The 230,686-nt window shown below is 48.3% G+C and carries 176 protein-coding genes, 4 tRNA genes and 1 pseudogene (2 of these 181 cut by a window edge); 71 read left to right on the top strand and 110 right to left on the bottom strand.

All coding sequences use genetic code 11. The annotated features are described in order from the left end of the window. The 7 genes from ACJJIN_RS22650 to edd form a co-directional block, all read right to left on the bottom strand. Positions 1 to 3,174, bottom strand: the 5' portion of a protein-coding gene (locus tag ACJJIN_RS22650) for an RHS repeat-associated core domain-containing protein (RefSeq protein ID WP_444896305.1). The gene continues 1,668 nt to the left of window position 1, outside the view; only the first 3,174 of its 4,842 coding nucleotides appear in the window; it begins with the start codon at positions 3,172 to 3,174; the stop codon falls past the left edge of the window. Between the two features lie 879 nt (positions 3,175 to 4,053). Next, a complete protein-coding gene (gene pyk, locus ACJJIN_RS22645) occupies positions 4,054 to 5,490 on the bottom strand; it encodes a pyruvate kinase (RefSeq protein ID WP_444896304.1) in 1,437 nt (478 codons plus the stop codon). A gap of 117 nt (positions 5,491 to 5,607) precedes the next feature. Further along, positions 5,608 to 6,642: a type I glyceraldehyde-3-phosphate dehydrogenase gene (gene gap, locus ACJJIN_RS22640; RefSeq protein WP_444896303.1), complete on the bottom strand. Its 1,035-nt coding sequence runs from the start codon at positions 6,640 to 6,642 to the stop codon at positions 5,608 to 5,610. A 75-nt stretch (positions 6,643 to 6,717) separates the two neighbouring features. Then, positions 6,718 to 7,344 carry a bifunctional 4-hydroxy-2-oxoglutarate aldolase/2-dehydro-3-deoxy-phosphogluconate aldolase gene (gene eda, locus ACJJIN_RS22635; protein WP_413663094.1) on the bottom strand — a complete coding sequence of 209 codons (627 nt, stop codon included), beginning with the start codon at positions 7,342 to 7,344 and terminating at the stop codon, positions 6,718 to 6,720. A gap of 21 nt (positions 7,345 to 7,365) precedes the next feature. Then, a complete protein-coding gene (pgl, locus tag ACJJIN_RS22630; RefSeq protein ID WP_444896302.1) occupies positions 7,366 to 8,076 on the bottom strand; it encodes a 6-phosphogluconolactonase in 711 nt (236 codons plus the stop codon). Between the two features lie 69 nt (positions 8,077 to 8,145). Then, positions 8,146 to 9,606, bottom strand: a complete 1,461-nt coding sequence (zwf, locus tag ACJJIN_RS22625; RefSeq protein ID WP_444896301.1) for a glucose-6-phosphate dehydrogenase — start codon at positions 9,604 to 9,606, stop codon at positions 8,146 to 8,148. A 53-nt stretch (positions 9,607 to 9,659) separates the two neighbouring features. Then, positions 9,660 to 11,477, bottom strand: a complete 1,818-nt coding sequence (edd, locus tag ACJJIN_RS22620) for a phosphogluconate dehydratase (RefSeq protein WP_444896300.1) — start codon at positions 11,475 to 11,477, stop codon at positions 9,660 to 9,662. Positions 11,478 to 12,305: 828 nt separating this feature from the next. Here edd and ACJJIN_RS22615 point away from each other — a divergent pair. Continuing rightward, positions 12,306 to 13,352 carry a LacI family DNA-binding transcriptional regulator gene (locus ACJJIN_RS22615; protein ID WP_444896299.1) on the top strand — a complete coding sequence of 349 codons (1,047 nt, stop codon included), beginning with the start codon at positions 12,306 to 12,308 and terminating at the stop codon, positions 13,350 to 13,352. 35 nt (positions 13,353 to 13,387) lie between these two features. On the opposite strand, the gene ACJJIN_RS22610 is transcribed toward ACJJIN_RS22615, so the two are convergent. The 3 genes from ACJJIN_RS22610 to nagB-II are packed head-to-tail and all read right to left on the bottom strand — an operon-like array spanning position 13,388 to position 15,544. Further along, positions 13,388 to 14,029: an N-acetylglucosamine-6-phosphate deacetylase gene (locus ACJJIN_RS22610; RefSeq protein WP_444896298.1), complete on the bottom strand. Its 642-nt coding sequence runs from the start codon at positions 14,027 to 14,029 to the stop codon at positions 13,388 to 13,390. Continuing rightward, positions 13,929 to 14,513: a hypothetical protein gene (locus ACJJIN_RS22605; RefSeq protein ID WP_444896297.1), complete on the bottom strand. Its 585-nt coding sequence runs from the start codon at positions 14,511 to 14,513 to the stop codon at positions 13,929 to 13,931. The genes ACJJIN_RS22610 and ACJJIN_RS22605 overlap by 101 nt, the downstream gene beginning before the upstream one ends. Positions 14,514 to 14,545: 32 nt before the next feature. Further along, complete coding sequence (nagB-II, locus tag ACJJIN_RS22600) at positions 14,546 to 15,544, bottom strand: glucosamine-6-phosphate deaminase NagB-II (RefSeq protein WP_444896296.1); 999 nt, start codon at positions 15,542 to 15,544, stop codon at positions 14,546 to 14,548. 262 nt (positions 15,545 to 15,806) lie between these two features. On the opposite strand from nagB-II, the gene ACJJIN_RS22595 reads away from it, so the two are divergent. Both ACJJIN_RS22595 and ACJJIN_RS22590 read left to right on the top strand, forming a co-directional pair. Continuing rightward, on the top strand, positions 15,807 to 16,673 hold the full coding sequence (locus ACJJIN_RS22595) for a DUF6279 family lipoprotein (RefSeq protein ID WP_444896295.1): 867 nt from the start codon (positions 15,807 to 15,809) through the stop codon (positions 16,671 to 16,673). Between the two features lie 190 nt (positions 16,674 to 16,863). Continuing rightward, on the top strand, positions 16,864 to 18,138 hold the full coding sequence (locus tag ACJJIN_RS22590; protein ID WP_444896294.1) for an aspartate aminotransferase type Ic: 1,275 nt from the start codon (positions 16,864 to 16,866) through the stop codon (positions 18,136 to 18,138). An 84-nt stretch (positions 18,139 to 18,222) separates the two neighbouring features. On the opposite strand, the gene olsF is transcribed toward ACJJIN_RS22590, so the two are convergent. From olsF to ACJJIN_RS22575, 3 genes are all read right to left on the bottom strand, one after another. After that, entirely contained in the window at positions 18,223 to 19,896 is a 1,674-nt protein-coding gene (gene olsF, locus ACJJIN_RS22585) for a bifunctional ornithine lipid synthase OlsF (RefSeq protein WP_444896293.1), read from the bottom strand. Beyond that, the gene (locus ACJJIN_RS22580; protein ID WP_444896292.1) at positions 19,893 to 20,684 is read right to left on the bottom strand and encodes a UDP-2,3-diacylglucosamine diphosphatase; all 792 of its coding nucleotides are present in this window, start codon (positions 20,682 to 20,684) and stop codon (positions 19,893 to 19,895) included. Before ACJJIN_RS22580 ends, olsF begins: the two co-directional genes overlap by 4 nt. A 311-nt stretch (positions 20,685 to 20,995) precedes the next feature. Then, the gene (locus ACJJIN_RS22575; protein ID WP_172975496.1) at positions 20,996 to 21,328 is read right to left on the bottom strand and encodes a DUF1820 family protein; all 333 of its coding nucleotides are present in this window, start codon (positions 21,326 to 21,328) and stop codon (positions 20,996 to 20,998) included. Between the two features lie 180 nt (positions 21,329 to 21,508). Here ACJJIN_RS22575 and miaB point away from each other — a divergent pair, with 180 nt between their 5' ends. The 6 genes from miaB (at position 21,509) to ACJJIN_RS22545 (ending at position 28,248) form a co-directional block, all read left to right on the top strand. Continuing rightward, positions 21,509 to 22,876, top strand: a complete 1,368-nt coding sequence (gene miaB, locus ACJJIN_RS22570; RefSeq protein WP_444896291.1) for a tRNA (N6-isopentenyl adenosine(37)-C2)-methylthiotransferase MiaB — start codon at positions 21,509 to 21,511, stop codon at positions 22,874 to 22,876. A gap of 194 nt (positions 22,877 to 23,070) precedes the next feature. Beyond that, the gene (locus tag ACJJIN_RS22565) at positions 23,071 to 24,126 is read left to right on the top strand and encodes a PhoH family protein (RefSeq protein WP_444896290.1); all 1,056 of its coding nucleotides are present in this window, start codon (positions 23,071 to 23,073) and stop codon (positions 24,124 to 24,126) included. A 16-nt stretch (positions 24,127 to 24,142) separates the two neighbouring features. After that, positions 24,143 to 24,613, top strand: a complete 471-nt coding sequence (gene ybeY / locus ACJJIN_RS22560) for an rRNA maturation RNase YbeY (protein ID WP_444896289.1) — start codon at positions 24,143 to 24,145, stop codon at positions 24,611 to 24,613. Positions 24,614 to 24,696: 83 nt separating this feature from the next. Then, positions 24,697 to 25,581 carry a CorC family transporter gene (locus ACJJIN_RS22555; RefSeq protein WP_282934646.1) on the top strand — a complete coding sequence of 295 codons (885 nt, stop codon included), beginning with the start codon at positions 24,697 to 24,699 and terminating at the stop codon, positions 25,579 to 25,581. A 60-nt stretch (positions 25,582 to 25,641) separates the two neighbouring features. Continuing rightward, positions 25,642 to 27,207, top strand: coding sequence for an apolipoprotein N-acyltransferase (gene lnt, locus ACJJIN_RS22550; RefSeq protein WP_444896288.1), 1,566 nt, complete (start codon positions 25,642 to 25,644; stop codon positions 27,205 to 27,207). A 114-nt stretch (positions 27,208 to 27,321) separates the two neighbouring features. Continuing rightward, positions 27,322 to 28,248 carry a TIGR01777 family oxidoreductase gene (locus tag ACJJIN_RS22545; protein WP_444896287.1) on the top strand — a complete coding sequence of 309 codons (927 nt, stop codon included), beginning with the start codon at positions 27,322 to 27,324 and terminating at the stop codon, positions 28,246 to 28,248. A 6-nt stretch (positions 28,249 to 28,254) separates the two neighbouring features. Here the strand turns inward: ACJJIN_RS22545 and ACJJIN_RS22540 are convergent, their stop codons facing one another. From ACJJIN_RS22540 to ACJJIN_RS22530, 3 genes are all read right to left on the bottom strand, one after another. Continuing rightward, positions 28,255 to 28,668 (bottom strand): hypothetical protein, encoded by a 414-nt coding sequence (locus ACJJIN_RS22540; RefSeq protein ID WP_413663111.1) that lies wholly within the window; start codon positions 28,666 to 28,668, stop codon positions 28,255 to 28,257. A 172-nt stretch (positions 28,669 to 28,840) separates the two neighbouring features. After that, entirely contained in the window at positions 28,841 to 29,422 is a 582-nt protein-coding gene (locus ACJJIN_RS22535) for a YdcF family protein (protein WP_444896286.1), read from the bottom strand. Between the two features lie 197 nt (positions 29,423 to 29,619). Continuing rightward, positions 29,620 to 30,069 carry a zinc ribbon-containing protein gene (locus tag ACJJIN_RS22530; protein WP_108734284.1) on the bottom strand — a complete coding sequence of 150 codons (450 nt, stop codon included), beginning with the start codon at positions 30,067 to 30,069 and terminating at the stop codon, positions 29,620 to 29,622. Between the two features lie 161 nt (positions 30,070 to 30,230). On the opposite strand from ACJJIN_RS22530, the gene leuS reads away from it, so the two are divergent. The 3 genes from leuS to holA all read left to right on the top strand — a co-directional run bounded on the left by leuS (position 30,231) and on the right by holA (position 34,456). After that, positions 30,231 to 32,828: a leucine--tRNA ligase gene (gene leuS / locus ACJJIN_RS22525; protein ID WP_444896285.1), complete on the top strand. Its 2,598-nt coding sequence runs from the start codon at positions 30,231 to 30,233 to the stop codon at positions 32,826 to 32,828. Positions 32,829 to 32,913: 85 nt separating this feature from the next. Then, the gene (locus tag ACJJIN_RS22520) at positions 32,914 to 33,438 is read left to right on the top strand and encodes an LPS-assembly lipoprotein LptE (protein ID WP_444896284.1); all 525 of its coding nucleotides are present in this window, start codon (positions 32,914 to 32,916) and stop codon (positions 33,436 to 33,438) included. Between the two features lie 13 nt (positions 33,439 to 33,451). Next, positions 33,452 to 34,456 carry a DNA polymerase III subunit delta gene (holA, locus tag ACJJIN_RS22515; RefSeq protein WP_444896283.1) on the top strand — a complete coding sequence of 335 codons (1,005 nt, stop codon included), beginning with the start codon at positions 33,452 to 33,454 and terminating at the stop codon, positions 34,454 to 34,456. 88 nt (positions 34,457 to 34,544) lie between these two features. Here the strand turns inward: holA and ACJJIN_RS22510 are convergent, their stop codons facing one another. The 6 genes from ACJJIN_RS22510 to ACJJIN_RS22485 form a co-directional block, all read right to left on the bottom strand. Then, on the bottom strand, positions 34,545 to 35,726 hold the full coding sequence (locus tag ACJJIN_RS22510) for a hypothetical protein (RefSeq protein WP_444896282.1): 1,182 nt from the start codon (positions 35,724 to 35,726) through the stop codon (positions 34,545 to 34,547). 54 nt (positions 35,727 to 35,780) lie between these two features. Then, positions 35,781 to 36,266 (bottom strand): hypothetical protein, encoded by a 486-nt coding sequence (locus tag ACJJIN_RS22505; protein WP_444896281.1) that lies wholly within the window; start codon positions 36,264 to 36,266, stop codon positions 35,781 to 35,783. A 311-nt stretch (positions 36,267 to 36,577) separates the two neighbouring features. Beyond that, positions 36,578 to 37,423 carry a CsgG/HfaB family protein gene (locus tag ACJJIN_RS22500; RefSeq protein WP_444896280.1) on the bottom strand — a complete coding sequence of 282 codons (846 nt, stop codon included), beginning with the start codon at positions 37,421 to 37,423 and terminating at the stop codon, positions 36,578 to 36,580. A 42-nt stretch (positions 37,424 to 37,465) separates the two neighbouring features. Further along, positions 37,466 to 37,867, bottom strand: coding sequence for a curli assembly protein CsgF (locus ACJJIN_RS22495; RefSeq protein ID WP_444896279.1), 402 nt, complete (start codon positions 37,865 to 37,867; stop codon positions 37,466 to 37,468). After that, entirely contained in the window at positions 37,867 to 38,295 is a 429-nt protein-coding gene (locus tag ACJJIN_RS22490; RefSeq protein ID WP_444896278.1) for a CsgE family curli-type amyloid fiber assembly protein, read from the bottom strand. The genes ACJJIN_RS22495 and ACJJIN_RS22490 overlap by 1 nt, the downstream gene beginning before the upstream one ends. A gap of 4 nt (positions 38,296 to 38,299) precedes the next feature. After that, positions 38,300 to 38,983: a helix-turn-helix transcriptional regulator gene (locus tag ACJJIN_RS22485; protein WP_444896277.1), complete on the bottom strand. Its 684-nt coding sequence runs from the start codon at positions 38,981 to 38,983 to the stop codon at positions 38,300 to 38,302. 686 nt (positions 38,984 to 39,669) lie between these two features. Between ACJJIN_RS22485 and ACJJIN_RS22480 the strand changes: the two genes are divergently transcribed. After that, on the top strand, positions 39,670 to 41,328 hold the full coding sequence (locus ACJJIN_RS22480; protein WP_444896276.1) for an acyl-CoA dehydrogenase family protein: 1,659 nt from the start codon (positions 39,670 to 39,672) through the stop codon (positions 41,326 to 41,328). Positions 41,329 to 41,370: 42 nt separating this feature from the next. Here ACJJIN_RS22480 and ACJJIN_RS22475 read toward each other — a convergent pair whose 3' ends face one another. The 5 genes from ACJJIN_RS22475 to ACJJIN_RS22455 form a co-directional block, all read right to left on the bottom strand. Beyond that, on the bottom strand, positions 41,371 to 42,111 hold the full coding sequence (locus tag ACJJIN_RS22475; protein ID WP_444896275.1) for an SDR family NAD(P)-dependent oxidoreductase: 741 nt from the start codon (positions 42,109 to 42,111) through the stop codon (positions 41,371 to 41,373). Between the two features lie 31 nt (positions 42,112 to 42,142). Then, the gene (locus ACJJIN_RS22470; protein ID WP_444896274.1) at positions 42,143 to 44,191 is read right to left on the bottom strand and encodes an aminotransferase class I/II-fold pyridoxal phosphate-dependent enzyme; all 2,049 of its coding nucleotides are present in this window, start codon (positions 44,189 to 44,191) and stop codon (positions 42,143 to 42,145) included. A gap of 247 nt (positions 44,192 to 44,438) precedes the next feature. After that, positions 44,439 to 44,843, bottom strand: coding sequence for an NUDIX hydrolase (locus tag ACJJIN_RS22465; protein WP_444896273.1), 405 nt, complete (start codon positions 44,841 to 44,843; stop codon positions 44,439 to 44,441). Between the two features lie 80 nt (positions 44,844 to 44,923). After that, entirely contained in the window at positions 44,924 to 46,036 is a 1,113-nt protein-coding gene (locus ACJJIN_RS22460; protein ID WP_444896272.1) for a phospholipase A, read from the bottom strand. A 236-nt stretch (positions 46,037 to 46,272) separates the two neighbouring features. After that, positions 46,273 to 46,995 (bottom strand): hypothetical protein, encoded by a 723-nt coding sequence (locus ACJJIN_RS22455; RefSeq protein WP_444896271.1) that lies wholly within the window; start codon positions 46,993 to 46,995, stop codon positions 46,273 to 46,275. Between the two features lie 698 nt (positions 46,996 to 47,693). Between ACJJIN_RS22455 and ACJJIN_RS22450 the strand changes: the two genes are divergently transcribed. Beyond that, positions 47,694 to 48,497, top strand: a complete 804-nt coding sequence (locus ACJJIN_RS22450; RefSeq protein WP_444896270.1) for a hypothetical protein — start codon at positions 47,694 to 47,696, stop codon at positions 48,495 to 48,497. A gap of 83 nt (positions 48,498 to 48,580) precedes the next feature. Here the strand turns inward: ACJJIN_RS22450 and ACJJIN_RS22445 are convergent, their stop codons facing one another. The 4 genes from ACJJIN_RS22445 to ACJJIN_RS22430 are packed head-to-tail and all read right to left on the bottom strand — an operon-like array spanning position 48,581 to position 54,627. Beyond that, positions 48,581 to 49,897 carry a lysine N(6)-hydroxylase/L-ornithine N(5)-oxygenase family protein gene (locus tag ACJJIN_RS22445; RefSeq protein WP_444896269.1) on the bottom strand — a complete coding sequence of 439 codons (1,317 nt, stop codon included), beginning with the start codon at positions 49,895 to 49,897 and terminating at the stop codon, positions 48,581 to 48,583. Between the two features lie 2 nt (positions 49,898 to 49,899). After that, positions 49,900 to 51,720 carry an IucA/IucC family protein gene (locus ACJJIN_RS22440; protein ID WP_444896268.1) on the bottom strand — a complete coding sequence of 607 codons (1,821 nt, stop codon included), beginning with the start codon at positions 51,718 to 51,720 and terminating at the stop codon, positions 49,900 to 49,902. Beyond that, the gene (locus ACJJIN_RS22435; protein ID WP_444896267.1) at positions 51,717 to 52,703 is read right to left on the bottom strand and encodes a GNAT family N-acetyltransferase; all 987 of its coding nucleotides are present in this window, start codon (positions 52,701 to 52,703) and stop codon (positions 51,717 to 51,719) included. The genes ACJJIN_RS22440 and ACJJIN_RS22435 overlap by 4 nt, the downstream gene beginning before the upstream one ends. Before the next feature lie 7 nt (positions 52,704 to 52,710). Next, positions 52,711 to 54,627 carry an IucA/IucC family protein gene (locus ACJJIN_RS22430; RefSeq protein ID WP_444896266.1) on the bottom strand — a complete coding sequence of 639 codons (1,917 nt, stop codon included), beginning with the start codon at positions 54,625 to 54,627 and terminating at the stop codon, positions 52,711 to 52,713. Positions 54,628 to 54,794: 167 nt separating this feature from the next. Between ACJJIN_RS22430 and ACJJIN_RS22425 the strand changes: the two genes are divergently transcribed. Next, positions 54,795 to 55,991: an MFS transporter gene (locus ACJJIN_RS22425; protein WP_444896265.1), complete on the top strand. Its 1,197-nt coding sequence runs from the start codon at positions 54,795 to 54,797 to the stop codon at positions 55,989 to 55,991. Between the two features lie 84 nt (positions 55,992 to 56,075). Here the strand turns inward: ACJJIN_RS22425 and ACJJIN_RS22420 are convergent, their stop codons facing one another. Continuing rightward, the gene (locus ACJJIN_RS22420) at positions 56,076 to 56,585 is read right to left on the bottom strand and encodes a GNAT family N-acetyltransferase (RefSeq protein WP_444896264.1); all 510 of its coding nucleotides are present in this window, start codon (positions 56,583 to 56,585) and stop codon (positions 56,076 to 56,078) included. A gap of 125 nt (positions 56,586 to 56,710) precedes the next feature. Continuing rightward, on the bottom strand, positions 56,711 to 56,914 hold the full coding sequence (locus ACJJIN_RS22415; RefSeq protein ID WP_444896263.1) for a hypothetical protein: 204 nt from the start codon (positions 56,912 to 56,914) through the stop codon (positions 56,711 to 56,713). 137 nt (positions 56,915 to 57,051) lie between these two features. Here ACJJIN_RS22415 and can point away from each other — a divergent pair, with 137 nt between their 5' ends. From can to ACJJIN_RS22395, 4 genes are all read left to right on the top strand, one after another. Further along, on the top strand, positions 57,052 to 57,708 hold the full coding sequence (can, locus tag ACJJIN_RS22410) for a carbonate dehydratase (protein WP_444898283.1): 657 nt from the start codon (positions 57,052 to 57,054) through the stop codon (positions 57,706 to 57,708). Positions 57,709 to 57,801: 93 nt separating this feature from the next. After that, positions 57,802 to 59,418, top strand: a complete 1,617-nt coding sequence (locus ACJJIN_RS22405) for an FAD-dependent oxidoreductase (RefSeq protein WP_444896262.1) — start codon at positions 57,802 to 57,804, stop codon at positions 59,416 to 59,418. 103 nt (positions 59,419 to 59,521) lie between these two features. Beyond that, positions 59,522 to 60,034, top strand: a complete 513-nt coding sequence (locus ACJJIN_RS22400) for a flavin reductase family protein (protein ID WP_413663130.1) — start codon at positions 59,522 to 59,524, stop codon at positions 60,032 to 60,034. 159 nt (positions 60,035 to 60,193) lie between these two features. Continuing rightward, complete coding sequence (locus ACJJIN_RS22395; protein ID WP_444896261.1) at positions 60,194 to 60,925, top strand: glycerophosphodiester phosphodiesterase; 732 nt, start codon at positions 60,194 to 60,196, stop codon at positions 60,923 to 60,925. Positions 60,926 to 61,051: 126 nt separating this feature from the next. Here ACJJIN_RS22395 and ACJJIN_RS22390 read toward each other — a convergent pair whose 3' ends face one another. From ACJJIN_RS22390 to ACJJIN_RS22380, 3 genes are all read right to left on the bottom strand, one after another. Beyond that, positions 61,052 to 63,679 (bottom strand): TonB-dependent receptor plug domain-containing protein, encoded by a 2,628-nt coding sequence (locus ACJJIN_RS22390; RefSeq protein WP_444896260.1) that lies wholly within the window; start codon positions 63,677 to 63,679, stop codon positions 61,052 to 61,054. Between the two features lie 357 nt (positions 63,680 to 64,036). After that, positions 64,037 to 65,602: a M28 family peptidase gene (locus ACJJIN_RS22385; protein WP_444896259.1), complete on the bottom strand. Its 1,566-nt coding sequence runs from the start codon at positions 65,600 to 65,602 to the stop codon at positions 64,037 to 64,039. Between the two features lie 472 nt (positions 65,603 to 66,074). Next, on the bottom strand, positions 66,075 to 67,496 hold the full coding sequence (locus tag ACJJIN_RS22380; protein ID WP_444896258.1) for an amidase: 1,422 nt from the start codon (positions 67,494 to 67,496) through the stop codon (positions 66,075 to 66,077). Positions 67,497 to 67,742: 246 nt separating this feature from the next. Between ACJJIN_RS22380 and ACJJIN_RS22375 the strand changes: the two genes are divergently transcribed. Further along, positions 67,743 to 68,303, top strand: a complete 561-nt coding sequence (locus tag ACJJIN_RS22375; RefSeq protein WP_444896257.1) for a DUF2799 domain-containing protein — start codon at positions 67,743 to 67,745, stop codon at positions 68,301 to 68,303. 279 nt (positions 68,304 to 68,582) lie between these two features. Here ACJJIN_RS22375 and arfB read toward each other — a convergent pair whose 3' ends face one another. After that, positions 68,583 to 69,002 (bottom strand): alternative ribosome rescue aminoacyl-tRNA hydrolase ArfB, encoded by a 420-nt coding sequence (gene arfB, locus ACJJIN_RS22370; RefSeq protein WP_444896256.1) that lies wholly within the window; start codon positions 69,000 to 69,002, stop codon positions 68,583 to 68,585. Positions 69,003 to 69,428: 426 nt separating this feature from the next. Between arfB and ACJJIN_RS22365 the strand changes: the two genes are divergently transcribed. From ACJJIN_RS22365 to ACJJIN_RS22355, 3 genes are all read left to right on the top strand, one after another. Beyond that, complete coding sequence (locus tag ACJJIN_RS22365; protein WP_444896255.1) at positions 69,429 to 71,807, top strand: autotransporter domain-containing protein; 2,379 nt, start codon at positions 69,429 to 69,431, stop codon at positions 71,805 to 71,807. 109 nt (positions 71,808 to 71,916) lie between these two features. Next, positions 71,917 to 72,456, top strand: a complete 540-nt coding sequence (locus tag ACJJIN_RS22360; protein WP_444896254.1) for a GNAT family N-acetyltransferase — start codon at positions 71,917 to 71,919, stop codon at positions 72,454 to 72,456. Positions 72,457 to 72,598: 142 nt separating this feature from the next. Continuing rightward, positions 72,599 to 72,889 (top strand): DUF1540 domain-containing protein, encoded by a 291-nt coding sequence (locus ACJJIN_RS22355; RefSeq protein ID WP_444896253.1) that lies wholly within the window; start codon positions 72,599 to 72,601, stop codon positions 72,887 to 72,889. A 71-nt stretch (positions 72,890 to 72,960) separates the two neighbouring features. Here ACJJIN_RS22355 and ACJJIN_RS22350 read toward each other — a convergent pair whose 3' ends face one another. The 22 genes from ACJJIN_RS22350 to ACJJIN_RS22245 form a co-directional block, all read right to left on the bottom strand. Further along, a complete protein-coding gene (locus tag ACJJIN_RS22350; RefSeq protein WP_444896252.1) occupies positions 72,961 to 74,676 on the bottom strand; it encodes an AMP-binding protein in 1,716 nt (571 codons plus the stop codon). An 821-nt stretch (positions 74,677 to 75,497) separates the two neighbouring features. Beyond that, positions 75,498 to 75,821: a hypothetical protein gene (locus tag ACJJIN_RS22345; RefSeq protein ID WP_444896251.1), complete on the bottom strand. Its 324-nt coding sequence runs from the start codon at positions 75,819 to 75,821 to the stop codon at positions 75,498 to 75,500. Positions 75,822 to 76,330: 509 nt separating this feature from the next. Further along, positions 76,331 to 76,906 carry a hypothetical protein gene (locus ACJJIN_RS22340; protein ID WP_444896250.1) on the bottom strand — a complete coding sequence of 192 codons (576 nt, stop codon included), beginning with the start codon at positions 76,904 to 76,906 and terminating at the stop codon, positions 76,331 to 76,333. After that, positions 76,900 to 86,712, bottom strand: coding sequence for an Ig-like domain-containing protein (locus tag ACJJIN_RS22335; protein ID WP_444896249.1), 9,813 nt, complete (start codon positions 86,710 to 86,712; stop codon positions 76,900 to 76,902). Before ACJJIN_RS22335 ends, ACJJIN_RS22340 begins: the two co-directional genes overlap by 7 nt. A gap of 607 nt (positions 86,713 to 87,319) precedes the next feature. Then, on the bottom strand, positions 87,320 to 89,362 hold the full coding sequence (locus ACJJIN_RS22330; protein WP_444896248.1) for a BamB-related PQQ repeat family beta-propellar protein: 2,043 nt from the start codon (positions 89,360 to 89,362) through the stop codon (positions 87,320 to 87,322). A gap of 356 nt (positions 89,363 to 89,718) precedes the next feature. Beyond that, positions 89,719 to 89,865: a hypothetical protein gene (locus ACJJIN_RS22325; RefSeq protein WP_444896247.1), complete on the bottom strand. Its 147-nt coding sequence runs from the start codon at positions 89,863 to 89,865 to the stop codon at positions 89,719 to 89,721. A gap of 1,250 nt (positions 89,866 to 91,115) precedes the next feature. Then, positions 91,116 to 91,760, bottom strand: coding sequence for a hypothetical protein (locus tag ACJJIN_RS22320; protein WP_444896246.1), 645 nt, complete (start codon positions 91,758 to 91,760; stop codon positions 91,116 to 91,118). A 4-nt stretch (positions 91,761 to 91,764) separates the two neighbouring features. Further along, a complete protein-coding gene (locus ACJJIN_RS22315) occupies positions 91,765 to 101,241 on the bottom strand; it encodes an RHS repeat-associated core domain-containing protein (protein ID WP_444896245.1) in 9,477 nt (3,158 codons plus the stop codon). Positions 101,242 to 102,129: 888 nt separating this feature from the next. Further along, the gene (locus ACJJIN_RS22310) at positions 102,130 to 104,085 is read right to left on the bottom strand and encodes a BamB-related PQQ repeat family beta-propellar protein (protein ID WP_444896244.1); all 1,956 of its coding nucleotides are present in this window, start codon (positions 104,083 to 104,085) and stop codon (positions 102,130 to 102,132) included. A gap of 1,879 nt (positions 104,086 to 105,964) precedes the next feature. After that, a complete protein-coding gene (gene lipA / locus ACJJIN_RS22305) occupies positions 105,965 to 106,948 on the bottom strand; it encodes a lipoyl synthase (protein WP_282931475.1) in 984 nt (327 codons plus the stop codon). After that, entirely contained in the window at positions 106,941 to 107,642 is a 702-nt protein-coding gene (gene lipB / locus ACJJIN_RS22300; protein WP_444896243.1) for a lipoyl(octanoyl) transferase LipB, read from the bottom strand. Before lipB ends, lipA begins: the two co-directional genes overlap by 8 nt. After that, positions 107,642 to 107,923 carry an HP0495 family protein gene (locus tag ACJJIN_RS22295; RefSeq protein ID WP_444896242.1) on the bottom strand — a complete coding sequence of 94 codons (282 nt, stop codon included), beginning with the start codon at positions 107,921 to 107,923 and terminating at the stop codon, positions 107,642 to 107,644. The genes lipB and ACJJIN_RS22295 overlap by 1 nt, the downstream gene beginning before the upstream one ends. A gap of 167 nt (positions 107,924 to 108,090) precedes the next feature. Then, positions 108,091 to 109,236 carry a D-alanyl-D-alanine carboxypeptidase family protein gene (locus tag ACJJIN_RS22290; protein ID WP_444896241.1) on the bottom strand — a complete coding sequence of 382 codons (1,146 nt, stop codon included), beginning with the start codon at positions 109,234 to 109,236 and terminating at the stop codon, positions 108,091 to 108,093. A gap of 249 nt (positions 109,237 to 109,485) precedes the next feature. Then, positions 109,486 to 110,361: a septal ring lytic transglycosylase RlpA family protein gene (locus ACJJIN_RS22285; RefSeq protein WP_282931471.1), complete on the bottom strand. Its 876-nt coding sequence runs from the start codon at positions 110,359 to 110,361 to the stop codon at positions 109,486 to 109,488. Between the two features lie 147 nt (positions 110,362 to 110,508). Beyond that, complete coding sequence (gene mltB, locus ACJJIN_RS22280; RefSeq protein WP_413663142.1) at positions 110,509 to 111,519, bottom strand: lytic murein transglycosylase B; 1,011 nt, start codon at positions 111,517 to 111,519, stop codon at positions 110,509 to 110,511. A 42-nt stretch (positions 111,520 to 111,561) separates the two neighbouring features. Beyond that, the gene (gene rodA / locus ACJJIN_RS22275; protein ID WP_413663143.1) at positions 111,562 to 112,707 is read right to left on the bottom strand and encodes a rod shape-determining protein RodA; all 1,146 of its coding nucleotides are present in this window, start codon (positions 112,705 to 112,707) and stop codon (positions 111,562 to 111,564) included. Continuing rightward, positions 112,700 to 114,595, bottom strand: a complete 1,896-nt coding sequence (mrdA, locus tag ACJJIN_RS22270) for a penicillin-binding protein 2 (RefSeq protein WP_413663144.1) — start codon at positions 114,593 to 114,595, stop codon at positions 112,700 to 112,702. Before mrdA ends, rodA begins: the two co-directional genes overlap by 8 nt. 120 nt (positions 114,596 to 114,715) lie before the next feature. Beyond that, a complete protein-coding gene (gene rlmH / locus ACJJIN_RS22265) occupies positions 114,716 to 115,192 on the bottom strand; it encodes a 23S rRNA (pseudouridine(1915)-N(3))-methyltransferase RlmH (RefSeq protein ID WP_444896240.1) in 477 nt (158 codons plus the stop codon). A 5-nt stretch (positions 115,193 to 115,197) separates the two neighbouring features. Further along, positions 115,198 to 115,575 (bottom strand): ribosome silencing factor, encoded by a 378-nt coding sequence (rsfS, locus tag ACJJIN_RS22260; protein ID WP_444896239.1) that lies wholly within the window; start codon positions 115,573 to 115,575, stop codon positions 115,198 to 115,200. Continuing rightward, on the bottom strand, positions 115,572 to 116,255 hold the full coding sequence (gene nadD / locus ACJJIN_RS22255; protein WP_444896238.1) for a nicotinate-nucleotide adenylyltransferase: 684 nt from the start codon (positions 116,253 to 116,255) through the stop codon (positions 115,572 to 115,574). The genes rsfS and nadD overlap by 4 nt, the downstream gene beginning before the upstream one ends. Before the next feature lie 48 nt (positions 116,256 to 116,303). Then, positions 116,304 to 117,587: a glutamate-5-semialdehyde dehydrogenase gene (locus ACJJIN_RS22250; RefSeq protein WP_444896237.1), complete on the bottom strand. Its 1,284-nt coding sequence runs from the start codon at positions 117,585 to 117,587 to the stop codon at positions 116,304 to 116,306. Between the two features lie 96 nt (positions 117,588 to 117,683). Further along, positions 117,684 to 118,265: an LON peptidase substrate-binding domain-containing protein gene (locus ACJJIN_RS22245; protein ID WP_282931464.1), complete on the bottom strand. Its 582-nt coding sequence runs from the start codon at positions 118,263 to 118,265 to the stop codon at positions 117,684 to 117,686. A 188-nt stretch (positions 118,266 to 118,453) separates the two neighbouring features. On the opposite strand from ACJJIN_RS22245, the gene ACJJIN_RS22240 reads away from it, so the two are divergent. Continuing rightward, complete coding sequence (locus tag ACJJIN_RS22240; RefSeq protein ID WP_282931463.1) at positions 118,454 to 118,735, top strand: peptidylprolyl isomerase; 282 nt, start codon at positions 118,454 to 118,456, stop codon at positions 118,733 to 118,735. Positions 118,736 to 118,807: 72 nt separating this feature from the next. Here ACJJIN_RS22240 and ACJJIN_RS22235 read toward each other — a convergent pair whose 3' ends face one another. From ACJJIN_RS22235 to mpl, 4 genes are all read right to left on the bottom strand, one after another. After that, positions 118,808 to 121,390, bottom strand: a complete 2,583-nt coding sequence (locus ACJJIN_RS22235; RefSeq protein ID WP_444896236.1) for an efflux RND transporter permease subunit — start codon at positions 121,388 to 121,390, stop codon at positions 118,808 to 118,810. A 118-nt stretch (positions 121,391 to 121,508) separates the two neighbouring features. Continuing rightward, on the bottom strand, positions 121,509 to 121,796 hold the full coding sequence (locus ACJJIN_RS22230) for an Rdx family protein (RefSeq protein ID WP_282931461.1): 288 nt from the start codon (positions 121,794 to 121,796) through the stop codon (positions 121,509 to 121,511). Then, positions 121,786 to 122,379 carry a flavin prenyltransferase UbiX gene (locus ACJJIN_RS22225; RefSeq protein WP_444898282.1) on the bottom strand — a complete coding sequence of 198 codons (594 nt, stop codon included), beginning with the start codon at positions 122,377 to 122,379 and terminating at the stop codon, positions 121,786 to 121,788. The genes ACJJIN_RS22230 and ACJJIN_RS22225 overlap by 11 nt, the downstream gene beginning before the upstream one ends. A 100-nt stretch (positions 122,380 to 122,479) precedes the next feature. After that, on the bottom strand, positions 122,480 to 123,862 hold the full coding sequence (gene mpl, locus ACJJIN_RS22220) for a UDP-N-acetylmuramate:L-alanyl-gamma-D-glutamyl-meso-diaminopimelate ligase (RefSeq protein WP_444896235.1): 1,383 nt from the start codon (positions 123,860 to 123,862) through the stop codon (positions 122,480 to 122,482). Between the two features lie 287 nt (positions 123,863 to 124,149). On the opposite strand from mpl, the gene ACJJIN_RS22215 reads away from it, so the two are divergent. Then, positions 124,150 to 125,412: a 6-phosphofructokinase gene (locus ACJJIN_RS22215; protein WP_282931458.1), complete on the top strand. Its 1,263-nt coding sequence runs from the start codon at positions 124,150 to 124,152 to the stop codon at positions 125,410 to 125,412. Positions 125,413 to 125,478: 66 nt separating this feature from the next. Here ACJJIN_RS22215 and ACJJIN_RS22210 read toward each other — a convergent pair whose 3' ends face one another. From ACJJIN_RS22210 to ACJJIN_RS22200, 3 genes are all read right to left on the bottom strand, one after another. After that, entirely contained in the window at positions 125,479 to 125,841 is a 363-nt protein-coding gene (locus tag ACJJIN_RS22210; protein ID WP_444896234.1) for a VOC family protein, read from the bottom strand. A 30-nt stretch (positions 125,842 to 125,871) separates the two neighbouring features. Next, on the bottom strand, positions 125,872 to 126,240 hold the full coding sequence (locus ACJJIN_RS22205; RefSeq protein WP_413663153.1) for a hypothetical protein: 369 nt from the start codon (positions 126,238 to 126,240) through the stop codon (positions 125,872 to 125,874). 456 nt (positions 126,241 to 126,696) lie between these two features. Beyond that, on the bottom strand, positions 126,697 to 129,549 hold the full coding sequence (locus tag ACJJIN_RS22200) for an ExeM/NucH family extracellular endonuclease (protein ID WP_444896233.1): 2,853 nt from the start codon (positions 129,547 to 129,549) through the stop codon (positions 126,697 to 126,699). 264 nt (positions 129,550 to 129,813) lie between these two features. On the opposite strand from ACJJIN_RS22200, the gene ACJJIN_RS22195 reads away from it, so the two are divergent. After that, positions 129,814 to 130,284, top strand: coding sequence for a MarR family winged helix-turn-helix transcriptional regulator (locus ACJJIN_RS22195; protein WP_444896232.1), 471 nt, complete (start codon positions 129,814 to 129,816; stop codon positions 130,282 to 130,284). Positions 130,285 to 130,286: 2 nt separating this feature from the next. Then, positions 130,287 to 131,261: a S41 family peptidase gene (locus ACJJIN_RS22190; protein WP_444896231.1), complete on the top strand. Its 975-nt coding sequence runs from the start codon at positions 130,287 to 130,289 to the stop codon at positions 131,259 to 131,261. Between the two features lie 28 nt (positions 131,262 to 131,289). On the opposite strand, the gene ACJJIN_RS22185 is transcribed toward ACJJIN_RS22190, so the two are convergent. After that, the gene (locus ACJJIN_RS22185; RefSeq protein ID WP_444896230.1) at positions 131,290 to 131,889 is read right to left on the bottom strand and encodes a pyridoxamine 5'-phosphate oxidase family protein; all 600 of its coding nucleotides are present in this window, start codon (positions 131,887 to 131,889) and stop codon (positions 131,290 to 131,292) included. Between the two features lie 103 nt (positions 131,890 to 131,992). On the opposite strand from ACJJIN_RS22185, the gene pdxR reads away from it, so the two are divergent. From pdxR to ACJJIN_RS22170, 3 genes are all read left to right on the top strand, one after another. Next, entirely contained in the window at positions 131,993 to 133,447 is a 1,455-nt protein-coding gene (gene pdxR, locus ACJJIN_RS22180; RefSeq protein WP_444896229.1) for a MocR-like pyridoxine biosynthesis transcription factor PdxR, read from the top strand. A gap of 260 nt (positions 133,448 to 133,707) precedes the next feature. Continuing rightward, positions 133,708 to 134,517 carry a right-handed parallel beta-helix repeat-containing protein gene (locus tag ACJJIN_RS22175; protein ID WP_444896228.1) on the top strand — a complete coding sequence of 270 codons (810 nt, stop codon included), beginning with the start codon at positions 133,708 to 133,710 and terminating at the stop codon, positions 134,515 to 134,517. 200 nt (positions 134,518 to 134,717) lie between these two features. Beyond that, positions 134,718 to 135,650: an ADP-ribosylglycohydrolase family protein gene (locus ACJJIN_RS22170; protein WP_444896227.1), complete on the top strand. Its 933-nt coding sequence runs from the start codon at positions 134,718 to 134,720 to the stop codon at positions 135,648 to 135,650. Between the two features lie 237 nt (positions 135,651 to 135,887). Here ACJJIN_RS22170 and ACJJIN_RS22165 read toward each other — a convergent pair whose 3' ends face one another. The 5 genes from ACJJIN_RS22165 to ACJJIN_RS22145 form a co-directional block, all read right to left on the bottom strand. Beyond that, positions 135,888 to 136,931 carry an alpha/beta fold hydrolase gene (locus ACJJIN_RS22165; RefSeq protein WP_444896226.1) on the bottom strand — a complete coding sequence of 348 codons (1,044 nt, stop codon included), beginning with the start codon at positions 136,929 to 136,931 and terminating at the stop codon, positions 135,888 to 135,890. A 25-nt stretch (positions 136,932 to 136,956) separates the two neighbouring features. Continuing rightward, positions 136,957 to 137,550, bottom strand: a complete 594-nt coding sequence (msrA, locus tag ACJJIN_RS22160; RefSeq protein ID WP_444896225.1) for a peptide-methionine (S)-S-oxide reductase MsrA — start codon at positions 137,548 to 137,550, stop codon at positions 136,957 to 136,959. 62 nt (positions 137,551 to 137,612) lie between these two features. After that, on the bottom strand, positions 137,613 to 138,797 hold the full coding sequence (locus tag ACJJIN_RS22155; RefSeq protein WP_444896224.1) for an iron-containing alcohol dehydrogenase: 1,185 nt from the start codon (positions 138,795 to 138,797) through the stop codon (positions 137,613 to 137,615). Between the two features lie 105 nt (positions 138,798 to 138,902). After that, the gene (locus tag ACJJIN_RS22150) at positions 138,903 to 140,309 is read right to left on the bottom strand and encodes an aldehyde dehydrogenase family protein (protein ID WP_444896223.1); all 1,407 of its coding nucleotides are present in this window, start codon (positions 140,307 to 140,309) and stop codon (positions 138,903 to 138,905) included. 18 nt (positions 140,310 to 140,327) lie between these two features. Further along, positions 140,328 to 141,701 carry a glutamine synthetase family protein gene (locus ACJJIN_RS22145; protein ID WP_444896222.1) on the bottom strand — a complete coding sequence of 458 codons (1,374 nt, stop codon included), beginning with the start codon at positions 141,699 to 141,701 and terminating at the stop codon, positions 140,328 to 140,330. A gap of 162 nt (positions 141,702 to 141,863) precedes the next feature. Between ACJJIN_RS22145 and ppa the strand changes: the two genes are divergently transcribed. Beyond that, a complete protein-coding gene (gene ppa / locus ACJJIN_RS22140; protein ID WP_282931443.1) occupies positions 141,864 to 142,400 on the top strand; it encodes an inorganic diphosphatase in 537 nt (178 codons plus the stop codon). Positions 142,401 to 142,470: 70 nt separating this feature from the next. Here ppa and ACJJIN_RS22135 read toward each other — a convergent pair whose 3' ends face one another. The 3 genes from ACJJIN_RS22135 to ACJJIN_RS22125 all read right to left on the bottom strand — a co-directional run bounded on the left by ACJJIN_RS22135 (position 142,471) and on the right by ACJJIN_RS22125 (position 144,648). Beyond that, positions 142,471 to 142,947, bottom strand: a complete 477-nt coding sequence (locus ACJJIN_RS22135) for a hypothetical protein (RefSeq protein ID WP_444896221.1) — start codon at positions 142,945 to 142,947, stop codon at positions 142,471 to 142,473. Between the two features lie 18 nt (positions 142,948 to 142,965). Then, complete coding sequence (cysE, locus tag ACJJIN_RS22130; RefSeq protein ID WP_444896220.1) at positions 142,966 to 143,772, bottom strand: serine O-acetyltransferase; 807 nt, start codon at positions 143,770 to 143,772, stop codon at positions 142,966 to 142,968. Positions 143,773 to 143,928: 156 nt separating this feature from the next. Next, the gene (locus ACJJIN_RS22125; RefSeq protein WP_444896219.1) at positions 143,929 to 144,648 is read right to left on the bottom strand and encodes a M15 family metallopeptidase; all 720 of its coding nucleotides are present in this window, start codon (positions 144,646 to 144,648) and stop codon (positions 143,929 to 143,931) included. A gap of 246 nt (positions 144,649 to 144,894) precedes the next feature. Here ACJJIN_RS22125 and ACJJIN_RS22120 point away from each other — a divergent pair, with 246 nt between their 5' ends. The 7 genes from ACJJIN_RS22120 to ACJJIN_RS22090 all read left to right on the top strand — a co-directional run bounded on the left by ACJJIN_RS22120 (position 144,895) and on the right by ACJJIN_RS22090 (position 151,658). Continuing rightward, positions 144,895 to 145,179 (top strand): TfoX/Sxy family protein, encoded by a 285-nt coding sequence (locus tag ACJJIN_RS22120; protein ID WP_108735343.1) that lies wholly within the window; start codon positions 144,895 to 144,897, stop codon positions 145,177 to 145,179. Between the two features lie 174 nt (positions 145,180 to 145,353). Then, positions 145,354 to 146,238, top strand: a complete 885-nt coding sequence (gene htpX / locus ACJJIN_RS22115) for a protease HtpX (RefSeq protein ID WP_282931439.1) — start codon at positions 145,354 to 145,356, stop codon at positions 146,236 to 146,238. A 108-nt stretch (positions 146,239 to 146,346) separates the two neighbouring features. Then, positions 146,347 to 146,706 carry a hypothetical protein gene (locus ACJJIN_RS22110; RefSeq protein WP_444896218.1) on the top strand — a complete coding sequence of 120 codons (360 nt, stop codon included), beginning with the start codon at positions 146,347 to 146,349 and terminating at the stop codon, positions 146,704 to 146,706. A gap of 291 nt (positions 146,707 to 146,997) precedes the next feature. Next, complete coding sequence (locus tag ACJJIN_RS22105) at positions 146,998 to 147,252, top strand: hypothetical protein (RefSeq protein WP_444896217.1); 255 nt, start codon at positions 146,998 to 147,000, stop codon at positions 147,250 to 147,252. Between the two features lie 726 nt (positions 147,253 to 147,978). Continuing rightward, positions 147,979 to 149,538: a GSCFA domain-containing protein gene (locus ACJJIN_RS22100; RefSeq protein ID WP_444896216.1), complete on the top strand. Its 1,560-nt coding sequence runs from the start codon at positions 147,979 to 147,981 to the stop codon at positions 149,536 to 149,538. A 671-nt stretch (positions 149,539 to 150,209) separates the two neighbouring features. Further along, complete coding sequence (locus ACJJIN_RS22095) at positions 150,210 to 151,265, top strand: S1C family serine protease (protein WP_444896215.1); 1,056 nt, start codon at positions 150,210 to 150,212, stop codon at positions 151,263 to 151,265. Between the two features lie 48 nt (positions 151,266 to 151,313). Beyond that, on the top strand, positions 151,314 to 151,658 hold the full coding sequence (locus ACJJIN_RS22090) for a Rieske (2Fe-2S) protein (RefSeq protein ID WP_444896214.1): 345 nt from the start codon (positions 151,314 to 151,316) through the stop codon (positions 151,656 to 151,658). An 18-nt stretch (positions 151,659 to 151,676) separates the two neighbouring features. On the opposite strand, the gene sfsA is transcribed toward ACJJIN_RS22090, so the two are convergent. Further along, positions 151,677 to 152,378, bottom strand: coding sequence for a DNA/RNA nuclease SfsA (gene sfsA / locus ACJJIN_RS22085; RefSeq protein ID WP_444896213.1), 702 nt, complete (start codon positions 152,376 to 152,378; stop codon positions 151,677 to 151,679). Between the two features lie 258 nt (positions 152,379 to 152,636). Between sfsA and dksA the strand changes: the two genes are divergently transcribed. The 12 genes from dksA to ACJJIN_RS22025 all read left to right on the top strand — a co-directional run bounded on the left by dksA (position 152,637) and on the right by ACJJIN_RS22025 (position 167,125). After that, positions 152,637 to 153,074, top strand: coding sequence for an RNA polymerase-binding protein DksA (dksA, locus tag ACJJIN_RS22080; protein WP_108734345.1), 438 nt, complete (start codon positions 152,637 to 152,639; stop codon positions 153,072 to 153,074). A gap of 29 nt (positions 153,075 to 153,103) precedes the next feature. Beyond that, complete coding sequence (gene gluQRS / locus ACJJIN_RS22075; RefSeq protein ID WP_444896212.1) at positions 153,104 to 154,027, top strand: tRNA glutamyl-Q(34) synthetase GluQRS; 924 nt, start codon at positions 153,104 to 153,106, stop codon at positions 154,025 to 154,027. 142 nt (positions 154,028 to 154,169) lie between these two features. Continuing rightward, the gene (locus ACJJIN_RS22070; RefSeq protein ID WP_169337099.1) at positions 154,170 to 154,346 is read left to right on the top strand and encodes a hypothetical protein; all 177 of its coding nucleotides are present in this window, start codon (positions 154,170 to 154,172) and stop codon (positions 154,344 to 154,346) included. Then, positions 154,336 to 157,299, top strand: a complete 2,964-nt coding sequence (locus ACJJIN_RS22065; protein ID WP_444896211.1) for an ATP-binding protein — start codon at positions 154,336 to 154,338, stop codon at positions 157,297 to 157,299. The genes ACJJIN_RS22070 and ACJJIN_RS22065 overlap by 11 nt, the downstream gene beginning before the upstream one ends. Positions 157,300 to 157,428: 129 nt before the next feature. Further along, positions 157,429 to 158,820, top strand: a complete 1,392-nt coding sequence (locus ACJJIN_RS22060) for a sigma-54-dependent transcriptional regulator (RefSeq protein ID WP_444896210.1) — start codon at positions 157,429 to 157,431, stop codon at positions 158,818 to 158,820. Positions 158,821 to 159,632: 812 nt separating this feature from the next. Then, positions 159,633 to 161,009: a polynucleotide adenylyltransferase PcnB gene (pcnB, locus tag ACJJIN_RS22055; RefSeq protein ID WP_444896209.1), complete on the top strand. Its 1,377-nt coding sequence runs from the start codon at positions 159,633 to 159,635 to the stop codon at positions 161,007 to 161,009. Continuing rightward, positions 161,009 to 161,485, top strand: coding sequence for a 2-amino-4-hydroxy-6-hydroxymethyldihydropteridine diphosphokinase (gene folK / locus ACJJIN_RS22050; RefSeq protein WP_444896208.1), 477 nt, complete (start codon positions 161,009 to 161,011; stop codon positions 161,483 to 161,485). Before pcnB ends, folK begins: the two co-directional genes overlap by 1 nt. Positions 161,486 to 161,586: 101 nt before the next feature. After that, complete coding sequence (locus ACJJIN_RS22045; protein ID WP_444896207.1) at positions 161,587 to 162,273, top strand: deoxynucleoside kinase; 687 nt, start codon at positions 161,587 to 161,589, stop codon at positions 162,271 to 162,273. A gap of 5 nt (positions 162,274 to 162,278) precedes the next feature. Further along, positions 162,279 to 163,091, top strand: coding sequence for a 3-methyl-2-oxobutanoate hydroxymethyltransferase (panB, locus tag ACJJIN_RS22040; RefSeq protein ID WP_413663177.1), 813 nt, complete (start codon positions 162,279 to 162,281; stop codon positions 163,089 to 163,091). Positions 163,092 to 163,169: 78 nt separating this feature from the next. Further along, positions 163,170 to 163,961: an acyl-CoA thioesterase gene (locus ACJJIN_RS22035; protein WP_444896206.1), complete on the top strand. Its 792-nt coding sequence runs from the start codon at positions 163,170 to 163,172 to the stop codon at positions 163,959 to 163,961. A 399-nt stretch (positions 163,962 to 164,360) separates the two neighbouring features. After that, positions 164,361 to 165,398, top strand: a complete 1,038-nt coding sequence (locus tag ACJJIN_RS22030; RefSeq protein WP_413663179.1) for an endonuclease/exonuclease/phosphatase family protein — start codon at positions 164,361 to 164,363, stop codon at positions 165,396 to 165,398. 164 nt (positions 165,399 to 165,562) lie between these two features. Continuing rightward, positions 165,563 to 167,125 (top strand): hypothetical protein, encoded by a 1,563-nt coding sequence (locus tag ACJJIN_RS22025; protein WP_444896205.1) that lies wholly within the window; start codon positions 165,563 to 165,565, stop codon positions 167,123 to 167,125. A 55-nt stretch (positions 167,126 to 167,180) separates the two neighbouring features. On the opposite strand, the gene ACJJIN_RS22020 is transcribed toward ACJJIN_RS22025, so the two are convergent. The 16 genes from ACJJIN_RS22020 to ubiM form a co-directional block, all read right to left on the bottom strand. Further along, positions 167,181 to 168,149, bottom strand: a complete 969-nt coding sequence (locus ACJJIN_RS22020) for a zinc transporter ZntB (protein ID WP_444896204.1) — start codon at positions 168,147 to 168,149, stop codon at positions 167,181 to 167,183. A gap of 51 nt (positions 168,150 to 168,200) precedes the next feature. Beyond that, positions 168,201 to 168,338 carry a hypothetical protein gene (locus ACJJIN_RS22015; protein ID WP_444896203.1) on the bottom strand — a complete coding sequence of 46 codons (138 nt, stop codon included), beginning with the start codon at positions 168,336 to 168,338 and terminating at the stop codon, positions 168,201 to 168,203. 164 nt (positions 168,339 to 168,502) lie between these two features. Next, positions 168,503 to 169,453 carry an IS5 family transposase gene (locus ACJJIN_RS22010; RefSeq protein WP_444895065.1) on the bottom strand — a complete coding sequence of 317 codons (951 nt, stop codon included), beginning with the start codon at positions 169,451 to 169,453 and terminating at the stop codon, positions 168,503 to 168,505. Positions 169,454 to 169,600: 147 nt separating this feature from the next. After that, complete coding sequence (locus ACJJIN_RS22005) at positions 169,601 to 169,777, bottom strand: GFA family protein (RefSeq protein WP_444896202.1); 177 nt, start codon at positions 169,775 to 169,777, stop codon at positions 169,601 to 169,603. Beyond that, a complete protein-coding gene (locus ACJJIN_RS22000) occupies positions 169,770 to 170,420 on the bottom strand; it encodes a hypothetical protein (RefSeq protein WP_444896201.1) in 651 nt (216 codons plus the stop codon). Before ACJJIN_RS22000 ends, ACJJIN_RS22005 begins: the two co-directional genes overlap by 8 nt. A 114-nt stretch (positions 170,421 to 170,534) precedes the next feature. Next, entirely contained in the window at positions 170,535 to 172,658 is a 2,124-nt protein-coding gene (pnp, locus tag ACJJIN_RS21995) for a polyribonucleotide nucleotidyltransferase (RefSeq protein ID WP_444896200.1), read from the bottom strand. A gap of 263 nt (positions 172,659 to 172,921) precedes the next feature. After that, positions 172,922 to 173,191 (bottom strand): 30S ribosomal protein S15, encoded by a 270-nt coding sequence (gene rpsO / locus ACJJIN_RS21990; protein ID WP_252083174.1) that lies wholly within the window; start codon positions 173,189 to 173,191, stop codon positions 172,922 to 172,924. Between the two features lie 146 nt (positions 173,192 to 173,337). Continuing rightward, positions 173,338 to 174,279, bottom strand: coding sequence for a tRNA pseudouridine(55) synthase TruB (gene truB / locus ACJJIN_RS21985; protein WP_108734360.1), 942 nt, complete (start codon positions 174,277 to 174,279; stop codon positions 173,338 to 173,340). A gap of 3 nt (positions 174,280 to 174,282) precedes the next feature. Beyond that, positions 174,283 to 174,681 carry a 30S ribosome-binding factor RbfA gene (gene rbfA, locus ACJJIN_RS21980; protein ID WP_108734361.1) on the bottom strand — a complete coding sequence of 133 codons (399 nt, stop codon included), beginning with the start codon at positions 174,679 to 174,681 and terminating at the stop codon, positions 174,283 to 174,285. 89 nt (positions 174,682 to 174,770) lie between these two features. Continuing rightward, entirely contained in the window at positions 174,771 to 177,665 is a 2,895-nt protein-coding gene (infB, locus tag ACJJIN_RS21975; protein ID WP_413663185.1) for a translation initiation factor IF-2, read from the bottom strand. Between the two features lie 64 nt (positions 177,666 to 177,729). Then, positions 177,730 to 179,232 carry a transcription termination factor NusA gene (nusA, locus tag ACJJIN_RS21970; RefSeq protein ID WP_413663186.1) on the bottom strand — a complete coding sequence of 501 codons (1,503 nt, stop codon included), beginning with the start codon at positions 179,230 to 179,232 and terminating at the stop codon, positions 177,730 to 177,732. A gap of 42 nt (positions 179,233 to 179,274) precedes the next feature. Continuing rightward, positions 179,275 to 179,739 (bottom strand): ribosome maturation factor RimP, encoded by a 465-nt coding sequence (gene rimP / locus ACJJIN_RS21965; protein ID WP_108734364.1) that lies wholly within the window; start codon positions 179,737 to 179,739, stop codon positions 179,275 to 179,277. A gap of 136 nt (positions 179,740 to 179,875) precedes the next feature. Continuing rightward, positions 179,876 to 179,952 (bottom strand) — tRNA-Met (locus tag ACJJIN_RS21960). 37 nt (positions 179,953 to 179,989) lie between these two features. Then, positions 179,990 to 180,066 (bottom strand) — tRNA-Met (locus ACJJIN_RS21955). 41 nt (positions 180,067 to 180,107) lie between these two features. Next, a tRNA-Met gene (locus tag ACJJIN_RS21950) sits at positions 180,108 to 180,184 on the bottom strand. A gap of 288 nt (positions 180,185 to 180,472) precedes the next feature. Beyond that, complete coding sequence (gene ubiM / locus ACJJIN_RS21945) at positions 180,473 to 181,639, bottom strand: 5-demethoxyubiquinol-8 5-hydroxylase UbiM (protein ID WP_444896199.1); 1,167 nt, start codon at positions 181,637 to 181,639, stop codon at positions 180,473 to 180,475. Between the two features lie 194 nt (positions 181,640 to 181,833). Between ubiM and ACJJIN_RS21940 the strand changes: the two genes are divergently transcribed. Together ACJJIN_RS21940 and ACJJIN_RS21935 are read left to right on the top strand one after the other, a co-directional pair. Then, on the top strand, positions 181,834 to 182,625 hold the full coding sequence (locus ACJJIN_RS21940; RefSeq protein WP_444896198.1) for a PhzF family protein: 792 nt from the start codon (positions 181,834 to 181,836) through the stop codon (positions 182,623 to 182,625). An 87-nt stretch (positions 182,626 to 182,712) separates the two neighbouring features. Continuing rightward, a complete protein-coding gene (locus ACJJIN_RS21935; protein ID WP_444896197.1) occupies positions 182,713 to 183,135 on the top strand; it encodes a GFA family protein in 423 nt (140 codons plus the stop codon). An 82-nt stretch (positions 183,136 to 183,217) separates the two neighbouring features. Here the strand turns inward: ACJJIN_RS21935 and ACJJIN_RS21930 are convergent, their stop codons facing one another. Continuing rightward, positions 183,218 to 184,378, bottom strand: a complete 1,161-nt coding sequence (locus ACJJIN_RS21930; RefSeq protein WP_444896196.1) for an NnrS family protein — start codon at positions 184,376 to 184,378, stop codon at positions 183,218 to 183,220. A gap of 661 nt (positions 184,379 to 185,039) precedes the next feature. On the opposite strand from ACJJIN_RS21930, the gene ACJJIN_RS21925 reads away from it, so the two are divergent. Then, a complete protein-coding gene (locus ACJJIN_RS21925) occupies positions 185,040 to 186,401 on the top strand; it encodes a hypothetical protein (protein WP_444896195.1) in 1,362 nt (453 codons plus the stop codon). Positions 186,402 to 186,436: 35 nt separating this feature from the next. Here the strand turns inward: ACJJIN_RS21925 and ACJJIN_RS21920 are convergent, their stop codons facing one another. After that, positions 186,437 to 187,825 carry an MFS transporter gene (locus ACJJIN_RS21920; protein WP_444896194.1) on the bottom strand — a complete coding sequence of 463 codons (1,389 nt, stop codon included), beginning with the start codon at positions 187,823 to 187,825 and terminating at the stop codon, positions 186,437 to 186,439. A 1,308-nt stretch (positions 187,826 to 189,133) separates the two neighbouring features. On the opposite strand from ACJJIN_RS21920, the gene ACJJIN_RS21915 reads away from it, so the two are divergent. From ACJJIN_RS21915 to ACJJIN_RS21885, 7 genes are all read left to right on the top strand, one after another. Beyond that, positions 189,134 to 190,243: a hypothetical protein gene (locus ACJJIN_RS21915; RefSeq protein ID WP_444896193.1), complete on the top strand. Its 1,110-nt coding sequence runs from the start codon at positions 189,134 to 189,136 to the stop codon at positions 190,241 to 190,243. Continuing rightward, complete coding sequence (locus ACJJIN_RS21910; protein ID WP_444896192.1) at positions 190,231 to 190,416, top strand: hypothetical protein; 186 nt, start codon at positions 190,231 to 190,233, stop codon at positions 190,414 to 190,416. Before ACJJIN_RS21915 ends, ACJJIN_RS21910 begins: the two co-directional genes overlap by 13 nt. 554 nt (positions 190,417 to 190,970) lie before the next feature. Then, positions 190,971 to 192,395 carry a hypothetical protein gene (locus ACJJIN_RS21905; protein WP_444896191.1) on the top strand — a complete coding sequence of 475 codons (1,425 nt, stop codon included), beginning with the start codon at positions 190,971 to 190,973 and terminating at the stop codon, positions 192,393 to 192,395. Positions 192,396 to 192,466: 71 nt separating this feature from the next. Further along, on the top strand, positions 192,467 to 193,765 hold the full coding sequence (locus ACJJIN_RS21900) for a hypothetical protein (protein ID WP_444896190.1): 1,299 nt from the start codon (positions 192,467 to 192,469) through the stop codon (positions 193,763 to 193,765). Positions 193,766 to 194,393: 628 nt separating this feature from the next. After that, a complete protein-coding gene (locus tag ACJJIN_RS21895; protein WP_444896189.1) occupies positions 194,394 to 195,698 on the top strand; it encodes an autotransporter outer membrane beta-barrel domain-containing protein in 1,305 nt (434 codons plus the stop codon). An 851-nt stretch (positions 195,699 to 196,549) separates the two neighbouring features. Next, positions 196,550 to 197,371, top strand: coding sequence for a hypothetical protein (locus ACJJIN_RS21890; protein ID WP_444896188.1), 822 nt, complete (start codon positions 196,550 to 196,552; stop codon positions 197,369 to 197,371). An 87-nt stretch (positions 197,372 to 197,458) separates the two neighbouring features. Then, the gene (locus tag ACJJIN_RS21885; protein WP_444896187.1) at positions 197,459 to 197,881 is read left to right on the top strand and encodes a hypothetical protein; all 423 of its coding nucleotides are present in this window, start codon (positions 197,459 to 197,461) and stop codon (positions 197,879 to 197,881) included. Positions 197,882 to 198,728: 847 nt separating this feature from the next. On the opposite strand, the gene ACJJIN_RS21880 is transcribed toward ACJJIN_RS21885, so the two are convergent. After that, complete coding sequence (locus tag ACJJIN_RS21880) at positions 198,729 to 199,568, bottom strand: right-handed parallel beta-helix repeat-containing protein (RefSeq protein ID WP_444896186.1); 840 nt, start codon at positions 199,566 to 199,568, stop codon at positions 198,729 to 198,731. 1,177 nt (positions 199,569 to 200,745) lie between these two features. On the opposite strand from ACJJIN_RS21880, the gene ACJJIN_RS21875 reads away from it, so the two are divergent. From ACJJIN_RS21875 to ACJJIN_RS21850, 6 genes and pseudogenes are all read left to right on the top strand, one after another. Then, positions 200,746 to 200,856, top strand: coding sequence for a hypothetical protein (locus tag ACJJIN_RS21875; protein WP_444898281.1), 111 nt, complete (start codon positions 200,746 to 200,748; stop codon positions 200,854 to 200,856). Positions 200,857 to 201,367: 511 nt separating this feature from the next. Then, complete coding sequence (locus ACJJIN_RS21870; RefSeq protein WP_444896185.1) at positions 201,368 to 202,726, top strand: hypothetical protein; 1,359 nt, start codon at positions 201,368 to 201,370, stop codon at positions 202,724 to 202,726. A 128-nt stretch (positions 202,727 to 202,854) separates the two neighbouring features. Further along, positions 202,855 to 202,992 carry a hypothetical protein gene (locus tag ACJJIN_RS21865; protein WP_444896184.1) on the top strand — a complete coding sequence of 46 codons (138 nt, stop codon included), beginning with the start codon at positions 202,855 to 202,857 and terminating at the stop codon, positions 202,990 to 202,992. Between the two features lie 304 nt (positions 202,993 to 203,296). Further along, positions 203,297 to 204,520 carry a hypothetical protein gene (locus ACJJIN_RS21860; protein WP_444896183.1) on the top strand — a complete coding sequence of 408 codons (1,224 nt, stop codon included), beginning with the start codon at positions 203,297 to 203,299 and terminating at the stop codon, positions 204,518 to 204,520. A gap of 395 nt (positions 204,521 to 204,915) precedes the next feature. Beyond that, positions 204,916 to 205,191 carry a hypothetical protein gene (locus ACJJIN_RS21855; protein WP_444896182.1) on the top strand — a complete coding sequence of 92 codons (276 nt, stop codon included), beginning with the start codon at positions 204,916 to 204,918 and terminating at the stop codon, positions 205,189 to 205,191. Positions 205,192 to 205,203: 12 nt separating this feature from the next. Next, positions 205,204 to 205,731 (top strand): annotated as a pseudogene (locus ACJJIN_RS21850) (hypothetical protein); the annotation flags it as partial. 147 nt (positions 205,732 to 205,878) lie between these two features. Here ACJJIN_RS21850 and ACJJIN_RS21845 read toward each other — a convergent pair. Further along, positions 205,879 to 208,314, bottom strand: coding sequence for a glycoside hydrolase family 19 protein (locus tag ACJJIN_RS21845; RefSeq protein WP_444896181.1), 2,436 nt, complete (start codon positions 208,312 to 208,314; stop codon positions 205,879 to 205,881). Between the two features lie 846 nt (positions 208,315 to 209,160). On the opposite strand from ACJJIN_RS21845, the gene ACJJIN_RS21840 reads away from it, so the two are divergent. Then, positions 209,161 to 210,114 carry a hypothetical protein gene (locus ACJJIN_RS21840; RefSeq protein WP_444896180.1) on the top strand — a complete coding sequence of 318 codons (954 nt, stop codon included), beginning with the start codon at positions 209,161 to 209,163 and terminating at the stop codon, positions 210,112 to 210,114. Between the two features lie 376 nt (positions 210,115 to 210,490). Here the strand turns inward: ACJJIN_RS21840 and ACJJIN_RS21835 are convergent, their stop codons facing one another. Together ACJJIN_RS21835 and ACJJIN_RS21830 are read right to left on the bottom strand one after the other, a co-directional pair. Then, a complete protein-coding gene (locus tag ACJJIN_RS21835) occupies positions 210,491 to 210,997 on the bottom strand; it encodes a hypothetical protein (RefSeq protein WP_444896179.1) in 507 nt (168 codons plus the stop codon). Positions 210,998 to 211,279: 282 nt separating this feature from the next. Continuing rightward, on the bottom strand, positions 211,280 to 212,785 hold the full coding sequence (locus ACJJIN_RS21830; protein ID WP_444896178.1) for an MFS transporter: 1,506 nt from the start codon (positions 212,783 to 212,785) through the stop codon (positions 211,280 to 211,282). 28 nt (positions 212,786 to 212,813) lie between these two features. On the opposite strand from ACJJIN_RS21830, the gene ACJJIN_RS21825 reads away from it, so the two are divergent. Next, on the top strand, positions 212,814 to 213,248 hold the full coding sequence (locus ACJJIN_RS21825; protein ID WP_282931385.1) for a helix-turn-helix domain-containing protein: 435 nt from the start codon (positions 212,814 to 212,816) through the stop codon (positions 213,246 to 213,248). A 20-nt stretch (positions 213,249 to 213,268) separates the two neighbouring features. Here ACJJIN_RS21825 and cueO read toward each other — a convergent pair whose 3' ends face one another. Then, positions 213,269 to 214,840 (bottom strand): multicopper oxidase CueO, encoded by a 1,572-nt coding sequence (cueO, locus tag ACJJIN_RS21820; RefSeq protein WP_444896177.1) that lies wholly within the window; start codon positions 214,838 to 214,840, stop codon positions 213,269 to 213,271. A 236-nt stretch (positions 214,841 to 215,076) separates the two neighbouring features. Here cueO and ACJJIN_RS21815 point away from each other — a divergent pair, with 236 nt between their 5' ends. The 3 genes from ACJJIN_RS21815 (at position 215,077) to ACJJIN_RS21805 (ending at position 218,058) form a co-directional block, all read left to right on the top strand. Beyond that, positions 215,077 to 215,811, top strand: coding sequence for a tetratricopeptide repeat protein (locus ACJJIN_RS21815; RefSeq protein WP_444896176.1), 735 nt, complete (start codon positions 215,077 to 215,079; stop codon positions 215,809 to 215,811). Between the two features lie 41 nt (positions 215,812 to 215,852). Then, the gene (locus tag ACJJIN_RS21810) at positions 215,853 to 216,356 is read left to right on the top strand and encodes an endonuclease V (protein ID WP_444896175.1); all 504 of its coding nucleotides are present in this window, start codon (positions 215,853 to 215,855) and stop codon (positions 216,354 to 216,356) included. 343 nt (positions 216,357 to 216,699) lie between these two features. After that, positions 216,700 to 218,058 carry a hypothetical protein gene (locus ACJJIN_RS21805; RefSeq protein ID WP_444896174.1) on the top strand — a complete coding sequence of 453 codons (1,359 nt, stop codon included), beginning with the start codon at positions 216,700 to 216,702 and terminating at the stop codon, positions 218,056 to 218,058. Positions 218,059 to 218,840: 782 nt separating this feature from the next. On the opposite strand, the gene cas6e is transcribed toward ACJJIN_RS21805, so the two are convergent. The 11 genes from cas6e to tpiA form a co-directional block, all read right to left on the bottom strand. Continuing rightward, positions 218,841 to 219,611 (bottom strand): type I-E CRISPR-associated protein Cas6/Cse3/CasE, encoded by a 771-nt coding sequence (cas6e, locus tag ACJJIN_RS21800; protein ID WP_413663212.1) that lies wholly within the window; start codon positions 219,609 to 219,611, stop codon positions 218,841 to 218,843. A 10-nt stretch (positions 219,612 to 219,621) separates the two neighbouring features. Beyond that, positions 219,622 to 220,380, bottom strand: a complete 759-nt coding sequence (cas5e, locus tag ACJJIN_RS21795; protein ID WP_444896173.1) for a type I-E CRISPR-associated protein Cas5/CasD — start codon at positions 220,378 to 220,380, stop codon at positions 219,622 to 219,624. An 8-nt stretch (positions 220,381 to 220,388) separates the two neighbouring features. Further along, entirely contained in the window at positions 220,389 to 221,465 is a 1,077-nt protein-coding gene (cas7e, locus tag ACJJIN_RS21790; RefSeq protein ID WP_444896172.1) for a type I-E CRISPR-associated protein Cas7/Cse4/CasC, read from the bottom strand. Positions 221,466 to 221,648: 183 nt separating this feature from the next. Beyond that, positions 221,649 to 222,227 carry a type I-E CRISPR-associated protein Cse2/CasB gene (gene casB / locus ACJJIN_RS21785; RefSeq protein WP_444896171.1) on the bottom strand — a complete coding sequence of 193 codons (579 nt, stop codon included), beginning with the start codon at positions 222,225 to 222,227 and terminating at the stop codon, positions 221,649 to 221,651. After that, positions 222,227 to 223,828, bottom strand: coding sequence for a type I-E CRISPR-associated protein Cse1/CasA (gene casA / locus ACJJIN_RS21780; RefSeq protein WP_444896170.1), 1,602 nt, complete (start codon positions 223,826 to 223,828; stop codon positions 222,227 to 222,229). Before casA ends, casB begins: the two co-directional genes overlap by 1 nt. Positions 223,829 to 224,566: 738 nt before the next feature. Continuing rightward, the gene (locus tag ACJJIN_RS21775; RefSeq protein ID WP_444896169.1) at positions 224,567 to 225,112 is read right to left on the bottom strand and encodes a hypothetical protein; all 546 of its coding nucleotides are present in this window, start codon (positions 225,110 to 225,112) and stop codon (positions 224,567 to 224,569) included. A gap of 1,110 nt (positions 225,113 to 226,222) precedes the next feature. Further along, positions 226,223 to 226,519: a hypothetical protein gene (locus ACJJIN_RS21770; RefSeq protein ID WP_444896168.1), complete on the bottom strand. Its 297-nt coding sequence runs from the start codon at positions 226,517 to 226,519 to the stop codon at positions 226,223 to 226,225. After that, positions 226,509 to 228,680, bottom strand: coding sequence for a hypothetical protein (locus ACJJIN_RS21765; protein WP_444896167.1), 2,172 nt, complete (start codon positions 228,678 to 228,680; stop codon positions 226,509 to 226,511). The genes ACJJIN_RS21770 and ACJJIN_RS21765 overlap by 11 nt, the downstream gene beginning before the upstream one ends. Before the next feature lie 1,392 nt (positions 228,681 to 230,072). After that, positions 230,073 to 230,158, bottom strand: a tRNA-Leu gene (locus ACJJIN_RS21760). A gap of 9 nt (positions 230,159 to 230,167) precedes the next feature. Next, positions 230,168 to 230,602: a preprotein translocase subunit SecG gene (secG, locus tag ACJJIN_RS21755; protein ID WP_413663227.1), complete on the bottom strand. Its 435-nt coding sequence runs from the start codon at positions 230,600 to 230,602 to the stop codon at positions 230,168 to 230,170. A 70-nt stretch (positions 230,603 to 230,672) separates the two neighbouring features. Next, positions 230,673 to 230,686: the end of a triose-phosphate isomerase gene (gene tpiA / locus ACJJIN_RS21750; RefSeq protein ID WP_444896166.1), read on the bottom strand. It continues 721 nt past the right edge of the window; only the last 14 of its 735 coding nucleotides appear in the window; its start codon lies off the right edge, out of view; it ends in the stop codon at positions 230,673 to 230,675.

The raw sequence follows: 230,686 nt of genomic DNA, 5'->3' as shown, positions 1-230,686 counted from the left end.
TTCCCAGCGCAGTTTACGGTGGGTGTTTTCCGCTTCGATTAACTGGCCACTGCGGTTATAGCGAAAATTGGTTACACCATCCGGGGTGACTTCTTCCAACAGGCGGCCAAAGGGGTCGCGTTCAAAGATGGTGTCCACACCTTTGCCGGTATCAGCATCCGTGACTGCCCTGGAACTGATCAGGTGCCCGGCGCGGTTATAGGCGTAGCGAGTTACGCGTCCGTCGAAGCCCACTTCTTCAATCAGGCGTTCGTTCAGGTCGTATTTGAGCTGGTACCGCTCACCATTTTCGTTGGTGAGGCCCACCAGGTTGCGCTCGCCGTCGTAGTGGTATTCCAGGCGGCTGCCATCCGGGTTGGTGCGTGCCTTAACCTGACTGAGGCCGTCGTAGGCGTAGCAGGTGCTGCGGCCTTCGGAGTCCATAACTTCCGCAAGCAGCCCTTGGGGGTTATAGCTGTACTGAGTCCTAGATCCATCTGGGGTAATAACTGCGTGGATACGATCCTGGGCATCGTATTCATAGCGAGTAATTTGGCCTGGGGTATGCTGCACTTCTTCCAGACGACGGGCATCGTCATAGCGATAGTGCTGGGTACGGCCCATGGGGTCTTTGACCGCTGCCAGCTTGCCCTCGGGGTTCCATAGATAGCGGGTGGCATTACCTAATGGGTCTGTAACACTACCTATCAAGCCCACCGGGTTATAGCTATATCGGGTGCTACTACCAAGGGGATCTTTGGTGGTGACGATCTGGCCTTTCTGGTTGTATTCACGCTGCCAGGTGTTACCACTGGGATCTGTGACTTTGGCTGGCAGGCCTTCACTGTTGTATTCGATACGGTGGCTATTGCCGGCGGCATCGGTCTTTTGTATCAAGCGACCCTGGTCATCATACTTATAGAGTTCTTCTCGCCGACTGCCATCATCGCTGGGCAATTGTACTTTGGTAACTTGGCCCAGATCGTTGTAGCTGTAGAGGGTCTCTGCACCTTCAGGGTCGCGGTGATAAATCGGTAGGGCGCGATCATTAAAGCGGTAACGTTCCTGTCCCCCACGAGTATCCGTTACGGTAACGCCGTGGCCATCCTCATCCCAGGCAAATTTGTAGTTGTAGGTAGCCTGCCCGTCGATAGCATCACCCCATTGACGTACGCAACGGGCAGATGGGCCTTCTTTATCCCATTCAAAGTAAAAGCGGTAACCGGTTTTTAGGATGCGCTTGGAAATAACATGCTGGTGATATTCATATTGCTCACTGTAGCCATCCGCATCGGTGGCTTTTATCAGATCACCTTCATCACTGTATTCGTACTGAGCCAGTATTTTAATGCGACCATCGCGAGTTTCTTTCTTTAACTCGCCAATACGCAGGCTATTGGGCTGCCCTTCGGGCGGGCTGATATGCAGAGCTTCACCGAGGCTGCTCTCGATACAAATCAGGCGCTCATCAATATAGTGGAAGAGGTAATAGTTACCGTAGCCGTCGCGGATTTCAGAGAGTTTTAGAGCCCCTTTAGTACCTGTCGCCTTGAAGTGTTTTTGCACACCATTTTGGGCTCCATAGGGAGTTACAACCCAGTGCTCATCGTTAACGCGAGTTAACGATAAATTTTCCACCACATTGTGGCTGCGGCCGCTATTACCCGGTGCAGGTAAGCTGATTACCCGGCCCTCGGCATCATGAAACTGTACCGCTTTGCCTGGACGCCATACCAGGCGCTCATTCAACGTGTGGGTCCAGCCGTGGCCCAAACCGAAATCCCTGGCGTTACTGCTGCGGTAAGTTCGCGCAAGAGTTAGTGGCAGCGGGCCATCCAGCACCGTATCCACCAAAGTCAGACGCTCTTCACCTGTTTTTAAGTTGATCGGTTCACCACCTTCACAGGCATTGGCATTGCACTGGGAGGTGTCACCGTTCTGGTTTTCCCCGGTGTCGCTATTGGTATTGTCCGGCTCGTTGCTATTATTCGCTTGGCTACCTTGCGACTCACTTGAATTATTATTGGAACCACTATTGCTTTGATTGGAATTTGAGGCAGTGCTGCTGGCCCCTGAGCCACCAGAACTGCCAGAGCTGGCTGGCGGAGCCGCCGCTTCAGAGGAACTCAAATCGGAGAAGTTAGCGCCTTCCCCTCCCTTAGCGTTGCCGCTCTTTTTCTTGGAAACTAGCTGTTGCTGCTTCTTCAGTTTGGCCAAGTCCAACATCAGCTCGCCGACATTTTTAAAGGACTTTAGCAAGCGTGCATTTTTAGCCATAGCTACAACGGCGCCAACGCCCCCCGTAATCGCCGCTAGGACGATAGTGAGGATAATTTCAAAGGCACCACCGCCGGCTATTTCGGTGATTTCCAGACTGTGCTGTGCTTTTACATAATCCTGGGCAAAGCGGAAAATAATCTCGCGCAGGGCCGGATCATCATAAATAATTTGAGCAACGTCAAATGCCAAATCCAGTTGCTGTTTTGTAATCTTTGAAGGGTCAAAACCGAGTACATCCACCACTTCTTTTTGTAAGTCTGTGACATATTCCTGGCCAGATTCTGTAAAGCTTTTGTCATTCCAGAAGTAATTTGCTGTGGCAACACCCAGCCTTTGAGACTGGCGCATGGGATTCAGCATTTGTGCCACTTCAAGCACATCTTTTGTCCATACCGCCAAGCCCCAGGCGGCATTGCCAAAACCGGTCGCGCCACTTTCAATATAGGCACCCACTTTTTCCAGCGTTGAACGCTTCTCATGCTGCTGCTGGATTTGGGCCGCCTCTGCCCTCTCCTGGGCAATAATTTGCTGTAGGCCGATACGAATCTTGGCAATCAACTCAGCCTGTTTGTCAGCAATTACGGTAGCTGCTGTTGGCTCTTCTTCAATAATCAGTCGATTCTGGATTAAAGCGCGATAAATCTCTCGTTCAGAAGAGGACAAGTGGCCGGGCGGCTCAGATAGGGGCCCCAGGAAGATTGTGCCCGAGGTACCCGCTTGAATACTGGTACTGAGCAAATTGCAGGAGCTACCTCCCAGGCTGAAAAAGTGCTGGTAAATTTTCTCAATAACCGCATCGTCGAACATCGAAAGCAAGTGGCCGGCATCGACCTGCATCGGAATCCCCAGCGGGTACGTCCACCCTACTCTCACTTCGTACTGGATGCCTTGCTTATTTTCAACACGTAGCTGCATGATAATCCTTTAAACACTTACGCCTATCTGGACCTAGTGGGGACCTAATTCAGTTATTTCTCACCCGCGAACATTAGGGAACCCCCAAAGAACTCCGGTAAGCTTTCGATTCCGTCTATTTTTCGAACAAAATACCCTCAAGCTGAAACCAGCGTGGCTTCAACTGATAATTCCTCCGGGCTTTGTCGGCGTCGATTAAAATCGAAATTGAAAGACCAGCCAATACCACGCCATTACACAACGAAGCCGTCGAGAAGAACATTCTCTATCCAAAAAAGGAAGCTTAAGGGCTGCTGTGCTAGAAGAATACTAACGACTAGATTCTTATCTTCCTTTTCACTCTTAAGAAATTAAGAATCTAGGTGGCGCCGAATAAAACATAGGGCTGAGATCTACTTCGCGAGGTTACCGCAAATTAGGTAAATACGGTAGATAGCAAGTGTTAAGCTGAGTCGCGAAGCTTTCGGGAACAGTGATCAAAACTTCAGTAATGAAGAATTAGACTAAAACTATCATCGATTAATTTTTAATAATCAAATAAATATAATACCTGCGTATTAGAAAAATATCCCGCAATACAATTTCTATGAACAATTATTGTCCAGTTGATTACAGTAATTGGATAATTTCTCAACAGCGAGTATCAATATTCCGTTATTGATAAAAGTATCTAATTAGATAGCGTTTGGCAGGCTGCGAAATTGGATCTTTAAATTTGTGACACTTATCACAAAAGAATTCAGTTACAGGCTGAGGGAAAGGGGAAAATCAGCAAACATGAATAGCTGGAAAATAGCGTTAACTGCAAATAAAGCGCGTATGGGTTGAAGTAGGCCCAGTAACCTCATTATCAGGTGCCCGGGCCTTTTTTCAGAAAGCCTATTCGATCTCTTTGATCCGCATGGAGTTGGTATGCCCACCCATATTGAGGCGCTCCCCCTGGGTAATTAGTACCCGCTGCCCTTTATGCAAATCGATTCTAGAGCTTAATACCTCGATAACCGCTTCGGTTAAATGTCCTAGGGGAACTGAAGCCGGATCAAAGCTCACTGTCTCTACTCCCCGTAACAGCATCAGCTGGCGCGCGATCTTAGGGTGCCGGGTCAGTGCATAGATCGGCAAGCGAGTATTTGCACGGGACATCATTCTCGGTGTGCGACCAGACTCGGTCAGTGCGGCTACAGCACAGAGATTCTCCACGCGCGTTGCAACATCAATCGCCGCCTGGGCAATTACAGTATCGATTAAAGCTGAAGAACCGTGGTCCTCTGCAGTGTAGGGAACACTGCCCAAATACTGTTCAGCGCCGATAATCACTTCACTCATAGATTCCACAGCGGCAACCGGGTAATCGCCTGCAGCTGTTTCCGCCGACAGCATAACTGCATCGGTACCGTCTAGCACCGCATTGGCAACATCCATCACCTCGGCACGGGTGGGAGTCGGGCTGGTAATCATCGACTCCATCATTTGTGTTGCAGTGATTACGGCGCGATTGAGAGCATTTGCTCGGTTGATCAGTTTTTTCTGCACCCCGACCAGAGCGGGATCACCGATCTCTACCCCCAGGTCACCTCGAGCTACCATAATCGCATCGGAAGCCAGGATTAGGCTGTCCATTTGCTCATCATCGGCAACAGCTTCGGCCCTTTCAACTTTGGCGACAATCGCTGCTTGGCTACCAGCCTCTGCCATGGCTTTGCGAGCCGTATCCAGGTCTTCCGCACAACGCGGGAAACTGACTGCGAGGAAATCCACTTCGAGATCTGCTGCCAGCTTGATATCCCGGTAGTCTTTTTCTGTCAGAGCCGGTGCAGACAGGCCGCCGCCCAACAAGTTGATGCCCTTGTTATTCGACAGCTTACCGCCCTGTAAAACCCGGCAATAGAGCTTGCTTGGCGTAGTGCCGGTTACTTCAAGGCGAATCTTGCCATCATCCAACAGCAGGATATTGCCGGACTGGCAGTCGCTGATCAGGCTTGGATAATCCACTCCAACGCGGTGCTCATCTCCCCCTTCAACCGGGCAATCCAGGTCGAGGGTAAATTCGTCATTGTTTTCAAGCTGTACACTGCCCTTGGCAAAACGGGCAATGCGGATTTTGGGACCCTGCAAGTCCCCCAAAACCGCAACAATTTTTCCCTGCGCTTCGGCGGCGTTGCGCACCTCTGTAACGCGGCGTCGGTGATCCTCTGCCGATCCGTGAGAAAAGTTCAGACGTACAACGTTCACCCCAGCGCGAATCATTTCATCGATTACGCGAGGCTTGTCCGTACCCGGGCCTAAGGTTGCTACGATTTTTGTATGGCGAATCATAAGATCCCGTCATCTAATAATTTGAGAAGGAGGTTCAGAGGGCTATCAAATAGGAATTCTATGTCCATTTAATGGCCCTCAGTAATTGAATTACCAAAATATGGTAAATGAGGGGAATCAGGCGGATTCAGCAACAGGCTGGTTCAACTGAAGCGTTTCAGCCATCGCCAAACTGGTATCCAACATGCGGTGGGAGAAGCCCCACTCGTTATCATACCAAGCCATGACCTTCACCAAGTTACCATTCACACGGGTGTGGTTGGCATCAAAGTGACTGGAGGCACTGGTGTGATTGAAGTCTACAGATACCAAGGGCTGATCGCAGTAGGTCAGTACACCGCCACTGGCCTTAGCAGCTTCCTGCATGATGCGGTTAACTTCTTCGGCGGTGGTGTCACGGCCAGAAATAAACTGGCAGTCCACCAGAGACACATTGCTTACCGGCACACGGACGGCCATACCATCGAGGCGACCTTTTAACTCAGGCAATACCAAACCGACTGCTGCAGCCGCACCTGTTTTGGTAGGGATCATATTATCCGCCGCCGCACGGGCACGATAAATATCTGCGTGCACTGCATCTTGGGTATTCTGGTCATTGGTATAAGCGTGCACGGTGGTCATAAAGCCGCGCTCAATACCCAATTCACGATGCAGTGCTTGAGCTACAGGTGCCAGACAGTTGGTAGTGCAGGAGGCATTGGATACCACACGGTGATCCGCAGTGAGATTGCTGTCATTTACACCGTAAACAACTGTGAGATCCGCATCTTTTGAGGGTGCAGAAATCAGCACTGCAGCGGCACCGGCTTCAATATGGGCAGAAGCGGAAGCCCGATCGGTAAAGCGGCCAGTACACTCCAAAACCAAATCCACACCCAGTTGCTTCCAAGGTAATTTGGAAGGGTCGCGCTCCTGGCAAACCTGAACTCGATCACCACCAATAACCAGAGCATCACCATCGACTTTGACGTCTGTACCAAAGCGACCGTGAATAGTATCGAAGCGAGTCAGGTGAGCATTAGAAGCTACCGGAGCGAGATCATTAATCGCAACCAATTGAACACGATCGCTGTAGCCTGATTCATAGATAGCTCGGGTGACATTTCTACCGATACGACCGTAACCATTAATGGCAATTTTAATTTTCATCTCGCTTTACCCTCTTTATATGCTTCTGGTTTTTCAAGTGGCACCCGCTTGCGAGTGCACCATACCGAGTGTGTGTTATTTCAATTCCGCAGCTTGTTTTGCCAGACGAGTAATCTCTGCCCAGTTCTTTTCACGAACCAGAGTGCTGCTCGCCATCCAGGAACCACCGACACAAACCACATTGTTCAGAGCCAGAAAGTCCGGGGCATTTTGAGGCCCTATACCACCGGTGGGACAAAAGCGAACGTCTTGTAGCGGACCGCCAATGGATTTCAGCATTGGCACTCCCCCTGCCGCCTGGGCTGGGAAAAATTTCTGGTAACGATAACCACGCTCGTAGAGGCGCATCACTTCTGAAACACTGGCAGCACCGGGCAGCAGCGGTACTTCACTGCCTTCAGCAGCATTCAGTAGGCGGTCGGTTGCGCCGGGGCTCACCATAAAGCTGGCGCCGGCTTCGATAGAGCGACGCAGATCATCACCATTTAGCACCGTGCCAGTTCCCACATGGGCTTCCGGCAGGTGTTTTGCAATTTGTTCAACAACTTCCAGGGCTGCCTCAGTGCGCAGGGTTACCTCAAGTACTTTCAGGCCACCTTCAATCAAAGCGCCGGCAAGAGGGAGGGCATCTTCAACTTTATCTACAACCAGTACTGGGACAACGCCAGCTACCTGCAAAATCTCGGCGATATTTTTCTGCATCAGATAATTCCAAATCTTTCGTTAAGGCGCCCAGTAAACAGTGACTGGTTTTAGCCCCTGCTTAAGAATACTGCGCACCGGCATTTCTAACTCATCACTGCCGAGCAACGCCTCGCGATAAACTTTTAGTTTCTCTTCGCCAGTGATCAACAACTTGATATTGCGCGCTTGCAAAATTGCACTCAGGGTCAAAGTCATACGCTCGGTATTGGAGCCGGTAACTTCACTTTGATTAGCAGTAATTGCCTTGCACAACTTTTGTGATTCAGGATTTAGTGCATCCTGTAAGCCCTGTGCATGGGGGAATAGTGATGCGGTGTGGCCGTCACTGCCCATACCCAGCAGACAAACATCAAACGGTTTCTGCAACTCGCTATATGCGCGCTCACAGGCCTCTTCACCTTCAGCGGCTGATGCATGTGAATTTTTCATACCCAGAAAATTGGCTTCGGCGCCAAAATTCTGTAAAAGCGACTTTTCAATAAAAGCTGCGTTACTACCGCTTTCGGTTTTTTCTACCCAGCGCTCATCAACGAGAGCAGCTGTAATTTGTGACCACGGAAGCGGGCGTTTGGATAGCTCGCGATAAACTGGTTCCGGCGTACTGCCGCCAGATACCAGGAAACTTGCGTGATTTTTTTCTTTAATACCTTTTTGCAGTTCGCAAGCACAATCGTGGGCTAGAGCCTGCACCAGGCGCTCGCGATCTTGGAAAAATTTTTCTTCAGCCATGGATTCTTCCATTTCTCTTAGTGGAAACCGGCGCGGTAAATTTAATAGCTGCGCCGGATTTCCAGATTATTACTGCGCGTTAAACCAATGACGATCACTGCGTGACAGCAGTTTTTCTGCCTCTTCTGGCCCCCAGCTACCTGCAGGATAGGGCTGCGGCTGATTAGCCGTTTCGCGCCAATGCTCAATAATTGGATCCACCCACGCCCAGGCAGCGGCAACTTCGTCACGGTGGATAAAAAGCGCGGGATTATTTGCTGCAGCATCCAACATCAGGCGTTTATAAGCGTCGCTGCGGAAACTGTCATAAGTATCAGAAAGGGTTAAATTCAATTCGGCCGGTTGCAACTCAGTGGTGAGACTGTCCATTTTTTTCGCCATCAAAACCAGCTTGATACTTTCTTCCGGCTGTAAGCGAATAACCAAGCGATTGGGAACAACCTTTCCGGCTGACTCATCGTATACATGATGAGAAACATTTTTGTATTGCACTACAATTTCAGCACAACGCTTTTCCATGCGTTTGCCAGTACGCAAGTAAAACGGCACCCCTGCCCAACGCCAACTATCGATATGCGCTCGAATGGCAACGAAGGTTTCGGTTGAACTGGTTCCACCGTCGAGTTCATCGAGATAACCAGGAACATCACTGCCATTGATTTGCCCAGCTATATACTGGCCACGCACAACGTTTTTATCGACCAAATTACCGGTAAGCGGGCGCAAAGCCTCAAGCACCTTAATTTTTTCTGCACGGATATTCTTCGCCGACATACTGTTGGGAGATTCCATGGCGATAAGGCACAGCAGTTGCAGCAGATGGTTTTGCACCATATCCCGCATAGCACCAGTTTCATCATAAAAACCCGCACGCCCTTCCAGGCCTACGGTTTCTGAAATACTGATCTGGATATGATCAATGGTTTTTGCATCCCAAAGATGCTCAAACAATACATTGCTAAAACGCAGTGCAAGAAGGTTTTGGACAGTTTCTTTACCCAGGTAGTGATCGATACGGAAGATACTATCTTCCGGGAAGTAACTGGCAATTTTACTGTTAATTTCATCAGAGGTTTGGGCGTTATAGCCCAGTGGCTTTTCCACTACGACTCTGGAATTTCCAGTAATCAGGCCTTTTACGGAGAGGTTTTCACAACAGGGGCCGAATACCGCGGGCGGTATTGCCAAATAGAAAATACGAACCCGCTCTGAGTCGGAACCGAGAATTTCTGCCAGGTGATCCCACTGGCTATCCGGTACGGCAATGTCCAGTGCGATCGGACAAAGTAATTGGCTAAATTGGTCCCAGCTCGAAGCACTGTACTCACCCTCACGGAGATATTTTTGCAGTGCCTGGTGGGCTGTTTCGATATATTGATCAACATCTGATTGGCGGCGACACACCGGAAGGATGCGACAGCCCTCAACCAAGCTGCCCTCTCTAAATGCTCGGTAAAGTGCCGGTAGTAACTTGCGCAGTGCAAGGTCTCCGCCTCCACCAAATAACACCATATCAAAAGGGTTAATCATAAATTTTGCTCTGAGATCGTTCTTTTCTCGGAGCCTGTTTGGCTCCATAATAATCAATAAAGAATACTTGCACCGGTCTCTGCACCGCTGGCAAGCCCGCGCATATTAGCGAAAAGTTCACGGCCCGTACCACGGGCACTTTCAGACAGATCACACTGGGCCGGTTGGCGGGTATTAAATTCAGCTTCATCTACCAGCACGCGTAAAATACCGGCCTCTGAATCGAGCTCAATCATGTCGCCCTCTTGCACCTTGGCAATCGCACCGCCTTCTACGGCTTCCGGTGACATATGAATGGCAGCAGGGACTTTCCCGGAAGCGCCGGACATACGCCCATCAGTGACTAACGCCACTTTAAAGCCACGATCCTGCAGCACCCCCAACGTCGGTGTTAGCTTGTGCAGTTCCGGCATACCGTTGGCTCGAGGTCCCTGGAATCTCACTACAGCGACAAAGTCACGCTCTAGCTCACCGGCTTTGAATCGCTTGAGCAGGTCGTCCTGGTTATCCAGAACAATGGCCGGCGCCTTCACTTTGAGGTGCTCAGATTTAACCGCAGAGACTTTGATTACACTGCGCCCAAGGTTTCCTTCGAGCAACTGCAAACCACCATGCTGGGAGAAAGGGTCAGTGGCTGGACGAATGACCGTCGTATCACCGCTCTCTTCTGGAGTGGGTTTCCAAACCACACCGCCAACATCACTGTTGAGGAAGGGATCTTCACAGTAGGGTTCGAGACCGGAATTACCGAGTACCGTGTGCACATCATCGTGTAAAAGGCCAGCGGAGCGGAGTTCGCGAATCAGGAACTGCATACCGCCGGCTGCGGCAAAGTGGTTGATATCCGCAGTGCCGTTCGGGTACACATGACAAAGCAGCGGCACCACTTCAGAGAGGTCGGCCATATCCTGCCAAGTCAACTGAATACCTGCTGCACGCGCCATCGCAATAAGGTGCAATGTGTGGTTTGTGGATCCGCCGGTAGCGAGCAAACCCACCACTCCGTTGACGAATGCTTTTTCGGTGAGAATTTTAGCCACCGAAGTGTGCTGGCTCGGTTCAGTAATTTTTACCAATTGCGCCACGGCAGCTTCATTTAATGCCGAGCGCAAATCAGTACCGGGGTTTACGAAGGAACTGCCAGGCAATTGCAGCCCCATAATTTCTACCAACATCTGGTTACTGTTGGCAGTGCCGTAAAAGGTGCAGGTGCCGGCACTATGGTAGGAAGCACTCTCGGCTTCCAATAGTTCAGAGCGCCCTACTTTGCCTTCAGCATACAGCTGGCGAACCCGGACTTTTTCCGCATTGGACAAGCCTGTGGGCATTGGACCCGCAGGAACAAAAATTGAAGGCAAGTGGCCAAAAGAAAGAGCACCAATAACCAGGCCGGGGACAATTTTGTCGCAGATACCCAGGAATATGGCTCCTTCGAAAACATCATGCGAAAGCGCGATTGCTGTGGACATGGCAATCACATCCCGCGAAAACAGGCTGAGTTCCATCCCTGCACGCCCTTGAGTCACCCCATCGCACATTGCCGGAACGCCACCGGCAACCTGGGCCGTTGCGCCATTGCGCGCAGCTGCCTCTTTCAATTGAGCAGGGTAGGCACCATAAGGCTGATGAGCGGACAACATATCGTTGTAGGCGTTGACGATACCCAGGTTCGGTCCCCGACCAGAGGCGATCAACTGCTTATCACCCTCTGGAGATGCGGCTATTGCGTGGGCCAAGTTTCCGCAAGACACATGTGCCGCTGCCCGCCCTTCAATATGCGCTTTCTCAACCTGCGCCAGATATTCTGCACGAGTTTCTTCGCTGCGCTTAATGATGCGTTCGGTAACGGTCTGAAGCTTACTGTGAACCATGACTATTCCGTAATAACTCTGTTGAGGTGGTCTCTAGTTACAAAAACCACCAGGGTCACATTTCAGTGGCATCAGCCACCTGTGATTATCTTTCCGTGGAGCGCCTTTCGGCGGAATGGCTCCCACTGCAACCCTTTGGTTGTAGTGCCATCAATGTCCTATTGCCCAATCGTAAATCTGAAGCAGGAGGAACAAAGTTGCTTTTACCAGATCGCTGGAAACCCAATCATTCCAGCGGACAACCTTTCAGCCCACCGCAAGACTGCTTATGGAGACTCATGGGAAATCCTGTTATCGGGTAGAAATCTCACTTTCGAACCTCTTCCCGCTCTTAGAGCTGAATGTTAGTGATCCAACAATGCCGGAACCTCCTCCCCACCGAGGTGGTAGAGACTTTGGACGCCCGGCTTGAGTAATTCACCCAATCTGTAGCCACTCAATCTTATTGATGCGCATTATGTAGTAAAACTACAAAAATTTTCAAGAGGCTTCAAATAGTGATTGAAGATGTTGACCAGGGGAGACAGGCATATAGGAAGTATTTGGCGTAAAAGCCATCATTTTCTTTAATACTGGGAAACTTAATGCCTTCATTCAGTCACAAAGTGAAAGATTGGCCTTACTTAGGTGTAGGATTTTTACAGGCAAATGATAAGGTCTAGGAATCTCAAAGAATTGGGATAAAAAACTACAAATTACCCACAAATTAAGAAAGGAGGCGCACCCCATAAGCTAATTGCAGACTCATAACTGTTAAAATCCCACCTTCCAGCAATACTTACTTGTCGATGCCAGCGAGGCCAAGGCTCAGATAGAGCTAGTTGATGCATGAAAGTCACAATTAACGATGTTGCCGAGCGCGCCGGCGTATCTATCAAAACAGTGTCCAGGGTGATCAATAATGAGCCCTCTGTACGCGCAGCCACTCGGCAAAAAGTGCTCGACGCAGTCAAAAGCCTGAACTACACACCCAGTCTGGCAGCGCGGAATCTGGCGGGGACACACTCCTATTCCATCGCATTTATTTATGACAACCCTAATGCCCACTACGTTATCGATATGCAAAACGGCATATTGGAAGCCTGCAGAGCAAAAGGGTATGAGCTACTTATCCATCCTTGCAATTCGAAATCTCCAGTTATCCACAGCGACTTAAATAAACTGGTCGAGCACGGCAAAGTAGCCGGATTGGTCCTGACCCCCCCTTTTTCAGAGTCACCTTCTTTTATCGATACGCTCCAATCCATGAATGTTGAATTTGTGCGAATTATTTCCTCCACCAATACAGAGAAAGCAAAGGGAAAGTCTATACAGATTGACGACCGCCAGGCCGCCTACAATATTACCCAGCACCTACTTTCACTCGGGCACAAGCGTATCGCTTATTTAAGCGGAGGCGAGGAGCACCTTTCCACATTGGGGCGTCAAAATGGATACAGCCAGGCACTCGAAGATGCAGGAATAGCAGTAGACCGACATTTGATTGTTGAAGGGAAATATTCATTTGAATCGGGCCAGATCAATGCGAGAAAGATCCTCGACAGCGACAAACCTCCCTCAGCAATATTTGCCGCTAATGACGAAATCGCAGCGGGCGCTCTATTTGCCGCCCGTATGTTAAAGATTGATGTTCCCGGGCAAGTCTCTATCGCAGGATTTGAAGACAGCCCATTTTCTCGACAAACCTGGCCCAAACTTACAACCGCACACCAACCCAACCAGGAAATCGCCCGTTCGGCAGCAGAATTACTGCTTGAGAAAATTCAGTGTAAAAGTTCAAAAGAACTCAATGGTTCAGGGCAAGAGGGAGAAACGTACCGCAGCTTCACCCCCGAGTTAATTATTCGACAATCCACTGGCCCCGCGCCCAAATAACCCCTTCAGCTTAAGAGAGATCTGGAAGGTTAATTTCATCGATAAATTTCACGCCCCAGGCTCCAGGTCCTATTCACTTGCAGATCCTCACCTAATAAAACCATATCCGCTCGGGCTCCTTCAGTGATTACACCTGCTCCCAGACCAAGGAACTGCGCCGGATACAAACTTGCCATGCGCAGTGCTTCCGGCAATTCAATCCCGCACCAGTCGCGGATATTTTTAACCGCGCCGATCATATCCAAGTGAGAACCCGCTAATTCTCCGGTACTGGAGGTCAGTTTATCCCCTTCTCGTGTAACCACTCGATCAAATAGGGGAAAACTGGTGGCATCACTGCCCACTAGCGACATTGCATCGCTTACCAGTAACAACTTACCGCGAGGTTTTGCTTTCAAAGCTAGCACCATAGCGCCGGTACTGACATGGTGGCCATCGGCAATTAATCCACACCAGGCATCATCCCGGATCAGGGCTGCCCCCACCATACCCGGCTCACGCGAATGAAGCGGGGACATTGCATTGTATAAGTGGGTAAATCCTGTCGCTCCAGCATCCAACGCAGCTTCAACAATTTCAGCACTCGCATTCGAATGGCCGAGACAAACATGAACCCCCAGGGAAACCAACTTTCGGATATCGGATACCGATACACACTCTGGCGCCAGAGTGACCAAGCGGATTCCCAGGTCTTCCCGGGCGTAGAGGGAGAAGCTCCTCATGACTCAAAGAGCGGATAAACCCTCCTTCATGGGTACCCTTTTTGACCTCACTTAAATGCGGCCCCTCAAAATGTACTCCAATCACACCCGGAACACCGCTGGACAAGGCCCCACTTACCGCATCGGCCGCCCGCTGCATCACTGCAAAGCTATCCGTAATCAAGGTGGGCAGGAAAGCACTGGTACCAAACTGACTATGGGCTTCGCTTATTTTCTGAAGCGCATTAACTGAGGGCTCCTGATTAAACAGTACACCACCTCCACCATTGACCTGGATATCAATAAAGCCCGGCACCAACAAACCCGGTAAGCGCTCAGCATCGGAACTCACACCCCCACCCACTGCGGAAATCAGTCCGCTATCTCCAATGGTGATAGCAACATCTGCAAGTATGCGCTCGCCATCAAATAGCTTTTCAGCAATCAGGATAACCCCCACTTCCCCCTCCCAAATACTATTTTCTGTTTTATTCAGACTGTCTGAGTAACTTTCTTTAAACCCGCCGGCTCATCGGGATTAATCCCTCGACTTACCGCTACGTGGGCCACATCGATATAAAAACGCTGCAACAGCGCCAGTGGAGCCACCCTCGGGTGAACCCCCTTACTCGGCACATGCAAATTAATCAGCGCCGCCCCACGCCGTCGAATTTCATCGATCTGCTGGCTGTGTGTGGGGAATGACTCATCCTCGATTGGAACATTCACCACTGTCAATTTCCCTTCCACCAGCGTAACGGGGCCGTGCAAGAATTCCGCACTGGAATAGGACTCCGCATGGATATTGCAGACTTCTTTTAACTTCAGCGCCAGTTCCCGGGTAATCCCATAACCGGGACCCCGCCCCAAAACTACCAGATTTTGTACCGAGGCCAGGTTTTCCGGGCGCAATTGAATTTCTGCCTGCACCGCAGATCTCAAAGTTTCCGGCAACTTTTCCAGAGCACTACAAAGAGCAGGATCCTGCGTCCAATTGGCGACCATCTGCAGTATCGCAGATAGGGTCGCCAGATAACTTTTCGTAGCTGCAACCGCTTTTTCCGGGCCAGCCTTTAAAGGAATTACCAAGTCAACCACATCTTTAATCGGCGCATCTTCATCGTTAAGCAAAGCGACTGTATAAGCCCCCTGCTCTCTCGCCATGCGGGCCTGGGTCAGAATATCTGGGCTTCTGCCAGACTGGGAAATGACGATAACCAGGGCCTCATCGAGCTTTAATTTGCGACCATAAACACTGGAGACCGACGGTGCGGCAGCAAAAGTAGGGGTACCAGTTTCAATCTCTATCAGATACTTGGCAAAGACGCCCGCATGATCAGAAGAACCCCTCCCCACAATCATCACAAAACGAGGAGGCTTCTGGCGCAGCCGCTCTCCCAGATGAGACATTATATTGGCATTGGAATGCAGCTGTTCAGCAATCCTATCCGGCGCCTCACGAGCCTCAGCCTCCATGACCGTGGTAACCATAATACTTCCTACCTGACTCACACAAAATATGAACTCAGTTCTCACATTAATACCGAGCTCCATCAATCAGTCTATGCCCAGCAGTACTTCACCTCAGTTAATTGACGCCATTAATCATCCTGCTTTGTTTTCAAACGCCCGCTAGCACGCCAACCCGATACCCCATTACTGTCACAACAAAACTGGAATTGGGTATACCTTTTTAATCTATGCTTAAGGCACCCCTATCAGTCGCTGCCGATCATATCTACAGGAAGGATCAATGCCCCAAACCCCGGGCAGTTGCACCACACAAAAATGGCGTTTAATCATTCTCCTTGTAGTTGCGAGCTTACTTAGCAGCTGCTCCAGCATTCAATTCGCCTATAACAACATTGATTATTGGATACGCTGGAAGCTTCGTGACTATGTCGACTTAAATTCCCAGCAAGAACTGGAGTTTCAAGGGGCTCTTAACAGCTTTTTTCACTGGCACCGCCAAACACAGCTACCAAAATATGCCGATTTCCTGAGCCAACTGGCAGATAAAGTAGATCAAGGTCAACTTGAGAATCCTCAGCTGGCCCCAGTTGAAAAAGAGGTGTACCACTTCATCGAAAGCGCCAGTAACAACGCCTTCAACTTAATGCTTCCTATTGTGGCGCAGTTAACGCCACAACAGATTGATCGCCTGCAACACAACTTGGCCAAAAAGCAGCAGAAAACACTGGAAAAAAGGCAGCGCTCGCCGTGGAAAATACAACGACACCGCGATCGGCAAATTCGCCGGGAGAGCAGGCGATGGCTGGGAAGTTTAACCGAGCAACAAAAGCAGCTGATCGCAGCCTGGGTAAAGCAGGTAGAGTACAACCCTGTATTACGTAACGAACAACATATGATTTGGCAGCAACATGCCATTGAGCTTCTCCGACAGAAGCCTGATGGATACCAACAACAGTTGCGCGGTCTGCTGGAAAACCCAGACCAACTTTGGTCCGACGAATATCGCAAGGCGCAAGAGCAGCGCAAAACCCAAGCTCGCGAACTGGGAGAACAAATTCTATCCAGTACCAGCCCCACACAACGTCGTCATCTAAGCAAAACTCTGCGCGACTATGCCCAGGACTTCCGCTCTCTAGCCAGCCAATAATCAGATGCCCAGCCCCAACACCACTGCCAAGCTAATGAACGACATGAGAGCTCAAAAAGCTAGCGTATCCAGAATAAATTCCACCCAATAGATTCAAGAGAAACTAATAATCATGTGTGATTTCCTGCTGACGAAAGCGACCTAAGGCTGATAAGCTCGCCAACTCACATTACCAGCCAGGGGAATTCAAGTGCATATCGAATCCGCCACACAGGAACAATTGATCGAGTGGGAAAAAGAATTAAGCGCTCACTACAACAAGATCTGTCAACACGAGTTAAGCCTGGATATCACACGTGGAAAGCCCTCGGCGGAGCAATTAAAACTTTCCGATAAACTTGATGGAATTCTCTCCGGTGACTATCGAGCGGCAGACGGTACCGACACTCGCAACTACGGTGGCCTAATCGGTCTGACCTGCGCAAGGGAGCTGGGAGCCGAAATGCTTCAAGTGCCGGTCAACGAAGTGATTGCCGGAGGCAACAGCTCTCTCACACTGATGTATCACGCCCTAGTCACCGGTTACCTGTTCGGCTTTGCGGGCACTACCCCCTGGCGCGAATTAAAAGCTCCCAAATTTCTCTGCCCTGTTCCCGGCTATGACCGCCATTTTACGATCTGTGAGCAGCTGGGTATCCAAATGATTAACGTGCCCATGGGAGAGCAGGGGCCCGACATGGAGCTTGTGGAAAAGCTCGTGCGCGAAGACGCAGAGATTGTTGGTATCTGGTGTGTGCCCAAGTTTTCAAATCCAACAGGAGCCACTTACAGCAAGGAAACTGTAGAAAGATTGGCGCAGCTGGGACAATTTGCCGGCGCTAGCTTCCGGATATTTTGGGACAATGCCTATTCGGTGCACGACATTGGCAACTATGTAAATCTGCAAAATATTCGCACAGCAACCCTGGAAAATGATACTGCAGACTCCGTAATACAGTTTGCCTCAACTTCAAAAGTCACCCACGCTGGCGCAGGTGTTGCGTTTGTGAGCGCCAGCCAGGCAAATCTCGATTCCCTCAAAGACCAAATGCAGGCAATGACCATTGGTCCTGACAAAGTCAACCAATTGCGTCACTCGAGATTTTTTACCGAATACACCAGCCTGACAGAACACATGCATAAACATGCAGATATTCTTCGCCCGAAGTTCGAGTGTGTTCTGGAGCATTTACATAATGCCCTCACCGATGCAGATATGGGTACTTGGGAAAAGCCTGAAGGGGGTTATTTTGTTTCCTTTAATACCCTTCCCGGTTGCGCAAAAGCAGTGGTTAAAATGGCTGCGGATGCCGGAGTAAAATTAACACCTGCCGGCGCTACCTTCCCTTATGGTAAGGACCCTGAGGACAGCAATATTCGTATTGCGCCCAGTTTCCCACCGCTGGAAGAACTGGATACCGCAATGTCTGTTTTCATCCTCTGTGTCAAACTGGTGAGTCTACGTAAAAAGCTTGGCAAAATTTAACCATCCAAAATGCCAGGTGAGATTTCCTGAATCTTCAAAAAAGGCAGCTTTACGCTGCCTTTTTCATAAAGAGTCACTTCTAAGTCAGCTGGATAAATAACGTTTAGCAAACTTCTCGTCCACTTTTGATAAATCAACAACGACCAGCCCATCCACAGCATCGCAAAAATCCGGGTCAATATTAAAGGCGTGGAAACTGGTCCCTCCAGTTTTAGTAACAGAGGCATACTTTTTAAATAGGGGAGGTAGCATAACGCCCTCCTCACGCAAAATATGCTTCAATTGACGCATATCTGACACCGAATCCCCAAGTAATTCAGGCAGTTCAGATTGTGCTTCCGAAAATGGCAGTCGAGCATCCCCCAAGGAGTTTTCAGGAGCAAAATAATGGGAAAAATAGCGCACAATAACGGACTTCGCTCTCACGGAAAATGTACCGGGCATAGACACTGGGCCAAATAGGTAGCGTACCTTATTGCGCAATACCCACTGTCCAATAGCACACCAGAGCAGGTCTAACCCGCGCCCTCTCCAATATTCCGGCAGTAGGAAGCTACGCCCTAGCTCAGCAGAATCTGGCAGGCACTGCCGAGGAGGCTGCGGGTAATTAAATAGCGTACTGCTGTATATCTGATCATCCGAGAGCGCCTCGGTCGCTGCTATGCGGTAAGCTCCTGCAATCTGTCGATTTTCTGCATCCCACAACAATAGATGGTCGTAATGAGCATCAAACGCATCCCAATCCCGGCTCTGCCCGGTCCCTTCCCCCACTGATCGAAAGGCAATCTCCCTCACTCTGGCCAATTCCCGCATGACGGGGCAATCTGCTTTCTGCCGATATAAACGCACAGAAAAATTACCCAGTTCAGAGAGTGATACACAGGACTCAACCACTCGCGCTACATCGGCTTTTGGCTCAGCTTCAACAATTAATTCCGGCCCCAGAGGGGCGGGCGAACGATGTAATTGGTAGACATGTTTACGCCACAAGGCAGCCTTGGCGCGGGGTGTTAGCGGCCAACTACGAAAGTGTTCCGCTTCCAGGGGACGTCCTATACGAATATCGATACTGCGGCTGGCCTGTTTAAACATCTCCCTAATCAACCATAAAGTCGAGAGGGGCTTGTTCAACATGGAGAGGCCATAGAACCACCAGGAATTCCTCCCTAAAACCTGCACCGGCAATATCGGCGCATTGGTTTTTTCCGCAAAACGGGCAAAGCCTGAATTCCAGCGTCCATCCCGAACTCCATGGGGGGTGAGCCTGGATACTTCGCCCGCCGGGAAAATGATAATCGCTCCCCCGTCACCTAAATGGCTATAAATACCTTCAATATCGGCTCGACGGGTACGCCCATTAAAGTTATCTACGGGCAATAAACAGGGGCGCAGGGATTTTATGTTCCATAATAATTGGCTCGCGACAGCTCGAACATCTTTCCGTACCCGCGCCACCATATCAATCAGAGCGAGACCATCCAGGCTTCCTAAGGGGTGATTAGACACAATCACCAGCGGCCCACTAGTGGGAACCCGAGCCAACTCTGATGGATTTAATTCGTAGCGAAAATTCAAGTCATCGAATACCTGGCGAATAAAATCCAGGCCGCCAAGATGAGGGTAACTGCTGGTAAATTCCTGTAGCTGCTCCTCACAACAGATTTTCTTTACTGTGGCAGAAACCAATTTTCGCGTGGTTTTTTGTGGTGCCGCGCTGTACCAGGCGTTTTTCTGCAAAAGAGTCTCAAGATGAATCATGCCGCAACCACCTCTGTCATTATGCTGGCAATTTTTGGAGTCCGATACCAATGTAAAAGATCTAAATTGCCATCTTGTTGTTCTACAACCGCACTCATAGAGTCGACCCAATCACCACAATTCGCATAGGTCACAGCATCCCCACACACTGTTTTATTTCTAAGGGCAGGCCTATGGATATGGCCACAAATAACACCATCGAATCCCCGCGATATCGCTTCACGGGTGGCGACATCCTCAAAATCACTCATCATTTGTCGAGCGGCACCCACACGATTTTTTATTTGGCTGGCCAGCGACCACCAAGGCTTGTTAAACCGATTGCGCCAATAATTGATCCAGCGATTAAAGCGCAGCATCAGGTAATAACTGCGATCGCCGATATGGTAACTGATTGGATTTATTTTAATTCGGTGTTCAAACTGATCGCCGTGGGTTACCCAAAAGCGGCGCCCATTGGAAGCGGTGTGGATATAGTCTTTTTCAATTCGGATATTGCCGAGCCGCTTTCCGGCCCAGCTGCGCATTGGAGCGTCGTGATTTCCAGGAATATAAATGACTTCAGGCGTCAGGCTACTTAATTCGGAAAGCATTTCCAGTAGCAGCGAAGAGGCCTGGCACCATGTACCCCGTCCTTGAGCGAGTGCCTGCATATCAAAAATATCCCCAACCAGATAGACCGTATCGGCGCGATTCTGAGCCAGAAAATCTGCAAGTCGATGGGGCTCACTGTCTCTGCTGCCCAAATGGACATCGGAAATCCACAGTGCGCGATAGCGATTGCTCATAGCAAAGTTCCAGTCTGTACCAGTTATCAACCCATAAAAATCAGGGCAGATACGCGGCAAAAATATAGGTCGTCGCTTGAGCTAACTTGAGAAAAATCGATAAATCCGTATTTGCTCTCTTGCTAGCAAATTGAGATCAACTAAATACAGAACGTCGTTGATCGTCAGCGCAACCACTTTGCAGCGATTTGATGACAGTCAGGAGGATTTTTATTGAAGCTTATATTGCAGAGGAAAAAAAGGTGCAGCGGATGATTTTGGCGCTAAAAACCGGGCATAGAGCCCGGCCTGATTCAGAGTAAAAATAAAGCTTACTCTGTGTCCTGGGGATGACGGATAGGCGGGGCAAAAGGAAACTTGGCAACTTTGTCACCCTTTACTTCAACAATCTTGCCGGTGCCCTCTTTTTCCACTTCATCAATACGCACGATGCTGTGCATCGGAATATAGGAACGGGTTACCGAAGCAAATTCGGTTTTCAGCTTTTCCTCACTGGGATCGACCACAAGCTGAGCCTTTTCCCCAAATACAAACTCCTCCACCTCGATAAAGCCGTACATATCACTTTGATAGATGGCCCGAGCGTAGAGTTCGTACACTTGGTTTTGATTGTGGAAAATAACTTTATAAATCGGGTTGGCCATAAGTCTCTCAGGATGGGGATGACCCCGAAGCTCAAATTGATCAAAGAACGGGCAAAGCCCGAAAAAGCGCGCAAGAATAGCACAGGTTCGCAACAGCTAATATAGCCATCTATGCAGTGCCGGGTCGTATCGCTATAATGCCCCACCCTAATTGTTGACCAGTTTTTAACCAGGCGCGATATGTCCGAAACATCGGTGAAAAAGCTATATATTAAGACCCACGGCTGCCAAATGAATGAGTACGATTCCGCGAGGATGCGCGATCTGCTCGGCGAGTCCCACGACATGGTACCTACCGACGATCCCGACGAGGCGGATGTACTATTGGTCAACACCTGTTCTATCCGCGAGAAAGCCCAGGAAAAGCTGTTCCACCAGCTGGGTCGTTGGAAGCACCTGAAGGAAAAAAATCCCGACCTGGTGATTGGTGTTGGCGGCTGTGTAGCCAGTCAGGAAGGCGAGGCGATTGCCAAGCGCGCGCCCCATGTAGACTTGATCTTTGGCCCCCAGACCCTGCATCGCCTGCCGGAGATGATGGAGACCAAGGAGCAAAAAAGCGGCGCAGTTATCGTTGATGTGAGCTTCCCGGAGATCGAGAAGTTTGATCGCCTGCCCCAGCCAGAGGCCGACGGCGCCACCGCATTTGTCTCTATTATGGAAGGCTGCTCCAAGTACTGTACTTTCTGCGTGGTTCCCTACACCCGTGGCGAAGAAGTCAGCCGCCCTGTGGCCGATGTGCTCGAAGAGGTCGCCCACCTGGCGGACCAGGGTGTCCGCGAGGTAAACCTGCTCGGGCAAAACGTGAACGCCTATCGCGCTACGGGAGAGGATGGCCACGAAGTGGATTTCGCCGAGCTGATCACTTATGTGGCAGCGATTGATGGCATCGACCGTATCCGCTATACCACCTCTCACCCGGTAGAGTTCTCCGATGCGCTGATCGATGTCTATGGACAGGTACCAGAACTGGTTAGTCACCTTCATCTGCCTGTACAGAGTGGCTCCGACCGCATTCTGATGGCAATGAAACGCGGCCACACCGCCCTGGAGTACAAATCCAAGATCCGCCGCCTGAAGAAAATTCGCCCGGATATCTGCCTGTCTTCAGACTTTATTATCGGCTTCCCCGGCGAGACTGACAGAGACTTTGAGGCGACCATGAACCTGATCCAGGACGTTGGCTTCGATATCTCCTTCAGCTTTATATATTCCCCTCGCCCGGGCACCCCAGCTGCCGACCTGGCCGATGACACGCCGGAAGAGGTGAAAAAGCAGCGCCTACAGCTGCTGCAAGCGCGGATTAACCAGCAGGCGGCAGCTATTGCACGCCGCATGGTTGGCAACACCGAGCGTGTGCTGGTAACCGGCGTTTCCAAAAAGGACCCCGGACAGTTGCAAGGCCGCACCGAGAACAACCGGGTAGTCAACTTCCGCGCGGACGACCTCACCCTGATCGGCAAATTTGCCGATGTTGTGATTGAAGAGGCCCTGCCTAACTCCCTGCGCGGTACTTTAGTCACATCTGAGCTGGAAGAAGACCTGTTCTAAGACTTTGTGATTACCTCAAATAGCGGCAAGATGTACTTCGAAAGCACATCCTGCCGCCAAATTAGGCTCAACTTACCCCCCAAATTACGCCCCGTAATTAAAATCAGGTAAAGTTAGAACCTATTTGTAGGAATCACCTCTTTCCCCTTTAGGGAAAATGGGTATACCCTAGCAATATAACCCCTGGATTAAAGGTGCCGGAAACCAATTTGGAAACACAAACCCTCGCTCACAGCATCACTCTCGAGCCCAACGACGCACGCCGTCTCGCCAATCTCTGCGGTCAGTTCGACCAACACCTACGCCAAATAGAACAGCGCCTGGATATCGAAATTCGAAATCGCGGCAACCAGTTTTCATTTTTCGGCGATGCCAAATCGGCGCGTGCCGCTGGCGAACTACTCAGTAGGCTCTACAAGGAAACCGGTACCAAGGACTATCTCACTCCAGATGAGATTCACCTGGCTCTGCAGCAAGCGGGGGTTGAAGAACTCACCGGCCAAGATGGTAGCGGTGACTCCGGCGAAGCTGACCAAGTAGTACTGATTCGCACCAAGAAGTGCTCGGTACGCCCCAGAGGGCTCAATCAGCGTAAATACGTTCGCGCTGTGCAGACCAATGATATCAATTTCGGTATCGGACCCGCCGGTACCGGTAAAACCTACCTGGCAGTAGCCTGTGCAGTGGAGTCTCTGCTCAAGGATGAAGTTGAGCGAATCCTCCTGGTCCGCCCCGCCGTTGAAGCCGGCGAGAAGTTGGGCTTCCTGCCCGGTGATTTGAGCCAAAAAGTAGACCCTTACCTCCGTCCGCTCTACGACGCCCTCTACGAAATGCTCGGTTTTGAAACTGTTGGCAAGCTGATCGAGCGCAACGTTATCGAAGTGGCTCCCCTTGCCTATATGCGCGGGCGCACCCTAAACAATGCCTTTGTTATTCTCGATGAGAGCCAAAATACCACCCGCGAGCAGATGAAAATGTTCCTCACGCGGATTGGCTTTGGCTCCACCGCCGTAATTACCGGTGACCCCAGCCAGGTCGACCTGCCCCGTGGCCAAGCTTCCGGTTTGCGCCATGCTGTTGGAGTACTGGGGCGAGTTAATGGAATCAGCTTTACCCACTTTGGAGCCAAGGATGTGGTTCGCCACCCCCTCGTGCAGCGCATTGTGGAGGCCTACGATATTCATGAAGCTGAGCTGGAAATGGCCTCGGCAGATCGAATTTCCAATAAAGCCGATGAGAATGCCGCTTAGAGTCCGCACCTGAGTTATGACTGATTTAACACTCGATGTGCAGCGGGTCAGCCGCTGCCACGACATCCCTTCCGATGAGGCTATCAGCAACTGGGTATCCAAGGCTTTGACCGGCCACCGCAACGAAGCGGAACTGTCGGTGCGAATCGTGGACGAAAGTGAGAGCCAGGAACTTAATCACCAGTACCGGGGCAAGGATAAACCCACTAATGTTTTATCCTTCCCTACCGATTTCCCTGCGGAGCTGGATCTCCCAATGCTTGGAGATCTTGTGATCTGTGCCCCAGTAGTTGAACTGGAAGCGGAGCAACAGAGCAAATCACTATCGGCGCACTGGGCACATATGGTGGTCCATGGCACACTGCACCTTCTAGGTTATGACCATATCAAAGATGCAGACGCTCAGGTTATGGAAAGCCTCGAAACGAAGTTGCTCGCCAACCTCGGCATTGCAGACCCCTACGCCCCACAGGATGAAGTGGGATGATAGCCGCTGTACCACCGAAGTAATGGCAAACTGCTACTGAATTTTATCTACAAACGAGAGAACCCCGGAGCATGGCCACTTCCATGACCACAGACGAGCCCCCAAGTAGTCACTCAGCGAGCAAATCCCGCGCGAGTGAGAAAAGTTGGCTGGAAAAGCTGTTCAGCGCCTTTTCAGCTGAACCCAAGTCTCGCGACGAATTATTGGACATCATTAAGGACGCCGCTGAAAATCAGCTGGTAGATGCTGAAGCGCTCTCTATTATCGAAGGCGCACTGGACGTTTCCAGCCAGCAAGTCCGCGAGATTATGATTCCACGCTCGCAAATGGTTGTGGTAGGCCTCCACGATAAGCCGGAAGAGTTCCTCCCCAAAATTATTGATTCGGGTCACTCCCGGTTCCCTGTCGTCGGCGAAAGTGTTGATGATATACGCGGGATATTGCTCGCCAAAGACCTGCTCCCTCTCCTGTTGAAAGGTTTCGACGGATTTCAGCTCGAAGACCTGATCCGCCCCGCCAATATTATTCCCGAGAGCAAGCGCCTCAATATCCTGCTGCGCGAGTTCCGTGAGAACCGCTACCATATGGCGGTCGTGATAGACGAGTACGGCGGTGTATCCGGTGTTGTGACTATCGAAGATATCCTCGAGGAAATTGTCGGTGAAATCGAAGACGAGACCGACGAGGAAGAAGCGGATAGCTATATCCGTAAAGTTGGGGAAAACGATTTTATCGTTAAAGCTCTGACTCCCATTGAAGAGTTCAATGAATTTTTCGAGAGCGCCTTTAGTGATGAAGAATTCGACACTGTCGGCGGTCTTATTATGCAGTCATTCGGCCATTTGCCGGGCCGTGACGAAGTCACCCGACTGGGTGACTTTATGTTCCGGGTACTCTATGCAGACAGCCGCCAGATACACCTTTTGCGGGTTGCCCATATGCGCAAACCGCCAGAAGAAGACAGCTGAGCACTGCAAGCTTTAACACACTGATACCCTGAGCGAACGGGGTATCCTGACAACAACTTTATGCGCAGATTATTTTCTCCTCTCGCCAGCGTTGTAGCTGGCGGGTTGATGACACTTTCATTTGCCCCATTTAACTATTGGGTATGTGGCCTGCTGTCCCTGACACTGTTCGCCTGGATTCTGCTCTCTGCAGCCAAAGGGCAGGTGCTACCGGGTCGCAAAAGCTTCTGGCTCGCCCTCTGCTATGGATTAGGCCTCTTCGCCAGCGGGGCTTCCTGGGTCTACGTTTCGATTACAAATTTTGGCAACTCATCGGTGCCATTAGGACTGGCCCTCACCGGAAGCTTCGTCGCTATTATGGCGCTGCTGTTAGCCGCGCCCTTCTACATTCTGGGCCGCTTCACAGATAATAAATTCAGCTTCGCTCTGGCTTTTGCCGCATTGTGGTTTATCAGTGAATGGCTGCGCAGCTGGGCCTTTACCGGTTTCCCCTGGCTCTTCGCCGGCTATGGCCATACAGAAACCTGGCTAGCGGGCTGGGCGCCGATTTTGAGTGTCTATGGCATAGGCCTGCTATTGGCATTTACCGGCGCAGTGCTGGCCCTGGTTGTCAGTGGCCGCCTATCCCCGCTCAAGAGACACAGCCATATCATTCTACTCACTGCGGCAATAGCCCCCTGGCCAATAGGAGCTGCCCTCTCCCAAGTGGAGTGGACCTCCGCAAAAGGTCCTCTTATCAGCGTTGGGCTGGTGCAGGCTAATATTCCTCAGGAAAAGAAGTGGTTGCCAGAGTTTCGCGGGGAAACTATCAGTCGCTACCAGGAGGGTACTCGCGCCCTTAGCGATCAGGATGTAGACGTTATTATCTGGCCCGAAGCTGCCCTGCCCATGCTCTACGGGCAAGCCCCCAACCTTATGCAGGCGCTGCAACGCAATGCTGAGACTACCAACATTGATTTGATCACCGGTATTCTCTATGACACCCGGGGTTCGGCACAGGAGGGGCGGAGTATTCACAACTCCGCCGCTGTTTTTGGCCAGAGCCCCAGCGTGTATCACAAGCGCCACCTGGTCCCCTTTGGTGAGTATGTACCTCTGGAGGATTTTATTCGGGGCACTATCGAGTTTTTTAATCTCCCCACTTCCTTTATCCGCTCAGGCCCGGACGAACAATCACCGCTCAATGCTGCTGGTGCAAGCTGGGCGCCGCTTATCTGCTATGAGATTGTCTATCCCAGGCTGGTTGCCGACTCAGCACTGTCTTCCCAGGTTTTGCTGACCATTAGCAATGATGCATGGTTCGGGACCTCTATTGGCCCCCTACAACATATGCAAATGGCGCAGATGCGCGCTTTGGAAACTGGTCGCTACCTGGTGAGAGGGACAAATACTGGTGTGACGGCAATTGTGGACCCCAAGGGGAAGGTTATTAAAAAACTCCCCCAATTCGAGCGCGCGAATATGACCGGGGATATCAGAGCGATGAGTGGCGCCACCCCGTTTATGCTAGCCGGCATCTCATCGGTATTTGCCTTGGCGCTCCCAATGCTGGCCCTGGCCCTGTTTTTACGCCGTAGGGTGGAACCCCAATCCAACTCCCCTCTCAGTGGCGAGCTACCCGATTAAAACAAGCCCTGCGGCCACCCCCTGCCGGGGTGGCCATCGGTAAGCTACCGCCACTGAATATCACTGCTATGCTCCATTCAATTTTCTAGCGAATATAAGGCAAGGTGATTCCCCATGCATTGCTTGATTAGCGGTGGCACCGGGCTTATAGGCAGACTCTTTTGTCGGCGCTGGCTGGAGCGAGGCCATACTATTACGGTATTAAGCCGACATCCGGACAGGGTTCGAAACTTATGTGGCGAATCAGCCAACGCCTGCCGCGATCCCGCAGAGGTAAACCAGCCCGTAGATGTTATTGTGAACCTTGCCGGGGCCCCCATCTCCCGTCGCTGGACAGAAAAATATCGCACTGAAATTCGCAGTTCACGCCTGGACACAACAGAGAAGCTGGTTCGCTGGACCCTGGGCCAAAGAGACAAGCCATCCTACTTCTTGTCCGGCTCCGCAATCGGCTATTACGGCAATCGCGGAGGGGAGTTACTGAAAGAAGACAGCGCTCCAGGAGGGGGCTTTGCCGCACAGCTGTGTCGGGACTGGGAGGCCGCCACGCTCCCGCTGCAGCACTCTGGTGTTAAGGTAGGCATTATCCGCACAGCTATCGTTCTCTCCATGCGCGGTGGCGCCCTTCCCCAAATGCTGCCACCATTTCGGCTCGGGCTTGGCGGCCCCATGGGCTCGGGCGAACACTGGATGAGCTGGATTCACGAAGAAGACGAAGTCGGGCTGATATTACACGCCATCGACAATCAACTTTGCCATCCATTTAACGGAAGTGCACCGGAACCTGTAACTAACAACAGCTTTGCCCGAATCCTGGCCAAAGAACTGCATCGCCCGGCGTTCTTACGCTCACCGGCCTGGGCTTTAAAGATAGCTTTTGGAGAGATGGCTGATGAATTACTGCTAGCCAGTGACAGGGTCGAGCCTTGTACAGCACTGGAAACCGGCTATACCTTCCAGTTTCCAACTCTGGAGCAGGCCCTCTCAGACCTGCTCAAGGGTGACGGCGCTGCCACTAAAGTAAAGCCAGCGCCTGAATAAGTGAGTTTAAGCAGCGGCCATATCGCTCTCAAGTGCCTGGGCTAAGTAGCGTCGGCTAGATTCACTGGTCACCAGGTCGCCATGGCACTCCATTGGCGCAGACCCCACCCATTGGGCATGCCAGCGATACCAATGGGACTCCTCGGCTTTGGAACGCAGCTCGATGAACTCCACTTCGGCGGGAGCAAAACCGAACTCCCGGACTATCTGCCCGGCAAAGGTCTCAAAATTTTTACTGAGTTGGGCGCCGCTATCGCCACCGGCACACAGAAAAACCAGTGTGCGGCCATCTTGCTCAACCCGCTTGAAGCCAATCCAAACAGCCCGGTTTAACCGGTTATGTAACTGTATCGGAGAGAAAGAAAGTGGGATGCCCTTCATCATAAGGTTATCTCGATTATTGTTATGTTTCTTATCCACAGCCGCTACTCCATATAAAAAGGTAATCAATGGGTATGTCCTGTGGCGCCAGTCATCCTAAGCCCGGTACAACTAGCAATCAAGAGCTCTCAAACATTTGGGCTCGACGCCTGATCCCTCAAGTCCTGTAGGCCTCTGAGATTACATTTATCAAAAAGTTCCTTATCCATCCTCAACATTTTCTGATGGACGGTAGCGAGCTCCACCGATACCAGATCCGTGCCAGTATTTCCCGCCAGTAGACCTGGGTCCTTAGCAGGGAGACAGCATTGGGCAGCCAACGCCCCACACCTGTTTGAGCGCGGGGCATCAACTCTCCAGCACTCCCAACCGGCAGGGGCTGTACCTCTAAGCCAGCGCGGGAAAAAATTTCCGCTGCGCGAGGCATATGCCACCAGTGAGTGGCCAAAAAAACCGACCTCACATTAGCACTGTGCAAAATATCAGCACTATTTACTGCATTCTCTGCAGTAGTACGACTGCAATCTTCACGCCAAGTGACCGGAGTGGAAAACTCCTCCTCCAACAACGCAGCCATTAAATCAGACTCTGCCAGCCGCTCTCCGCTGTGAACCCGACCGCCAGATACCAGAATCGGTAACTCTTCTGGTGCTTGCTCGACAGCACCGGCAACTCTTTCAAGACTCGCCGCAGAGAGTCTCTCCCTATTCGAATACCTGTCGCGATAACGCCCTGCACCAAGGATTACAACGGCCTCAGGCCTTACATGGGGTTGATAAGGTACCTTGCCCAATCGATCCCCAAGCCAGGATGAGAATGCCGGGGTCGCCCCTAACCAAAGCACACAAAAGGAAATCACAGCCAAGGGTAGAGAGCATCTCTCAAGCAGGGACCCGGATGAAGAGAATCGCAAAAGGAATGCAACTAGCAGCCCCAACAATGGGGCTGCTGGAGGCATCAGAAGCGTGGCCGCCACCGTATAGAGCCCATTCAATACTCGAGACCACCCTCAATCTGGCGAAAGCATCCATAACCACACCGGTGGCAGGGAGTGATCTGGGTATTTGCCGGTGGCATAGCTCGGTATCCACAGCCCAAACACTGCAACTCCTCATCCGGCCCTACAAACTCGCCGGCCAAAGCCCAGGGCTTGCCCTCTTTGATGCATCGCATTAAGTTTGGCCAGGCGGTTTCTGTGGGGTCCGCCGCATCCAGCAGCCAATCACCGCTGCGCTCCTCCAGGGTCTTCAATTCCCCACCTAGTCCCCGGATATAGTCAGCAGCCCGATGCAGGTCATCTTTCAGCCAAGCGCGCAAAAATGCCATCTTATTGGCGGTGAGATTCTCAACAGCCAGCTCACCTTCGACCAAATCTTCAAAGTCTTCGCGAAACTCATTAATCAGATCGTCCTTCGGCGGCAACTTTGGTTCCTTCGTCACGGTATCCCTCCTATAATCCCGCGTTTACGCATCGTAAAAGATGCACTGGGAGCGAAACTTGATCGCGATCAATCTTTACCGATTGACAAGCGTTCACATCCCCCAATAAACACTGAACAGTTTCCCGCAAATTTTGATCACAGAGTATAGGTCCCGAATCGATGGAAGAGCAGTACAACCCCTCCGCAGTCGAAGCTTCCGCCCAGGAATTCTGGGAGGCCGAGAAGAGCTTTGAAGTAAAGGAAGACGCCGGCAGGGAAAAGTTCTACTGCCTATCCATGTTCCCCTACCCCAGCGGCAAGCTGCACATGGGGCATGTGCGCAATTACACCATTACCGATGTAATTACTCGCTATCAGCGCATGCAGGGCAAAAACGTGTTGCATCCGATGGGCTGGGATGCTTTCGGTCTGCCGGCAGAGAATGCGGCCATCCAGAACAAGACCGCTCCAGCCAAATGGACCTATGCCAATATCGAGTACATGAAAGGCCAGCTGAAGGCCCTGGGTTTTGGCTTTGACTGGTCCCGCGAACTGGCCACCTGCCAGCCCACCTACTACCGCTGGGAGCAGTGGTTCTTCACCCGCCTCTACGAAAAAGGCCTGGTCTACAAGAAGAACTCTGCAGTGAACTGGTGCCCCCACGACCAGACCGTACTGGCTAATGAGCAAGTCGAAGATGGCGCCTGCTGGCGCTGTGGCACCACCGTTGAGCGCCGCGAGCTGGCCCAGTGGTTTATCAAGATCACCGATTATGCCGAAGAGCTGCTCGAAGACCTGGACAAACTGCCCGAGTGGCCCGAGCAGGTGCGCACCATGCAGCGCAACTGGATCGGCAAGAGCCGGGGAGTAGAGCTGAGCTTTGCCCTGCCCAAGCCTATTGCGGGTATGGACCACTTCGATGTGTATACCACCCGTCCGGATACACTGATGGGCGTTACCTATGTCTCCCTCGCCGCCGAGCACCCCATCGCTCTGGAGCTTGCCGAGTCCAACCCCGAACTCAAAACTTTTATCGCCGAGTGCAAAAAGCAGTCCCTATCCGAAGCCGATATGGCCACGATGGACAAGAAAGGCATGGATACCCGGCTCAAGGCGATTCACCCCATCAGTGGGGAAGAAGTCTCCGTATGGGTGGCCAACTATGTTCTGATGGATTACGGCTCAGGCGCAGTGATGGCAGTACCGGCACACGACCAGCGCGATTGGGAATTTGCGCAAAAATACCAGCTGCCCGTTATCCAGGTTATCGAGGCTGCCGACGGCGAGTCCATCGACTTGGAGAAAGAGGCCTATACGGAGAAAGGCAAACTGGTAAATTCCGACAGTTTTGACGGCCTGGATTTTGATCGCGCCTTTACTGCGATCTCCGAAGCGCTGATTGCTGCAGGTAAGGGTCGGGTTAAGACCAACTACCGCCTGCGCGACTGGGGTGTCTCCCGCCAGCGCTACTGGGGTGCGCCCATCCCCATGTTCAACCTGGCCGACGGCGGAGAAATACCAGTACCCGCAGACAAGCTGCCGATCCTGTTGCCGGAAGATGTCGAGCTCGACGGCGTTCAATCACCTATTAAAGCCGATCCCGAATGGCGTAAAGACGAACTCAACGGCACTTCTGTAGAACGTGAAACCGATACCTTCGACACCTTTATGGAGTCCAGCTGGTACTACGCCCGTTATACCTGTCCCGATTTTGAAGAGGGCATGCTGGATCCGGACCGCGCCAACTACTGGTTGCCAGTTGACCAGTATGTCGGCGGTATTGAACATGCCATTTTACACCTTCTCTACGCGCGCTTCTTCCACAAGCTGATGCGGGATGAGGGCCTGGTCAATAGCGATGAACCCTTCAAGCAGCTGCTGTGTCAGGGCATGGTGTTAGCCGAATCCTTCTATAAGGAAGAGCACGGCCACAAGACCTGGATCAACCCCGCCGATGTGGACGTCGAGCGCGATGACAAGGGCAAGCCGACCAAAGCGATTGAGCGAGCCACCGGCGAAGAGATTATTGCCAGCGGCGTGGTAAAGATGTCCAAATCCAAGAACAATGGCATAGACCCTCACGCTGCGGTTGAGGAGTACGGTGCCGATACCGTTCGCCTGTTCACCATGTTTGCCGCCCCTCCGGAGCAGACTTTGGAGTGGCACGATGCCGGTGTGGAAGGTGCCAGCCGCTTCCTGCGTAAGCTCTGGAAGACCGTTCACGTCCATATTGCAGCGGGCTCCAGTGAAGCACAGATCGACCAGCAGTCCCTCAATGACAAGCAACAGCAGCTGCGCCGCAAAACCCACGAGACCATCCAAAAAGTGGGGGATGACTATGGCCGCCGCCAAACCTTTAATACCGCTATCGCAGCAGTAATGGAATTGCTCAATGAGGTCGGCAAGCTGGCAGATCGCAACAGTGATCAAGGACTGGCTGTAGAGAGAGAAGCCCTACAGACCGCCGTCTTGCTGTTGGCTCCGGTTACTCCTCATATCTGTCATCAACTGTGGCAGGTTATGGGGAATACCAGTGCCCTAATCGATTCTCCTTGGCCAGTGGCAGATGAAAAAGCACTGGTGCGCACCTCGATTACTTTGGTCGTCCAGGTCAATGGCAAGGTACGCGCAAAACTGGATGCGCCTGCTGATGCAGATAAAGAGAGCCTGGAAAAACTCGCCCTCGCCGATGAGAACGTTCAGAAATTTATCGGTGAAGCTACGGTGCGCAAAGTAATCGTCGTTCCTGGCAAGCTGGTTAATATTGTCGCCAAGTAGAGACCCGCAATATGATGTCGGGAGTTTCACTCCCGGCTCACTTAAGTCAGCTCGCTGTAGCCGACAAGACCAAGGCAAGTAGTTTATGAAAACAATCGCAATTCGAGCCTTTATTTTTCTTCTCGCTATCACTATTGCCGGTTGCGGCTGGCATCTAAGAGGAGCCCCTAAGAATTTTCCTCCCGGTAGTACACTCTATATATCCACAGTAGACCCTCGCAGTGATATCGCAGATCAATTAACTCGACTGCTCAATAATGCGGGTGTGCCTATGGCGGAATCACCTGCAGAAGCTGACTATACACTCATCATTCACCAGGAAACCGAGAGAAAACTAACCGTAGCTGTAGACTCTGAAGGGCGAGCATCTGAATACGAATTAATTACCAGTGCAATCTATAGCGTACGCACAGCTTCAGGCCAAGTCCTCCTAAATAAAGCACAGGCAGATGTTTACCGCACCTTGGAGTGGGATGTCGATGAAATTGTCAGTAAAAGTGAAGAGGAAAATACCTTGCGCGCGGAGATGCAGCGGGAGCTTATTGGGCGCATTATCGATCGCTTACGGCGTATCGATGTGAATGCCTCATTAGAAGAAAAGAGCTACTAGGTTAGTTTTATTAATGCGCGTTAACCCCCATCAATTATCGCAAAATCTAAAAAAGGGCCTATCGCCAATTTTTATTATCACTGGTGATGAGCCCTTAATAGTACAAGAGTGCTGCGATTTAGTCCGCTCAACAGCGAAAAAGCACGGTTTCACCGAGCGAGAACTTATTCACGCAGAGCATAATTTTGACTGGAACACGCTGGTTGCTTCAGCCGGAAATATGTCTCTTTTCGCAGAAAAAAAACTCGTCGAGCTGCGTTTGCCTGGAGGAAAACCGGGGGATAAGGGCAGTAAAGCCCTGCAAGAGTTTGCTTCACTGGCGAGTGAAGATCTTTTACTTTTATTGGTATTACCGAAACTTGATAAATCGCAACTCAACAGCAAATGGGTCAAAGTCCTAGAACAATCGGGAGTACTGGTTCAGGTATGGCCTGTGACGATTCAGGAAATGCCCCGCTGGATCAACCAGCGCCTTGCATCTGCAGGCCTTTCAGCCGAGCCAGAAGCAGTACAAATCCTGGCAGAAAGAGTAGAGGGCAACCTGCTTGCCGCAAGCCAGGAGATAGAAAAACTTAAGCTTTCCATCCCCGAGCAAGAAATTACCCGGGAAATGATGGAGCATAGTGTTACCAGCTCCGCCCGTTACAGTGTTTTTGACCTAATTGACACAGCACTCTCTGGCAATTCAGCCAAAGCAATCAAAACACTCGACGGATTGAGGGTCGAAGGTATTGAACCACCCATTGTACTTTGGGCAATAGCAAGAGAAATTCGCACTCTTCTCGACATCATGGAAAAACTGGATCAAGGCCAACCTCTAGCGAGATTGGTTCGGCTGCAAAAGCGACAGCCATTGGTCCAAGGAGCCCTACATAGACTTAATAGGAAGCAACTAGAAAGCTTATTAATTCGCGCTCGGGCTATAGATGTCTCTATCAAAGGTGGTAGTGGGCAGCAATCTCCATGGACAGGGCTATTAGAGCTGATCCTCAACTTTTCTGGTCAACGGATAATCTAGTCACTTTTTGTTTACCTAAAACCACATTGGCCTCATGAAAAACCGCCCCAAAAGGGCGGTTTTTTCTCATACCTGAAACTTTTCAAGATCAGTTCTGAGTGATGGTAGCCATATTGTTGGCGCCAACTTGCTCAATGCTAGCCATATTTAAGGTACTTGTCTGGTTAACAGTGGCAATGTTTTCATAGCCAGACTGACCAACGTGAGCGAAGTGCTCGGCGCCTGATTGAGCTACGGTTACCAGGTTATCAGCACCAAAATCTTGATGCACTTCAGCCAAGTTCAGCTCCCCAAACTGATCTACATCTACAATATTTGATACACCGGCACTATAACCGTATGTCTCATTACTAATACCAGCCTGGTCAATGTTAACAAGATTCAAATCGCCATACTGACCGAAGTCGGCCACATTAGCGTCACCAGTTTGAACAAGATTAGCGCTATTATCATTACCCACTTGATTCATAACACCATAATTGAAGGTTTCGTTCTGGCTGATATTAACAACGTTATTATCTCCAGATTGATAGCCCATTCCCGCATTTCCCAGGCCTTCTTGTAAGACATTAGCCGTATTATTAGCTCCGGCCTGTCCAACGTCTAATAGGTTGAAGTCGCCTCTTTGCATCAAATTAGCATTGTTGGCAGAACCATATTGATAGACTGACCCCACGTTGAAGTCACCTAGCTGACCGCCATAAAATCCATCGGTAGAAGAAAGAACTGCGCTGTTCCAAACACCGTTACTATCGCCTTCTTGGGTGCTGACAAAGTAGTTACCATCACCTTCTTGCTGTAAGAGTCCGGCGTTATCGCTACCCACTTGATACATGTCAGAGTAATTGAAATTAGACCCAAAGAACTGATCTACATGCAGCTGGTTTTCACTACCGATTTGAGCAATATGAGTCGTGTTATACGAACCTTCCCACTGATGAATTACACCGTTGTTTCCCTCACCATCTTGATAAGTAGTTGCCTCACTACCTACTTGGCCATATTCTTGGGTTGTTCTAGCTGAATTACGGTTGCCAATTTGTGTTTGGTCAATGTAGTTGTCATCAGCATTAGATTGAATGGCTCTGGCGTAGTTTGACTCGCCTTCCTGCCACTGGTACGCCGCATTATTGGTAGCTGCTGTCACCTGGATAACATTGGCATCATTGTCATTTCCAAGCTGCACCTGATCACCAAAGTTGTTATCAGCTAGTGCCTGGCTAGAGCCAACAACCAAAGCAATAGCAGCAGCAAGTGTAACCTTTTTCATCTATCAATCTCCCTCGGAATAAAATTATAAATACAAGTAAAAGAGTGCAGTGCTTTAATCGTACTGCACTAGTTGCACCGCATGGTCGTCACCGAACTGAGCGACATAACCAAACAATCCATCACCGTTTTGAATAATGTTTGCGGAATTTCCGTAGCCAACCTGACTGATCAATGCCACGTTACCCACACCACTCTGTATCGCTGTAGCTTGGTTGTAGGCCCCAGACTGCGATATCGCAGCATAATTAGAATCGCCTGTTTGCTGCACTAATGCAGCATTGGATTCACCTCCTTGTATCAGGACGACCTGGTTATAAAAACCGGACTGGGTAATCTCTGCAACGTTATAATCACCCGTTTGTGAAACCTGAGCCAAGTTGCCCGCAATTGAATCTTTTCTTAATAAAAGAAGATCCAGGGCCCCCTGCCCCGCAGACAGTTCATCGTGGTTATCCAGATCAGAAGCCCAACACACCGAAAGCGGTAAAACCAGGAACAGAAGTGTAATTACCGTTACTCGTTTCGCTGTAGCAATCACCAACCACCTCTCAATAAAGAACGGTTAACAACTAAAAAAACAACGAGAACAACTATAGATAAAAAAGAGAAATATTGAATCAGAAGAAAGATTATATTTAATAAAAAAGAATAAGAAGAATATAAGACTTTGGTATTAACTTAGACCACAACCCCAAAACACACAAAATGCCAACGTAAACCCATTCCATCTAATTACACACAAAAACATTAAAGCTCACAAATAAAATTTGACAATTAACAAATAAAACTACTCCAGACCAACCAAACAAATAGAAACATGTATTGAAAAATTTAATATTCTTTAAAAATTTATAATATTTTAACTGGAGTTGCTGCATATTCGCTAAGTACAGACATAGGGTATTGGCTATTATCTTCTAGCGCCCACAGGTTAGCATTGACCCCCTGTGAAATAAGGTGAATTACCGCTGACTCTATGGCCGAAAGAACACATAACTGAGTAGGATCATTAGTTGTCATACCTGCTTCTATTTCAAGCAATCGCTTATACTCAACAAAAGTGTAAACGTCTCCCTGAACCTGCCTCGACAAAATTTTCTTGCTAGTCAAAACACTACTCAACACCCGACCACTTCGCACATCTACTGCACGTAAATTAACGGTCACTTCATCGACACGATACTGCTCGGAAATACCAATACCAAAGTAACGGGCACCTGCTCCTCCAGTCTTAATATTGGTATCATAACCAACAATCCCACCTTCAAGCATAATGTTTGCTGACATTAGTGAAGGTAAATCGAACACAGGACTTGCAGGGCTATCCTGTTCTTTTATTGCGGCCCTAATTATTTTCCTTTCCGTCAATAGGTTCTGAAGACCCTCTCGCTCAAGCGTTACAAACCATCCAGATTCATTCAGAACCTGAACAAGCATGGCAGCAGCTCCCTGAGTAACCGCTGTCGAAAATGAACTGGAAGGCGCAGGCCGATACTGCCCAGTCTGATCACTAAAACCATAAACAGCTGCGACTATTTTTCCCCTGGGAGCAGGCAAGCTAACCAAATCAGAATAAGTGCTCATTCGGTCTGTCAGCGTTGCCTTTTGTTGACCGGGACCAAATAAAGCTTCTTTTACAGAGCTACACGCACTCAACCCAAAAATAACAGTAAACAACAATATTCTTAACAACATTGCACCACCCCACAAAAACCTAAGCCTATCGATAAAATTTTATTAATTGGTAGGATTGAGACCCACTACCACAATCTCAGATATTTCACCTGTAACAGCATCGGTTATCGTTATTGTTAGCTCACCATCAATATCAACAATATTTACAATGTAGTCATCAGTCACCAAAGTCCCGTCATTACCGTTCCCGACATCTGTCAACAACTGTGAAAGCAAGCGAGATTCTAGAGTGTCTGTAAATCTATCCAGGGAAGAAGAATCAGAATAGGGGGAATTCTTAGCATCAGGATCTTTCTTACTGTTCTGCGCGCTAGCATTATTCAACAAATAATTACCATTTAAAGGATTACCCCCGAATGATGGGTTAACTGGCGTATACACCAACTCCGTTGCAAACACTGAACAAGAAAAAATACAAATAGCTACCGCGCAAATATATTTCATTATATTTCATCCCCCGCCAAATCAATATTTTGAGATAACAGCTCCTGTAACCGCTGCTGACGTACATTATTATTTATTTGCGATGCTGCCTGCTCGACAACTGCACCGAACTTTCTTCGCCCAGGGTAAATAACTGTCTTAAAAACCTGCTTGCTATCGAAGGTCACCCAAACAACACTACCCCATCTAGCCGACGGCCTTTCATGCACTGTCAGATTGTAATCAAACCCAGTGAAATTAGTCGTGATATAAATAGAAAGAGATCTCGCAAACTCATGGCCGATACCACTTACCGTATTATCAATAACCAGTCCAGTAAGCAGAGACTCCTCTGAGATTTGCTCACCTGTTTCTTGGGCATAACTTTTGTATACGATACATGAAAGTGCAACTGTAAACACAGCTGCACTTATTAATAGTGATTTCATAATATTACAAGTTTTGACTGGCCCAGCTACTTGCTTCTAGGCGATTCTTACAGCCTATTTTTCTATAGATCTTATATAGATGGCTCTTAACAGTATGTTCACTGACACACAAGGCTTCAGCTATATTAGCGTTAGTATTACAGTCACAAATCAACTGCAAAATTTGCCGTTCCCGCTGAGTAAGATTTGATACTTTATCGCACCATTTTTTTGGCTTTCTATGCTGCCTAAGGAAGTTATGAAGCACATCTCTTGGGAACCAGTATTCCCCTGAGAATATCCTCCCTAACCTCTCCATAATGACTTTTGCTTCGCACTCAGAGGGTATTAATCCCAAGACTTTTTCCCAGTGAAGAACAAAATCAATATCCGATTTCTGACCTACATTGATCAATACGATATTTGGTGGACTGGGCAGGGAGTGTATTTCCCTTAAGAGTAATTCAAGCTCTGAAGCAGAGACATCGGCACAATCAAGAAGGAGGTATTCAGCCTTAATGCCACTCAGCGAAGAAAGTGTCGAGCGCTGCAAAATAGCGCAAGTAGTCTTAAACTCATCTTCAATTCGCCCGGCAAATATTGAGGATTGTAGATTGACGCATGCGGTTAAAAAGGCAACTGTAATCCCTGTCTTTTCTGACTTAGGGCTAACAACCTTTAGCGGTGCATAATCCTTATGCAAATTCATCTGGGTTCCCCCAATGTGCAGTCCTTTTATGTTTAAGCCTGTTGCCAGGCTAACTATTTTTTAAGTTTCCGCGCTCATCTTATGCTGTGAGCTAAATCTATTCGATCAACCCAATGACTTCAACCGGTAGTGATCTAGATATCAAAAATTCAATCTTAAGTGTGCCAACTTGGTTCCCTCATACCATTTAGTAATACTAAGGTATCATAGAAAGGTGAACCGAAAAGAAAAATTCACATGCTTTGGTATAGATTCTCCCAGCAAACAAGAACTCATAAATATCAATTTTTTTATACTGGTCCACAGTATTATTAAATTTATTTTGATTAATTTGAGATAAAAAAAAACCTTAGCTAAAATGAGGTGACAAACATCAAACTATTCAAGAGCTACAGTAGATAAACTGAAAAAATAGTATTCGATAGCAATTAAATATAAATTTCATTTCATTACTTTAAAACCATATTTGATCGAGTAAACATTACCCTCAAATCAAAACATACAGCCCTGTAAATAAAAGCAACAAAATAACTGACCACAATCAAACAGCTTAAATAGTAATCAAGGAAAGCTTGTTTTATGCTCATATTCAGCTATTTCTTGAATTATTACCTTCAATTAATTGGTAAAATTGTACAAAGTAAGTCGCTACACCAATTGAAATCTCAAGTCCTTTAGGTGAAGTTATGAACAGTCAAAACTATGTGCCAGATTACAAATCCACATATCAAGTTAGCAATCAGCCTCGCCCACTTACTGGTCATAACCTCTATATTACTGATCAGGCGTTAAAGGAAGCCGTACATATTAATGGGGCCCATTGGGCTGAAGATGACCTGGAGCGGTATGGGGAGGTGTGTGGCAGGCCAGAAATGATTGAGCGGGGTTATGCCGCCAATGAATTTAAACCTATCTTCGAAAGTCACGATCGTTCCGGCCACCGCATTGATTTGGTTCGATACCATCCCTCTTATCACCAGCTAATGCAGCTGGCACTTTCAGAAGGTTTACACAGCTCTCCCTGGACCGACCCACGCGCAGGTGCCCACGTGGCCAGAGCTGCAAAAAATTACTTGCACACTCAGCTTGAAGCCGGTCACGGGTGTCCTATCACTATGACCTTCGCCTCAGTGCCCACTATCGAGCTAAACTCTGAAATCGCCATCGAATGGATACCCAAAATAACCAGCCGCACTTACGATGGAAGTAATCGCCCATATTTTGAGAAAAACTCATTGACGATCGGTATGGGCATGACCGAAAAACAAGGGGGCTCAGATGTCAGGGCAAATACCACCGCTGCAATTCCCCTCGCCGATGGAACCTATGAATTATTAGGGCACAAATGGTTTATGTCCGCCCCTATGTGCGATGCCTTTTTAATTCTTGCCCAGGCGCCCGGCGGCTTATCCTGCTTCTTGGTTCCAAGATGGAGGCCGGATGGTTCGAAGAACCAGCTGGAGATTCAACGCCTGAAGACAAAGTGTGGCAATGTTTCCAATGCTTCTTCAGAAGTTGAGATACGCGGCGCATTGGGCTGGCTAATCGGCGAAGAAGGGCGTGGGGTCAGCGCCATCATCAAGATGGTAGCGATTACGCGGTTTGATTGCATGATGGGCTCATCTGCAGGGCAGCGGCAAGCTGTTATCCAGGCAATTTACAACGCTAGTGAGCGCAAAGCATTTGGCAAAAAGCTGATTGATCAACCACTGATGCAAAATGTGCTTGCCGACCTTCAATTGGAGGTGGAAGGCTCAATTGCCTTTACCATGCGCATAGCCAGAGCAATGGATCAAGAGGGCAGCGAACACGAGAAGATGCTACTCAGGCTCGGGGCCGCGGTGGGAAAATACTGGATATGCAAACGCAGTCCCCATCACGCCTATGAGGCTATGGAGTGCCTGGGAGGCAATGGAGCTATTGAAAACTTTGTTACGGCACGGCTGTACCGAGATGCTCCGATAAATGCAATCTGGGAGGGATCAGGGAATATTCAAGCGATGGACGTGTTACGTGCCATCACTAAAACTCCTGCAGTAATTAGCCACTGGTTTGATGAATTAAACATTAGCCGAGGCATAAACACACAATTTGATAAGGCAGTCGACAAGTTAAGAAACGACCTTTCCGACCTAAATCAATTTGAATACCGTGCACGTCATATTATTGATCAAATGGCCCTGACCATGCAGGCGCACCTTCTGCTACAGGGGAGTAACCCTTGTGTAACTGACGCCTTTATCAAATCAAGAATAGGAATTAACGGCACACACAATACTGGAAGCCTACCCACCGGGATTGATATCGCCACTATTCTGGAGCGGGGAAACCCTCTTATAACTTAAGATACGATAACAATCACTATCACGCCTATTTCAAGCTGATCACTACCAGGGTATAAGACTTCCATCCCATGACAGTAATCTTCCGGTGTCTGACGATGCCAGTTGACTCAAGACATCTACAATACGATTCGCGCTTAGTTCAGGGGTGTAGAGTTTATCTGGGGGCAAATTAGACTGAAAAGGCTTGGACAGTGAAGTATCTGTCGTACCTGGATGAATCGCTACCACACAACTTTCCTCCAGTTTCCGCGCCCACTCAATAGACAGATTCTTAACCAGCATATTTAATGCGGCCTTACTACACCGGTAGCTGTACCAGCCACCGAGCTGGTTATCCATGATACTTCCCACCTTTGCCGAAAGCGACGCCCACAACAAAGGGCGTCTGCGCTTCAAGAATCCATCTAGTGCGCGCGCTAAATGTAAATGGGAAAGTACGTTGACCTGAATCGACTGCAATAGCCAGTGATCATCACATTGCGATAGGGACTTCTCCGGTCCGTGGAACTCATCATGTAAAATGCCACAGCAGTTGATTACCCAACCTGGAGGCTCAGAATGTTCGGCCAAAAAATTTTCAACAATATCGATGGACTCGGCTTGCTCTAGACAAACGGATAAATGGTGTCGCTCACCGACATGGCCAGGAATCATATCAACTGTGATTCGACTCAAGGTCAATAATGTAACTTGAGGGTAGCGCCGAATAATTTCGGCGCCAATGGCCTGCGCGATGCCACCGGAAGCACCGGCTATCAACACAGATTGTGGACTTTCGAGCATACCGGCCTCCATGCCGGATTGTGGAGTTTTACTACTTTCCTTTCTTTTTCTCTCCAGAAGACTGCACTTTCTCAGCTTTGCCCTTGGAGGCTTCCTTAACAACCCTTAGCATCGGCTCATCAGAGCGGAAAATAAGACCGTGAATTTCTGTCGTATTCTGCCCCTGAAGTAGCTGCTGCAAAAACTGTACTATTTGGGCTGAAATTTCCTGCCCCGGCACAAGGACCGGAATACCTGGCGGATAGGGAACAATTTCATCTGCACTGGTCCGACCAACCAGGTTCTCAATAGCTTCTGTGCCATTATCCATCAGCGGCAATTCTTCTGCTTCCGAAAAATAAGCATCTGCCGGTAGACATGTAAAACGGGTAAATTCTGGCAAACGCCTCGGCGACCCGATATGAATACGCTTGTGAGTATTTCCTGCCAATTGCTTAAGAGCATGAATCAAGCGAAGTAATTTGCTCTCTGTACTACCGAGGGTTACAAGTACAGTAATGGTATTGTAGGTGGTCTTTTCCACCTGAATGCCATACTGATCAAACAATTTAATCTGCATTTCATTGCCAGAGTAACCACTCTTGGAAATATCAATAGTCACCTTGGTGGGATCAAGGCGAATGTTATCACTGGCAAGTGGATCAGCAATCAAGTCATCACGTGTTAGCGCGCGGAACACACCTGTCTCATTGACGGCATTACGTAAAATTTCCACCATCTTTAGACATTGCTTCAAACGACCATACCCCTCCATCGCCATTTGTTTACGCGCCACATCTAGGCTCGCAATCATTGCGTACTGAGGACTGGTAGAGGCGTGCATATTCAGGTTTTCGCGAAAACGGAATTCATCAAAGTCCGGGTCTTGCACGTGGATCATACTGGCCTGGGAAAAGGCCGACAGCATTTTGTGGGTGCTTTGGGTCACATAATCCGCCCCACACTCCAGTGCTGTAGGCCGCAACTCGGGATGGAAGAAACCATGGGCAAACCAGGCTTCATCCACTAGCACTTTCACTCCACGCTCATGGGCGTAGTCGATAATTGGCTTAAGGTCGTAACGCAATCCATCATAGGTACAGGAGGTAATTACCAATAGGCGCGCATCACTGTGCTCATCCAGGGCAGCTTCAATATCCGAACGCTTTACCGGCCCGTAAATTCCAAATTCTGGATGCAGTACAGACTTCAGGTAAACCGGCTCACAGCGATTCATCACAATCGCATGGTGAACTGATTTATGACACGCTTGGTCAACGATAATTTTTCCGCCACCACCAAGAATTTGCTGAATAACCACTTTATTTGCGGTAGAGGTGCCGTTGGTCAGGAAAAAGGTATGGCGAGCTCCAAAAGCCTGAGCTGCTAGATCCTGCGCCTCCTGAATAACCGAGTGGGGCTCGAGTAAACTATCTAAAACTTGAACAGAAACAGACAAGTCTGTATTGAAGATATGTTCACCCATAAAGCGATAAAAATCCCCCACCCAGGGACTATTGCGCAAACTGTCACCACCAGAATGGCCAGGTGTATGCCACGCATCCCGAGCTGAGAATACGTATTCTTTTAGAGTGTCGGCAAAAGGAGTCGAAGCTCTTCGAGCAATAAACGCCTGCACCAAGCGGAACATATGGTTGAAATTGCCCTCACGACGATCGAACAACTCATCGAAGCGGCGACGCAAATTTGCCTGGGATTTTGAACCGGATTTGCCCGGCTTGGAGGTTGTTCCAGCAAAACCACTGTGGGCTACGAGGAAGATATTAAGCTGGGAACGCAAAGCGTGAATTCGGTCAGCGATGTCATCTGCAGCATCCAACCCCTGCCCGTCACTGCCACCATCGACAATGACCGCTTGCAGTGAATCCTCTTCTTTTGCCAACCTTTCAGCATCTGCGGGCGTTACGGCTTCAAAGTGAAGGCCAAAAGGATTGTCGTGTACTGCTGCCGTATTATTGAGAGCGGTAATCCACTCATTGGCCAATTTGCTATCAGAACTGACCAGAGCGACCCGGCACTCTAATTCAAGGCTGTTTTCGTTTAGGTTGCCCAACTCAGGCATCTTCAATTCCAAACCCATAATTCTTATCCATCAGCATAGCTTGCAGGTGAGTACAACTTGCTGTATCAATTATTCAACTATTTGATTTTATTAACTTTTATAAGGCCCCCGCGAGTTGCGGTGGCTCTGGAATTCCAGGGCAATAAACACCAGGGGGCAAATACTAATGTAGGAGGGAGGGGAATTCTGCGACTACATTGCATTTGGCGATTTTCGCCAAATGTACCCAGGCATACCAGATCTATTGCCAAGGAAGATAATAAAGTTAGAACTTTGCGCTACGCACAATACCATTAAACATGAGGCAATCCTCGACCCTGTGACGTTGTACCAGGGATAATTGGTGAAGCGGAAAGTAAGCCCATTGGGAATGTTCATCAGAGAGAATGTAGTCACCCTCTTTAATAAAATGGGCTCGAAAAATAAAAACATGTGAATTGAAAGCGTTGTGGTAGTAGATGCCACTGAGATACTCTATTCGCACTTCTCGTCCAAGCTCCTCATGGCACTCCCGCACCAATGCCTCATGGGCAGTTTCACCCGGGTCTAATGCTCCGCCAGGCAAGCCCCAGCTACGCTCAGCATAAGTCGCTTTCAGCTGCAGTACTTCTCCGCCAGTATTCGTGATTACCGCATGGGCACTCAATCGGTAACTATCATCAAAGGCCATGAACAAACCCTGATAACAAGTCAGGTTAAGAAGTGAAAAACGAGAGCCTATTCATTGCGAGTACGCCCTCGTCGTTAAGGTTAAAACCCCTGGGCTAATACAAATCCAAATCCTAAAGTTTGCACTGATTCATCATAATCAAGGAGGCTCTCGCCGTAACCATTGAAATAGCGGATATATCCATCGACGCGTTTCCCGAGAGGGAAGCCCCAGGTCAGCTCCACTGCACCACGATTATCTGAGCGCAAATTGTTACGTAACATCAGTGAAACCATGTGATCTCCATCGCGGTATCGCCCACCTAGTTCAAAATGCCCCAGGTAGTGCTCAATATCCGGATTATCATCATCATCCTTATCTTCAGGGATCCTGTACCAGGGCTTTAGGCTGATTGAATAATTATCCCGCTCAAAAACAAAATTGGCGTAAATTCTATTCCAGCTGCGGGAATAGGGTTCACTGCGCCCATTTGACTGGTGGTTAATCGCCACCTGATTAGCTACATTATTCCAGCCAAATAGGCTCCAATCATTGAGCCAACTCAGAATCAATTCCGGCTCGTGATTTGTTTCACGAAAGGGAGAGGAGTTATCAGAGTTGTATGCCTGCCAAAAGCTACGATTTGTATAGGCGACACTCAGTACAGAAGCCTGCCCCAAAAAACCCCGCCAAATAGGCACTTGCACAGAGAGCTGGAACTGTACTTCGACGTTATCCAAATCCTCAGCTTTATCTGGTCCTTCAATATCTGCCACCCCTCCCTCTTCAGGGGCTGGGTTGTAGACCATTGGCAGCACGTAGTTAGTTTTATGGGAAGCTAAAGTAAAGGGGTTATTGGCGGCATCCCTGATAGCCTGAGCTCTGCCCCCTAACAATACTTCATCTGTCGGAAGGTCTTCCTCATACTCGTCGACAATAAAGTCTGCTATCACCGGATCTTCTTCAAGGGTCAGTTCAGCTCTAACTCTTTCAGCGCAGATACGTCGAATTTCCCTTATCGTGACATCGGCATCCGAAACAAGTATTTGCTCGTTCAAGCAGCGCTTATGGTGGGTCTGCAGGTTTTCTCCCACATCCATAGAAAAAGTTGATTCTGGCGCCTCTTCAGCTAAAGCTGTTGGCAACTGTGCAACTAACCCAACAGAAGAAAGTAATGTGAGCCCGGCAAAAACCCTTCTTCGATAGTAGGACAAAACGCTTTCCCCCAGTCATTTATTGCAATCGTGATGCAAGCTTACACTGGAGAGGATTACAAGTCCCACTACATAATTTTGCGATTATCGTGACAAGATAGCCAATCAGGCTAGCGAAGCTCTAATTTCAGCTTAGATAGAACAGAAAACTAAATAGTGACAGGAATAGAAACAGGAATCTCCATTTAAGCCTATTTGTGTGACCAATAGTGGTTATAAAGTTTCCTCAAGCTGGACTAAAGTAGTCCTTTTAAGCTCGACGACCACTCCAAGTCCCTCAGCCGAACCTGCCACAGGCGGCCAGTACTAGATGGCCAATCGTACCCCACTAACAGGCTCCGACTATCAACATAGCAATGGGCATCTCTTTCAGCTTCATCGCCCTGGTAAATGTAAGCAATAATATCGGAACCCAGTTCCTGAGCCTTCTGGCTCGAAACATCCCCCGCCATTGATCTTGCCGTGCGATGGCTCACCCTAGGAGAGAGCAACTTACCTCGCTGAGATGGATCGACGATATCAGGGGACACAACTTCCAGGCCATTTTCATGTTGTACCAACCTCGACAAGACAGGCCCCATAAAAACCCGCATCAGTGGAAACAAAAGCCGCTCGTCCCCTTCTATATTGAGTTGCTGAGGGCCATTGGGACCTGTCCAGCTGGCTTGAATGTCATCACCTATCGCAGGACTTTTTCCCTCCTCTGGAATTAACTTGTAGTGGGCGCTCACCTCATCAACTTCATCTCGCCAATGCACAACACACTCACTCACTAGCCCCCCTTCCAAAAGAGCAAATACTTCGATCCCAAACCCCTGGTCCCCGACTAAGCGCCGACTGACAAGCGAGCGTCGCCCCTGCTCATCATTCCCTAACTGCCAACTATCTTGCACAGGCATTTCCCTGCCATCACAACTATAGTGATAGCGCCCCTGAGCCAAAGTTGAATTCAATCGCATCGCAGGTTCCCTCCTTGCTCACCGCGCACTAGACCGGTGGTCCAGTACCCAAAAAGTATTGCACACGGAAGGAGTCTGACCTCGTTTTTCGCGCCTCCTTTAATTTAAATTTTAAAATCGCAATATTTGACCTCAGAACTTATAAATAGCTCGATACGATAAAATTGCCCCTGTACTTTTAATATGAGCTATCTAATTGGGGCAACGGGAAATTTTCTAGGCCAGAACACTAATAATGTATATCCCTCGCTAACCTGCATGCCCAGAACAATTTCAACACCCTACAAAGTAAAATCACAACAACAAAAATACCCTAGTTAACCCTGAGAATGTGGCCTATATTTAACTATCGGGTAATTCGATGTCTGTAAAAGTGCTTACATATTCCTCTTTTATTCTTGTTCATCAAAATTTAAACTCACTGTCTTTAGTGAGATCATTTCAAAGCAGCGCCATTCACATTGAGTTCTACATAAGATCGCGGCTTACCCGCTGTAAAACTCATGGAATTTAGTTTTAAAAGAAATGACATTCAATACCCGAATCAAGGATGATGATCCTCTATGCCAACTTTCGCTTACCAATCAATAAATTCGAACGCTAGCACCAATTGCGGAATTGGTGCGTCCAATAGCCAATATTTCACCCGTATGACGCATAATCATCAGGCATCTAACCAGGACCGCTGGCACCTGGTTATGCCAACTGCAAATGGATTAAGGCCACAAATTCCAATCCATGGCCCGGCCCAACTAGTGGCACAGGCGCCACAAGGGTTTATGGGTAAAAATCAGCATAGCGATGCCCAGTTTTTGAACATGATAGAAGGGAAGGCCCGCCAGACACATCAACATCTGTATCGCTCGCTGGGTCAAACCTGTGATTTATTGGTGTACGGAGAAATGGATGGTAGCAATAGTGAATGGAGTTCTATGCAACAGCATGCAGGAAATCTGGTCGGCTCAAACACAACAGGAAAAGCCTGTAACAGTTTTAGTATTCATGCGGCCAATACCACCCAGCATACAATCCTCGGTTCAGGCATGGGTTGGACTGCAGTGAGATCAGGCAATATCAATGTCGTTTTTGTACACGTTCCCAATAGTATTGCCAAAAAACAAAGTGATGCAATCTCCTTCTATCGCTTTATCAACAACCAGGTGATACACGGAGGTTATGGCACCATTGATCTTGTGATGGGCGATACCAATCAAGGGACTGATAGCTTCACCGAAGATGTTCTTAGCAGGGCCACTGGGTCAACCTTTTCTGACGCACATAGTAGCGCTAGCATACAGCCTTCAGATTCTTATGAACGCAGTTTTTCGGGCACAAACAGCACCGCGAGTAAGAAGTATGATGTGGCGATTTACAACACAAGTACAATTCGTGTTAATCAAGTAGGTTATCTCTCACAGAGTACCCCAGTTGCAGTGAACGATGCGAGTATGTCAGCAGCGGTAACTGACCATATGGGAATCTTTATAAGTGTCACCAAGTAAGCAAGGCTTTTTACGACTTGGATATGGGGAATTAAACAATCAGTGGTTGAATTAAAGTACTCAACCACTGATTAGCTAAAGAATTAGGCTACAGCAGCCTCTTGAACCTTCTTGGGAGTAATCCAATTCATATAGTTGCTTGACTGCTGGTTGTTGTATACCAGATCACTGTGCAAATCATTAACAACCTGTGCAGCCCTCCAGGCAGAGAGGCTTAGCTGTGGCTCTGCAATACCATGGCTAAAGCGTCCAGTCCCCAAAAAATAGAGCCGACGATCACTTTCATCACCATTTAATTGGGTTGCAAAAGCGTCATCCAGAAGTATACGTCCCTCCCCATCTCTGGCTATACGATCCTGTAGGGGCGCAATACAAGGAGGCAGTGCTTCACATAGCCCTGTGCACAGAATGACAATATCCGCGTCTAACCACTCTTGCCCATTTGCTCCACCAACTAGATGATTTTGCAGTTGAATTCGATAACTGCCACAACTAGACATATCCACCATTTCACGATTGGGCATTAGCACCACACGATTCGTGTCACCATCAAGGTGTACCAATCGATAAAAAAGCTGGTACAGCTCTTTTAAAGTATCCGGTGAAATCCCATCCGAGGCTAGCTTCTGCTCCGCCACGACTTCTTCCCTACGGTGCTGGGATAGCTGACGGAACACATCTACATATTCAGGTGTAAACCAGTCATTAGTAAATGGGGTTTCATCCAAGGGGAGATAATTACTCCGACGGGAAACCCAGGTGATTTGTTCCGGTTTTCCCCACTCTTTATTAAGTAGGTTGATAACCACCTCAGCTCCAGTCTGGCCACCTCCTATTACAGCAACCCGTTTACCATGGACATCAGGATTGCGCAAAGCAATTTCCAAGGCGTGGAAACAGGATTCAGATAGTTGAGAACGACAAAACTCTGGGATATTGGGTTTCTTACCACCTGCAACACAGATATTTTTCGCTTTGACTATTTCTTGACCTTGAGAACCGTGGACATCCAGTTCAAAATAGCTTCCCTTATCTAAGACACTTTGCACTCGGCTCCCCATTTCTACTGAACTTAAACGCTTTGCAGCCCACGCCAAATAATCAGCAAATTCTCTGCGGGTAACCGTGCGTTGCTCGGCATGTAAAAAATCGTAGAAACGCTTTTTCTCGACAAGATATGCCAGGAAACTATATGGATTAGTTGGATCGACCGGTGTTACCAGGTCTTTTAAATAAGAGGTTTGCATCATGGCTCCGGGCAACATCAATCCCGGATGCCATGAAAATTCCGCTTTTGCTTCAAAAAAACGGTGGGTTAGAGACTTATCCCACATCAGGGAGGCAACAGCTAGGTTAAACGGACCGGCGCCAATACCAGCTAGATCTAATATATTACTCATCATTATACCTCGACGGGGGAAATTGTATGATTTTTTGATTCGCCTTTAGTTGGCTTCTGTTCTGATAACCAAAGGGGGTTCTCCAGATCACCTCCAACTATAGGCACCGGCCTTTCAGCACTATCATCATAACCTTGAGATAACCGCACCCGGTTAATACAAACTCTCTCTATATGGGCTCGAAAAACATCAAAACACTGAAAACGCTCAGCCATTTTCGCGTTTTCTTTCATAACTTTTTTCTGATAAGAACGTAAAACTTGAGCCAATACACTGTAAAATTTAGTCTCAGAAAAATTAAGCTCCAACATCAACTGGGATGAAAGATAACGCAAGACCGTCACAAAATGTCCAGTAAAAAGATCATGAATAATGTAATTTGGAGGCAACTGATCCAACACAGCCAAAGCCGAGGATGGAATATCACTCCGCTCAGGAAAATCTCCTTTCGCGAGACGTAAATCACCCTGAAAATCCTTTAACAGAACACGAGTTACTCGGTCTTCCTTTAGTACCAAAGTTAAGTTTTGAGAATGTGCAACTAAACCAATTCCGTAGCGGCTAAGCAGGTGGTACAAGGGCACAACTGTTGAATCAAAAAGATATTCCAACCACTTTTCAATCGAAAGCCCCGAGCTATTAATTAATACGGCTGCAATGGATTTCCCACTGGAATCTTTCTGCAATAGCGCAGCCATTAAAAGGTGGCGCTCACCCTCTGAACAATGACTTGCAGGACTTTGGCGCCAAGTCGCCCCTAGCATCTCTCGGTATCGGTAAGGTGTCCCTTTTACCTGTTCGTGATGGAGATGAGGAACATGTAATCCAGCAACTTCCTGAAGAATACCCGTACCGCGAGCCGATAAATTTTCATCTCTATCACAGAGCTCCTGCATCCACTGTGATAAAGACGGCCCACATTGCATGTATTTTCCGGGAATTCCACGGTAGCACGAAGTATTTAACACTGTTAAAGGTAATTTAACATGCAAGGCTTGTGGGCGAGACCGATTAGAGAAAGTACGCAACGAGACTTGTGGCAAGTACTCATCACCGAACTCACCCAATAAAATGATATCCCCGCGACTTAGTAGCTGCGCATAATGCTGACGAATATGGTGCTGCCACTGCCATGGATGAACTGGCAGAGGAATAAACTCCCGCCAGTTTATCTTTTTATCCCGGCAGATAGCTTCCAATGACTGCATTTGATTAGTGGAAAGGCTTTCCTCAAGTAACTGCTGCCAATTCCAATCCTCACTATGTCCATTGACAGTCAGATCACGCCGAACTGCCAACCATAAGAAGCGCACATATTCACCCGATTCAGTGCCATAGGCCTTGAACTCTTGCGCGCCCCAGCCAATACGCCCCTTATTGACAATCGCTTTAGGATGCCCATCTAAATAGCACTGTAATTGCTCATCGGTAAACTTGGCCATAGTTTCCGCTGCTTGATCTTCACGTTTTTCAAGTATGGCCACATCGCTAGCGATGGTATTCGCCAATTCATGCAATAAATTACCCAGTGTGCTGGCAGTTATTTTCAGATCTTCAGCAGCATCAATAAAGAACTGAGCTGCATCGTCAGCAACTAATTCTTCATCACCTTGATTTCTTTGAATTGTATCCTCATCAATTTGAAGCCAATCCCAGATAGTCAAACGCGCAGTAAATTCATAACTCACCCCAGACTTGAGCTTAACAACGTAAGATTTATCTAGCTCTTGACGGGCGCTCAAAGCTTGCTCATAGCAGAGTTCAGATAAAGACTTGGCAAGTATTTTCCGATTAGCCTGCTCCCAATAATAACTTTGGCTCATATCTCCCCCATACTCTCAAAGAATTCATCTCTGTCGCAGGTAACCAACGCAGCTCGTTTATGCGGAAAATCAAATTCTTTTATTTTTTTCCAACCAAAAGTTCCATCAATGTACTTTAATAGTGGCCCGTTATCAGCTCTTGGCTCTCCAACCAAAGTCTGAGTTCGACAGTCATCTAGAAACATAAAATGAGATACTGCATTAAACCAAGCTTGAGCATAGCGTCTACCCAAAAAACGACTGTTGCCTACCAGCATATGGGCTCCACGATCAAAGGGTTGGCAGTTGTAGTAAGGGGCTATACGATCCTCAAGTGCCCAGTAAACCTCAAAGTAAGCAAAGGGCACATCATCGAAGCAGGCGATTAGTGGGTATTTATGAGGGTCTTGAATAACATCTTGGATAAATTTCCGTTGTTTATCCATTCCCCCTTCCTCTTCCCAAAACTTCGCTACACGCCCCATGTTCATCCAGCTTGTAAAAAGCTCAAGATCGCTATCTGGATCCAAGTGACGAAGACTAAGGTCCATTTCCAGGGAATAAAAGTGACGACGATATACTTCCCCCTCCACAGGTTTTGCTCGAAGTGGATGCTTTACGCCTTGCTCATTTTCCACCCATCTTAGGGGAAAATTCCCACCATTATTGCCTCGATACCAAAGGTCCTTACGCTGATAGAAATCAGATTTGAGTATTTCATTTATCTTTTTTCCACCTAAACTAATTATTTCAACAAGCTTAATATCTCCGTGAGTGCCAAATACCCAATCCAACCAATTATTTAATCCGGTTGATTCAGCCTCATGACTAGAAATATGTACCTGTGCAAAATCACTAGTTATTCTGTGCCGCACTTTAAAAAAATTATCTAACTCCAACTGACACTGGTAACCCTCACTATCAAGTGTCCACAGCCGTCCATCAGGTAATGCACCTTTTTTGATGCCTTGTTTTTCAGAAACAATCTCTGCGTTATTCATCATTCGATCCTTATTGCTCTACAAGGGCCGAGCTACCAGGCTCTGCGGCAAAAAGCTTGTCAGCTATCTTCAGTGGGTTATCCATTGAGTGGTAAATTGATAAAGGGTCTTCACTCGTTGTTTCGTTCATACCAATAACTGCACATTGAAAGTTACCCTTTGACCAGATCTGAGCAGATTGGAGTAAATATTCTAAACAGCTACGATCTCGTCGCTGACCGTCATAAAGAAGCTGCAAGCGTTCACGAAGTTCACTTAACAAAGCACTTTCGCTTACAAGTCCGGCAGCAGCGATGGCGGAAATTAGTCCAAAACAACTATTCACAATAAGGTAATAGGCGAATAGACGATTAGCCATTTCCTCATTAATAACATTTTCACTATTTTGAGCAAGATTTGGTAAATAGGGCTTCAATAGCTCTTCACCGAGATGACTATAACCGCTACCTTGACAGTCGCGGAAATAACCAGCGATAGGCATGGAACCATTAAAACGCAAAATTAAGTTTTGTTGATGAGCCCCAAATAAAATTCCAAAATCAGCTTGAGCAATTAACAGTGGCTCTATCACCGCATCGAGAAAAGCATTAAACCATCGTTTTGCAGCAATGGCAGAAGATAGGTTTTGTTCCATTGCCAACTGAGAGATAAGTTGAGCTGCGCGACAGAAATCAGCGTCTGGATGGTCTTGAGTTAAAGTTGCCAACAAACAGGTGTTTTCTGCTGCCTCACCGATGAATGGGTTCTCACGGAACATCACCAAACTCTCGATCACCGGGTTTCCTGACTCATCCGCTAACATCAAGTAGGCGGGTTCAGCTAAAACCTGGAAATTTGGGTAACGGCGTGCAAAGTCTTGCCCAATTGGCGTGTCTCGTACTTTCAAGACCTCCAGTCCCCTCACCATCTCCTTCGGCTGCAGGGTGCGCACCGAGTTAGTCAGGCGCAAGCTGAGAGAAAACTTCAACATATAGGGGCTCTCAGCGCTGTACACTGCACGCAAAGATGACGTCGCCCGCCAAGCGCCCGAGCCAACACCCAGCTCAACAACACTGCCAGTTGAAAGTAATTTGGCAATTCTTTGGTCACTCTGTAATTGACGCCACTGCCAAGGGTGAGCGGGCACAGCTACAAAGCCCTCCGGCGGCAGGGGAGCACCATCAGTTACTCGCACCAAACCCGCTAGCTGACCTTCTGAGACTCGCGCTCCGCTAGCACCAGATAAAAACTTGGGATCTACCCCTAACCACATCAGAGAAAAGCTGTTGCCAAATTCCGGCGCAAAGCACTCAGCATCTTGATCGGTAAAGGGTTCCCTACTCTTTGGGGTAGGGTGAATAGAGTGACCACAGAGTAGAGCTTGTTCTGACTCACCAAAAGACAACACATCACCAAACAAACGCTCCATATCTTTGTTGCGCGTCTGTAGGGCTTGGGTCATATTGCGAACGCTAGATTGCACACGCTCCACAAATACCTGTCGTGATTCTTCTCCAGCGCCGGGGAAAAAAGCTGACTCGTCGGCGATCAAACGGGCACACTCAGCCATTGATACTTCTTGGCTTTTCCCGGAGGTCTGCCGCCAAACCATTGGCAGCTCAAATTGATGCCTGCCACACTCGCTTCGGTAGATTAGATTGAGCCAAAGCTCAGCGCCAGTGCTCGGTAATGGCACACAAACTGCGGGAACCCTTATGCCTTGGGGGAGTGACACACCGCTCTGCTCGTACCATTGACCACATTCGGTCTCACGCAATAGCGCATTAAAAAAGCAATTAGCCGACAACCTTTCGCCGGCACATTTGACCTTTTGATCTTCTACAGTCATATTGACCAACTGTTCAGAGGTGGTCAGGCTCAATCCTTGAGCATCAGAAGCTCCTGCGGAGACGCCCGGCAAAGTCCCGTCGAGATCTGGATTATTCATGAGTAAGGTTCTTTTACAGAATTGTAATGCGAATGATTTGTATTTTTATTATCATGTCGTGAAATTTGGTACACATCAAGCTTTTTAATAGGGAAATTATTCGGCTGAGAACCATTGTTTAGGACAAATTTGACAATTGTCCCTAGTTTTATCCCTCTGGAGCCCGAATGCGGAAATCCCTTCACTTCCAAAAAATAAACTGGATTGTTGCGAGCCAGGGTGCGGCCCAGGTCATATTGCTGACCCAGATTCCATTAATCATCGAGTATTGCGGGCTGGATTTAGCCACTCTCGGCGCACTAGTTGCAGTCAGTACTTTTTGCCTGATGATTGCGGGCCCAATCTGGGGAGAGCTAGGCGATAAAATTGGACGGAAGCCAATTCTGCTAGCTGGGCTCAGTGGGGCACTACTATCCCAGATCCTGTTCGTTGCCCTGCTCGTCGCCCTGGCTCAAGGGTACTTGGAAACAGATACAGCGCTTGTGGCCCTGGTTGCCAGCAGAATCCTTTATGGATTAAACGCCGCCGCAATTTTTCCTTGCTGCCAAGCTTGGGCCCTAGAGCTGGGAGAGAAAAACCAACAACTGTCAATTCTCTCAGGGATCAGCGCTGCTGCAAATTTAGGGCGAGGATTAGGCCCCTTACTTGCCTTACCGACCCTTCTAGTGGGTAGTCTTTGGCCCTTACTTTGGCTGGTCCTCCTGCCCTTTTCCGCCCTAACCTTAACGCTTTTTTTACCTCGAGTTCCGGGCTGCACAATAGCTGAAAAGAAAGTCGAAAAAACTCACTTTCCCACTACAACTATTGGGCTTTTCGCGATAGCACTGCTGGGCACAGTAAGCATCGGGCAGCTACAAGTTGTTATGGGGCCAGTACTACAAGACTTATACGGATTAAGTGCATTGGAGGCATCATCGACAACCGCCATTCTTCTTGCTGCTGTCGCCATTTGCGGATTCTTTGTCCAGATGCTGTTAGTTAGAAAAATAGCGCGCCCACTAATCAGCTTTGTAATTGGGGTTCTGTGTATATGCCTGGGCACTACATCACTATCACTCGCTCTAGGCAGCTCCCTTGCGGTGCTAGGCTTGATTCTATTTGTTATTGGTATCGCCTTCTTAGTCCCTGGCTACAGTGCCCTATTAAGTCAAGGGCAACAGCGCAACGGCCGCTTGTTTGGCCTTTTGTCACTGATGCATACCGGAGGCTACACAATTGGCTTTGCAATGGGCGGATGGCTCTACGAAAAAAGCCCTTCGCAACCTCTGGCAGGGATGCTACTTAGTGTTAGCCTAATTGCAGTTCTCACATTAATCAGCCTGGCCATTTCTTGGAAAAAAGCGCCTAAAGTGAGCGCAACCTAACTCCTGGGAAGGTAGCTCAGCAATTACCTGACTAAACGGGTAATTGCTGTCTGAGTGGGGGATCCGAGTGCTCACCCTACAAAGTTAAAGGTAGCGCTGCCAAAACTCAGCTTGCCCCTGTTCTTCATCCAATGTGTATGGCTTAAAGCCGGTCTTAAGATAAGCCGCCTGAGCAGTATAATTTTTTTGCAGAACTTCCAGGGTAAGTTTGCAACAGCCCCTCTTTTTTGCCTCTTTCGCCAGAAAGTCGAGCATGGCAGTGCACACCCCCAGACTTCGAGCAGTTTCACTGACAATAACATCGTGGATATTAACCAGCGGCTTACATAAAAAAGTAGAAAAGCCAGTAAAGCAATTAATGAGCCCTACCGCACGCTCCCCTCGATAAGCAAGAACACTAAAAGCCCCAGGAAAATCTCTTAATGCCGGCAATAAACTAGAGCGGCAGTGATCACTTAGAGACTCACCACCGCCAAATGGATCTCGGGCATATTCATCCATCAAAGCCAAGATATCACTTGCATGTTGCGAGTCGTCGTAATTCGCCAAATCAATCTTTAATGCGGTACCAGCTTCACAATCTGATAAAACCATAAATATTTTTTCCTACCTCCGCAATTACAGCGAAAAAATGCCTTTACAGGCGCCTGATAAGTAAGAGCTGTTGGAGAGCATACCAAAATAATGACCTGTAGCGATCCCAGGGAAAAATAGTAAACTCAATCGGTAAGCTCTGCATTCGCTGTTTCTAAAGTCTCTTTAAAATCAACTTTGTCATCACTCACAAAGTACTGTAAGTAACTGCGTAACCGGGTTCGTCTCGCCAATAACTGGCGCACCCTGAGGCGATGTCGACCTGCCGTCTTAGAGTGTCGAGTGACTCTTTGCCGCCTGCCGGGGACTGAGCTTTTTTTTCTTCCCATGATCCTGAAATCCTTATTAGACCAAGTTTAGGCCGTTAGTCACATTTAAGACTAGACCAAGTTTACTTGGCGCACACGAGCAAAGCCGCTATTCTGCTGTCTACATGTCCAAATGGTCACTTCAGGATACAATCGCATTGCACCCGCTTAACCACTTATTACAAAATAACCAACATTGGTCCGAGGCTACCCGTCAAGAAGAGCCAGACTTTTTCCTTCAATTATCTGAACAGCAAAGCCCTGAATACCTGTGGATTGGCTGCGCAGATAGCCGCGTTCCCGCCAATGAGATCGTCGGCCTTTTACCCGGCGAGCTTTTTGTTCACAGAAATGTTGCCAATGTAGTCGTTCACTCAGACCTGAATTGCCTATCAGTACTCCAATATGCTGTGGAGATCCTGAAAGTAAAACATATTATTGTCTGTGGTCATTACGGTTGTGGCGGCGTCCAGGCAGCCCTCAACAATGATCAGCTGGGCTTAATTGATAACTGGCTGCGACATATCCAAGACGTTAGGGATAAACATCACACTTTGATCGATATTTTTCAACAACAGCAGCGTACAGATCTGTTGTGTGAATTAAATGTCCTGGAACAGGTGATACACGTGTGTCAGACAACGATCGTTCGCGATGCCTGGCGTGCGGGTCAAGAACTCACCGTCAACGGTTGGGTTTACGGCCTAAAAGATGGCCTGGTACATGATTTGGGTATTTCAATTAAGCACCCGGGGGAAATTGCTGATATTTATCAAGGTGCCCTTAGTAAAATCTCTCAGCGCAGCACTGAATAATACTATTGCCCGACTGCCTTCGTTTTTACCACTATAAATGGGGTTAACCCGGTAGTTTTAGCTACCGAGCTCAGCTCTGTTTGGTGAAAAAACATGTCGGCATACAGAAAGTGGCAGTGCCAGAACTGCGGCTGGATATACGATGAGTCCAAAGGTTGGCCCGAGGATGGAATTCTTCCCGGTACTCGCTGGGAAGATATACCTGAAGACTGGTACTGCCCGGAGTGTGGTGCAGCCAAACAAGATTTCTCCATGCTGGAGATTGGCGCCGATACCACTCAAGCCCGCTTAGCTAGCAATGATGGCTTTCGAATCTGGGAGTGTATGGTATGTGGCTGGACATACAATGAGGCCGAGGGATGTCCACAAGATGGCATTGCTCCCGGTACTCGTTGGGAGGATATTCCCGACGAATGGAATTGCCCTCAATGCGGCGTTAGTAAACAAGAATTTGATATGGTTCTTGTAGGCCAAGCCCCCATCGCCCCGTCCCCTTCAGCCAACCAAAACACAACCACTACAACCTCAGCACCTTTAGTTATTATTGGCACAGGGCTAGCCGGGTATAATCTGGCGCGAGAGTTTCGCAAACTTACCCCCCGGTCCCCCCTCCTGTTAATCACTGCCGATGATGGAACTTTTTACTCCAAGCCTTTGCTGTCAGCCTCTTTCTCTCACGGCAAGACTGCACAGCAACTCAGGACTTCCAGTGCTGAAGATATGGCTCGCGAACTCAATGCACAAATTCTGGTTCACACGCGGGTAATACATATAGATCGCCAAAATAGAACTCTGACGATTCAGCAGGATGGTGCAGAGCATGTATCCAAGATTCCCTATGGAAAGCTAGTTCTGGCAACCGGGGCCAAGTGCCGCAAACTTCCCCACTATGAGGGGGATGCCCAATCACATATCTTTCGCATAAATAATCTCAGAGACTACCACCGTTTTCGCACTGCCGTGGTGGGGCGCAAGCGCATACTACTCCTGGGCGCTGGTTTGATTGGCTGTGAATTTGCCAACGATCTGGTACAGACCGGCTTCGCAGTGGATCTGGTTGACATGGAGCAATGGCCACTGGCGACACTGCTGCCGGAAGTCGCCGGGCGCGATCTGCAGAGAGCCCTGGAAGACTATGGCGTTCGCTTCCATGGGGGCTCATCATTAAAGCGTATCGAGAAATTGAGCACCGGTTTCCGGGCCCAGCTGAGTAATGGAGAGCAAATAGAAGCGGATGTCGTTCTCGCCGCACTCGGACTTGAGGCTAACACCGGCTTAGCCTCCATGGCCGGTATCGCCGTGCAAAGAGGTATTGCTGTAGATCGATATCTGCAAACAAGCGATCCCGATATCTACGCCCTGGGGGATTGCGCAGAAATAGACGGCCATCAGTTACTCTTTGTCGCCCCCCTAATCAGCTGTGCGAAGAGTCTGGCACATACTCTGTCAGGAAATCTGACTCCCGTTTGCTTTGGCGTTATTCCTGTGGCCGTAAAGACAACCCTGCACCCAACTACCGTTTGCCCGCCAAGCCCTGATACCAAGGGGACTTGGCAAATCAACAAAGAAGATTCAGGGGTTTGCGCCGAATTTCGCGACGAAAAGGGCAATTTAATGGGTTTTGCCCTTACCGGTGGTGCGATCGCCCTCCGGGAAAGGCTCAGTCAAGAGTGCCAGCCAATTATGAACGATCAGTCAGAAAATGACTGATAATCATACTTATTTTAATAGCTATTCGAGGTAAAGCGCGCAAACCGTTAACTTTTGCCTTAAAATGGCGGCCCTTCAAAGTTTTGGTACAAGTAGCCTTAGTATGACGACAGAGAAAAGCCGTACGATTTCCCCGTCACCCGAGCAAAGCCGGCTACTGCGGGACACCCTCGGCCACTTTGCTACCGGTGTAACTGTCATTACCACTCAGGATACCAATGGCCAACCTGCCGGCATGACGGCTAACAGCTTTAATTCCGTTTCCCTGGACCCCGCCCTGGTTCTATGGAGTATCGATAAGCAGTCCATGGGCTATAAAGCATTTACCACCCGGGAGCACTTTGCCGTGCATATCCTGCGAGCAGACCAACAACATGTCTCAAACCTATTTGCTGGTCGAGGGGCAGACAAGTTTGGACAGGTCAACTGGTATGAAGGCCCCAATGGTATACCTCGCCTAGAGGAGTGTGCAGCCTATTTCCATTGCCGCCGCGCGCAGTGCATTGATGGTGGAGATCACACAATATTGCTTGGAGAGGTGCTGGAATTTGCCGCTTTTGGTGGTGAACCCCTGGTCTTTCATCAAGGCTGTTATCGTGCATTGGCTGGAGAGTAGCAGCTCACTTTTTGGAGCCTAATCACTACCCAAAGGCTATAAAAATAATTTTTTAATGCCAATTAACCAGTATTTGGCAGAAACTTTGGTGTTGCATTAGTGACCTCGTAATAATTTAAGGGCAGTCTGAAGCAAACCATGAAAATGGACTGATAAGCCATGACTTCAACTACGCTCTTCTGTTTCGCCCACCGGGGCTATCAACAGCGAGCCAGTGAAAACACTCTCCAAGCAATCGGGCATGCGTTGGAACTCAACGTCGGGGGTATCGAAATTGATGTGTGGAATATTGGTGGGCAGCTTCTGGTCAAGCATGACCGGCGACTCGGACGCCTAATCGCGGGCTCTGAACTCATCACTGAAATGCATCCCGATGCCCTGAAAGAGAGACCTCTCCCTTGCGGGAATAAGGTCCCTACATTAAGGGAAGTCCTGGAACTTGTGGGAAATAGTGCCCAACTCAATATCGAGCTGAAAGGGCCTAACTGTGCAGCCCTTTTCGCGGATGAAATCCACACCTTTACGCAGGATACTGGTGCAAACTACGAGCAATACATCGTCTCCTCTTTTGATCACCGCCAGTTGTACCAGTGCCTGCAATTAGCTCCTGAGGTTCGGCGGGGAGTTCTGGTTTCCGGTGTTCCCCTCGATCTTGCAGCCTGCTCTGCTCCATTAAAGGCCTATTCATTACATACGAACGTAGATTTTATAAATGCAGATTTAATAGCCGATGCAAAACAGCGCGGGCTTAAGAACTACGTATTTACCGTCAACGACCCCAACGATTTGATACTGTTGGCAGCTCAAGGTATTGATGGGGTTTTCACTGATGAACCTCAAATCGTATCCGATTTTAATGCCCGTGTTGAATTCACAAAAACTGGCACTTAGACGTTGGAGAAGATCCCCTTCACCAATTAAGAGAACAGACAGTAACCCGGGACAATTACCGGGCTACTGCTCTGAGTTAAAGCAGGAAAAGACTCGAGGCTAAATAGTCTCCCCTATTTATACAGCTTAAAACTCTGCGCTAGCACGTAAATACCAATAACCACCATTAAAGCCAAATGGTGATGTGAGGGCATGGCGTACCCCGAGATATCGCAATGTGGGCTCCTGCTCATCATCAGGCATTACGTCAAAGATATTCTCGCCCCCCAGCGACAATTTATAATTTTCATACAGCGTAAACGTCGCTTCGATATCAACGAGAATTTCACTGCCATAACTATAGGTATCACTGGCATCCCCAGCACCAAACAACCCGCCTGTTGATTCCCAACTGCCATAGCGATTAAAACGCAGGTACCCTGCAAATAAATCACCCGTATCCAGATCAAAAGTTAAAGTCGTTCGATCACTGGGAACTTGGTTTTCCAGGTCAAATACCCGTGAGGCATTGATGGTATTTGGCGTAACACTGGTAACTTCCTGGCGATTGTGATTGTGGCGTAAATCCACCACCAATAAACTTTCAAAAATCTCGAAATCACTGGTAACTGCCAGATCTATACCAGACACTTCCGAGTCATAAGCATTGACGAAATAGTTTGCATTGCTGCCGTTGAGTAGTGCTGCATTTTCTATACCGGCATTTTGCAACAGAATCACTTCGTCATCTCCGATGGCATTGTTGCGCAGAGCCAGGCGATCCTCGATGTCGATGTTGTAGTAATCTATTGTCACACTGGTATTGTCCAGTGGGGCAAAAACCGCACCCAAGGTGAAACTGGTGGATTCCTCCGGTTCCAGCTCAACGGCTCCGAGCGCTGATGCCACCGGATGAGCCACAGGATAGGTTCCATTGGGTATCAGGTTGCCACTGGAGTCTGTCGTAGTAGTAACATTTAAGGTATTCACCTGTCCGGGTGTTGGCGCCCTGAAACCAGTATTTACCGTCGCTCGAAATGCCAGTTGTTCATTCACATCATACCGTGCTGACAATTTCCAATCCGATGTCGAGCCAAACTCATCATATTCCTCTAACCGTAAAGCCGCTCCCAAAGTCAGAGCCTCAGTCACATCGGCTTCAAGGTCAATATAAGCTGCAATACTCTCGCTACTGAAACTGCCCAGCGCTTCAATCGGGAAACCCTGAAAACCATCTGAACCCACACCAAAGTACGCAGCAGTTGGGCCTACCGCAGTGGACGCTGCATCCCCCCTACCAATTGAGTAAGTCTCTTCACGCCACTCAGCGCCGAATGCAAGGTTCAATGGCGAAGCAAAAGCCATGACATCAATGGGGTAGACAAAATCCGCATTGAGGCTGGACTCTTCCTGCGTGAGGGTTCCCGGCTTGAAGGAAGTAGGAGACAAAATACCCAAACTTGGATTGATTGAATTTTTCAGGACATAGTCCACTTCATTTTCAGCCAAACGTCCGCGTAGATCCCAGGAGAGGCCATTGGCAAGCTCTCCACGCGCCCCGAATACAGCAGCGATATCATAAATATCTGCACCAAATTCAGGGTTGTAGCCGCCGGGGAACTGAGTATAAATTGGGTTTCGCAACACGTACCCACTGTCGCTGGAAGTATCTGCTACCAGGTAATCCGAGGGGTTTAGGCCTTGCTCCAAAATAGAATCCACTAAAGACTGGGGAGCTGGGTCGGGCATGTAGTCGATACTATTCGGATCAAGGGGATCATTAGGGCTGTCTACTTGCAGGGTACCTCTCGCAGTAAACTGGTGTTCTGGGTCGAGCACCGGTCCACGATAGAAAAAGTCAGAAATTGTTTCATTTTGTGAATAACCGAAATTTCCATAGAGCTCTACCGAATCAGAGATCTCCAGGCCGCTGTTAATAAAAAACTTCAGGGACTCAACATCGGGATCACCCCATCTCTGACCCAAGCCATCCAGTGGTACTAAATTATTTCCCACAACTGATCCTACCTGTTGCGCATCTGGCCGCGCTTCGCTGCGCCAGGTTTTATCTGCGCGGGAGAATTCAACGGTGCCATTAATAAATCCTGCATTACCCAGCGCAAATCCCGTATTTGCGGCAATACTCATCCGGGTTCCATCCCCCTCAAAATATTCTCCTGTCTGAGCTGATAAGCTAAATCCCTCTGCATCATCCTTCAGGATAATGTTAACAACACCGGCAATCGCATCGGAGCCATATTGTGCTGAAGCGCCATCACGCAAAACCTCAACTCGCTCTATAGCCATAGAGGGCAGCGCAGAAAAGTCGACGGCTTGGGCACCCTGGTTAACTGTGCCCAGGGGGGCAAGCTGCAAGTTAACCAGCGCAGAGCGATGGCGGCGAGTTCCATTGACCAGTACCAAAGTTTGATCTGGGGATAAATTACGTAAAGTTACCGGGCGGATAAAAGCGGTGCCATCAGCAATTGGAAATCTCTGCGTATTAAATGAAGGGGCAATTTTTGCCAGGGACTCAGTAAGATCAAAGCTCGCTTGATCCGCAATGTCCTCTCCGCCAACCACATCTACCGGAGAAAGAGTCTCGGTGGGAGATACACCCTCTTTGCGTGTACCTGTGGTTATCACTTCCTCCATTGCCCGATCAGCAGTATTAGAGGCACCCTCTTCCTTTTCCTCAGCAATCGCATACCCACCAGAGTTAAAAATCGCAACTGCCACCGCCAATGACAAAGGTCTCAACAAGTAACGCTTCATATTCACCACCCTCTCTTCTCATTATTAACATCAAACAGAACATCACCGGATAATTCATCAAAGCAATGCACATCAAATTAGATCCGTGCAGGGGTTAAACAAAAAAAGCGGCATACTGACGTTCCGTTAAGTTGCATCCATGCCAGAAATTAGTGCACGCCTAGGGTAGATCTTTTACGCGATTAAATGTCAACTTCCAACAAATCAAAAAATTAATGTCGCGATATTTATTTTAAAAGGAGGAGGTACACGTTTAGCAAATGCCAAAAACTGCCAAACGTGACTTTTAGAAAGGCTGAAGCAAAAGTGACAGCAATGAATTCACTTAAAAAAATAAATAGGTGAAATCAGCACCGTCTATTGAGGTGTATAAGTAACGTCAACCTCATAATCCGATCCCAGGCGACTGTAACCCCGCACCATAAAATAGGCTTCACTCTCACCACTTGGCACGGTTAAGGAACAGTTCTCAGAGCTATCTCCCTCATAGGGACGGCAATCGTAATAGCGCCAAGTAGGTGCCGCACCAAAACGGACATATAGATCGGCATCATTAGTACCGGTCATATCCGCGATAAAATCTGTACCGGGCGTTACACTGAGAGGTCCATAGTGATCCTCCGAACCTCGACCCACATCACCACTAAAGGTTTCTGTTTGTTCCTCACCGGGGTCTGGATCGGGATCGGGGTCCGGATCGGGGTCTGGGCCCGGATCATCCCCTATATAACCCTTGGCCAATTCAGCGACATAGGCAGCAGCAAGCTTTCCAAACTTCACCGCATGACTGGCATCTCCACCACTATTAGCGAGGGTATCACTTGAAGTGTGGATATAAGGGTTTGAGCCATTAAAAGTCGCCTCAAAAGGAAAGGAAACCGGATAACCCTGGTTATACCAAGATGCGTGATCAGAACACGCATAACCACAATAAGTTGTTCCAACAGTAAGGCCGCTCAGGTAGGTCTGGGCCAGATCCTCAAGAAAGCTATTCTGGGCACTATTGGTGTAATCTCCAATAATATAGATATCACTATTTGAGCCATAGTAATTAGTCATATCCAACTGCAAAGCACCTATCACATTTTTATTCTGTGATTTGTAATCGCTGGCAATATCATCTGACCCCCGCAGCCCCACTTCCTCAGCAGCGTACCCCATAAAAGCCAGCGTTTTATCCGGCTTATAGTCTGTAGCGACAATTGCATGAATGACGTCAGTCAATGTTGCTATGCCAGACGCATCATCGTCAGCCCCCGGCGCTCTCGTACCTTCACCAGTGCCAAAACCGACCGTAGAATCCAGGTGCGCCCCCAGCACGATAATTTCATCCGGGTCAGTTTGCCCCTGAATCGTCAAAATTACGGAGGGTTGCGCCCAACTATGGCTATAAAGTTCGACAGAGGCATCACTTCGTGAATTCGTTAATGCCTGCCACTCATCCCTTATCCACTCAGCACCATCCACGCCGGTTGAAGTGGTGTAATAGCGATTAGTAAAATTCGACAAACTTTGAATAGTCGACCGTATATTAGACTCTGAGATCTCTGCTTGCAGGGCGTTAACCACATCTGTATTATCAATAGAGTAAGCGATCACGTTATTCACTGTTGTCGTCAGCGATGAAATCTGGGCAGCTTCTGCTTCCTCCAATGAGTCATGTACCATAAAGCCGCCACAACGGTTATGGTTGATGTGCATCAGAGTCGATATTTCGGAAAGATTCTTTTCATTAACTTTTAGAATAGTGACTCCGTTACGTTCCTCACCTTGAATCGCGAGTGGTTGCTTAGCAACCAGGCTACTGTTTTGCTTTAAGGTTTTATAACCATCACTACCTATAGTTATCCACAGCTCTTGTGCCATAACAGCGCCGGGGAGTGCAAGAACCCCAACTAAAGACCTACTAATAATTTTTTTCATTATCTTCTCCACATTAAGTTAGCCCCCTGCGAATCCCTGATATTTCAAAAACACAGGCAGGCAATAAACACACATGCAAGAAGCCTGCACAAACAGCAGTTTTGAATCTCAATAATATTCAAATAATACAAAAATCAATAAGGATGGAACTACAGGCCATACCTATAAACAATCGCGGACAATCCAGAAATATTTTTATTATTCGAATTTCGAAAAGCGCAGAGAGAACAAACAAAACCGGATTGACCAATCCGGCAAGGAAAAGCTAGCACATTCAAATAAATACTAAAACAATTTGGCATCTTTCAGCGTAAGAGCCGCAATAAACTTTAAGCGGATCACAAATACACAAAAAACATAGAATATAAAAACACTATTAATAGCAAATAGAACTAGGAATAATTTCTGAACTAAAGGGTTTTTCAGCCCTTTATTTTAATTAGATCTACAAGAAGAATTTTAAGATTGCAACTCACACAGAATCTACCCAATCAGGAATCCTCCTTTTTAATCCCTGCTGGCTTTGTAAAACAGCGGCTGCACATAAAACGGTCTCATCAGCATATTTTCTGCCTACTATTTGCAGACCTATTGGCAGACCATTCCCTGAAAAACCGCAATTGATTGATATTGCCGGATGGCCTGATAAATTGAAGGGGTAGGTATAAGGTGTCCAGGAATACCATAGAGAGCCTGGATTATTATCCGGCACATTGGCCCCAGCACTAAATGCGGTAATGGGTAAAGTTGGGGTCACTAACAGATCATATTTCAGAAAAAATTCCTGTAATCGCTCGACAAAGTTATCTCGCCACTTCAGCGCATCGAGATAATCAGGTAAGGATAATTTGTCCGCTTGTTCTGCGACCTCTAACAATTGGGGCTCCACCAGTTGGCGCCTGGTACTATCCATCGCCCTAAAGATACTCGCTATTCCCGCGCAAAATAGACAGCCAAAAGCTGCACTAGCATCATCAATACCTGGGTCAACCTCTACAACTTCAGCACCCAATTCCTGGAAGTGCATTACACTAGCAGAAACGTTGCTCACCACCATGGGGTCAGGTTCTACGTAACCAAGACTGGGGCTGTAAGCAATACGCAACTTTCCTGTTCTTTCAATCAACCTTCCCTCTATAGCTGCAAGGAAATCAATGTTCCGACGTGGTATTGCGCGGATATCCCGGTGATCCGGTTCACTGATTACATTCATCATCAGTGCACAGTCTTCCACCGTCGATGCTAAGGGCCCCACATGCACCAGGGAGGAGAAGGTACCTAATGGCCAATGGGGAACCTGCCCATAACTCGGTTTGAACCCAACCGTGCCACAAAAGCTGGCAGGAATCCGGATAGATCCACCACCATCAGCCCCCACAGCTAGAGGGCTCAATCCCAGTGATACTGCAACCGCGGCCCCGCCACTCGAACCACCTGATGTCTTATCCCTATCCCAGGGGTTTCTCGTAATACCGTCTATGGCATTATCCGTCACCGCCTTCCAACCAAACTCCGGTGTCGTGGTTTTCCCTATTGGTATGTACCCATGGCGTTGCAAAGCCGCAATGCAAGGGGCCGCACAACCCAATGTTGTCTCTGGGTCAATAATTTGGGAACCGAAAACTGTCGGCCACATCGGCGTGTAAAAAACGTCTTTTATTGCCACCGGCACTCCGTCAAGCAACCCTTTGACAGTACCAGACATATAGCGGCGCTCAGAGTCCCGTGCGTAGGCAATGCTGGTCTTCCTGTCTATCAGACAAAAAGCACTGACATGCCTATTTAGCTTCTCAATTTGATTGAGTAGCCCCTCGACAACCTCAACCGGCGAAAAACACTTCGCCCTGTATCCGCGTAACAACTCGAGAGCAGTCATCCCAACGAAATCGCTCATTGACCCAAACTCACAATTACCGGCCCCTTAACACCATCAGACTAGTCGTCAGCGGAAACTTATCGGCGCCACGGTTGGTAGCAATTTGTTAACATAATGGCCATATGAAACTAGCGCTTCAGCTGCCAGTCAGGATCAATTGAGTAGGCTGTAGCAAAACTAATGAGATGGAAAAACACCGTGAAGTCTACTCCTACAATTGCCCTCCTCTTATTTTTAGCAACCTCAATCTCAGGGTGTGCCACCATGAGTGAAGATGAATGCTATGTCGCAGATTGGCAGGCAATCGGGTATGAGGATGGCGCAGCGGGAAGGGACTTATCCTACCTGGGGAGACGCCGCGAATCCTGTGCAAAATATGGCGTAACGGTCAATACTAATGCTTACCGGGGTGGGCGAGGTGAAGGGCTGGAGCTTTTTTGTACCGAGCTGCGCGGATTTGACCAAGGGCGCTCCGGTAACCACTATAACGGTGTCTGCCCCGCGGACCTCGAAGGATTATTCCTGCGGGGGTACAATTCAGGCCAGGATATTTTTCTTGCCAAGTCAGCCGTTGAGGAAATTGTGTCGGCAATTCACAACCTGGAGTTGGAGAGAGAACACATTCTCGATGACATGACAGAAATTGGTGCAATGTTGGTCGATGAAGCAATCGACAATTCCGAACGAGTAACACTTATCGCTGACGTCGCTCGCCTAAAGGTTAGGCACTCTGAGCTAGGAATGGAAATAGCGGACTTACAATACGAACTAATGCAACGGGAGGCAGAGTACCAGCAAGCCCTAGCCCGCTCTCCTTACCTATAGGTCTCTACCCCATCGAGGATACCTCTGCGGTCACTCTAGTCCGCAGGGGTTAACACCTATATAGCTTATTCCAATCAGCACACATCCTTCCCAGATTTACGCCACCCTCTGTGAGTAGCTAAGGAATTCATATTAGAAAAGAAAAATAGGTCGGCTCTACAAATAATTCGATTGCACTAGAGCTGAGTTATCACCCTACCCGCCAACTAGAACATCCGTACTAAGGGCCAAGTGGTAGTAAAGCTTTGTGAAAATTTTTCCCTTTTCTAGGGAACTGTATTAGTGCTGATCTTTTACCTTACCCCTCATTGATTTCACCTGAGAACGACGATTTTTTGCTTGTAAACGGCGCTCCTTGGCACCTCGACTGGGCTTGGTAGCCACACGAAACTTTGGCCTGAATGCGGCTTTATCCACCAGCTCCTGTAATCGCTCTAGGGCATCTGCACGGTTTTTTTCCTGGGTCCTAAACCTCTGGGCCTTGATAATCACCACTCCATCTGAAGAAATACGCCGATCTTTGAGCTTCAAAAGGCCATCTTTAATTAGCTGAGGAAGTGAAGAAGCCTGAATATCAAAGCGCAGGTGAATTGCACTGGAAACTTTATTTACATTTTGGCCACCGGCGCCTTGAGCGCGTATCGCACTCATTTCAATCTCATCTTGAGAAACCAATATCCTGCCTTTTCCATAAACCATAAATATCCAAAGCCTGAGCTACATCGTTTTACTAAAAATACAAAACTCTATGACTATTTTGCCCAAATAGTGCAGCTATTAACCAGTCCCGCCACACAGATACAATTCGCCATTGACAGAAATCAATATACCGAAAAATGCTTTCTATAAAGTGAGGATATCAGGGGGTAAACCTCATTTACCGGGAAACCCTCATTAAGTAATATTGCGCCAGCCAAATAAAAGCTAGTGAAGCGGCCTGAGAGCCGACCAGAATACGCGGGATGATTAGTGACTTATTTTCAAGTCTCAGTCAAATCCGCTAACATTGCCCAGCTTCCTCGAAGTACTGGAGCAAAGAACAATAAAGACTCGCGCCCTGTAGTTTCCTCTGGACTGCTCCCGATGTCTCCGCGGGTGTGAGATTACCGCGACAAGGAGAAAACCATGCACAACGCCAAGCGTAGCCTCGCAGCGGCCATTGCACTCGCAACAATGACAAGCTCTGCAGCTTTTGCTAAAGACACCGCCTTTTCCCAAGTTATCGCCTTTGGTGACAGTCTGACTGATGTTGGCAACTACGATGTGTTCACTAATGGTGGCGACGATCGTGAAGTAGCCATTAGTCTTTTATCCCAGAATCTCGGCTTGGGTGCAGTTACACCGTCTTGTGCAGGTATGCAATCTTCCTTTTGCCTACCCACCGTAGACCCCTCGTTGAGTGCAGAGGATCTTGAAGATTCAGTTACTGCTCAGATTGCTGCTGGCTTGAGCAATGCTGGTACAGGCTGGGCCGTAGGTGGACATAAAGCTGCTGATGTTCTGATGAATATCATCGGCCCCGACAACTATGCGGCCTACCTGCAGGCATATGGCCTAGAAGCTGACCCGAGCCGTCATAACTTGTTAAGCGCCCTGATGCCAACCACTGGTGACGAGGGCTTAACGCCCAACTATCCAGACTCCCAACTGTTGGGCCAATTGCTAGTACAACAGGCCACAGCAGCCCAACTAGTAGCTGAAGCTGAAGCAGCTAAGGCTGAGGGAGATATGGCTACTTATGCCGAGCTGATGACCCAGGCCGCCGCTATGAGCGATGCCATCGAAGGCACCTTTGCTGGTCTTATCGCCACATCTGGAACCTCGGGTAACCCACACCCACTGGGAATGGGCTACCTGGAAAGCACTCTGGGAAGTGCTGATCACAACGCTCTTTATTGGGTAAACGGCGGTGGTAACGACTTGCTCAGCGGTTTCGAAGATGTCGTCGCTGGCACCTCAACCATCGAAGAAGTCACTGCGGACCTAGACGTTGCGTCAACTATGCTGGCAAGCGCAGCTGGCGCCCTGTCCGATGCAGGTGCCAATTACATCCTCGTATCCAATGTACCCGATGTCAGCAAAACTCCTGGCGTTTACGCTGCTGCATATGAAGCCGTTTACTCCAGCGACAATGCAGAGGCTCTGCAAGCCGCGGTTGATGCTGGACTGATGACCCAGGAAGATGCGGATGCCCAGCTGGCCACCGCCTTCGAAGAGATACTTTTCGAAGCAAGTAGCACTTCTGAAACCTTCAACTCAGCACTGTTAGCTAAGGCCAAGGATATCGACGGCGTTCTGATGGTTGACCAGGCAGGTATCCTGAAAGTCGCCCTCAATAACCCGACCATCTTTGGTTTATCCTCCTCAGAGAACCAACTGTTTTGTTACGACGGCAGTGGCAACGACTGTATTGAGCATTCCGTTTATGGCATTAACGGCACCGACCCCGATGCAGACAAGCTGATCTTCAACGACAGTGTTCACCCCACTCAAATTGGTCAGGAAATCCTCGGTGACTACTACACCGCAATCGTGAATGCTGCTCAGGTTGCCGGTCAGCTGCCGGATATCGCAATCCAGGCTACTCGCACCCACACCAACAGCCTTGACGAGAGCTTGGCTAGTGTTCGTTACCGCACCGCTCAGACTGGCGTTTTCGCCGGTAGCTCCCTGGGTAACGTCGACTACGATACCGATTACACCGCCAATGTCAGGGGAGATGGCTATTCCAATATTCTCGGCCTGACTTACGCCGTGCGCGACAATGCGGAAATCGGTTTTGCAGTGAGCCGCTCCAATATTGATGTGGATAATTCACAGCTTGCTATTGACTCCACTTCAACCAACTACAGCGTCTTTGGCCGTATGCACTACGACATTTTCTTTGTCGAAAGTAACGCGACCCTGACCGATGTAGATTACGATGACGTCAGCCGCGCTGTCGCTCTGGGTGACACTTACAACGGCAACCTGACTGGCAATACGTCTGGCGAGAGCTTGTCCCTGGGAATTACAGCCGGTGCCAACCTACTCAGTAGTGATACCTTCCAGTTCGGTCCATTTGTAAGCTTTACCAAGGTCACTACTGATGTAGACGGCTACACCGAAGACGCTATCGAGGGCTTCACTTATACCGACTTGAGCGGTAATGAGCTCGACCCTCTCGGCATGCACTACGGCGACCAAGAACGCCGTATTAGAAATATGCGTTTTGGTGCCTTCGCTAATAAGAGCTGGGATACCATTAACGCTTACGCCGAAATCTGGTACGAAGATAATAACGGCACAGAAGAAGACACCATTGAGGTTGGCGTGAAATCCATGGAAGGCAATATGAATGCCATGCCAAGCTACGCCAGTGTCGATGAGGGCATCTTCAACGGTGGCATGGGTATGATTGCCGGTATTCGCTGGCAAGCAGCTGACGCTATCGCTGTTAGCGCAACTGTCGCTTCCCGCCCAACGACTGAATCTGCCTCTGTCAATTTGACTTACCGCTTCTAAGCAACACTGTGCCCCCTTTCAGGGGGCACAGTCTCCCCCCTTCTTATTGATCTGCAAACACCAAAACTTTCCCACTCCACTTTGGCGTTGGAAGAACAGGGATTCTCATATGTTTAAGCTGGAGACTGACAATCTTATTATCCAAGAGATAAATGCAGAACAAGACAGTACCCTAATTCTATCACTGCTCAACGACTCTGCGTTCCTACAAAATATTGGCGATCGTGGCGTGCGTACTAAGGAAGATGCCTACCAGTTTATCCTGAACGGCCCCGTTGCCATGTATCGGGAACACGGCTTTGGTATGTACAAGGTGTCCTTGAAAGATAGCACTGCTATAGGAATCTGCGGATTAGTCAAACGCGCAGGACTGGATGGTATCGATATCGGTTTTGCCTTTTTACCTGATTTTCGCGGCCGGGGCTTCGCTCTGGAATCGGCACAAGCTGTCATGCAATACGCGAGAGAGGAGTTGGGCCTACGACGCATTCTGGCCATTGCACAACCCAGTAACACGCCCTCAATTAAGTTATTAAAGAAGCTGGGCTTAAGTGCTGAAAAAGAAATTGTGCTGCCCGGTGAAACGAAAACAGTATTGTTACTGGCTTGGCAGCAAGAAGTAATGGAGAAAAATTTCTATTCGGAATAAAGGTTATCCACCCAAAAACTATTTGCGATAACAGCTTTGCCTGTTCTAACAAAATAAAAATACCACACAGACCCTGTGGTTTTTCATTGACATGCAACCATGCTGGTCTAGTCTCCAACTTACTATTAAGGAGAGGACTGCCATGATTATCGCAACCGATATGCCAGAAGTCAGTCGATGTGCCGCCAGCCAATGTGCTTACAACGCCAACGATGCTTGCCACGCCAGGGCAATTACCATTGGTGACGGTGCCGATCCCGACTGTGATACTTTCTTCACCAACTCCCGTCATACAAGCAGCTCCCGTACCGCCGGTGTTGGAGCCTGTAAAATGGAAGACTGTAAATTTAATGATGACTTCGAGTGTTCAGCAGAGAGCATTCAAATTGGACTGATAGGCAAGTCCCAACACTGCCAGAGTTACACCCATTAGTAGTCCGCTAGAGACCCAATAAAAAAGCCCGGTTCAATATTTGCCGGGCTTTTTTATTAATTGAAAGGCAATTAATTCACAGGCTCTAATGAGGCCTCTTTTGAGCTTTCGCCAACAGAGGCTCGCGGCTCCCATACAACTCCCTTGGTATCCACGTGCTGTTTAAATAAAGGTTGATAATGCGCTTCGAGTACCTTTCGCTTAATCTTCAAAGTCGGCGTGAGGAATTCATTAAGAGGTGTCCACTCTTCCTTGGTGATAAAGATAGTCTTAATTCGCTCATGTTGCGGTAACTTATCATTCACTGAAGTCAGTAGCTTCTGCAAATGCTCATTAACTTCCCCACGTGGTAATTTTTCAGCGGACTCGGAGATAGTCACCAGCATTACTGGCTGATCCATACCGTGTCCCAGAACACAGAGCTGGGCCAACATTGTCTCATTACCAAAAAATCCTTCGAGTCGGCTGGGCTGAATAAACTTGCCTTTACTGGTCTTGAAGGTTTCTGAAATACGCCCAGTAATATGTACCAGACCGTCCTTATCAATAAATCCAGAATCACCCGTGTGGTAATAACCGTCCCGTATTACCTCCGCGGTTTTTTCCGGTTCAAGATAGTATCCCTTCATCAAGGAACCGCTCTTAAAGAGTATCTCCCCTTCCTCAGAAATCTTAACTTCACAGCCGTGATAAGGCTTACCAACCGTCCCCGGTACAGGATCTTCCCCCGGTGGAGCAAAGCAGCCATAGATAAAGTTCTCCGTCATACCATAACCATCAGCCACCTTCATTCCCATACGGTGGTACCAGCGCAGTAGTTCAATGGAAATAGGGGACGCGCCGCTAACCAATATTTCTGCATCATCCAACCCCAGACCATTTCGAACTTTCTTTCTCAGCCAGGTATTGATTCCAGGAATGCGCAACAGCACTTCTTGCAGTGACGGCGGGATTTTTTCATCAATGCCCTCTTTAAATTTGGTCCAAAGGCGAGGAACCGAGAAGAACATCGTCGGGCGCGTGCGCTTTAGATCTTCTAAGAAAGTATCCAAAGACTCGGGGAAGTGAATTGGGGTACCAGAATACAAGCAGTGGAATTCAACCAATATTCGCTCTGCCGCATGGGCCAGGGGCAGATAGGAAAGAACACGGTCATTTTCATCCATGCCATAACCGCGAATCATATTTGGGGAGACAAAAACCACTGAAGACCAGCTATGCATAACCCCTTTTGGATTACCCGTGGTCCCGGAGGTATACATGATTGTAAAAATATCATCCAGATTAAAGATCGGCTTCTCCTCAAAGCGCTCACTACCTTTAATGAGAGCTTCCAGGTCCTGATCGCAACGAATCTCACAGCGCTGGATAGCGACCGAGGGCAGCATGTCAGAAACTTCCTGTAGAGCGGCATTATTATCGGTGGCCCCACAGAAAAGCATTTTCGATTCAGAGTGCTGCAAAACATAGGTCATTGAGGAGACAGATTGGCCAGGGTAAAGTGGCACGCTGATCATTCCCGCTAACATGATACCCACGTCCACGATGATCCAGTCCGCACAGTTTTTACCGTGAATAGCGATGCGATCACCGGGCTCATACTGGGCCCGTAAGTACCCAGCGATCCTGCGAGCCCGATCCATGACCTCACCCCAGGTATAATCCCGCCATTGACGCTGCTGCATCTGCCGAAGAAAGACCGTATCCGCCTGTTGCAACTCCCTTTGATATAGAAGCTCCAGGGGTTGCAGGTCCTTCACCATCTCGTACTTTTCTTCCGGGGTCATCGCTTGTCCTCTCTCATTATTGTGTTTTTTGTAATTTGGGTACTAAGTAGCAGGCTTTATTAGTGAAAATATCCTCAAAAAATCCTCAGTAAGATTGTAACCTTCTACACCATCAATAAAGTGGCACAGTGGCTCTACTGGCAGTAACTGCAACTTGAATGGCAGCCTGAATTTATTGTTATTCTTAATGGATAAACTTACTTTAGATTATTCTTCAGTGCAAAAGGGACTGAATAGTCAAAATGTTACCAGGATAAATTAGGCTTGCATCAAAGGCCCAATATATAAATTGCGAGGGAGGGACAGAATGCTGTACAGATTCAGAATATACTAAATATTAAGTCTTCGTAAAAGTGCAAACCTTAATATTGAATGTACTGACTTTGCTTATTCGTGAGGGTATAAATAGACTCTAGGACGTTATCCATTTTCTGGACAGACTGGTAGTTTCAATATTGAAGGTAGACATTAGTTGCCGTATTACAATTACCTGGTTCTTTAATATCAATTCTCACTTTTTTATCCGCTATCTTGGCAGATAGAAGAACACTCAAAGCAATTTTAATATCGGTATTCTCAGACTGAAATCTAAAACGATCGCAACCACACTCATTGGATGCGGAATTCACGTCTGCGTAAACCAGTGTTCCGCTACTGCCCAACCCTACTAACCCATTCAAGCTGTTACCATTTTGAGTACACATTGCGAATGCACTTTGTGTAAAACCAAGGATACTGGCTACTAATATTAAGCACTTACTCTTCATTTGAAAAATCCAGCCCTAAAAGTGAAAATTCATTGAAAACTAACTAACAGTCTATCATTCAAGATAAACTCTAACTCCACTATTGCAATTATCCGGCTCAGCAAAGTCCACTCTGACAGTATTCCCACTTACTTTTGCTGCCATAAGTACCGAAAGAACTTTATTGACATCGGCTGTGCCCTCAATAAACCGTACAAATGTACAGCCACACTCATTACCTTCTGACTTAAGCGATGAAAATACTCTATCGCCTGTTCCCGAATCAGGTCCGACCAGCCCATCCAATTTATTGCCATATTGGGAGCACATTGTGGAGGCAGCAGAGGCACCACATGAAAAAACAAGAAAACAAAAAAACAAAAAAATAGAACGGAACATAATATCCCCCTAAGCCAATAGTAACCACTAATCATTCATAAACAACTAATACCCCCCTCCTGCAAGCCCTACAGAAGCATATGGCAATCCTTACAACCAAAATCTTAACTTCAGGGTTTCAAAAATTATTTTTATTACACAGAACATCATCCCGCCCAAACAAAGAAATAGAATTTAAATTATGCATAGAGCATCTGGATGTATACCTGAAAAATCTAAGTTTACCAACCATCACTAACAGACTTCAAAACCATGCCTGAGAAAAAGTGCATGTACATTTTTGTGTGAACATTCCAATACCTCCTGTCGACTCTTATATATATCATATCTTAGCGATCTAATTTCGGTATTCAAATCAGCTTGTATTACCTTCTCATCATAAGCTACGTCTTCAGAAAACCTAACCCCCTCAGCAGAAAGACTAAAAATCTCAGATTCTGGTGTCCATTCGGACACTATAGATCGAAAGACTTTAGTAGCAGCCCCATTGGTAAATCTCACTTTAAGAATTACTTGTCGCTATTTTCTGCCTTTAGACTTAATATCTTAAGCCCTGAATTCACAACCTTATTAAAATGCTCGTAATTTTTAGGATCATAATTTTTAGGATAAACCCCATCCAATTCTTCGTAGTACTCCTGAGCCTCACCAGACATTAAGTAAATAACAGAGCGTGCAGAAACATCAACTCCATCCCCTCTCAAGATTTCATCTAAAGCACAACTACGAACAATACCTAATGAACAAATAGCTTCACTATATAAAGCATAACTATCTTCAGGAAGCTTTTTGTATTCCCCTCCATTTTCTTCAAGTCTTACAATATTCTTTAAAAATCTTCGGTGAATAATTTTAAGCTCGACACCCCTCTCTTCTCCTTGGCTCATGTAGCATTCATCCTCCCTATACAAAGTTGAAAGCTCCACTGCACAATGAGGAATCATATCTGCTGAAAAATAACTTTCCAAAAGCTTATCTTCGCTCAAGATAACAGGCGCTAATGAATTTTCATTCGCAGAACCGACCACACTAAAAATAATTAAGCCAATTGATGCTGCACTCATCAAAATAAATTTAATCAGCATAAACCTATACTCTTGCACTCATTACCACGATAACTACGACCTCCTGAATAAATGCGAGAGCCGTATTTATCAAACATATAAACACCTTGAAATTGAGTTGCACCTCCAGCTACAAGTCCTCGGTAGGTTGCCATATCTCCATCTGAAAATGCTCTCGGTACCGCTTTGACACGATTTATCCCGCGGCCACTACTAATCAAAGGATGGAAATGGTCTAACGCAATCAAAGGTGTATTTGCGTTCAAATTTAATAGATGCGTTTTGCTCCACGCAATCCAACTAGAACTACCGCTAGTCACAATGTTTGAATTGTAATATAAAGTTTGACCGTCAACTGTTTTTGAAACAGTTATCCCTCCGTACTCCAACTTAGGATTACCTTCATCTTTTGCGATCATAATATCTGTATTCAATGCTTCTCTAGCTGATCCAGAATCCAAAAAGGCTTCTTCAAAATTTATTTCTGGTCGAACAACCCTAGGATCACTCGCATCAGTTGGCGGAGTATCCCCACCACGTTCACCAGTAACTAAAACATCGTCACTGTCACCTATCGAATTCACCAGCGAAGCAAAAGCCGCAGTAGCGGCCCCATTGGCGAATTTACCACCAGTAGCTTCAGACAACGTTCCACCAATTACAGCACGAATTACTGTTCTTATCGCAATTCCAGTAGGCCCAGAACCTCCAACACCATCAACTTTCCCGGAAACACTCCAATTCACACCGGCGGAAACAAACCCATGCCCAAATTTTCCACCTCTTAGCACACTGGTAATACCACCAGCTATACCATAAGCAGAGAATTCAGCAACGCCTGCAAACGAGCCCAGCCCACCAAAGTCCATTTGCCCTACCGCTCCATAAGCAGCAGCACTTATGCCCCCAATTAAAGCCCCTTCGAGAACATTCCCTCCATTAGCGGCAGCACTTGCTGCACCAGAAGCGGCTCCAAGGGCGACCATCTCCCACCCAAATTCTGCACAAGGGCTGCCACAGATCCATGCACCAACTACAGCAACAATGACTCCCACCCAGTCTCTAAGCCTGAAGTAACCACTGGGATCGGTGGAATTCAGTGGGTTATTCCATATATACGCATAGCGATTATGAGACTGACTGTAATCCGGCGACTGCACATAGGGGTCAGCCTGAAGGAAGCGCGCCAGGCGGGGATCGTAGATGCGCCCGTTCATATGGACCAGTCCAACCTGATCCAACATCTCGTGGCCGGTATAGCCGCGGCTAGTTAAGCTGGATGAAAAGCCTGTAAGTTCATCACCCAATAAAGCACTCCAGTCTACAGCGTTGCGCCTTTGTCCCCAGGCATCAAAGCTAAAGACCTGTTGATTTCCATTGCTGTCTTTAGCAATTTCTCCACTAATTTCGGTTATGACATCCAATGAGCCCAAGTGATCCGTATGCATATAACGGCTCTTGCGCTGCCCAGCAGAAATAATCACCAAAGCTCCACCGGGTAAATACCGCTTCACTTCGGTATTACCATCAGTGGTGACTTTTTCCACATTCCCAATATAACGAGTTTCAGTTACCTGACCATCAGTAGCCGTATCTCTGCGAAGAAAACGCTTGCGCTCTGGACCATAAAGGAATTCGGTTTTATGGCCATCTTTAGTAATTTCAGTAGGCTTATCGAAAGTGCTATACAGCAATGAGCGGCCACTGGAATCAGAGGTCATATTGCCATTGTCATCGTATTGGTAGCTGACACCATCACTGGTTTCACACACCGCATGAGGGCCCGCGCCGTTACTGCACTGTTCAGCATATTTATAAGTGCCAACATCTGATTTGAAGGTAATATTACCCAAATCATCGTAGTGCACATCTTGAGCATCGCGTCCTTGGATTTGCGATCGCTCTAGTCGATTCAAACCATCGTAACTGAAGCTTTCATGAACATCCTTGTCACCACTGCGATCTTCCCGGTACTCCAGGTTACCCGCATCATCCCATTGGTAACTTAGCTCCTGAATATTCCCAAGCCCGAGTACATGGGCGACTTTACCAGTAAGACGACCAGTGGCGGGGTCAATGAATTTTTGGGTTGTTATCCCATTCCCGTTCAAATATTCAGTGACATTACCGCGAGCATCCATGCGAATAACAGTATAAAACTGTTCCGCAGTGGCAAGGTTGAGTTGTTCGGCATCGATAACTTGCTCTAAATAACCATACTCATTGTACTTATGCTGGATCGCACTGCTCTCCCAGCTGCCATCACCACCCGCATCAAACACCTGGAACACGCGGCCGTATTGGTCGTAATTACTTCTCTCGTAATGATCATCACCATCAGCAAAACTGGTGATCGTCTCTTGTGGGCGGCCTAAAGTATCGTAACCATGCAAGCGGATATAACCACTATCCAAGGCTACCACTTCACGCAGGGCCCCCGCAGGTGTGCCATAAATATCCGAGGATACCTCGTTGTTATAACCCCACTGCGTAGTCTCAACAATTACACCAGAGCTATCTTTATCCGTACGCTCCTTTAAGCGACCAAGGCGGTCATAACGATTAATTACTACTTGGCCATTGGCATCAGTCTGTTCGAACAGCTCGCCATAAGCTGTGTACTTGTAACCCCATTCCCCCTTGTCGGGATCGGACATCTTTGTTTTACGTCCCAGCAGGTCATACTCCATACCTGTCACAATGTTGCGACTGCCATCGCCACGATTAAATACGAATCGGAGGTTACCCTGGGCATCGTATTGGAACTCCTGCACATTGCCCAAATTATCCTGGACTCGTACCTGATCACCCAACGCATTTTTTGTTGACCGGTGAACCTGGCCTTTAGCATTTATAGATGAGCTCGTATAACCATCATACTCCACAGCAACATCGTAGCCAGTGCCATTAACCCCTGAAACTCCGGGTAAGTCGGTTCCGACGATACGCCCAATTAAGTCGTAATATTGTGTAGTCCAGTAACGAGAACGCCCCTGGGAATAAGGCTGGCTTTGATGCTTTACCCGCCCCAGCTGGTCATACTGAATATCGACAATGTTCCACCCTCCATCAAAAGCGCGCCCGGCGGTACGAATTTTCCGCGCCAGCATATCGAAGCAAGTAACAGATTCACCACCGCCGCCGACGCGTTCGGTAACTTGGTAAACAGCAGATGCAGGGCACTGAGCACCGGCATGGCCCAGCATTACTATTTTGTGTGAGCCTGTAGCACTATATTCTAGTAATTGCTGGCCAAACCTATCGTAACGGAATGATGTAGGCACACCCGAAATGTTCTCAACCAGAGTCGGCTGACCATATTCATTACGCTCCAATACTAGGGATGTGGTTTGCCCATAAACATTTTCTTCCCTATCTACGAAGCGCCCACTGACATCGTAAATCCAGTGCTGGAAACGGCTCTCTTCATTCGCAGCAGACTGCTGCGCGAATATTTTGTTACCGAACTGGTCATAATCATAGAGAGTAGTGAATCGCAAGTCATCGGAGAGCGGCTCGATGATCTCCTCTTTTAAGAGCCCTGCTTTAAACCCATTTTCATAGTAACTAAATTCGCTATATCGAACCGCAGAATCATTCTCTCCTCCCTCAAAACGATTATGAGTGACTCTGGCAGAGACAAGGCGCCCTAGTTCCTCATACTCATTCAATTGGTGATCAGGGTTAACGAAGTTGACTCGCCGACCAGAACCATAATCATTTTCGGTGTCGGTAATGTAGTTATCACCATTAGCGGCCTTGGTATTTACCGTAAGCCTGGTGGCATTACCATGCATGTCCTGCTCCGTATGGGTGGTAACAGTTTTGAGATGTTCCCCCTGAGCTTGACCGTTCGCTCTTAAGGCGTAACTGGATTCGATAGTTTGGGAAATATAAGGTTTTAACGAGCCTAAAGAGACAGTTCCTTCGCTTCTAGCAGTCCCAGGCCAAGAATCCTCCATACCCAGAATATCCCAGGTATTATCCGCTTCACTTAGTAGAGCGCCATCACCAGTACGCTGCTCTGTACGTAGAGGCATACCAATGAAGGGAAAGTCCTGCCTATAGGTGGTAGTCGTGGTTACGCCGGTTTGTTCATCTAAAGTCTGGATAGACTCAAACCCCAGGTGGCCCCTTCCGCCCGCTTGTAGAAGAGCATTTCCGTAGAAATAGCGAATTCCACTCGTTGCAAGATTGTCAACCGTACCGGGTTGGTGACCCGCAGCGGGAGTCGAACTTTCAATGCGAGTCACCAGGAATTGGTTACCCAATAACGGCATAACGACATTGGTTTTCCCAAGGGTTAAAGAGTGTTGCCAATCAGAATTAAGGGCTTGATAGAACTCGCTGCTACTAGCAACCTTATTAGTTAAACACCAGTCCTCTACATTACTGTCAGAATTTGAAACTCGAGAACAATAACCAGAAAGGGCTACACCGATTCCCAGCTGGGCGTAGTGGCCAGAGGTATTTGTTGCACTGTAGGTAATATAAGTTTCAGCCCCAAGACCATTAGTTATCTTAGAAATAACATTAGGGGCAACCTGGCGCTCCTCAGCATGATAGATATAGAGGTAATCATCATGGAATTCGAGATAATCTGTCCTCCCATCCCCATTCATATCTAGGAATATATCCTTACCACCAACCCGGGAACTATTCACACGCTTGAAAGTTTCAGGCTCAGAGAAGTTATTGGTACGGCTTTGCCAGCGACGGAAAACTAACTTTTCACTAGCCCCATCTTCCTCTCGCCAAAGCACATCAAGGTCACCATCACCTTCGTAATCAAACCAGCTGAACGATAAGTTTTTATTTAATGTACCGAGGTTAACCTCCGAATTGAAACCATCGCCAGTATTTATTCGATATTTATAGTTTTCTCCATTTCGTGTAATTAAGTCTAGCAAGCCATCACTATTAACATCGACCACCTGTAGCGACTGCTTAAGGCTCCCATGTCTTTCAAGTGCTGTGGTTTCATATTCTTTATTTTCTTTATTTGGCCAGGACGCCTGCACGAAATCCAACAATTTACCATCAATAAACAGGTTATCCCCATCAATGGATGCATAGTAAACCCGAGTATGTTGATTGGACAAAATGAGGGTTTCATCTCTACCTGAAGAAAAGTCGAAATTAGTTAAATCAACTTCCCAAGTCTGCTTTGTATCAACAAAAACAAGGTCTACCCGACCATCATTATTGAAATCTCCTACTGCACCTGGATCCAGATACAACTCTGTACTTTCGTATTTACTGTCAAGTTCACCCCAAGACGGTAGTCCACTAATCGTCCAGCTCCTTTTATTACCATACTTATAGTAATTGGCTGAAGAATTAGGTTTGGAGCTATCGGGCTCGAGTAACTGATATCCAGTGGCAGATACCGCATCGGCAAGTCCATCGCCATTGATATCTATGAAGCGCGCATCCTCTTCATAAACAGGCAAGTCGATAGGCGGAATACTGGATGAAGGAAGGTTCCAAACTCCAGCTGAACTCGGTTGAGACTGGTGAACTACCCAGTGGCCACGCTCTCTCACATAGATAGCCAAATCGGAGCGCCCGTCCGCATTATAGTCAATCATGCTCCACTGATAAGGCGTATCAACATCCTCTTGGTACTTATAGGCTAATCTTTCTCTTGTAAATGAATCACCAGAAGCTAGTACATACTTGAAATATTGATCATGGATCCTTCCATCGGGATCCCAATCTGGTTCCAACCAAATGATATCCAGTAAACCATCTCCATTGATATCCGCCGGTTGGGGAGAAATGGCTGCGCGATCTAATTGTTTGCTCAGCTGCAGCGTGTCTGAGTACTGAGGATTATGCATAATGGAAGGCAGATGCCATTCAAAGGCTGTATCCGGCCTACAAATATTGCCTGCACATTCCCGTATATACTCAATTCGACTCAGGTGATCATAACCACTGTCTAGATAATCAATCTCATACCGATGCAAGGCATCACTTTCGCTACCAAATATTTCAATGCCGGTCATTCGCTTTTTAACTGATAGCAGGGAGCCAGAAAAATAGCCGTTGATCACGTCCATACGATCATCATAGGTAAAAGAGACTCGGGCCTCAGCTACTGCTCCCGCTCCATAGGCATAGCGTATCTCCCGTATACGATGACCACCATCATTTGCATAAATATAATTTATACCATTACCCGCACTATCTTCCGTACGGCTAATTGCCCAAGTTGAAGTACCTTTTCCAGAAATAGTTTGTTGTGATTTATTGCCGTCACCGAAATAACTTATCGATCCGTCTTTGCTTTCAACCGTAAAGTAGCTGGGGTGGCCTGCTGTCCCTCCTTTAGCGGTAACTAAAACATAGGTATCTATTTCAGTTCGGTACTGTGATCCAGGTTTTCCATAACTTCCCTCAACCAATACCAGGCGGCGCCCATTCAAGCAGAATCGATCATCTTTGCTCCACGAAACCGCTGCACCCTTACCATCCTGGTCCAGGGTTTTATTACACCGACTAATAGAAGAAAGCCCTGATAAGCTCCACCCCTGCCCTAAAAGCCCATTGCCTGATCGACTGGAGTAGCTTAGAGCAAGCTCTGGCGCGACACCGGCGGTGCCCACAGGAACACTTAGGGGAATAGAATAAGTCGCAGCGCCTGTCTCATTGACCCTAAAGTTACCAGATAATGCACCTATTGATTCTGATGTCTTTATCTCGCTTGCAGATAATTGAGGAATTCCTGCCGGGATCGGTGGTTGATCAACGATTCCATTGTAACAACCAGCATCACATGGACTCAGATTACCTGCAAATGCTTCGCCATTAGTAATTCCATCGCCATCTGGGTCATCGGAGCTATCGTAATCCGTACTCCCGAGAAAGAGTATTTCCCACCAGTCAGGGAGCCCGTCCGAGTCGCAATCGCGAGTATATTCATCTCCTTCGTCACAGGTTGTTACTGCCCAGCTGTAATCCTGTTCATAAAGGTAATCAAAGCTATAGTTTAAAAGGGTATTGGTAGCATAACTAAATTCAAGAGACTGCGTTAATAGCACCGCTATTTGCTCACGAGAATAGCCACCAGATAACATATCCAACAGCATCGCACGGCTATACGTTACCCCACCCCAGGTTATCTGCGGAGCTCCCTGACCGGGAAAAATTCTTTCATATAGAGTGTCTATAAATTTAGTGTTACTTAATGCTGGAGCATAAATACTACGACCCGTATCCGAATTAAGAAAAGCTCTGGCAATGTCGACTTGCGTATAGTCGCCACTCAATAGCTGATAAGTCCAGAAAGTTAGTACCTTTCTATTCATTGCTAGTGGTGGCTGTAAAAGACCTCGATAAAGTCGTGCAACGGAAAGAAATTCAGGCAATTGGGCGATATTTGGATTCCAATTGCCGATCTCTTCCCATATCAAAGAGTCATCAACGCTATCCCAGACCAGCTTTCCAGGCCCCTGGTTACTGCGAGGAATTGCAAATACTTGATTACTGTCTACCGTGGTGAAGTACAGAGTATCATTGCCGGCAAGGACTGGCGTTTCCGCAATGCCGCCATCCGCAGGGAACGTCCATTTAATACTCCCATTAGGTGCATTCACGGCATAGAGCACACCATCCATAGAACCAAAGTAAAGCACGCGGCTGTCATCAATCACAACAGAGGAGACGATCTCTCCCCCCGTTTCTAAGCGCCACTTTTGAATAGCCCAAGGAGTTACCGCATAGAGACTGTGGTCTAAAGATCCAACATAAATCGTTCCATCCGTTCCATCAATCCGTGGGCTCGCTTTAATAACTCCTCCAGTAGTAAAAGGCCACTCTGGAAGAACGGAGCCGTCCTCAGTGTTCAAGGCATATAGCTTTTCATCCGCACCGACATATAAGGTGCCATCCGGGGAAAGGGTTGGGGCCGACTGACTCTCGCCAATAATCTCTGTAGCTTTATCTCCATAAACAGTTATACCCCCTTTGGCACTATTAGGGTTAACAGCTGTTACTCGGACACCAAGCTCGAACAGGCCTTTATAAAGCTCCATCTCAGGAACTATTGCAAGCTCAAACTCTGTAGAGGATTGCCAATTGAGATCTTTAGCAGAAATAGATAAGTCAAATAGCTTGGAGTGTATCGCGCTCAACAGGATCGAGCCCTCCGGGTCCAGCCCGTTAACAGAAAGTGAGATACATTGACCGTCGCAGGAGACAGCTGCCGCTGAAAAATAGGGTGGAACTACTGTTAATGTGACTATCTCCCCTGGTTCGCTACACCCTATGACATTACATGCCATAACTTGATAGCTATAAACTCCTGGGCTCTTACGCTCTACAGAAAAACTGTTGGAAAGGCTATTGGAGGAAAGTACAGTCCATTTTCCAGAGGTCTCTAGCCCTCCTGATTTTTCCTGTAATACATAATAAGTAGGCCTTGCGCCACCTTCCTGTTGGTTAAACGCGTCCCATTGTAACTGGTAGTTACTTGTGAAGAGAGCTTCATTTCCCGCAGGGACAGCTACAAGTTTTTGGGGGGATTTAGGACTTTCTTTAACTACTTCTATTGATGTTTCTGGGCTAGGTTGAGAGCTACAACCAGCCCTATTGCAAGCATATACTCGATACTTATAAGTGCCCGCACCTTGATTGGGCATGTATTGCCCGGTAATTTTATTGTTCGCCAAAGGAATTGACTTAAATACGCTGTCAACTCCTACTTTTAATTGTTCAAGAACATAATATTCACCAGCATCGCTCCAATTGACGGTATAAGACCCTGTAGTGTTTTCTGGAACTGGATCGGTATACCCATCAATATTTAAACTGCTAGGAGGAGCTGGTGGGTCTAGTGCTTTTACACTAGCGGTTACTGGATTGGAAGTCTTAGACAACCCCTCATTATCCGTAACAACTATCGATAGTAAATGATTCCCATCTGGCACATCATTCCAATTAGCCGTATATGGTGAAGTTCTATCAATACCTAAACTGGATCCGCCGACAAAAAACTCAACTGATGCCACACTTCCATCATTGTCAGAGGCAGTTGCAGTTAACACAACGTTATCATATTGAGTAATAGAGGATGGCAGACTATTTAACCAGCCAACAGGCTGCTCATTAGCTAGAATTGAAATTTTTACTGTATTCGTATCGTCTATCGTGTTTTTCAGCCCAAGGGTGTCTTTAGCTACAGCCCAAATATAGATATTTTTTCCCGAAATAGAGTTTACCGGCCAATTAATACGGTAACAGCCATTACAATCACCATTATCAGAGGTACTATATCCTAACGAAGCTGGTTTGCTACCGGAGCTGCTCGCACTACGAAAAAACTCTACCTGGTTAATACCGTTATAGTCTGATGCAGTGGCGTAAATGGTTTTAATATCACCTGGCCGATAGGTCTTGCCATGAGTTGGAGCCTGTAACCTAACCGTCGGCTTCTCATTAGTTCTTACTTTTACGGCCCGTGGATCACTCCACTCATTACTACATTGATTGAGTTCATTACACCCCTTTATTTTATAGTAATAAGTAGTTGAAGCTGATTTTTTAGGCGGAGTATAACTGTAAATATCTTTGTTTATCGTTATATATTTTGGTTTGGAAGTAACACCATCTCGTTTATAGTACTCCTGTATTTTATAAGTATTAACATCCCCAGAGGGTTTAGCCCATTCAATAGTGAATACACCATCGGCAGCCCCTTTTTCACCAGTAGCTGAGGTAATTCTTACTTTCCCTGGTCTTTCCGGGATATCAACTGTTACAGCTTCAACGGGAGTTGTCCAATAGTCTACCGGATCTGCTCCTATACCCGGACCAGTCGCCATTCTGAACTTAAATTTATAAGTTTTATTAACATTCCGGGTTATGGTGGCAGACAAAATGGTCTGTTTACCCGCTCTACCAAAGGTGTTCGGGTTACAGTCAATTTCTGGAAGAAATCCTTCCAAACCAGTAAAAAAAGAGAAGTTCTCCGGTATCCGACTCCAGCTGCTTCCTCCGTCCGTACTTTGGTAGATCATACAGGGAGTAGAAATTATTTTTCCATCATCTCGCAAACTTGGCCAAGTGAATGAACCAGAGGAGTAACCATTGGATTCTGTTACAACTTTAAGTTTAATTTTCCCATCTTTGCTTATAGAGTTCGGAGTGACACTAAAAGTCACATCTATATTTTCAAAATAATCACGGTAGTCATTTGAAAACCACTGTACCGCCCAAACTTTAGCTGAACAAGAAAGGAATAATAAAGCGAGAAATATAGAGCTAACTATTGATCTAACTCTACAGAGTAATCCCCAAAAAAACATAACAAACCGTTCCATATGCAAGACGACTGGCAGACTACATTGCACTATCGTTCATTATAAATAATTCACCACGTCCACCATCCATTACGTTGAAGACAGTGGTTAAAGCCATTTCTCGACTTTCTTATTCCTCTTTACCAATATCACTTTTCCAAAGTAAAGTGCCATTAGTCTGAGATTGCGCAATATTTGAAGGGCTCTGCCCGGATAACGACTGAGAACTACGCATCATTAACAGGGGCGATGGCAGTAAACTCAGAGCATATACATTATGGGAGTTGCTGTGCACATAGAGAGTCGCACCATCCAGACTCAAGGCAGGTGTTGCACTTACAGTCTCACCTTCGGGCAACTGATAACTCCACTGCTCTTGACCATCTACAGTATTAAATCCATATACCGAGCCATCATATGTCGCAGCATATACAACTGTACCTATGGAATTAAGAACCGGCCCCCCAATAACTGCTGACTCAGTCCTTGATATCCACCGGGTGGTTTTATCTCCATCAAGAGCTGCTACAGTTCCCCCAGTTGAATTGCTGGTGCCTATAAATATGGTACTTCCTTGTATAGCGCCCTTATTCATCACCACCCCGACATCTTTCAGCGTCCAATCAAGGTCACCTTTAGGTGAGAAACGATAATAATTATTATCAAAGGCCCCCAAAAAAATAGCTCCACTTTCTGAAACAGTGAGTGAAGCACTAATCGCTTCAGCTACCTGATCAAGAGGAGATTCTCCCCACTGGTTTTGTGGCGTAAATGCACCTACTTTAACTTGAACATTTGCACTTGACTTACCTCCGGGCCCCGTAGCCACTACGGTATAGGTAGTCGAGAAGTTTGGCGCCACCCTCGCATTACCCTCAGCAGGTAATCGGGAAAAAGAAAAGTCATCAGCATTGTTAGTAAGACTAACTGATGTAGCACCGGATGTTATCCAGCTCAACCCCACACCATCACCAGCACGAGAGATTTTTTCAGGCAATGCCGTAAATGCACTAATTTTAACAGCTGGATAACTTTTTCCGCTAAATGGATTACTACCAGCTGCTATCTCATCAATGTCACTGATACCATCAAAATCAGAATCAATTTGAGATGGAGCACACCCTAAACTATTCGCGGTATCATCTAGGGAAGTTGAAGAACAGAAATCTTCAAAATTAGCGATTCCATCTTCATCGCTATCCAGCGCCACTGAGATAACACTTCGAGCAAGCTGTGTATCAGACTTAAAAAGGACAGCCTCTATATCTGTCCATTCATGTCCTATCGGCTTTGTTAAATCGCACTTACCAACCTTTGTATCAGGATCGAAGCTACAAGACTCTGTACTTCCGTTACCAATGCTGACTGTTAATTTTGCACCAGTTAAATCTAGACTTGAGTTAGCTCTCAACCGCAAAGAGGGCTTATCGGTTACAACCAGTGCTTTATGGGCTGGGGATTCGAAAAACAAACCATCTTCGATAGCGTTTTCTAGTGGTTTAGGTTCTTCTACGGGCTCATAAGGAGAGTCAAGTAGCATGTTAATCGCAGGTAAAATAAGTAGAAATTCATCTACATTTGAAATTCCATCATTATCGCTATCCAACTGCACGGGGCTACAACCATCGACATCTACGGCCTCAGTATCAATAGTGTTCTTACATTTATCTAAATGATCTGCAATACCATCACGGTCTTCGTCTACGGCAACAGATATTGCTGCTTTGGAAACCAGGCCTCCATCACTATACAAACTCACATCAATAGCCTGCCAGCCATCGTCAAGACTTACTGCGAGTGAACAAAGCGCTATATTTTCATTCAAATCGATCAGACATAAGTTCTCTACTCCACTCCCCTGGCTTATTTTAAGCTCAAGATTTGTTAGATTTTGAACGTTAGCAAGAGAAACTTTGACATCAGGAAACCTACCTGGAACTAGCGTATCATTACCTGGAGCATCTATTGATACAGATGCAGTTGTGGCTGCAACAACAGAGCAGGTAGAAAACACAATGAAGAAAGAGAAGAAAATAGAAACTACCTTAGCTTCCATTTTATGAAGAGGCTCAGCGAGCGATCCAACCATTTTTTCATCCTTGATGATGGCCAGATTTTTCGCGAATCGAAAGATTACACTTTTAGCATCCCGACCAAAAACTGCAACAACCAACTACAGAAAAAACCACTTCCTTATTCGTGAGCATTTTCACAGAATTTTTTTTCATCTTCAAGAAAAAAACGACTTACTGACAAACCTGGTACAAAATAGACAACTGCCAGAAATAAATATTGCCACCAGGCAACACAAAAGGTGCCGATGACAAATATCGCCGAGCTACTTCTTACTTTATTTATGAAATGTAACCGCAACTATCATAGGTCTATCATTTTCACAGCCATCACCATACACTATTAGATTCAGTTTTTGCCCAGCAATATATGAGCTAAGTCGCATAGACTGTGACATTTCAGATGCATTTGGGGATAGGACATATTAATCAGTAATAGCGCACCCTGCGGGATTACTTATCTCCAACTCATCCGTTTTAATAAAAATTCCACCCCATTCCAGCTTTGTAATTTAGCAATAGATATACTTCCTGTACTTGAATGAGCCAAAATACTCACTGGCGCTAAAAAATACAAAATAGCCAATACTTTTTTAAACATCATATATTCCTTTTGTAGACCTCAGAATTCGACACCATTATCAGAGTGCCACTCAAACCAAAAGTCAACCCCACCTTCTTTATTTTAAGTAATAATTGTAATCAATCTGCTTCCTAAGTAGATTGTATAGTCTCGCATGAAAAACTTGTTTTATGATACTTCTACTCACCCGTAATCTACTTCATTACATAATTGAATAAGTTTATCTGCTTCACTGTTAGAGTCAGAATCCCTTAGAAAATACTATCGAGAGGGTAGGCACACAAACTATCTCAGCAACAGAGGGCCTATACCACCAAAGCTCATACCCATTATGATTCAGGGCAACGTAATCTATCCTGGAGGCATTAAAGGGCATTGCTTTTGCCATTACGCGAACATGGGCCGAGCAAGTAGCAAAAACTGTGATTTAAAGCCAACCGCCAACGGAGGAGGAAGATATCATCAAGGATTGTTTTTATGAGATGATCATAAAGTATCAATGCCAGAACAGAAATATCAAGCGACAGTGTCGTTAAACAACAAGTATCGCCTGAACACCCTATGGGCCTTATTGCAGATATCTAGATATCGGTCTGTACCATAGATCATAGTTACTGATCTCCACTTTTACAATTCATTGATTAGCATCGGATAACCAAATGAAAATAGACTTGGTAATTTATGCACTGAAGAAACATACCAATTTACACCACGCCCCTGCATAACTCTAATAGGAGGCCCCGACATATTAGAAATTCACCAAGAACTAGTAGGGCAACATGAAAAACTGTGTTTAATGGAACGTAAGAAAACTCGCAGGGACAACCTGACGAATGTAAATATATTTTTCACCTGAGGTCATAGTGATTAACAGAAAATTCCTAGCCTAGATGGGGTACGATAGTGATGTAATAGACTACCGTGATTATTGGTAACTTATCCGGAACAAATAAAACAAAGGGGATAGAACTCCTATAGAGCTTAAGAAATTCACCTATTGCCGCTTGAGGTCAACCACAGCAATATATTATTTTCATAAATACAGCCACCCTAATAAAACATAACAACCAGGTTTTCAAACGGTAACTTATATAAGAAAACGGGTAGACAGCCTGTTTCTTCTGTCCCCACAATAGCTAAAACCCCTTTTAAGAAATACAGTTATCATCAATAAGCCAAAAACACATGAGCTCACATTTTAGATTTCACCTCCTATAAACCCAATAAAAGATACAAAAAATATCAACCTACACGGAGAGCTATCAATCCGCCTAGGATAAGCTACTTACTTCATATATTCTCATCTTATCACCATCATAACCTAGAAGAACTACCCATGCCTCCCCCCCGACAGAAACAGTAGCACTCCATAAATCTATCTTTTGGTAAACCGAACTCAACTCAACACAATCAAGATTCGCTTTACAAGTGCCGATGGCTCTAAGAAAGCTGTTAAGAGCAGGTGAAAACAACCGATCCCAAAAAGAAAATCTATTTAATGAAAACACCCTCATATCTGATGCATCGTTTAACGCCAACCATATATCATGATATATTTTTTCCTGCTCTCCATTATCCTTCTTAAAGGAAATATACTTATTGTATTCCGCCTTACAACTTTTAGTATATTTTGTTCGAGATAGCAAAATCGCCTCTTCTACTTCACCTGTTGAATAAATATAAACTGCATAGGCTCTACAGAATCCATATCTATTCTTTTCGGGGATTGATCTAAATCGATACATAAATTCTTCTGCAAATATACATTTCTCCACAACAGGGAAATCCTTTTTAGAATATATATCCGAAAAAAGCTCCCCGCTATACTTCTGACAATACATAGGAACTAATATTGATGCATGCGAACAAGCTGATGCAAAAAACAATATAGTAAAAATGAATATAACTTTAATCATTAATTCACCATACCTGATACCATGGCTCATACGCATTACTTAATTTTTGTATTTGTCCGCTGGACAAAGTAGCTTCTACATCCCTCCAATCATCGCCCACACCAAGCCCATAATAGCTCATAAAATTTTTAGTCACATTATACTTGTGTTCCAAACCAATAACATGACCATATTCATGTTGGAACACTCGCTTAAATAAAGCTCCACTCATTTTTACTTTGCTAGGATTAAATCTAATTGAGTCAAATCCTGAATTATAGTGCGCTGTTCCTACATCAGGATCTGAAGCAATAAAGACCTCAAACGATTTATCCGTTACCAGAACATTTTTAATCTCAAGAAAATCATTTTCAGAGACCATCTGATCCATATATTCTACTGCCTTTGTACAAATAGTCATTTCATTAGGATTACAACCAAAGCGTATCTCCCCAGATAACTTTCCATCAATGAGCTCAAGCCCATATCCAGTATCTTCTGCAATATCATAGGGGCCATCAGGTATAGGATGCCCGTTACGATCAAGTTCTATCTCGATAGCTTTAACAGAACCTTTAGCTAGGATGATTTGAAGAGCCGCAGTCACAGCTCCATTTGCAAATTTTCCGCCAGAAAGTCTTGATATAGTTCCGCCAACAATGATCCCAACAACAAAATTATCAGTAGGAAAAAGTCCATTGGCAAAGGCTCCTAGTCCAGACGATGCGAAACCATGACCAAACTCCCCGCCTTGTAATTCTGAAGTAATTCCACCTAAAAGCCCTAAAACTGCTCCTTTAATCGCAAGCACTTGGTTGGCAGTAACACTAGCACCGACTCCAGCACCGACTCCAGCCTGCCCAACGCTGGCAAAAGCTGCAGCTGAAACCCCCTGGATCAATCCATTTTGGAAAGCCTCACCGAAACTAGCCCCTTGTAAAAGCGCGTCAACAAAGCCTGCTGCCGCCATAACCGCCATAACAACCCAGACAGCCTTCACCTTCATTACAGCTAAGGCAAATGCTGCAATCAAGGTAACAGAGTAGCCACTCGGATCGGTTGCATTTAACGGATTGTTCCACACATAAGCGTAGCGATTATGCGACTGACTATAATCAGGCGCCTGTACAAGCGGATCGGCTTGCAGAAACCTGGCTAGACGTGGGTCATAGACTCGACCATTCATATGAATTAAGCCAACCTGATCCAGCATTTCATGGCCAGTATAGCCACGTGTGGTCAACCCGGTTGCAAAGCCAGTCAGTTGTTTATCCAGCAGAACGCTCCAATCCAGCGCATTGCGGCGCTGCCCCCAGGCATCAAAACTAAATACTTGCTGGTTGCCATTTGTGTCTGTCGCGATTTCGCCATTTACGCTAGTAATCACATCTAGGGAACCCAGGTGATCCTTGTGCATATACTGGCTTCGGCGTTCACCGTTCTTCACCGTGATTAACGCTCCTCCAGGGAGATAGCGTTTGATCTCTGTAGTTTCACCACGTGTGACTTTTTCCACATTGCCTATATAGCGGGTCTCGCTGACTTGGCCATTGCTGGCGGTATCCTTGCGGAAATAGCGCTTGCGCTCAGGTCCATACAGGAACTCGGTTTTGTGTCCGTCTTTAGTGATTTCTGAAGGTTTATCAAATGTCGTGTACTTGAGCAGTCTGCCGCTGGAGTCACTTTCCATACTACCGTTTAGGTCATATTGATAACTCACACCGTCACTGGTCTCACACAAAGCATGGGGACCAAACCCCTTGCTACATTGGCTACCATAGCGATACTCGCCCACATCAGATTTATAAGTGATATTACCCAGGTCGTCATAGCGCATTACCAGCGCTTCACGCCCCTGAATCTGTGCGGTCTCCAGGCGATTCAAGCCATCGTAAGTGAAGTCCTCGCGCAGATTCTTATCACCACTGCGGTCCTCGCGATACTCCAAGTTGCCCAACAAGTCCCAGTGATAACTCAAGTCTTGAACATCAGTGACCCCTTGAATTCCGCTAGCCTGCGCTTGCTGTGTCAGCAGGTGGCCAGTGGCAGGTTCAAAGTGTTTATAAGTGATGACCCCATTACCAGTTTTATACTCGGTGACATTGCCCCGGGCATCCATCTTCAGTACAGAATAGAACTCCTCAGCAGTTGCCAAGTTCAATTTCTCCGCATCAACCACTTTCTCCAGATAACCATACTGATTGTATTTATGCTGGATAGCACTGCTTTGCCAGCTGCCATCGCCACCGGCGTCAAATACCTGGAAGGGGCGGCCATATTGATCGTAATTACTTTTTTCATAGTGATTATCCCCTTCGGCAAAACTGGTCATGGTTTCGCTGGGGCGGCCAAAATCATCATAGCCATGGATTTTGATATAACCGGAATCAACCGCTACCACTTCGCGAAGGGCTGCGGGCGGAGTACCGTATTGGTCCCTCGTCAGCCCATTGTTATAACCCCAGAGAGTGGTTTCTACAATTTCACTCTCACTATTGTAATCGCTGCGCTCTTCCAGACGACCGGCACGATCATATTGATTTTCCACTCTTTGTCCCTTGGCATCAGTCTGCTTAACCATCTCGCCAAAGGCGTTATAACGATAGCGCCACTGGCCTTTATCAGGGTCAGACATCATTATCTTACGACCAAGTAAATCGTATTCCATCTCTGTTATAAGATTACGGGAACCATCACCATGGTTAATTACAAACCTCAGGTTGCCCTGAGCATCGTATTTAAACTCCTGCACATTACCCAGATTATCTTCAACCCGTATCTTATCTCCCAGTGCATTAACAGTTTCCAAATGCACTTGCCCTTTGGGATTAGTGGCGGTTGTAGTATAGCCAGAGTAAACGATTAACATATCACGTCCGCTGCCATTAATACCTTCAATGCCAGGCAGGTCAGTACCTATTACTCTGCCGATCAGGTCGTAGTATTGAGTTGTCCAATAGGAACTTTGATCAGCTCGGTACGGCTCAGACTTATGTTTTACACGTCCATAGCTATCGTATTCAGTGTCCACATAATTCCAATTGCCATCAAATGCTCGAGATGCCTTACGTATCTCACGGGTAAGTACATCAAAACAAGTTATGCTCTCTATACCCCCCGATATATTCTCAACCATCTGATAGATCGTACCCGCAGCACAATGACTGCCGGGGTGATCAAGCAAGGCTACTTTACCGGCCCCGGTCTCAGTGTATTCAAGCACCTTTCGCCCAAAGACATCGTAACCGATGGATGCCCGTACCCCGGCCGTATCTTCAATTAAGGTTGCCTGGCCATATTGATCGCGCTCAAGAACCTGGCTCACGGTCTGGCCGTAACTATTTTCTTCACGATCAACAAAACGGCCTCTTGGATCATAAACCCAGCGCTGCAGACGCGATTTATCCAGATCAGCAAACTGTTCTACTGAGACTTTATTGCCAAAGTGATCATAATCATAGAACGTACGCAGCCGTAATTCACCATCCACCAAGTTCAGGCCGCCATTTTCAGGCTCTAGTATCTCTTCTTTCAGAAGGCCGGCTTTGTTACCGGTTTGATAATAAGTAAAAGCACTTTTACGCTCAGCCAACTCCTCTATCCCATCTTGCTTGCGAGAATGAATGACTCTCGTCAACGTCAAACGGCCCAACTCGGTATAGCTTGAAAAGTTATGATCGGAGTTGCTAAAGGAAACACGCTCTCCTATTCCATATTCATTAATGGTTTCTGTAGCGAAACTATCCCCATCCGGTGTTTCCGTAGCTACGTATACACGTGTGGTGTTACCTTCCAGATCCTGCTCTGTCTTACTGGTGATTGTTTTTAGTAAGTTACCTTGAGTCTTTCCATTGGCGGTCAAGTCATAAGCTTTTTCGACACTCTCCCAAACATAGGGTTGTAAAGGTCCTAGTGAAGAAGTGCCCTGAGACCTCGCCTTTTCAGACCATTCAGATTGCCACCCTTTAAGAACCCAGTAATTACCAGACTCACTCAGTAATTTTCCTGAGGCGGTACGCTGCTCGGTCCGCAATGGCAATCCAGTGAATGGAAAGTCTTGACGATAAGTGGTGGTAGTAGCAACACCTGTTTGTTCATCCAAGGTGCGGATTTTTTCAAAGCCCAGGTAGCCACGCCCTCCTGCCTGTAAGCGCGCGCGACCATAGAAATAGCTCACCCCAACTAGTGCATCACTGTTTACCGACCCTGGGTACTCAGCTGCTGCGGGCGCACTACTTTGAACTCGTGTTACTAAGAATTGAGTAGTGTATACATCTAAAATCGGGCTTGTCTTGCCCAAAGTCTGATAACTGATATTGTCTACTGTTTCAAACTTGCGCCAATCTTCATTGATTGAGTTATAGAGGCTATAGTACGAAGGTTCTTTATACTCCAGGCACCAGCTTTCAATACCGCTATCACCATTGGCTACCTTGGCACAGTATGTATCCATTGCCGAGCCAAACCCTGGCCGCGCAAAATGTCCAGAAGAGGAGGTGGAGCCATAACTGATTATAGTTTCAGTACCCAAACCATTTGTGATTTTCTCAATCACATTGGGAGCTACTTTCCTATCTCCCGCCTTATATACGGATAGATGATCGCCATGGAATTCCAAATAATCAGTCTGGCCGTCACCGTCCATATCCACAAAAGTGTCTCCTCCACCTTTGCGACTGGAAATTACTGTGCGGAAATGCTCTTCTTCGCCAAAGGACTGTGTACGCGCCTGCCAGCGACGGAAGACTAGTTTTTCCAGTTCTCCATCCTGCTTTCGCCATAACATATCCAGATCACCATCTAGTTCATAGTCGAACCAGTTCAGGTGTACGTTATCCGGAAAAGCCCCCAGAGAAACGTCATCCAGGAAACCATCTCCAGTATTTATACGGTAGCGATATTTATTACCTTCTCTTTCCCGGGTAATAATATCAACCAAGCCATCGCTGTTAATATCAACCGTTTGTAAGGACTCTTTGAGTGTTCCGTGGCGTTCTAATACCGTGGCAGCATAGTCTCTGCTGTCACCTTTAAAGCCATCGACCTGCATGAAGTCGAGCAGTTTTTCCTTAGCAATTAATTTATTGCCTTGAACTTGCATTAAATATGCTTTGGTATGCTGCTTATCTAAATCTGGTTTTGATAACTCAATTGGATAAGGGTTTAGTGGATCTCTATCCCACCACACCTTGCTATCAACCAAAACCAAATCAACTTGGCCATCATGATTAAAATCGCCAATTGCTTGTGGATCTAAATATTGGAAAGCACTTTCGTCGTCACTGTCTATATGACCCCAAGACTCTAAACCACTGATGGTCCAGGGGTTAACCTTACCAAATTGGTAAAAATCACTAGAAACCGGAGTAGCATCTGGTCTCTTTTCTAATAGCTGATAACCAGTTGCCGAAACAGCATCTACTAAACCATCGCCATTAATATCAACGAAACGTGTATCTTCTTTTGTGATGGGCAACTCTTTCAGTGTTGCTGCAGAAGATGTGCTAATAGACCATGTGCCATCACTAGGGTTAGGGATCGATTTGTGCACTACCCATACGCCACGCTCGCGAACATAAACGACCAAGTCCGCACGACCATCGGCATTATAGTCAATCATGCTCCAGGAATAAGGTACACGCACATCTTCCTGATACCTGAATACAAGTTGCTCGGAATCAAAACCATCCCCATTCGCCAATACATACTTAAAGTACTGGTCATGAATCCTCTCATCATCATCCCAATCAGTCTCTACCCAGATCAAGTCTAAAAGACCATCACCATTGATATCTGCGGGGCGTGGAGCCAGATTAGCCCGATCAAGCTGGCGACTTAGTCCCACCCCGGAATCGGCATTTACTGCAAGGAAAGCCGCTGGCAAGCGCCACTTAAATACGGTATCAGGACGACAACTATCAGCTACACATTCCCGAATACGCTCAACTCTACTTAAATGGTCGTACCCTGTATTGAGATAATCGAGTTCGTAACGTCGAAGAACAGTGTAATCTTCACCGAGGACCTTAATTTCTGTCATACGTTTTTTGGTAGACAGGAAGGCCCCGGCGGAATAACCATTAATTACATCCATCCGATCTTCATATTCAAAAGTCACCCGTGCAGCGGCATTTCCACTATCACCATAGGCATATTGAATTTCCCGGATGCGGTGGCCACCTTCTTGGGTGTAGATATAATTAATTTCATTGCCGGCACTATCTTCGAAGCTGCTTAACATCCAGTTCAGGGTGCCATATCCGGAAAACGCCAGCTGCGATTTATTGCCATCACCGTAATAGCTAATGGATCCATCTTTTCTTTCAACGGTGAAGAAGTCTGGCTTACCACGAGACCCACCGTGAGCTGTAACTAACGCAAAGCTATCTACCTCGGTGCGATACTGTGACCCAGAGTCACCATAATGGCCATTACTTACCAATAGCAACCGTTGTCCATCCAGGCAAAAACGGTCCCCCTCACCCCAAGTAATGGCTTCGCCTTTGCCGTCGCGTCCAGCTGTTTGTCGGCAACGGCTTATCCCCGATAAGCCACTTAAGGTCCACCCTTTACCCATAATGCCATTGCCCGCTGTGCTGGTATAAGCCAACGCAAGTTCAGGTGTTACCCCTGCGGTTCCAGGCGGCAAACTCAGTGGTATTGAATATGTTGCAGCTCCAGCTTCATTTACGCGAAATTCACCAGGTAAAGCGCCAATAGATTCGGAGATGCTGAGATCCCCCAAATTCACTTGTGGGGCCTCGGCAGGTGCCGGGGGGGGTTCTGTTATACCGTTATAACAACCTGCCTGACAGGGGCTGATACTTTCCTCAAAAGCTTGGCCATTAGATTTTCCGTCTTCATCTGGATCATCCTCCCAACCGTAGTCGGTATGGCCAAAGAAAAGGATTTCCCACCAATCGGGCAAATTATCGCCATCACAATCGCGGGTGTATTCATCGCCGGTATTACAAGTTGTTACTGCCCAACTGAAGTCCTGGTCATACAAATAATCAAAAGCAAGCCTAAGTAGACTATTCGTTGAAGCGGTATATTCCAGGGACTGAGTGAACAGTAAAGCTACATTAGCTCTCGCATAGCCTCCATCTAAAAGGCCGATCAACGCTGCACGACTGTACGTATCCCCACCGACGGAGATATCAGGATAGCCCTGCCCTGGGAAAATCCGCTCATACAACGTATCGACGAAGTCACTATTACTTAAAGTTGAGGAAAAATTTATGCGCCCGGTGTCAGACTCAAGAAATGCCCGAGCTATATCTGCGTCGCTAACTAGGCCTGCTACGCGCTGATAAGTCCAGAAAGTAAGAACCTTTCGATTTAATGCTAATGGAGGCTGCAATAAACCACGATAAAGTCGGGCTATCGATTGAAATTCGGGCTCCATTGAGGGCTCTGGAATCCAGTTTCCAATTTCCCCCCACAACAAGGAATCATCTACGCTTTCCCATACCAATTTGCCCGGTCCGCGGTTTTTTCGAGATATAGCATGAACTTGATTACTTTCTACCGTAGTAAAATAGAGAATATCATTACCAGCTAATACAGGCGTTTCAGCAATCCCTCCATCGGCTGGGTAAGTCCACTTCACTGCGCCTTCAATAGGATCTACGGCGTAGAGATTTCTATCCATTGAACCAAAATAGAGCGTTCGATCTTCATCTAATATCGCAGAAGAAACAATCTCTCCACCAGTCTTTAACCTCCACTTTTCTACAGCATGAGGGGTAACTGCATAGAAATGATGATCGAGTGACCCTACATAGATGGTCCCATCAATGCTATCTACCCTAGGACTAGCCTTGATAACCCCATCTGTTGCAAAACGCCAAGACACAGCGCCGCTATTCTTCGTATCCAGGGCATAGAGTTGGTTTTCTGCTCCCACATAGAGAGTGGAGCCATCCATGCTTAATGCAGGAGTAGACTGGGTTTCACCTATTATTTCTGTAGCTCGATCTCCGTAAAGGGTAATACCACCCTGAGCACTATTCGGATTGGTAACTGTAATACGGACCCCTAATTCAAATAGGGCATCATAAATCGCTGCTTGCTTGCTTATCGGAAACTCGATTTCAGTTGAATTTGCCTGAACAGCCTCAGAAAATCGCAGTGATTTTTTAGTACTTGGACTATGAATTGCCTTGAGACTTATAGATGATTCAGGATCAAAACCTGAACCCGATAAACGGATGCATCCTCCGTCACACGATAGAGCAGCAGTATTCAAATAGGGAGGTAAAACCGTAACATTAACTATCTCACCAGGAGTGCTGCATCCCAGTGCATTGCATGCTAGAACCTGGTAGCTATAGTTTCCGGGCTGCTTATTCGAAGCCGTGTAATTTGTAGTTAAGCTGCTTGTAGGTAGAGTACTCCACTTAGAACTGCTCTCTACCCCTCCAGTTTTCTCTTGTAACTTATAGAATTCAGGTTTCACGCCATCGAGTGAAGAATTGTAGGGATTCCAAGTTAATTTGTAATTACCAGTAAATAACTGAGCGCCTTTATCCGGGTTGGCAACAAGTCCTTTGGGTGCGTTGGGCTTTTCCCTAACCACAGTAATTGAAACTTCTGGGCTAGGTTTTTCACTACAGCCAACACTATTGCAAGCAAAAACCCGGTAGCGATAATCTCCCGCTCTTTGATCAAATATTTCATGTCCAGGTACTTTATTATTTGTATAAGTCGTATCCGGGACAAAATCAGCATTTACGCCGACTTCAAGTTTTTCCACCTTGTAGGTCACCTCGCCTACAGCATCCCAGGCAAGCTCAAAATCGCCAGTTATGTTGACACGCGAAGAATTAACTAAATTTAAATAGGAGGGAGCAGGTGGTGGGGCCTTTGGGGAGACTTTTACACTTATATTATTTGATTTCTTTTCAAGACCTTCATTATCAGTGACTTTCGCATAGATAGAATATGTACCGGCGGAATTCGTGCTCCATTGAACCTGATAAGGAGAAGTCGAATCCGTTTTATAAGGTGCCCCCCCGACATAGAAGACAACGGATTTAACGCTACCATCCGGGTCAGAAGCATTAGCACTCAAAGTAACACTTTCGCCCTCGATTATAGTACTCGGTGATGCACTAACACTAACTGTAGGCTGTTGGTTATTTGAAAGTTTGATAATTCCTGGAGCAACCAGCTCGGTCTTTCCATTGATCTTATCAATAGCTTCTACCCAGACCTGGATGTTTTTTATTTGATCTTCATCTTCAAGAGATGGGAGAGTCCAGTTTTTTCTGTAACACCCATCGCACTGGTTCATTTCAGGAACATTTGTTGCCGTTTCACCATCACCGATAAGTCTTTTTATTCCATCGCTATAGCTATAGTAGAAGGTAACTTTTGAAATACCATCGCGATCAGAAGACTGAGCATATAATGTTAAATTGCTTTTTGGCCTAAAAGCATTCTGCATTGGAAAAGCGAGAAACTTTAACTGCGGAAGGTCATTTTTTCGCACGGTCACAGATGCAAAATCAGTAAGCCCACTACACTGATTTAACTTATTACACGCCTGCAACCGATAATAATATGTACCTACCGGTTTATTTTTAAATGGATGATTACTTGCTTTGTTACTTGAGAGAGAAACCGACTTTAGTTTAGTTTTACTATTAACACCTTCCCAAAGTTCAATTTTTGAGGTATTTGATGGATACGTCCAATATATACTATATTCACCATTTGCCGCCTCATCCTGATTTGGTAGATTTTTAAATACTGGCTTACTTATAGGGTCAGATACTGTAGCAGTCTTAGTTTGAATAAGTTTCTTTGTTGTGTAATAGGTGGCGAAACATCTTCTTGAACTTACAAGCGCACTGGCCATTGGTACTCCGAGCATTAAGTTTGGAGTACCACCAAGATCATAATTTATCACACCACCACAAGGATATTCTTCTTCTCCGATTTTTTGGGAATAATCATATCTAACCTTCCACGAACCAGCCTCAGCTACTTTTAATGAATACACATTACTCGCTGTTCTAGTTGCTAAACTATCGAGAGTTCCCTTGTACTTACCATCATGATAAACAGTTAGATTGTGTATAACCGCAACACAATTTCCACTACAGGGTTCCGAATAATAATTTACTCTCACTTCCAGATCACCCGTCTTACTTGTAGACGGAGAGACGGTAAGATAACTAGACCATGCCCCCTGTGAATACGCTCCCAATGTAAGCACGAGCAAAGAAAAGTAGACTTTCAACATCCTTACTGAAAAACCTATAAGAAATTTCATTAACATCGTTTTGCGTTCTTATTCCACTGGGAGATTCGCTAGCATATAAACATATACCAGCGAAATTATTTATTATCGGGATACGATTATTCGGTAGAAGAAATATCGTTAATTCGATGGAGAACTTATATCGCTCTCCCAAAGGAGAGGAGTACCACTATTAGTACCATCGTTTGGTTCAAGTATTATCTGCTGGGTATCGTCTGACTGACTTCCATTCTCAGGTTTCACGCGAACAGCAAATATCTTGTGACTATTACTATGGATGTAAAGTATTTCATCATTACTGGTTAGCATGGGTGTTGCACTAATAGTTTCACCCTCTGGAAGTTTAAAGCTCCAAATCAAAGTCCCATTTTCGGTATTGAAACCTAAGATAGTGCCATTATAAGTGGCAACATATAAAATACTTTTGGTTTGGTTTAATACAGGACTGGCAACAACACCGGCTTGAGTCATCTCATCCCAAAGTACTTCCTTTTTAGAGCTTAACGCCAAAACTCTACCCCCAGAAGCACTGTTAGTTCCGATATATACTGTGCTATCGGAAACAGCTGCTTTATTCATCACAATACCAACATCTTCCATCACCCAGGCAAGATTGCCACTAGAGGTGAATCGGTAGTAGTTTCCGTCAAATGCACCAAGGAAAACACCACCATCATCAGTTAGAGTGAGGGAAGAACTGACAGCCTCACCAATTTGATCTAGAGGTGAAATTCCCCATTGATTTTCTCGCTTATCGGAAACAATAGAGATCTCCACTTGAGAGCTTTTGGTTCCCCCCGGGCCTATTGCCTTCAGGGTGTAAGTAGTCGCAGCCTGTGGAGAAACTCTTGCAGTTCCAATTAATGGTAAGCGGTTTATCGTAGTATCATCAGCACTATTTCTTAATACAACACTTGTTGCACCACTAACGGACCAACTGAGGCCTGCACTATCTCCAGCCCTAGAAATTTGTTCAGGTAGCGCTGAAAATGATTGGATAATTACCGCCGGGTAACTGTGGCGACTATAAGGGTTACTGCCAGCTTCTAGCTCAATAACATCTACAATACCATCTGAATCTGAATCAATTTGTGATGCCCCACACCCCGAGCCATCTACAGTTTCACTTAGAGGGGTATTTGAACAATAATCTTCATGATTAGGTATTCCGTCTTCATCAGTGTCCAATGCTATTGATATAGCAGCACTAGCAAGCTTACTGTCACCACGTAAAAGGTGCGCATCTAGACGATGCCAACCCTCTAGCAAAGGCTGTGAGAGCTCACAAGTTCCTAACGCAGTAACATCATCAAAGTTACAACTTCCTGTATCTACACCATCTACCAATATAGAGAGGTGAGCGCCAGCAGTGCTCTCTGAAATATTTGCACGTAGACGGACAGAAGGCTTGCCACTTTTTACTAGGGATTTATGTGCGGGAGATTCAAATGTAAGCCCATCCTCAATTGCACTATCCAAAGGTTGAGGCTCTTCAATAACAACTGCCGGAGAAGAGGACAGAAGCATATTTATCGCTGGAAGAATTTGTAAGAACTCGTCAACATTGGAGACTCCATCACCATCGCTATCCAGCTGAATAGGGGAGCATCCATTAAGATTTACTTTTTCTTTTTCTACTGTATTTCCACACTGATCCAGGTGATCAGGGATTCCATCTTCATCTAAATCAACCGCTACAGATATACTTGCTTGAGCGACAAGAGAATTACCACTGTAAAGAAGCGCCGAAACCTCTTGCCAACCATTATCTAGACTCACGGATAGCGTGCAGTAAGCTATACCACTAGACTTCTCAAAGGTGCATACATTTGTAGGCAAGGATTTATCCCCAAAAACAACGGATAAATCATCAAGATCACCAGCGTTTTCAAGCCTTAACTTAAATACAGGAAATCGGCTAGATACATATTCATCATCACTTGGTGAATCAAAGACAAGGCTGGCACTGTCTTCTGCAAGCGTCGAGGCTGCCAAAATAGGGAGTACAAAAAACAGGGAAACTCGAACGGAAAAAGCCCCAAATAACCTCAGGACTTTAGAAGAGAGCACAACCATTGTTAAATCCTTATCATGGCCGAACCTCCGTTTTTGGAGGGGAATTTATCCAATTCCTATCCCTTAGCCATGAAATACAACAAAATCGAGACGTAAATTTTTCGGGAAATTACCATACGCCTTAATTTTGTTCAAGCCCAGATATTTTTTAACCATTACAAGCACCCTAAACAAGGGGTGTTTCCACGCTCTGAGCCTCCCAAAATCGTCCCCTCCTTGCTAAGAAATATTCATCAGAATGTAAATATAAAAGCTCCGTTAATATGCGAGGCAACACAGTATGATTCGCACTTCAACTCCCTACACCCATGGCGCTGACTCACTGGTTTTTCTACCTTTAGTATGTGCACGTCAAATATTACAACCTAACCCACCGCAAAATGAAGTAACAATGCACAAATCAAAACAAAGCGCCGATTACCCCTCACAAGACTTTTTACTTCACAGAACTTCCGCCCATCAATAGATTCGTAGCATTTTTGCATGGAGCCTACTTTCATCTAGGCATTCATTTCAATATGACTAACGAAGAAAACAGAAATCCCGATGGAAAACAATAGAACCGGATTACCAGTCCAAGCTGCCCGATTTTATTGAACCCGACGATATCTACTTCCGGAATGATCGCACGAGATGCAAGCTTTGATGCAGAATTCCCGAAAATATCAGAAAAGGAGACGCTAATGATATATACAGCTCTTTATATTAGAGTCTCTCAGGAACTATTCGCTTTTCAGCTGCACAAAGAACACCTTTGCGATAGTAGCAGGGCCACCCCGGATACCCTCCCACCCCTTAACGTCATTACATAGACCAGATGCTCGGATCGAAGATCCTGTAAGCAGTAGAATCCTAGCCCCCACAGCAATCTGAGAGCTAGCAGGCGAGCAGATCACTTTGCGGCTTAAAGAATACTCAGTACTTTTAAACGGAGTCTCAATATGGAAAAAATAGGTTTACCGGTATCCATCACCGAACTTACTTACTCCCTATACAGAGATTACCAACATCCCAAAAGGTTACTCGAAACTAACTTAAAGTTAGCGGTAATTAAGCAAACACTTCTACCAACTAGGATCCCATCTCAGATTATGACAGTCATCACGAATAAGGATGAATACTGGATCTATAGTACAAATTACATTTTTATAAAACAGCAACTCCCCTATCCACAATACAGATTGATATATTGATTTAATTACCCAAGGAAACCATGCTAGGCTTCCGAAAAACACCCAAGGGCAAGTCAAAACACAACACACATTTAAAGGGGGCTGGATTTAAATAATAGCTTTCACACCTCAAAGCTCCGCCCACTTAAATTAACATTATAAAAAATGAGTATATTCCCCATGAAAACTCTAACCTTTTATAAATTCACCTTAATCATTGTGCTTGGCTTACTTTCTCTAACTGGAAATGCCGCAATTAACTGTACCGAGCAAGTTACACGATTGATAACCCATAAAAATGGAGGTGTATACTTTCAAACAAATAAGACCTGCTCCCAAAATTGGTGCAAAGTTGATTTCCCTGACGAAATCCAAGTAACTCGGGCCTACTCAACTTTGCTTACAGCTAAAATAGCCCAAAAGAATATAAATTTTGTTTGGAGTAATTTGGGATCTTGTGAAGAATACAACGAGATCCATGTATCACCAGAATTTTTCAGTATATGATTTTTCGCAGCATTTCTAGAGTCTAGCTAGGAGCTTTCATCACACACTCTCCTAGGGTTGGGCTGACATTAGCCCCAGCGATTAGCAACTGAATATCTTTACGAGCGGGCAGTTCGGGTTCGTATTTACATATGATCTGGGGAGAATGACAAAAAAGGGTGCTTGAAAGCACCCTTAACAAATCAACTTATTCCGCCGGCTTAACCCACTTTCTCTCCATGAGCCTGCTTATCAGCATGGTAAGAAGAACGTACTAAGGGACCACAGGCCGCGTGTTTAAAGCCGATTTGCTCAGCGTAGCGGCGATACTCTTCAAACTCATCCGGGTGGACGTAGCGCTGCACCGGCAAGTGTTCTTTACTCGGTTGCAGATACTGGCCGATCGTAAGCATATCGATATCATGCTCGCGCATATCGTCCATTACCTGGAAAATTTCCTCTTTCTCCTCACCCAGGCCAACCATCAACCCGGACTTGGTCAGTACGTCAGGGCGACGCTTTTTGTATTCCTGCAGCAGCTTTAAAGACCACTTGTAATTGGCACCGGGACGAGACTCTTTATACAGGCGTGGCACAGTTTCCAAATTGTGGTTAAACACATCCGGAGCTTCTTTCTCCAGAATGTCCAGCGCTACATCCATACGGCCGCGGAAATCCGGAGTGAGAATTTCCACTTGCAGGTTCGGGGATTGCGCTCTCGATTCACGAATACAATTGGCAAAATGCTCGGCGCCACCATCGCGCAAGTCATCCCGGTCAACAGAGGTGATTACCACATAGCGCAAACTCATTGCAGCAATGGCATCCGCCAGGTTCTTAGGCTCTTCCGGGTCCAGTGGATTGGGCTTACCGTGGCCTACGTCGCAGAAAGGACAGCGACGGGTACAGATTTCACCCATGATCATAAATGTCGCGGTACCGCCACTAAAGCACTCTCCCAAATTAGGGCAGCTCGCCTCTTCACAAACCGTTGACAGTTTTTGTGAGCGGAGAATATTTTTGATGCGATCCACTTCTTTTGAAGCGGGAACCTTTACGCGAATCCAGTCAGGCTTACGCAGCAGGTTATCGCTGGCAATTACCTTCACCGGGATACGCTCTACCTTATCGCCATCGCGAAGTTTCTCCCCCTGCTGGAGGCGGCGAGTGCGCTTAACGGGCACCAGGTCGGGTTTATCAGCCATTACTTAATTCCTGCTGTTCTGCGCTCAGCTGCGCAAATACTTTTTCATCAATGGGTTGCCACTGGGCGTCGGGCAACTGAAGAGTGTGGAGCAGCTCGCGTACAAAAATCTCGGCGACCTGGCTCCAACTCGGGGTTGGTTCCAATATTTCTGCCATCTGCACCATCTGCATCCCCGCATAGCCACAGGGGTTGATCCGCAGGAATGGAGCCAGATCCATATCGATATTGATGGCGATACCGTGGAAACTGCACCCCCGCCGAACTCGCAATCCGATAGAGGCAATCTTACTTCCCGCACGTGGGCCTTCAGTGAGGTAGACCCCCGGCGCATCGCCCCTGGGTGCCGCTGCAACACCAAAAGTTTCCAGCATTGCCACCGTGGCAGTCTCCAGGGCAGTGACCAGATCACGCACGCCGATTTTTGCTCTACGCAGGTCCAGCAATGGGTACACCACCAACTGGCCGGGGCCGTGATAAGTCACCTGTCCCCCACGATCCACCTGAACCACGGGTATATCACCGGTATTCAGCAGGTGCTCGGCTTTGCCTGCCTGCCCCTGGGTGAAAACCGGTTCGTGCTCTACACACCAGATCTCGTCGACACTTTCGCCATCGCGACTATCGGTATAGCGCGACATAGCCTGCCAGACACTCTTGTAATCTCGCCGCGCAAGATCGCGAACAATGGTCATCAGAGCACCATATGCACAGCGGGGTGCTGTTTCAGTTCTTCAAATAATGCTTTGAGCTGCTCCTCACCAGTGGCGAGGATAAAGAAAGTCATTGAGGTGAATTTACCAGTACTACTGTCACGCAAGGTAACGCGCTCTTCATCCAGGCCGGGGGCATGGCGACGCATCACATTCAGTACAAATTCGTGCGCCTCATCATTGGCATCACGCACGACCTTGACCATGTAGTCTTCGCAGGGAAATTCAATTTTCGGGGCTTTTTGATTGGGATCTTGACTCATACCACTCTCCGGGGCCGGGCTGTTAGATATTGAGAAAAGCTTAGGCACAGCCGGGCGGCGATTATACAGCGGCTAAACAGCAGTGGACAGTGAGCAAAAGGGGAAGTGGACAGAGAGTGGGGAGGGATGGACAGGGATGGGAATCATTCCCACCCCTAAATCAGCAATTAGCTAAAAAAGCCCATTACAAAGCGCTTGATGGAGTCCCACATGCGTTTGAAGAAACCGGCACGCTCCACATCTTCGGCAGCAACGGCTTTAACATCGGCGACAGTCTCACCATCCAGGGTCACAACAACTTTACCCACTGGCTGGCCCTTCTGCACAGGCGCTTCCAGCTCGCCATCCACAATCAGGTCGGCCTTAATGCCTTCCTCACCGCCTCGGGGGATGGTAACGAATACATCTTTAGCTACGGCAATACCCACGCTGGGCTCTTCACCACCCCAGACACGCTCCGTCTGCAACTCTTCACCCTGACCATATACCTTATGGGTTTGGTAGTAGCGGAAGCCGTAGGCGAGCAGTTTTTGGGTCTCAGAGGCGCGTTTCTCATCACTGTCGGTGCCGACAACAATAGCAATCAGGCGCATGCCGCGCTTCATTGCAGAAGCTACCAGGCAGTACCCTGCTTCTTCCGTATGGCCGGTCTTAATTCCGTCTACAGAGGAATCGCGCCACAGCAAACGATTGCGGTTGGGCTGGTTAATGCCGGAGTAGCTGAAATACTTCTCGGAATAAATATCGTAATGCTCTGGGTGGTCCATTATCAGCGCGCGCGCCAGTACACCCAGGTCATGGGCAGTCGTTACATGCCCCTCTGCAGGCCAGCCGGTGGCGTTGACGAAGTTAGTATCTTCCATTCCCAGCAGCTCTGCCTGCTGGTTCATAACTTCGGCAAAGACCTCTTCACTACCGGAGACGTGTTCTGCAAGGGCAATACTCGCATCGTTACCGGATTGAATAATCACACCGCGCATCAAGTCGATAACCGGCACCTGGTCACCCACTTTGACAAACATCTTGGAGCCACCCTTGCGCCAGGCCTTTTCAGAGATACGAACCATATCGTTTTCTTTGATGCTCCCCTTAAGGATCTCCTCAGAAACGATATAAGCCGTCATCATCTTGGTAAGGCTTGCCGGCGGTACCGGAGTATCCGCCTCGTGCTCAACCAGGACCTGACCGGTATTGGCATCTAAGAGCAGGTAAGACTTCGCCGCCAATTGAGGCGGTGCAGGGATAAGAGATTGCGCCTGGGCCAGGCCCGCACATAACAACAGGAAAGAACAGGCGATAATCCGTGTGATCATAGGTATATGTCTCGTCATTCCTCGTTTTCGTTGGCTTAACCTGCAACGAAATCTACAAGGTTAATCAGCGGCACTAGAGCTTGTCACCAAACGCCGCCTATCATTACAAAATTACAAAATACAAGAAAAAACGCGTCAATGCGCACTATTTTGTGAACGGGTATTCAAATGACTGCCACCGATAGCATCAGTCACAATCATTTAAGGCAGATATCACCTTTCCCTATTGATACCCAAAAGCCCACAACACTATTCGTAAACTACTTGTGGCTGTCCAAATTGCTTTTGCTCAACAGTTTCCCGCGCTGTTGCCAAAGCTCTCTGCTGGGTGAGTGGGCCAATTCGAACTCGATAATAAGTCTTGCCGCCACTCTGAACAGAACTAACAGCAACAGGATAGTCAATGGCCGCTGCCAATTGGGTGCGAATTTCCTGGGCCTGCGCGGAACTGCTATAAGCACCAACTTGCAGATAGGTATTGTCGGGCAACTTGATAGTTGTATCTTCCGCCAAACCAGCGGTGCCATCACTATTGGCCAGCACTTCATTGGCGGCCGGCAACGCGGCCGGGTCCAGAGCCTCTACCTCAACCCGAGCAATGCCTTTATCAATGTATCCGAGCTTTTGCGCAGCAGTATAACTGAGGTCGATGATGCGCCCGTGCACAAAGGGCCCCCGATCGTTTACCCGCACGATAATACTGCGGCCATTGTCGAGATTGGTGACCTTGGCATAGCTGGGCAGTGGTAGCGTTTTATGGGCAGCAGACATGGCATACATATTGTAGACCTCGCCATTTGCAGTGCGTCGGCCGTGGAATTTTGTTCCATACCAGGAAGCCTGCCCCACCTCTTTATAGCCCTTGACGTCATTGCGTACACGATACGTGACACCGTTGACCTTATAAGGGGATTTATTGCCGGCGTCGCCGATCGGCTCGCGGACAGGGATCGGCTCAGGGGCTGCTTGCATATTTACCGGAGCAGCAGGGCCACTATCCTTGATGCTATTAAAGTCCGGTTGCTTGGTGTTTTCGGTTTTCTGTGGTTTTGGCTGCGGGCCACTACAGGCCGCTAATATCAGGACCGCCAGGGCCACTCCCCAACGCGCTTTGCACTGAAACATAATCCCCCCGGCGCGCGACAACTTATTGCTGCCGTCTCCAAGCCGCTATTATCTGGAACTGCTAAATAAAATAGAAAAATATGAACACTAAAAACCCAAATGGTTCCCTCCATTTGGGTTAAATTTAGCTGCGGGACTGAAGCCGCCTTAAGACTTGCCGCCTCTCGCTTTAACAATCTCTTGGGCCAGGTCATTGACGGCCATAGCGTAAAGGCGACTGCGGTTATAGCGGGTGATAGTCGCGAAATTATTCAAACCGAGCCAATACTGTTTTCCCTGCTCAGTTTGCAGGGAGAATACGTTGGCCGGCATTTCCGGAGCCACCTGGCTAGTAGCGTTAAAGCCTTTGTCCGCCAATTCTCCAACGGTCCACTGCGGCTGCAGAGTATCGTTGACGATTGTCATGTCCGCATTCGGGCGGGGGCTGGCCAGTACCGCGACCGGTTCACCGGGCTTCCATCCATGTTTAACGAAATAGTTAGCCACACTGCCGATCGCATCGGTAGGGTTGTTCCATATATCCGCCTTGCCATCGTCGCTGAAGTCCACCGCATAAGAGCGGTAGCTTGAAGGCATGAATTGGCCGTAGCCCATAGCCCCAGCATAAGAGCCCTTGAGAGCCAAGGGGTCCATATCCTGCTCACGAGTCAGCAGAAGGTAGTTTTCTAACTCTTTGGTAAAAAACGCAGAGCGACGGGGGTAGTTAAATGCCAGCGTGGAAAGTGCATCCAAAACCCGGTAGCCGCCCATATTACCGCCGTATCGGGTTTCAATTCCGATGATGGCAACAATCATCTCTGCCGGTACACCGTATTTCTTTTCAGCCTCAGCCAGGGCCTCGGCATTTTGATCCCAAAAGTCTACCCCACCGGCAATGCTCTGCGGGGTGAGAAACATTTTGCGATATTCGTGCCAGGGCTTGGCTTTCTCAGCTGGCCGTTTGATCGCCTTTAGGATGGAATCTTTGCGCTTGGCCTCACGCATCAGAGTCTGCATTTCTTCGCGATTAAAATCGTGCTCTTCCACCATATAATCTACGAATTCTTGCGCTTGTTTATTATTTCCGTGACCCGGTTCCTGCGCACAGGCGGCGAGGGCCAGTCCCATCCCGATTAATAATCCCGAGGTCCACTTCAAAACGACCGCTCCTGTCTTCATCTCGCGTCTCTAAATCCGGTTATTGTCCCTATGCAGTGTTCCTCAAAAGTGAACTCTGCGCCGCTCAGTGCCAACAGCCATCAACAAGCCAAATCCGGCCATCAATGTAATCAAGGATGTCCCGCCGTAACTAATCACAGGCAAAGGCACCCCAACTACCGGCAACAATCCTGTAACCATACCAATGTTTACAAATACATAGACAAAAAAAGTGAGGGTAATACTCCCCGCCAACAATCGGCCAAATACGTGCTGGGCCATAAAGCTGATGTAAATGCCACGGGCGATAATCAGTACATATAGCAAAAGCAGCAACAGGGCGCCGCGCATGCCCCACTCCTCCGACAGTACCGCGATAATAAAATCGGTATGGCTCTCCGGCAGGAAATCGAGCTGTGACTGGGTTCCCTGCAGGTAGCCTTTGCCGTAAACACCACCGGAGCCGATAGCCGCTTTGGAGTTAAATATATTCCAACCAGCACCAAAACGGTCATCATCTGGGTTGAGCAGGGTCAAAATTCGCTGCCGCTGGTAATCGTGGAGCCCCCAGTGCCAAATTGGATAGGCAGCAACCAACAGCGCCATTGCCGCGGCACTGATCATCTTCCAACTCAACCCCGCTAGATACAGGGCAAAAAGACCGGACGCCGCAATCAGGATCGAAGTCCCCAAATCCGGTTGCCGTACGATAAGAGCTGCGGGAATCGCCACAATTGCCAAAGCTCCAATCACTGTGGTCAGTGATGGCGGCAAACGGCGTTGATGCAGGTAAGCTGCCACTGCCATGGGGACACCGAGCTTCATCACTTCCGATGGCTGGAAGCGAAACCCGCCTATCTCCAACCAGCGCTGCGCCCCCATCGCCTTGGTGCCAAAGAACAATACCCCAACCAATAGCGCACAACCGGCCAAATAGGCCCAGGGGGACCAGCGCCGATAAAAATCCAGGGGGATTTGCGCAACGATAAACATGCCCACAAAGGCCACGCACATAAAAATTGACTGGCGCCGCACATAGTTCATATCACCGCCAGAAGCGCTGTACAGCACTCCAAGTCCTACAGCGGCCAACACCAACAACAGTACCAGTAGCGGTATATCAATATGCAGGCGGCGTGAGAGACTGACCGGCTTGCGCAGACTGCCGTGGGCATCTGACAAACGGTGGGAGAAATCGCGACTAGCCATTGCCAGCCCCCTCGCTCAAATAAGTGGTATCCGCCGTCTTCTGCGGTTCCAACTGCGGGCGTGACATCCACTCCGCAAATAGCTCTCTTGCCACCGGAGCAGCGACCTTGCCGCCGCCCTCACCATTTTCGACTAATACCGAAACAGCGATACGGGGGTTATCCACAGGCGCGAAGGCCACAAACAGGGCGTGGTCTCGGTGGCGCTCTTGCAGGGCCTCTGAGTCATAGCGCTCCCCCTGGGCAATACCGACCACCTGAGCGGTACCGGACTTACCCGCCACGCGGAAGTCCAGATCTTTACCTGCCCGTTTCCCGGTACCGGTACGGTGGTTGACTACAGCCTCCATTCCCTCGAATACCAAATCCCAGTGATCAGGGCGGGCCTCGAGGTTGTGCAGTATCTCGGGAGGTTGTTCCACCCCGTTGATCGACTTGACCATCTGCGGGCGGTAGTGGGTACCGCGATTGGCAATCGTGGCAGTCATTACTGCAAGCTGCAGTGGCGTCGCCAACACAAAGCCCTGCCCCAGCACCGCATTCAAACTGTCACCGGGGAACCAGGGCATTCCGCGGGCGCCGCGCTTCCAGTCTCGGGAAGGAAATAGTCCAGAGCGCTCCATGGGCAGATCAATCCCTGTCTTGCTGCCCAAGCCAAAATGAGAGGCGATGCTGTGCATATCATCGATATCCCAGCGGTGCGCCATATCCCAAAAGTAGACGTCACAGCTCTGCGCCATGGCCTGTATCAGATCCACTTTCTCACCGTGCCCCCAGCGCACGTGGTCGCGGTAGATGCGCGGATCGTTGGGCAGCTTGTAAAAGCCGGGGTCCTTGACTGTACTCTCTCGGGTAATAATGCCCGCCTGGAGTCCACCCAGCCCCATCAACGGCTTTAGAGTCGAGCCCGGTGGATACTGCCCCTGCACCGCCCGATTAAACAGGGGCACATCGAGAGAATCGCTGAGGGCGCGATAGTCGGCAAAGCTGATGCCGGTCACAAACAAGTTGGGGTCGAAGGACGGCTTGCTGACAAACGCCAACACACCACCGCTATTTACATCGATCGCAACTACTGCACCGCGGCGATCTCCCAGGGCATCAGAGGCGACTTGTTGCAGCTGAGCATCCAGGTTGAGCACCAGATCCGAGCCCGGTTTGGGGTCCCGGCGCTCCAGTACTCGTAAAACCCGGCCACGAGCATTAATTTCGACATTTTCATAACCGACCTCTCCGAGCAGGAGATCCTCGTAGGAGCGTTCCAACCCGACCTTACCGATGCTGCGGGTACCGCGATAGCGGCGCACATCATCCTCGGTAAAGTTACTCAGGTCGCGGTCACTGATTCGCCCCACATAGCCCACACTATGGGCAAATAGATCCCCGAGGGAGTAGTAACGCACTAACTCCGCCTCCACTGACACCCCAGGCATACGGAATTGATTAACACTGATCCGTGCGATTTCATCTTCGTTCAATCGAAATCGGAGAGGCACTGGCTCATAGGGGCGCCGGCGCTTGAGGCGTTTCTGGAATTTGGTGACATCATTTTCATCGAGTCGCACCAGGTTACCGATCAGCTCTAACGTGGCATCCATATCGCGAACGCGCTCGCGAACAATCGACAAGTTATAACTGGCGCGGTTATCGGCTAGCAAAATGCCGTTGCGGTCATAGATCAATCCGCGGGTCGGCGCGACCGGGCGCACCTGGATACGGTTCTCATCAGATTGAGTGCGGTAGTCTTCGTAATTAACCACCTGGAGGTTGTAGAAACGCGCAACGAGAACACCCAATAAAAAGATAACCCCCACAAGCGCCACCAACATACGATTGCGAAACAATCGCTGCTCGGTATGGGGGTCCTTGAGATGGTAATCGTGCGGCATCAGAATTTATTCGATGGTTTTTGACTGGCGTGCAAAAAATCTAATTCCCTACATTAACACAGGGCGAGTCAGGAGAGAGAACCGAGTCGGCAAATCTCTCCGCGACTTATCGCAAATATTTTATTTGTGGTAGGGATGGCCGGCCAATAATGTCCAGGCGCGATAAATTTGTTCAGCCAGAACCACCCTCACCAGCGGGTGCGGCAAGGTCAGTGGGGACAGAGACCAGCGCTGGCGTGCACGGGCGAGGCAATCTTCGGATAAACCGTCGGGCCCGCCAATTAACAGGCTGATATTTTCCCCGAGCATTTGCCAATCACTTAATTGCGCCGACAACTGCTCAGTACTCCAGGGCTTGCCTTTCACATCGAGCGCTACCACGTGATCCCGCGGTCCCAAAGCGGCGAGCATCGCCTCGCCCTCTTTTTTTCGCGCTTTTTCAATCAGGGCAGCAGAGCTCTTTTGGCCTCGTTGGCCGAGTGGAATTTCCACCATTTCCAGAGCAATTTCCCGGGGCAGGCGCTTAGCGTACTCGGCGTAGCCCTCCTGCACCCAAGCCGGCATTTTTCCACCGGCGGCAAGAATGCGGATTTTCACAGCAATTAACCCTGGTGCGGATCACTGCCATCGGCATCGTCACGGGTATTCGGAGTCATAGACCAGAGTTTTTCCAGATCGTAGAAACCGCGAACATCTGCGAGCATCACGTGAACAACCAAGTCACCGTAGTCGACTAATACCCACTCGCCTTGGTCGACACCTTCAACACCAATGGGACGAATACCTTCTTTTTTCAGCTCGTCTACAACGTTCTCTGCCAGGGACTTAACCTGGCGACTGGAAGTACCAGTACAGATCAGCAGATTGTCCATTACATCTGAATGTCCGGAAACATCCAGGGAAACAATATCCTTACCTTTCAAATCTTCCAGCGCATTGAGAGCGATATCTTTAATATTTGTCATAACACCTTGATTCATTGCGGGTCGCCTGAAGCAACCTCTGTATAAAGTCGATGATCTTCTATGTACTGCAACACAGTTGCGGGCAGTAAATAGCGTGGCGACTGGCCACTTTTAATTAATTCGCGAATTTGCGTCGCGGAAATTGGCAACATAGTCTGCTCCCGCAACAGCAGGCAACCACATGCTCGTGTATGCAAGTCTGCAACCGTGCCCCGATGATTCTCCAGCAGTTCTGCCAGAGGGCCATGCTCTTCGCTATCGCGATTTGGCAGGTGCCAGCCAGGCCTTGTTACCACCACCAGATGTGCCAACTCCAAGAGGCGCTCCCAGCGGTGCCAGCGGTGCAGACTCAATAGGGAGTCCAATCCCATGCAGAAACTGATGGAGGTTTCATCTCCCAGTTCACTGCGCAGCTCCTCCAGGGTATCTACCGTATAAGTAGCCCCGCCACGATGGAGTTCTCGCTCATCCAGGGTGAGTTCCTCACACCCCTCCAACGCCAGAGCCAGCATTTCGCTGCGCTGGCGGGACGATACACCTGGCGTCTGCCGGTGGGCGGGCTGGTGGCTGGGTAGCAAGCGCATTTCATCAAATTCGAGCACCTGGCGCAGCTCCAGCGCCATCCGCAAATGACCGAGATGAATCGGATCAAAGGTTCCGCCAAACAGGGCCAACTTATGCCTTTTGCTCGCCACAATTATTTCTCGTACCCCCCGCACTCGCTGCCCCAAAGGGAAAAGTGCTTATTGCCGGATATGGCCATCTCCGAACACAATCCATTTTTGCGAAGTGAGCCCTTCCAGGCCAACCGGGCCGCGGGCGTGGATTTTATCAGTACTGATACCAATTTCCGCCCCCAAGCCGTACTCGAAACCGTCAGCAAAGCGGGTTGAGGCATTAATCATCACTGAGCTGGCATCCACAGCACTCATAAAGCGGCGGCTGCGACTGTAATCCTGGGTGACAATTGCCTCGGTGTGGCCGGATCCGTAACAGGCAATATGGTCCATAGCCGCTTCCATATCCGCAACAACACGCACAGCCAGAACCGGGGCAAGGTATTCCTCACTCCAGTCATCTTCTGTCGCCGCTACACAGTGAGCAATGATTTCACGGGTCCGGTCACAACCGCGCAATTCAACCCCTTTGTCTTCGTAGGCACCAGCCAAGCGCGGCAGTATATCCGCCGCAACCATCTCGGCAACTAAAAGTGTTTCCATGGCGTTACAAACACCATAGCGATGGGTCTTGGCATTGAGGGCGATATCGAAAGCTTTGGCCAGGTCAGCCTGATCATCGATATACACATGACAAACACCGTGCAGGTGTTTGATCACCGGCACCCGGGCTTCGCGACTGACCCTTTCAATCAGGCCGGTTCCGCCCCTGGGTACAATCACATCCACATATTCCGGCATAGTGATCAGGGCACCCACCGCCGCTCGATCGGTGGTATCGACAACCTGCACCGCCGTTTCCGGCAAACCCGCTTCGCGCAAGCCGGCGGTAATACAGGTGGCAATTGCCTTGTTCGAGTGCAGCGCTTCACTGCCTCCACGCAAAATTGTGGCATTGCCGGATTTTAAGCACAGGCTCGCTGCATCAATGGTCACATTGGGCCTGGACTCATAAATAATGCCCACCACTCCTAGGGGCACACGCATTTTGCCCACTTGAATACCGCTGGGGCGATAGCGTAAATCTTCAACTTCTCCCACCGGGTCGGGCAGCTCTGCCACCTGCACCAAGCCCTCGATCATGCCATCGATGCGGGCATCGTTAAGCTCCAGACGATCCAGAAGAGCCGCATCCAGGCCGCGCTCGCGACCGGCCTGCATATCCAATGCATTGGCCTTCAGTAAAGATACTCGCTGTGTCTCCAGTTGGGCAGCGATGGCTTTAAGAGCATTATTTTTGGTGGAGGTATCCGCAGCAGCTATCTGTTTGGCGGCGGTACGGGCTGCGCGCCCCATTTGTTCGAGCTTGGCGCGAGTGGATTGCTGATCAGCGGTGTCTGTGGCGGTCACTTGGCTCTCCGTGCAAAATCCGGTCGGCCGCGCAGTATAACCCAGCGAGACCCGGTTGAAAGTGCCGATTACCGGGCCCCACAGCTTTATATCTAGCTATTCCCGCGTCCAGCGGTCCAGGTTCTCGGCAATGGTTGCAAGCCGCATAAGAGGATCTTCTACCGCTAGCAAGTCGGTGCGAACCTTATCTTCCAATGGCAGAAGCTGAGCCAATTGCCAGGATAGTGAGTCCGCAGACTCCACCGGCTCAAATTTAAGTGATAGCGTCTGTGCCCGCTCCTTCAACTCCTCCAACACCGACAGAAGACCATCGCAATCCGCTGGAATCGGCTTTTCATCTTCATCTGGTATCCATTCCACGTCCCCCAGAAGCAAGTCATCTTCTGCGCGACGGGTGTGGACAATGCGAAAGCGACGCCGACCTTTCACCTCCACATTTAGCAGCCCTCCCTCGCCCTGCCCCCAATCCACGATGTCGACATAAACACCGAGAGGCCATACTGAAGCGCGCCCCACTTCGCCCCCGGAGCGAATCAAAACAATGCCGAAGCCACTATTGGTTTTCATGGACTCACTGACAAGGTGAATATAGCGCTGCTCAAAAATCCGCAGGGGCAAAGTCACGCCGGGGTATAGAGGGACACTCAGGGGAAAAAGGGGTATCTGTTGCAAAGTCATCACTCATTATTTTTTGTGTGCCCTAAAGATAACATCGCCCTAGGGAACTCTGCGGCAGGTTAAGAGACTTTTTACCGCCAACCGGTTGGATTGCGAGCAAGTTTTTCCACTTTGCGGTAATTGTCGCTGGCAAGCCCAACACCCAGCCTTTAAGCTGCTGCGGTAAATTGACCAAACGGAGATTTTTCATGCCTACAGCAACCGCTCGCCATATCCTGGTTGAAAATGAACAGCAGTGCCAGGACCTGAAACAGCAAATCGAGAACGGCGCTGACTTCGGTAAAATTGCCGAGCAGTACTCCCAGTGCCCCTCTAGCCGTTCCGGCGGTGACCTGGGCTCTTTCAGCAAGGGAATGATGGTTCCCGAATTTGACAAGGTCGTATTTTCCGAAGAGCTGCATAAGGTACATGGCCCAGTCAAAACCCAGTTTGGCTACCACTTGCTGGAAATTACCAGCCGCCAAGACTGAGTCCCGACTGTTAAGCAGACATAAAAAAGCCGGGGTTATCCCGGCTTTTTTTATATTTCAAATTCCTTCGCTTCAGGCGCTGGGCGCCTCCTGCATCGGTGCCTCGGGCTCAACTTTATCAGCTTGCCTCTGACGACCGAGGGGCTTGAACATCACCAGCAACAGGGGCAGAAGTGTCAGGGAACCCAACAGTGCGGCGGACATCGCCAGCGCGGTGAGGAGACCGAAATAGATCGACGGAACAAACTTCGACAGCGCCAAAATTGAGAAACCGACAATAATCGTGATCGCAGTGTAGAACATGGCACGACCAATCGTCGCATGGCTGCGATGCATGGTCGCCAGGTAATTGCCATCTTTGGCAAACTCCGCGCGGAAGCGATACAGGTAGTGAATCGCATGGTCCACCCCGATACCCACGGTAATCGCGGCGATAGTGATGGTCATCATATCCAGCGGAATACCCGCGAGCCCCATACCACCAAGTACCACACAGGCCGCCAGCATATTTGGCACCAGTGCAATCAGAGCAATCCACAGAGAGCGGAATAGCACCAGGAACATCAGCAGGATTCCGACAAAAACAGCACCCAGGGTCAGGATCTGGGATTTAAACAGGCTCTGTAACATATTGTTGTACAGAACCAACAGGCCGGTCTGATGAACATTCTCTGGAGCTATGCCCATCTCATTGTGAGCGTAGTTGTAGATACGCTGGATCAGCTCATCGCGACGCAGGGTGGGGTCTGTCTCCATCACCCGCAGGGTGATACGAGCCTGGTTGTTCTCCACAGATAAATAGGGGTCTACCAAAACGGAGCGAATTTCGGCCGGCAGGCTGGTATTGGCCACCGCCAGCTCAAAGTCATTGAGGGGACCGCCATTCAGATCCACGGCAACTTTATACAGGGTCGCCAGAGATTGAACCTTGCCTATCTCCGGCTGCTCCTCCAGGTAATCATGCAGCTGCTCCAGCTTTGCCAAACCGGCAACCGTAAACCAGTAGCTCTGCTCCACTGACTCCTCTTCACCGCCAAATGGATCATCGGAGGCAAAGGGGTCCTCTTCTACAGCGAAGGGATCTTCCTCTGCTTCCATCGCAAAGGGATCTTCTTCTCCCTCGAAAGCTGCCTCCTGCTCCTCGGGCTGATCCAAGATAATATCCAGGGTCACAGTGCCACCCAGGCGGCGGTCAATCACCAGCATGCCCTGATAAATTTCCGTGGAATCATCGAAGTAATCGATAAAGCGGTTTTCCACTTTCAGCTGGGATATACCCACCACACTCACGACGGCTGCCAGCAGTGAAATACCTAGCACCACAAACTTGTGGCGCTCAGCAAAGCGGGAAAACTGCAGGGTAAATGCGTGGGAGTTATCTGCACTCACACTGCCCACACGCTTCGGCAGCACCATCAGGAAACTGGGAATAATCAGGAACGACAGCAGCAGAGCCACAGTCACACCCATCGTCATCATCCAGCCAAAATCGATAACCGGGCGAATGCCGCTCACCACCAGGGACACAAAAGCCACGATGGTGGTCAGTGCGGTATACAGGCAGGGCTTGGCCATAAAGCGCACTGTCTGCAATACCAGCTTTTCAAGATCCCAATCCGGGTTCTGGGCAATATATTCCCGGTAGCGCACCGCCAGGTGGATGGTAATTGCCAAGGTAATAATTAACAGCAGTGCGACAAAGTTGGCCGAGATCACTGTCAGTCGCCAGTCCAGCCAGCCGAGTAGCCCCAGCATCACCACCGCAGTGGTAACACAAGTCATCAGCGGCAACAGCACCCAGCGCGGCTGGCGGAAAATCAGCAACAGAGTAATCACGATAAAAGCGAGAATCCCCACACCGAATACCAGCAGGTCGCTCTTAATAAACGAAATCATATCGGCGGTAATCATGGTGACACCACCGAGGAACAGCTCCGCTTCGCCGTTGTAGCCAGCCAGAATTCCGCGCACGGTATCGACTCGCTGGTGGGCAACTTTCTCTTGCTCAGTACGGTGGGCCAGATAGACCGCGCTGATCTCCTCCAGGCGAACGGTCTCTTCCGGAGTCAGCCCCTCTGTATTGCGCTTGCTGCGCAAAGCATCCCGCTCGCGCACCATCTCGATGCCGCGGCTATCCAGTTTCAGGTTCGCCAGAATGGCGGTCGTCTGCCCGTCCGGACTCAGGATCAACTCCCGATAAATCGGACTGGAAAGGAACTCTTGCCGGGCCATATCCCGGTCGACATCGGGCCTGGAGAGCGTGCGCACCTCATCGCTGATATCGGTGAGAACCAGCTTGGGGCTGTACAGCAGTGGGACATCGAGAATGCTCTGCACACTGGACACACCATCTACCTTGGCCAATTCATCCCGCAACTTGCCCAGGGTTTCCAGGGACTCATCACTGAACAGGTCCCCAGTCTTGGAGCGGTAAGTAACGACCAGGAAATCGCCACTGGCATAGCGCTCGGAAATCTCGCGGAAATAATCCAGGGATTTATCAGCTTCCAGAGTGAGGGAATCGGCAGAGGCGTCGATCTTCAGGCGGGACAATCCGAGGGCTGCCAGCAGGGTTAACAGGCCGATAACCACCAACACCGCAGCGGGCCGCTTGGTCACCAAGTATTCATAAGACTTCTGTAAAGCTGACAGCATAAATTTCCGCTTCTTTCCAAACTAAAAACTGGCCGCATTGCGGCGCGCATATTGTTCGCCTATGCGATGAATTAGCAAACCTAAAATTTGCCACCGCACCGTTTTATTGGAACTTTTTTCAGGGATTGTCGATATGCCCCAGGTCGCGTTCGGGAAACAGGGTATCCCTGACGCGACGTTTGAGCTCCTTAGCACCGGGAAAGCCGCCGTCACGCTTGCGCTCCCAGATCAAAATTTCGCCAATCCGAATCTCGAATACTCCCCCAGTACCCGGTTGCAATGCAACCTGATTGAGGTCATCGGCGAAAGTGTGCAGCAATTCCTGGGCCATCCAGGTGGCTCGCAACATCCAGTTGCACTGCACACAATAGTGAATCGTAATACTCGGTTTTATCTCATTGCCCATCCTGCTCTCCCCAGCTGGGCAACAGCTTCTGCTCGATGCCCAACTGGTCGAGCAACCGCGCCACCACGAAGTCCACAATATCTTCTACCGAACTGGGCCTCTGGTAAAAGCCAGGGCTGGCCGGCAGGATCATGGCCCCCATGCGGGTGAGTTTCAGCATATTTTCCAGGTGAATCTCGGAGTAAGGTGCCTCGCGGGGAACCAGAATGAGCTGGCGGCGCTCTTTCAGGGCTACATCCGCAGCCCGCTCAATCAGGTTGTTCGATGCTCCACAGGCCACCGCAGACAAGGTGCCACCACTTGCCGGGCAGATCACCATACTGGCTGGCGCCCCGGTTCCAGAAGCCACCGGGGAAAACCAATCGCGCTTGCTGAACAGAGTTAGCTGACCTTCCTGCGCGGCAAAACGATCGGCGAGGAAATTCTGCAACTCGCGTTCATCGCCCTCCGGCAACTGCATATCAGTTTCGGTGTTGATGACCACCTGAGCCGCCTCAGACAACAGCAACCACACGCGCACATTCGATGCCAGCAGGCACTGAAGCAGGCGCAAACCATACTGAGCGCCGGAAGCCCCGGTCATAGCCAGGGTCACGGTCTTCTCGAAAGGAGATTGATGCAAAGTCGATACCTTATTTAGCCCTGCGAGTATAAGGCTGCGCAGGAAACATTAGTCTTCTGACTTAGAGATCGTATTTCTGTTCCAGGGCACCGATAAGGCGCTGGTGGATACCGCCAAAGCCGCCGTTGCTCATCACTACGATATGGCTACCGGAATCGGCTAGCTGCAACACAGATTCCACACCATCTTCAATCGAATCAAAAGTTTTGGCCGGCACCGATGAGTGGTGGGCGACGTCTTCCAGGGACCAGTTAACTCCCTCAGGCTGATACCAGAGCACCATATCGGCCCCGGAGCAGGAGTCGGCCAGCTTGCCCTGGTGCACTCCCATACGCATGGTATTGGAACGCGGTTCAATCAGGGCAATGATTTTATCCTCCCCAACCTTCGCCCGCAGGCCATTGAGGGTGGATTCAATCGCGGTGGGGTGATGGGCAAAATCATCGTAAACACGGATGCCGGCCACTTCTCCCAAGCACTCCATACGGCGTTTAACCCCCTGGAAGCGTGCCAGAGCTGCCGCACTCAAATCTGGGGTGACACCCACATGCCGCGCCGCAGCCATAGCCGCGAGGCCATTTTGCACATTGTGCTGCCCGGTCAGGTCCCACTCGACCCGCGCCACAGCTTCGCCTTTAAACTGAACCGTAAAGCTGCTGCCATCAGCGGCAATATCCACTGCGCACCAATCACCCACTCGCACACCATCGGCAGACTCGCTGCCAACCCGCTGTACTTCACTCCAGCAGCCTTTATCAAGCACCTGCTCTACATTCTCTTCGGCAGAGGCCACTATCAAGCCACTAGCAGGCACAGTTCGTACCAGGTGATGGAATTGTTTCTGGATTGCCGCCAGGTCCTCAAAGATATCTGCGTGGTCAAATTCGAGATTGTTGATAATCATCGTGCGCGGGCGGTAGTGCACAAACTTGGAACGCTTGTCGAAAAAGGCAGTGTCATACTCATCCGCCTCAACAATAAAGAAGGGAGACTCTCCCAAACGAGCAGAGACACCAAAATTAGCCGGGACCCCACCGATCAGGAAGCCGGGCTGCATATCTGCCGCTTCCAGAATCCAGGCCAGCATACTGGCGGTGGTGGTTTTACCGTGGGTTCCGGAAACCGCCAATACCCAGCGGCCACCCAGGAAGTGATCGCACAACCACTGGGCGCCAGAGGTGTAAGCCAACCCTTTTTCCAGCACCGCCTCTACTGCCGGATTTCCCCGGGACATGGCATTGCCAATAATCACCAGGTCCGGGGCGGGCTCCAGCTGTGCGGGATCATAGCCCTCGGTAATTTGGATACCCGCCTGTTGCAACTGGGTGCTCATAGGTGGATAAACATTGGCGTCACTGCCGGTTACGCGGTGCCCTTCCGCCACCGCCAGTTGGGCCAAACTGCCCATAAATGTGCCGCAAATACCTAGAATATGAATATGCATAGCGGAAAAATGTACTCCTACGGGTTGCGGCGCAAGCTTAACACGGCAAATCGGGCCAGTAATTGCCAAATACCCCAGTTACCATGCAATTTACTCGCTATTCCATTAGACTCCGCCCCCGCATTGGTCGGCCTCATCCCCGGTACGGTGGTAGGAATTTTCCCGAAAGGGTCGACACCCGATACGAGCTCCCGGTTATCCCCACTGGCACAAATGTTTAAAACTAGATGCGAGGCGGATTACCGGATCGGGATACTTCTCTATATCTCTATAAGCACAGGATAACCATGTCGAAAAAGAACGCCTTTTATGCGCAGTCCGGTGGCGTTACCGCCGTGATCAACGCATCCGCCTGCGGCGTAATTGAAGCTGCGCGTGAAAACCCGGACCAGATTGGCAATGTCTACGCAGGGCTAAACGGTATTCTCGGCGCGCTGCGCGAGGAGCTGATCGACGTGAGCCAAGAGAGCGCAGAAGATATTGCTGCACTGCGCCACACCCCCTCCGGTGCCTTTGGTTCCTGCCGCTATAAACTGAAGAGTCTGGAAGAGAACCGCGCAGAATACGAGCGCCTGATCGAAGTCTTCAAAGCGCACAATATTGGCTACTTCTTTTACAACGGTGGTGGCGACTCCGCAGACACCTGCCTGAAAGTATCCCAACTGTCCGAGACCATGGGTTATCCAATCCAGGCCATCCATATTCCCAAAACTGTGGATAACGACCTGCCCCTGACCGACAACTGCCCGGGCTTTGGTTCCGTTGCCAAATATGTTGCCGTTTCCACCAAGGAAGCGGCCATGGACGTAGCCTCCATGTGCGCCACTTCTACCAAAGTATTTATTCTCGAGGTGATGGGCCGTCACGCGGGCTGGATTGCCGCTGCCGGCGCTCTGGCCCAAGAACAGGAAGGCGATGCACCCCACATTATCCTGTTCCCGGAAATCGCTTTCGATAAAGAGAAGTTCCTCGCCAAGGTACAAAAGACCGTAGACGAGAAAGGCTACTGCGTTATCGTCGCCTCCGAAGGCGCCCAATACGGCGACGGCACCTTCCTTGCCGATGCCGGCACCACTGACGCCTTTGGCCACAAGCAGTTGGGCGGTGTTGCACCGACCCTGGCCAACATGGTCAAAAGCGAACTCGGCCTGAAGTACCACTGGGCCCTGGCAGATTACCTCCAGCGCGCCGCCCGCCATATCGCTTCTGCTACCGACGTTGAGCAAGCCTACGCCGTAGGTCGCGCCGCAGTGGAAATGGCTGTAGCAGGCAAAAATGCCATTATGCCAGCCATTATTCGCGCAGAAGGTGAAGAGTACAGCTGGTCCATCGCAGAGGCACCACTGTCTGAAGTCGCCAACGTAGAAAAATTTATGCCGCGCGAATATATCAGCGAAGATGGCTTTGGAATTACTGAAGAGGGACGCAAGTACCTGCTGCCATTGATTCAAGGCGAGGACTACCCTCCCTACAAAAATGGCATTCCCCAATACGCCACCCTGAAAAAGCAGCTGGTGGAAAAGAAGCTGGGTACCGATTTCGAAGCTTAATAGAAACGGTTGCCAGTGTCCCAAAAGCCTCCGAGTAAAATCGGGGGCTTTTTTCTGTAAACGCCTCTACGCAGACTCCACATCAGACCAAACCGCAAATTCATTGCCGCAAGGTTCCCTAAAATGGAAGCGCCTGCCACCGGGAAACGGGAAAATTGGCTTGGCTATTTCGGCTCCGCATCGCGTCACCTTTTCCAGGGTACCCTCCAGGTCGCGGCTGTATAACACCACTAGTGCAGATCCATTTTCGGTAGTGCTTTGCAACTCTGCCTTGAAAAAACCACCGTCCAATCCCGCATTTGAAAAAGCGGTGTACTCCGGACCGTAATCGGTAAAAGCCCAATTAAAAGCCTCGGTAAAGAATGCTTTTGTCTTACCCAAATCCCTGGAGGGCAACTCAATATAATTAATTTTCTCGCACTCTCTCATAAGCTCACCATTTTCCTTGTTTTTCAATTTTCAGGCTGTAGGCCGCACAGGGGTATTCACCACCTGAAAACTGCCATTTGCCAGCGCTAGTGGCCGATCCTGATAGAGAATAATGGCGCGATCCATCATCTGTACAAAATCGAGCATCGCATAAAGCACCACACCTTTTCGCCCCTGATATATATCAGGCCGATAAATCAACGCCGCCATCCTATCGTCCATGGCTTCATAGGTATATGAAGCTTCCCCAACTAACTTTCCCGACGCCGTAACGTAACAATGTGTCGCGGTTTCATAGGTTACCGTGTGGGTAGAAAGGTCGGGGAAATCACCTTGTTTTGAATAGTGGGTGCCGGTCCATTCCAGGCTTAAACCTTCCAATGTCTTAAATGCCTGCAAACTAAGTCTCCCCCTGTGGTTTAATAGCTTCGCTGATCACTAGCAACTGATTTACCTGAAGCAATAAAACACACGCTGACTAAAAACGACACTCCTTACATTAAATATTTATCTATTTTGATACGCCTCCGATAGGTCCCAATGATATCTCGACACTCCAGAAAGACACCTTAGGCACTTTACTTAAGTATTTTTCCAATTCAGGGCTTGGGCACCCACAAATACTTTCCCCTCCAATATTCCATACAAGAAAGATTTTAATGACTCGCAATGGAGTCTTGCTGGACTACCAATATGAAAACGAGGAAGTGAAACACTCGGGCATATACCCACGGAAGTAAAGATGAAAAACACGTAATTAACGCGGGGAGGAAAGAAAACGGCCGAATATCTCTTGCCTAAATATCCGACCGTTCAATATGTGGAGTTAATTATTTATTGTTGTTGATATCCATCTCAGTGCCAAAACGGCTTGCGAATCTCAATTTCACGGTAGGCTTTATCTTCATTACCGAAATCGTCTTTCACAGTCAGGGTAATTTCATAACTCCCGCCGGTGGCATAGCGATGCAGTGCCATGGGGCCGGAGCGGCTGGTGCCATCACCAAAGTCCCACTCATAGCTCAGGTTACCGTCGCCATCGTAACTACTGCGCTCTTCAACCCACACCCAGCGCAGGAAGGTGTGGACTTTAAAATCAGCCCGAAGATCAACAACCTCCTCAACTGGTACAAGCTGCTCAACGGTGGAGATCGCTCCCCGGTCGTCCTCAACCTGGAGAATTACAGAATAAGTGCCTGCTGCATCGTAGCTATGACTGGGGTTTTGCTCAGTACTGGTAGTGCCATCACCAAAATCCCAGGCCCAGCTAACGATAGTGCCATCGGTATCGACGCTGCTGTCGAAGTAGTTCACTTCGAAGCCTTCAACACCCCACTCAAACCCAGCAACCGGCTCCTGGTTATCTGCCCCCAGATCCAGTTCAACCACAAGCGGATCGTGATCTGAAGCGCGGAATGCATCAGTCGAGTAGAAACTCTCCACCTGCTCATCGGTTTTATTCTCGATGTTGTAATCCAGCACCCGAGGCTCGTCGGCATTGATATGCCAATCGGCCGCACCTGTTACCAGAGGAGCCAAAGCTTCACTGGCGAGGGCGTGATCCAAGTAACCGGACTCACCGCTGTAGACATAGGAGTAGGCTTCTCCATCACCGAAAACCTCCAACAAATCAGCGTAGCCAGCGTCCTTTAGAGTGCTAATTGGGTTTTCGCGGGCATAGCTATTGAGGTCACCGAGCACCAGAACACGATCGGTGCCGCTATCTGTCGGGTCAGAATCAATCCATGAAACCAGGGCATCTGCGGCTTCGGTGCGCAGCGAGTTCCAGCAGCCCTGTCCATCACCCAGATCATCGTTCAAACTACCATCGTCAGGACAACTTCCCTTTGATTTAAAGTGATTGACCACCACGGCCAGCTCTTCACCACTTGATAGTTCGGCAAAAGCCTGCAGCAGTGGTTGGCGGTTACCGTCATCAAAGGGATAGCTATCAGTTGTCGCAGCAGCGCCTATAGGCATTACCCGATCGCTGCGATAAATCAGCCCCACAGTAATTTCATCGGTGCCCAGTTGAGCCAGGTCTGGATTAATAAATTGATAGTTTTCACTGCCAGTAGCCGCGTTAAGACCATTAATTAAATCCTGAATAGCACTTTCCGAACCGTAGCCATCGTTCTCAATTTCCATTAAGCCAACTACATCGGCATCCAGGCCTAAAATAGCGGAGATAATTTTATTTCTCTGGCGCAGGAATTCTTCTTCAGTATCAGCCCCACGGGAGGTAGGGAAACCGCCGCCATAACCATCGCCATTAAAATAATTCAGAACATTAAAGCTGGCGATCTTTAAACTGCCCTTACCCGGTAATTGTGGAGCGCTTTCACGCAGGTTGGCAGCAACAAATTCTGGCGCCTCCACGGGATGTACTCGGTAGGCGCTGTAGCTATACCCCATTACTCCGCGCAACCCCTCTACCGTATCGCCATTGCGTAAGGTATTACTGGCACTGAGACCGGAGTCCGGGTACGGCACCGCTTCCGGGTTCTGCACGCTGGAACCATCGTCCAGCACAATCCTGTTCAGATCGTTAGCACTTTCCTGTGCTACGGCTGCAACCCCAGGCTCATTGTTGTGGGTGGGAATATAGAGACGGCCATTGGCCAGGGTGACTTCACCATAGCGCCCCAGGTTATAGTGGTCATTCACCATCAGGGCTTGCGGGAACTCAACCAACATCCCCTCGTATTGCTCCTGCTCTTCAGCAGAACTAAACGGCAGGGAGACTTCCTCGGCAGTGACACTGTAGCCGCTACCGCAAACCGTAACGCCATCAACCTCATCTAATTCGGTAAAGTCATAGTATTCAGTAACCACACCACCGACGCGAACCAAGTCTCCGACTTGCACATCTACACCGAAGCCTTTGTCGTGTACAAACAGCCCCTCAGAGGTATTGATCTGGCCATCCTGGTCACTGTCTTCCTCTTGCAGGAAGAAGCCGGAAAGGCCGGTGCTGGTATCTTGGAAATCACCAACAACAACCGCTTCAATTACGTGGCGCTCATCTTCCAGAGCGCTTTCAAACTCATCACCCTGAATCTGGCTGATTAATGTAGAAACATCTCCACAATCGCCGAGAACAACATCGTCATCACCGCCGTCATCTCCACCACCAGTGCCGTCTTCGCTGTGCCAGCCGAGGTTGGAAAAGTCATCCTGCCCCAGGCTAGACCACTCTGAGCCTGGGTCAAAATCCGTGCTGCCATCAACACGGCCTTCGCTCACACCCCAGTCGCGGATTAAGGTTTGATTTTGGGTGCCCAGGCCACTATCGCCCCATTGGCTACCGGGATCAACACCGATCTGGCCGATAACATCCACATATCCATTGGGGCCACTCAGGGCAACCGCATCATCCCCGTTAAACAGGCCGCTGGTATAAATCTGATCGGCTACTGACAGGATTGAGGAATCAGCACTAGCGTGGGCGAATACGTAAACATCGCCGTCTGCCAAGCTGCCACTTAGGGCGATGGTTGAAGCCGCCGCAGAGGAGCCATTGAAGTAAAGTTCAATGCTGTAGCTACTGAGGTCAACCGCTGCACCCGTGCCATTGTAAATTTCAAGGGCCTTATTATTGCTACTGCCCTCGATATATTCAGAAATAATGAGGTCGCTGGCTTGGACCTCTTCAGCCAAAAATGGTAACCCCAGGGCTGCAAGGGCAGCCAAGCCAATCTCTTTCATAATGTTCTCTTCACTCGTACCTGACACAGATCACGCGGCGCAAAGATTGGCGGTTAATTCCTAAAGTTCGATGAATGAAATATGAAATTTAAATTTCAGCTCTTTGTTCAAAAATCCATTTCACACAAAACCCGCCAAACTCGCCACACAATGCAAAAAAAGCGCCAAAGAATTTGTGCGGGGTGATGAATAGCGGCAAAGAAGCTTGAAAAGTTCGCCAAAAATTATATAGTCACTTATATAAGTGCTTATGGAGCAGCTTTTATGAAATACAGCCAACTGGGGACTCAGCTTCGTCACATTCTGGAATTACTGGATGGCGATGTAGCAGAGAGCTATAGGGCCTGTGGCCTGGAGAATTACAAACCCCGCTACACCCCGATAATGCGTGCACTTATCCACAAGAGAGATATCACCATTAGTGAGGTGGTAGCGAGCACCCACATTTCCCAGCCCGCAGTGAGTCAAACTGTAAAAGACATGATTAAACAAGGGCTGGTACAGACCTCTTCTGGAGAAGATGCTCGCCAGCGCAAAATACGCTTGACCCGCAAAGGCAGTGCGTTGATACCCAAGTTAAAACAGCAGTGGATAGCAACTCTGGAAGCTGAGCAGTCCCTCAATAGCGAATTACCGACAGAACTATCAGAGCTGCTCAACCAAACAATTCAAGCTTTAGAGAAACGTCCTTATTTAGAGCGGATACAAGAAAATCTATCAATAGAGGCTACATAAATATGAAACGCCAACTCAAGATGAGTTTAGCGGTATTAATCAGTTTTTTTTCCATCTCTCTCGCGGCAAGTTCCGGCGCAATGAGTTCCTGCCAGTTTGAGACAGGCCCGGTTATTAAAGCTGCTGCAGTAGCTATTCAGAAGCACTATATATTGGAGGAAAAAGGACAGGCGCTATCCGCTCAACTCAATAGACTGGCAGAATCCAAACACTTTAATCATCTTTGTAGTGACTACCAACAATTAGCCAGCGCACTTACCAAAGAAATTCGCACCCTTTCCGGTGATAAGCATTTCTATATAGAGCATATAGATAACCAAAAAGAAGCCCATAATTGGATTGAACAGTGGCAGGCTGAAGCGCCCAGCAATAACTACGGCGTTAAGAAAATTGAAATTCTTCCCGGTAACATTGGCTACCTTTCCCTCTCCTCCTTCCACACCTTTGAAAATGCTCGCCATACCCTCGCTGCTGCTTTCACTCTGCTTCGCCACAGCGAGGGCCTAATACTCGATTTACGCAGTAATGGCGGCGGAGACGAAGAAACCGCCAATGCTGTTCTGCAGTCATTTATTGATCCCCATTCTCCCTTTCCCTTTGTTATTGAAAGCCGCAAGGGGAGAGAAATACCGAAACGTATTTCACCTCAACCCTGGCCCAGCTATGGGAGTGACAGACCAATGGTCATTCTGATTGATGGGAGATCCTTCTCTGCATCTGAGAGTACCGCCTTCGCACTACAACAGCTGGGCCGAGCCACGATTGTCGGTAATGCCAGCGCCGGTGGGGCACATATGATGGAGTCTCCCCAACCCCTCCCCTATGGCTTTGAAATCGGTATCCCAGATAAACGCCCGGTTTCTACGATTGCCGGCAGCCGCCCCAACTGGGAAGGACAGGGTGTGATCCCCGATATTGAAGCCGGCCAACAGGAGATCATTCAAATCGCATTAAAAGTAGTGGCAGAGGCCCTATAAGGCTCCCTTTACTTTGCTAAATTGAACACTAGCGAAACGGGCACACAGGCTTGACCCCACTCCATACAGGCAGAGCCAAGTCCTCTTTATTATCTGATGGTGCGCCAGTTCGGCTTTTGAAAGCCCCCTCCACTATGGTCAGGCGCATCAAAGCTGTTCCCTTGCGCTCCTGTAGGCTGGGGAGGCGCACCTGATCCCAGCGCCCCGGCTCTATATCGTCAATAATCGCTTTAAAAACCGCATCAAATTCCCGCTGCTCTTTGACCCTCTCACCTCGGCAAAACAATACCGCGGAGCGATAATTAGCACTGTGATGATAAGCTGACTTTGCCAGTACCCACTCATCGCAGCGGGCAAATGAAATACAGACCTGTTCTCCTACCTCCAATAGTTTTTGTAGCCGGCTCTTGTTTGCCAGGTGAAAATACAAAAACTCTCCCAGGCGCCAAATGGTTAAGGGAATAATGATGACTTCGCCGTCTTCAATAAAACCGACATGGCCCAGTTTTAGCTCATCGACAAGCTTATAAACATCCTCTCGCCGATAACTGGCACGTTTCGGGGCACGACGTACACGACTCTTCGCTGAGGTTGGCAATTCATCAGAGATTGGCGAATGTAAATTCATAAAACCTCCTTTAATTCACTCTGGTATGAAATAGATATCGCCAATGTAGGATATTACTGGTACGCTGATAAGCGCCAGTTTTAACTATTTCATGGTGCCAGTTTTGAGTGCCGCCGAGCTTACAGACCTAACTCTCGAATCAGGCCAGCCGCTACAGGAACAGTTGTATCGACAATTGGTAGATTGGATCTGCAACGGCCGGCTGGCTGCTGGTACCAAGCTCCCCTCCTCGCGCCGGTTGGCTGAATCCCTCTCTATCAGCCGCAATACAGTGACATTAGTTCTGGACCAGCTGAAAGCGGAGGGCTTCCTTACTAGCCATCCAGGGAAAGGCATATTTGTATCTCCCGAATTGCCGGCCTACACAAATAAAACACACAGGCAAGGTTGGCAAGCACAGAGGAATAGGTACTTACCATCACTTTCTCACTATGGTGATTTTGCACAGACTTTATCTTGGGATAAGAATAGTGAAGATCAATCTCTTCCTTTCACCCCCGGCCTACCGGATCTAAGCGCATTTCCATTCACTATTTGGAACAAATTATACCGCCGCCACCAATCCAGGTTAGCTCTCACAGGTTACGGGCAAAGCCAAGGTTATTTACCTTTGCGTATGGCACTTACTGAATACTTACGCAACTCCCGGGGAGTTCGCTGTAATGCTGAACAAATTATTATTACCAATGGAGCTCAGGAGGCCCTGAATTTATGTGCACTAGTCGCGATTAACCAGGGAGACAAAGTTTATATAGAAAATCCGGGATATCGCCGTGCTCGAGTAGCTTTCCAATCTGTTGGAGCAAAGCTCGTACCAGCGAACCTGAAAGATAAGTACTTGGATGTTGATAAGCTGGTCAATAGTACAACCGAAGCCAAGTTACTTTTTACCACGCCAACACATCAGTACCCAATGGGTGGTGTTATGCCCGCAGGTGAACGGATTAAACTGCTGGATTGGGCGACACAGGCGAACTGCTGGATAATTGAAGATGATTACGACAGTGAATTTTCATTCCAACATAAACCCGTCGCGGCGCTCCAGGGGATGGGAGAAAATACACCTGTACTCTACATGGGGAGCTTTAGTAAGACCTTGCTACCCAGCCTACGATTAGGCTATTTAGTGGTGCCTAAATCTACCGTAGCGGCATTTACCCAAGCAAAAGAAATGTTATCTGGCCACTCCCCCTTAATCACACAAGCTGTCGTGGCAGACTTTCTCGATGAGGGGCATTTTGTGCGACATCTTCGCAAAATGCGCGCTAGTTATATGAAGAAATGGGAACATCTCTGTCAGCTTATTCGGGAAGAAATACCACCTCCAGCCGGACTAATTGCCAATAGCGCTGGTATGCACTTGGTTATATCCACGCCGGGACACGACGACATCACCCTTTCAAAGAAACTACGTGAATACGGATTTGGCAGCACACCAATATCGCTCTTCTATTCCAATAAAAATGAAGATTCAGGGTTGGTGCTCGGATTTGCCAATACAACTTTCGAACAGAGGGCAGATTGCGTAAAGATTCTCGCAAAAAATCTTAAAAAGTAGCCATAACACACCTAAACAACGCTTATTTTTATAATGCAGGTTTCTTCATTTTTCGCACCAGCATTAAGCACCTCCACCTAAAATAAAAAAGTAAATATTTTAATAGAATAAAAACAGTCTATTATCACCAAAATATCAAATAAAACCCAATAAATTAGGAAGAATTTCCTATGGCTCTTTCTCAAACCTAGGTCACAATCTCCATGGCTTTGGGTGTTCACTCTCTTTTTTAATTACTCAGATAATTAGGGAAATTTGATATGAAAAATAGAAATATGAATTCTATAAAAGCATCATTACTCGCTGTATCCGGTATTGCCGCACTATCGCTCTCCGCCATCGCTTCAGCTGTCAGCTGTGGAGATACCATTACAACAGCAGAAGTACTCACCGGCGATATTCTTGGCTGCGCAAGCCATCCTGCACTCGTGATAGATGCTGGCGGATCACTCGATATGGCGGGTTACCACCTCAGTTGCGATGGCAGCGGAATTGGCATTCAATTGAAAGACAGTGATAGAGTCCTTGAGGATACTGTTGGTGGAAGCACTATCACAAACTGTAACAATGGCGTATCAGCCGAAGGTGATGGCAGCCATCAAATCTTTGATATCACTGCTTCATCAAACTCTATTGCAGGAATCGCACTTTGGAGTTCAGGTAATACAGTTGAAGCCACCGATGCTAGCGGCAATGGGGGAATGGGTATACGCGTTATGGGTGACGGTAATCGTGTGAGATACTCTTATGCATCAAGTAACGGTCTCCAAGGAATAAAGATCGTTGGTGACAATACTCTCATCAGATTCAATGAGACGATTCTCAATACATCGAGTGGGATTGTAATTGATAGTGGGGATGGCGGCATTGTTGCCAATAATCTATCAGATAATAACGGCGTTAACGGCATTATGATGTTGGGATTGGGTCAAGTCGGATACTTGATCATTGGCAATACCGCAGAAAATAATGCCGGTGCAGATCTTGCTGACCACAACCACCCTGCTTGCACTGGCAATGTATGGATTAGAAATACTTTTGGAAGTGCTAACGATGCCTGTATTAATTAAATAATATAGCGACTTTAGCGGCGAGCCGATTAGTTTTAAATATCGGCTCGCTCTCACCTAAAACAAAACCCTTCCCCTCGCGGGCCATTAACTACCAACAAGTGTTTTCTAGAATAAAATTGTTACTTATAACAGCAATTAATAGTGGTCCTTATAGCTAGTAGCGACTTCCCCTGAGAATAAGGTATAAAAATCAATAAATGATAAAGCTCAATAAATACAGAGGTTGCTTTAAAGGAATAGCTATCGGCGATTCATTTGGCGCCCCGTACGAGGGCGGCATTCTAGAAAGACAACTCTGGAAAATTATCGGGAAAACCGAACAGGGTAAAAAGCGTTACACCGATGACACGCAAATGTCTATTGATATTGCGACCTCCTTTCTTGAGCATAATTACCTTGATCAGGACCACATAGCCAAAAAGTTTGCCCAAAGTTATCGCTGGAGTAGAGGGTATGGCCCCAGTGCAGCGAAACTACTCAAAGGCGTCAGGGATGGTAAACGCTGGCAAGATTTAAACCGAAAAAAATTTAAGCACGGTTCTATGGGCAATGGGGCCGCCATGAGAGCACCTATTATTGCCCTCTGCCACCCCCAAAATGACTATCGCCTCAAGCAATATGTACAATCGGTGTCTGAAATCACCCACGCCCACTCAGTTGCTGTCGAGGGCGCATACTTGATCGCTATCGCCATCTGTGAATCCCTGCAAGATCGTTCAAACAGAGAGATATTGAACAAACTGGAAGTAAGTTGTAAGTCCGAAATATATCGCTACAAACTGGAAAAGTGTGCGACTCTACTGTTTAACCAGAAAATCCCACATCCGCAGCAAATCAAGCAATGGCTAGGTAATGGCATTACCGCGCCAGAGTCCTGTATCACCGCCATTTACTTTGGACTTAAGTATCGAAACTCTCCTTTAACGTCTGTATTAGCTAATATTTTTTCTCTAGGTGGTGACACAGATACCTTGGGTGCTATGGCTGCTAGCATCTGGGGGGCATTAAATGGAGAAGACCGAATGGAAAGCATGGCCGACAAGGTCGAAAACATCGATTTTATTACTGAGCTTTCTGAGAAACTCTATTTCACCCAATATCAGCATGAACAAGCCTTACAACCCGCATAGCCTACTAAAAAGGGAAAAGGGAAGAATACACCGCGCTTGGACCCTATGAGGCATGGATGCCGATTAGAAGCTTACAGGGATGTATTCGCAGTGAGTCTCGAGTGCGGTGTATTCTTTCCTTTCACCCCAGTAGTAAGCCTTAAAAAAGTAGAGCGGATCGTAAAATAACCAAAATGTTAATTTAAAAATCTCTGACAGCTTAACCAGAGCACCATGAGGCTATTAAGAAGTGCTTTATTAGGACTGAATACTTCTCACCCTGGCCAAAAGCTTTTCGATACTATCAACAGTAGTGCGCGCCCCAATAGCGCCAACAAAGAAGAAATGGTTACCTGTAACGGTCTGTGAAAAATAAGCGGAAGACGAGCGGATTATAAGCTGTACTAGCTCCCACCTTTCCCTTGGAATCTGCTCTGGAGATGCACCTCCTAAAAGTTTACTGGCAAGAACTCGATTGCGAATAAATGCCCAATCATCAATATTGCACAGCACATTTTCCAAATCCCCCATTGAATCACTCTGAATAACAACGGGAATTGGATAGTCCAAGAAGTCAAAGGTGTTTGCCGTTTTCAATGCCCTGGAAAGATCTTCCTTAAACCCTTGCCCATCATACATTAATCCAGTGCCAATAAGCGCGATGGGAATTGCTCCAAGGAACGCCTCCAGATAGATATCTTTGGGGATAATTGTGTGTTGGTTTAAGGTGTTCTGCTCATCAAGCGCGGCCAAAAAGGCAGGATATATGCCCTTTCGACTGGCCATCCCATCAACTGTCATTTCGATGGCCTTGGCATTAGCTTCGGGAAGAAAGCCCGGCAACGCGGGTTCTGCGGCCATAGCCACAAAGCATTCAATCGAAAAATTCAAGGCTTTCGCCGCCCTCGCTAGAGCCCCAGCGATTTTCCCTCCCATACTCCAGCCGCACACCACTACCGAATTTGGAAGGTTATATTCAGACAAAATCTTGGCAATAATTTCTGCAGCCTGATCTCCCCAATCTTGAATTGTAAACTCCGGGTGAGTACTACAAAAAACGGCATTTTCCACAGGGTAAGAAATAGCAAGGAAGGGAAAACCCGCTCGATTAACCCAGTGACTTATAAAATCATCTGAGCGGCCACCGGGATAGCCGTAGAAAATACGCGCTAGATGTGCTGTGCCTGGAATAAATACCATTAGCGGATTGGTACTAACCGCCGGAATATAACGGTAAAGCACTGGAAAATCATTGATTGTTTCCAGGACTTCCCCGTCAAACAAAGTGGGACTCGGTGCCATATTCACCCTGCGGAGAGGCAATCCGTTAACTTGGCGCTTTCCCCCAGACCTCCTCTAAGCGCTTATCACGCCCACAGCGGTAGCGATAATACTTGTAACGCAGAGGATTACGTTGGTAATAGTCCTGATGGTAGGCCTCTGCGGGATAAAAGGTTGCAGCGGGTTTTATTTGTGTCACCACCTTTTTACCCAACTCCGCTTCTACCTTTTTCTTGCTCTCCTCTGCTAACACCTTTTCTTCTTGACTGCCGTAAAAAATCTCGGCTCGGTACTGGTCACCGCGATCGCAAAATTGACCACCGGAATCAAAAGGGTCAACGTTGTGCCAAAAAATATTCAGTAAGTCGGAATAGCTGACTTTATTCGCATCGTACTTTACCTGAACAACTTCCGCATGCCCCGTACCACCGGAAGATACCTGTTCATAGGTCGGGTTTTTGACATGGCCACCGCTGTATCCTGAGGTGGTTTTCAGGACGCCATCGACCTTGTCAAATGGCGGCTCCATGCACCAGAAACACCCTCCTGCAAAAATGGCCGTGCGAATATTTGATGAATCCTGAGCCAGGGAAATACTGGCCAATGAGAGGAACAAGAGAGCAATAATACTGCGCATCATTCAGTCCTTTACCGATTGTCGATGGAACACATTCTCTTCTGTCGTCTATTCGCAGGGATTTATTACAGGGTGACGGTACCTTCACAGGCGCGCAAGAAAATATCCCGATACTCTATCCCGTTAAAACGCATCGGGTTAGTACTAGCGGAAGGCTCCACCGATGCCATTTTCCCAACTCTGTCGGCATCAGTATCATCAATTCCAATCTCCGACAGGCTGTGGGGAATCCCCAGCTGCTTGCGCAATCCGAGCAACCAGTTGAGTACCGCATCAAATCCACTGTCAAACATCTCATTCCCGGCCAGTTGTAGATAAAGCGCCAGATGCCCCATGGGCACCTGGATGGCTGGACGGTTGGCGATCAGAACGTAGGGCATCAATATCGCATTTAACAAACCGTGGTGCTTGTCGTACAGGGCCCCCAGCGGATGTGCCAGGGCGTGGATAGCGCCCAAGCCCCGCTGGAAAGCTGTAGCCCCCATACAGGAAGCTACCAACATTTGCTGGCGCGCCTCGAGTTCTGCGCCTATGGCATAAGCTCGAGGCAAATACTCCTTGATCAGGCGCATCCCCTCCAGGGCAATTCCCTCGGCCATAGGATGGTATTGAGGGGAGTAAAAAGACTCCAGATTGTGTGACAGCGCATCCATTCCCGTCGCTGCGGTGAGGTCTGGCGGCAACCCCATTGTCAATTGAGCATCGAGAATAACGATGTCCGGCATCATACGCGGATGGAAAATCAGCCTCTTAACCTGTGCTTTCTCATCGGTAATTACCGCAACCCGGCCAACTTCAGAACCTGTGCCAGCCGTCGTGGGAATGGCAATCAGCGGTAAAATACCCTCTGGGTCCACACGCCTGTAGTTATCGCCAATATCCTCAAAATCCCAAATACTGTGCTGCTGTCCCGCCATAAGGGCAATGGCTTTGCCCGCATCCAGGGCCGAGCCCCCGCCCAAGGCAATGACCCCATCGCACTTCTGCTCACGCAGCTTGGCCACCCCATCGGCGATATTTATCTCATTGGGATTACCTTTGATTTTGGAAAAAACGCTAACTTCCAGACCCACCTGTTGGCATGGGTTAATCGCACTATCGATCAGTGGCAATGCGGCGACTGTAGGATCAGTAACTAACAGAGGCTTGTGAATATTCAGCTCCAGGCAAGCTTCAGCCAATTCAGTAATGCGACCGGGGCCAACCCAAACGGTCGTGGGATAATTCCAATTGACATGGTATTTATCCACAATTTCCTCTCTGACGTTCTGTCACTTTTGCATATTCAAAATAGGCTGTGACCTTTCGGAAAACAGGCAGACAATTTCACTTTCTGCATCCGGCAATCATTCCCGCTAACCATCATGTTTAAAATGAAATGACTTGGGGCGGGTTAAATTCTCAAATCCAATTTTAGAAAGCGTACATCCACGACCAGATTGCTTAACACCCGTCCAGGCCAATTCCGGATCCAGGTAATCACAACGATTTAAAAAAACAGTGCCGGCCTCTAAATACCCTCCCATCTCCATTGCAACATCTTCATCGCGGGTAAAAATAGCCGCAGTAAGACCAAATGGGCTGTTATTCATAAATTCTAGAGCTTCGCCATCATCATGCACTTTCTGCACCCCCAGCACCGGCCCAAAAGTCTCCTCGCGCATCACTCGCATGTGGTGTCGCACCCGGGTTAACAGTTGCGGTGCCATATATTGGGTACCCCGCTTGTCCATTGGGAATTCACTCACATCCAAGTGAACCTTCGCGCCCTCCGCTATCGCTTCATCCACCTGCGCGCGAACCCGGTCTGCAGCTTCCGCACGCACCAAAGGCCCCAAAGTGGTCTCCACTTGATCCGGGCGCCCCAGTCGATAGTCACGCAGTAAGTCGACCGTTTGGGAAATAAACTCAGAAAAAATATCTTCATGCACATAGGCCCGCTCAATACCGCAACAGGACTGCCCGGAATTAAAATAGGCGCCGTCGACTACCGCAGCCACAGCTTGGTTAATATCGGCGTCGGCGCGGACATAAGCTGGATCTTTTCCCCCCAGTTCAAGTCCCACTTGAATAAATCGACCGGCAACTGTGCGTTCTAGGTTCGCGCCAGCGCCAACCGAGCCGGTGAAGGCAACATGCTGAATTTCCCCCGCACAGGCTAATCGCTGGGTATAAGCATGATTTAAATGAAGAAACTGAAAAACACCGTAGGGCAGTCCCGCCTCGCGAAAAATCTCCACCATTCTCTCAGCACAAAGCGGCGTCTGTGCCGAGTGTTTTAAAATCACTGCATTGCCCGATAGCAGTGCCGGTACCACTGCATTAACCGCCGTCAGGTAAGGGTAATTCCACGGGGCAATTACCAGGGAGACCCCTAAGGGCTCGCGGCGGATAAACCGGGTAAAACCCGGCTTCTCAGGTAACTGAATGTCAGCGAGGGCTTCAGTAGCAAGCTGTGCCATGGTCTGCGCACGATCCATAAACCCGTTAATTTCTCCTCCTGCATAACGGATTGGACGCCCCATCATCCAACACAGCTCCCGCCCCAAACGCTCTTTTTTAACGGCAAATATTTCCACAGCCCGCTCGACAATGGCGATGCGCTCATTGAGGGGAGTTCGCCTCCATGCTTTTTGTGCTTTACTGGCCCGATCCAGCACTACACGGATTTCCACCTCTCCCGCCAGAGCGCGCTCTACATAAACACTGTTATCAATAGGGGAAATACACTGAAGGTGGTGCATGATTTTTGTAGTCTTCATCGGCATCGATACTCCCAATTAAATAATTTCGAAGTACCGCTCCAACTCCCAGTCACTCACATGGCGGCGATATTCCCGCTCCTCCCATTCGCGACTGGCAGAAAAGTGTTCAACAAAGTCGCTGCCAAATAATTCCTGTGCCGCTTCTGACGCCTTAAATTGCTGAGTGGATTCCCACAGTGTACCCGGCAACACTTGTTCGTTTTCCAATTCCAGCGAGTAAGCATTACCGGCGACAGGCTCACTGGGCTGCCACTGCTGCATAACACCGTAAAGACCCGAGCCCAAAGCTGCTGCCAGTGCTAAATAGGGGTTGGCATCGGCGGCCCCCAAGCGGTATTCGACGCGCTGAGAAGTGTCGCCGCCGGGGATAGCACGTAGTGCCGTTGTGCGGTTTTCCACCCCCCAATTGGCTCCCGTCGGCGCCCAAAAACCGGGTACCAGGCGGCGATAACTGTTAACGGTCGGTGCCATCAGGGCAAGGAATTGCGGCATCAGCCTTTGCTGCCCAGCTATGAACTGACGCATTATCTGGCTGATACCATCTGGCTGGCTCGAATCGAGAAAGGCGGAATCACCGCTGCCACTATTGCGCAGTGACAAATGAATATGCCCGCTTTGCCCCGGGTACTCACTGGACCAGCGGGACATAAAAGTAGCCATCAAACCCATCCGCTGTGCCAGCACTTTTATAAAGGTTTTAAACAGGGCAGCTTTGTCTCCAGCGGCCTCAGCACCATCCACTGCAATAGCCGCCTCTAAAACTCCCGGGCCTGTTTCCGTGTGTAAGCCCTCCAAAGGGAAATCCATGCGCTCGCTCAGCTCCAGGATTTCCCGATACAGCTCTCCGTGTACGGAATTTCGCAGTATGGAATAGCCAAACACATCGGGGGTAAAAGGCTTTAAATTACGGAAACCCTTGTTCCGCACTGAATCGGGCGTTTCGTCAAACAGGAAAAATTCGTACTCCAGGGCGGCACAGGGATCAAACCCCAATGAGCGACAGCGTTCAATCACCCTGCGCAGAACTGCGCGGGCACACAGCGCCTGGGCTCGACCATCAAACTCCGCGAGAAACAACAACATATCGCCTTCAAAAGGCACATCACGGCAGCTATCGGGGAGTATGCGTACCGGGGCGTCTGGATATCCGGTATGCCAACCGGTATAACGAGTGTTGTCGTAGAGCTGATCCTTAACATCCCAGCCCAGGACCACATCGCAAAACGAGAAGCCCTTTTCCAGGGATGAGAGGAATTTGGCGCGGCTCATATATTTGCCACGCATTACACCATCGGTATCGAATAAGCCCACTTTGACATGACTGAGGCCTCGTTCTTCGACAATTGCGCGGGCCTCCTGAGCGGTTTTTACCTCCCGTGCCTTTACCATGACTGGTCCTGCCCCGTTGTTGTTATCTCCGAGTTACAGGATAGACCCGCCAGACGAGCTTCGACGCCAAAAACCCGGCGCAGGCGTGACTTTCAGCCGAGCCCGTCAGCATATATAATCCGCGCTCCAGATTTTCAGTTACCTATTCATTCAGGACCAGCAATGAGCTTCGAAAAGATCCCGGCAGGTAAAGAACTGCCCAACGATATCAACGTAATCATCGAGATCCCTGCCAACCACGACCCGATCAAATACGAAGTGGACAAGGACTCTGACGCAGTATTTGTGGATCGTTTCGTTGCCACTCCCATGTTCTACCCAGCAAACTACGGCTACGTGCCCCAGACTCTGTCTGAAGACGGTGACCCCCTGGACGTGCTGGTTGTAGCGCCTTACCCGGTAATGGTTGGTTCTGTAATCCGCTCTCGTGTTGTTGGCGTTCTGAACATGACCGACGAATCCGGTGTTGATGCCAAACTGCTGGCCGTTCCGCACACCAAGCTGACCAAGCTGTACGATCACGTTGAAGAAATCAGCGACCTGCCCGAGCTGCTGATCAAGCAGATCGAGCACTACTTCGAAAACTACAAAGCCCTGGAAGCGGGCAAATGGGTTAAAGTAGAAGGCTGGGCTGACGCCGAAGCTGCACGCAAAGAAGTTATGGCTTCCCGCGAGCGCTACCTGAAAGAAGAAGGCTAATCCCCTTTTCTTTGAGCAATAAAAAACCGGCCTAGTGCCGGTTTTTTATTGCCTGTTAGGAGAGACCCTGTCAGTTAACTTCCCAATTGGGAACAGAGACAGGAGATAGCTCCTCCCCTTTGCGCTCACTCTCATCCAGAAGCTGGCCCTCCGCTGCACGTAAACTGAGGTGCTCTACCTCAACGCTGACCGGTTCCACCGACTTGCGTTCGTGCTCCTTAACCAAGTTTCCCTCCATGGGCGCCAAGGTCCACTGCGGGCTAGCCGCAGCTTCCATCTTGGGCTTGGTTTGCTCAGCAACAGCTGCGCCGCTGCTTTCGTCCTTAATAGTGACCTGTGCGCCTATTTTGGCCAGGTTTGCACGAAACTGCTGTGCCTGGGGCAGAGATAACCCTTTCTTCAGTACCAGCGGGCGCCCACTGAATAATTTCTCTATCGCCTGGGGATTGCTTTTAAACAGGCGCACCATACTGGCCTTTACATCACCGGCGGTAAAACCCGCCACCAAATCACCGCGAAAAACCAAACTGTAGGCAGATTGCGACATCAATAATATTTCCCTGAGTTACTCTTCCGAATCCAGAGTCTGGTCCATGGTATAAGCCGGAGCCCCTTCTACACGCCCTCCTACCTGGCGGGCGGGAACACCGGCGACGGTTGTATGGGCCGGCACATCGTGCAAGACCAGGCTACCGGCGGCAATTTTGACGTCCTCTCCCACCTTAACCGGACCCAATACTTTAGCACCGGCGCCAATCATCACTCCGGGGCCAATTTTCGGATGGCGATCGCCACTGCCGCAGCCACTGCCACCCAATGTCACCGAGTGGAGAATCGAGACATTGTCCTCAACCACACAGGTCTCCCCCACCACTAATCCAGTGGCGTGATCGATCATAATCCCGCAGCCAAATCGCGCTGCTGGGTGGATATCCACCGAGAACTGTTCCGATACCTGGCTCTGGAAATAGAGCGCCAAGGTATGGCGGCCTTGATTCCACAACCAGTGCGCTATCCGGTGGGATTGCAGGGCGTGAAAACCCTTAAAATACAGGAAAGGCGTCAGGTACTGGTCGCAAGCCGGGTCCCGGTCATACCAAGCGCAAATATCCTCGCTCATACAGTGGGAAATACTCGGATCATTAGCCAGAGCCGTGGCAATCACTTCCTGAAGTGCGGTTGCCGTGAGGGCATTGTGCTCCAACACCGAAGCCAGGTGATCCGCCATAGCATCACCCAGAGACTTGTGGCGCAAAATGGTATTGTGGAAATAACTTGCCAGGATAGGTTCGCCAGCAGCCGCCTCTGAGGCTTCAGCCCGCATCGCCTGCCAAATATCCCGCTGCCCTTGAACGGCCGCTTCCTCACCCATAATTCATCTCCCTTATATTCCCCAGGGCATTCACTGCGGCGCAGCTTGGCAGGATCACTAGCCCCTTTCAAGAGGAAGCCTCCATCGCAAAGTAGCTTTCTTGCCACCCCCCATTGAGGTGGTAATGAACTGTAACCAACCTATCTCAACAGGCCGCTATAGTTGCCCATTAAATGGGGGGTAGCAGTGATCCGGAACCCAGATATAGCACGTATAGATCTCCTGAAGGTGCTCGCAAACCGCAGTGCCCAGGGATAGTTCTGACTCCTGCAGCAACTCGGACAGGCGCTCCACGCTGAGAAGTTCCTGAAGCTCTCGGGCCCTGGGGGCATAGCTCAGGTGCCAGCGTTCCGGTGCGACTCCGCCGCGATCCTCTGCATAGGGTCGGAACAGCCCATAACCATTACCCGTGCTGATTTGGTTATCCAGCCAGCGGTGGAAGGCGCCAAAAACTCCGTCGTCCGCCACCTCCTGGGGTGTGAGCTGGACTGCATAGTCAGCGGGGACTGCCGCCGCATCGATAATATCGAAATCGGTACCCCAGTGGTGACGGGATGCTCCCGGCAATGCAGACCAGCGCAGAATGGCGAAGATCAGCTCCCGCTCGCTTAACTGTTCAATATCCAGGGGAGTACCGTGACTATCGAGAACCGGGCGGTGACCCTGTGCTTTGGCATTCCAAATCAACAGTTGTCGATCAAAGGCGCGAAAACCGGACACGATTTTAGGGGCAAACCCCTCTTCACGGGCATCCCGACTCAAGCGCTGGAAGGCGATCAGTGCCTCGGGATGTAAAAGCTGGTCAGAAGCAGGGTCGACAATGACATGCTCATCGCCGAGTCCAAATAACATACTCTTCAGCGGTGTCGATAACATTTGCATCTCATTATTAGGCGAACTCCAAAGGGCAGGCTAAATTATTCAACAGGCTATGCCTACTTTAACAGAGCGCAGACAGTCGCCCTTAACTATGGCACCAAAGCAGGGGCACCAAAAGCAGGCGCGCCGCACAATAATCTGGCGGTAATGTTTGTTAGCCACCTGTTAATTTATGTTAAGTTCAAAGCCGCAGTCGAGGGGTTGGCTGCGACAACGGACGCTCAAACTGGTAGGGAAAACCGAATGCACCCGAGTCAATCAGAACTATTAAAACTAAAAAACCTGGGCCTGGCCTCGGTCAATATTCTCCACTCTATTGGCATTCGCTCCCACGATGACCTGCGCAGGGTTGGGCCTGTCGAGGCCTTTATCAGTATTCGCAACCGGGGGATTAACGCCTCCAAAGTAATGCTCTACGCTCTCCAGGGCGCCCTGATGGATGTGCACTGGAACGACCTAGAGCCGGAGCTGAAACAACACCTCACCAGCGAGGTCGACCGCCTCCTTGCCACCCAAAACTCTGACTAGTAATTCCCCTCAAGCACCACGGAAAGAGTCGCAGACACGCGCACTCGACGGACTCGGCACAGCAGGCCAAGCTGTGCCGATCTACAGTAAGGCAAGTTGCGCCAACCCTATCTAAACTTACCGGTGGAGCCGCGGAATAATTCCGTAAAGACACTCACTCAAAGGAGAGATCCGATGTTGCGCATTGGGCTATTCCTGCTGACCAACCTTGCTGTCCTTGTATTGGTTGGCATTATTTTCAATATTTTTGGAATTGGGGGAATCCTTCAGGCAAACGGTGTCGATCTCAACCTCGGCGCCTTGTTGCTGATGTGCGCAATTTTTGGTTTTGGCGGATCTTTTATTTCCCTGCTCTTATCGAAAACCATCGCACGGGTCAGTACCCGCACACAAATTATCGAGCAACCCCGCAGTGCTGATGAACAGTGGCTGGTAGAAACCGTACGGGAACTCTCCCGCAAAGCGGGCATCGGTATGCCAGATGTGGGGATATTTCCAATGCCCCAGGCGAATGCCTTCGCCACAGGCTGGAATCGCAACAGCGCTCTGGTCTCTGTCAGTGCCGGTCTGTTGCAGCGCTTCAGCCGAGAGGAAGCCCGCGCCGTAATTGGCCATGAAATTGGTCACGTGGCCAATGGCGATATGGTAACGCTGGCACTGATCCAGGGCGTGGTAAATACCTTTGTGATGTTCCTCGCCCGCTTGGTTGGGTTCTTCGTAGACCGGGTTATCTTGCGCAACGAAGAGGGGTTGGGCATCGGCTATTTTGTCACATCCATTGTTATGGACATCATATTCGGCTTCTTTGCCATGATGATTGTCGCCTGGTTCAGTCGCCGCCGTGAATATCGGGCCGACCATGCCGGCGCCACACTGGCCAGCCCCCAATCCATGATTGCCGCGCTGCAACGGCTCAAGGTGGAGTCCGATCGCGGCCACGAGGAACCCCTACCCGGCAATATGAAAGCCTTCGGTATATTCGGCAGTATGGGAGCACTTATGGCCACGCACCCACCACTGGATGATCGTATTCTCGCCCTGCAAAACTTCCGTAATTAGTGTCTAATTGGATAGATAAGTGATCAGAGCTGTAGTTTCAATTTCTCACAGAGCTGCCACTAAAACGTAGTTACTTTCTATGTGGACAGATGCAAAGTAAAAGCATTTATGCAAAGAAGTGTCCTGAAGTACATCCCACTACTCATCGCCATATTTTTAATTGGGTGTTCTCCTTCATGGAGTGATGGCCCTTACGAGATTTATTGGATAGATGGCGAAAAAGCCCTTGGTTTTAATTTGGGGGACGATGCCTATATACGCCGTATCGATGAACCACATCATATCAGTGCAAACGAGATGTTCGTCTCAGTCTACGCTTGCCCTGAGGGTGCCTGCGCTTACTATTACATAGATCGACTTAAAGACCACAAATTTGCAGATTCTTCCGAGTTTGTTTTTGGCCCCTACACAGAAAAGACCTTTGTTCAATTGGAACAAAAGCTACAACTACCAAAACTGGAGCAATAATAAAAACATGAGAAAAGCATCAAGATTTATGCCTAAATACAAAACTGAAAAGGCAAGTAAAGCTACGTTGTTTGTTTTCTCGCAGCAATGTTAGCTCCCCTTATTTACCAGCCAATGTTCTTTTTATCTTTAGCTGGCTTAGCATTATTGGCCATAATTTGGGGCACTGTCGAACAGCGCAAAATTGACAGGCATTTCCAACGACTATGTGACAAACGCAAAGGTTTATCCATTTATGAATTTTCCCGGGAGTTTGATCGCAAAATTGTAGACACATGGATTATTTGAGCGGTGTATGAGCAACTACAAGCGGCACTTCCCACCAAACAACTGGTTCCAATTCAAACATCAGATGATTTCTTTAAGACCCTAAAACTGGATGAAGATGATCTCTATCTGGACTTAATTGAGGAGATCGCACAAAGAACCGGGCGAACCCTTGAGGACTATCAAAGCAACCCCTATTTTGGCAAGGTAACAACGGTCCGGAACCTGGTACTGTTTTTTAATCACCAGGCCCGTGGCGAGGCAACCGAACAACCCTAGACTTCTAAAAAAGCATTACAACGCCGCTAAAGCTCCTGATTCAGGGGCTTCATAGAAAAATTTTCAACCCACAAATCCAATAGAGAACCCAGGGAGAAAATGCATTGATTAGTATAATTTTTTTTGTAAGAAAAATAGAAATGATACTCTTTAATCAACCACCACTTTAGACCCAAGAGCCAACAGGCGCCCTGTAGCAATAAAACGAAAGTAGCCACTTGGGGAAAATCAAAACGGAGCCCTCAACAATTAAATTAATAATGCAATACGTCAATTCACATAAATCATCAAGAGAGAAACAGCACCCAATCTATTTATAGCACCAGAGGATTAGCAGATCCTCTCAGCGACTCGGGCGCTGCACCTCACACAATCCAAACGATCCCAAATGCTTATTACAAAATAATAACCCGTCATTACATATCCATACTTTACAAGCCATACCAATGGGACATTGCTTTTAAATTTATAACTTCAGGAAAAACCCATCCTGAATTAACAATTTATAAATAAACTTACCCACCAAGTGGATAAGGACGCCAAACATGAGATTTTCTCATAGATATAGCGATTACTTATTGAAAACAGTCTAGTATGGACTAAATAACAAAGACCTCAGGAACCCCTCTCCCAATATTTACGGTAATTTTTTGGCCTTATTCTAGCAGCCCGCCAAAAACATTAGCGAACTTTAACTCATAAGCTGAAATCAATTCGGAGTCGATTATGCCTATACAAATCTTATCTGATAAAGAGGCTGTCAATATTAAGAAAAATAATCGTGCCGGACACTGGCCTAATCGTTCAGCGGACAACAGGTATGAACCTATCGCAAGACCTGACTTTATGGCTGGCTTTCAATTTCGACCTGGATCATGTGTTTTTTCGGTTGGTTCCTGCTTCGCCCGAAATGTCGAAACCAAACTGATTGAACTTGGCTTTCACATTCCATCGAGTGAGATATTTGAATTGCCAGAATTTGAAGACCCCAAACTAGATTCAATCACTAACTTTGGAGTTGCATCCATCTACAATGAATTCAAATGGGCACTGGATGAAAATAGCGGGATGCCAGAAGAGTGCATTGTTGAGGTGAACGAAGGAAAATATTGCGACCTAAATGTATTATCCTCTATACGCCCCGCCTCACTAGAGACAGTAAAGACAAGAAGAGAGGCCATTACTAGATTTTATAAATCGGTCCAAAAAGCCGAGACAATTATTATTACCCTAGGGTTGTCGGAAGTCTGGTTCGACAAAAAAACCAACTTATATCTAAACACAGTACCACTGCAAAAAGTTATAGAATTGTGGCCCGGAAGATTTGAGCTTCATGTATTAAATTATAATGAAGTCTATGATCATCTCGACAAAACCATACAGCTGTTGAAAGCCAATGCGAAAGTTCAGCAGAATATACTGATCACAATTTCACCCGTCCCGATGTCGCTTACATACAGAAATCAAGATATCTCTATTTCAAATTCGTATTCAAAGTCCGTATTGAGAGCTGCTGCTGAAGCACTGGTGTACTCAAATTCTAATGTTTTCTATTATCCCAGCTATGAATCGATATTATTGACAGATCGTAGTATCGCCTGGATGGATGATCAAGTACACGTGCGAGATGAAATGGTACGAATTCAGGTTTCCAGGCTTATTGATAAGTATTGCCAACCTGTAGGAGATTTATCAAGAGAGAGCGTATTAGAACAACTTCGTACACCATCAACACCAATGTCCGCCAAAGAAGCTCTCTTTTCCAAGTATCGCTCAATGTATAAAGAGTTCCCCGACTTTGCACTACAGTTTGCTCGATACCTGAATAAAACCGGAAATTACGAAGAGGCTGATAAAGCATTAAGTGTCGTTAAAACAGATGCAAATACCGCAGCTATTAAAGCGCAAGCGTTGCGCGGATTAAGACAGTTTGAAAAGGCCAGAGAGATACTGGAGCCCTTTATTGAGCCAAAGCTACGTAACCACTCAATCTGGAAGGAACTGATTTCAATTCATATTGATCAGGGTAACCTTGAAAATGCAATGGCAGTGATAGAGCAGTGGGCACAGGTATCTCGAGGGATTAGTTTTACAGCATATAAACTTAGTGCCAAACTAATTGAACCTTTAAATCAAGAAATTGCAAGGGCATACTTGGAAAAGGCTTTGGAAGTAAGACCCGGAGATGAAGTAACTATGCAGCTCTTAAAAAAGATGTTGACGTCACTCGAGTCAGGAAAACGTCAGGAGGACTCGCAAAACCCTCGACTGACAACCACACCATAATCAAAAACGGAGTTAAATATATCGAGACTAGACAAGAGTGTCTCCTATACAGCAATTCCAAACTGGCTACTCCTTACACAAAGTCCCGGGGTAGCTTTCGATTTCGGGGCTTTACATCATATTCTCAGAAACAGAAATTGGGCTTGTATTCACCCAGTGGTTCTGGATATCAGAGTTAACCCGACCAATGCAATTCTGCATCAATGAGACTTCCTCAATTAGCAAAGCTAGCTCTCAGGATAACTAGTCCTGGTGTAATCGATGTGCCCTCAACGGTGAAGCGATCATCAACACAAGTGAATAACTCGATAAAGACTATGGCCTCAGTTGAGAATCACCTCGACTTAGGCTTAACACACTAAAAACAGGACAAAGCCTCGAGGACTATCAAATAACCGCTATTACAAGAAAAGAACATCAGTACACAATCTTGTATTTTTTAACTGCCTTATTCACACCGGAGCAATCTAGCAAACAGTGGTTGCCGGGCCGCTGATGTTGTACGACTAAACTACCTCCACTTTAAATCTCGCCCGCAGCCCCCAATAAACAGCCAACACCGCATAACGATTGCAAATAAGATACACTTTCAAAACAGCAACAAACAAAAAGGAAGGCGACAATTACAGATGTCTCTTCCAATCCGGCAGTTCAAAGGGAGGATTGTATTAATGACTCTACTTAAAACTCTACGCGCCAGCTTCATCTCAGTCTTTTTACTACTTACCCCGGCAATATCTGCACAGGCGGAAACCTTTGCCACCGACGACGAGCGCAACACCATGCAGGTGTTCAATTTTGCCAGTCCGTCAGTGGTCTATGTCACCAATGAAACCCTGGTGCGGGATCGCAGGACCCTGCGCCTCCACTCAGTGCCCAAAGGCGCCGGCAGCGGATTTATCTGGGACACTCAGGGCCATATTGTCACCAATTTTCACGTTATTGAGGGTGCGCGGCAAATCACTATTACTTTGCAGGATCGCAGCGAGTGGCCGGCCGAACTGGTGGGATCTGCGCCGGAAAAAGATCTGGCAGTTCTGAAAATTAACGCTCCCAGGGAGTTGCTAAAACCGCTGGTTGTGGGCACCTCCAGCAATCTCGCGGTAGGCCGTAAAGTACTGGCTATCGGCAACCCGTTCGGCCTAGATACCACTCTCACCACCGGGGTGGTCAGCGCCCTGGGGCGGGAAATTGAAGCCGCCAACAACCGCACCATTCGCAATGTTATCCAAACAGATGCGGCTATTAATCCAGGTAACTCCGGCGGCCCGTTGCTGGATTCCCAGGCGCGTTTAATCGGGGTCAACACCGCAATTTACAGTCCCAGTGGCGCCAGTGTCGGTATTGGCTTTGCGATTCCAGTGGATACGGTCAAAAAAATTGTGCCGGAACTGATCAATCACGGCCGCCTGGTACGCCCGATTATTGGTATCGAATCCGCCCCGGACCAGTGGAGTAGCCGCTACGGCTTTGAAGGGGTCGCCGTATTGCGTACCGCTCCCGGGCTTCCCGCAGAGAAAGCCGGCTTGCGCGGTATCCACCGCACCCGGGGTGGAGGCTGGGAATTGGGCGATGTGATTGTAGAAATAGAACAGCAGCCGATTCGCAGCTACGACGATCTGCTCAATGCCCTGGAAAAACACAGAGCCGGTGACGAAATCACTATCGGCATACTGCGTGACGGGACAATTCGCTACACGTCCATTAGACTCGCGGCACCCGAATAAGCAGGCGCTTGCGCCCTGAACAAGAATTAGGCCGGGAGCCGAAAACCTATGCAGAAGTACTTCCTGTGTCGCTATGACGAATTAAGCGAAGGTCGATCCAAAGGGTTCTCCCTCGGAGACACTGCCGCCGGCACTGACAATGTGTTTGCTGTGATGAAAGATGGCGAGGTCTACGCCTACAAAAACACCTGCCCTCACCGGGGCATCAATCTGGACTGGCAGGAAGACCAGTTCCTCGATCCCGATGGCGCACTTATTCAGTGCGCCTCCCACGGCGCGCTATTCCTGATTGAATCTGGGGAGTGTATCGCCGGGCCCTGTACTGGTGATGCCCTTACGCCAGTACCGGTGGAATATGCGCAGGACGGTCTCTACGCATTACTGGCCGACTGACAGCCCCCTGCCTTTCCCTTACGGGAGAAAAGGCAGGGCCTCCACCAGCTCGACGCCTTCAGCACCGAGCTTTGCGCGGTATGCGAGCACTTGCACACCAGCATCGACAGCGGAATCCAGGGCCTCAGCATAAGCGGGATCAATTTCCCGCGCCGCCTGCACCGTCTCGATACCGCTGTGTTGAACGCAGTAAAAAAGTACCGCCCGCACACCGCTCTCAGCCAGCTTTTGCAGCTCGCGCAGGTGCTTGGCGCCCCGGGCACTTACCGCATCAGGGAAGTAACCCTGTGCCCCATCTGCCAGGGTCACATTTTTCACTTCCACGTAGCAGTCCCCATCGGCGCCGGACAACAACAGATCGATACGGCTGTTTTCCTCGCCGTAGCGCACTTCCCTGCGCAGGGATTCATAGCCCTGTAACTCGCTGACTACGCCAGACAGAATGGCCTCTTCAACCAGAGCATTGGCGCGGCCTGTGTTCACCCCCGCCAGGGCTCCATCCGGGGTCGTACAGATTTCCAGAGTGTGGCGATACTTGCGCTTGGGGTTGCCAGAATCGGAGTACCAGCAGTCTCCCCCCTCCACCCAACAATTCTTCATAGACCCCGTATTTGGGCAGTGGATGGTAAACACTTCGCCACTGGCAGATTCCACATCGGCGAGAAAGCGCTTGTATCGGCGCAAAAGTGTTGCCTTTTGCAACGGAGGGGTAAATTTCACGGGCTGGACCACTTGGCTGTAATTTCAGGCGCCACAAAATAGCAGACAACTATTTGTGGCGCGAATCGCGCAGATTTGATAGCTTCCTCGCTCTCGGTCGCCAGGGGTATCGGTACCGAGAACAGGATTAGCCTGACACCGCAGCGAATTTGATAGGTGAAAAAAGCATCACTTAGAAAGATTCCGGTCTAGGCTAGATTGAATTTGGTGGTATCGCCCCCATAAAGGGGGGCCCGTATAGAAAGAGAGGCAACGACTATGCCCAAAACTGCTGCGAGCACCGAATCTCTGCACGGCTTTGAGCCCTACAAGGAGACGCAGGGCGAAGAGTACATGAATGAGAAGCAGCAGGAGCATTTCCGCAACTTGCTGTTGGCCTGGAAGGCCGAGCTGATGGCGGAAGTGGACCGCACCGTTTCCCACATGAAAGACGAGGCCGCAAACTTCCCCGATCCCGCAGACCGCGCCAGCCAGGAAGAAGAATTTAGCCTGGAATTGCGCACCCGCGATCGCGAGCGCAAGCTGATCAAGAAGATCGATGCCACCCTGGAGCTTATCGACCAGGATGACTACGGTTTCTGCGAAGCCTGTGGTGTTGATATCGGCATTCGCCGCCTGGAAGCCCGTCCAACCGCCACTCTGTGCGTGGACTGCAAAACCCTCGCGGAAATCAAGGAACGGCAGATCTCCGGCTGATCCACAACCGATAGCGGCACGGCGTTCGCTTGCGATCGCCCTGCTCGGAGGGGGCGATCAATGTATCGCCCCTATTCATTTTGAACAGCACAACTCCCTATATTGGTCGCTTCGCACCCTCCCCGAGTGGACCGCTCCACTTCGGCTCACTGGTGTGCGCCGTCGGCAGCTACCTTGACGCCCTCGCACATGGCGGACACTGGCTCCTGCGCATGGAAGACCTCGACCCTCCCCGGGAAGAGCCCGGCGCGGCAATCCGCATTCTGAAATCCCTGGAAGCCCACGGACTGCACTGGCACGGCCCCGTCGAATGGCAGAGCAAGCGCTACGCACTCTACGAGGAAACCCTGTCCACACTACGCCAACGGCAACTGATTTACCCCTGCGACTGCTCACGCAGCCAGATTAAGAAAAATGGTGGACATGCGAACGACTTCTGTCGCCTTAAATACGATGTGAGCGAACCCTCAGCGCTGCGGTTGCAATGCGCAGGCGGCGAGGAAGGCTTTGTGGATATTTGGCACGGAGAGCAACGGCAATTCATCCGCGAAGACACGATTCTCAAGCGCCGCGACGGCCTCTATGCCTACCAACTGGCAGTCGTTGTCGACGATATCGATCAACAGATCAACCAGGTGGTACGCGGCTCAGATCTATTGGATACCACTGGTGCACAACAGCGCCTATTTAAAATCCTCGGCGCCACCCCGCCCCAGTTCGGCCATCTGCCGCTGGTGATGGGCCCTGACGACAGGCAAAAACTCAGCAAACAAAATCACGCGCCGGCTATCGACGACAACATGGCTTCCGGTAACCTGTGTAAGGCTTTACAGTTCCTCGGCTTCAAACTGCCAAACACTGCCCCAACAGAATCCCCCGAGCATATTCTCAAGTGGGCTACCGCGCGCTGGCGCCGCCATCAGATAGATATGCGCAACCGCCAATTGCACTGATTCCAAGCTGCACTTACCATTTCCGCGCCAGCCGTCCTTAGGGGTCCGGCTGATAACCCGCGTTGACGATTACACAGGGATGACTTCTCACCGGTACAGTGCGCGGGCAACAAATTTCTCTAGCGGGTTTCCAAGGCGATCTATGAGTAACCGCACACTATTAATTCTGCTGGTGCTGGTGGGTTATGTATTCTCCCCCACCATCTTTACCTGGATGATCAATCCCGTCGGCGCCTGGTACCGGCCTTTTATCCTCTGGTTCGTGCTGATCCTACTGGCGATTTTTATCCAGTGGAGGCGCAAATCGAATGAGCTTTGATATTGCCCACATTGCCCTGGTGGGAGTGGCCTATATCGCCACCCTGTTTTTTGTCGCCTTCGCCACCTCCAAGGGCTGGCTGCCTTCCCGCTGGGTGCGGCATCCACTGGTTTATGTGCTCTCCCTGGGCGTATCGCTATCGGCCTGGACCTTCTACGGTATCGTCGACCTGGCCTGGCAATATGGTTACGGGGTACTCGCCTACTATCTGGGCACCGGCGCCATGTTCCTGTTTGCGCCAGTAGCCCTGGAGCCACTGGCGCGCCTGGCACAGCGCTACCAGCTTTACTCCCCGGCAGATCTTCTGGTGTTCCGCTATCACAGCCGCCAGGCGGGGACTCTCGCCACTCTGTTTATGCTGTTGGCGCTGCTCCCCCTGATCGCCCTGCAAATCCAGGCGGTATCTGAGACCCTGGCCCTTTTGTCGCGGGATAGTGTGGCTGCCCTGGCACTGCCGGACAGCGGTGTATCGAGCAAAAATTTAATCGCATTTTTCTACTGCGTGCTGCTGGCGGTATTCACCAGTATGTACGGCGCTACCCGCGAGCGTGGCGAGGGCCTGGCCAGCGCCATGGCCCTGGAGTCCCTGGTAAAACTGGTGGCGCTCACCGCAGTGGGCGGCTATGCCATTTACGGCGTCTTCGGTGGATTTTCCGGCCTGGATGAGTGGCTGCTGGAGAACCCCGATATGCACCAGCTGCTCTACACCCCCATCAAGCAGGGCTCATCCCATACCCTGCTACTGGTGTTTGTCGCCACTGCCGTGGCTATGCCACATATTTTTTACCTGAGTATTGCCGAGCGCCCCACTGGACAGGCAATGCGCACCGCCAGCTGGGGCTTCCCCCTGTTCCTGCTGCTGATGGCCCTGCCCATCTTCCCCATCATGTGGGCAGGCTTTGCCCTGGATGTGGCCGGCCCGGTGCAGTACTTCTCCCTGGCGGTTCCCCGCGCCAGTGGCTCAGCACTGCTCACCACCCTGGCCTTTATCGGCGGCCTGTCGGCAGCCACTGGCGCACTGATTATGATTACCCTGGCCCTCGCCACCATGGTGATGAACCACTGGCTGCTACCCGGCACCCGCTGGCACTCTGAGGACAATATGTACCGGCAGCTGGTGTGGCTGCGCCGCGCGCTGATCGCCGCTCTATTTATTGCCGGCTTTGCCTTTTACCTGTTACTCAACAACCGACTCTCCCTGTCGGACCTGGCCCTGCTGGCATTTATCGGATCACTCCAATTTCTGCCTGGGATTTTTGCTGTAATCCACTGGCCGCGAGGTAATCGACGCGGATTTGTCGGTGGCCTGCTGGCGGGCATGCTGCTTTGGGGGGGCGGCCTGTTAATTCCGTCAATTTTTGGGATTACCGGCATCACCCTGCCCGGCACTTCCCTCCAAATTCCCCTGGGAATGTCTATCTGGACACAGATCACCACCCTGTCACTGGGGGTCAATGTCCTGTTATTTGTCGGCCTGTCTCTGTTCACCCGCACCAGCAGCCTGGAGCAGTACGCCGCTGACCTGTGTAGCGACGACACCATCGCCCAGGCTCTGCGCTTGGGACTGGATGTGGAATCCGCCGCAGATTTTCGCCTGCGCTTGGCTGAAAGCCTCGGAGCCGCTACTGCGAATAAAGAAGTTAAACGCGCTCTCGCCGCTCTCAATCTGCCGGACAACGAGCGCCGCCCCTACGCCCTGCGTCAACTGCGCAACAAGCTGGAGTCCAATCTCTCCGGCCTGCTGGGGCGTGTTCTGGCGGTGCAAATTATTGATCGACACTTCCCGTTCCAGAACAGCGATCAGCCGGCAAACAAGGACATTCACCTGATCGAGACCCGGTTGGGCCGTTATAAGCACCAGCTCACTGGCCTGGCCGCAGAACTCAATAACCTGCGTCTGTATCACCGCCAAATGCTGGAAGAGCTGCCGATGGCCGCTTGCTCCCTGGGGCGCGACGGAGAAGTCCTGCTGTGGAACTACGCCATGCAGGACCTCACCGGTATCAGTGCCAGCGAGGTAATCGGCTCGAAACTGGAATACTTGGCGGAACCCTGGCGCAGCCTGCTGGGGGAATTCGCCCTATCCACTGATGCCAGCCGCTTTAAGCAACAGGTGAGCCTCGACGGCAATAGCCACTGGCTCAACCTGCACAAGGCACGGCAAAAACGCAGCCGCAGCGACCGCTCCCGCGACGAGCGCGGCGATGCACAAATGTTGTTGCTGGAGGACATTACCGAAACACAGGTCTTGGAACAGGAACTTATCCACAGCGAGCGCCTGGCCTCTGTGGGTCGCCTGGCCGCCGGCGTAGCCCATGAAGTGGGTAACCCGGTAACGGGAATCGCCTGCCTGGCACAAAACCTCCAGTACGACTGTGACAACCCGGAGGTCCTGGAAACCGCCGACCAGATCTTGAGCCAGACCCAGCGCATCAGCCGTATCGTCCACTCCCTGGTCAACTTCTCTCACAGCGGCAACCAAGAAGACAGCGAGCGGGCCCCGGTAGATCTCTATGCCTGTGTGCAGGAGGCGGTCAACCTGCTGTCCCTGCAACGGGATAAGACCGAGGTCCAGTTTGAGAATCGGGTACCCGAAGACCTGATCGCCCCGGGAGACAACCAGCGCCTGATCCAGGTGTTTATCAACCTGCTCAGCAATGCCCGCGATGCCAGCCCCGATGGCGGCCAGATTCTAATTGAGGGCTATCGCAAGAGCGGCAGCGCCTGTGTCTCTGTCACCGACAGCGGACCGGGAATTTCAGCTCAGCATCGTGAACGGATTCTGGAGCCCTTCTTCACAACGAAAGAGCCCGGCGAGGGTACAGGACTGGGCCTGGCAATGGTTTACAGCATTGTCGAGGAGCACGGCGGCCAGCTGGAATTGGTCAGTCCCGCCAACCCGGAAACCGGGACTGGCGCCCGCTTTATTGTGCAACTCCCCCTGGGCGACTGAGATGGCTGGACACCCATATCGATCATTATTTGTGCAAAAATAACCCGATTAACCGTTTTTGAGTTGCATCGAAACGGCGCCCGGGTAAAACTAGGCGCTTACTGAGCATTTTGTAACCAGGCGTAACATATGAGCCACATCCTCATCGTCGAAGATGAAGCCATTATCCGAACGGCGCTGCGCAAGCTTTTAGAGCGGCACCGCTACAAAATCAGTGAAGCGGGTTCGGTAAAGGAGGCGCTCACCAAGTACCGCCTCAATGAAGTTGACCTGGTTATTTCCGATTTGCGCCTGCCCGGCGCACCGGGCACCGACCTGCTCAAGCACGCCGGTGATATTCCGGTACTGATCATGACCAGTTACGCCAGCCTCCGCTCCGCGGTGGACTCCATGCGTATGGGGGCCGCAGACTATATCGCCAAGCCCTTTGACCACGACGAAATGCTCGCAACCGTCCGCCGGGTCATAGGCAAAGCGGAGCAGAATCGCGCCCAGCCCATCAACGAGAAAGAGAATACCGGCACTATCGCCGGCATGATTGGCAGCAGCCCAGTGATGAGGGAGCTCTATGGTCGCATCCATAAAGTTGCCCCCACAGACGCCACCGTCCTGGTGCACGGTGAAACCGGCACCGGTAAGGAACTGGTCGCCCGGGCTATTCACGAGGAGAGCCGCCGGGCCAACAAACCGCTGATCTCCGTCAACTGCGCCGCGATTCCCGATACACTGATTGAATCTGAGCTGTTCGGCTACGAGAAAGGTGCATTTACCGGTGCCCAGAGTTCCCGCGAGGGACTGGTAGCGGCAGCCGATGGAGGAACCCTGTTCCTCGACGAAATTGGTGAGCTGCCCCTGGAGGCACAGGCCCGCCTGCTGCGTGTGCTGCAAGAGGGCGAAGTGCGGCCAATCGGCTCGATCGAATCCCGCAAAGTGGATGTGCGCCTGGTAACAGCCACCCACCGCAACCTGCGCCAGCTGTCAGCGGAGCGTAAATTCCGGGAAGACCTCTACTACCGCATCAATGTGGTGCAAATGACGCTTGCCCCCTTGCGCGAGCGAGGCAGAGACGTCCTAGCACTGGCAGAGCACCTGTTGGAAAAGTTCTGCACTAAGATCGAGCGCCCCTTATTGCGCCTGTCACCGGAGGCCATCCAGGCTGTTACCACCTACACCTGGCCCGGTAACGTGCGCGAATTGGAGAACGCCATCCAGCGCGCTGTAATCCTGACGGATAAGAACAGCCGCGAGATCGACCACAAAACCCTGGATATCGATCTGGACCTGGTGCCGATCGAAGAGACCGACGGCATCCCGCGCCCCCGCAGCCTGCACACCGACCCCCGTGAGGACCTGTCCCTGGAAGACTACTTCGCCCGCTTCGTTATTGAGCACCAGGACACCATGAGTGAGACAGACCTGGCCAAGAAGCTCGGCGTCAGCCGCAAATGCCTGTGGGAACGACGCCAAAAGCTGGGCATCCCCCGCAAGAAGAGCCGTCGTAGCGCCGCCGCAGAAGCTTAAAACTAACGCTATCCCCAGGGGGCTTCGCCCCCTGCTCCCAATCCGTCCTCACCTGTCAAACTCCTTCGACCACTTTGTTACCCCACCCCCACAGGGGTTACCAACCAGAGTGTTACCCACACCCACCCAGAAGTAACAACTCTCGCACCTTCCGTAACGCAATAGCTCTCAGAAAAGTTCCGTCAAATTTCGTAAAGATCGTAACTTATTGATTTATAAAGGTTTTTAAAAGTTGGCATACTAAGTGCTTTACTCTTAGTACAAAAATTGAAAACAGCCAACAATAAAAATAAATGACTGTTAAAAGCCCTATAACAACTAACAATAAGTGGGGCGAAACATAATAAAAATAATGGGGCGGCCGACAATAAAAGCAATGAGTGGCCAAAACCGCAAGAACAACAATAAACAATAACAATAAAACTCAAGAAGAATAAGAATAACAACAAGCGCGTTGCAAACTGACTGAACTGTACCTGGGAGAGGGTGTTTGCTTGAAAGCAAATTGAGAGCGCAAGGAAGCCGCTGCCTTCATACTGGTAATAATAATTCCCATATTTCTTTTCCCCCGAACTTACAGGCACCCGCATATTGCGGGCGCATTCCTTTGCGTGTGTTAGAATCGCGCCCGCGAGTCCCGATCTCTGAGGATAAACAGCCACTGAGGCTCATTTCCGGACTCGCTCCTGGGGTAGCCCAGGTATAGAGGCTCCAGCAGTGCCATCGTGAATCTCCCCAGAGGGACCACCACTTATACAGGCCGCCAACCAATGCGTGGCCAAGCACAGCGGGGCTTTCCCGGCCATCCCTAAATGGCAGCAGTCAACATAGACAGCCGTATGCTCAACAACCTGATTAGTAGTATCAAGCGCTGGCGCAAGCCGGCCAGTAAAGGCCCCAGGGTTATCGCCCGCAACGACCACAGCATCTCGCGCCGAGAAATCAGCCGCGCGGCCTTAACAGTTATGAAGCGCCTTCAGGATGCCGGATACCAGGCGTATATCGTAGGTGGAGGTGTGCGCGACCTGATGCTCGGCGGCCACCCCAAGGATTTCGATGTGGCCACCGACGCCACTCCAGAGCAGGCCAAGGTGCTGTTTCGCGGCGCCCGCATTGTCGGCCGCCGCTTTCGCATCCTGCACGCCCGTATAGGCCGTGAAGTTATCGAAGTGACTACCTTCCGCGGTCACCACAGCGATGGCGAGACTCACGAAGCCAAGCAGTCCGAACACGGTATGCTGCTGCGTGACAATGTCTATGGCGACCTGGAAAGTGATGCCATGCGTCGGGATTTCACGGTCAATGCGCTTTACTACACCACCAAAGGGTTCGAAATCCACGACTACACCGGCGGTGTCGAGGATATTGAAAAGCGCCTGATTAGAATGATCGGCTCCCCAGAGGTCCGCTACAAGGAAGACCCTGTGCGCATGCTGCGCGCAGTGCGCTTCGCCGCCAAGTTAGATTTCACTATTGAAGGCAAGACGGAAGCTCCCCTGCACGAGCTGGCGCCACTGTTACGCAATATTGCCCCGGCTCGCCTGTTCGATGAGATTCTCAAGCTGCTGATGAGTGGCCACGGAGAGCGCACCTTTGAGCTGCTGCGCCAGTACCAGCTCTGGCAACACCTGTTCCCGGATAACGCTGCACAAATTGAGGCCAACAGCGCGGCCCTGAAACTATCCCAACAAGCCCTGCGCAACACGGACCAACGTATCCGCGCCGATATGCGTGTTACCCCAGCGTTCCTCTACGCCGCCCTACTCTGGCCTGCGGTGAGCACCGAGCAACAAAAGCTGGTTGCCAAGGGCACCCCACCAGCGCCAGCGCTGGCCCAAGCGGCACAAAAAGTTACCAGCTCACAGCTGGCCCACACCGCTATTCCCAAGCGCTTCTCAATCCCCATGCGGGAAATCTGGGACCTGCAACAGCGCCTGCCCCAGCGCGGTGGCAGTCGGGCCCAGCGCTTACAGGAACACCCCCGTTTCCGCGCCGCCTACGACTTCCTGTTGCTGCGGGAAGAAAGTGGCGAGATTGAAGCGGGCCTGGGCAAATGGTGGACCGACTTCCAACAGGCTGACGATGAGCAGCGCCAGCAAATGGTGCGCAAGCTACAGCGCACAGGCAGCGGTGGGCGCCGCAACCGCAACTCTCGCGGCCGCCGTCGCAAGCCGAGAGCAGAACAGTAATGGAAACGGTATACATCGGCCTGGGCAGTAACCTGGCAGAGCCCGGCAAACAACTGCGCAGCGCCCTATCGGCCATGGAACGAATCCCCAGTACAGAATTATTGGGGTGTTCGAGCTTTTACCGAAGCGCCCCGGTCGGCCCCGGCGATCAACCCGATTACATCAATGCCGTCGCAGCATTGAAAACAACACTGTCCCCGCTGGCACTACTGGACCAGCTCCAATCTATCGAGCTGTCCCACGGGCGCGAGCGCTCCATCCGCTGGGGCGCCCGCACCCTGGACCTGGATATCCTGTTGTTTGGGGAATCTCAAATCGATGAGCCCCGCCTACAGGTCCCACACCCGCGCATGACCGAGCGCAACTTCGTACTGCTACCCCTTACTGAACTGGCTCCCGCGATGGAACTGCCCGGATTGGGAGCCCTTCCAGCACTCTTACAGGGCTGCCCGGAAAACCGCCTGGAAAAGGTTTGATCGACTGAGGCTCCCCAACTACTCGACGGGCGGCCCTCTCAATAGTACTTTTGCGTTTGCAACTCATCAGGGAAGACCCCAGACAAAGAGGAGTCGCTCAAGTGGTTATCGAAAAACCCGAGACCAGCACAGCTGAACTCAACCGGTCTAATAAAACACCGCCTAAGTTTATCGCGGTGGAAGGCAATATTGGTGTGGGAAAAACCACACTGGCAAAGAAGCTGGCCTCCACATTCAATTACGACACGCTGTTGGAATTACCCGAGGAGAACCCCTTTTTGGAGCGTTTCTACCGGGACCCCCAAAACGCCGCACTGCCCACCCAGCTGCACTTTCTCCTACAGCGATCACAGCAAATCCAGGCACTGCGGCAAGACGATATCTTTGAGCCGGTGCGGGTGTCGGACTTTTTGATCGAAAAGGACCAGCTGTTTGCTGAAGTCACCCTGGATAAGGATGAGCTGCACCTATACGAACAGGTGTACAAACACCTCACCCTGGAAGCACCCAAGCCGGACCTGGTGATCTATTTGCAAGCCCCCCTCGATGTGCTGCAAGCCCGAATCCGCAATCGGGGAATCCCGGCTGAGCAGGCGATAAGCAATGAATACCTCGCCACCCTCAACAACGCCTACACCCGCTTTTTCCATTTTTACGATGAGGCGCCTCTACTCATCGTCAATACCGAGGAGATCGACATTGTCGATAGCCCAGAGGACTACCAACAGCTGGTCGAATATCTGTTCACGATCACCAGTGGCCGGCACTATTACAACCCAGGAAGTTAATCGTTATGTATGCACCCTCTGAATTAGAAAAGCTCGTAACCGTTCAAACCCTGCGAAAAATGAAAGCGAATGGTGAGAAGTTTATTACCGTTGCTCTCTACGATGCCCCTATGGCTGCGATGGCACAAAAGTCCGGGGTTGAGACACTGCTCGTCGGAGATTCCCTGGGCATGACCGTGCTGGGTTACGACAGCACCGTGCCAGTGACGATGGAGCAAATGATTTACCACGTCGAGGCGGTCGCGCGCGGCAATAAGAAGTCCCTGATTATGGGGGATATGCCGTTTATGACCTACGCCACCCCGGAGCAGGCACTCCAGAATGCAACCCGGATCATGCAGGCCGGTGCACATATGGTGAAGATCGAGGGAGGCGCCTGGCTCGCCGACACCGTGAAGATTCTTACTGATCGCGGTATTCCCGTTTGCGCCCACCTGGGCCTCACCCCTCAATCAGTACACAAACTGGGAGGCTATCGCGTTCAGGGGCGCGATGAAGAACACGCCAAGCAAATCCTCGAAGACGCCCTACAACTCGACGAAGCCGGAGCTGATCTGCTGGTGTTGGAATGTGTACCCGCCGACCTGGCAAAGCGTATTACCGAAGCCGTATCCATGCCCACCATCGGCATAGGCGCGGGCCGCGACTGCGATGCCCAGGTACTGGTAATCAATGACATCCTGGGCCTCACCCAACAGCCTCCCAAGTTTTCCAAAAACTTCCTGGTAGAGGCCGAGGATATTCCCGGGGCCCTGCGCAAATACGCCGAGGACGTCAAACAAGGCGTTTTCCCCGGCGAGGAACACATATTTAAATAATACTCCCCTCATCCGGGTGCTTCTCACCCGGTATTTTTCTGCGGCAGGTCCCACCTGCCGCTCTCAAGCGGTAACACTATGACTTTCGACCAACTAATCCAGGATTGGCTCTCGACCAATGGCGCCACTTCTGTGCCCGAAGGCTGGACCCAGGGGCGAGCTACATTTGGCGGCCTTGTAGCCGCAATGCTGTATGAGCGGATGGCTTCAGAGCTGCCTTCTGAGAGCAGCTTGCGCTCTTTTACCACCTCATTCGTAGGCCCGGTTGCCCCGGGGGCGATTAACACCCGCGCGGATGTCCTTCGCGCAGGCCGCTCTGTCACTCAGGTACAGGGGCACCTCGATCTGAATGGTGCCGTTATGCTGGCGGGCCTCGCCAGTTTTGGTCGCGGCAGGGAGTCATCCGTTCTCGCCAAAGGTCCCTCAGCACCGGAGTACCCCACCCCAGATAAATGCCTGCCCCTGCCCTATATCGAAGGTGTAGTGCCGGAATTTACACAGAAGTTCGATTACCGTATCGCATGTGGGGGCCTGCCTTTCAGCGGCGCGAAAGAGAGAGTTTTAGGTGGCTGGGTACGATTTAAGGATGGCAGTAAAGGCCGTACCGGTATCAGCCACTTACTCGCACTGATCGATGCCTGGCCACCGGCGACACTCCCGATGATGAAAGAGCCGGCTCCCGCCAGCTCATTAACATGGACAGTGGAGTTTATGGAGCCACTCCCAGAGCGCACCGCTTCTGACTGGTGGCAATACGAGGCCGAAGTGGAACAGGCTGAGGATGGCTACGCAGTAATACAGGCCCGCTTGTGGGATGCCGATGGACGTTTAACCGCCCTCTCCCGCCAAATGGTCACTATCTTTGGTTAACCAGCACTCGTTCGATCAACTATCCCTTTACCGCCACTCATTGAGTGCCTTGGCTCCACGGATGGAACCATTTAAACGGTCCTAAAGAATTTTGTAACTTTTCTGCAGCCTTCAGATAACTCTAAATAATACTTCCCGATCCTGCTTAACCCGCCTAACGAATCAATTATTACCTGCATAAAAATATACAACTTTCGTGATTTTTATTATTTTTTTATGAAAAAAATAATTCGCGCCGCCCTTACAGAAAAATAAAATAAAAAAAACCTCCTTTACTCCAATTTGTAATCTACGCTATCCATCATCCCCTCCATCGAAAACAAAGGGGCCGCCAGAGAAACGCCCCAATTTTCGACCCCACTACAAAACCGTCGGTAATAACAAAGTTGGAGAGCAATAATGATAAAAAGAATATTTTTTTCACTCACACTTCTATTCAGCCATTCCGCCGCAGCAGTAGATTTTGAAGACGTTTGGGATGCAATTACTTCTTGTAACTGGTTTGAATTTATTGATGATGTCGACGATACCGGCTCAAAAGACCTGGACGGCTATGAATACGGTGACACTGAATTTGCCGATGCCAATTCAGGCAGTTTTGACATGATCGTCTACAACATGGATGGATTTTTGGAGTGTATAGGCGGCAACAGCAAGTCTGACTTCAAACAAATTATTAACACTTTTGATAATAACCCCAAAGACCTCTGGTTGATGCAGGAGGCTTGGAGCAAAACCAAAGCCAATTATCTGGACGACGACGACAAGCTCGATAACGACACAGTCCCCTATCGCTCCAAACACTGGAAAGGCACTGGTACCAGCTTTGGCAATGGCCTGCTGACCTTTTCCAAGTTTCCGTTTGACCGAGATAATCGCGATGACGACGACTACACCTTCGCCACTTATGAGGAGGAAACTTTTGATAAGTGCGCAGGTAATGACTGTGATACCGAAAAAGGCTTTACCGTAGCAAAAGTTGAAGTGACCAAAAACTTCCATATTCATGTGTACAACACCCATATGGATGCAGGACACCAAGACGATGACCTAAATGCCAAAGCCAAGCAACTCGACCAGATTGCCGATATGATCGTCGCCCACTCAAGTAATGCCACAGTCATTTTGGCTGGTGATTTCAATATGGCGTTTGATGAAAATGACGACGGCTGGCGCGGTACAAACTACCAAACCTGGAAAGCATTTTTTGCCAAAACCGGCGGCAAGCATGCCTGCCAATATATGCTATCTGGCAGTGACACCAGCTTGGAAGCCTGTGCTGATGAACTTCAGGACGATACCGATCATGTCGTCGTTATTAATAACAACCCCAATTACACGCTGGACGTAACCAATTATTATATTGGCTCCGCGGAGTACACCGGGCTGAGCGACCACGACCCAGTATTTGTAGACTTCTCATGGGTTAAGCACTAAACGAGCGGTTCACAGCCTCTTCCGCAGGGGATCGGAAGGGGCTTAACCAATTTACCGACAGAGTGAACGACACCGGACTGAAAACACAATCCAGCTACAATTTTGCTTATTGAGGAGAACTTTAACCCACGCATAAACCGCATGCTTGGCGGGAAGGGCTTTCAGTGGACAGGATTAAGAACCTAGTTGTCGGAAGTGGTCCTGCGAGTATCGCTACAGTCAAGGCATTGCAAGATATTGGGCAAGAAGTTGAAGTCGTTGATGTTTCATATGACCTTGAAGACGATATCAAATACCAAGTTAATATCTTATCCAAAAAAAACATTGATGCATGGACTCAGGAGGACAAAGATAAACTGTTTCCAGCTCCAGTAGCCTCCCGAAAAGGCCTGGAAAGAAGATATCTATTTGGGTCTGACTTTCCATACAGAGTACCAAAACCTCTCAGCATTACGACAAAAAACTGTAATACAGAATTTTCCCATGGCTTTGGTGGGCTTGGGAACGTATGGGGTGCAGCTATCATGCCCTACAGTGAAAATCAGCTAGCAAATTGGCCTATTTCCTTAAATGAACTAACGCCATCCTACAAAAATGTACTCCGCTATATGCCTATAAGTGCGGAGATAGACAATCTCAACAACGAGTATCCACTATTCCCTAACAACTTTACTGCCATCAAAAGAAATGCGCCGACAGATTTCTTATTGAAAAAAATGAAGGCTATTGAAAGTAATCTCCAGAGGAATGGCATTGAATTTGGTCGAGCCCGCTTAGCGGTAGATGCAAGCAAGGGGGAGCATGGATGTAGATATTGCGGCCACTGCTTTGACGGATGCCCATACCAATCTATTTTCAACCCTAAATACTTGTTTGAAAAACTACAAAAAGACAAACTCACCATACATAAAGGTCTTCTTGTCCTGGAGATTCATGAAACAAGTCAAGGCGTAGACGTGATTGCAGTTGATATAACCAATAGCAAAATAAAAAAAATTACCGCACAGAAAGTTTTTCTCGCAACCGGCCAGTTTGCCACCACTACAATACTGGCAAGATCCCTCAATCTATTAAATACTCCAATCAAAATCAAAAACAGCCAGTATTTTTTCTTCCCCCTCTTTCTCTACAAAGGGTATCGTTATGAGATTGAGTTTACCCTCGCAGAAATCTTTCTAGAAGTTGACAATCCAAACATAAGTCCTGAACAAATACACCTCCAACTTTATGGTCGAAGCCAAATTATTGAAGAACAATTAACATCTCTACTTCCCCCCCTTTTCCCAAAGCAAGTCGCCTTGGATCGCTTATACGTAATTCAGGGTTTTATGTCCTCTGAGGATTCTGATTCATTGGAACTAACTTTAACCGACAAACAAGCAGATAGCTCTTCAATAGAAATAAGAGGAATTGAAAATACGAGAGCCCGAGAAATCGCCCAAAGAACACAGTCTTTAATAAGGCGTTCACTGATAAGGCTTGGTATGGTCCCCCCCTTCTTTCTCACCGTACTACCACCAGGCAAAAGCTTCCACCTTGGTGGCAGTTTCCCGATGGGAGGAAAACATGAGATATTCCGCTCAGACCTCTTAGGAAGGCCGGCACACTTTAAAAATGTCCATATTGTGGATTCTGCCAACTTTCCCAATATTGCAGGCTCAACCATCACCTTTACCATTATGGCGAATGCTGATCGAATCGTAAGGTCTATAGGGTTTCGTGGCTGATTGGCAGCCCAGATAACTGAAATAACCTATTTAGCTAGGATACTTCAAAAGATAACTACAACCACTTTTTCCAGTAAAACAAAGCGATCTGCCCAGCCAATGCCACCACCAGCAAGATGCAAAAAGCAATAAAGCCCAAGGACGACTGTCCCCAGGGAATACCGCCGACATTAATCCCAAACAATCCAGTGAGAAAGCTCAGCGGCAGAAAAACTGCTGCCACCACTGATAGTACATACATACGACTATTCAACTGATCCGAAGTGCGACTCAACAATTCCTCCTGAGCGATTGCCGCGCGCTCCCTTACCGCATCGATATCGTCGATATGGCGCTGTAACCGATCATTTACCTCTCCCAAGAGGGCGTGGCTGTGCTCATCAAACCAGGATAGGGATTCCTGCTGTAAACGCCCGAGTACCTCCCGCTGCAGGCATAAGTAGCGTCGCAGTACGATAGTTCTCTTGCGCAACCGAACCAGTAGGGAAGAAAGCTCCGCCCCCCCCTTATCTAATAACAGGTTTTCCAGGTCATCGATTTTTTCTTCGAAGTCTTCGGCCCGATCACACATACGCAAGACCAACAGATCTGCCAGGGACATCAAAAGAGCCGCAGTTCCACGGGGACCAAAGCCACTGCGCAAGCGAGAAAGCAAGTCATCCTCTGAAAGCAACTTCCGTCGGCCGGTACTGATAATACGGTTTTCCTCGGCCCAAATGCGAATGGCGATCATATCCTTTGCGCGCGGTTTGGATTTTCGCTCAATGCCATACATAGCCAACATCAGCCCCTGATCCACAGTCATTACACAGGGGCGTGTTGTCTTTGCAGACAGGGTCTCTATCGCCGTAGCTGTGAGTCCACTATCCTGTTGCAGCCACTCGACGGTGTTGGTGCTGTCGTAGTCAAAATGCAACCAGAGAATTCCCTGATCAGGTTGCCAGGATTTCACCTCTGCCCAGGAAAGCTCTCGGCCCGAGCCTTTGCGATCGAGTAAGACAGCGTAGACCAGACCAGTTTCCATAGGCTCTCATATCACCTGATATTGATTGGAGCATCACTTTCTTTACGCGACTTATTTACTGAGATGGGCCAGCTCTGCGGCGTTCTGCTCCCAGTTTTGACCATCGAAAGGTTCTACCTCCAAGTCTCCGGGTCTCTCATCAAAACAGCGCGCATTAAGACTATAGCCATCCGGGTTGGAGCGCGGCACATAAAAAGACTTAAGGACCCTCTGATCAACGAAGCATTTTTCCAGAATTAAGCTGAGCTGCTTGAAAAATTCACTTTATTACGCACAAACGCGTAATTTGCGCGTAATAGTCCACTAATTTTTCATCTGAAACCCTCAATAGGTGGATTTCAGGCGAACCACCCCTAGGCAGCCAAGTATTTTCTCCCTATTATTAAGTTGGTAAAGCCTGCCAGTAAGCACAGCCTCTCAGTATTTTTTACCAGTCCCCGATAGCGGACCTTGTCATAACCAAATACCCGTTTGATGTAGCGGAAGGGGTGCTCGACCTTCGCTCTTATCTGCGCCTTGATCTTTTCCGCTTTACGAAGTGCATCACGCCCTGGAAGAGTTTTTAGCTTGCTCGGCTTCATTGCTATATACCAATCCGCCTCCCGCTCTTTCAACTCTTCACGTTTCTCCGCACCAATGTACCCAGAGTCTCCCCAGATTCTTTTCTCCTCCCCGTGGAGAACTCGCTCTGTAGTTGTGACATCATGCGAATTCGCTGCTGTTGTATCTATGCTATGTATTACTCCGAGCACATCATCAACCCCGATATGCATTTTCATTCCAAAATGCCACTGATTGCCTTTCTTTGTTTGATGCATTTCTGGATCACGTTTTTTCTTTTTATTCTTGGTTGAAGTTGGCGCAGAGATAATAGTGGCATCTACAATCGTGCCTTCACGCAGTACCATGCCATTCTCAGCAAGATGCTTGTTGATTTCATCAAAAAGAGCTGCACCTAGCTGATTGAGCTCCAGTAAGTGGCGAAAGTTAAGAATCGTTGTTTCATCGGGAATTGGGCCGCTCAAAGTCAATCCAGCAAAACTACGCATGGATTCAATTTCATACAGTGCATCCTCCATAGCGGGATCACTGAGATTATAAAATAGCTGCATGCAATGAATACGGAGCATGACACTCAATGGATATGGCTGTCGGCCACGTTTGCCTTGTGGATAGCAAGGAGTGATCTGAGCTTCTAGTCGCTGCCATGGGATGAGGGCTTCCATTTGAGAAAGAAACTTCTCTCGGCGAGTTATACGGCGCTTTAGCTTATATTCTGCTTCGGCAAAGGTGACTTGGTGCATAATTCATCGTAGTCTTGATGGGTAGGTGAATATTACCAATATTGGCTTGGAATTATTCAGAGGTTCCTTAACGCCGCAATGGCGACAAAACAGGTGCTTGGCCACTCCCGTATTAAACGTATAACAATCCAGGTCTTTTTCCCCAGACTACAGCTTAAAGTTTTCAGCGGGAATAATGACATGCAGAAAACCCACTTTTTCACACATCGAGCAATTGCACGCATGGGCTACCAGTTTCTCCTCTGAGTCGCGCTCGTGCTGCGCCCGATAGCGAATAGCGCCACAGTGGCAACCTCCGCGAAGTTCAGTAGTAACTTTACTCATTTGAATTATTTTCCTTTTCAAATAACGGGCGGGCAGCCAACAGTGAAAACAGCGAAAGGCCCAGCAGCAGGTGGAACCAGTTTGTACGCGCCAAGCCCAGCACTCGCGGAGCGCCGGTACCCACAAACAATCCATCCATTGCAATGACTACTGCCCCTGCCCCCAGTAACAAAGGACCCGGTGGCGATAGTCGTCGCGGTGACATCAATTCCATCATTGCAACCCACAACCACAATAGAAGGCCCAGGGCGGAAAATACCTCTGTCACTTCCTGCGGCGATAACCTGCCACTTTCCGAGACGCCAATAGACGAGGCCAATACCAGCACCAGCACTACATAAGCGGGTCCCCGGGTACTCTGTCCAATACCTATCTCGAAACGTGCCCAAACCAACCCTATTCCAATTAGCAACAGCGAACTAAACCCGGATAGTTGCAGTAAAGCCCGGTGTAATTGGGTTGCCCCGGGATCAATACCGTAGCGATAAGCACCGACAATCGCGGAGACAGCGATAAATAGGAGACCCGCTATCACCAAGAGTGCAGCTGATTGGAAGCGATCATTGGTAAGACGCCAGTACTGATTGGCAATCAGCAGTGCGGCGAGGGTGAGGAGAATGTCGATCAGCCAGAAGTTGTCCAATGTTTTGCCCTTTTTTTCCAGAATTCTAATAGAAAACCGGTAATAAGCGACAATTCCGCTTCGGCAGATACAAAAAAACCCGGCTTAAAAGCCGGGTTTTTTCAGTCCGTAGACTTAAGCTTCGTCGGAAGCTTGCTTGGCTTCTTCAGCGGCAGCTGCATCGGCCTTAGCTTCCTTGATAGAAAGCTTGATACGTCCACGCTGGTCAACGTCGAGTACCTTAACCTTAATCTTCTCACCTTCACTCAGGTAATCAGTTACGGCATTTACGCGCTCTTCAGCGATCTGGGAGATATGCACCAGACCGTCTTTGCCCGGCAGGAAGTTAACGAACGCACCGAAGTCTACGATACGTACCACGGTACCTTCGTAGATAGCGCCAATCTCAGCTTCCGCAGTGATCTCCTCGATGCGGGTTACCGCCGCTTCCAGGCTCTCACCGTCTTCACCGAAGACTTTGATAGTGCCGTCATCTTCGATATCGATGGAGGCGCCGGTCTCTTCAGTGATGGAGCGGATAGTCGCACCGCCCTTACCGATCACGTCGCGGATCTTATCCGGATGGATCTTCAGGGTCGCGTAGCGCGGTGCGTTCTCATTCACGGTGGTACGGGAAGAGTCGATCACCTTGTTCATTTCCGCGAGGATATGCAGACGCGCGTGCAGAGCCTGCTCCAGAGCGGTCTCCATGATCTCTTCGGTAATACCTTCGATCTTGATGTCCATCTGCAGCGCGGTCACACCAGAGGCGGTACCCGCTACTTTGAAGTCCATATCGCCGAGGTGGTCCTCGTCACCGAGGATATCGGTCAGAACCGCGTAGCCTTCTTCTTCCTTCACCAGACCCATAGCGATACCGGCTACCGGTGCCTTCAGCGGAACACCCGCATCCATCAGCGCCAGGCTGGAACCACATACGGAAGCCATGGAGCTGGAACCGTTGGATTCAGTGATCTCGGAAACTACACGCACGGTGTAGGGGAAGCTATCCGGGCTCGGCAGAACTGCAGCGATACCGCGACGAGCGAGGCGGCCGTGACCGATTTCGCGACGACCGGTAGCACCTACACGACCCGCTTCACCTACAGAGTAGGGAGGGAAGTTGTAGTGCAGCATAAAGTAGTCTTTGCGCTCACCTTCCAGGGCGTCGATGATCTGTGCATCGCCAGTGGAACCGAGGGTAGCCACTACCAGAGCCTGGGTCTCACCACGGGTGAACAGCGCAGAGCCGTGGGACTTGGGCAGAGCGCCAACTTCCACAGCGATCGAACGTACAGTTTTGCTGTCGCGACCGTCGATACGGGGCTCGCCGCGAACGACAGCGCCGCGCACCAGCTTCTTCTCCAGCTTGCCGAAGTAGCTTTTTACCAGATCGACGCTAATTTCTTCAGTAGCCAGGGCTTCAGCGGCTTCGCTGCGCAGTTCCGCCAGGCGGGTGCTGCGCTCTTGCTTGTTGGTGATGCGGTAGGCTTCGGCAACCTTTTCGCCAAACTGAGCGTCCAGGGCAGCTTTAAGCTCGGTGTTTTCCGCCGGAGCCTGCCAGTCCCACTGGGGCTTGCCCGCTTCCGCTTTCAGCTCTTCACAAACCTTGATAATGGCCTGCATTTCCTGGTGTGCGTAGAGTACGGCACCCAGCATGATGTCTTCCGGCAGCTCCTGGGCTTCGGACTCCACCATCAGTACGGCGTCTTTGGTACCGGCAACGACCATGTCCAGCTCGGAGGTCTTCAGAGCTTCGTAGCCCGGGTTCAGCAGGTAGCCGTCTTGCTGGGTGTAACCCACGCGCGCAGCACCGATGGGGCCTGCGAAAGGAATACCGGAAACAGACAGCGCTGCGGAAGTGCCGATCATGGCAGCGATATCCGGGTCCATGTCCTTCTCAGCGGAGAGAACAGTACACATCACCTGAACTTCGTTCATAAAGCCGTTCGGGAACAGCGGGCGGATCGGGCGATCGATCAGACGGGAAGTCAGGGTTTCTTTTTCAGACGGGCGGCCTTCACGCTTGAAGAAACCACCGGGAATTTTGCCAGCCGCGTAGGCTTTTTCTTGATAGTGCACGGACAACGGGAAGAAGCCCTGATCTGGCTTGGCTTCTTTAGCGCCGACAACAGTACACAGGACGACAGTCTCTCCCATGCTAACCAGGGCAGCACCGGTAGCCTGGCGCGCGATACGGCCGGTCTCGATGGTGACTTGGTGTTGTCCGTATTGGAAAGTTTTGCTTACTGGATTCACTAGTTTTTTTCCTATTTCCTTACGGTTACTGGCCCATTCCAGTAACCCCTACAGTGGTTGCCTGGATAGAAGTTCCAAACCTTCAATCCAGAGCGATACGGGGATGTACCGCTACCGACCCGGGTGGCCGGTGCAAACGCAGCACATCCGCCGGGATATTTGCCCCTGGGGTTGTGTTGCGAAACTGCCGAAAAGTGACAACAGCGCCACTTTTCAGCAAGCATTAAAGAAGAAAGCCCGCCAGAGGCGGGCATTCCAGGGTCTTAGCGACGCAGGCCGAGCTTAGCGATCAGCTGTGCGTAACGGTTCAGATCCTTGCGCTTCAGGTAGTCCAGCAGCTTGCGACGCTGGTTTACCATGCGGATCAGACCACGGCGAGAGTGGTGATCCTGCTTGTGCGCAGAGAAGTGACCCTGCAGTTTGTTGATGTTGGCAGTCAGCAGGGCTACCTGGACTTCCGGAGAACCGGTGTCGCCTTCAGATTGGCCGTGCTCTTTCAGGATTGCTGCTTTTTCTACTGCAGACAGTGCCATAACGATTAACCTCGTCGTAATATGCTTTAAAAGATTCGGCTGGCCCGTGCATATTTACAGACCAGCTACTCACCGTTGTGGACATAGTCCACTGCAATACTCTCACATCAACCGCTATCGGCTCTCACCAATATAGCGTTTTCTGCTTAAGTACTGCTTACCAGACGCCGAGGCGCTACGCACCCGTCGTCAGTAATTTCCCCTACGCCCAGAAAATCGCCATTTTCCAGGAAGAGGCGCACCATATCACCTTCTTCACCGATACGGTAGACCTGCAAATCCATTACCGGCTGCCCCTGACGCACATAGTAACCAGACTCGTCCGGAAGGGTGAGTTTGGGCAGCGAAGAGGCGGGAGAATCCACCGATAACAGGTGGTGATCCAACTCCTCCGCCATGCCCTCACCGCGCTCTGCGGTGAGCTCATCCAGAGTCACTGAATCGGCTTCGACGTAGGGACCGGCTGCGCTGCGGTGCAACTCTTCCACATAGGCACCGACACCCAGAGCCTGGCCCAGGTCTTCGGCAATACTGCGAATATAAGTGCCCTTGGAGCAGTGAACCTCAACTTCTGCACGGGGCTGGGCGCCCGGTGTAAAGCTCAGCAGTTCAAATTCAAAAATCTCTACTTCCCGCGCCTCGCGCTCCACTTCCAAGCCCTGGCGCGCCAACTTATACAGCGGCTGCCCCTTGTGCTTGAGGGCCGAGTACATGGACGGCACTTGCTTGATGGGACCGCGAAAGGCTTCCATCGCTTTCAGCACGGCTTCTTCAGTCAAACCGGAAGCATCTTTGGTTTCCAGTACATCGCCATCGGCATCGCCACTAGCAGTGGTCATACCGAAAACAAAAGTACTGCGATAGCGCTTGTCCGCATCGAGCAGGTACTGGGAAAACTTGGTCGCTTCGCCGAAACAGATCGGCAATACGCCGGTTGCCAGGGGGTCCAGCGCTCCGGTATGACCGGCGCGATTGGCGAAAAAGAGTCGTTTGGCTTTTTGCAGGGCGTCGTTGGCGGTAATCCCGGCGGGCTTGTTCAATAACAGCACGCCGTGAACCGGCCGGCCCCATTTTGGTCTGCGGCCCATGGATTAATCTTCGTTGGAGTCGCTATCGTCGTCTTGGTGTTTGCGATCTTCTTTAACCGCCTTGTCGATCAGGGCAGACAGCGCCTGGCCGCGCACCGAGGTCTCATCGTAGCGGAAGTGCAAACGGGGAATAGTGCGAATCTGGATTGCGCGCGCAAGCTGCGTGCGCAGAAAGCCGGCGGCTTTATTCAGCACTTCGATAGAGGTATTAATTTTGCTGCGATCATCCTCACCCACCAGGGTGACAAAAACTTTAGCAACGGTTAGGTCGCGGCTGACTTCAACATCATTGACGTTGATCATACCCAGGCGAGGATCGCGAATCTCGTGTTGGATCAGCTGGGCCAGCTCGCGGCGCATGGCGTCGGCGACGCGGTCTGCGCGATGAAATTCTCTTGCCATTGTTTACCTATTGAGAATGGCGGTTTAAAGACAGGAAAACCCGCACGGCTAGGCCGCGCGGGTTTATCCTCGATCCGCTGCGGAACTCCTTAGAGTTCGCGAGCAACCTTAACGATATCGTAAACTTCGATCTGGTCACCGGACTTAACGTCGTTGTAGTCCTTAACCCCGATACCACACTCCATGCCGTTGCGCACATCTTGCACATCGTCTTTGAAGCGACGCAGGGATTCCAGTTCGCCCTGGTAGATCACAACGTTGTCGCGCAGTACGCGGATCGGCTTGTTGCGGTAGACGGTACCTTCGGTAACCATACAACCGGCAATGGCGCCAAACTTCGGTGAGCGGAATACATCGCGAACCTGGGCAATACCCACGATTTCTTCGCGTATTTCCGGATCAAGCATACCGGACAGCGCCTGCTTCACTTCGTCCAGCAGGTTGTAGATCACGCTGTAGTAACGAATCTCTACGCCTTCTGTCTCAGCAACCTTTCGGGCAGCCACATCAGCACGGGTGTTGAAGCCCAGTACGATAGCGCCGGAGGTCAGGGCCAGGTTGATATCGTTCTCGGCGATACCACCTACACCGCTGGACACGACGTTGACAGAAACTTCTTCGTTGCCGATATCCGCCAGTGCGCCCAGGATAGCTTCCAGGGAGCCGCGAACGTCCGCTTTGATAACAACCGGCAGTACTTTGCGCTCGCCGGCTTCCATGTTCGCAAACATGTTTTCCAGCTTGGCCGCCTGCTGGCGCTGCATCCGCTCACGACGCTCTTTATCACCGCGCTGTTCGGCTACTTCACGAGCTCTGCGCTCATCCGCAACCACCATGAACTCGTCACCGGCGTTGGGTGTGGTGTCCAGACCCAGCAGCTCAACCGGAGTTGAAGGGCCAGCTTCTTTAACCTGCTTGCCCAGCTCGTTGGTCATGGCACGAACACGGCCGTAGCTCTGGCCTGCCAGTACGATATCGCCGCGCTTCAGCTCGCCGTTCTGTACCAGCAGGGTGGCCACAACACCGCGACCTTTTTCCAGGCGGGATTCGATCACAACACCTGTTGCCGGTACCTTGACCTTGGCCTTCAGCTCCAGCATCTCTGCTTGCAGGGAAATCGCTTCCAGCAGGTCGTCGATGCCTTCACCAGTGTGTGCAGACACATTGATAAACTGGGTATCACCGCCCCAGTCTTCAGGAATTACATCTTTCGCAGCCAGCTCGTTTTTAACACGATCGGGATCGGCAGCTTCTTTGTCGCACTTGTTGATTGCAACAACCAGCGGTACACCGGCAGCGCGGGCGTGGTTCACAGCTTCTTCAGTCTGCGGCATCACACCGTCGTCAGCAGCCACCACCAGGATAACCACGTCAGTCGCCTGGGCGCCACGGGCGCGCATCGCAGTAAAGGCGGCGTGTCCGGGGGTATCCAGGAAAGCGATCTCGCCCTGGCTGGTTTTCACACGGTAAGCACCGATGTGCTGGGTAATACCACCGGCCTCACCGGAAGCCACCTTGGTCTTACGGATGTAGTCCAGAAGGGAGGTTTTACCGTGGTCAACGTGACCCATAACGGTAACTACTGGTGCGCGGGACACCTCAGTGCCTTCACTGGCCTGGGTCTCGGCAACCAGCGCTTCCTCCAGCTCGCTCTCAGAGCGGAATACCACCTTGTGGCCCATCTCTTCGATGATCAGCTGTGCAGTTTCACGGTCCAGGCTCTGGTTGATAGTAACCATCTCGCCCATTTTCATCAGGCGCTTGATCAGGTCACCGGCTTTCACATTCATCTGTTTGGCCAGCTCGCCAACAGTGATGGTTTCGCCCAACTGTACTTCGTACACCTGTTTCTCCGTGGGCCTTTTAAAGCCGTGCGTAGGTTTAACCTTCAAGGTCGGACGAGACAGGGAGCGCGTGCTGCGCTTGGATGCTTCGTCTTCCTCAAATACTTCCAGCGCCTGTTCGTACAGAGCGGTTTTGCTGGATTTTTTCGGGCCGGACTTGGAGCGGCGACCGCGACGCTTACGCGGCTCGTCCTCAGAGCGATCAGCTTCAGCGGGAGCAGTGGATGCTGCCTCCAGCTTGCGACGCAGAGCTGGCTTGACCTCAGAGGTCTTCTCAGCACTTTTTGCCGGTGCTGGCTTAGCCTTGGCTGTCTGTGCAGCTTGCGCAGCTTTCTCTTTCTTTTCCTGGGCTGCGCGTCGGTCAGCTTCTACTTTAGCTTTCTTCTCTTCAAGTTCACGCTTTTCCTGCTCAGCCTGCTGCTTGCGACGCTCCATCGCGGCAATTCGCATTGCCTCGATATCGTCTGAGTAGCTTGAGCGGATTGGTGCGGCGGGCTCTGCCTTTTTCACTACGTTTTCCGCGGTCTTATCCTCTGATTTAGCCGCATCTTGATCGGCTTTTACTTCATTGCTTGCTTTCGCTTCGGCTTCAGCCTTGGCTTTTGCTTCTGCTTCGGCCTTGGCTTTCGCTTCGGCTTCAGCCTTGGCTTTCGCCTCGGCTTCGGCTTTGGCTAGCGCCTCTTCTTCCGCCGCTAGGCGTGCAGCTTCTGCCTCGGCTTCTACGCGAGCACGCTCGGCTTCGGCCTCCAGTCTTTCCTGCTCATTTTGCAGGGCATCGACTGCCGCTTCCTGCTCGGGGCTGCTCGATTCTTCGCCTGCCGCTACGGTTTCAAGCTCAGCTTGAGGGCGCTTCACATAAGTGCGCTTCTTGCGCACTTCCACATTCACAGTCTTGCGGCCGGTGCCAGAGCCAGTCTTCAGCGTGCTTGTGGTTTTGCGCTTCAAGGTGATCTTGCGCGGCGCGGCGCCCTGCTCCCCGTGACTGCTTTTCAGGAAACTGAGCAAGACCTGCTTTTCCTCGTCTGACACCACTGCATCCACAGAGGTGTGAGGCAAACCCGCTTCTTTCATCTGCTTGAGCAGACGGTCTTCGGTGGCACCAACCGATTTGGCGAGTTCACTAACTGTTACTTCGGCCATTCTCTCTCCTAAAAGTCACTTGGTCGGAGGGGGTTACTTATACGTAAGTTATTTTTCGCTGCATTTAAGCTTCTTCGCCGCTGTCATCGGCAAACCAGGGCTCACGCGCCTTCATAATCAGCGCTGCAGCGCGCTCCTGGTCGAGACCTTCGATATCCAGCAGGTCATCGACAGCCTGCTCTGCCAGGTCTTCCATCGTGGAAATACCACGGCTGGCCAGTTGGAATGCCAGCTGGCGCTCCATACCGTCCATATTCAAAAGGTCTTCCTGGGGCTCAGATGCATCCAGCTTCTCTTCAGATGCCAGCGCTTGGGTCAACAGGGTGTCCTTGGCGCGGGCGCGCAGCTCCTCAGCGATATCCTCATCGAAGCCCTCAATTGCGAGCATCTCTTCGATGGGTACATAAGCTACTTCTTCAAGAGAGGCAAAGCCCTCTTCAACCAGCACACCGGCAACGTCTTCATCGATATCCAGGCGATCCATAAACACCTGCATGATGGAGCTGGACTCGGCTTCCTGCTTGCTCTGCCACTCGTCACTGCTCATGACATTGATCTGCCACTGGGTCAGCTCGGAGGCCAAGCGCACATTCTGGCCGCTGCGGCCGATAGCCATTGCGAGGTTTTCCTCTGCCACGGCTACATCCATAGAACCGGTGTCTTCGTCGACCACGATGGATTCAATTTCTGCTGGCGCCATCGCATTGATAACGAACTGAGCGGGGTTTTCGTCCCACAGAACGATATCTACGCGCTCACCAGACAGCTCGTTGGATACCGCCTGAACACGCGCGCCGCGCATGCCCACACAAGCACCCACCGGGTCGATGCGACCGTCGTTGGTATTTACAGCGATTTTTGCACGCAGCCCGGGATCGCGGGCCGCGCCTTTAATTTCGATTACCTGCTCGGAAATTTCCGGCACTTCAATGCGGAACAATTCGACAATCATTTCCGGGCAGGAGCGGCTCAGCATCAGCTGGGGGCCGCGGGCTTCCGGTTGGATTTCCAACAGGATTGCGCGCACGCGATCACCGAGTCGGAAAATTTCGCGACCAACCAGCTGATCGCGGGGCAGGCGCGCTTCGGCATTATTACCCAGGTCTACAGCGATAAAGTCGCGGGTCACCTTCTTCACAGTGCCGCTAACCATTTCGCCAACGCGATCGCGGTACTCGTCTACAACTTTGGCGCGCTCGGCTTCACGTACCTTTTGTACGATGACCTGCTTTGCGGTCTGTGCGGCGATGCGTCCAAATTCTACATTTTCCACCTGCTCGCGGAAAACGTCACCTGCTTTCAGGTCAGCATCTTTTTCGTGGGCTTCTTCCAGGGTGAACTGGGTACCCAACTCAGCCAAGACTTCATCACCGACCACTTCCCAGCTGCGGAAAGTCTCGTAATCGCCTGAACGACGATCAATGATAACCTCAATGGTTGAATCTTCGTCGTAGCGCTTCTTCGTGGCCGTTGCCAATGCCGCTTCGATGGCCTGGAAAATAATCTCCTGGTCAACGCCCTTCTCGTTGGATACCGCCTCGGCTACCAGCAAGATCTCTTTGTTCATGCAACTGTGCCTCAAAATCGCCTGAGCTCAGGCTCCTACAGGTTATTTGGTAAATTGGGGAATGATATTTGCTTTTTCGATACTGTCGATCGGCAAAAGGTATTCGTTTTCACTATCTACACGCAGAACCACTTCATCACCCTCTACACCGGCCAGCAGTCCGCGCCACTTACGCTGCCCATCCAGAGGCATACGCAGGCGAACTTCAATCTGGGCGCCGATAAAGCGCTCGTACTGGGCCAGCTTATAAAGAGGGCGGTCGAGCCCTGGGGAAGAGACTTCAAGTGTGTACTTACTACTGATGGGATCTTCCACATCCAGTACAGCACTGGATTGGCGGCTCACTTTCTCGCAATCCTCAACGGAAATACCGTTTTCGGAGTCGATATAAATGCGCAGCAGCGCGTTGCGACCGTGGGTTTGGTACTCAATACCCCACAACTCACACCCCAGCGATGCCACCACCGGCGCCAGAAGCTCTTCCAGCAATTCGCGTTTGCTCGCCATTCTCGTCACCACATACAAAAAATGGGCCTACGGCCCACTTCGAAAAATATCTGCAACTTTTCTTGCAGATACGAAAAAGCCCCTGACGGGGCTTTGACCGCACATTCGCGCAGTCAGTGTGCACGAATGCAAAATTTGGTAGCGGGGGCAGGATTTGAACCTACGACCTTCGGGTTATGAGCCCGACGAGCTACCAGGCTGCTCCACCCCGCAACAACGAAAGCGCAATCAAAGTTTCCCTAAGGAAAGTTGGTAGCGGGGGCAGGATTTGAACCTACGACCTTCGGGTTATGAGCCCGACGAGCTACCAGGCTGCTCCACCCCGCAACAACAAATGCGCAATCAAATATTTTACCCGAAGGTAAAATTGGTAGCGGGGGCAGGATTTGAACCTACGACCTTCGGGTTATGAGCCCGACGAGCTACCAGGCTGCTCCACCCCGCAACAACTCCAAGAAACAAAGCCTGGTTGATCTTTGTTTCCCTGCGGCGGGACCAGCCCAACCACTCAAGAGGCTGCGCATTCTATTGGTGCTGACCCGGTGAGTCAAGCCGTAATTGGCATTTGTTTTCACCGGGGGGTTAAAGCCGTCTCTACCATCTCGCAAATCAGTATAGAAAAGGAAGAAAATCCCGCAAGCAGGCCACCTTCATATACCGTCTTCTTTCTTGCACAAGTACTTTTTATAAAAAGAACGAAGAGCAGAACTCTCTTAACAAGCCTCTGGATAAGCTAGCGAGTTAACTGGTGCACTATTGCGTTTCGAATTGGGGGAAAGCGATCACTGACTCGCAACACCATTTTGCGCAGCAACTTGGCCGGCAGGCGATCGTCAGTAAACAAATCCACCACCCTATTAGTTCCAGAGTAAATCGGCTTGGATTCAACCCGGTGCAGCATCTGGTAACGGGCCAAGGCCCGAGTCAGCTTGGCCGGGCTATATAGACGGCTAACACTATCCAGTTGACGGGCCAAAGTATCCGCACCGGCCAAGCCCAAATTAAATCCATGCGCGGTCACTGGATGCATCCCCACAGCGGCATCTCCCACCAAGGCAAAGCGCTCAGTGAAAAAATGATGTGCATAAACCGCAACCAATGGATAACAGTGGCGCTCACCAAAAGCTTCGACACCGCTGAGCTGGGACGCGCTTTCGCGGGATACGTGCCCGGCAAACTCTTCATTACCCATCGCCATAATCTGGGCAGAGAGACTGGCGGGAACAGTAACCACGGCCGATGAAATATTTGCCTTGGGCAAAGGCAACAGCGCCAGTGTCGAGCCGTAGCGGAAACACTCCCGGGCAATACCATCGTGGGGTAATTCGGTGCGTACAGGGCCGACAATCGCCACTCGGCCAAAGTCGCGCATATCGGCGCCAATTCCCGCCATGCGTCGCACTTCAGAAAAACGGCTGTCGGCTGCAACCACCAGGGAAGCGCGCACGCCCTCCCCCTCTGCCAACTCAAGATGACGCATGGCGCCACTCAATGTCATCCCGGTAACGGTCGAGTTATCGAGCAGAGTTATATTCTCAGTCTCCAAAACTGTCTCATATAAGATTCGCCGGATTGCAGAGTTGGAGACAATAAAACCCAGAGGCCCCCTCTCTCCCGGGCTAAAGTGGAGTGTCGAAGGGGAATTGCCGTCGACTACTTCGGCAGCATTTAGCGGGCTAATCTCTTCCGGGGATAATCTCTGCCAAGCCCCCAGTTCTTGCAGCAGCTTGTAGGATTTATGTGTCAGAGCAATCTCGCGGCCATCATCAACGGGAGAGGACAGCGCCGACTTATCCTGGCGCTCAATAATTGCCACCTGACACCCTTTGCGGGCGAGCATCACCGCCAAGGAAAGTCCCGCCGGTCCAGCACCTACGATAGCTACATCGGACTCCGTCATTTTCACACCCCTGATTTGCACGCAACAAATACAAGTCACTCTAGTGACTCACATCCGGGATAAACTGATCCAGATCAGGTTAAAGCCAATCCCAAGCCGCTCTACAGAGGTATAAATTGGTGAACTTTAGGGGTATAAAATATCACGCCCGCCACCAGCGCTTCTGAAAAACTGGAGCACCATGGAGTTCAAATATGGAACTTGAAATTCATTTCATTAACGCTTTTACCGACAAAGTCTTTCACGGAAATTCAGCAGGAGTTGTTGTTACTGAGAATTGGCTGGATGAAAATTTAATGCAATCCATCGCTGCAGAAAATAACCTTTCCGAAACCGCGTTCCTGGTAAAACGCCCAGATACCGGTTATGGAATTCGCTGGTTTTCACCGTTAACGGAAATTGATTTTTGTGGTCATGCCACCCTGGCGTCAGCCCATGTTCTTTTTTCTCAAAACCCTCAATGCGAGCAACTCCAGCTCCATGCGGCCGCTGTGGGCAAAATGACAATAAGCCGAGGGGAAAATAGAATTATTTCCATGGACTTCCCACGAAGGGAGCCACAACCCATAGATCGCATACCGCCAGAATTACTGGAGGGGCTTTCAATAACACCAAGTCAAGTGTTACTTAACAACCAAGCTTACTTTGCCATCTACAATAGTGAGCGAGACGTATTGGATGTACAGCAGGATGCGAGCAGCCTGCGAAAGCTCGCCCCCTACGATGTGGTCGTCACGGCAAAATCCGATAAGTACGATTTTATCTCCCGATATTTCTGGCCATCCAATGGTGGTGCCGAAGATCCGGTGACCGGTTCTATTCACACAGGGCTCGCCCCTTACTGGTCACAAATTCTGGATAAGAAAGAGCTGATCGCCTATCAAGCCTCCAAGCGCGGCGGCCTGCTGAATTGCACCATCGCCGGGGACAGGGTCATTATCTCAGGCAAAGCAGTACCCTATTTGAGCGGGACCATACGGGTTTGATACCCCAAAAACCCACCGAGACATCCAAAATAAATCACAATTTCCCCCAATTACGATAAGTACAACTAAATAGAGGAGCATTGAGCAATGGAACAAAAAGGATCGTGCCTATGCGGCACTATTAACTTCGAAATTGAAGGTGACTTTGGGGGCTTCTTTCTCTGCCACTGTAGTTACTGCCGCAAAGATACCGGTTCAGCTCATGCAGCAAACCTATTCTTCGCATCAGCGAAACTTGAATGGCTATCCGGTGCAGAACAGGTCAAAACCTTTAAGCTGGCAGGGACGAGGCACAGCAAAAGCTTTTGCAATCAATGCGGTTCCGCAGTGCCACGAGAAGATCCTGAAATTGGCCTCTTAGCGGTTCCCGCTGGCAGCCTGGATCGCCCAATAGATGTAAGGCCTAATGCCCATATCTTTATGGCCAGTAAAGCCGAGTGGGACCGGGAACTGGAAACAGTACCTAAAGTAGACAAACTACCCCAGGTAGCTAGTGCAGACTCTGAATAGACCAGCTAATGATGGCTTTACTCGACCACAGTTGCTGCGATGATAAGGTTTCTCGCAGCAACTGAAGATCACATAGAGAGAATTAGCCGGGATGACCGTCAACGCGCGGCTGGAAAAGCACCGGGGTGTAATACAGTAAGAAAAGCGTGTAACCGACTACCCAGGCAATAATTGCTGCGAGCAAACCACTCGGGGCGGGTGCCCAAAACACACGTGCGAGAGCAGATAACGCCAGGGCCATAAAAGCCAGGGGCATCAAGCGCGGCGCCTTCAATATCCGACCTGTGTGGCCGAGACTGACGCGGCTGGTCATAGACAAGATCAATCCGCCAATACCGCCAACGGCAAATGCGTGTAAAGCGGGACTCTGCCAGGAAGGGGCAATTTGGCTCCAGGCCAGAGCCGCGAGAAAACACCCCAAAATAACTAACCAGTAGCTCACATGCAGAGACCAAACCATCGGTTCTGCCCATATTTTTGTCGGGTGCCAGCGAACTACCCGGATCACCTGCAAAATACCCAGAGAGACCGCAAAAAAAGCCCAAACCATTTGCGGCAAACCAACAGCCACCGACAGTAACAAACCCACCGCGGCAATATGGGTACCCCACTCTACAGCCGGTATCTTATCTCTTGGGCTCAAGTGAAAGCGGCGCGCCGTAAAGAAGGGTATAACCCGCCCGCCGATTATCAGAATAATCGCCGTCACCAACAGCAGAGCCAGCAAGGCGATTCGGCTCTGTGCCCCTGGCAGCAACCAGTGGCTAGCGGACAATGCGGCAAACATCAGTATCGCAGGCAATACAAACATATTTCGCCACTGCTTGGTTCGCAAAACCCTGGCTCCGAGCAAAAACGCTGAGAACAGGAAAAAGGAGACTTCAGCAATTACCGGCATCCAAATAGGAACCGCCGCCAACAGGTAGCCCAAACGGGCCAAGAGCCACAGGCCGACCAAAGCAATAAGTTGGGTTCCCTTTGGCGAGGGGATACCAGTCCAGGTTTGCATGGCCGTGCCGAGAAAACCTACAACAACAGTAGCCGCGAACCCGAACAGCATCTCATGGGAGTGCCAGACTACCCCCATTCGAAAAGCCGGCATCTGCCAACCGAATAACTGCCCCTGCCAGATAACCAGGGCAACCATACTCCACAGAGCAGCTCCCCAGAAAAAAGGGCGAAACGGCATACGCCAAATAGGTGCAATAGACTCCGCGCGCGCGCGGTCAACGATAGGTATCAAAATCCATTCTCCTTACCAACTACGGGAACACCAGGCTCCCTACACAAATAATTCGCAGTACAAGACCACCCCGACAGGCCTGCTTTGCTTGGAGAATCAAAGGCGTCCTAAAAAAAGCAGGACACAGGGGTTTATCTGTCCGGCGGCGCCGCAACCTAGGCAAAAGCGCCGACTTTTCAGTCATCCGCATCAGTGCGGGATATCGCCCGAGATTCCATTTCCAGGGATTGGGAAAGAGCCCTATTCTCACTCAATTAACAAAAATAGTTAACAAAAAAATGAGTAGTCTGTGAATTATTCTAACTGGGGTGAAGAATCTTTTTCTGTGTAGATAACCTGAAAAAAACCACACATTTTATAGGGTTATTTCTATTTTCAGGAAAAACTGGGCAAAGGTGAAGTGGACTTGAAGTATCTCACAAGTTTACTCAAATTGGGAAGCACTTCCATTTACAGAAACATACACGGAGCCACCAATAAACAAACACTCAACCAGGAATAAAGCTTGAACCTATTTCCCTAGTAATTCAGTACTTATCTCTCATATACAAACCATTATATTTTCACCATAATTTTATATGGCAATCATTACACGGTGCCCAGTGCCGGCAAGATACAGCCTAAGTTAAAGATTTACGCCAGCCTGTGCAGTGGAGGAATTATGCTCATACCAGGCTATCTTATCGCGGCATCAACCTTACTATTCTGCTGCCAGGCCCTCGCAACCAACACTTATATCCTGTCACAACAGGGCATTGGCAATCGGGCTATAGGGGACCAAAGCGACCCAACCATCATTAACAATCTCATCATGCAAACACAAGATGGTGAATTTAATAATGTGGTGGCTCAGCAATCCAACGGCAATACTGAAGGATCTATTATCCAGTTGCAGAGAGGCGTATCAAACGAGCTAATGTCAGCCCAATCCAGCAGCCTGGGTAGCACGACATCAGTCTCCCAGCTTAATGTTCTCAACAAGGCCGAAACCTCACAGACAAGTACACTGTTTAGCACTATAAGCATCAGTCAGGAACAATCCCTAAATCAAATTACGAGCATACAAAACCTTTCCACTGGTACAACTGCTAACATCTCGCAGATAGGAACCCTAAATTTTTCGGAATCTATCCAAGATGATGTTGCTCTTAGTGATGTCTCTATTAGCCAGTTAGGTAATTTTAATAGAGCTGAGATTATCGATAAAGAAAGTGGCATAGCAAACTCTGCCAGTATTATCCAAAGTGGAAGCCAGAATATTGATACTAGAATTATCCTGATACAGTCTCTGGGAACCAATAATCAAATTCAACAATTTGGCAATAACAACACTGCCCGGATAACAAATACTAACGGCGCCTTTAATACCAACTCAATAGTACAACTTACAGATTCCAGTGCTACTAGCATCCAAACAAGCAACTCTATTCAGGGATTTAACAGTTCCATCCAGCAAGGACAGAGTAATCGCGCTTCTATAATTGTTAATCTTGCTCAAAACAACCAGGCCTTTACATCTCAAAGTGGAACAAACAACGGGTCCACAATCAACCAGATAAACATTAATAATTTTTCCGAGATAACACAAACAGGAACAAGTAATAGCGCCACGTCAATACAACTCGCTATTGAAGGGGCCAGTAGTGTTGTCACACAAAGTGGATCGGATAATAGTGCTGATATTAGTCAAAGTGGATCAGCCTCTGAGGCAGCTATAGACCAGGAACTTGATCAAAACACATTAATAGCCATTCAAGATGGCTTTAGTGCAAGACTACAGTTGCTGCAACAAGGCCTACAGAATCAAGTAAGTTCAACGCAGTCTGGTTATATTGATGATGCGGACATCATTCAACTGGGTGAGCTAAACACTATCAATCTCACTCAAACCGGCAGCTTTAATAGTGCAGAGCTACTACAACTAGGTACAGACAACTTTCTCCAGGTAATTCAATTGAGTTTTGGTGCTACTATCTCCATTTCACAGATTGGCAGTAACAATTCTGCGATATACATGCAGTAGAGAAAGAGGCTAAGAAAAACCATATTATTTATTGCTCAGATTTTTTCTTTCTGGGAAACATTCCCTTTCACAAACAGCAAACTTACAATCAGTGCTGCAGCAGCCAAACACGCATTAACAGTAAATGCCCGATCAATACCTTCAGATAATTCCGGAGCCATCGCAACAACCGTTGTATTCATCGCCAGACCAATAGCACCGCCGATAATTTGGAACATATAAATTAAGGCCGCCGCCAAGCTTGCCCTGGCAGGCCCCAATACCGTAACCGCAGTAGTTGTTATCGTAGGAAAATATAAGCCTAATCCTATACCGAGAGTGAGCATTCCTGGTACCAGGTGCAGATAGTGATCGTGAACTACTAGACCAGAAAGTAAAAACATACCCAAACCTAAAAAGAGTGCCGCTCCCGCTAAAATTAGGCGAGCCCCCAAAAATTCATACAACCATCCCGCTATATATGAGACTACCGCATAGGTAATCATCACCGGCAATAAACCCGCACCAGACCAAACTGCAGAATAGCTCAACTCCTTAATTAAAAATTGAGGAATATAAAGCAACATAGATACAAAAGTGACCGATAGAAGCAAAGTCACCACACAGATAGAAAAAAAGCGCCAATTAGTAGCTACATCCGGGGGAATAAGTGGGTCAGAGCGAGTATGAGGCTCAACCCAGGCAAATACCAAAAAGAAAATCATCGATGTTACTGAAAGTCCAATCACTAAAGGACTTCTAAATCCTACATCGATAACAAAATCCAGAGATAACATTAAAGCCAAAAGGCTAATTGATAATGAGGCCATCCCCCAATAGTCAACCTTTTCATTACTCTCATCGGGCTTATCATCTTCAATTACTTTCCAACCCACCAACATTGCCGCCAAAGCGATGGGCAAGTTAATAAAAAAAATCCAGCGCCAGCTAAGAAAATCTGTAAAGAAACCACCCAACAGTGGCCCTACAGAGTTCGCAAAGCCACACACCGTCATTATCAAACCGCCTGCCTGACCGGCTCGGTCATCAGGCATAATCTGATAGGTCATGCCGAGCACAGCGGGCCACATTAGAGCACCACCAACACCCATTAATGCCCGGCTTCCCAGCAGCATCCATTCGTTGACGGCCAGACCACCCAAAACTGAGAAAAAGACGAAGATTGAGGTTCCAACAAAAAATAGCCGGCGCCGACCAAACATATCCGCCAAGCGCCCGCCAGTAACTATAAAAATCCCGAACACCAATGCATAACCGTTAATCACCCACTGAAGAGTGGAGATATCTGCGTTAAAGTGTTTTTCCATTGCAGGGATAGCGACGGAGAAGGCCGTAAAATCATTGGCCACCAAAAAGACTGCCAACGACAATGCCGTTAAGCCAATAATCTGTGATCGCGATAGCGGGGTCTTTGAGGCTGCCATAAATGCCAAACTTCACACTTTGCAAGTTATGCAATGGATATATAAGCTTGGACCAATGAAGGACCAACTGCAGCGCAAATTATCAGGCAACACCAAGTAACAGCCTAGTACCAAGGGGGTCCTCATAAACTTTATTACTAGAATCTCGGTGCTTTTCTCCTATATCCAGAATTACTTTCTTCCGCAATACTCTGATTAGGTCCCAGCTCAGGCATAGACAAGCATTAATGCCAACAACAATGGCTTGATGTCAGTGTAAGTCCGCAGTCTCACTAATCCTCATTCCATGTTTAGCAGATCGAATCAGTCCAAAAGCAGTATCCGGTAGCAGAAGTATTGGAAGCTATCAGCCTATGATTAATCAGGATTGATCGACAGGCTTGAGCGGGGCCCTCTACTCCAATTCTTATAAACCAAAACTCAAAGGCTGACAGGGTTTGCCCATGAAGGTGCTATCTTTTGCCATTACCATTCTCTCGATCAATCATGGCCATCAGACCCAGGCGAACAGTGCTTACTCATCAACCAAGTAAGAACTGGCAACACTGCTACTGAAGATCAAATTGAACAAACAACCACTAACAACTTAATAAATCAAGCTCAGATTGGTGACAATAATAACGTTGAAGCAACACAATTTAACGGCAACAACAATTAAATAATGCCCACGCAGGCAGGAATTAACGATAGCATCACCACTACTTAATTTGGTAATAATACCGCGATTTCTCTGCAGTAAAGCCATGTGCCAATCTCTAGGAACTTGTATGTTCAGACAGCTATCTCCCAGAATCTATCATCCAACCCTCCTCCCAGCAGCCACATCCTAACACACTGAAAATATCAGATATTTTTCGACTTTAGTCCCAGTATCTCTGTGCTTTTATCTCATTCCCCTGAGGAGTCTCATTGTCAATACTTTTTCCAAGGCTCCAATATCTGAAACGAGCTGGATTTCGACTTTTGGAGAGCCCAATCAAACGGATTACAGAGGAGAAATATCTATGACAAACGGTGAGCACTTATGCCCACCAGAATTTGGAATCATTGAGCCTTTTAGATAAAGCCGCCAATGATCACCGCCCCGGCATAGCCAGGTATTAATGCCGATGGCTTGGAGCCAGTGCAAGTCAGCAGTCTCACTACTTCTCTCACCATTTAGGGCCGATCAAATAACCTCCAATGCCCGACGGATGGTAGGTCGACGTTCGATTACACGGGATTGGATATGGATTTCACCTGTGTTGTACAGGAAGTACTGTGGACGCAGTCAAAGCGCCATAGCGAGTTGAAGTAAAGAAGTTACTTGTGAAGATCTTACCTATAGCCGTTACCGCTCTATCCCTTGCCATCAGTGGCCTGGTTCATGCAGATGACAATGAATATATTATCTATCAAGAAGGTACGGGAAATACAGCCTCAGGGGATCAAAGTGATCCCACTATATTTAACAACCTCATCGAACAGACTCAAATTGGGGATAATAATGATGTTGAGGCCATCCAGTCTAATGGCAATACCAACGGCACTATTATTCAATTTCAAGAAGGGGATAATAACACTTCAGATGCCACCACTGACTCCATCATTGAGGTCATTATCTTTGGTGACGGCAATGATATGGATCCCACGCAAACATCAACCAGCAATTCCTTCATGCAATTGGATGTAACAGGGAATAATAATTCTGGAGGCGGCTCACAGGATGCCACTTCTGATACCTCATTAATATACATCATGGAAGGCAATGACAATCTTGGCTTTCCAGTTCAGAATAATGTTTCCAACAGTTCAATGAGCTTTACCTTTGTAGGTGACGATAATCTTGGCTCCTCTGTACAACAAGACTCCGATTCCGCAACTTTAGTAGCTGAAAGTTATGGTGACGATAATCTTGTTAGCACCACCCATAATGTCAGCTCAAGTACTACGATAATGATCTTTCAAACCGGGGATAGTAATCTTGCGGCCGCTGGAGAGCAGATTGGTAGTGCGAATAATACAGCCACAATTACTCAAATTGGGAGCTCAAATATAGGTGGACTTGGTCGTTTTAATAGCTTTAGTCAAAGCACTACGTATGAGCAGTTTGGAGACGGTAACCTATTTGATAATGCAACCATTGACTCAAGCAATAGTATTGGAACGGTCCTACAGCAAGGAAATAGCAATACTAGTCTTACCCTATTACAGACGGTATCTGATAACGCCTATTACATATCACAGATCGGTGATGGAAATATGGTATTTCTTACCCAGTCTGGATCAAGTCACACTGCTGAGATCATTCAAATGAGTAATTTAAATGAGATAAATGCTGATCAAGAAAGCTTTGATAACGACCTTTACTCCCTACAAAACGGTGAGGACAACCTGATCAATTCACTGCAGGATGGGGACAGTAAATGGCAACACTAAGTCAGGCAGGCACCCTGAATGAAATAGATCTCACCCAAAGTGGACAACAGGACACTGCCACTCTACCTCAGGATGGTAACAACAGCTTCCTGAGTGTCACTCAAACAGGATTTAGCGATAGCATCAATGTTACCCAGCTAGGTGACAATAATAGCGCCACTTTTACACAGTAAATCGTTGATAGGAGTCCGTATACCCATATATGGACTCCACCTAACCATACATATTCTATCCACTATCAAATATCAATATAACTCTGCAATGAAAATACTGATTAAATCAGACTTTTTTACTAGCATCTCAGTGCTTTTATCTCATACCAATTATCTTATTTATTAATAATACTAAAAGCGATACCGTAAGTAGGGGTCATTTATCACTTCACTACATTTTGGCGGACCAACAAACCAAATAGGAGCAAATTAAATGAATAGTAAAATCAACCAATACAGGTGAAAAATTTGGAATAAATATTTCACATCAATCGAAGCAAAAATGAATATAGCCTCGGCATCTCCAAGCATTAATGCCAAAAAATGGCTTGGGATCAGTACAAGCAAGCATTATCACTACTTCTCTCACCATTTAGGGCCCTTAAGCTTCTTACTTAGCGCTCATTAAAAATTAACTGAGCTACAGAAGTTTCATTCGTTCATTACCTTTATAGAAGCAAGAGATCTATCGCTCTTAACACCATCCATAAATCATTAAATGAAAGGAATCATTTATGAAAACATCAGCCGTTGCAATCACTACCTTAGCGTTAGCCATTTCCGGTATTGCGTATGGTGACAATACTTATATTGTCAATCAAGAGGGAATCGGAAATATGGCCATGGGGGACCAAACTAGTGCCACTGATAGTTTAATCTCGCAGACTCAGATTGGAGACAATAACGATGCCGAGGCAATACAATTCAATGCCACCAGCAATGGAACCATTATTCAAACCCAGCAGGGAGACAACAACTTCGCGAATAGTGAGCAAGACGGCAGTAGTAATTCTTCAGCAGTAATTACTTTGATAGGAGACAATAATAGTGCAGGAACGGACCAAATATCAACTAGTAATAGTCTAATGCAAAAAACATTAATCGGCACTGACAATTCCGCTAGTTCAAGACAGGAAATAACCACCAATACAACTATGACATACACCATGATGGGGACCAATAATGGTAGTGGCTCCATACAGGAGAATACGACTAATACGGTAATGACCTTCACAATAACGGGAACCGACAATAATGGCGGATCAATACAGGAAAATACCACCAATACTACAATGATCTATACCATTAGCGGAACAAGCAATATTGGTAGCTCTCCGCAAAGGGACTCTACCAATAGCTCAATGCAATTTACTATGATTGGCACCGATAATATTGGTTCTTCAGGACAGACCAATATGGATGAAGCATTTCTGAACGTAGTATCCATCGGTGATAGAAATATTGGTACATCAGGCCAGTGGGATAGTTTTAATAGCAGTATCAGCGTCTTTCAAATGGGTGATGATAATACCGGCGGAGGGGTAGATGATGATGGCAGCTCAAACACTTCAGTCCAATTAACACAGATCGGCAATTTCAATTCAGGGTTTACCGTACGAGGCCAAAGTTCTGATCAATTTACTACAGTTGAACAATATGGAAATGACAATATCTTTGGTTCCACAGATGACAATGCCAATAACAGTGTAGGTTCAAACCTTCAGCAAGGTGACAACAATAGTATTTCTGTTAGCCTGCAAACTGTATCTGATAATAACTACTCCATCAGCCAAATTGGTAATGGCAATGATGCGGATCTGACACAGACCGGCTCCAACCACTCGGCTGAGATAATTCAAATGAGTGAATTAAACACAATAAATGCGGAGCAAACCAACTTCAATGCCGACCTTTACGCCTCACAAGATGGCGAGGACAACTTGATTAATTCCCTCCAAGACGGAGACAGTATTTCAGCCACCCTTAACCAGAGCGGCAATCTCAACGAAATAGATCTGACTCAGAGTGGATCTTCAGATATTGCTACATTGTCTCAGGATGGCAATAGCAATTTCCTAATGGTAACGCAGACCGGTTTTAGCGATACCATTAGTGTCACCCAGCTGGGAGATAACAACAGTGCGACATATCTGCAGTAGTTATTCAAGTAGGCATACTTTTTACACGGCTACTTGATAGCAACCTAAATCGATCTAAATATGAAATTATCATGAAGAATATACTATTAATCCCAACCCTCTTCAGCATTTGTATTAGCGCCTATGCCAACAATACATATATCGTTAATCAGGTTGGTGCAGGCAATACCGCCATTGGCGACCAGAGCGATCCAACAATCAGCAACAATTTAATTTCCCAGACTCAAATTGGAGACAATAATACCGCTGAAGCAGAACAAATCAACAGCAATGCTAATGGGGTCATTATTCATAGTCAGCAAGGTAACTTAAACAATACACTCAGTACTCAAGATAATAGTACCAATGGTACTGTTAACGCCACGCAGGTAGGGGACAACAACGAAGTTGTCACAAGCCAAATTAATGACAACTTTAATGGCAATATTATCTCACAGTTTGGGATATTAAATTCCACTAATATAATCAATAACACTTCAAGCTTTAATACCAGCATTGTATTTCAGCAAGGAACCGATAATTTCAGCTCGGTCGTCCAAAATTCAGGAGGAGCAAATAATAGCATTACAGTGACCCAAAACGGCATTCAAAATTCGGCCAGCGTAGCCAGTTTTAATAGTGCAGCAAATACATCTATAGCTATTCAGCAAACAGGTAACTTCAATTCAGTCGGCGCCTCACAGACAGACTCATCACAATTTATGAGTAGCACAATCATTCAAACTGGTGACGATAATCTTGGAAATATCTTTAGTGGAGGAAGTACTTCTGGTAGCGTGACAATGATTCAGTCTGGCAACGCCAATTTATCCTCCCCAGTGCATACCGATAGCACACTTAGCCAAGGTATTAGTAATCAAATAGGCAATGATAATATTGTTGGTGCACTTATTCAGGACGCAACCACCAATGGCTTTATTAATATAACTCAGATGGGCAATCAAAACACTGGAAGTTTTGTGCAAGTTAATAGCGTCAATGATTCCGCCATGCTAGTTCAGCTTGGCGCTAGCAATGAGGCAACCGGTTTTCATTTTTTTAGTAACGACAGTGATGTAAATCTCCACCAGATTGGAGACCAAAATTTTATCTCTAGTTTCCAGACAGGATCAACCAATACTGTGGATGCAGAGCAAACTGGCAATCAAAATACAATAGATTTAGATCAGGACGGCGATTTATTGATAGCCGATATAAATCAAGATGGTATGTTAAACACGATTAACTCAATACAAATGGGACAGGATAACGACGCTTTTTTCTCCCAGAATGGCAATAGTAACTTGCTGGATTCGATGCAACTGAACACTTCATCAATTGCTACAGTTTCACAAACCGGTGACAATAATAGCAGCACTATTTTGCAGTAAAATTAGATTTTGGGCTGATCCAGCGATTAGCCCACTCTCTCGAAATATCTATACTTCTGCAAGCTAGAAATTCATCAAGGGCATTAACAGGAGCAGATCATTAACACAACAACTCATACTTCTACTCTATAAATTCTCTTGACAGCCTTTACATCTAGAAGATAAATACAACCTTCTTCATTGATACATATTGCTTGCAAAACTTATCACGGCCCAGAATCAAGATATCCAAAATTTATACGGATACACCTTTCACTATTAACATCTGCATTTTCAATATTTTCTTCCCAGAATTTCAGTGCTTTACTCCCATATTCGATAGCAGTGACATTGACAATACTATAATAGGCCCTCAACGAAGGCAGCTTCATAGGGCTTATTAATTTCCGTTCAAATCAGAAATTCTACATAGGAGGAGCTTCAATTAAGCATGGGAAATGATTACATCACTACAATTGTTAGTAACCGGACTCAACTGTAATGGCTGCACTCTGGCACTTCAAACTTTCATTGCCAATGAAAACGTACTGAAATCTGTAAAGTAAGCAGCCTCAACGATGATACTCACACCTAAGTCACTTACTAAACCAAATCTCAACCAGAACCTGACTTGAAAAGGAATTCAACAATGAAATTCAAAGCCACAATTGCCGGATTATCCACCCTTGCTGTGATACAGCTAGCACAAGCGAGCAACACCTACATAGTCAATCAAAATGGTAACAATAACACTGCCATGGGGGATCAAAGTGATCCCACCGTTGCCAACAACCTAATTGTGCAAACCCAAAATGGTGATAATAATACAGCTGAGGCAGAACAAATCATAAATAGCAATAATGCAGTGATCAGTCAGACTCAAATTGGAGATGGAAACTTAGCCACAGCAAGCCAGGAAAATAGCACCAATACAATCTACTCAGTCATACAGACAGGTAACAATAACGAAGTTGATTCCTTTATGCAAAATGATACCGCGAGCACCAATTTCATTTTTCAAAGTGGTGAATTGAATTTCACCTCTACCAATAATTTTAATTCCATGTCTAATATTACCAATGTTATACAGATAGGAACAGACAATGAAACTTTTACTGCTCATGCCTTCAATTCAAGTAACAATTCAATATTTGTAAACCAAAGCGGATCTCAAAATACGAGTTCTCCAGGCGCAAGTTTCGATGCGGAGAACAACAGTATTGTCATCTTACAGGATGGATCGCTGAACAATGGGGGAGTTGGGCAAGTTAGTGGCTCTCAATTTATGACGAGTACGGTCATTCAAAGTGGCGATGATAATCTAGGGGGAGCCAGTAATTTAAATAGTAGCTTCGGCAGTACCTTTTCTAATCAAGTGGGAAGTTTAAATTTAGGAAGTTCAAGCCAAATTGATAGCACACAGAGCCATACATTTATCCAGCAAACAGGTACTGATAACTTAGGTAGTATATCGATAGGATCTAGCAACAATGTTAGCGCTTCCATCATACAAATAGGCGACCAAAACATAGTTGGTGGCTCAGGCCACTCCTCCAGTAGCAATGGTACTGTAGAGGTCGCTCAAATAGGTACCGCGAATGAAGCAATTGCCTTCCAAATTATGAGCGACTTGGGAGTATTAACTCTTTCTCAAAATGGTGAACAAAATATGGCCCTGGCAGGGCAAACTGGTGTATCTAACGTCCTTCTTGGTGCTCAAACAGGAACACAAAATACACTTTCCATCATTCAGAATGGCGACTCAATTTCTGCCGATACCAATCAGAGTGGCACACTTAATGAAATTGACCTTGATCAGACCGGTATGAGTAGTGTTGCCACACTCTCACAAAGTGGTAACAATAATTTTCTACAGGCTATGCAATCGAACATTTCAGCTTCAACTACTGTAACACAATTCGGAGACAATAATAGTGGTAATATCATGCAGTAGCTCACCCACTATTAACTCAAAGTACACAAAGTAGCAGAATACATGACCATCCATAAAGGACATGCATTAGGAGAAATTCTCATATCATTTATTCCGCTTAAGACGTGCATTTCTTTATTTGTAGTTGATGATATCAAATACTTCCGTTTGGTATCATTTTTTTTGTTAAAAAATAGGATGTAAGTTTATCCCCGGACAATTCTCCTGGATAAATCAAGGCAATTGGATTAGCCTAAAGCATTCATAAGCTAAGACTGCAACCTTTATCTAGATTTGAAATCATTCAAAACTAGATAAATTATAGCCCATTCTAAAAAAAATAATTATAGTGCAAAAAAGATCAGTTGGCCTAGCTCACTGGAAGTAAACTTTATTACTAGCAGTTACACACTTATCTCTCATTGAAAAGACTCATGTTCCATCAATACTTTTACCAAGCTTTCAACTTGCTCAGACAACCCAAAGGCAGTAGTCATATATAGGTAAGATAGATTACCTCTATCCATCATTAATAGACTCTAGGAGGTTTAAAGGATAATTAGACAGTAAGCATGCATTTAGTAATCGCACAACTTGTAGTCCATATTTGGTGATATCTTAAGCGTGTTCAGCTTTGATCAATAACAGGCATAGCTAAGTATTAATGCCGATTAGTCAGTTTCGGAAAATTTCTTCTGGTGGTTCTGAAGTTTCCCCAAGCAAATATTGATCTCTATAGCGACAACCCGCTATCAGCTCCAGATAGAAATGGACATTAATGGTATTCATTTAAGCTTATACCTACTCAATTTAAATATGTAATAAGCCCGTATAAACTTTTGTTTTAGGGAAATGACTACAGTAAAGAGGTCGTGGATTTATCAATGAGAATGCCTTTGCTTATTCCAGCAATCCCATGTATTTTAGCAATTAGTATCAGCGCTACAGTCCAAGCTAGTAATACATATATTGTAAACCAAACCGGCAATAACAATATGGCTATGGGAGACCAAAGCGACCCCACCGTTACCAACAATTTGATTGTACAAACCCAGAATGGGGATAATAATACAGCCGAGGCGGAACAAATCATTAATAGTAGTGATGGCGTGATTATTCAGACCCAGATTGGAGATGGAAACTTAGCCAACGCGAGCCAGGAGGATAGTACAGGCACAACGCTGACAACCTTACAAGTGGGTAATACTAACGAAGTTACATCCAGTATGCTTGGTGACTCCAATAACACCAACTTTGTCTCCCAAACCGGTGAAATCAATTTTGCTGAAACCGTAAACTTTAACTCCAGCTTAAACAGTACAAATATTGTTCAGGTTGGTACTGACAACCAATCAGCAGCTTCTCATTTCAATAATTCAAATAACAACTCCATATTTATTAGCCAGGATGGATCTGAAAATATTGGTTCTGCATCTGCAAGCCTTAATACAGACAACACCACCTCCGTAGTTTTACAAACTGGATCACTTAACAACGGTGGAATTTCACAGTTCGACAATTCTGACTTTATGACAAGCACTGTTATTCAAAATGGCACTGATAACTTGGGGGGGGGAGCAGTAATTCAAACAGTAGTTTTGGTAGTACTTTTACTAATCAGGTCGGGAACTCAAACCTTGGGGGCTCAAGCCAACTTGACAGTACACAAAGCCACTCGTTTTCCCAGCAAATAGGGAATGATAATTTAGTAGGTGGTGTGCAGGCACTTTCAAGTTCCAATGTAATCGGCTCTGCAACCCAAATCGGCGATCAAAATATCATTGGAGGTATGGGCCATTTTTCCAGTAGCAACTGGTATTGTAGAAGTCACTCAGATAGGCATTGCCAATGATGCAATTGCTTTCCAAATTATGAGTGATTCATCAATATTAACCCTTTCACAAAATGGCGAGCAAAATATGGCCTTGGCTAGCCAAACTGGATCATCAAATAGTCTTCTAAGTACGCAAACAGGTACACAAAATGTGCTCACTATTTTTCAGGATGGTGACTTAATTTCTGCCGATACAGACCAAAATGGTACACTCAACGAAATTGATCTTAACCAGACAGGTATGAGTAGCTGGGCCACACTCTCACAAAGTGGAAATAATAATTTTCTACAGGCCATGCAGGTGAACCCATCTGCCTCAACTACCGTGACACAGTTTGGAGACAACAATAGCGGAAACATAATGCAATAATATGCCTGGCCTCAAGCTCACTTTAATTTCATAGAAAAATATTTAGTGATCATAAATTGGGGATTCACTGAACTGATACAATTATTGAATATATATTATTCTGTTTTGTTATCATATCTATCGCCTCAGTGCATCCCCAAAACTACTATTTCTTATAGAACCAACCATCAGCACATTGAATATCGTGGTAATACCACAAAAAGAGGCAATTTAAAATTACACCCACACTTACTCACACTCTTCGGTTTGCTTGCGCCCCCCCAAATTACCGAAACACTACAGCATCGCTGCACTCACATAGTACTCTCCAAAAAAAGTCCCCTCTTGAAAATTTCAAATACCTGGCTACATATACGCCATCAGACATCCATCGTATTTTAAGTGGTGAACTTAGGAATATATATTTAACATTTAGATCATGCTTACTAACCGCATACCTGCTGTCCAACTCAACATCCTATTAATGCCTAATATTTAAAATACTCAACTAATCTTCCACATCAAAATCTTATACATGGAAACATATCAACATTTAGATGCAAATATTATTGAATTCATACAATAACATTTAATGTGAAAAATACACGCCTGAGAGCCCTTTACAAGATACTCACCTTGGAGATATTTTTATTTTAATTAAACCCCTACCACATTTCACTACAATAGATATAAATATATTTATATTATGCTATATAAAGGAAGCTCATATATTTCACATACGAGCCCCTAATAGATTACTGATTGATAAATTTTATAAAAAATTAATTAAATCGGGCTATAAAATTCCACAAAACGTTACCACCAAATTTAACAGGCCATGGAAAAGAAATTGTCTAATAAAAACTTGTTAATCCAAACAATCTGGATCTTTAGTGAGATATTCATTGTTTACCCAAATATTAGTACCACTGCAATCAGGGTCAACTGTATCCCTCAGATCAAAAGGATCATTATCAAAAGAAGAGTTCGCAGAAATAATATTGAAGTTGGAATTAGTAAAAATAAGAACTATACCACCATCTTGGCTATCACCGTTGCCATTATCAGTAGTTGTGTTCTGTGATATCACATTATTTGACGATCCTTCTATTAGAATACCAGCCCCTCCATTTCTGCTTGAAGTGTTGTTAAAAACTCGTGAAAAACTATCATCCACCTGGATTCCATCGGCAACACTACCTGTTACGGTACAGCCAGAAAAAGTATTGTAGTCATCATCCATATCGACTCCGACTCTACCACTATCAGTAATAACACAGTCATTTATAGTATTGTAAATACTATCTATATCTATTCCATCATTAACGCTATTAACAACTTCGGTACCAAGTACTTTGTGATACCCCTCTCCCTCTAAGAAAATTCCATCAAAACAGCCATCAATAACGCCTCCAGTGAGGGTGGCGCCATTGCCTTCGATTCGAATTCCTGCACCACCTAGGTCTCCTCCTGTGGTACAGGTCAGGGAATAGTCGCCCATATTTAAGCTGCCACTTGGGCCGACAATAGTAAGTGCATCAGGTTCATCGGTTGTTAGATCACAAGATAAGTCCTCAGTGAGCACTTCTGCAGTTGTAATCACATCGCCACAAGCCACTTCAGCCAAGGCAATTGATGAATATGAAGACGCCGATAAAGCCATTATCGCTAATAGTGCCACCTTATCTACAGACTGCTTAATTTTCACATCCAACTCCTATCAGTTCAGAATAAAGAATACATCTCAGCACAGAGATACTGAGTCCCCTAAGTTTGGATGCAATAATAGCTTCCACCATAAGAAAAATTGCCTAAAATAATTGACGTTCGAACGAATAAAAAACTACGTCATTCTTTTGAAGAAGCTAGCGCAGCCATATCGATAGCAACGATTAAAAATAGAATCTTAAGCTGGCGCAATTACTTTTTAATGATTACTAGCATTTAATCCAGAACACCATACCCTGATCCAATTTTGGAAAGTACGATTTTATTCGCCAGCTAGTGCATGCAGCTTATTATGAAAAACTTAGGTTATTTATATAAAATTTACTCATGATAGAAGTACTAACTTCGGGAAACTGTTACTTAATGTTCGGTCATAGAAAGGAATTATCATGTACACCAAGGATGGTATTTACGTCGCTCTATCTTCATTTATTGCCACAAATTCTTTGGCTGAAGCAAATAGTACATCACTGTATCAGTAGGGTAGCGCTAACAGTGCCACTACTGACCAAAGCGATATTACTAGTATTGGCTACCAGATTGGCGATAGCAACCAGGGAAGTTCACTACAAGACTCCATTACTAACAGCCATTTTAACTATATCCAGTTAGACCATCAAAATAACGCCCAAGGTGTTCAAACCTACTCTAAAAATGCTTCTATTTCTATCCATCAAAAAAACACAGAAAATTCTGCCACTAGTTCACAAGATAATATTATTAATGGAGAAATGCAATTTCATCAGATAGGACTTAGTAACAAACCAACAATACTAGATTCAAACAATGGCTCTAGTAATAGTACACTTTCCGCTCAAATCGGTGATACCAATCAAAACTAGGTATTTATTAGCACGACAAACTCGGCAATAGACTATATCAAGAAAGTTGGTGCGGACAACCAGGTTTTTCTAATTCACAGTGTTAGTGATAATGACAAAGTAGAGATTATACAAGCTGGGGCCAGGCACACTATCGATATTAGTCTTATCTCTACAGCTAATAATGAGGTCATTATTAATCAACTCGACAGTAGTAATATTAAAACAGTGAATTTGGGCGGCACAAGTAGCGAACTGCAACTACTGCAGGAGGGATATATTAATAGTTTAAACGTCACTTAGAGTGGAGAAGAGACTCACCTCTACACTCACCAAATAAGTAGCGATCATAGGCTCAGTCTAACCCAGAGTGGGAGACAAAATACTGTCGAACTCTCCCCAATTGGTAGCAATAACTTTATACAAATGATGCAAACTGGGGGTTAATAGCAGTGCTGACATACTACGAATAGGTGGTGACAACAGCGCAAACTACCAGCAGCAATAACCTAGCCCTTTCAAGGTTGTCTCGAAAGCTGTGCTGATCGGTGAGCTGATGTGATCATCAGGGCGCAACCTTCCTATATTCTTGTCAATCTATAAAATATAGATCAGCCCAGTACGTAGTCAGTCAAAACACAAACTCGACTTTATTCCTAACTTTGCCAAACTAAATTCTCATAGCTACATACCAATTCATCGACAAAAATTAAAGTAGCCTTTGATTGATCTGACGCTATAAATCAAATGGCTAACAACCCAACCTATGGCTTTAAACCATATCATCGTGTAGTAGAGTGATATTTTTTATGTACTAGCCTCCACTTAAGATTCCCAATCATTATTGACCGCACATAATTTTTCGTAGAAACACGAAAAACACTCTGCCTTTATATGGATGTTAAAGGCAGAGTATATGCTTACCACCCAAAGTCCAAATTGGTAAAGGAGTTATCCAATGAAGACCTATTCCCTTATAGCCACGGCCTTATCCTTTATGATCAGTGGGATTTCCTATGCGGAAAATACTGTCATCCAGAACCAGATGGGTACAGATAATAACGCGACAGCTGATCAAAGTGATCCGACCGTATTTGATAACCTTATTGTGCAAACACAAATTGGTGATAACAACGACGCTGATGCCAGTCAAACTAATGGCAATGTCAGCGGCGCCATTTATCAAACACAGCAGGGGGATAATAATAGTGTCACCTCGACACAAGATGTCACAACCAGCACTACGGCATCAGCACTCCAGGTCGGGGATAACAATATCGTTTTAACCAGTCAGGAAACCGCTTCAAACGGTAGCAGTGAAATCCTCCAGAATGGTGACACTAACTTTGCCAGCTCTGAACAAACCTCCTCAGATTCTGATTCTATTTCAATCAGCCAGTATGGCGATCAAAACCTGGCTACTAGTACTCAGGACACGAGTTCCAGCAATATTGTAGTCATTACCCAATCCGGTGACTTAAATATTTCAACTACATTGCAAAACACAGCAAGCTCTGGTAACAGCGCTACCACAATTCAATTCGGGCAACAAAATGCTGCTGGGATATCTCACCTTAACTCCTTTACCAATTCAGACTTGATAAGTCAGGTTGGTGATTTCAACAATGCCTCAATTAACAGAAACACCTCAAGTTCCGATAGTGCTATCGTAGTACAGTCCGGAGACTCCAATTTTGCCAGTGCTACTAGTTTTGATACTGCAGACAATACATTATCCATCTACCAATATGGGGATAATCAATCAGCGGTTGCCACACAAAGTAGTGCTTTTGAAAGTAACATTTATATTAGCCAAAGTGATGACAATAATATGGCTTTGGCAACACAATCAGGAGCCAGTGACAACATTGAAATTTATCAGTCAGGCTCATCCAATATGGCTACAGCCTTACAGGCGTCGACTGACAATAGCTCCAATATTATTTCCCAGGACGGTACACAAAACGATGCTACTGTCACACAAAGCGGTTCATCGGATACATCCTCTGTTGAACAAATTGGAAATATGAATATGGTTTCAGCTAGCCAATCAGCATTCAGTGGCTCACTGGATATCACCCAGGAAGGTGATGAGAACGAAATTACCTCAACACAGGATGGAGATATGGAGACAGCAACCATGCTGCAGGCAGGTAACTTGAATTTGATTGAGTTGGCCCAGAGCGGCATGCAAAACACTGCAACATTATCTCAAGACGGTAGCAGTAACTACATATCGGTTACGCAAACTGGCTTTAATGATGCTATCAGTGTTACCCAACTTGGAGACGGCAATAGCGCTACATTTATACAGTAGACTGATAGAGACTTTCGTTAAGGTGCCCTTTGGGCATCTTAACCTACTCAATATGCAAAAGTTAATGAGCACATCGCCTAAACATCACCATATGCTGTCATAGAGATTTTGTAGTCAAGGAGTATCTTATGAAAATCTCTTCCTTCCTTACCGATTCCCTGGCGCTGACCACCAGCAGTGCTGCTATCGCCGAGAATAATTTTGTTACTTCACAGCAAGGTAGGGCCTTTCTGAGCACCGCTGTAACACAAATGGCAGTACCATGAGGCAGACAATACCCATACGGATCTGAGAAATTTGATGATATTAATCCAGATTGGCTGCTGTCATTCTGAAGAAATTTCACAAAGTGTATGTAAACCAAACTTCATTTACGTTACAAATTGGTAATGCCAACTTTGCCAGTGTGCAGCAATAGTTATATCCAAAACTCACAGGATTAGGCTCTGTATGCAGTATCGTTCATCGGCAGAGCCTCAAGTGGATATCAGTGGTCAATTCGATTTACAAGGAGGAAGCAGTAACTGAACGGACAATGATTTAGGGATTTTTAGTTTAAAGGAGTAACTTATGAAAATCTCACCACTTATCTTTAGCTCACTTGCGTTGGCAATCAGCAGTGTGGCTTTTGCCGAAAACAATTTTGTAATCCAAAACCAAACTGGCATAGGCAATACCGCGACAGCCAATAATGCAGACTCTGATGTTAACAACAGCTTAATAGTACAAACTCAAATTGGAGTCAACAACAGCGAGGATGCTCTCCAAATTGATGGAACCAGTGAAAGCACCATCGTGCAAAGCCAGATCGGTGTCGCCAATGACAGTGAGACTGCCCAGGAAAATACCAGTAATGGGCATATCAACACTTCTCAGACAGGGGATAGTAACAGCGCTAATGCTGGCCAGGGAAGCTCATCAGACGGATCGATTATCGTCAATCAAATCGGCGTATCGAATACCGCTACCTCCCAACAGGTTGTGACCTCGTCAATCTCATCACTCACCACTCAAGTGGGAGAACAAAATTCTGCGGAAATTTACCAGGAGAATATAAACTCTGCTAGTGGCACACTCCAACAATTTGGAGTGTCAAATACGGGGAATATTCTGCAACTGTTAGGGTCAGGTAGCACTGGAACCCTACTTCAGGTTGGATCTCTAAATACAGGCCGCATTGACCAAATTGACAGCGACTCCGCTCAAGGATCTATCACACAAATTGGAGGTAATAACTACGCAAAGATCTCTCAACTGGATGCCAATTCTGATAGTGCAGAAGTATTACAAACTGGCACTCAGAACTCCGCTGAAACCACCCAGACTTTTAGCAACTCTAATAGCGTATTTATTGCCCAGTTAGGAACCTTAAATACAGCAACTACTAATCAGAATCTATCTGAAGATGGCTCCCTAATCGTAACGCAAGGCGGTTCAGGAAATAGTGTTGAAGCCGACCAAAATACACTGGTTAGTAGTGGTGAGATTGCTCAGCTCGGAAGCCAAAATGCAGTGGATACTGATCAATTAGGGCTTGATGTACACTTGCTGGTTGCACAAATCGGAACAGCTAATACCGTCAGCCTACAACAGGATGGGGTTATTCTCACAACAGATGTTGCCCAAATTGGTAATTCCAATGAAGCAATGATCTCACAAAGTGGTTTGAATAATTCCATCACACTCCTACAAATCGGCGAAGGGCATTACAAGGAGATATCACAATCTGGTGAAGGTCATTCCTCTTTCACGATCCAAATCGGCAGCGCCAACTTTGCCCAGGTCACACAGTAGGAGTAAACCGGCACCCCTATTTTTAAGTAGCTCTTGAATATGTTGTAACACCATGCCGCCAATATCCTTTGTGATATCCGGCGGCATTATAGTTTATTAGCCCTATCGTATATTTCCGCCTTATACATAAGGCGCGAGCACAATACCACAGATTAAAAAGAGTAATCTGCACGTATAAAAACAGCCTATTCAGGCAGTTCTGAGCCGCTAATTATTCCTACTTGTTTGGCTGGAATCTATGCAAATATTGATAATATGTACCCGTTTTCCAGGCTTGATCTCCGTCGCCTATTACCTCACCCTCCAATCAATCATATCTATATTTTTCTCAGAAGATCTGCTCAAAGGATCTCTTTTAAGCGCCACCTTAAAGCAACTGACAGAGAAGAAATCCTATGCAGGCAGGAAAATATTTCCCGTTAATTTTTGCATCCGTGCTTTTACCAGCCCTATCTTTTGCTGACGTTCAGTGCGGCGATACCATTACCACCGTTGAAATAATGACTGAAGACATATTATTCTGCACTGCTACACCGCCAATCACCATATCCGGTCCTAGCGGCAATCTGGATATGAACGGGTTTACCGTGCACTGTGCCGAACTTCCCGTGCTAAATACTGGCATTATTTTGTCTGGTCAGGGGGCTTTTCTCTCAAACGCGACTATTTAAAATTGTTATACCGGCGTCAGCGCAGAGGACTCGGGATTTCATGGAATTTATAATGTCCTAGTACAAACTAACGAAATAGGTATTTCCCTAACCAGCAATCACAATTTTGTTAGCGGCTCAACAATTTTGTCAAATACCGAAATGGGTATCTCTTCCGATGGGGATTTTAACAGCATACTTTCAAGCGAAATCTTGGGTAACGAGAAGGACTCCATCGTTATTCAAGGGGATAATGTACTCGTTTCACAAAATACCATAGAGCCCGAAGCTGCGGGTCTTATAACAGGGTTGAATGGTATTGTTATCGGCAGCTCGTCCGGAGGGATTATTACCCAAAATACCGTTTTAGATATTGAATTTAGCGGTATATTGATGCAGGAATTTGCGCAAACCAATTACCTTATTACTGGCAACAGAGTTGATGGGGGCACCGTCAGTCTCGGCTTCGACCTTAATGATGCCAATGCCGATGCCTGTACCTCTTCCAATATATGGATCTCCAACACTTTTATAACGGCTAACCCCAGCTGCCTGGATTAAATTTTTGTCTAACAGGAATGTATATGCCTGTAGATAGGTTTAGAGAAAGATAACACCGAAGGAAAGGCAATAAAAAAGTGACCTGGCTGCGGGGGAGAACCAGGTCACTGAAAGGGTTTGGGTGGGGGCTATTCAGCCCCCTGGTTTTTAGTCTTGGTAATCGATGGTCATATCAAAGTTGCCTTCAACACACTTGGCATAGTCGCCCTCATTCAGTGCTGAGTAGGCAGTCTGGTAATTCACCAACTGACATGCGTAGCTCTCATTATTTGGGGTATCCGCAGACCATCCCCAATCTTTATCCCAGTAAATATCCAGGGAGGCTGCACCACCAGTCTGGAACTGCCCCATATTGGCACAACCGAGTTCTTCATCTGCCGGAATTTCTACACCGAAGTATTCCGCTGTGCTCTGGTAGTACTCGATCCGATACTGTGAGCGGTAGTCTTCAGTACCAGAACTACATTCGATGGCCCCATTAATAATATTGGTGGTAACACCGAATCCAGAAGTCAGGTTATTGGCCAGATCCACACTGTTCGGTTCCCAAGTGCCATCGATTACATGCAGGATGCTTGGCTTGGGTGGCTGTGGATAGACGAAGAAAAAGATAGAGCTCGCCAGGTTCAACCAGGTATCCGCTACCAATTCCGGGGCTTCCAGCAGGGTGTAAATATCGCCGTACATCGCCTGGGAGAAGGGACCGTAGTTATAGTTCCAGCTCAACTGCTTGGCGCCGCGGCCGAAGTAACTCTTGTAGCCACCATCACTATTGATCGCACAGGGCCATGCTTCTGCTGCCCAGCTACTGCTGGCATCACAGGCGCCGTAGCCACCGGAAGTATCTTCTGTCCAGCCAATTTCCCGCAACCAGTACAGGCCCTGGCGCCATTCCGGCACTTCCCAACCTGTTGCGTGGGCACCGGTTTCCTGGGCGTAGTGTGCAAACATTACCGCCATCGACTTGCGACAGATCGCCTCGGCATCACGGCCATCGGTATAGTCACCACAGAAAGCTGGGAACTTGGCTACGGCTCGGAGGAAATTGGTGTAGGTGTACTCTTCCGCTCTGAGGGCGAAAAGGTAATCCCAGTCTTCTTCAGACAGGATACTCTCAACGCGGAGGACATTTTCAGGGTTTGCACTGCGGCCAGGTTGTACTGCCTCAACCACGGCGTTGTCCCGGGTTTCGACTGTATCCTTTACTTCCTGAAGCAGGGAATCGCTACTGGTAATCGACTCTTCCGCAGCTTCCAGTTCGCTGATGCCCATCACATAGCCATCGGCTGCGGCACAGCCATCCTGGCTAATGGAGACCTCGTCCACATCACTGGCTTGAGTGGAGTCAGAGGCCGTCAGCTGGAAGGTGTAGGTTACATCGCTATATACCTCAGACAGGGTCACTGAGGTAGCGCTGCCGGTATAGTTGGTCATCTTTACAACAGGGCCACTGGTTTGGCTCCAAATGTAAGAGATATCGCTGCCGCCGGTACTGCCTGAGCCATCCAGATTAACCGTTCCACTACAGCCTACATTGATACTTGAGGCCGAGATATTTGCGGTTACTGAGCTTTCAGAACCATCGGTATTATCATCATCGTCGTCTTCATCGGTATCGTCCACCGCGAGGTTTTGCACGGTTATCTGTGCTTCTTCAGTAGTGTCACCATCACTGACGATTAGGCTAAAGACATAGCTCACATCAAAAGTGCTTGATGGTAGGGTAACAGTGGTGGATGCGCTGGTCGCAGAAGCAATATCTGCTTCAGGAGAGGCCGGGGATAATTGGGCCCAGCTGTAAGATAAGTTGCCGTCGCCACCGGAGGCACTGGCATCAAGTGTTACAGTGCCACCACCGGTAATTTGTGTCTGCGACACTGAGGCACTGATCGTAATGGGAGTGCTGTCAGAATTATCGTTGCCATCGTCACTGTTGTCGTTATTGTCGTTATCACTGCCGCCATCATTGCCACCGGTGCCGGTGTCATCATCGGAGCCGCCATCACTGGAGCAACCATCCGCTTCCTTAAGAAGCCAAGGGGAACCCCAGGTATTTTCAGCCGTTAATGCATCGGTGGGGTGGTCGTCACCATTAGCCCACCACTGGGCAACAAATAAGTCGCCGTCGTAACAAACTTCTTCGCCTTTGCGATAGTTTTGACCGGAAATATAAGTATCGGAATCATCGGAACCACCAGTGCCACCACCGCTGCCGGAATCTGTATCATCATTGTTACCAGAATCCGTATCTCCGTTATTTCCGGTATCAGTATCATCATCAGAATCGGTGTTATCACCATCACCAGAATTGGAGTCATCGCCACCACTGGTATCGCACGCACCTGACTCCTCCAAAATCCAGGGGGAGTCCCAGCGGTTTTCTGCTGTCAGGGCATCCGAGGGGATTTGAGAAGCTGTTGCCCACCATTGAGCTTTATATAAGTTTCCCCCGTAGCAAACCTGGCTGCCACCGGAATAACTCTGCCCCGCAACGTAGTCGTCGGCGGGTTGTGCCGCACTCAAGCCTTGAGCGCCCAGCATCAGCGCCGATGCTATGGCTGTGCGAATAAAAATATGGCTCATAGAATCTCCAATTGTCGTTTTTAGGGCTCTATTTAAAGTTTTACGCGATGAGGCAAATACCAAACTGCCAGGTATTATTTGCAAAAATAGAGATCGAGAGCTTGTGTGAATAACGTATAACGGAAGGCATTAATAAATAGAGCAGGCATTCTTGGCATAAATATTTATACACTGCCAGGATGCTCTAAATTGAAAGGAGCCCACTTCCCTTCCCCGTCTTTATTTACTCACCTGGGTGCAACTGCCCCTGCACCTTTAATAATTATCACAAACACTTACTTTATTTCTGTACGCTGTTCAAATAGCCCCATACGTACTCAGCAGTTTCGATAAATAGCAAACGGAATGGTTCCAGATTTAAACAGAATATTTCGTGACCACATCGACACAGGTCACGTGCGCCAGTGAGCAAATGTCTAAATTCAAGATCAAAGGCACGTAAAAATCGGAAATTATAGGTTTTTAAATCTACATAAAACCATAAAAGAGAAAAGTTTTACCAATAACAATACAAGATCAAAATGTAAGGATAATTACCTAGCCAACAGACACCGATAGACAAATTCATGGCGCTTTACATCGTCTAAGTGAGAAAAAGTTCCCAATCTAACCAGGAACCACCACTGATAAATACAGTTTTTCACAATTCCTATATCTTTCGTCAGTGACTTTTCTCTCAAAATAAAAGTACTTCTGGCCCATAGTATTTCCCTTACTCTATGGCGACACTTTAGATCGGCAATATCAGCAGTAATAAGCCGTAACTGACATTCATTTATCCTTTGGCTAGCACCCCGTGCCCCAAACAGGAAAGAGCTCAGATTAGTTCAACAAAGGGAGATCTTTGTGAAGCCTTACCCTATCCTTTTTTCATCCACAATTCTGTTGTTAGGTACTATTAGCCACGCGGACACAAGTACTACCACTGTAGAGCAATACGGCGATAGCAATCTGGCAACAGCCGAGCAAGCCGACTCAACCATTGAAAATAACTTAATAGAACAAATGCAAACGGGTAGTTCCAACTCTGCCGAAGCGATGCAATCTGTGAATTCATCTTTGGGCTACATACTTCAAATGCAAACTGGAGACAGTAACAGCGCCATCGCCAGTCAAGAAGAAAGCACTTCAACCACGGTGCAAGTTGTGCAATTGGGTGATAATCAGACCGCACTCAGTACCCAGATACTTACCACTACGACTAATGGGGAAATCTATCAGGAGGGGCTATTGAATAACGGTAGACTCTTCCAAAGTGACTCCATTGGCAATACAGGCTACTTGTTCCAATCTGGACAAAGTAATATGGGGTTTGTTCGCGCCACCAGTGGTGACTTCCACTCAGGCTCACTTCTCCAAACAGGAACCTTGAATGATGGTGTCCTAATTCAACTACGCGGTACCTTCTATACCTCTACCGTGACACAAAACGGAACAGGAAATGAGGCGACCAGCTTGCAGAACTTTGGCGAGTCCCTTACTAGTGAAGTCACCCAATTAGGTGATGGCAACAATGCCATTCTCTGGCAAATATTCAATGAAAACAGCTACGCCCAAACAAGTCAGATCGGGTCAGACAATATCATTTCCTCTCGACAAGAAGGTGAACTCATGAGCATCACCACCACACAGGAAGGTATGTTTAATGAAGCTGTTGCATTTCAGGAGGGTACTTCGAGTTTCGCCTTATCTCAACAAAATGGGCTGGATAATTTTATTGATATTTCACAGAGTGAAGTCAATGGAAATATATCAGCCAGTCAAGTGGGCAATGGCAATATCGGGATGATATCCCAATAATAGAGATTACGATTTTTAATCGAGAGTTTTGATTGTACTGGGCTTAGGGAGCCTCTGAATAACTCCGTGTTATCTCTGGCTTGCAGAGCGGTTCACAATCAAGGCGCGGCTTTGCAGGAATGTCTAGACCTTTCAAGAAGTCGCAACGCGGAGTGTGAATCGCTCTGCAAGCCCCGAAGGGCGGGCCTTGAAGGCCACAGCTGCTGCGTTGCAGCTCTTACAAAGGACTAGAGCCATTCGCGGCGAGCTGCGCCTAACATCTGCAGCCTTCAAGACCCGCAGAGGCATTACGGAGTTATTCAGAGGCTCCTTAGGAACTGTCCAATCGATAATTGCCCGTTAGCAACTGGCCAGCGGGCAATTGTTAAACTCTTGCTTAAGATGCAAACACCCTAAGACGTCCCTCACGCTTCTCCTCGCTAAAGTCACAGCTGGTCAATCTAAACATCAACACATACTCGGAAAGGCAACGAGTATCGTGAATATCTCCTGGTAAGAACGCACTACAGTCACCGGGCATCATTTGATAACAGCCCCGGCTCACCAGTTGTTCACCATCGTCTTGATTGAGCAAACCATAGGTAGACATCTCCACTTCACCATGTTGCACCGCGTAAAATACCCAGCCATTGCCATGATTATGTGGTGGGCGATAGAGCCCACGAGGCTCCACATGAGCCAGTAAGATAAAACCCTTATCTTCGTCACGGTATAACTCTACACTGGGTTCTTGGCGACCGTGTAGATCAGCCAACCAGGCTTCATCAGAATTTGATACTGCCAACTTTTCCAGGGCTTCTCGACATCTCACAATCGATGAAGTATCAAGTCCCTGCCAATTCACTTTAAGTGCTTCAACACACTGTCTCAAAGAATTCGTCACTGATTGGTCCTCCTAAAGCTCTCTCGATATCTTGTTGAAAATTACTGCTAATCCACAAATTCAAGATACAACTTGAAGCCAGCTTTAAGTCAACCAGATCTGCGCCTGTATTTTTTACTATTTAAGTCGTGGGTGAAGTGTAAAAGCATTGGCCTCAAAAATAGGAATAAATCGGGAAATAAAGATGGGTATTAACGGCTCCAGCAGTTATTAATATCCGCGAGTGCTCACTAAAACGAAGCACTCGCTAATGGGTTTACTTTATAGTTCTGGAGGTAATCTTTAATTTTGCGCTTTAGAAGCAAGCTTGCTGGCAAGAATAGACACCACCTGTATTGTTAATGCGGTTAACAAGAACACTGATGCCAGGCGATAAACGGCATTGAGGCCGTCCGCTATCTGTGACGGGCTCATGTCTTGCAGGGGCTGGCTGGGTACAAGCCCTACAAAAATCACACTCATCACAGAAGCCCCAGTCAATAAACCCAAGCCTCGTGAAAGGCTGAGAAACCCGGAAATACGCCCACGAACTTCGGCCCGGGCGCTATTCATGGTCATAGTATTAACTGTCGACAGGTAGGTTCCATAACCCATTGCCATAGTGACGGAAAAAACCAGATAGCCTACCAAGCCCTGCTCCACCCTGAGCAGTCCCATTCCCAAGGCTCCACAAAGCAAAATTACCAGACCCAGTAATACGATACCTCGACTATTGAATCGATCCACGGCTCGACCGGCAAGATTTGAACAAGCAGCCACCATAAATGATCCGGTTGTCATCACCAGCCCTGCGATAAAAAGGTCCAGATCCAGTGCCAGGGTCAAATAAAAAGGCCCTACAATCAGGCTACTCATTACCGATGAAGCCACCAAAAAGTTTCCGGCCACATTCGCCAAGAATGTCTGCTTTCCAGAAGATTCCGTAAATCCTTCACGCAAGGGTTGTACTTTCTGCCTAACGTAAAACAACCCCACACCAAATATCACCGATAGAGCGATAGCAATTCCATTAACTGCGGAATATCCCTCTCCCAATGGCTTAATCGCCAGGGTATAAAAAACAATGTTAAAGAACAGGAATGCTGCGGCCAGGTAGCGTTTGAATCGACTTCTGCCATCAACAACTTCGCCGACTATGTTTTCCGGTAGAGTTCGATATGCGAGGAAAAACACCCCCAATCCCACCGGCACTACCAACCAAAAGATAGCCTGCCAATTCAGGTTTTCGACAATCAAGCCGCCCACAATGGGCCCCATACCAGTCCCAACCGCAGACAGGCTGCCCAGTAATCCAATTATCTTTCCCGTTTCACTTTTATCGAAAACGTCGCTGGCAATAGCCATAGACACAGCCACGAACATCGCCGCACCGATCCCTTGTATTGCGCGGAAAAAAACCAGAGTCCAAACATTAAAAGACAGCGCGCAAAGTAATGTCGATAAGGTGAATATCAATCCGCCACTTAGAAACAATTTTCTGCGACCCAGCTTGTCGCTGAGACTGCCGGCAATAGGCAGGGTCGCAGTCATACACATCATGTAGGCCACGGTAATCCACTGAGTATTACTGAAGGAAGCCCCCAAGCTTTCGATTAATACAGGCAGCGCCATATTAATTGCGCTGACTCCCAAGGCTGCGAGCAAAGTCGCCAAACACAAGGTGACCAAGACTCCTCTTTTGGAAACCTGAGCAGCCTCTTGGGAAATTGGGTCTTCGGAATAACTTTTCGCGGTGTGCATAAGCTGAACTTTGACTTGCCAGTAATGACGCGTGAAACTAGCATACAACTTCAAGTGAGCTTGAGGTCAATAAGCGATGAATAACAGGGAAGAACTGGATATACGCGAAGTCTCCAAACTGTCGGGACTCCCCTCTTCCACACTTCGGTATTATGAGGAAAAAGGCCTGATAAAGTCATGTGGTCGTCGGGGAATTACCCGAATTTTTAAAGCCACAGTGATAGAACAGTTATCCCTTATCTCCCTTGGCCGCTACGCCGGTTTTTCCCTGGATGAAATTGGCGAGATGTTTTCCTCTAATGGCAACCCCGCTATCGACAGGGAGCAGCTCCTCGCCAGGGCCGACGATCTGGAAAAGAATATCCGCCGACTCGAAGCTATGCGCGATGGGCTACGCCATGTGGCCAACTGTCCCGAGGTCAATCAGCTGGAGTGCCCCAACTTCCAAAACCTGATCAGGAAAGCTACCAAGCTACAGCATAAGGAAGACAGGAAACAGAAGCGACGCTGACAGAATAGCAGCGAATAAAGTCAGGAGACACTAAACTCTGTCATCATTCCCGAGTCCTCGTGCTCCAAAACATGGCAGTGCACCATATAGGGCATATCCGGTATCGCCGGCAGCGGGAAACGAACAAATATTTCTGCTTTGCCGCCATCGGATATGGGCATCGTATCTTTCCAGCCACGCATATAGAGTGGCGGTTCTGCATTATTGTATTTCGTGACCCGAAACTGGCAGCCGTGGATATGTACCGGGTGTAGCATTCGGTCCTGTCCTTCAGAGATCTCCCAGCGCAAGTCCTTATTCATCGCGACCTTAAATCCGGGCTCGGTAAATGCAAAGGAAACCCCATTAATCGCATTCGCAGTTAGCTGCTCTTTTAACGGCAATGCCGGCCCCTCAGTAATCAGCTTCAATACCTTAGCCACCACATCGGGGTTGGTCGTACCTGCGGCAACCATCTGCGGCAGCCCCGTTGCACCGATCACAGCTTGCGCCTGCTTCTGTCGGTTCATTTGCATCACCAGCTTCTGACTGATTGGTGGCAAGTTTTGGGGGATCTGCGGCAGGGATACCAGGCGCTCCGGCAACTGTCCTTTCCCCTCGGATGTTCCAGGCACCACACTGAGAAAACTGTGGGCCTGATCAAATGGTGGCAGGCGCATTATTGGCTGGGGCACTGGCAGTGTTTGGAAGTCGAAAGGCTTGCCATCGCGGGTATCGATCATTACTTCGTAGCGCTCTCCCGCAGCAATAGGCAGTACATCCACTTTCACTGGTTCCGAGAGAAAACCGCCATCGCTGGCGATCACGTAAAGTGGTCGCTTGTCACTGGTGGCAAGCCGATAGTTGCGCCCGTTGGAGCCATCCAAAATACGAAAGCGCACCCAGCCTTTAGGTGGCCTGACCACCGGATTAATAACGCCATTAACCAGAAGTCGATCCCCACAATAGCCCGCCGCAACCGTCACTTCGTTAAAGCGATGGAAGAACTGACCATTATCGGTAAAGCGGCGATCCTGAATCACTAACGGAATGTCATCCACACCCCACCGCGAAGGTATCGGCAGTGCATCGCCTTCTTCATCGTCGATAATAATCAATCCGGCCAGGCCTTTGAGTACCAACTCGGCGGTTGTCGGGTAGAGGTGGGGATGAAACCACAGGGTAGCGGCGGGCTGGATTATGTTCCAATCTACGGTCCAGGTTTCTCCAGGCTTCAATGGCATATAGGGGCCACCATCGGCATTGCCGGGTACGATCAGTCCATGCCAATGCGCAGTTACATTTTGCGGCAGATGATTGACCACGCTGACGGTTACTTTCTCGCCCTTGCGCACCCGTATCGCCGGACCTAAAAACGGACCATTGAACCCATAAGTACGCGTAGTCACCCCCGGTAGGAAAGACTGCTTGCCCGGGCGCGCTGCCAATTTAATCCGGCCTTGCCTATCTGCACGCAACTCCGGGGGAATCGGTAAAGCCTGACGGCGGCCCTTCTGTGCCTGGGCAGCTTTGGAAGTCGACACCCCTGTTAGTAAGGCCGCCCCCAATGCGCCAGTGGCAAAACAAAATTTCCGTCGCGACAATTGAGCCATGGGTCCACCTCCCTATGCGCCATAGCTCCAAGTGTCTAAGGCACTGGTCATTTTTATCCCCAGAAATCTTAGACGGCTTATTCCCATGGCCCAGTAGTATATTGCGACAACTGTACACTCAATACAGAGTGGTACCCTGGTGCACAACTCCGTGATCCACAGCCCTTGTGTTCTAAGCGAACTCGGTTAACCTTGCCCTCGAAAAGTTAGTAGTGAAAATAAGAAGAGTAATCCCTATGCCGTTTCTTATTCTATCCATCCTTATTCAGGCAGCTTTTGTAATTCACGTGCTCAAAACTGGGCGCAACACCACTTGGATTTGGGTTCTAGTGATGCTGCCCATGGCCGGAGTTATTGCTTACCTGGTCCTGGAAATTCTGCCGGAAGTAAACCAATCACGCAGTGCCAAAAATGCGCGCAGGACGGTGCGGGAAACTCTAAATCCCAATCGGGATATCCATCAGGCTGCGCAAGAATTGTCCCGTTCCAATAATGTGGAAAACTCTATGCGCATGGCCGATGAATGCGTGAAGCGTGGCCTTTATCACGAGGCAAAAACTCTCTATGAAAAGTGCCTCCAGGGGGTTCATCAGGATGACCCTGAGCTGATGTTAGGGTTGGCACGCTGTCAGTTTGCTCTCAATCTGTTTGAACTGACCAAGGAAACACTGGACCAATTAATCGAAAAGAACCCCGATTTTAAAAATCAGGATGCTCACTTACTTTACGCTCGTACGCTAGCGGCATTGAAGCAAGTAAAAGAGGCCTACCACGAGTATGAAACGCTGTACCAATACTACAGCGGACCAGAAGCGACTTTTTACTTTGCCTTATTCTTGAAAGATCAATCCCAGGTGGAAAAGGCCAATGTCTTGTTCAATGAAATCCTTGATAAATCCAAAACACTGGGCAAGCACTACAAAGCGACTCATAAGCAGCTGTTAAAGCAAGCAAAACTGGAAGTATCCTGAACCAATCGCAACATTCGGCTCAATGGTAAAAGGCTCCCAATATGATTTTGGCGGTAGATGTAGATTACCGGGACCCCGGAGCAATAGTGGCCGGGGTCGGCTTTGAGAATTGGTCAGCTCCTGAGCCCGAGCAACTCTATCTCAGTAAAATAGAGAGTACCTTGGCCTATGAGCCCGGTGCTTTCTACAAGCGAGAACTCCCCTGTATCCTCACCCTAATCGAGGAGCACAAGATAGAAGCAGAACTGATTGTTATCGATGGTTATGTATTTCTCGGAGGGGAACAAAAACCGGGGCTGGGTGCCCATCTCTACTCTGCTCTCCAGCAGGAAGTTCCCATCATCGGTGTCGCCAAGAAACCGTTTAAGGACACCCCTGTTGAGGCGGAACTGCTGCGGGGAAAAAGTGTAAAACCGCTGTATATCAGCAGCCTCGGTCTCCCTTTGCCGGAAGCCAAAAAATTGGTGAAAAAGATGCATGGAGACCACCGTATCCCCACTTTATTGAAACGCGTGGACCGCGAGTGTCGAAAGTCCACGCGATAATTCCCGAGAGAATGAAAGGCGGTTATCGCCGCCATTTCCCAGTCACATCCCTGGGACTTTCTTCCTACATTTTCAATACTTATTTCTCATATCCTACCCCTTCGATGCCAGCAATAATTTTTCTATTCGGCGGGAAATAGCTACTGAAAGTGAAAGCTTCCTGGCATCCGTTTATCCCATAGGGATAATTTGGCGCTTAGATAGACGGCTAGAAGTAGCTAAGATCCCATACTGATGTATTCGGCTCGTAGTTTTTGATGTCCACTTGTGAAGTGCGAGTGGACGATGTTCATTAGCAGCCCCGAATGGGCTCCTTGGAAGTTTTGTAGTAAAGGAGTTACTCATGAAGTTATGCGCCAGTATTGCGACACTCGCACTGGTTGCCTTTAGCGGCAATGCGCTGGGCACCAACTCTACTGACTTGGAACAAATCGGTTCAGGTAACTCAGTAAATTCCGATCAAACTGAAGCGGGTTTCGGCAATACTATTATCAAACGCCAAATAGGTGATACTAATACCGCCACCGCCACTCAAAGTGGCGGTGTTATTAACAGTAGTATTCAGAGTACCCAGATCGGTAGCCAAAACGAGACCACGATATCTCAATCCGGTGGTGCTTCTCTAAGCGCAACCAATACACAAATCGGATCGCAAAATACTTCCGAGATCACCCAAGAACTCTCTCTCGACAGCCAGGTCTCTATTCTGCAACTTGGTACCTCCAATGCTTCCACTATCGAACAGCGCTTTGGCAGCGGTAATACCATTACCAATATCCAGGATGGAGACAGTCACTTTTTTATTGGTCGCCAGGAAGCCAGTGCTAACGGCAGCATTTTTGTATTCCAGGACGGCGAAAGGCAAAGTGCCGTGGTAGAGGAAACCGCAGGCAATATAGGCAGTTCCGTTTTAATCTTTCAGTTTGATCGGGACGACTTCGCCACCGCCAGCCTGGTTGCCACAATCGATGGCACCTTGGACATACTGCAGGATGGCAGCGATATCTATGGCGGGCTCGCACAATTTGCCAGTGTCAGCAGCAGTATGACCTTACGGCAAACAAACAATCGCCACTTCGCCTTTGCGACCCAAGTAGACAGTCTGTTCAATGACCTTCTGATTATCCAAAGGCTCGGCGATGCCAATATCACCTCGATTACCCAAACCGGTGCCTTTAATACCCTTGAGTTGCGCCAAAATGGTGGGGGCAACAACGCGGCTTTAGAACAATCCGCACTGAGTAGCAGTATCGATATACGCCAGACCGGTACCACCAACCAGATTACGGGTTCCCAGCTGGGTGCCGAATTCAACTCCATGAACAGCGAACAGTTCCTGATTGATAATGTGGTAGTTATTAATCAAGGCGGCTTACTGATCAGCGCGACCAATGAACAAACCGGTTTGCAGAATGTTGCCAATATCGAGCAGGCTGGAACAGAGGTAGATATATTCACCCGTCAATTGGGTTTCGATAACCGGGCAACGTTCGAACAGGCTGGTGAGTCTCTTTCAATAAGCTCCCGCCAGTTTGGCGATAGTAATAACATCACCATCACCCAGAGTGGCGATTTCAACTCAGCTTTTAGCCTGCAAATTGGTAACAACCACACAAAAGAAATTACCCAGACAGGTTCCAATGGCCGCGCTTTTAACTTCCAGATCGGCGGTGAGAGTAATACCGGCGTAATCCTCCAATAATTTCAGCCAAAATTCAGAAGCCCCCGGTAATACACTGCGGGGCTTTCGATTGCGAAATCTACAGGAAAAAGAAGAAGGGAAAAGTCGTTGTGCAGCCCCGCGAGAGCGGGGAACAACTAGGATGCACTCCGACAACTTCTCCATCGTCGGTTTATCCCCGAGCATTCAGGGAACACCTTGCGCAAAGCACTAAGGCTATGCCTTATCCGGTTTACCCCTGTACAAACAGGGAACAGTCGCGCAAAAGGAGCGCGATCATAGCACACCCCCATTGCATCCCCGAGCTTTCGGGCAACATTTTCAGAACTAATGTCCGTGCGCTATCGGCTACGGTCCAGCCCCGCCCAGCGGGGGAACAAACTCAGGTGTCGGCACAACCCAACCCCACACTCGGTTTACCCCCGCAACTGCGGGGAATAGCCCGAATAATTACCGTGCAGCTTTGACGATTTTCCACGGTTTAACCCCGCCTGGGCGGGGAACAGCCTCAGTTAAGATCGCCTTATTGCGCAATTACCGGTGCAACTCCGCTTATGCGGAGAACCTATTCGGAAAGGAGTGTATAACAGGATACCCTCCGGTTTAGCCCCGTATATACGGGGAACAATATCAAGCTGGTTTGACCATCATATCACCGGTCGATTTATCTCCGCTGATGCGGGGAACTCACTAAATCTGCCTATTTGCTATCCGCTAAAGTCTTAGTATCGTTGCAGATACTTTTGAATCCCAGCCCTCGCTCTCAAACACTTCCAGCTGTATAAAAACTCTATTTATCCCAATCAGATTCGGCGGATTAACATCAATCCACAACCAAATGCTTTGGCCGGCCCCATACCCGCAAAAATATTTTTTATAAATAATTCGGGTTCAGTAACCAAAAGCTCTCCCCGGTAATCCACAGAACTGAAACCAGCACCGCGCTGCTTTTTATGTAACAAATTCCAACGATACCCATTGCAGTGAAGCTTTGGTGGGTAAATATCAAATCCGAGGCGCGTTCCCCGGTGAATTAACCAGCTGCGGGCGGCAGTCTGGCTGACATCCTGTAACCGGGTTTCAATCTGCCCCTGGTCAAACTGCTCCGGCTTTTCCTGCACCAAGCTCTGCTTCAGCTGCCCTTTGCCACCTTCAACAGGTAAACCATGCAATTCGCACTGCTCCCGCAACCAATGGTATTGAGCATCCATCAGCACATCGTGCCGCTTGCCGCGCTTTTGCCCTTCAGTTTTACGCGCCACTGTAGGGTTCGCCCGCAGGCGGAAGGCCAGCCGATCGCCGGGGTTTAAGCGGGGCTCGAAGATTTTAGTCTCTACCAAAAATATCGGATTGTCCTGCGCAGGCCGGACTTTAGACAGCAGGTAATACACCGGTAGATTGCGTTTGCTAAGCAGCTGTTCCCGCGAGGATTCCTCACGAAATAAAAAACGCTCATCACCATCAAAAAGATCCCACAAGATTTGATGAATACCGTAGCTGTTTTCGCTGAGCAACCGTGCCAGCTGCTTCTGCACCGCCAGCGAGGGAGATAGTTGAACTCTGGATAAATACATAGCCGCTCCCTTATGACTGCCAGAGATTTTCAATACGCGGCTGGAACTGCCAGCGCTTGCGAGATAGGGGCTGATCGAGACGGCTAAGCCGCTGTACAGATCCTGCTGAAAACACTCCATCTTCCGCAGAGAAATCATCCAAGCTACCCTCCCAGTAGTAACGACAACTCTCTTCAGTGGGCAACCAGCGCTCCTGCCGGGCCCATTCCGGTTGGTAATCCAGCAACTCCGGGGATTCATAATGGTCCAGGGCGCTACGGAAGTTGTCCGCACCGATCACCCGTGCGGCAGTGGGGGCTGAAAGTGGAAATGCTTTTCGCCCCAGATAGAGGTGATACTTTGGCCGGGCCAGGGCTTCACACAGCTCCGCCAGAGACCAGTTAGCCTCTTCACAGGATCTCAGGGCCACTATCGCCTGCGCATCCACCAGATACTCCCTGCGGGATAACAGGGTTCCCAGACGCGCTTTCCCTACAACCAGCTCATCCCGGCGCGTATGGTAGCGGCGCTTGCCAGCGGAATCTGGGACCTGCACCGTGTGGAAATCCTTTAGCAAAGTACCTACATTCAGCACCTTTACCGCCTGGCGATATTGCTGGGCCAGGTTCTGGTGTAAGTCCTCTCGCTCCCGGGGTATCCCCAGTGCCGCACCAAATAGTCCCGCGATAGCGGATTTACCCGGGTAGTGTGCGCTGTGGCGGGATTCCCCCACAGCCACTTCCCCCCAGGAAGCCATGGCACCGTACAGACGAAATACTAGGTATTCCATAGCGCCACCTATTCGCTGACAAAGGCCAAAAGTTCCTCAATATTACCTTCGCCAGTTACGGCATTGAGAACATAGCGGCTATCAGCACAATCCCCGTACACTTTATCGAAACTCTGCAATTGCTTTTGAAGTGCATCAATAGCGTCATGGGCGTAATCCTCGCTATAGCGATCAACCGGCTTCAGGTAGGCCGCAGAGAGAGAGCGCGGTTGCTGGTCACCGGCTTCGGCCACGACATAAGAGGCATAGGCACGGCTGGCATAGCTGTTTTGTTTACCGCTGGGAGAAACTTTAAGGATTGTCTCAGTTAGCGCAGCTACGGCTCGATCGGCCAGGGGTTTATCCCCGCCAAGGTTTTCAATTAGCAGCTCTTTGTTAATGCAGATATAGGAATAAAATAATCCCGCAGCAAAACCCGCCTCACCCAAGTGAGCAGCACCGGCATCCTCGCTGCGATCATTCAGGTCGTCTACCGCAGTAAAATAATCATCTTCAATCACTACAGAGTGAGCCGAGAGTGCATGGGCCACCTGGCACGCCGCCTCAACGTTATAGGTGGGCTTGGAAGCGAGCATACGGCCAAACAAAGCAATATCCACCGCCATGTTTTCCTTGCGCAATAAATCCAACTCCGTCTTATCCGGCTCCCGCCCCTCTTCTGCCAAGGTTTTCAGTAGTGCATTGATCCCGTTTTGCTCAGCACTACTGAGGTGAACTAACTGCTCGATTTCCAAATCGGCCAGAGGGTTATCTTTTTCCGGCTTTTTTAACTTACCGAATTGCTCGGCAACTTTCTGTGCCCACAATTTGGCCTTTTTCTCAGAGACACCCAGATCCAATAAAGTCTCATATGCCAGTACCCCCTGACGCTTGGTTCTGGTGCCAATGAGGCTATCCCCCTGCTCCGTTGCCAATACCTGCTGGAACAACTCCGACGTTCGCCAGTGACGCTTAAGGCTCTGGGAAGAGATTCGCAGGCGATCACAACCTCCCATCTTCGCTGTTTTTGGCCGCCCCAAGTCATCCCGATTCAGGTTCGCAGGGGGATAGGCGGTCAATACATGCAATTGAATAAAGCGGCTCATAAATCTCTCCTTGTTGCGACCGTCAGGCCATCACATTACTTCGATTCATTTCTCAGGTATCTGATCAACAGTCACTGTCAATCGGTCTGGCTTTGCTCTGTGCTTAGTGTTGTTATGGGAATAGCATTTAAAATATTTTTAGGCCCCTAAGACCCCTTTAATTTGTAATTCTCTAAATACTTCTCAGTCTGGTAATACGGCGTAGTAATCAGTTGCCCAACGCACAGCTAGGCGTTCCTGTGGATGTCTTGCGGGAATCGTGCGCATTTCTCTTTGCCAGTGCAGCAAATCATTGGCAAGAGAAGCTATATTGGCTCTGCCATCCAGCAGGGCCAGGGCCCGTACTATGCGGCGGTAAAACTCAGCCGTATCGCGACTTTTTTGCAACTGAAAAAAACGTAGCTCACTTAAAGGGGGGCGCCCGCCTCTCTCCCGGGGCATAGCCAGGGACCGGGCAAAACTGATATCCATAGCCTCGCTGCTGTCAACATCAATTGTTTTGCTGGTGTTATCAGTTTTTACGTGTGCAATTACGGTGGCTACCAGAGCCGCATCTTCGATACGAATTTGCTCATCTTTCTGCCAGCGCTCAGGCATATCCTTTAAAAAACGGATAAAGGCGGGAGTAGGCATTACATCCATAGGCTCCACCGCACGGCGCAAACGCGCTCGATCGGCCCTGCCAGCTTTGTCATTGAGCCAGCGGTGCCACTCGCGCAGTCGGCTCACATCTGTATCGCTAAGATATTGATATCCGGCCATCACAATTCCTCCTGTTGTTGCTCAACTTTGGCTGTATTATCCAGAGCCTTTAAACTTGCCAGACTGGCGAGCTTATTTCTTAAAAAACGTCGCGCCCGGGTCACTCGCTGCAATTTCAGGTCTTCCGCAGAGCCCTCCATTGACCAATGATCAAACTGCGCCAAGGCCGTTTTTTTCAGTGTGTGTACCCAGGCAATAGCCACCGGTGCAGGTGTTAATTGGGATTTCTTGGATTCGAGGGATAATTGCTTGAGCAAGCGATAAAACTGGCTTTCCGTCGCCTGCCAAAACGCCTGATCGACAAATGAAAAATCCCCTTTAGCCTCATTAGGGTTATTAAACCAGGCAGCCTTGACCCTAAAGCGCAGTTCTTTCAAAGTATCTTTTGCAGCCGTTAAAAGCTGCCCTGCCAGCTGAATAAATAGCGACCGGTACTCGGGGGAAATAGGCAGTACTGGCATTTCCTGTTCATACCAGCAACGTGCTTTCATATTGTCCATGTCATAGCCAAATCCCCACAGGCGTACATCGACATTCGAATCCAGTTCTTCGAGAATTTCCGCATATTCCTCATGGAACAAGCGCACCGCCCCGCTCGCTTCATCGCCATTTGAATGGTCATTCCACATAAGACCCAACCAATGCCGATAACCGAGACCACTCTGTTGACCTTTCAAACTCAAGGGTGGGGCTTTTTTCTTGGGATCACGTCGATAGGGCGTCAGGGGATGAATCCAGGGACCCTCGTAATTAATGCCATAATTCTTAGTGGTATATTCCCGGATTAATTGATTCGTCTGCTCTCCACAAAGGTCGCAGTAATCCTTGCCTTCTCTCGGGATTTGGAAACGTATCCTGCGCGGCATACCCCAGTACATTTGCAGAGGATGGGTATCATTGGGAGACGTAGAGGAACCTTGTTTGTCAGAGAGGCGGGAGGGAGCGAGCCAGGGGAAGATACAACTATCAGAGCTTTCAGACCTCGCCCCAAACTCCTTTTGTGGCAAGATATTGAGCCACAATTTCTGCCAAAGGTTGGCATCTTCTGCCTCTGGAATTATCAATGTGGTCAAAGGGCCACCACCACGCAAACTCGTTCTATGCCCCACTCCTCCGGAGGGGGCGTTAATTTGCAAGGTAAACAAGGCACTAGCGGCACAGCTGGGACATACACCCTGCACCCTACCGCCCTTAATAAATAGATCCTGATTATCTCTACAGGTTTTACTGCCCGGCGCCTCAATCAGTAGGGCAGCAATCGACTTTGATTCCCCCACACTCAATTCCAAGTCCTGCATAAATGCAGGCCCGGACTCTTGAAACAATTCAAAATTGGGAGCGTAGTTTTGCAGCCGTGATTTCAGTGTTTCCTCAGTAGGCGCCTTTTTCCAGTAGACTCCCCAATCATCGACACTTTCAGGTGCAAAAGCTGTTTGCAACAGGCCAATTAAAAACTGGAACAGCGCCCCGCGAAAATCCGGTCGTACCGTGCAAATATCCACGACAGGATTATCCACCTCGGCAATTTGCCAAGGAGCAATTCTTTCCTGCATACCGCATCGCCGGATAATTGGCAGCCAGGAATCTTCAACCAAATTCACCACGATCCTCCCTGATCCAGTCTCCGCCCTCTTACTCCGTTATAGCCATGCTTTTTTCAAGAGCTAAAGGGAACAGTTACACTCAGAGCAGTGCGAGCGCCTCTGCCTCATTTTTGAGTGCTCAATCTCTCAGCGTCACTGCCGGGACACTAATTCCGTTACCTTATGCCACTCTGACTGGGGAAAAATGATCTGGCTCAAGTCTGGGCATCTTTCTCACTTTCCGCACCGGAAATCAGGGTCGCGCCTACTACCTCACACAAAGAAAAGTGCTCAGTTATCGCATAGACCACACACAAGATAAGGGTATTAATCCCATTCGCCTCTCTATATGGGAATATTCCTGTACAGACAATTCCCCCACCCTTTAGCCTGCATCAGCTATTGACCTCAATTGTTAATCAACAGATACAAAAAAGCCCCTTGATGGGGCTCAAAACTAGCGACAGATTCTATTGTGAAGGAAATTTAACGAATCGGTATCCAGCTCAATATAAGTTCATCACTTTTAACCGGCCGGTAGCTATCGGCACTGAATCGCCACTACTAAGCCGTTCAACCCTTACCGACTTCAGATAAAAGAAAAGACTTTATTAACTGCTTCTGACTCTGCTACAGAGCTGACATCATTTCTATTAGGTGTGCGGTGATCCACTACTTTTGATTGTATGGATATACTAGATTGGAGTTCGACTGTGAAAGTGCCGGCAATTATTACCGACACTTTCATACTATTAACTAGAAAATTTCGTAGGTGAAAACTTTTAAATTTACATCTTCAATAGCCTCTAAATCACCCTGAATATCAACTGTCAAGGTATCGCACATATCCGCGGCAATTGAACCATTATCTATCGTTAAGACTACTTCATTGCGAAAATCTGAAATGGGCACATTCGTATAAATATTTTTATCGTCCCTATCAACCCCTATTGCAGTTTGAGTACCATCTTTGGCAACACAACTTGCCGTGATCGAAACGTCATACACATAGTCAAAAATTTTAGGATGATTTTTAGTGTAGCAACGCTCTCCCCTATGGGAATAACGACAAACGACATCTGGCCTCAACCGTCCCAAACCAGATACAATCGCAGTAATATCGAAACTGATTTCTTGCGCACTATCACCCAAGATATCAATCTCAGCAATTCGCCGAGTATCCGAAGTATAAGAGTACTCAGTAACATTATGCTTAACGCCGCTAATAAAAGTCATTTCTGCAAAAGACTGACTCGCTAACAACAAGGCAAACACCGGCAACATAGACTTCAAAAACTTCATTTTTCATCCTTAAAAAAATAATCGAGCAGGCAGTATAAATACCCAAATATTAACTAGCAAGAAGATCCAAACAAAAAATTAAAACTATAAATACTTCAGCAATTACAGCAAAAAAACCTATATATTCAGCCTGCATTCACACTCAGTATGCCTTACAAAAATCTCAAAAAAATATAAATCAAAACTCAAATTAACCCATTATTTAAATCTCCACTTATCTTTTCTCGTCACAAAATTGCAGATCACAACATCCCCATCAAACAACAGGAAACCACATAAAGACAAACTTAGCTTTTATTTGAATATTGCCCCGCGATTAAAAAGCAATAATTAACAAAGCAAAGGAAACATCTATCACATCGCAGACATCGACAACATGTTTAAGTGCCTTATGATATTAAAAAGCTAAAACAAACAAAGTAATAAAATATCAATTCAGCTAGCCTAAAGCTTATTCTCGATCGAATTACAGATTAAGTACTCTTTTATTTTACTTAAAGTACACCATCTCGATTACAAGGTAGCTCCTGGGTTATCTCAAACTGGTTAAGTTGATTTCACTCATTCCAACCACTTTTCTTTATTGCTGAATCTAGCATCAATACTCTTCAATCAATTTTCTGCCACCACTTGATCTACTGATGGAGAAGAAGTAGCAGATATTGACTCCAACTATCCACTCTTTTCCTTATGATCAGCTGATACCCTTCAGAGTCGAAATCTGATGACCTACCATCCTAAAGAGAAAGCAATATCAGGAACCAGCTCCGTTTTTGAGAACTAAGTCTCTCAGCGTCACTTTAGGGGCACTAACTTTATTACCGCATGTCACCCTGATTAGAAAAAATACCTCACCCAAGTCTGGGTATCTTTTCCAGCTCACTAAGGAAGTGTATGTACGGTTGCTTATCAGCCAAAAATCGACTGCTATTATATAAACTGTAAAATATGCAAGGTAATTGCATCAACTTCGGTCATTATTTTGATACTTAAACCCTTTAGTGCAAAGTTATTAGAAACAAATATTAGCTAATTACTTTTAGCACCTCTGCATTTGAACATTAAAAAAGCCCCAAAATAGGGGCTTTACGTTTACTTACTAAGAATTATTTAATCGAAATTTGGCACCAAAATAAGAGCTTCATTTTTTATCTTACCTGCATCCACAGAGACAGCCTCACCATTACTTAGCCTCTCAACCTCAACTGACTCTAGGGTAATCGAAAAGGCCTTACTTACGGGCTTTTCTTCTGGCTCAACTATGTTATTCGAAGAATCAGCACAACCACCAACAAAAGCAGCGATAACTAAAACAAAATAAAAGCGCACATTGGATTTTAAAGGTTTCATATATCCACCAATTAATAGCAGTAATTCCGAAAAACTCTCTGAGGTTTTAAAATTCATACGTCACCAGAAACTGGGCCTCACCAACGGGCAACTGAAACTTTTTGAATAAATCTAACTTCAGATAGCCATTATCAATTGAAAAGAGACCATCGCCGATTAACTCCGAATTACTGGCAATTCCATTGTTATCCATATCCAAATACAAACGCACCCTCTGTATGTCCGATACTTCATCCAACTCACCATCGGCCTTGAGTGTGAGTGACTTCAGCATCGCATCAGCAGAGTCACTCTGTAGGGAGAAAGCCAACACCGGTGCCTCCTCCTCTAACTGAAACTGTGAATTCTCAAGTGCATAGGATTTTATATTTACAATAGGTTCTTTAACATTGAGGGTCGCGACAGCACCAGGATCGACAATAATGCCATTCATCTCTCCGTCATCATCATTGAGGCCACCATCTACCAAGCTAAGCTGGATACAAAAATGGCCCTCATGGAGCCCAGGCTGGTACTTCTCACTACCCGGCTCAGGACAATCACCCAGCTGCCCCAGTGCAGAAGATACACGGTTAAATTCATCCTCAATAAAATCCACCCATCCAACACTTTGGCGATATTTCAGATAACGAGCACCTTCGAGTAAAGCGGCATTTAAAGGGACAACAATGTTAGCGCTTTCCCCAAAATCTGTATCGTAAATAACAAAGTCAAAAATACCATGCAGGAATTTATAGCTATTCTGTCCTGCCAAATTATCCTCAAAGAGATTATCTATATCCTCTAACGTAACCTGGCCCAATTGTTGACCGGCAATATAGGCACTATCACCAAGTCTCAAGCTTGTCCCTTCAGAGCTTTGCATCACTGCACCAGTTCTATTTACCGGCAGCTGGGAACGAACCGCTACCCTATCTAGATAGTCCGGTATTCGATCACCATCTAAATCTAAGAATCCCTCAACGCTGTCACTCAGCCCATCCTGATCAGCATCCTCATTATCGGACAATACAGGGGCACTGCCATCCACTCGCAATATCAGCTTCGCAGTATCTGACAAACCACCAGAATCTGTAACAGTAACAGTAACTTCGAAAGCTCCCGACAAACCTGCTGGATCAAAGGTAAATACGCTTTCACCAGAGTCGTTAAGCTGAACTAGCTTTGGGCTGTTCCAACTATAGGTAAATGGGTCCAGCTCATACTCATCTGTGACCCAGGCTTGAATCTCTGCCGGTCCCTGATCCTCATAAATTACAGCCCTGAACTGGCCAGCTTGAAATAGCTTTGCCGTAACTTTGGGGTAAAAGTTAAATGTAGCGCTAGGTATAAGTGGAATACTTGAAATAGCAACTAAACTGTCACCATCAGCCCAATCTTGGAAACTAATCGTTGACCCAATAACACAAAAGCTATCACTGTCCTCGGAGAAATCACTAGCACCGCACCCGTTATCAACTAAAGGGAATTTAGATAAATCAATAACAGATACTTCATTACCTTCTACTGGAGATTCGAAATTAATATAGGGTAATTCTATCTCAGCACCTGTTAAATCCAAGGTCAGCACTACCGAACTGAATACACATGTCGTATCGAAGCCTCCATTGGAAATTGTACTAGACTCAACCGCTTCGCCCGAGCATCCCTCACTAGGGTTTGCCGAGTCTTCTCCTGCGGGCATAACACCCATGAAAGAAACAACGGTATCAACTGTAGTAAGGTTATGTATTTCCGCCGATTGAGCATGTCCCAGAAGGCCTGAGTGTTCATTTAGAATTGTAAATTCCCCTCCATTGAAGTTTATATATAAATTACTGATGGAATAGCCATTACCTTCAAAGGTCGCAGTAAACGGGTTTTCACTTGTACCGATTGGCTCCCAGCCCAAGCCCTCGTTCCAGTACTCATCATTCGCATCAACATAACTATCGCCATTGGTATCAAAATTCAGGTCTTTGGTCAGCTCAAAGCCATAACAGCCACTTTCTGGGCAACCATAGTTACTACTGTATAAAGTTGATCCGTCTAGGTTGTTACGAATCTCATTAAGATCTTTGAAACTGCGAATCTCAATCAGACCATCATTATCAATATCAAGATCAAGATCAGAAAGAGAGGCGTCAGCTGATACACCTTCCATGGACAGTAGCCCGACAAATATTACTAACCCCCGAAGTGTCGAAAGCTTTTTGTATTTAGTGGTATAAGACTTCAATCGAAAACTCCTTTTTCTATTTTTACCAAAAATCTCAGCCGATTTTTAATTCACTTTCAGAACTCGTGCCGAGAATAGGGATCGCGAAAGGGAAGCAAAATAGTTACTAACTTGATACCGAGCAACTGGAGTAATCCAGTATCCATCCCCCCAAATAAACCCGCAACCAAACCTCCCGGAAAAGCTATTACATAGAATTACAGGCCTACTAGTGAATGTTTCCTGCCTACAAAATCACATCAACCACCGGTGAGCTCTTCAGATGGCTTATAAATTATTGGAGAGGCACCTGGTCTTCAATGAGTGAGCCAGGAAGGGATATTCAAGGCTATGCAGGGCAACTCCTGACAAAGTGAAAGGTTAATATTTTTATTTTTTAAATAGTAAAAAGCCCGGACCAGCCGGGCTTTTTGGGTGATTCTGAGCTTCTTCGTTTCTTGATCAGTGCGGGACTTGAAAAATAACTTCTAGCCAGTGGTTACGGGACGTATAGGAAAGCACAACAAAAAAGTAACACCACTTTGAATCCTCCCTCTACTGAGGCGTCTCAACGACTGAGCGTGATGCTGAAATTCAAGCGTGACTTCACCTACTCCAAATCGACAAAGTGCGAGGTTACCTAATACTGAACAGGCAAGCCGGCTTTAGCAAAAGTGGTTCTCAAAAGACCCCAAAGGGAGTCCAGAATCGCCCCCCCCTTACAACCCTTGGTGGTTGGCAAGGTCCAGGACTTCAAACAGTATGGACCACCAAGACCGCACTATTCAGCTATACATATGCGCGCTTGTAAAAATTTTCATTCGTCTTCGCTATACATACCAGAGTAAAGCCACGTTGAGAAACCGACGAATATTGCACCAACTACAAGATAGCCAATCACCCACAGCCATGGAAAGGCAAGAAGCCAATGCAGGACATAAATTAGGACGAGTATACTAAAACTTATAGACAAGCAACTGCGTAGGGTAGGCATAATTATTCCCTGACTTAGTCAAATAGCTAGTAGTCCATATCATTTCTTGCTGAAATGACTAGCTCTCTACTTGGCCAAAATTGAGATCTAAAGCTGATCTCAGGGCTCAAGCTATATTGATTACATTACTTTGCGTATTGAGCACTGAGCGGAAGAGCCGCATTCGGAGCTACCAGATATCCGCAAGCCAATGATTCTTGCCGCTTGGTTTGGCTGGCTTGTTTTGAGTTGAGTATCTATCTGTAAGGGCCATTGGTGCCTCTACCAGTTTCTAAATTGAACTAGGTAGCACCAAATGTAGCACCAGATAGCACCGGGTGACAACGAACGAGAACGGAGGGCTGTGTACCCTTCAGATAGCAAAAAGCCCGGATTTACCGGGCTTTTTGGATGATTCCGAACTTCCTCGGATCTTGATGTGGTGCCCAGGGCGGGACTTGAACCCGCACGAGCATAGCTCACTACCCCCTCAAGATAGCGTGTCTACCAATTCCACCACCTGGGCAAAAATCTTTTACTGCTGTTCCTCACTTTCCTGGTTAGCAGCTGGCTCTTCTGAACCGGTGCTGTCTGCAGGAATCTGCGGGATATCGCCAGTTTCCAAATCTGTTTCGAGCTGCGGGATATCGCTATCGATAGCCGGCAGTTCTTCGGCTGGGCCAATTTGCTGCACCGCTGCTGGAATTTGCGGAAGGTCCGCATCAACGTTGGTGCCTGCACCTTGCTTAGCCAGGATGGCCAGGCCGAAACTGGTGACGAAGAATACCGTCGCAAAAATTGCTGTCAAGCGGGAAAAGAAATTTCCGCTACCTTGACTGCCAAAAACTGTCTGGGACGCGCCCGCACCAAAGGATGCACCGGCTTCGGCACCTTTACCTTGCTGCAACAAAATCAGGCCAATAATGCCCAATGCGGTCAAAACGTGTACAACTAATACCAATTTTTCCATTTTCTGGAAACTCTCTACCGGGGTCTAAACAACCCGTTATTCAGTATTCGCCAACCCGCGTGCTGTCAATTCAGACAGCAGCGC

Source organism: Microbulbifer maximicatervae (SeqCode), assembly GCF_052467505.1.
The sequence above is the reverse complement of the archived record's forward strand: the minus strand, read 5'-3'. Positions and strand labels throughout refer to the sequence as shown.

Excerpts from the sequence above, each read along its gene's own strand:
- pyk (WP_444896304.1), bottom strand. The coding sequence starts at position 5,490 with ATGATTCGCCATACAAAAATCGTAGCAACCTTAGGCCCGGGTACGGAC.
- gap (WP_444896303.1), bottom strand. The coding sequence starts at position 6,642 with ATGAAAATTAAAATTGCCATTAATGGTTACGGTCGTATCGGTAGAAAT.
- eda (WP_413663094.1), bottom strand. The coding sequence starts at position 7,344 with ATGCAGAAAAATATCGCCGAGATTTTGCAGGTAGCTGGCGTTGTCCCA.
- pgl (WP_444896302.1), bottom strand. The coding sequence starts at position 8,076 with ATGGCTGAAGAAAAATTTTTCCAAGATCGCGAGCGCCTGGTGCAGGCT.
- zwf (WP_444896301.1), bottom strand. The coding sequence starts at position 9,606 with ATGATTAACCCTTTTGATATGGTGTTATTTGGTGGAGGCGGAGACCTT.
- edd (WP_444896300.1), bottom strand. The coding sequence starts at position 11,477 with ATGGTTCACAGTAAGCTTCAGACCGTTACCGAACGCATCATTAAGCGC.
- ACJJIN_RS22615 (WP_444896299.1), top strand. The coding sequence starts at position 12,306 with ATGAAAGTCACAATTAACGATGTTGCCGAGCGCGCCGGCGTATCTATC.
- nagB-II (WP_444896296.1), bottom strand. The coding sequence starts at position 15,544 with ATGGTTACCACGGTCATGGAGGCTGAGGCTCGTGAGGCGCCGGATAGG.
- ACJJIN_RS22595 (WP_444896295.1), top strand. The coding sequence starts at position 15,807 with ATGCCCCAAACCCCGGGCAGTTGCACCACACAAAAATGGCGTTTAATC.
- olsF (WP_444896293.1), bottom strand. The coding sequence starts at position 19,896 with ATGATTCATCTTGAGACTCTTTTGCAGAAAAACGCCTGGTACAGCGCG.
- ACJJIN_RS22580 (WP_444896292.1), bottom strand. The coding sequence starts at position 20,684 with ATGAGCAATCGCTATCGCGCACTGTGGATTTCCGATGTCCATTTGGGC.
- ACJJIN_RS22575 (WP_172975496.1), bottom strand. The coding sequence starts at position 21,328 with ATGGCCAACCCGATTTATAAAGTTATTTTCCACAATCAAAACCAAGTG.
- miaB (WP_444896291.1), top strand. The coding sequence starts at position 21,509 with ATGTCCGAAACATCGGTGAAAAAGCTATATATTAAGACCCACGGCTGC.
- ybeY (WP_444896289.1), top strand. The coding sequence starts at position 24,143 with ATGACTGATTTAACACTCGATGTGCAGCGGGTCAGCCGCTGCCACGAC.
- ACJJIN_RS22555 (WP_282934646.1), top strand. The coding sequence starts at position 24,697 with ATGACCACAGACGAGCCCCCAAGTAGTCACTCAGCGAGCAAATCCCGC.
- lnt (WP_444896288.1), top strand. The coding sequence starts at position 25,642 with ATGCGCAGATTATTTTCTCCTCTCGCCAGCGTTGTAGCTGGCGGGTTG.
- ACJJIN_RS22545 (WP_444896287.1), top strand. The coding sequence starts at position 27,322 with ATGCATTGCTTGATTAGCGGTGGCACCGGGCTTATAGGCAGACTCTTT.
- leuS (WP_444896285.1), top strand. The coding sequence starts at position 30,231 with ATGGAAGAGCAGTACAACCCCTCCGCAGTCGAAGCTTCCGCCCAGGAA.
- ACJJIN_RS22520 (WP_444896284.1), top strand. The coding sequence starts at position 32,914 with ATGAAAACAATCGCAATTCGAGCCTTTATTTTTCTTCTCGCTATCACT.
- holA (WP_444896283.1), top strand. The coding sequence starts at position 33,452 with ATGCGCGTTAACCCCCATCAATTATCGCAAAATCTAAAAAAGGGCCTA.
- ACJJIN_RS22510 (WP_444896282.1), bottom strand. The coding sequence starts at position 35,726 with ATGAAAAAGGTTACACTTGCTGCTGCTATTGCTTTGGTTGTTGGCTCT.
- ACJJIN_RS22500 (WP_444896280.1), bottom strand. The coding sequence starts at position 37,423 with ATGTTGTTAAGAATATTGTTGTTTACTGTTATTTTTGGGTTGAGTGCG.
- ACJJIN_RS22495 (WP_444896279.1), bottom strand. The coding sequence starts at position 37,867 with ATGAAATATATTTGCGCGGTAGCTATTTGTATTTTTTCTTGTTCAGTG.
- ACJJIN_RS22490 (WP_444896278.1), bottom strand. The coding sequence starts at position 38,295 with ATGAAATCACTATTAATAAGTGCAGCTGTGTTTACAGTTGCACTTTCA.
- ACJJIN_RS22485 (WP_444896277.1), bottom strand. The coding sequence starts at position 38,983 with ATGAATTTGCATAAGGATTATGCACCGCTAAAGGTTGTTAGCCCTAAG.
- ACJJIN_RS22480 (WP_444896276.1), top strand. The coding sequence starts at position 39,670 with ATGAACAGTCAAAACTATGTGCCAGATTACAAATCCACATATCAAGTT.
- ACJJIN_RS22475 (WP_444896275.1), bottom strand. The coding sequence starts at position 42,111 with ATGCTCGAAAGTCCACAATCTGTGTTGATAGCCGGTGCTTCCGGTGGC.
- ACJJIN_RS22470 (WP_444896274.1), bottom strand. The coding sequence starts at position 44,191 with ATGGGTTTGGAATTGAAGATGCCTGAGTTGGGCAACCTAAACGAAAAC.
- ACJJIN_RS22465 (WP_444896273.1), bottom strand. The coding sequence starts at position 44,843 with ATGGCCTTTGATGATAGTTACCGATTGAGTGCCCATGCGGTAATCACG.
- ACJJIN_RS22455 (WP_444896271.1), bottom strand. The coding sequence starts at position 46,995 with ATGCGATTGAATTCAACTTTGGCTCAGGGGCGCTATCACTATAGTTGT.
- ACJJIN_RS22450 (WP_444896270.1), top strand. The coding sequence starts at position 47,694 with ATGCCAACTGCAAATGGATTAAGGCCACAAATTCCAATCCATGGCCCG.
- ACJJIN_RS22445 (WP_444896269.1), bottom strand. The coding sequence starts at position 49,897 with ATGAGTAATATATTAGATCTAGCTGGTATTGGCGCCGGTCCGTTTAAC.
- ACJJIN_RS22440 (WP_444896268.1), bottom strand. The coding sequence starts at position 51,720 with ATGAGCCAAAGTTATTATTGGGAGCAGGCTAATCGGAAAATACTTGCC.
- ACJJIN_RS22435 (WP_444896267.1), bottom strand. The coding sequence starts at position 52,703 with ATGATGAATAACGCAGAGATTGTTTCTGAAAAACAAGGCATCAAAAAA.
- ACJJIN_RS22430 (WP_444896266.1), bottom strand. The coding sequence starts at position 54,627 with ATGAATAATCCAGATCTCGACGGGACTTTGCCGGGCGTCTCCGCAGGA.
- ACJJIN_RS22425 (WP_444896265.1), top strand. The coding sequence starts at position 54,795 with ATGCGGAAATCCCTTCACTTCCAAAAAATAAACTGGATTGTTGCGAGC.
- ACJJIN_RS22420 (WP_444896264.1), bottom strand. The coding sequence starts at position 56,585 with ATGGTTTTATCAGATTGTGAAGCTGGTACCGCATTAAAGATTGATTTG.
- ACJJIN_RS22415 (WP_444896263.1), bottom strand. The coding sequence starts at position 56,914 with ATGGGAAGAAAAAAAAGCTCAGTCCCCGGCAGGCGGCAAAGAGTCACT.
- ACJJIN_RS22405 (WP_444896262.1), top strand. The coding sequence starts at position 57,802 with ATGTCGGCATACAGAAAGTGGCAGTGCCAGAACTGCGGCTGGATATAC.
- ACJJIN_RS22400 (WP_413663130.1), top strand. The coding sequence starts at position 59,522 with ATGACGACAGAGAAAAGCCGTACGATTTCCCCGTCACCCGAGCAAAGC.
- ACJJIN_RS22395 (WP_444896261.1), top strand. The coding sequence starts at position 60,194 with ATGACTTCAACTACGCTCTTCTGTTTCGCCCACCGGGGCTATCAACAG.
- ACJJIN_RS22390 (WP_444896260.1), bottom strand. The coding sequence starts at position 63,679 with ATGAAGCGTTACTTGTTGAGACCTTTGTCATTGGCGGTGGCAGTTGCG.
- ACJJIN_RS22385 (WP_444896259.1), bottom strand. The coding sequence starts at position 65,602 with ATGAAAAAAATTATTAGTAGGTCTTTAGTTGGGGTTCTTGCACTCCCC.
- ACJJIN_RS22380 (WP_444896258.1), bottom strand. The coding sequence starts at position 67,496 with ATGAGCGATTTCGTTGGGATGACTGCTCTCGAGTTGTTACGCGGATAC.
- ACJJIN_RS22375 (WP_444896257.1), top strand. The coding sequence starts at position 67,743 with ATGAGTGAAGATGAATGCTATGTCGCAGATTGGCAGGCAATCGGGTAT.
- arfB (WP_444896256.1), bottom strand. The coding sequence starts at position 69,002 with ATGGTTTATGGAAAAGGCAGGATATTGGTTTCTCAAGATGAGATTGAA.
- ACJJIN_RS22365 (WP_444896255.1), top strand. The coding sequence starts at position 69,429 with ATGCACAACGCCAAGCGTAGCCTCGCAGCGGCCATTGCACTCGCAACA.
- ACJJIN_RS22360 (WP_444896254.1), top strand. The coding sequence starts at position 71,917 with ATGTTTAAGCTGGAGACTGACAATCTTATTATCCAAGAGATAAATGCA.
- ACJJIN_RS22355 (WP_444896253.1), top strand. The coding sequence starts at position 72,599 with ATGATTATCGCAACCGATATGCCAGAAGTCAGTCGATGTGCCGCCAGC.
- ACJJIN_RS22350 (WP_444896252.1), bottom strand. The coding sequence starts at position 74,676 with ATGACCCCGGAAGAAAAGTACGAGATGGTGAAGGACCTGCAACCCCTG.
- ACJJIN_RS22345 (WP_444896251.1), bottom strand. The coding sequence starts at position 75,821 with ATGTTCCGTTCTATTTTTTTGTTTTTTTGTTTTCTTGTTTTTTCATGT.
- ACJJIN_RS22340 (WP_444896250.1), bottom strand. The coding sequence starts at position 76,906 with ATGCTGATTAAATTTATTTTGATGAGTGCAGCATCAATTGGCTTAATT.
- ACJJIN_RS22335 (WP_444896249.1), bottom strand. The coding sequence starts at position 86,712 with ATGGCGACTGGTCCGGGTATAGGAGCAGATCCGGTAGACTATTGGACA.
- ACJJIN_RS22325 (WP_444896247.1), bottom strand. The coding sequence starts at position 89,865 with ATGATGTTTAAAAAAGTATTGGCTATTTTGTATTTTTTAGCGCCAGTG.
- ACJJIN_RS22320 (WP_444896246.1), bottom strand. The coding sequence starts at position 91,760 with ATGATTAAAGTTATATTCATTTTTACTATATTGTTTTTTGCATCAGCT.
- ACJJIN_RS22310 (WP_444896244.1), bottom strand. The coding sequence starts at position 104,085 with ATGGTTGTGCTCTCTTCTAAAGTCCTGAGGTTATTTGGGGCTTTTTCC.
- lipA (WP_282931475.1), bottom strand. The coding sequence starts at position 106,948 with ATGGCTGATAAACCCGACCTGGTGCCCGTTAAGCGCACTCGCCGCCTC.
- lipB (WP_444896243.1), bottom strand. The coding sequence starts at position 107,642 with ATGACCATTGTTCGCGATCTTGCGCGGCGAGATTACAAGAGTGTCTGG.
- ACJJIN_RS22295 (WP_444896242.1), bottom strand. The coding sequence starts at position 107,923 with ATGAGTCAAGATCCCAATCAAAAAGCCCCGAAAATTGAATTTCCCTGC.
- ACJJIN_RS22290 (WP_444896241.1), bottom strand. The coding sequence starts at position 109,236 with ATGATCACACGGATTATCGCCTGTTCTTTCCTGTTGTTATGTGCGGGC.
- ACJJIN_RS22285 (WP_282931471.1), bottom strand. The coding sequence starts at position 110,361 with ATGTTTCAGTGCAAAGCGCGTTGGGGAGTGGCCCTGGCGGTCCTGATA.
- mltB (WP_413663142.1), bottom strand. The coding sequence starts at position 111,519 with ATGAAGACAGGAGCGGTCGTTTTGAAGTGGACCTCGGGATTATTAATC.
- rodA (WP_413663143.1), bottom strand. The coding sequence starts at position 112,707 with ATGGCTAGTCGCGATTTCTCCCACCGTTTGTCAGATGCCCACGGCAGT.
- mrdA (WP_413663144.1), bottom strand. The coding sequence starts at position 114,595 with ATGCCGCACGATTACCATCTCAAGGACCCCCATACCGAGCAGCGATTG.
- rsfS (WP_444896239.1), bottom strand. The coding sequence starts at position 115,575 with ATGAATCAAGGTGTTATGACAAATATTAAAGATATCGCTCTCAATGCG.
- ACJJIN_RS22245 (WP_282931464.1), bottom strand. The coding sequence starts at position 118,265 with ATGACTTTGCAACAGATACCCCTTTTTCCCCTGAGTGTCCCTCTATAC.
- ACJJIN_RS22240 (WP_282931463.1), top strand. The coding sequence starts at position 118,454 with ATGCCTACAGCAACCGCTCGCCATATCCTGGTTGAAAATGAACAGCAG.
- ACJJIN_RS22235 (WP_444896236.1), bottom strand. The coding sequence starts at position 121,390 with ATGCTGTCAGCTTTACAGAAGTCTTATGAATACTTGGTGACCAAGCGG.
- ACJJIN_RS22230 (WP_282931461.1), bottom strand. The coding sequence starts at position 121,796 with ATGGGCAATGAGATAAAACCGAGTATTACGATTCACTATTGTGTGCAG.
- ACJJIN_RS22225 (WP_444898282.1), bottom strand. The coding sequence starts at position 122,379 with ATGACCGGGGCTTCCGGCGCTCAGTATGGTTTGCGCCTGCTTCAGTGC.
- mpl (WP_444896235.1), bottom strand. The coding sequence starts at position 123,862 with ATGCATATTCATATTCTAGGTATTTGCGGCACATTTATGGGCAGTTTG.
- ACJJIN_RS22215 (WP_282931458.1), top strand. The coding sequence starts at position 124,150 with ATGTCGAAAAAGAACGCCTTTTATGCGCAGTCCGGTGGCGTTACCGCC.
- ACJJIN_RS22210 (WP_444896234.1), bottom strand. The coding sequence starts at position 125,841 with ATGAGAGAGTGCGAGAAAATTAATTATATTGAGTTGCCCTCCAGGGAT.
- ACJJIN_RS22200 (WP_444896233.1), bottom strand. The coding sequence starts at position 129,549 with ATGAAAGAGATTGGCTTGGCTGCCCTTGCAGCCCTGGGGTTACCATTT.
- ACJJIN_RS22195 (WP_444896232.1), top strand. The coding sequence starts at position 129,814 with ATGAAATACAGCCAACTGGGGACTCAGCTTCGTCACATTCTGGAATTA.
- ACJJIN_RS22190 (WP_444896231.1), top strand. The coding sequence starts at position 130,287 with ATGAAACGCCAACTCAAGATGAGTTTAGCGGTATTAATCAGTTTTTTT.
- ACJJIN_RS22185 (WP_444896230.1), bottom strand. The coding sequence starts at position 131,889 with ATGAATTTACATTCGCCAATCTCTGATGAATTGCCAACCTCAGCGAAG.
- ACJJIN_RS22175 (WP_444896228.1), top strand. The coding sequence starts at position 133,708 with ATGAAAAATAGAAATATGAATTCTATAAAAGCATCATTACTCGCTGTA.
- ACJJIN_RS22170 (WP_444896227.1), top strand. The coding sequence starts at position 134,718 with ATGATAAAGCTCAATAAATACAGAGGTTGCTTTAAAGGAATAGCTATC.
- ACJJIN_RS22165 (WP_444896226.1), bottom strand. The coding sequence starts at position 136,931 with ATGGCACCGAGTCCCACTTTGTTTGACGGGGAAGTCCTGGAAACAATC.
- msrA (WP_444896225.1), bottom strand. The coding sequence starts at position 137,550 with ATGATGCGCAGTATTATTGCTCTCTTGTTCCTCTCATTGGCCAGTATT.
- ACJJIN_RS22150 (WP_444896223.1), bottom strand. The coding sequence starts at position 140,309 with ATGAAGACTACAAAAATCATGCACCACCTTCAGTGTATTTCCCCTATT.
- ACJJIN_RS22145 (WP_444896222.1), bottom strand. The coding sequence starts at position 141,701 with ATGGTAAAGGCACGGGAGGTAAAAACCGCTCAGGAGGCCCGCGCAATT.
- ppa (WP_282931443.1), top strand. The coding sequence starts at position 141,864 with ATGAGCTTCGAAAAGATCCCGGCAGGTAAAGAACTGCCCAACGATATC.
- ACJJIN_RS22135 (WP_444896221.1), bottom strand. The coding sequence starts at position 142,947 with ATGTCGCAATCTGCCTACAGTTTGGTTTTTCGCGGTGATTTGGTGGCG.
- cysE (WP_444896220.1), bottom strand. The coding sequence starts at position 143,772 with ATGGGTGAGGAAGCGGCCGTTCAAGGGCAGCGGGATATTTGGCAGGCG.
- ACJJIN_RS22125 (WP_444896219.1), bottom strand. The coding sequence starts at position 144,648 with ATGTTATCGACACCGCTGAAGAGTATGTTATTTGGACTCGGCGATGAG.
- ACJJIN_RS22120 (WP_108735343.1), top strand. The coding sequence starts at position 144,895 with ATGCACCCGAGTCAATCAGAACTATTAAAACTAAAAAACCTGGGCCTG.
- htpX (WP_282931439.1), top strand. The coding sequence starts at position 145,354 with ATGTTGCGCATTGGGCTATTCCTGCTGACCAACCTTGCTGTCCTTGTA.
- ACJJIN_RS22110 (WP_444896218.1), top strand. The coding sequence starts at position 146,347 with ATGCAAAGAAGTGTCCTGAAGTACATCCCACTACTCATCGCCATATTT.
- ACJJIN_RS22100 (WP_444896216.1), top strand. The coding sequence starts at position 147,979 with ATGCCTATACAAATCTTATCTGATAAAGAGGCTGTCAATATTAAGAAA.
- ACJJIN_RS22095 (WP_444896215.1), top strand. The coding sequence starts at position 150,210 with ATGACTCTACTTAAAACTCTACGCGCCAGCTTCATCTCAGTCTTTTTA.
- ACJJIN_RS22090 (WP_444896214.1), top strand. The coding sequence starts at position 151,314 with ATGCAGAAGTACTTCCTGTGTCGCTATGACGAATTAAGCGAAGGTCGA.
- dksA (WP_108734345.1), top strand. The coding sequence starts at position 152,637 with ATGCCCAAAACTGCTGCGAGCACCGAATCTCTGCACGGCTTTGAGCCC.
- ACJJIN_RS22070 (WP_169337099.1), top strand. The coding sequence starts at position 154,170 with ATGAGTAACCGCACACTATTAATTCTGCTGGTGCTGGTGGGTTATGTA.
- ACJJIN_RS22065 (WP_444896211.1), top strand. The coding sequence starts at position 154,336 with ATGAGCTTTGATATTGCCCACATTGCCCTGGTGGGAGTGGCCTATATC.
- ACJJIN_RS22060 (WP_444896210.1), top strand. The coding sequence starts at position 157,429 with ATGAGCCACATCCTCATCGTCGAAGATGAAGCCATTATCCGAACGGCG.
- pcnB (WP_444896209.1), top strand. The coding sequence starts at position 159,633 with ATGGCAGCAGTCAACATAGACAGCCGTATGCTCAACAACCTGATTAGT.
- folK (WP_444896208.1), top strand. The coding sequence starts at position 161,009 with ATGGAAACGGTATACATCGGCCTGGGCAGTAACCTGGCAGAGCCCGGC.
- panB (WP_413663177.1), top strand. The coding sequence starts at position 162,279 with ATGTATGCACCCTCTGAATTAGAAAAGCTCGTAACCGTTCAAACCCTG.
- ACJJIN_RS22035 (WP_444896206.1), top strand. The coding sequence starts at position 163,170 with ATGACTTTCGACCAACTAATCCAGGATTGGCTCTCGACCAATGGCGCC.
- ACJJIN_RS22030 (WP_413663179.1), top strand. The coding sequence starts at position 164,361 with ATGATAAAAAGAATATTTTTTTCACTCACACTTCTATTCAGCCATTCC.
- ACJJIN_RS22020 (WP_444896204.1), bottom strand. The coding sequence starts at position 168,149 with ATGGAAACTGGTCTGGTCTACGCTGTCTTACTCGATCGCAAAGGCTCG.
- ACJJIN_RS22010 (WP_444895065.1), bottom strand. The coding sequence starts at position 169,453 with ATGCACCAAGTCACCTTTGCCGAAGCAGAATATAAGCTAAAGCGCCGT.
- ACJJIN_RS22005 (WP_444896202.1), bottom strand. The coding sequence starts at position 169,777 with ATGAGTAAAGTTACTACTGAACTTCGCGGAGGTTGCCACTGTGGCGCT.
- rpsO (WP_252083174.1), bottom strand. The coding sequence starts at position 173,191 with ATGGCACTGTCTGCAGTAGAAAAAGCAGCAATCCTGAAAGAGCACGGC.
- truB (WP_108734360.1), bottom strand. The coding sequence starts at position 174,279 with ATGGGCCGCAGACCAAAATGGGGCCGGCCGGTTCACGGCGTGCTGTTA.
- rbfA (WP_108734361.1), bottom strand. The coding sequence starts at position 174,681 with ATGGCAAGAGAATTTCATCGCGCAGACCGCGTCGCCGACGCCATGCGC.
- infB (WP_413663185.1), bottom strand. The coding sequence starts at position 177,665 with ATGGCCGAAGTAACAGTTAGTGAACTCGCCAAATCGGTTGGTGCCACC.
- nusA (WP_413663186.1), bottom strand. The coding sequence starts at position 179,232 with ATGAACAAAGAGATCTTGCTGGTAGCCGAGGCGGTATCCAACGAGAAG.
- rimP (WP_108734364.1), bottom strand. The coding sequence starts at position 179,739 with ATGGCGAGCAAACGCGAATTGCTGGAAGAGCTTCTGGCGCCGGTGGTG.
- ubiM (WP_444896199.1), bottom strand. The coding sequence starts at position 181,639 with ATGACGGAGTCCGATGTAGCTATCGTAGGTGCTGGACCGGCGGGACTT.
- ACJJIN_RS21940 (WP_444896198.1), top strand. The coding sequence starts at position 181,834 with ATGGAACTTGAAATTCATTTCATTAACGCTTTTACCGACAAAGTCTTT.
- ACJJIN_RS21935 (WP_444896197.1), top strand. The coding sequence starts at position 182,713 with ATGGAACAAAAAGGATCGTGCCTATGCGGCACTATTAACTTCGAAATT.
- ACJJIN_RS21925 (WP_444896195.1), top strand. The coding sequence starts at position 185,040 with ATGCTCATACCAGGCTATCTTATCGCGGCATCAACCTTACTATTCTGC.
- ACJJIN_RS21920 (WP_444896194.1), bottom strand. The coding sequence starts at position 187,825 with ATGGCAGCCTCAAAGACCCCGCTATCGCGATCACAGATTATTGGCTTA.
- ACJJIN_RS21910 (WP_444896192.1), top strand. The coding sequence starts at position 190,231 with ATGGCAACACTAAGTCAGGCAGGCACCCTGAATGAAATAGATCTCACC.
- ACJJIN_RS21905 (WP_444896191.1), top strand. The coding sequence starts at position 190,971 with ATGAAAACATCAGCCGTTGCAATCACTACCTTAGCGTTAGCCATTTCC.
- ACJJIN_RS21900 (WP_444896190.1), top strand. The coding sequence starts at position 192,467 with ATGAAGAATATACTATTAATCCCAACCCTCTTCAGCATTTGTATTAGC.
- ACJJIN_RS21895 (WP_444896189.1), top strand. The coding sequence starts at position 194,394 with ATGAAATTCAAAGCCACAATTGCCGGATTATCCACCCTTGCTGTGATA.
- ACJJIN_RS21870 (WP_444896185.1), top strand. The coding sequence starts at position 201,368 with ATGAAGACCTATTCCCTTATAGCCACGGCCTTATCCTTTATGATCAGT.
- ACJJIN_RS21865 (WP_444896184.1), top strand. The coding sequence starts at position 202,855 with ATGAAAATCTCTTCCTTCCTTACCGATTCCCTGGCGCTGACCACCAGC.
- ACJJIN_RS21860 (WP_444896183.1), top strand. The coding sequence starts at position 203,297 with ATGAAAATCTCACCACTTATCTTTAGCTCACTTGCGTTGGCAATCAGC.
- ACJJIN_RS21855 (WP_444896182.1), top strand. The coding sequence starts at position 204,916 with ATGCAGGCAGGAAAATATTTCCCGTTAATTTTTGCATCCGTGCTTTTA.
- ACJJIN_RS21845 (WP_444896181.1), bottom strand. The coding sequence starts at position 208,314 with ATGAGCCATATTTTTATTCGCACAGCCATAGCATCGGCGCTGATGCTG.
- ACJJIN_RS21825 (WP_282931385.1), top strand. The coding sequence starts at position 212,814 with ATGAATAACAGGGAAGAACTGGATATACGCGAAGTCTCCAAACTGTCG.
- cueO (WP_444896177.1), bottom strand. The coding sequence starts at position 214,840 with ATGGCTCAATTGTCGCGACGGAAATTTTGTTTTGCCACTGGCGCATTG.
- ACJJIN_RS21815 (WP_444896176.1), top strand. The coding sequence starts at position 215,077 with ATGCCGTTTCTTATTCTATCCATCCTTATTCAGGCAGCTTTTGTAATT.
- ACJJIN_RS21810 (WP_444896175.1), top strand. The coding sequence starts at position 215,853 with ATGATTTTGGCGGTAGATGTAGATTACCGGGACCCCGGAGCAATAGTG.
- ACJJIN_RS21805 (WP_444896174.1), top strand. The coding sequence starts at position 216,700 with ATGAAGTTATGCGCCAGTATTGCGACACTCGCACTGGTTGCCTTTAGC.
- cas6e (WP_413663212.1), bottom strand. The coding sequence starts at position 219,611 with ATGTATTTATCCAGAGTTCAACTATCTCCCTCGCTGGCGGTGCAGAAG.
- cas5e (WP_444896173.1), bottom strand. The coding sequence starts at position 220,380 with ATGGAATACCTAGTATTTCGTCTGTACGGTGCCATGGCTTCCTGGGGG.
- cas7e (WP_444896172.1), bottom strand. The coding sequence starts at position 221,465 with ATGAGCCGCTTTATTCAATTGCATGTATTGACCGCCTATCCCCCTGCG.
- casB (WP_444896171.1), bottom strand. The coding sequence starts at position 222,227 with ATGGCCGGATATCAATATCTTAGCGATACAGATGTGAGCCGACTGCGC.
- ACJJIN_RS21775 (WP_444896169.1), bottom strand. The coding sequence starts at position 225,112 with ATGAAGTTTTTGAAGTCTATGTTGCCGGTGTTTGCCTTGTTGTTAGCG.
- ACJJIN_RS21770 (WP_444896168.1), bottom strand. The coding sequence starts at position 226,519 with ATGAATTTTAAAACCTCAGAGAGTTTTTCGGAATTACTGCTATTAATT.
- secG (WP_413663227.1), bottom strand. The coding sequence starts at position 230,602 with ATGGAAAAATTGGTATTAGTTGTACACGTTTTGACCGCATTGGGCATT.